Here is a 230,686-nt window from a genome sequence, read left to right on the forward strand (position 1 = left end):
GCCGAACGCGAACAACGGCGACGCCTCCAGCCCACTGATACCGGCACTCTCGACGCTCCCGAGCGCCGGCTGCAGGTATGTGCCGGGCTGTCCGCCAGCGTGCCGCGGGATTTGCACCGGCAGCTTTCCCCCGGGCACAACCCGCCCACTGAGCACGCCCGCGATCGCGGCGCCACCCTCCTGACCAGGGATGAACGCTTGCACCAGACCAGCCGCGCGATCCGCGATCTCGCCCAGCGCGTACGGCCGACCGGAGACGACCACCACGACGACCGGCGTACCGGAGTCCAAGAGTTCGGCGAGCAATTCAGCCTGTACGCCGGGAAGGCGCAGGTCTTCGGCATCGCAGCCCTCCCCCGACGAGCCGTGTCCGAACAGCCCGGACAAGTCGCCGACGTACGCGACGCACAAATCGGCACCACGCGCAGTCTCCACGGCCGCGGCGAGGCCAGATCGGTCATCGCCGAGAACCGCGCACCCCGGCTCGTAGACGAGTTCGACGTCCTCGAGCTCCTGCTGCAACGCGTCGAACGGGCTCCGCACCTCCAGTCCGAGCGCGCGATCGGGGTATCGCGGCAGCACGTGGTTCGGGAACGCGTAGCAGCCCATCAACGTCCGCGGATCGCCTGCGCACGGCCCGACCACTGCAACCCGTCGAAGTGCCGGACGACCTTCGCCGAGAAGCGGCAGCGCCGTACCGGCATCGAGAAGAACGATCGAGCGCTCGGCCATTTCGCGAGCGAGGTCGCGGCTAGCCGGGGAGTCGAGGTCGACCGCTTCCTGACGTACCGAACCTTCCGGCGTCCAGTCTGGGTCGAGCAGACCGAGCTGCGCCTTCTGCAGGAGAAGGCGCCCGGCCGCGCGATCGACCAGGTCCTCCGACAGCTGACCCGACTCGACCAGTTCGACCAGACCCCGGCCGAACCCAATCGTGTCCGGGAGTTCGACGTCCGTGCCGGCGGTAAGCGCCAAGGCGCCCGCAGCGTGTACGTCGGACGCGACGCGATGCATGGTCGCGAGGAACGGCACCGCCCAGTAGTCCGAAACAACCGTGCCCGTGAATCCCCACTCCTCGCGCAGCACCTTCGTGAACAGCCACGGATCCGCGCCGGCCGGGACGCCGTCGATATCCGAGTACGACGTCATCACCGAGCCCGCCCCGGCTGTCGCGATCGCGGTCTCGAACGTCGGCAGGATGACGTCGAGCAACTCGCGACGTCCCATCGAAACGGGCCCGTGGTTGCGCGCGGCCCGGGACGCGGAATAGCCCGCGAAGTGCTTCAGCGTCGCGATCACGCCCGCGCTTTGCAGGCCACGCACGTACGCCGAGCCGAGCATCGCCACCAGGTAAGGGTCTTCGCCGATCGTCTCCTCCACCCGCCCCCAGCGGTAGTCCCGTACGACGTCGAGCACGGGCGAAAGACCTTGGTGTACGCCGACTGCGGCCATGTCGCGCCCGATCGCGGCCGCCATCCGCTGCACCAGTTCGGGGTCGAAGGTGGCGCCCCACGCGAGAGCGGTCGGGTAGACGGTCGCGCCGTACGTCGTGAAGCCGGTCAGGCATTCCTCATGGACCAAGGCGGGGACGCCGAGGCGGGAGCTGTCGAGTACGACGTGGTGCTGGCGAACCAGCTCGGCCACGCCCTCCTCGATCGTGAGCGGCACGCTGCCCCAGACCCGGGTGAGGTGGCCGAGCCCGTCGCGGCTCGCCTCCTCGAGGGACAGGGAGCCGCCGGCCGCGAAGACGTCCTGCATCGGAGCGACGTTGATCTGCTCCTCGGTGGGCTGGTCGTTGCCGGCCATGTCGTTGCCCACCCAGCGGCTGCCGAGCTGCGCCACCTTCTCCGCGAGCGTCATCGCCTGCAGCAGGAGTTCGGCCCGCTTCTCGGCCGGCAGGTCGGTCTGCTGCCACGGACGATCGCCCGCTGAGGTTGAGCTCGTCACGAAAGTCTCCCTGTTCATCGAATGCCGGGATCATAAAGTATCGAAAAGTTTCGAAGATTCGGGAGCCGTTGCTGCCGATGTCTGCGAGCGATGGGATCCGGCGTGTTTCCCCGGTGGATAAGCGAATCTGCGCTGCCACTGTGGCTCACGAAAGCCGTGAGAACAAGATCTTGACAGCGGTCCGGGCGAAACCTACGTTACGAAACATACTTTTAACCCGCAGGTGCTTCCGCTACCTCGTGGAGCAGTCGGCAGGGGGCGGCTCAGGTCGCGCCGGCGGCCTCGCACCTGACAACCCACACGCCGTGGAGTGGTCCACGGCCACGGAGTACGGAGATCACGGTGGATCCCAAGGCCACATCCCGACTGACCACTTCCCGGCTGACCACTTCCCGCCGCACGTTCATTCGCTTCACCGCCGGTGGTGCCATTGCCGCCGGGCTCGCCGCCTGCGGCACTTCCGGCCCGAAGACCTCGGGCGGCTCCTCCACCGGCGCGGGCGGCGGCGGAGCGTCGTACTGGTTCCTGACCGGCCAGCCTCAGCAGGCCATCCGTGAGGCCCAGGTCAAGCGGTTCAACGACGCGAACGCCGATACCCAGATCAAGTTCACCGAGTTCCAGAACGACGCGTACAAGCAGAAGATCAAGACGGCGATCGGCGCGGGCCAGGGGCCGACGCTGATCTGGGGTTGGGGCGGCGGCGGCCTGAAGAGTTACGTCGACGCGGGCCAGGTAGAGGACCTCACCGACTGGTTCGGCCAGAACACCGCGCTCAAAGACCAGATCTTCCCGTCGGCCTTCGGCGCGGCCACTGTCAACGGCAAGATCTACGCGATGCCGGTCGAGACGACGACGCCGATCGTTCTCTACTGGAACAAGAGCGTCTTCGACCGGATCGGTGCCCAGCCGCCGCAATCGTGGGGCGACATCATGGATCTGGTGCCGAAGTTCAACGAGAAGGGCATCGCGCCGTTCTCGCTCGGCGGGCAGTCGCGCTGGACCAGCATGATGTGGCTGGAGTTCCTCTTCGACCGCATCGGCGGCAGCGAGGTCTTCCAGAACATCTTCGACGGCAAGCCGGACGCGTGGTCCGACCCGTCCGCGCTGAAGGCACTCGAGGAGATGCAGAAGCTGATCAAGGCGAACGGCTTCGTCAAGGGCTTCTCCTCGATCACCGCCGACTCGAATGCCGACCAGGCCCTGCTCTACACCGGCAAGGCCGCGATGATGCTGCACGGCGCGTGGACGTACGGCGGCATGAAGGCCGATGGCGGCAACTTCGTCAAGGACGGCCACCTCGGCTACATGAACTTCCCGCCCGTCGACGGCGGTAAGGGCGACCCGAGCGACACGGTCGGCAACCCCGGGCAGTACCTCTCCATCTCCTCGAAGGCGAGCCAGCAGGAGAAGGACGTGGCCAAGAAGTTCCTCTCCACGGCGACGCTCGATGCCGCCTCGGTCGATGCCTGGATCGCGTCCGGCAGCGTGCCGGTGGTCAAGGGCACCGAGGCCAAGCTCAAGGCCGTCGCGGACACGAATGACGCCGCCTGGCTCAGCTTCGTGTACGACACGTCGAGCAAAGCGAAGAACTTCGCCCAGTCCTGGGACCAGGCGCTCAGCCCGACCGCCGCAGAGACCCTGCTCGACAACATCGCCAAGCTGTTCCAGCTGTCGGTATCGCCGCAGCAGTTCGCGGACAACCTGAACGCGGTGATCGGCAAGTGACGACGGCCGCTCCGCCCGCCGCCTCCTCCCGCGCCGGGCGGAGCGGCCCAGTCGCCTGGATGGCGATCCCGGCCTTGGCGATCTTCGTGGTGTTCGGCGTTGTTCCGCTGTTCGGCGTACTGTTCCTGAGCTTCGCCCAGTGGGACGGCCTTGGTCCGATCAGCACGGCCGGCCTGTCCAACTGGCGTTCGGTGCTCAGCGATCCGGCGTTGCCGCACACGGTCCTGGTGACGTTCGAGGTGATGATCCTTTCGTGGATCGTGCAGACCCCGATGAGCCTTTTGCTCGGGGTCTTCCTCGCCGGCCGCCAGCGATACCGCGCGCTGCTGGCCGTTCTCTACTTCATCCCGCTGTTGCTCAGCTCGGCCGCGATCGCCATTACCTACAAGGCGCTCCTCGATCCCAACTTCGGACTCGGTCCCGGTCTGCACCTGGAGTTCCTGACCCAGGATTGGCTCGGGAAGGGCAATCTCGCTCTCGGCGTGGTCATCTTCGTCGTGTCGTGGCAGTTCATTCCGTTCCACTCGCTCATCTATCAAGGCGGAGTGCGGCAGATCCCGACCACCATGTACGAGGCGGCGTCGATCGATGGCGCCGGCCGGATCCGCCAGTTCTTCAGCATCACCGTGCCGCAGCTGAAGTACACGATCATCACCTCGTCCACGTTGATGGTCGTCGGCTCACTGACCTTCTTCGACCTGATCTTCGTGCTGACCGCAGGCGGGCCCGGCGATGCCACCCGAGTGCTGGCGCTCGACATGTACAAGCGCGGATTCCAGGCGAACCTGATGGGCCCGGCCAGCGTCATCGCCGTACTGCTCGTGCTGCTCGGACTGGCCTTGGCGTTGTTGCTGCGCAGACTCGGCGGCAGCACGACGGCCAGCCAACAGGAAGGAGCCTGAGATGGCCGTGGTGACCGTGACCACTCAGGGCGTGCAGGGCGGCAGGTCCCGGGTCCGGCGACTCCTCCAGCTGAACTGGTTCGGAGGCGCCGCGGGCTGGCTTTGGCTGGTGATCGTGCTGATCCCGCTGTACTGGATCGTCGTCACGAGCTTCAAGGACCAGAGCGCGTACTTCACCCAGAACCCGTTCGCGTTGCCGTCGGAGCCGACGATGGCGAACTACAGCCTGGTGATCGAGTCCGACTTCCCGCGGTACTTCCTCAACAGCGTGATCGTCACGGCCGGCACGATCCTGCCCGCCGTCGCGATCGCCTTCATGGCGGCGTACGCCATCGTGCGCGGAGCCGGCAGCCGTTTCCTGGCGGGCGTCAACGGGCTTTTCCTGATGGGGTTGGCGATTCCGCTCCAGGCGACGATCATCCCGGTCTACTTGCTGATCATCCGGATGCGCATGTACGACAGCCTGCTCGCGATCATCCTGCCGTCGATCGCGTTCTCGATCCCGCTGTCCATCCTGGTGCTGACGAACTTCATCCGCGATGTGCCGAAGGAACTCTTCGAGTCCATGCGCGTCGACGGCGCGAGCGAATGGGGCATGCTGATCGGCCTCGCCCTGCCGCTGACCCGGCCGGCGCTCGTGACGGTCAGCATCTACAACGGACTCGGCGTCTGGAACGGCTTCCTGCTGCCGTTGATCCTCACGCAGAGCCCCGACAAACGGACGCTTCCGCTCGCGCTGTGGACCTTCCAAGGCCAGTACAGCGTCAACGTGCCCGCCGTACTCGCGTCGGTCGTGCTCACCACACTGCCGATCGTGATCCTGTACGCGCTCGGGCGGCGCCAACTGCTCAGCGGTCTTACCGCCGGCTTCAGCAGATGACTTTTATTAAGAGAGATGAGGCCCCACCTATGCCCGAATTCACGCCTACTTGTGAGGACAAGTTCTCCTTCGGCTTGTGGACGGTCGGCTGGCAAGGCGTCGACGTCTTCGGTGGCGCGGTTCGGCCGGAGCTGGACGCGGCCGAAGCCGTTCACAAGTTGAGTGAGCTTGGCGCCTACGGCATCACCTTCCACGACAATGACCTGTTCCCCTTCGGTTGTACGGCCGCCGAGCGGGATGCCCGGCTGAAGTCCTTCCGGGTGGCGCTGGACGAGACCGGGCTCGTGGTGCCGATGGTGACGACCAACTTGTTCTCGCATCCCGTCTTCCGCGATGGCGGTTTCACCAACAACGACCGCGACGTACGGCGTTTCGCGATTCGCAAGGCCGCCGACCAGCTCGACCTCGCGGCCGAACTCGGCGCCGAGACGTTCGTCGCGTGGGGTGGCCGGGAAGGCGCCGAGTCGGGTGCGGCGAAGGACATCCGGGCGGCGCTCGATCGGTACAAGGAGGCGTTCGACGTCCTCGGCTCGTACGCGATCGAGCAGGGGTACGACATCCGCTTCGCGATCGAGCCGAAGCCGAACGAACCGCGCGGCGACATCCTTTTGCCGACGATCGGCCATGCGCTCGCGTTCATCGAGGAGCTGGAGCACTCCGAACGGGTCGGCCTCAATCCCGAGGTGGGGCACGAGGAGATGGCCGGCCTCAACTACGCGCACGGACTCGCGCAGGCGTTGTGGCACGGCAAGCTCTTCCACGCCGACCTCAACGGGCAGACGGGACCACGCTTCGACCAGGACCTGCGGTTCGGCGCCGGCAATGCGCGAGGCGCGTTCTGGACGGTCGACGTACTGGAGAACGGCGGGTACGACGGGCCGCGGCACTTCGACTTCAAGCCGCCGCGTACCGAGGACATGGACGGCGTCTGGGTATCGGCGGCGGCCTGCATGCGCAACTATCTGGTGCTGCGCGAGAAAGTACGGGCCTTCCGCAACGATCCCGACGTCCAGCAAGCCCTGCTCGACGCACGCCTCGACCAACTGGCCAAGCCAACCCTCGGCCCGGGCGAGACGGTCGCGACCTTGCGCGCCGAGGACTTCGATCCCGACGAGGCCGGCCGTCGCGGCATGGCGTTCGAATACCTGGACCAGCTAGCCCTCGACCACCTCTACGGCGTACGTCGCTGAGTCTTACCGGCTCGGCGTCCGTGACAGGGTGAGGGGCGGGCCGCTTAACTGGCGTAGTGCCAGCCGACGCCGCGCCCCCACCCGTGCGGCCTAACGCGTCCCGGCGGCTCGTGCGCGCCAGGCGTGCCTGGCGTAATAGCGCCGCTCGTCACGAGCTGGCCCAACGGCGACTGAACCTCCACGGGCTGCCACGCACGTCCCGGCGCCTCCTTCTCGGTGCGGGGTTGGTCGGTATCGCTCTCGCCGTTCTGCTGTTGGTCGAGGTTGCACGCGGCAACCAAGCCCCCGACCTCGCGGCGACGGTCGAGCTCGTGACCCACGACTGGCCTACCGCGCTCGTATTGGGTCTCCTCGCCGGCTTCGCCGTCACCCAGGTGCTGGTGATGCGCCTGGCGGCAGTGTCGACCCGAACTCGTCGTGTCGTGCTGGCCGTGCTCGGTGGGCTGATGGGACTGATCCCGCCGGCGACAGCTCTTCGAAACCTGCATGGCATAGGCGAGATCTACCGCGACGAGCCGTCCGCCGCGTTCTGGGTCGGAGTATTGGCGCTTGCGCTCGGGGGGTTCGCAACGGTGGTCGGAGTCATCCTCGCGGTCGGACTAGGCCGTACGGCCTGGGCGTACTTGGTGGTTCTGCCACTCGTTCTGTACGCCGTCGGTTACCTCGGGGTGCTGATCGCGGGCAGCGAGTTCTCGGGTTCAATCGACAACCGGTTCCCCGAAAGCCTGCCCGTGGCGGCCGCCGTGGCGAACGGCGTCGTCATGACAGGCTTTGGTGTTGCCGGCATCGGTCTGGCCGTGACGTTGTGGCAGGCGATCGAGGCCGCCCGCGGCACCCGTGACGCCGTCGGCGCAGCAGGTGTCTTCGTCTCGCGTTGGGCTAGGAAGCGGCGCGACCGGCCCGGGCTGTGGCTTCTCCTCGCTTCCCTACTAGCGGCGAAGCTGGTCTGGATCGCGCTGGGCGTCTCAGGCGTTCTGCCCCGGCTGGCAGGCGGTGGACTCGACGTGTGGTCGGACATCAGCGGCGACGGCTGGGTCTCGTGGTTGGTGGCCTTTGCCCTCGGGGTGCTGGTCGTGGTCTGGCTGGGCCGGGGCTCCCCCGGTCCACGCGAAGGCGCCGACCTGGTGCTGGCGATTGCACTCGTCGTGGGCGGTTTGGCCCTTGCCGAGATCGCCTTCCAGGGTTTGGCCTTTGTTGCGCGGTTGGGACTCGGTGACTGGGCGCTGGCAGCCGCGCGCAACGTCGACGGGATGCAGCCCTGGGCCACGGTCCTCGTGATCGCGCTGGCGTGCGTTGGCGCGGTGATGCGCTGGTTGGCCGGCGATCGGGGCGCGGGCACCTTGTTCCTCGCCGCTTTCGGTCTGTGGGGAGTGATCCGGCTGCCCGCGATGGTCTGGGATTTGGCGCGCTACCCCTGGTTCCCCTGGGGGTTCTCGTTGCCCAGCGAGTCGGAGTACGGCGCCCACGCCGGTTGGGTGGCCGTCGCCACCCTCGACCTCGCGCTTACGGTCCTGCTCCTCGGTGCCGCACTGGCTGCGCTCAGCGGGCGCCTGCGGATCCGCCTCGTCCCTTTGCTGGTGGTCGCGTTGGCCAGCACCATCGTCGCGTACCCGGCCGGGCTGGTCGATCTCGTCCTGTTGAGCGGAATCGGGAACGGCATCGCGTTCGTGCTGCCGCTCGCGTACCTCTTCCTGTTCGACGCCACCGGCCTGAACAAGGCGAGCGACGTACGCGAGGCCAGGCTGCTGCGTGTGTTCGCGCTTACGGCACTGGCGCTGACCGTCGGCGTACTCCGCGCGTACTTCGGTGACCCCGTCGCGGCTCAGGACGTGGAACTGGCGGCCAGCCTGCTCCTCGTACCGGCCCTGGTGATGTCGATCGTCACAATGGTCGCCCGCCCACCGGCCGCCGCGCCCACACCCGCGCGGGCGCACCACCCGTCGCCAGCCGGAACGTCAGCCGCCGATCTCGGTGCTCACCGCCACGCGTAGCGGCACCGCTTCACGATCGATCTCGAGCTTCTCGAGTGCCGTTCGCACCACCCCCATCAGGTAAGCCGGATCGTCCCCGCGGACAGTCAACCAGACCACCGTGCTGCGGCCGCCGTCGACGAGGATCGCGCGGACCTCGTCGGCAAACGGCCCCTCGCAGTCGCGCATGACGTGCGCGCGGCCGTAGTAGCCGTTCCCCTCAACCGGACGAATCGCGTCCTGGGTACAGCCGTCGGACAGGTTGAACCGCTCCATCTCCCCCAGCGCGGTCTGGATATGCCCAAACGTGTAGAGCGTTCGCCGCGTAGCGTCATCGCCCAAGAACTCGTTGAGCTGCGTCAGACTCGCGTATACGGTCATCCGCTCAGCGCCACCGTCGCGCACGTGCAGACCCTCTCCCTCCGGCTTGGTCAACCGAAACGATGTGCCAGTCCATCCCTCGGGAGCGACCGTGCTGACCGCACCAGATGAGCTCTCGACCTGCTCGCTCCGAACCGGCTCCTCTGCCGCACACGCCACGAGAACGACACACAGCCCCGCACCGAACACCGCCCGGCGCGCCCATACCCGGCACGCCCAGGCACGCTCTAATCCCTCCGAACCGCCGGTGTCCCCTCCGGCTCGCCGCGAGTGCCCGCGGCGCGCGTTCACGGTTTCACTCCGAGTCCCTCGATGGCTCGCCGAAGCAGGCTCTGCGCCAGTTCCTCGGACGGACGCTGCGCCGCGACCACCACGGTGACGACCGTGTCGTCCACCAGGGCGCTCATCCCAAGGAACTGGAGCCCGATCTCCTGATCCACTCGGCGCCAGGCGACCGTACGCACCGAGAGCTCCGGGGCTTCGCCGGACATCCAGCGGGCCTGCTGCCCCGGAACGCCGGGCAACTCCAGGGCACAGGTGATGGCGCGGACATCGACCACATCGAAGTACGCGTAGGCCGCCGACCAGGTACGCCACGTCTTGACCTGCACCTGCACGACCGTGCCCGCACCAGTAACCCAGTCCTTCCCCACCGAAGTCGCCGAACCACCGAGGTCCGCCAGCATGTCGCGCGTCTCGAGCTCCGGCCGGCAGAGGAAGTCGCCCGGAGGGATCCTCAACTGCCGGTCTGTTCCGTCAACACTGGAAGCGTTGAGCAGCCCGCTCTCGGCGCGCTCCGTCCGAGTGGCGCCGGATGACTCCACGTTGGCCGCAGCCGTCTTGAGCACCAACTGCCAGAGCGCTCGCGACGATCGCAGCATGTCCCGCAGTGCCGTCCCACAGGCTGCCGCCTCGCAGCTCGCGGTAACCCTGGCGGCGGGCCGCACCCGGTCGATGGTCCAGTCGAGCGCTTCGGCGTACGTCGGGGCTGCCGCGGACTCGGGCGATCCGGCCTTGTCGACGGCCGTACGCAGGTTGCTGACCGCTTGTCCGAGGTCGCTGCCCCACGCGTGAGCACGCCTAACAGTGCCCCGACCATCCAGGGCCTGCAGCTCCTTCAGGACGCCGACGTACGCGACCGACCACTTGTCCGCCTCGTCGTCCCAGCGATCCATCCAGTCGACGAGCTTCTGGTACTCGGTCTTCTGACTGGCGAGCCCCGCACCCGGATCGGTGTCGCATGACCACACCAGCCCGAGCAGCATCAACAGAGCTAGGAGACCCGCGCGACGAGCCATGTCTCATCGTATCGCGCAGGCACCCACGCACTCCCGAACAAAGCAAAGCCCACGGCGACGTACTCACAGAACTCACCCAGCCGCGCGGATCGCCTCGGAATGACGGCCGCGGCCCCACTCAGTCCCCAGCCAACCCGGGCAAGGCTAGGCGGCGTACTCGCGGAGGGCGTTGTGGCAGCGGCGTTTGAGGTCGCGCAGCGCGGCGGTTTCTATGCGTTTCACCTCCGTCATGGATAGGCGCAGGGCATCGGCGGTCTCCTGCAGGGTGAACTGGTCGGAACCGGCCAGACCGAATCGCAAGGCCAGCACCGTCTGCGCCCGCTCGTCGAGGAACGCGAGCTGATGACCGACGTCCCGACGGATACCGGCTAGGGCCACCAGCCGATCGTCGTCAACCGGTTGGTCGACGTCCGTGGCGTCGAGGGACTCGGGTTTGAGGCGCCAGGCATAGGCCCGCTCGACCCGGGCGAGGCTGAGCGAGGTGGCGTCGGCGAGCTCGGCCTTGTTCGGTTCGCGGCCCAGATACTGGGTCAGCTCGCGCCTGGTCGTCGTGACCCGGGCCGAGTCCATACAGGCCTGGGCGGGCATCCGGACCAGGCGCGACCGATCCGCGATGGCCCGGCCGATCGCCTGTCTGATCCACCAGATGGCGTACGTCGAGAAGCGATAACCACGCCGATGGTCATACCTCTCGACGGCTCGCATCAGACCGACGTTGCCCTCCTGGATGAGGTCGAGCGGGGACATCCCTTGCCCGACGTACCGCTTGGCGAGGGAAACGACCAGCCGCAGGTTTCCCTCGATCAGACGGGCGCGGGCGCGTTCACCTGCCAACACCACTCCCGGCAACTCGGCCGTGGTGTCCCCCGCGGCCAGCCGGTCGGCGGCGAGCAGACCCGCCTCGATCCAGAAGCAGAGCTCGCCGACCTCTTCCAGCGTCAGCACCTCTTGCCGCCCGATCCCGCGCAGATAACTCACCAACGCGTCTGCGTCGGCAGGCTCACAATCCAGTGGTAGCGCCATCCGGAACCTCCCAATCCCCGAAGTTGTCTCCTAGGGAGGGTGCCGCGAAATGACCCTTCGTGGCGCAGTGACTTTCTGACCTGTTGACAACTCGCCACCGAGCGCCAGGCCTTGTGGATAACGTCCGCGGTCAGTTCGGCTTTTGTGCTTCGATGAGAAAACGCTCGCTCGTCGCGGCGAACGAGCCCTCGGCACGGATCACCCGATCCAGCTCCGCCAGGCGTTCGCGGTACTGGCCCACCGTGAAGCCCGGCACGATCCAGATCACCTTGCGAAGGAAGTGCACAACGGCAGCGATATCGAAGAACTCCATCGGCAACGACTCCGGCCGTACGTCGAGGACGGACAGGCCCACCGCCTGCGCGTCGGCGACCGCGCGCTGGGGATCGCGTTCGAGGCCGACCGGCTGCGGCCCCATCATGAAGTCGGTCAGTTCGCGGACCGAGCCGGCTCCGACCTGTTGCGAAAGGTAGGTGCCGCCCGGCCGTAGCACGCGCGCGATTTCCGGCCAGATCACCACGGTCGGATGCCGGCTGACGACCAGGTCGAAGCTTTCCGACTCGAACGGCAGATCCTCGTGGTCCGCCACCTCGACGACGACCCCACCCAGCGGCGCGAGGTTGCGGCGCGAGACCGCGAGGTTGGGCGGCCAGGACTCGGTCGCGACCAGGCGCTCGGGTGCGACCGGGATGCTCGCGAGCACCTCGCCACCACCCGTCTGCAGGTCGAGCGCGGCCGACACGTGCGCCATCCGCTCACCGATCAGCCGGGCATAGCCCCAACTCGGCCGCTGCTCGGTCGCCCGTCCGTCGAACCAGGAGAAGTCCCATCCCGCCGTCGGCACCGCCTCGCCCTCGGCCAGCAACTCCTCGAACGACGCCTCGCTCGGGCGAACCGTCGCGGGCGCATCGACGGCGTGAGCGTTCTCTGGCCTGGTCATGGCGACCAGTCTTGCCGGGCATCGACAACCTCGGCAAAGGGATTACCCATCGATCGCGAAAGGGATTACCCAGCGGTCGCGCGGTTAGATCGCGCTGCCGATGGCGCGGTCGCGCAGCTGGGTTCGGTGACTTTCGAGGGCGATCAGTTCACCGAACATCCGGTTGTACTCGTCGGCCCGCTCAATCGGGTTGGTGCGCTGCAGCTTCGACTTGAGCTCGGTGATGCGACGCATACAGGTCAGCTCCTGCAACCGGGCCAAATGCGCCTCGGCGAAGCGCTCGTCCGGATCACGATCCAGCCGCAGCGGCTCGACCGCCAACGCGCTGACCACGGCGACCGCAGGGTCGTCCCCCATCGCCTCGCGGACCGCGACCACCCAGGCCTCGCCGGGCTGAGCGTTCTCCGGACCACCCGATTTCGCCATCGCGCCGCGAACGGCCGCCAGCCAGGGATGCGTGAAGTCCTCGTCGTCCAGTTCACCGAAATTGCCCCGCACGAGATGCGGATATTGCATCACGATCTTCAGCACGTCCCACTCGATCATGAACCGCGGATCGCGTGGGCTCGGCACGTCCGGACGACGCGGCGGCGCCTCGGTCTGCACCTGGACGCCCGGCCGCTGGTCCGGCTCGCGCTGCTGCTGCGGACGGCTCGCGGCGCGGTGCACCTCGGCCCGGACCTGGTCGACCTCGAGGCCGAGCTGCCCGGCGAGTTCGCGCACGAACCCGTCCACCTTGGACCGATCGCGCACGCTCACCACCAGCTGCGCCGCCTGCCGCAAGGCGTCGACCCGCCCGTCGGCCCGGTCCAGGTCGTACTTCGACAGCACGTTTCCGAGCACGAAGCGATACAGCGGAACGCGGCGGCCGATCAACTCGCGCACCGCGGCGTCCCCCTTCTGCAGCCGCAGGTCGCACGGATCCAGCCCGTCCGGCTCGACCGCCACATAGGTCTGCGCCGCAAAAGCCTGATCGCCTTCGAAGGCCTTCAACGCGGCTCGCTGGCCGGCGCCGTCACCGTCGAAGGTGAAGATGACCTCGCCCCGGAACTGGTCGTTGTCCAGCAGCAACTGCCGCAATACCCGTGCATGGTCCTCGCCGAACGACGTACCGCAAGTGGCGACGGCGGTCTGGACGCCGGACAGGTGGCAGGCCATCACGTCGGTGTAGCCCTCGACCACGACGGCCTGCCGGCCCTTGGCGATCTCCCGCCGGGCCAGGTCGACGCCGTACAGGACCTTGGACTTCTTGTAGATCGGCGTCTCGGGCGTATTGAGGTACTTCGCCTCGATCTTGTCGTCGTCGAACAACCGCCGCGCGCCGAACCCGATCACATCACCGCCGGCATCCCGGATCGGCCAGAGCAGGCGGCCGCGGAACCGGTCGTACGGGCCGCGCTGGTTCTGCGCGCAGATGCCGGACGCGATCAGTTCTTCGTTGCTGAAACCGCGGCCGCGCAGATGCTTCAGCACGGCGTCACCGCTGCGAGGCGCGAAGCCGACACCGAAGAGCACGGCCGCGTCCCGATCGAAGCCGCGCTCGTTCAGGAACTGGCGACCGGGCTGGGCCTCGGCCGCGCCGAAGAGCTGGTCGACGTAGAACTCGGCGGCCATCTTGTGCGCGAGCACCAGCCGCGGGCGCTGGTTGGCCTCGCGCTTGGGCATCGGCCCGCCGGACTCGTCGTACCGCAACTGCACGCCGACCTTGGCGGCCAGCGTCTCGACGGCCTCGTGGAACGTGATCTGGTCGATCTTCTGGATGAAGTCGATCACGTCCCCACCCTCCTGGCACCCGAAGCAGTAGAAAAAGCCCCGGGCCGGGGTGACGTTGAACGAGGGCGACTTCTCGTCGTGGAACGGGCACAGGCCCTTCAGCGAACCGCCGCCGGCGTTCTTCAAGGTCACATACGAGCCGACGATGTCGTCGATTCGAGCACGCTCGCGAACCAGCGCGATGTCCTCTTCCTTGATCCGGCCTGCCACGTCGCGAGTCTACGGTCAGACCGAAGCGCCAGGTACGCCGGACGCCCGAACACGCTCAACCAACCGCGAGGCCTACAGCTCCTCGAGGCTTACCGAGGAGTCTGCGAGCTTCGCCGGGTCCACTGGCGCGTCTGAGGCGGCAAGCTTGCGCAGGGCGTCGAGGGAGTCCCAGACGTTGACGTGCATCGCCGCGAGGACGTGCTCGCCCTCGTCCAGCCAGAAGGCCTGGTACTCGTTGGTGGCGGGCTCACCTCGCACCACCACGTGGTACGACGTTCCGCGCGGTACGTCGCCGACGTACTCCATGCCGAGGTCGTACATGTCAGTGAAGAAGTACGGCACGGCGTCGTGCGAGGCGTCCTGCCCGAGCATGGCCTTCGCGGCGACGGCACCACTGTCCTTCGCGTTGGACCAGTGCTCGACGCGCAGCGGCCGGCCCAGCGACGGATGGCTCCAGCGCGCGATATCGCCCGCGGCGTACACGTCGGTGGCGGAGGTCTTCAGGTCCGCGCCGGTGACGACGCCGCCTCCGTTTTCAGGCGTGGCGACCTCGATCCCGGCGTTCTTGGCGAGCTCGACGTTCGGCTGAACGCCCACGCCGACGACGACCAAGTCCGCCGGTACGACACCTTCGGTCGTCTGCACGCCGTTGACCTGGCCATCGGCACCGGTGAAGCCCTCGACGTTCGTGCCGAACTTGAACTCGACGCCATGCCGCTTGTGCAGATCCGCGTAGTAGCCGCCGACCTGTTCGCCAAGGACTCCCGCCAGGGCCGTCGACTGCGGCTCGATCACCGTCACCTCGCAGCCGTGCTCCCGCGCCGCGGCGGTGACCTCGAGGCCGATCCAGCCGGCGCCGACGACGACAACGCGTGGCTTCGCCGCGAAGGCCTCGAGCAATGTGGCGGATTCGGCCGCCGTACGGAGGTAGCGGATACCCGCGAGGTCGGCGCCCGGTACGTCAAGCTTGCGGACGCGGCTGCCGGTCGCAAGCAACAGCCGGTCGAACCCGAGCGTGGAGCCGTCCGGGAGCGTGACCGTGTGGGCGGCCGGATCGATCGCCTCGACGGTGGTCCCGAGGCGTAGCTCGACGTTGTTGTCCTCGTACCACTGCTGGTCGTGGACCTGGGCCGTAATCGGTTCCTTCTTGCCGAGCAGCACGTCCTTCGACAAGGGCGGTCGCTCGTACGGCAGCTCGGGCTCGGTCCCGATCAGTACGACCTGACCGGTGAATCCCTCACTCCGCAAGGTCTCCGCCGCCTTGGCTCCGGCAAGACTGGCACCGACGATGACGATCCGCTCTACATCGCTCATACCCCCACGCTACCCAGGTAGGCGCCCGTGCCACTCGACGGCCGACGGGTCGGTGAGCGAAGCGACCTGATCGATGACAACCCGCAACCGCGCCGCATCATCGGCCGCCGCGACGAAATCCGCCGCGAACGCCGGATCCAGGTCGCGTGGCGCCGACTTGCACAGCGCCGCCACCAACTCACCGAGCAACTCGCGCTGCCGGGCGTGTCGCCCCTGCCGCTCGGGCGAATGGAACGCGTGCCACATCCCGACACCCTTGAGTACGCCGATCTCGGTGGCGACGCCGTCGGGAATGATCAGGTCCGCCTCATACCGAATCAGCCGGTCTTGCCCGAAGGCGGCCCGGGTGGCTTGCTCGGCGGCCGTACAGAATCGCCCGATCAACTGACTGGTCAGATCCTTCAGCCCACCGAGGGCCCGGCGGCTGTCGTCGAACGGCCCGCCCGGCCAGTACGTCGTACCGCTGAGGCGCTGCCAGGCGGCGTCGAGCTCGTCGTCGCTCGCCTCCGGCAGGTAGAACCGGCGCACGGTCTCCCAGTACGGCCCGGGATCCCGGCCTACCCGGCCCAGGTCGATGCTGTGGGCAACGATCCCGTCCTCGACGTCGTGCACCGAATAGGCGACGTCGTCGGCGAAATCCATCACCTGGGCCTCGAGACAGCGCCGGTCCGGATGCTCGACGCCCTTGCGCAGCCAGCCGAAGACCTCGCCGTCATCGTCGTACACCCCGAACTTGCGCTGCCCCTCGCGCCTGGTCCACGGGTATTTCGTGGCGGCGTCGAGGGTGGCGCGGCTCAGGTTCAGCCCTACGCTGCGGCCGTCCGGGTCGAACGCCTTCGACTCCAGCCGGGTCAGCAGCCGCAGGGTCTGAGCGTTGCCCTCGAAACCACCGATATCGTGCGCATACTCGTCGAGGGCGCGCTCGCCGTTGTGGCCGAACGGCGGATGGCCGAGATCGTGCGCGAGGCAGGCCGCGTCCACGATGTCGGGATCGCACCCGAGCGCGGTCGCCAGCTCGCGGCCGATCTGCGCGACCTCGAGGCTGTGCGTCAACCGGTTGCGGACAAAGTCGTCGCTGCCCGCCGTCAGCACCTGCGTCTTGGCCGCGAGTCGCCGCAACCCGGCACTGTGCAGCACGCGCGCCCGATCGCGGGCGAAGGGTGACCGCCCCGGCCGCTTGGCCGGCTCGACCACCCATCGCTCCGCGTCGTGCTCGCCATATCCTGCGAGGTGCTGAGATCGCGTCATCACTCACCAGACTAGAGGTGAGCACCGACAGTTTTGGCTATCCCAGTTTTGGCTATCCCGGTTTGGTTATCCCCAACCGCCTTGGACCATGGTCTGGAACTTCCACTGGCCGTCGACCTTGAGCAGCAGATCGCCGTACCGCATCGGCATGGTCTGGCCGCCGAACGACATCGTGCCCTCGGTGACCACGAAGACCAGGCTCGCCGAGAGGAAGTGCGGCGTCCGGGTCGACTCCATGGTCAGGTCGGCGGGACCTCCTCCCATCACCTGCGCCATCTGCTCGACGAAGGCCTGCCGGGTGACGGACTCGGCCTTCCCGTTCCCGTTGCCGTCGTCGCTGACCTCGTTCAGGGGGAAGACGGCCTGGTCGGCCATCCCCTCGTAATCGTGCGCCGCCGCCAGCGCGTCGTACCGCTCGAACCACGCCTGAACGCTCGCGATATCCGCCGCGGACGGCTCGAACCCACTGGTCGGCATGGTCTGTGTGTCGGTCAAGCCCGCTCCTTCGTTGATGAACTTCGTACAGTGTACCCAGTAAGACGCCAAGCGCAAGAGTTTTGTTCCCGGTCGGGCCGACGAGTTTTGGGGACACCTTGGTTAGGGGTGCTTCGACGAGGTGCTTGGGAGGGGTGTCGGTGGGCACCCGTCCCCCTGAAGTCTTGCGAATTGTCAGGCCGGTCCGGGCCGCGTCAAGGGCTCCATCGGCTACCGCCGACGCTGACGCGCCCTTGACCCGACCCGAACCGGCCAAGGGCGGCAGCTATCAGACATCCCTAGTGCTAGGGAGTCAAGCGGCGGTGGTTTTGGTGCGGTGGGCCCAGGCGGTGTGGGTGTCGTAGTGGGTGCCGGTTTTGAGGCAGCCGTGGAGGAGGCCGACGAGCCGGTTGGCGAGTTGTCGTAGCGCGGCGTGGTGGCCGTGGCCGCGGGTGCGGAGTTCGTCGTAGTAGGCGCGGGTGTGTGGGTCACGCAGGATGGCGGCGCCGGCTTGCTGGTCGAGGGCGTTGACGAGCCGGTTGTTGTGGACGAACCGGGCGTGCACCGTTTTCAGCCTTCCGGATTGGCGGGTGAGGGGTGCGGTGCCGGCGTAGTTCTTGCGGGATTTCGCGTCGGCGTAGCGGCCTGGGGCGTCGCCGAATTCTGCCAGCACCCGGGCGCCGAGGATCGGTCCGAGGCCGGGCAGGCTGCGGTAGATCTCAACGTCCGGGTGCCGGCCAAAATAGGCCTCGACCCCTGCCTGCAGGCCGGTGATCTCGGTGTTCAGGGCCTGCAGGATCGCCACCGTGGAACGGACCGTGGCGGCGTAGGCGTCGGCCACGATCTCGGACTGGCCGAGTTGCTCGGTGCGCAGCGCGGCCTGAATCGCGGCGGCCCGGCTGGGCAGATCACCGCGCCGGCGAGCCGTTTTCAGCGCGGCGGTGATCTGGCCGGTGGTGAGTTTCGCCGCGGCCGCCGGGGTGGCCGCTTTGGCCAGCAACGCCAGCACATCAGGACTGGTCAACGTCAACGTCCCTTGCTGATACGCCTCCAGCGCGGCCGGGAAGTAGTCCAGCAACGCCGACCGCATCCGCAGCATGTGCCGGGTCCGTTCCTGGATCAGCGATTGATGCGCCCGGGTCAGCACCTTCACCCCGGCCGCGAGCTGCGAATCGGCCTCGGTGGCCACGAGTTGGTGACGCCGGGTCCGGACCATGTCGGCCAGGCTGTGCGCGTCGGTCTTGTCGTCCTTGGCACCCGACAACGACACCACCTCACGATGTCTCGCGGCCAGTTTCGGGTTCACCCCGAACACCACATAACCCGCCGCGATCAACGCGGCCACCCACGGACCCCGCTCGGTCTCGATCCCGACCATCACCTGGCCGGGGCCACCATCATCAGGCAAGTGTTGCGCGATCAGCTCATGGAACTTCACCATCCCCTGGACCCCCTCGGGGACCCGGCGAATGCCCAGCACCCGGCCCTGATCGTCTTGGACCTCGAGGTCATGATGATCTTCGGCCCAGTCGTCACCAACGAACAACACGATGAATTTCTCCCGTCACGCACTCGATGAGTGTCTGAGTAGCCCGCAGGAGATTCCGGCGCCCTAATGGATCAGTGCTCACACCACCCGAAAAGCGGCAGGCACGACACCCCATCAGCCATTCACATCTCCCGACCACCAGCAAGGGCACGCTCTGATACCAGGACTCAAAGCCCGGGGGTACGGAGTGCTCACCTACCAGCGACCACAGACACCGAGTCTGCCAGCGACCGACCCGATAACACCCATTAGGGGGACGGGTGAGGTCTGCCCGTTTGCGTCGAGTGGTCCCGTTCAGCGGATGCCGAGCTGCTCCTCGGACGCCGCCGTGATCCCGCGTACGGACGGCGACCCCTCCCTCGGACCGGTCCGCCCTGATCCCGCGCCCAGATGGCGGGCTCTTCCTCGGACTGGTCGCCGTGAGCCCGTGGACGGGTGGCGATCTCTCCCTCGGACCGGGCCCGCCGTGATCCCGTGCACGGATGGCGATCTCTCCCTCGGACTGGGTCGCCGTGATCCCGTCGTCGGCTGGCGTCTTCCCGAGTGAACTGGACGTTTTCCGTCCCCAAAAACGTCCAGTTCACTCGGGAAGATGCGCGCGCCCGTCTATGCGCGCGCCGAGTCGTCGGGTTTGGCGCCCGGCCGTCGTCTCTCCAGAGCGGTGAGCGCGGCTCCACATCGGGAGGTGCCCGTCCTATTCCGAGGGTCGACCTCCGGAATGGGGAGTCGACCCTCGGAATAGGACGCCAGCCGGTGGCATCGGCGGGAGCATTGGGTGCTGGGGGTGGCTGGCCATCCGCGAGGTGGGTTACCACCCCGGAATGGCGGTTTCGAGGGGTCGTTGCAACACCGGGTTGGTTTCTAGGTGGTGAGTAGATCACGTAGGCGTTCGGCTGGGGTGTCCCAGTCGAGCGTTTTGCGTGGTCGCCCGTTGAGTTCTTGGGCGACGTGTTCGAGGTCTTCGGGTCCGTGGATGCTCAGGTCGGTGCCCTTGGGGAAGTACTGGCGCAGTAGTCCGTTGGTGTTTTCGTTGGTGCCGCGCTGCCAGGGGGAGTGCGGGTCGCAGAAGTAGACGGCCATGTCGGTGGCGATGGAGAACTGTTTGTGTTTGGCCATTTCGCAGCCCTGGTCCCAGGTCAGCGAGCCGCGCAGATGGCCGGGCAGGGTTTTCATCGTCGCGATGAGACCGTCGCGGACCTGTTCGGCGTCGTGGCCGCCGGGCAGGTGGACCAGCATCGTGTAGCGGGTGGTGCGTTCGACCAGGGTGGCGATCGCGGACCGGTTGTTCTCGCCCATGATCAGGTCGCCTTCCCAGTGGCCGGGAACCGCGCGATCGTCGGCCTCGGCGGGCCGCTCGGAGATCATGATCATCTCCTCGACGAACCGGTGCTGGCGCTGGCCGGGCTGGCGTTGTGGTTTGCGGCGGGTCCGTCCGGTGCGCAGCGCGGTCTGGACTTCGCGTTTGAGGCCGCCGCGGGCCTGGAAGTAGAGCGCCTTGTAGATCGTCTCGTGGCTCACGCGCATGCTCTCGTCGTCGGGGAAGTCCTTGACGAGCCTGTTCGAAATCTGCTCCGGCGACAACTTCCGCTCCAGACCCAGCTCGACCTGCTCACGCAACGCGGGATCGGTGACCAGCTTTGAGGTCTTGGGCCGGGCCCTGGCGGCCGCAGCGTCGCGGTGGGCTTGGTGGGGCAGGTAGGTTCCTTCAACACTGTGGGCGCGGATCTCACGAGAGACTGTGGACTTGTCCTTGCCGATGCCGGCCGCGATCGCGGTCAAGGTGAGTTTGTTGACCCGCCCATCGGCGATCGCCAGCCGCTGGTCCAGGCACAGGTAACGGTCGCTGATCACCGCGTCAGCTGATGGGGTCATGGAAGTGGAGTATCGGGTTGTGGTGCCGTAGTCCACGACCCGCCCATCGGGATAGACCCGCGTGTTGCCCACCCTGCGGACCCCGTGATGCCAGTCCCGCGCAGTACCCGGATGCACGCCCACCTCCTTGGCTGCGCGCGTGATGGACCAGCCCGCCTCCAGCAACTCCTCGAGGCGGACCCTGGCCTGGGTCTTGCGTTTCACGGCCCGCACCGCGGGAACCAGCCCGGCCACGACAAGGATCCGCCGGGCAGTGTCATGCCTCAACCCGCAGGCCGAACCCGCGCCAGTGATGTTCCCCGATTCCTTGAACACCGCGATGACCTGCTCCCGCAACGCATCAGTGATCACCGTGCGCGGACGCGAACCACGGCCACGAGCCCGCAAGATCTCATAGCCACGACCACGCCCGATCCCCAACGACTCACACGCAGCCGCTACCCCGACCCCCGAATCCACCAGCCGCAACAAGGCAGCACCGTGACGCTCGTTGTCCTCCACAAACGACATAACCATCACAACTCCTCAAATCGAGGTGTTGCAACAACCACGTGAACCCGCCAATCCGAGGGGGTGACCCACCCGCACGGTGGCTATCCCTCGCCAAGCGAGAGCATTCCGCGACAACCCGCCAGCCGAGACGGCACCACCTGCCCGCCGAGAACGGCGAGACCGGGCCACCGAGGACGGTGCCACCCGGGCGTCCGTGCACGGCAGCACCCGGCCGCCGACAACCGCACCACTCGGCCATCCGTGAACGGCATCAGCCGGCCATACGCGAATGGCATCGCCCGACCATCCGTGAACGGCATCGCGCGACCATCCGTGAACGGCATCGCCCGACCATTCGTGAACGGGAAGGCGCGAGGCAAGCGGGCAGACCTCACCCGTCCCCCTGATAGCCCGCTGCCCTTGGTGGACCCGGGACGGGTCAAGGGCGCGTTAGCGTCGGCACTAGCCGATGAAGCCCTTGACGCGGCCCGGGTCCACCAGACAATTCGCAAGAACTCAGGGGGACGGGTGCCACCAAAAACTGGTCAGAAGGGTCCGATGAACCACGACACGCCGCGTCACAAGGGTCCGATGACCGGGAAAGGGTGGGGTCCTTAGATGTCGCGGAAGGTTTCGATTTGGGCGCCTAGCGAGTTGAGGCGGGTGGCGAGGTCTTCGTAGCCGCGGTTGATGACGTACACGCTGCGGAGCACCGACGTCCCCTTCGCCGCCATCATCGCGATCAACGTGACCACCGCAGGACGGAGCGCCGGCGGACACATGATCTCCGCGCCCGAGAAATGGGTCGGCCCCTCGATCATCACGCGGTGCGGATCGAGCAGCTTGACCGAGGCGCCGAGCTTATTGAGATCCGTCAAATAGATCGCCCGGTTCTCGTAAACCCAGTCATGGATCAACGTCTGACCAGTAGCCGTCGCCGCGATGGCCGCGAAGAACGGCAGGTTGTCGATGTTCAACCCCGGGAACGGCATCGGGTGGATCTTGTCGGTCGGCGCGTGCAGCTCCGACGGGCGCGTGGTCAGGTCGACCAACCGCGTCCGGCCATTCTCGGCCAGGTACTCGTCGGTGCGGCTGTAGTCGAGGCCCATCTCCTCCAGCAGCGCCAGCTCGATCTCCATGAACTCGATCGGCACGCGGCGAATGGTGATCTCGGAGCTGGTCACGATCGCCGCGGTCAGCAGGCTCATCGCCTCGATCGGGTCCTCCGACGGCGCGTAATCCACGTCCACGTCGATGTCCGCGACCCCGTGCACCGTCAGCGTCGTACTGCCGACGCCGTCGATGCGCACACCCAGCAGCTCCAGGTAGAAGCACAGGTCCTGGACCATGTAGTTCGAGCTGGCGTTGCGGATCACCGTCACGCCGTCGAAGCGGGCGGCGGCCATGATCGCGTTCTCGGTGACGGTGTCGCCGCGCTCGGTCAGCACGATCGGCTTGCCCGGGCTGATCGCGCGGTTGACCAGCGCGTGGTACTCGCCGGCCGACGCCTTGATCTCCAGGCCGAACGGGCGCAGCGCGGCCATGTGCGGCTCGACCGTGCGGGTACCGAGGTCGCAGCCACCGGCGTACGGCAGGTTGAAGGTGTCCTCGCGGTGCATCAGCGGGCCGAGGAACATGATGATGCTGCGGGTACGGCGAGCGGCCTCGGCGTCCATCCCGGCGAGGTCGAGGTTGGCGGGCGGCACGATCTCGAGGTCGCCGGCGTCGTTCAGCCAGGTGGTCTTCACGCCGATGCTGTTCAGCACCTCGAGCAGGCGGTTGACCTCTTCGATCCGCGCGACCTTGCGCAGGGTGGTGCGGCCCTTGTTCAGCAGCGAGGCGCAGAGCAGGGCGACGCCGGCGTTCTTGGAAGATTTAACGTCGATCGAACCCGACAACCTGCGTCCACCGACCACACGGAGGTGGACCGGGCCCCCACCGAGAGAGACAATCTCAGAGTCGAGTGCTTCACCGATCCGGGCGAGCATCTCGAGAGTGAGGTTCTGATGACCCTTTTCGATCCGGTTGACGGCACTCTGGCTTGTCCCGAGCACGTCCGCGAGTTGAGTCTGGGTCCAACCGCGGTGCTTACGGGCATCCCGGATCAAGTTGCCGATCCGGCTCAGGTAGTCGACAGTCATGCGGCGGACTGTATCTCACATGTGAGATATCGCCACATCGCCACGCCGGTTCCGTGGGTTGCTCACACAGTGGCCCGGGCGTCACTCTACGCTGGTCCACCTGCACCGCTGAGAAGAGGAAACCAGATGGCCGCCACCGCTGGAAAATCCGGGTATGAGTGAGTTCCACGCCGAGTCGTGGCCGCTCGAGGCCGCCGCGAGCAGCCTCGCGCAGGTCATCGACGGCTTCGCTCAGGGCGACACCCGTCCGCTGGTCATCGGTGACGGCGACCAGCCGGTTCTGGTCGTGCTCTCGATCGCCGATCTGGCCGATTTCCGCTCCCGGCTGACCCACCTGCTGGACAACCCGGTCGATGCCGGCTGGCTGCGCTACTACCTGCGATCCAACTTCGACATGAGTTCCGAAAGCCTGGTCGAGCTGCTCGGCGTCGACACCGATCACGGCCTCACCTCGTTGCTCAGCCAGGTCAGCGTCGAGCAGGCCGCGGTCCTGCTGCCCGACCACCTGCGCCGTGCCGAAGAGGGCGCGAACCCGCTGATGCTGATCGGCGACGGCCGCCTCGCCAGCGCGGCACTCGTCTCGTTCAAGGCCTTCGCCGTACTGCTGGAGATGGAGGGTGGCGAGAAGGCCGCCGAGGACCCCGACTCCTGCGCGCACGACCTCGAGGAGAAGCCGACCACTCCCCTGGAGACGCTGGCCGAGCGACTCGGGCCCGTCTCCACCCAGATCGTGGCCCAGCTCAACGCGGGCCGGGACGGCTCCGAGGTGCTGTTCGGTCTGCACTTCGAGGACGAGCTGGTCGAGCACCTGCGCGATCTCGAGTCCCGGGCTCAGGCGGCGCCGGGCGGCGGGGCGTACGACGAACTGCGCGACCTGCTGAAGTCCCTCGACGAGATGCGCTCGGGCAACGCTGATGTCGGCGACGAGGCCGAAGCGCCGTACGTCGAGGCCGCCGACCTGCCCGCCGCGCTCCCCCAGCTGCGCGACCACTTCCGCGACGGCGAGGACGATCCGTACATCATCGGCATCGACGGCAAGCCGCTCGCCGGGCTCATCACGTACGACGTCTATCAGCTGCTGCAGGACATCTCGGTCAACATGAACGGGACGGACGACGCCCCGGTGCTGCCGTTGCCCGCGCCGGCCTGGGAGGACGGGCCGCCGGTGCAGCCGTTCGAGATGGCGCTCCGGATCTCGACGGCCGTCGTGGACGACATCGCGGGCGGCGAGGGCTCGATCCTCTTCATCGCGGACCAGGACGGCGACCCGGAACTCGTGATCGCACCACTCGTCTGGCTCTGGGCGTACGTCGACTACCTCGACCTGGAGTCGGTCGAGGCCTGAGCCCCTGGGTACGACGGACCCGCGCTCGGGGCCGTACGTCGAACCGGCGCTGGTCAGTTGGTGAACGGGAAGAGCGGCTGCCACTCGGTGAGCAGGACGACCTCGCAGCAATCGGCCGGGGTGTACGGATCCTTGGCCAGGATGTCGCGCAGCTCCGCCTCGTCCGCCACGTCGTAGAAGAGCAACGCGCCGGTCTGATCCGCGAACGGGCCGGCCGCGACGAGCTTGCCCGCGTCGCGCAGTTCGCCCAGGTATTCCCGGTGGGCGGGCCGCACGGCCATCCGCCGATCGTTGTCGGTGAACTTCAACTGAACCGCAAAAGTCGCCATATCCCGACCCTATCCGGCCGCCTCGCCGGCTGCCTTGTCGCCGCGGATACCCGCGACGGCGCCGCGAGCGAAGTAGGTCAGGAAGCGAGCGCGCATCAGCAGCCGACGCCGCCGGGTATAGCCCTCGCCTTGGAGCGACAACCCGAGCTGCGCCGCACCCGCCGTGCTGATGTGGAGTACGCCGTCGCCCGCGCACTCATGCCCGGCCACCGTGAAGTCGAGCGTCGTGAGGTCTCGCCAAACGGCCAACGGCTTGCCCACCCGCTGGGTCTTCGTCCCGCGCAATACCCACGCCGTACCGTCGTCCGCCGTGAAGGCCAAGTCGTACGCCATCGCCTCGCCTTCCGTGGCCACCGGGAACAGCGCGAGCGTGCCGTCGACCGCCGCCTCCGAGGCGATACCCGCAACGTCGATCGTCCCCTTGACCGTCATCCGGCGGTGGCGATCGGCCAGGAACGACCTCCACCCGGGCAGCCGGACCGACAGCTTGAGGTCCACTGCCGCAGGGCCGTCGGCGAATCGCGCCGTACCGGTCATCCGCTCCCGGAAGCGCACGCCATTACCCGCATGCTCCTCCCGCGACTCGGCCATCGCCGCCATCGCGACATCCTCCGGAACCTCAGCCGGTACGACGTCCGCCGCCTCGGGGGCGCGCCACGTCTCGTCGCCGAGGATGTCGCGTACGGCGTGCTCGAGCATCCGCTCGGCCATGGCGGTGATGGTCGCGGACGGGTTCGTGCCGGTGGCGCCCGGAACCGCGGCGCCGTCGACGACGTACAGCCCGGGATATCCGTGCACCTGGCCGTACTCGTCGATCACGCTAGTGCGCGCGTCCGGGCCCATCGGTACGCCGCCGAGGTTGTGCACGGTGACGGCCTTGCGCATGAACCGCCAGGTCGGGGTGAGGTTGTTCCGGCCGGAGAGCTGGCGGGCGACCTCGCGGGAGGCACGGCTCTCGGCGCGGTAGAGGTCCTTGTTCGCCAGGTTGTCCCACTCGACGGCGGCCTCGTCGTTCTGGTCGAGGAACAACCGGCCGTCCGACGAGTCCCGGCCCATCAACAGCAGCGTCATGATGTTGTCGCCACGACGCGGGCGGCCCTGGCTTGGGCGGAGTTTGGTGAGGCCTGATCGGAGTAGGGCGAAGGGCGCGTGCACGGGGTTGAGGCCGCTGACGAGCATGGCCAGTTTGCGTGGGTAGCTGCCGTCCTGGACCTGGAACCAGAGGCGCCGGCCGCCGATCTCGCAGTCCACGATGCTGGTGGTGGTGATGGTCGGGCCGTGATCGGGATCGAGCGGCACCTTGGTACCGCGGACGAACGCGAGGAAGTCGCCGTTGCCGGAGAACCCGTGCCCGAGAGTTTCGGACAACGCCGGCAAGTCGTCGGATTTCTTTGCCTTGAGCAACAACTCGGTGGTCCCGACAGCGCCGGCGCCAAGGAAGACTCGGGGCGCGCGAATCACTTGGGTTCGGGCGGCCAAATGGTCGATATACTCCACCTCGTAACCGCCGTCGGGCGCGGTGCCGATACGCGTCACCTCGCACTCAACTCGGGCCTCGGCGCCGAGCCGCTCAGCGATCGTGAGGTAGTTGAAGTCAAGGCTGTTCTTGGCGCCGCGATTGCACCCGAGCACGCACTCCCCCACGAACGTACAACTCCGCTGCACCCCGCCATGCCTGTTAACCACTACCCGATCAACCCCACCACCTGCACCACCACCTTCACCACCATCGTCACCACCGCCGCCGCCTCCGCCGCCCCGGCCGCTGCCTTCACCGCTGCCTTCACCGCCGCCTTGACCGCCGCCTTCACCCCTGCCTTGACCGCTGCTGACGTCGGCGCCATCGCTACCGCCCAAATTGCCGCCCGCGTTGCCGCCTGCGTTGCCGGCCGTGTCGCCCGCGGTGTTGCCCGCCGTGTTGGCCGCGGTGTCGCCTTGCTTGAAGCGGACGGCGAGTTGGGGGCGGACTGTGCCGGCCGGACGGCCCATGTTCTCGACGGCCAACTCCATCGCGGCCGTGCGCAACGGGAACCGCCCGGTGATCGGGTCGGCCGGCACCTGGCTTACCTCCAGCATGTGGGCGGCCAAGTCGTAGTACGGGTCGAGCGTCTCGCGGCGGTAGCTCTTCGGCCAATGGTCGATGAAGACCTCCGCGGGTGGGCGGGCGAAGACGTTCGCGTATACGAGCGAACCGCCGCCCCAGCCCGCGCCCTGCACGCTGATCATCCGATCGAGCCAGCGCACGTCGTACAGCCCACGCCCGTTCGCCCACAACCAGCCGTCCTTCAGGTTGCTGTCATTGCGCGGAAACGACCCCGGCACCCACCGCCGCCCACGCTCCAGCACAACCACCCGCTGCCCCGCCTGCGCCAACCGCGCCGCGGCAACCGATCCCCCGAACCCGGTACCGACCACCACGGCATCGAACTGCTCGCAACCCTCGCCCGACCTAATGATGTGAGACATAGTCAGAATTGTTACACACCATAACCTCAGTTGCCAGCCCTCACTTTTCCTCCTGCCGCGAGTGGTCACTTCTGACCCACGCGACGGTCCGGCAGGCGACAACAGGGTGGGTCAGATGTGACCACTCGCGGCAGAAAGACGGCCGCCAGAGGCCGGCGGCGAGCGTAGGCCGGGCGTCAGAGGCGGGCGGCGAGCGTAGGCCGAGCGTCAGAGGCGGGGTGCGAGGGGTAGGCCGGGCGCAAGAGGCGGGGTGCGAGGGGTAGGCCGGGCGCTAGAGGCGGGGGGCGAGGGTAGGCCGGGCGTCAGCAGCGGGCGGCGAGGATAGGCCCGGGCGTCAGAGGCGGGGTGCGAGGGATAGGACGTTGAGGTAGCGCTTGGTTATGCGGCCGTCGTGGTTGCGGTCGATGAGCGTGGAGAGGCAGGTGTAGAGGCCTTCGCGGGCCTCGGAGGTCATGGACCGGTGGCCGGAGTACGTCGAGAGGACCGCGAGGTATTCCTCAGTCGTGTACTCCCGATCCCAGCCCCAGCGGTGGAACTCGACCGGCCCGAACAGACCCGAGCGGTCGAACTCTTCCGAGCCATCCGCCACCAAGGCCTCCGGCGTGAGCTGCCGGCCGGGATCGGCGCCGTCTGCGTCGAAGCGGTCGTAACACGCCTGCATATCGTCGAAGAACTGCTGAGTCCCACCGGCAACGTGCAGCGTCGATACCACCGCGAGTGAACCGCCCGGGCGCAAGGCTTGCGCGGCTTTCACCACCCGGATTTCTGGATCGACCCAGTGCCACGAGGTCGCCGCGATGACCAGGTCGTACGGCTCCGCGGGCAGCGGCCAGTCCTCGAAGGACGCGGTCACGATGTCCGCCTCCGGAAGGTTGCGGCGGGCAACGTTCGCCAGTTCTGGGCTGAGTTCCACGGCGGTGACGGACCATCCGCGTTCGACCATCGGCCGAGTCGCCTGCCCCGTTCCACACCCGACCTCGAGCACCCGCGGCCTCTCCACCAACGCGGCGCCGAGCACGTCGTACAACTCACTCGGATACCCCGGCCGAGCCCGGTCATACAACTCAGCATCCTCCCCAAACCTCAACCGCAATACCTCTCGTCCCATAACCCGAGAACCTAGCCCTCCGAGCCCAAACCCCGCAGCGATTTTCGCCCCGATCCACCACGCCAACGCCGGCATGGGGCTCGCGAGTCGGCGCCACCTCAGCACTGCGCCAACACCGGCATACGCTCGCCGCTCGGCACCGCCGCAGCACTGCGTCGATTGGTCTGGATTCGACCGCTCCAGCGGCGGGCCACCTTGGTCAGCTCGGGTCCGCGGGCGAATCCTGACCAATCGACGCTAATCCAGCACAACGAAAGACCAACTGCGGCGTACGACGGCCAGAACGCCCGGGCGGGAGTGGTTCGTGGCAGGCGATTAGCGTCGATTGGTCAGGATTTGCCCGCGGACCGTTGGCGACCAAGCTGACCCGCCGCGCGAGCGGGCAAATCCAGACCAATCGACGCAGTGCCTAAGGGGTGCCGAGCAGCGAGCCCCATGCCGGTGTTGGCGTACTGGGGGGGTGCCGACCGGGCGGGCCTTAGGACGGGAGTGGTGGGGTGGGGAGGGGGGACATTTGCCAGTGGCCGTGGGACCAGTGGATTAGTTGGCGCCATTGGCGGCGGCCGCGGGGGCCGGTTACGCCGATGACTACGTCGACGTCGTGCGAGGTGACTTGGGTCCAGGAGACGCCATCCAGGCGCCAGCCTTTACCGCCGTCGGTTGCGAGGCGGCGTTGGGCGTCGTCGGGTGCGTGGGCCGCGTTGCGGAGGTGGAGCCTCAATGCCGACTCGTCCTGCTCTTGCAGCAGATCGACGTACGTCGCGACGTACGGCCGCAGCGTATCGACATCCATCGACGCACCAGCAGTCTGCGTGCAGCCGGTCAATCCCAATAGGACGGCCACGCAGACCAGCATCACGGCGTTCCTCATCCGCCCACCCCGTTTCGCTCGCCTCACACCCCTACTTGCCCCTAATGGGTGGACGCGTTCACGGGCGCAAAAAGTTGCCCCGGCCGCAGGAAGCCTGCAACCGGGGCAACAAAACCAACCGGGGCAACAAAACGAGCAGGGTCAGAGAGCGGCGCGGCCGGCCTCCAGCCGAGCAACCGGGATGCGGAACGGCGAGCAGGAAACATAGTCCAGACCCACCTCATGGAAGAAGTGGATGCTGTCCGGGTCACCGCCATGCTCACCGCAGATCCCGAGCTTCAGATCCGGACGCGTCTCCCGCCCGCGCTCGGCCCCAAGCCGAACCAACGCGCCAACGCCATCCCGGTCGATCGACTCGAACGGCGAAACCGCGAAGATCCCCTTCTCCAAGTACCGCGAGAAGAACGCACCTTCAACGTCGTCGCGGCTGAAGCCCCAAGTCGTCTGGGTCAGGTCATTGGTACCGAACGAGAAGAACTCGGCCGATTCGGCGATCTGGCCGGCGGTCAGCGCGGCACGCGGCAGCTCGATCATCGTGCCGATCGGGCTGGACACGTCCACACCTTCGGCCTCGGACACCTCGCGCAACACCTGCGCGACCTCGTCCCGCGCCAACTCGAGCTCTTGCACGGCACCAACGAGCGGGATCATGATCTCGGGCCGCGGGTCCTTGCCCTGCTTCTTCAGGCGCGCCGCCGCCGACGCGATCGCCCGCACCTGCATCGCGAACAGGCCCGGGATGACGAGACCAAGGCGCACGCCGCGCAGACCCAGCATCGGGTTCTGCTCGTGCAACCGACGTACGGCCGAAAGCAGGGTGGCGTCGCGGCCCGGGTCCTCACCGCGCTCTTCGGCGAGGGCGACCTTGACCGCGAGCTCCTCCATCGACGGCAGGAACTCGTGCAACGGCGGGTCGATCAGCCGGATCGTGACGGGCTGCCCGTCCATCGCGTCGAGGATCTCGCAGAAGTCCTCGCGCTGCAGCGGCTCCAACTCGGCCAGCGCCGCATCGCGATCGGCGTCCTCTTCCGCGAGGATGAGCCGCTCGATCGCCTCGCGCCGTTCGCCGAGGAACATGTGCTCCGTACGGCACAGACCAATCCCCTGCGCGCCGAACCGCCGGGCGCGCGCGGAGTCCTCGCCGTTGTCCGCATTCGTCCGGACCTGCAGACGCCGTACGTCGTCCGCGTGCGAGATCAACCGGTGCACACTCGCGACCAAGTCGTCGGCCGCGTGATCGAGCGTGCCCTCGAAGTACTGCACGACGGGCGACGGCACCACCGGCACCTCGCCGAGGAAGACCTCACCCGTCGTACCGTCGATGGAGATCACGTCGCCCTCGACCACCGAGGTCCCGTTGACCTCGATGGTCTTGGCCGAGATGTCGACGCGCAGCTCCTCCGCACCGCAGACGCAGGTCTTACCCATACCGCGCGCAACGACGGCCGCGTGCGAGGTCTTGCCGCCGCGACTGGTGAGAATGCCCTGGGCCGCGATCATGCCGTGCAGGTCGTCCGGGTTGGTCTCGCGGCGCACGAGCACGACCTTCTCGCCGCGCTCGGCCGCCTCGACGGCTGCCGCGGAGGTGAAGACGACCTTGCCGCAGGCCGCGCCCGGGGAGGCGCCGATCGCCTTGGTCAGCAGGTGCTTGTCGGCATCGGCGTCGAACCGCGGGAACATCAGCTGCGCGAGCTGGGCGCCCGTCACCCGCTTGAGCGCCTCGTCGATCGAGATCATGCCCTCGTCGATCAGGCTGGTCGCGATCCGGAAGGCCGCGCCCGCTGTGCGCTTACCGACGCGGGTCTGCAACATCCAGAGCTTGCCGCGCTCGACGGTGAACTCGATATCGCAAAGATCGCGGTAATGGCCTTCGAGCTTGACCATGATCGTCATCAGGTCGTCGTACGACAACTTGTCGATCTGCTCGAGGTCCGCCAACGGCACGGTGTTGCGAATACCCGCGACGACGTCCTCGCCCTGCGCGTTCTGCAGGTAGTCGCCGTACACGCCCGGCTGGCCGCTCGACGGGTCACGGGTGAACGCGACACCCGTGCCGGAGTCCATGCCGAGGTTGCCGAACACCATCGAGCAGATGTTGACGGCCGTGCCGAGGTCGGCGGGAATGCGCTCCTGGCGGCGGTAGAGCACCGCGCGCTCGGAGTTCCACGAACCGAAGACCGCCTCGATCGCGAGCTCCATCTGCTCGCGCGGGTCCTGCGGGAAGTCGCGGCCGGTGTGCTCACGGACCGACGCCTTGAACCGGCCCACCAGCTTGCGCAGGTCGTCGGCATCCAGGTCGAGATCGTTCGTCGTACCCTTCGCGTCCTTCGCCGCCTCGATCGCGTCCTCGAAGACGTCACCGGGCATGTCCAGCACGGTCTTGCCGAACATCTGGATCAGCCGCCGGTACGCGTCCCACGCGAAGCGCGGGTTACCCGACTGGTGCGCGAGACCGTTCACGGAGTCGTCGTTCAGCCCGACATTGAGCACCGTCTCCATCATCCCGGGCATCGAGAACTTCGCGCCGGAACGGACCGAGACCAGCAGCGGGTCGTCCGCCTGGCCGAGCTTCTTGCCCATCTTCTGCTGCAGGTGCGACACGTGGTGATCGATCTCGTCGGCCAACTCGGCCGGCATCGCGCCGGTCTCGAGATAGACCCGGCACGCCTCCGTCGAGATGATGAAACCGGGCGGCACCGGCAGGCCGAGGTTCGTCATCTCCGCCAGGTTCGCCCCCTTTCCACCGAGCAGGTCCTTCATGTCCTTGTTGCCTTCGGCGAAGTCGTAGACGAGTTTCGGCACGATGACTCCCTGAGGTGTGGGCGGGCGCTTGAAGACGCGGCGTGATGACCGCTGGCCCAACGACTCCAGTGGCGGGGCGTCCTTCCAGAGTACGCCGGAAAACCAGTCCACTTCGCCACTGGTCTCACATAGGACATCGTGATGATGACCACACCAGTGAGTGCACTGGATCACTTTATTCCGGGTACAGGGATGTGCTGTTGCTGACAACGATGGTCAGCAACACGCGCGCGATGGGTCAGGAGGACTCGCGCTTCGCCTTCGCCCGGCGCTTGCCCTCGTGCATCGCGATCACCCGCGCAATCGGGATCGCCCGGCCCTCTTCGACAAGCTCCGCCGGCAACTGCTGGGGCGCGGGCATCGCCTCCGCCCAGGGGTCGCGATCGCCCAGCAACTCGAGCGCCGTACGGATCGTGAAGTCCTTCGGGGTGACGTCATCGAGGTCGTCCCAGCCGACCGGGAACGACACCGGCACGCCCGGCCGGACTCGCGGGCTGTACGCCGCGACCACGGTGGCGCCGCCCGAACGCGTCGAATCGAGGAAGACCTTGCCCTCGCGTTCCTCCAGCGGGTACGCCGTGGTGGCGACCGTGGGATCGACCCGCTCGGCCCGCACGGCGAGGGCGCGTGCGGCGGCCGCAACCTCTTCGGCCGAAGTGCTTGAGGTGTCGACCGGGACGAAGATGTGCAGCCCCTTCGCGCCACTCGTCTTCACGGCGCCGGTCAGACCGAGCTCCACGAGCGCCTCGCGGACCAGGCGGGCCGCGGCCGCCACGGTCTTGAACGGCGCGCCTTCGGGCGGATCAAGGTCCATCACGAGGTGCGTGGTGCGCTCGGGATGGTCGATCCGGAACAGCGTCGGGTGGTACTCGACGGCGCGCTGGTTGCCGAACCAGAGCAGCGTCCGCCGGTCATTGCACAAGGCGTACGACACCTCGCGCTTGGACGCCTCGGCCCACATCGGCGCACGCTCGACCCAATCGGGCGTGTACTTCGGCAGGTTCTTCTGCATGAACCGGTCCTGCCCACGCAACACCCGGATCACCGAAAGCGGCCGATCCTTCAGCCCAGGCAGGATCCGCTCGCTCACCCCATCCAGGTAGTCGACCAACTCCCGCTTGGTCGCCCCCGCCCTCTCGAACAGATCCTGGTCCAGATTAGTCAGCGGCACACCCTCGCGAGACTCACCCATCCGCCCAGACTAGGCCTTCTTCTTTGGCGTCGGTCGTCTGATTTTGTCCGCGAGTGGTCAAAAAACAGACGGAAGGACTACCTACGGGACCTTCGGGGTGACGCGGCCGCTGCTGAAGACGTACGGCGCTCCGTCCGGGAATTCGCGGAACTCGAACGACGTCCATGGCTGGTCCGGCCCTTCGCGCAGGAGGAAGCGATCGCCGCTCGCGTCGGCCGGGGCCAGGTCGTACGTCCTCTCCGGGAAATCCGCCAGGTCGGCGCGATCGCCAGTCGCCCGTACGACGACGGCCGGCCCACCGTTGACGCCTGCTTCGCCACTCGCATTGACATCGAAGGTCACCCCGCTCCGCGCGTACTCCCCGGTATGACGCTCGAAGCCGTCCGGCACCTCGCCGTCGAAGGGTTCAGGTGTGCCCGGCATCACCAAACCGGCGTACTCGGCGAAGACCTCACGGAACAACGAGTTGAACAAGGCAGGCGCGGTCGGCGAGTTCGTCAGTAGGCAGACGGCGACCCGCGAGACCGGGTCGATCCGGAGAAAGGCCAGCTGCCCGACCGTCGTACCGTCATGGCCGTAGAGCAGCCGATCCCCCCAATCGTTCAACCGCCAAGTGAGTCCGACGCCCGCCATGCCCGTCGCGCCCGCAACCGGTACGGCGAGCTCCTGCATCGTGGCAACGGCCTCCGCATCGAGCAGGCGTACGCCGTCCCGCGTGACTCCGCCGTCGAGGTGGAACCGGGCGAACGCGAGCAGGTCCGCCGCGCTCTGCGTGATCAGGCCAACCGGCGTCAGACTTCGCGGCAGCATCCACGACTTCACCGCCAAGCCGTCGACCAGGCTGTGCCCGACGGCGGCCCGATGCAGGATCGCGTCCTCCGGAAGGGTGACGGTGTGCTCCAGCCCGAGCGGTTCGACCAGGCGCGCCTTGAGCGACTCGTCGAAGGTCCGGCCGTCGAGGACCTCGATGATCCGGCCGAGCACGGCGAACCCGCTGTTGCAGTACGAGTAGGCGGCACCAGGCTCGAAGATCTGCGCCACCTCCGGCAGCAACGCGACGTACTTCTCCAGGCAATCGTCACCACGCCCGGTATCAGTGAAGACGTCACCGTCGATCCCGCTGGTATGCATGAGCAACTGCCGCACGGTCACCCGGTCAGCCGTCGCGAAAGCCGCCTCCGGCAACAGCTTGGCCACCGTGTCGTCGAGCGCGAGCCGCCCTTCCGCGGCCAGCTGCATAACCATCGTGGCCGTCCACGGCTTGGTGATCGACCCGATCTGAAACACCGAGTCGCCCGTCACCTCAACCCCGGTAGCCCGACTCAGCACCCCGTACGGCACTACCGTCTGCTCGCCGTCGGCCCAAATCCCCAGCACGGCCCCCGGCACATCGGCGGCAGCAGCCAGCTCGGCCAGTCTCACGCTCCAGTCCGTCATGCCCGCTATTTCAGCACTGACTCCGGACGAAGCCGGTGAAGGCCCAGGTAGTTGGTGAAGGCCCAGCCGCTTCGCCCGTCGGCCCCCGCCCCGCTTCCCGCGCGACCTCGGCCGACGGCGCCGCTGGCGGGCCCGCGTGACATTAGGCGGTCTTGTGGCGGGCGCCGCCCTCGAGATGGACTGTCTCGCCGGAGATGAAGCCCGCGCGGAGTAGCCACATCACCGTGTCGACGACGTCGTCGGACTCGCCGTACCGTCCGACCAGCGTTCCAGCGGCACTCTTGCTCAGCAAGCCGGCCTTGCCGTCACCAAACCGGTCCCAGGCACCCGAGTCGACGACACCGGGCGAGATGGCGTTGACCCGCACCGGGGCGAGGTCCGCCGCGAGATGGCGAGCGACGTACTCGACCGCACCGTTGGTCACCCCCTTGACGAGCGAGCCTGGTCCCGGCCGCCACCCGACGACCCCGGAGAACAACACGATCGACCCGTTCGGCTGCAGCACCGGCGCGAAGTGCTTGGCGACCAGCATCGGTCCGATCACCTTCGCCGTGAACGCGGCCATCAGCTTGTCGTGATCCAGTTCGACAGCCCGAACGTCGTGCGGCGCTGAACCGGTCGTCACGATGTGGTCGATCCCATCCGCGAGCCGGGTGGCCGCGGCGGCCATCGTCGTCTCGTCCTGCAGATCGATTCGCACCGCGGTCGCGTTGATCTCGGCCGCCAGCGCCTCGGCGGCAGCCAGATCACGTGCACCGATCACCACGTCGTACCCGTCGTTCACCGCACGCCGCGCGATTGCCGCCCCCAGCGCCCGTGCACCGCCGATGACCAGAATCCGTTCCACTTCCGTCACTCCCTCTCGTAGGATCGGATCCTTACGGTATGGATTTGATACCGGTATCTTCAACGGAACTGGGAGCACCCATGGGCAAGGCGTACAACGTGATGGCGGCGACCTGTCCGAGCCGAACCGTGCTCCACCGCATCGGCGCCCGCTGGACCGTGTTCGTCGTCAACGCCCTCGCCGACGGCCCGCGCCGCTTCACCGACCTCAAAGCACACATCCAAGGCATCACCCCGAAGGTTCTGACCGAGACCCTCCGCTCCCTCGAAGTCGACGGCCTGATCAGCCGGCACGAGTACGCCGAAAACCCGCCACATGTCGAATACGCCCTGACGCCACTAGGACGCTCCCTCCTCGTCCCGCTCCGCGCCGTACGACTCTGGGCCGAACAGCACGTCCCCGACATCGAAGCCGCACGGGCTCGTCACGAGGACCAGACGCTGGCCTAACGGGTCGGCGCGGGTGGATAGGGTGCCACGCATGGGTGTGGCTGACGTGATTGCGCCGGGGTTGCGGGTCTTGTTCTGCGGAATCAACCCGGGCCTGGTCACGGCCGCTACTGGGCATCACTTTGCGCGGCCTGGGAATCGGTTTTGGCCGGCATTGCACAAGTCCGGGTTTACGCCCAGGTTGTTCCGGCCCGACGAGCAGGCTGAGCTGCTGCCGCTTGGGCTCGGCATCACGAACGTTGTCGCCCGCGAGAGCGCCAAGGCCGATGAGCTCACGCGGGCGGAGCTGGTCGAAGGAGGCGAGATCCTGGTTGCCAAGGTCCTGGAGTATCGACCGAAGTGGCTTGCGGTCGTTGGCGTGACGGCGTACCGCGATGCGTTTGGTGAGCGGAAGGCGGGGATGGGGCGGCAAGAGCGGCGCATCGGTGATACCCGGGTCTGGATCCTCCCGAATCCGAGTGGTCTCAACGCTCACTACACCGCGGACACCCTCGCGGCCGCCTTCGCAGAACTTCGCGAGGCGGCCGACTAAGGGCGTACCGCGGCCAGGAAACCGGCCGAAGGCGTACGGCAGCTGGGGAACTGGCCGGTTAGAGGCGGATCAGCCGGCGAGCGCCTGGCGGATCAAGCCGGTGACGGCGTCGGGTTGGGAGACGGCGACGGCGTGGGATGCCGCGACCTCGATGGTGGTGGCGCCGGCGCGTTTGGCCATGGAGCGCTGGGCTTCCGGGTGGATGGCGTTGTCCTGGGTGGCTACGAGGTCCCAGGAGGGCAGGTTCTTCCAGGCGGGCTCGACCGCGAGAGCTTCCTCAAGACCAAGTACGGCGATCGGGCGCTGGCCGACCGCGAGCACCTTCGTCAACGACGCGGGCAGATCTGCCGCGAAGACCTCCGGATAAGACGCGTAGTCCAGGTGCACCTCAGTCGCGTCGGTCCCGTCGGGCAGCGGGTACGTCGACGGGCGGATGGCCGCGCCGAACGGCGTCTCCGGAAAGCCCGCGCTGATACTCCCGAGGCTCTCCCCCTTCTCCGGCACGAACGCCGCGATGTACACCAGCCCAACGACCTGCGGGAGCTCAGCCGCGGCCGCCGAGATGACCGCGCCACCGTACGAGTGACCGACCAGCAGCACCGGCCCCTCGATCGACTTCACAAAGCTCTTCAGGTACGCCGCGTCATTGCTCAAACCGCGCAGGTGGTTCGGCGGCGCGACAACGGTGGTGCCGTCGGCGAGCAGCCGCTCGATCACGCCGTTCCAGCTCGCGGAATCGGCAAAGGCGCCATGTACGAGGACAACAGTGGTCACTTCAATCTCCTAAATAAGTGGTGCCGATTACTGCAGGGCAGTGCGGAGAGTGCTGATCGCGAGGTCGATCGCGGCCTGCGCGGCGTACGTATCGCGCAACGCGTCAACCATCACGAAGTCGTGGATGATTCCCTGGAACCGAACGGCCGTGACGGGCACGCCGGCCGCACGCAGCTTGGCTGCGTACGCCTCGCCCTCGTCACGCAGCACGTCGGCCTCGCCCGTGATCACCAGCGCCGGCGGCAAACCAGCCAGCTCATCGAGGCTCGCCCGCAACGGCGAGGCGGTGATCTGCGCGCGCTCGGCCGGGTCGGTCGTGTACTGATCCCAGAACCACTTCATCCCCTCCCGGGTGAGGAAGTAGCCCTCGGCGAATTCGTCGTACGACGAGGTGTCGAAGTTCGCGTCCGTGACCGGGTAGAACAGCACCTGGTGGCCGAACCGGACATCCCCGCGCTCCTTGGCCAGTAGCGTCAGCGCCGCGGCCATGTTGCCGCCGACCGAGTCGCCCGCGATCGCGAGACGCGTCGGGTCCAGGTCGTACGTCGAGCCCTCAGTGACGATCCACTGGGCCGTCTTGTAGTTCTGCTCGACCGCGATCGGGTAGCGCGCCTCGGGCGACAGGTCGTACTCGGGAAAGACCACGGCCGCGCCGGCGCCGACGGCGAGCTCACGCACCAGCCGGTCGTGGGTGTGCGCGTTGCCGAAGACCCAGCCGGCGCCGTGGATGTACAGCACGACGGGCAGTACGCCGGTGCTGCCGGCCGGGCGAACGATCCGGGCCCGCGGGCCGCCCGGGATCTCCACCCACGTCTCGTCGACATCGGGCCGGGCGTGGTCGGTGGTCTGCACCTCGTCCACCGTCTTCCGGCCCTCGGCCGGCTCGAGCTGGAACAGGAACGGCGGTACGGCGGTGGCGTCGGCGAAGGCCTGCGCGGCGGGTTCGAGAACTACGGACATCTCAACCTCCGGGTCTGATTTCGGTGAGAGAACGATCGTTCTCCCTCGATGTCGGCTACTCTAGGAGAACGATGGTTCTCGCGCAAGTACTGATTCGGGGTGACCGGGAATGACGCTCGACACAGCTGCGGCCCAGGCCAAGGTGCTGGACGCGGCAGACCGCCTCTTCTACGAGCGAGGCGTGCAGTCCGTCGGGATGGACGCGATCCGCGCCGCGTCCGGCGTATCGCTGAAACGGCTGTACCAGCTGTTCCCCGCGAAGGAGCGCCTGGTCGAGGCCTACCTGCAGCGCCGCAACCAGCAGTGGAACAGCATGCTCTCGGAGTACCTCGATCACGAGCAGGATCCGCGGGCCCAGATCCTCTCGGTCTTCGACTTCCTGTACGCGTGGTTCCAGCAGCGCGACTACCGCGGCTGCGCTTTCATCAACTCGTTCGGCGAGCTCGGCGCGGTCTCACCGAAGGTGGCCGAACTGGCGCACGACCACAAGGCCGAGTTCCGCTCGGTGCTGTCCGGGCTCGCCGAGTCCGCGGGCGCGACCGATCCGGACCGGCTGGCCGACCACCTGATCCTGCTGGCCGAAGGCGCGATCACCACCTCGGCCATCGCCGGTTCCCCGCTGCCGGCGGTTCGTGCGAAAGAGGCCGCTGGACTGCTACTCGACGCGACCCTGACCTGATCCCAGCGCGATCCGGGCGGATGGTGGAATGGAGCGCATGCGAGCTGCGGAGGTCCTGCGCACCATCGATCCCCTGCCGTACGGCGAACGCCTGCGGTATATCGCGACCACAGCCCAACACCTCCGAAGTACGCCCGAGCTATCCGCGCTCCTCGCGGAACTGGCGCGCGGCGGATCCTTCGAACGCGGATTGAGCCTGCTGTTCGCCGAGATCGCCGGCGACGCCGAGCACGTTGGCCTGCTCTTGCATGACCCCGATCCGGCCATCCGCGGCCGAGCCGTGGCGGCAGTCGGCCGGGGCGTCCCGGTGCCGGATGACGTACTGCGCGGATTGTTCGAAGACGCGCCGGTCGTGCTCAGACGCCAACTACGCAAGGCCTTGCGCGGCCGTACCCGGCTCGTCGCCGACGTCATCGACCGGCAGCGCCGGCTCTGGGGCGACCGCGCCGCGGCCGATCTCCTGCTCGACGCCGATGCCACCACGATCCGGCGCCTCCTACCGGAGCTGGCGTACACCCTCACCATCGGCCAATGGCGTCGACTCGGCACGCGCCATCCCGCCGTGCTACTCGATCACGCCGAGACCGCCTTGGCCGAGGTGAACGACACGGACGGCCGCAAGCGCTGGTGGAACGGCCTCGGGTACGGCGTCACCGCGGCCCTCGCCGAAGAGCCCGCACGGGTCACCACCCTGATCGCGAAGGCCCTGCCGGAAGCCGACGTACCGCGCGCCGTCATCGACGTACTCGGGCCGCTGGTCGAAGCCGACCCGGCGCTGGTGCTCGCGTTGTTCGACGATCGCGCGAGGTCGATCCGGCCCGCGTTGACTCTCGCCTTCCGGCGCCGGCTCTGGCGTTTCACCGACGAGCAGCTCGCGCGCTGGGGTGCCCTCGCCTGGCCGGACGAGAACGCCTTGGCCGGTTTGCTCAATCGCCTGCCACCTTCACGACGTACGGCGGTGTTCCAGGCCGCGTTGGCGTCGGTCGACCTCGGGCAGACGGTGTTCTCGGCCGCGTTGGTTGACGTACTGCCTGCGGCGGAACGGCATGCGCAGGCCCGGCGAATGCTCGGGCTGAAGAAGGTCCAGGACGACCAGCGGCTGAGGTGGCAGGTCAGCTCGTATCTCCCATACGACGAGGCCGTCGCGTTGCTCGAGCCGGAGGTACGTCAACCGGAGGCGGATGACCGGGCCGCGGTTTACCAGGCGGTGGTCGGCGCGGCCGGGCGTTCGCGGGACGCCGACGTCATCGCGCAGGCGCTGCAGTGGATCACGCGGATGCGGAATGACCGCGAGCCCGTCCGGACGGCCGTGCTGAACGCCGCCGCGCGGATGCCCGTCTCCCTGCTGAGCGACCAACATGTGCCACCGCTGACCACCTTGCTGAACGACGCGCTCGAGGCTCGCGACAGCTCCTGGTCGACCCGTTCCGCGCTGACTTCGATCGCGCAAAACGCCGTACGCCAAGGCGCTCTTCGCGACCAGCCGACGCTGTTGCGCTGGGGCATCGACGCACACGCGCGACTCTCGGGCTCGACCGGCTCGGCGGAGCTGTACGGCCTGACGGACGGGCTGCCGCGTGGACGCGAACTCGCCGTCTACGAAGCGCTCAAGCCGTACGTCGACGCTGGTGCTGCCCGGCTCGAGTTCGACCTGGCGTTCACGGTGGCGTCGGCGTTCGGCCGTCGTGGCTGGGGTATCGATCACCTGCACCGGGTGCTGGAGAAGGCCGTCTGGTCCAACAAGGAGTACACGGTCGGCCGGGCGGCGTCGTACTGGCTCGCTCCGCCGGCAACTCGTAGTGAGCGGGTGCAGCGGCTCATCAAGCGGGATGTCGGCATGGCCCAGTGGGACGCGGTGTGGTCCGCGGTGACGGAGAGCCGGACGGATCTGCTCGACAAGGTGCTGGCCAAGCCGAAGCGTATTCACCGATTCGAGTACAACCATCCGCATTGGCAGGTCTCGTCCCGGGCTGTTGGGCACTGGCTTCCACGTCAGCACAAGCGGTATGCCGAGCTAGTACGCGGCGCAGCGAACGATGGGCGTATGCCGGAGTGGGCGCGGGCACAGGCGGTAAGAACGCTCGGACCCGTCCCCGAACTGGGTCGCAGCCTGGTAGAGCCCTTCCTCGGCAGTAGCGAGGTGGTGTTGGTAGAAGCGGCACTGGCGGCCCTGGCTTGGACCGATCGCCCAGACGAGGTGCTACCGACTCTCTTGTCGTACGGCGGTAATGACCGCGCACGGGTGGCTATCTACGCAGCGACGCGTGCAGTCCGTTTCGTCCGGCCTAGCCAGTTGTCGCTTGCGTTGAGCCCGTTGCTGCTTGGCGAAGGTATGAAGGTCACTTCCCGCAAGGAGGCCGCACGGCTCCTCGGTGAGCTTCGCGCGCCTGGTGCTGTCGACGTACTGGCTCAGGCCTGGCCAAACGCTCACCAGGATGTACGGGCTGCCATTACGAGCGTTGTCGGTCAGTACCTGTTGCATGATCCTGCGTCGTGGGAGCTGCTTCGGCTCGCGGTAGACGACTCTGTCGCGACTGCCCGCGCGCTTCTGGGTCGTTCGCCGTCAACCGTGCCCGCGGAGTCCCGTACCTGCTACGGCGGTCTTGTGCTGGCAGTGACGGCTAGGCCCGAGCCTGAGGCTGTCTGCGCGGCACTGGCTGCCCTGCAGACGTGGGGCCGGTGGACGCCTGCGACGGCCTCTACGTGCTCGACGTTCGTCACTGACCTCGGTACGCCTAGCAGGGTTTGGCGCGCTGCTGCAAAGACTCTGGCCGCTGTAACCGCCATCGCGGGCACGGAAGACGTCATCGAGGTCCTAGACCTCTTGGCCCAGCTGGACGAAACGCCCTCACGACCCGAGGCTGAGCCCGACCGAGACCGCCCAGCCCGTCAGCGTCTACTAGCAGTTGTAGATCTACTTGCCACCACGATTCGCCGGGAAGCACCCGAGCGACGTACAGGTCTTCAGGAGATCGCCAACAGCCTGCCCGACGCCTACCACCTGCAGCGAGTAGACCTCCTCCTAGCGGCCGTGGAAGGCAACGACCTCGTCAAGCTATTGCCCGATCTCACAGCGGCTAGTCCCTACCAGGCATCGCTTCTCAGCCAGAAGGTCCGCCGAGCACTCAATGGCGACACCAAGACCTGGAGCCTCAGCAAGGTCGACGCCACCGTCAGTCGCCTGCACGGACGCGGCGATCTGACCGGCGGCGTCCTGGCCCTCCACCTCGTCACCGCCACCGGCCAACGCACGCAATGGGCCGAGGGGTGGCGAACGTGGCTACTCGCGCTACGCAAACACCCCGACGCCGACGTACGACAAGCAGCCCTCGACACCACCACCGCGACGGAATAGACGTCGCTCAGCGAAATGGACCCATCGGCGCCTGGAAGAACGTGTCGGCGAAGAACGGGTCGGGCACGGCTGGCGGCTTCGCGCTCGGTCCCCTAGCTGACTTCCGCGAGTGGACGCAGAAACAGATAGGGCTCAGAGCCTTACTAGGACTTGGTTCAGGGTCTTGCGCTTGAGGTTGGGGACGACGCAGTCGTCGGCGGGGTAGCCGACTGGGATTACCGCGAAGGCCTTTTCGTTGCGGGGGCGGCCGAGTAGTTCGCCGAGGAAGCGCATCGGCGATGGGGTGTGTGTGAGGGCGGCGAGGCCTGCCAGGTGCAACGCGGTGAGCAGCATGCCGACGGCGATCCCGACCGACTCGTCGCCGTAGTAGTGCTTGCGCGTAGTCCCGTCCTCGGCCAGGAAATGCCGTTGCTGGAACACGACGATCAAGTACGGCGCGTCGGTGAGGTGGGCCTTCACGGCGTCGGTCCCGAGCGGGCGCAACGCGGACAGCCACTCCTCCCCCAGCCGGCCGTCGTACGAGATGCGCTCCTCCTCCTCGGCCGCCGCCCGGATCCGCTGCCGCAGCTCGGCATCCTCTACCAGAACGAACGTCCACGGCTGCTGATGCGCACCACTCGGCGCCGTCGACGCCACCGCGATCGCGTCGATCACCGCCTGCTCCGGCACCGGATCCGGCGAGAACATCCGCACGGTCCGCCGCTCGTTCATCCGCTCCCGCAACACCGCGGCCCGCGCGAGCGACTCTTCCGCCGACAACCGCTTCGGCCGGTAAGGCACGGGCTGATACGGCCGACCATGATCAGGAGTCCACATACCCGCGAAGCTACCCGGACGTCCCGGCGCCCAGTCCAAAATGTCGTGAAGTGGAAGCTGTTGGTGTGCTTGGCTGCACTCATGCGAGAACCGCCGGACCACGTTTCAGCCGACGCTGTTCTGGCTGCCGTACGGACGCATTGGGCTGTTGACGTCGACGCGATCGAGCATCTGCCGGTCGGGTTCGGAGCGCATCACTGGCGGGTGTTATCCGCCGGGACGCCGCGGTTGTTCGTCACGCTCGACGACCTTGGTCCGCGTCATTCGGCGGGGTCGCTCGAGGGCGCGTACGCCGCAGCGGGCGAACTCGCCGCAGCCGGGCTCGAGTTCGTTGTCGCGTCCGTGCCGACTCGCGAAGGCGGCTACACGACTCCATTGGCCGGCGGCATGGTGAGTTGTGTGTGCTGGCTGGACGGCAAGGCGGCCGGCTCAGGCCCGATCGACGACGCGCACTTGGCCGCGCAGAACGCGGAGGCGCTTGCCCGGCTGCACGCGGCGCCGCTTCCGGCAGGGATTCCGAGCTGGCGCCCGCGGGTCGGGCCGGACTTCGCCGACACCATCAGCGAGCTGGTCCGCGAACCGTGGCAGGCAGGCCCGTTCGGCGAGCAAGCCCGGCATGCGCTCATCAAGCGGATCGACGCGATCCACCGATGGACGAAGTCGTACCACGAGCTGGCCCGTCGCGCCGAAGACCGCCCCTGGGTGCCGACGCACGGCGAACCGCACACCGCCAACCAGGTCATCACCTCAGACGGAGTCGTGTTCGTCGATTGGGAGTCGCTGGCCAAGGCACCACGCGAGCGTGACCTGGGCAGCCTCGTCGCCGCGGGCTACGCCGATACCGTCACGCCGGACTGGGAAATGATCGAGCTGTTCGACCTCGAATGGCGCCTCGACGAGCTGTCCGAATACTCCACCTGGTTCGCCCAGCCCCACACCGGAACCGCCAGCGACCAAGTCGCCATCAACGGCCTACTCGAAGAGCTCGCCCGCCCCGACTGGACCCACCCGGCCGAGTAGCGCTTTCTTTGCATTCATTCGTCGGAATCCGCCCTCTCAGCACCGCGGACAGGTGCAGGTTCGCGGCGGGAAGAGGGCGGATTCCGACGAATGAATGCAAAGAAAACCTCTAGCCGCCGGAGATGCCGATTTCGGCTTCGGACATGTCGGTGGTGAGGCCGTCGGTGTCGTCGAGCCAGCCGTACGGGAGGATCACGTGGTCGCGCGGACCGCCTTGGCGACCACGCGGTGCGCCGAGTTCGCGGATGGGGAAAGGCGCGGTGTGTTCGAGTTGGACCAACAGCGCGTCCAGTTCGGCGAGCGACGAGACCGTGCCGAAGGACGCGCGGAGCTCACCACCAACCGGGAAACCCTTGAGGTACCAAGGCATGTGCTTGCGCATATCCCGCAGCCCGCGGTTCTCGCCCATCAGGTCCGAGAGCAACTCCGCATGCCGGCGCATCACCGACGCCACCTCGCCGAGGATCGGCAGGTTGAGCGCCTCACCACCCGCGAACGCGACAGCCAGATCGCGGAACAACCACGGCCGACCGAGGCAACCACGACCGACGATGACGCCCGCGCAACCGGTCTCCTCGACCATGCGCAGCGCGTCCGACGCCTCCCAGATGTCGCCGTTGCCGAGGACCGGGATGTTCACGTGCTGCACGAGCTCCGCGATCTTGGACCAATCGGCTTCACCCGAGTACGCCTGCGCCGCCGTACGACCGTGCAGGCCGATCGCGGCGCAGCCCGACTCCTCGGCGATGCGGCCGGCGTCGAGGTACGTCTGGTGGTCGGCGTCGATCCCGATCCGCGTCTTCATCGTCACCGGCACGCCGTACGGTGTCGCGGACTTGACCGCCGCCTGGAGGATCGCGCCGAGCAGATTGCGCTTCCACGGCAGGGCCGCGCCACCGCCCTTGCGCGTCACCTTCGGCACGGGACAACCGAAGTTCAGGTCGATGTGGCGCACGCCGTACGAGTCGCAGAGCAGCTCGACCGCGCGGCCGATGTAAATCGGGTCCACGCCATACAGCTGAACCGAGCGAACCGTCTCGCGCTCGTCGAACGTCAGCATGTCCAGGCTCTTCTGATCGCCCTCGACGATGCCGCGCGATGTGATCATCTCGCAGACGTACAACCCGGCGCCCTGCTCCGCGCACAACCGCCGGTACGCCGCGTTCGTGATGCCGGCCATCGGCGCGAGCACGACCGGCGTATCGATGGTGAGATTTCCGAGTTGCAACATCATCAGGCCTTCGCCACCAGGACCCGGCCGTCGCCGGATACCACTGCCTTGTAGGGCCGAACCGCGTTCGCCGTGGTGGTGACGTCACACGCGATGCCTTGCTGGTCGGCGTGATTCACCACGGCCACGGCCTCCATCGTGCACGTCACCTGCGCCGCGTCAGGCGCCGTCCGCTGCACCGCGTCGACGACCTTCACGCGGGTGATCGGCACGAACTGCGAGGTGAACTTGTACGTCGCGGAGTACTGCTTGGCCTCAACGACGAGCTTGCCCGAATAGACCTTCCCGGCGTACGTCACCTTGCAAGTCAGTTCGTGCCTGCCGGGCTTCTCCGCGTCGTCGATCCCCGGACAGGCGACCGTCGTCTCGGCCGCACGGCCTGCCGCGATCTGGGCCTGCCGCGCGATGGCGAACCGGATCCGCTCGGCCAGCGGCGCGTCCTCGGCCGGCGTACCGGTCACGCGAGGAGTCGGCCACGGCTTCGTCGGCGAAGGCAACGGCGTCAACGTCGGCGTGGACGCCGTCGGGATCGGCGCGCTGCTCTGCAACGGCGGAGGCGGCGACGGGCTCGGAGTGGCCGAAGGCGTGTCGGAACAGCCTGCAAGAACCGCCGCCGTCACCACTAGAACCACGCCAATACGCATGATCAGCAGCCCACCAGGCGCTGAGCGAGGTAGCCCGTGACCTCGGTCAGCGCGACCCGCTCCTGCTTCATCGAGTCGCGCTCGCGAATCGTCACGGCGTTGTCGTCGATGGTGTCGAAGTCGACCGTGATGCAGTACGGCGTACCGATCTCGTCCTGACGGCGGTAGCGACGACCGATCGCGCCGGCGTCATCGAAGTCGACGTTCCAGTTCTTGCGCAGCTCCGCGGCCAGGTCCTTCGCCTTCGGCGACAGGTCCGCGTTACGCGAGAGCGGCAGCACGGCGGCCTTGACCGGCGCGATCCGCGGGTCGAAGCGCAGCACCGTGCGCTTGTCCACGCCGCCCTTGGCGTTCGGCGCCTCGTCCTCGGTGTAGGCGTCGAGCAGGAAGGCCAGCACGTTGCGAGTCAGCCCGGCCGCGGGCTCGATCACGTACGGCGTCCAGCGCTCGCCCTTCTCCTGGTCGAAGTACGACAGGTCGACGCCCGACTCCTTCGAGTGGGTCGACAGGTCGAAATCGGTCCGGTTCGCGATGCCCTCGAGCTCGCCGAACTCCGAACCACCGAACTGGAACTTGTACTCGATGTCGACCGTGCGCTTCGAGTAGTGGCTGAGCTTCTCCTTCGGGTGCTCGTAATACCGAAGGTTCTCCGCCTTGATGCCGAGGTCGAGGTACCAGTCCCAGCGCGCCTTCAGCCAGTACTCGTGCCAGTCCTCGTCGGTCCCGGGCGCGACGAAGAACTCCATCTCCATCTGCTCGAACTCGCGGGTCCGGAAGATGAAGTTGCCCGGCGTGATCTCGTTGCGGAAGCTCTTGCCGACCTGGGCGATGCCGAACGGCGGCTTCTTCCGGGCGGTGCCCATCACGTTCGCGAAGTTCACGAAGATGCCCTGCGCGGTCTCGGGCCGCAGGTAGTGCAGGCCTTCCTCCGACTCGACCGGACCCAGGTACGTCTTCAGCAGACCGTTGAACATCTTCGGCTCGGTGAACGTGCCCTTGTTACCGCAGTTCGGGCAGGGCACGTCGGCCAGCTTCACCGTGGCCTCGTCCTTGCCCTTGCGCGCGGCGAACTCCTCGCGCAAGTGGTCCTCACGGAAACGCTTGTGGCAGGACTGGCACTCGGTCAGCGGGTCGACGAACTCGGCGATGTGCCCACTGGCCACCCACACCTGACGCGGCAGGATGACCGAGGAGTCGAGCCCGACGATGTCGTCACGGCTGGTCACCATCGACCGCCACCACTGGCGCCGGATGTTCTCCTTCAGCTCCACCCCGAGCGGTCCGTAGTCCCACGCCGACCGCGTGCCGCCGTAGATCTCGCCACAGGGGTAGACGAAACCCCGGCGTTTGCTCAGGCTGACAACGGCATCGACGGTATCCACGGGCACTTTTCGACTCCAGAAGGTGGTACGGGCAAGAATCCAGGCTATCGGGCCGAGGTACCGGCCGTCACAATCGCCACCGTCACTGCTGCGATAACAAAGGCTTTGGTGTCTGCGAAGTCAGGAAGCGGCGGGGTCGAGCGGGTCGTAGGCAGTCGGTTCGTCGATCGCCAGCGACAACAGCGGCACCGCCGCCATCTTCACCTCGAACGGCGACAGAGCGCGGCGGTAACTGCCGATGTTCTCCCACTCCATCGACAGAGCCAGCAACTCCGGGTCATCGGCATTGCGACCGGTCCTGGCCGCGACAAAGCCCTTCTGCCGCGACAGCACCTCGACCGCCGTTTCCAGCCGGCCGATGAACTCGCCCTGCGCGCCCTCTTCGACCCGGAACCTAATCACCACGAACACGCCCGCCACCCTACGGCGTCCCCCTCACCCACCGTCATCCCCCCGCTCCGACCAGCCGTGTCGCCCATCATCGGACCCTTGTGACCCGGCGTGTCGGCACTCATCGGTCCTTTGTGACGCGGCGTGTCGGCACTCATCGGTCCCTTGTGACCAAGTTGTTGGATTGGCCTGGGAGGATGGCGGAATGAGTAGTTCTCAGCCCACCGGGCCGGTCAGTCCCCTGCGGGCGCGGATCACCAAGGCCAGCTATCCGTTCATCGCCCGCCTGCACGCGATGCCGAAGCTGACGCTGCCGCTCGTCACGCTGCTGCTGGTCGTGATCGGGGCCTTCGCGCCCGTCGTCGCCGCCGTGCCCGCGCTGATCGTGCTCGCCGTCCTGCTGGCCTGGCTCGGCTTCCTTTCCTGGCCGGTCGTCGGCACGGGCAGCAAGGCCGTACGCGTCTTCGCCGTCCTGGTCATCGCCTTCTTCGCGATCTCCCGGATGGCCGGCAGCTAAGGCTCAAGGCCGATGGGCAGCGTCCCGTTGGAGCGTCACCTGCTCAAGGTGCGCGACCTGATGGACAGCTCGTACGCCGAACCGCTCGACGTCGCCGCCCTCGCTCGCAGCGCGGCCGTTTCCCCGGCGTACTTCAGTCGCAGCTTCAAACGGACGTTCGGCGAAACCCCACACCAGTACCTGATGAGCCGCCGGATGGAGCGGGCCAAGGCGTTGCTGCGCGCGGGCGAGCTATCCGTGACCGAGATCTGCCTGGCTGTCGGCTTCACCAGCCTCGGCTCGTTCAGCACCCAGTTCCGCCGGTTCGTCGGCATGAGCCCGAGCGCTTACCGCGAACAGGCCGGCACCTCGTGGGATCACCAGCTGCCGTCCTGCTACATCAAGATGTGGACCCGTCCCGCCCAAAAGGCCGTGTTCGAGAAGCCCGCAACGCCACCCGCGCCCTAGCCCTGGCGGCCCTCCGGCCCGGACCTGTTGACCGTGCCGGTCTGCGGGCGTATCGGTGGAAGTTAAGGCCAACGCACGACCTACTTTGCAGGAGGACACGATGACCAAGTTGTTTCCCTGTCTGTGGTTCGACGGCAACGCCGAGGAGGCGGCCGACTTCTACGTGACGTTGCTGCCGGACAGTCACGTCGACAAGGTCTGGCGCACGCCGGCTGAGACACCGGCCGGGCCGGCGGGCATGGTGCTGACGGTCGACTTCACTCTCGCCGGCCAGCATTACCAGGGGCTCAACGGTGGCCCGGACTTCAAGTTCAACGAGGCGGTGTCGTTCGTCATCGGCTGCGACGACCAGGCCGAGGTCGATCGGCTGTGGGACGCGCTCACGGCGAACGGCGGCGAGCCCGGCCCGTGTGGCTGGGTCAAGGACCGCTTCGGCTTGTCGTGGCAGATCGTGCCGCGCCGGCTGGACGAGTTGCTCGATGATCCCGATCCCGAGCGTGCCCGGCGAGCGATGGAGTCGATGCTCAAGATGGGCAAACTCGAAGTCGCCGAACTGGAGCGCGCCGCCGACGCAGCCTGACCACGTCTCATCGCTTTGAAGGCTGGTTCCGGCGGTGATCTCGGCGAGCTGCGAACAGCTGGTAAAGACCTCCCAGGAGCATGCCAATCCCGACGCCGACGATCGGGAATGCTGGTACGCCGTAAATTGAGACGTCATTGATGGTCAGGACAACAGCCACGACGATCGTGACGGCGCCAGCAATGACGTTCTGCCAGCCTTGAGCCTTGCGACGGGCAATCTCGCTGCCCCTCTCAATCGGTCCACGAATCGTACTGGTCGGGACCTACGTAACGGCTCCACCGCCAGAGGGCAGTTTTCGAGAAGCCGACGACGCTACTGCCGCCCTAGTGTCCTGAGCAGGAGACGACGACAGGGAGCAGAGATGAGTACGACGACCTCGAAGGACGGCACCACCCTCGCGTACGACGTGACCGGCTCGGGCCCCGCGCTCGTCCTGGTGTCGGGCGCTTCGACCACACGCGCGTCGAATCAGGAGTACGCCGAGCAGTTGTCGGCCGATTTCACCGTCTACAACTACGACCGGCGCGGCCGCGGCGACAGCGATACCAAGAGCGACTTCACCGGGACCATCGCGGTCGAGCGCGAGTTCGAGGACCTCGACGCGATCATCGCCGAGGCCGGAGGCGCCGCCGCCGTACTCGGGTTCTCCTCCGGTGCCGTACTCGCGCTCAAAGCCACCGCGAACGGCGCCAAGGTCACGGATCTGGTGTTGTGGGAAACGCCGTTCTCGCTCGACGAAGGCGGTCCCGCGCGGCAAGCGACGTACGCGGCGGAGCTGCACGAGCACCTCGCCGCCGGCCGCAACGGTGATGCCGCCGCCCTTTTCATGAACTTGGTCGGCCTGCCGCCCGAGATGATCGCGAACATCCGCAACTCGCCGATGTGGCCCGGCCTAGAAGCGGTCGCGCCTTCACTCGCGTACGACGCCGCGGCCATGGGCGACAGCCGCATCCCGGACGTTTCGGGTGTCACCGCGCGAACGCTGGTGCTCGACGGCGGCGCCAGCCCGGCCTTCCTGCAGGACGCGGCCACCGCGCTGACCAAGGCCCTGCCGAATGCCGAGCGAACCACCCTCGAAGGCCAGGACCACAGCGTATCGGCCAACGCGCTGGTGCCCGTCGTCCGGAAGTGGCTGGGCCGATGATCACCGGATACGGGCTGGTCTGCCTCTGGGTCTTCGACCAGGACGAGGCGTACGACTTCTACGTCGGCAAACTCGGTTTCGACGTCACCTTCCAGCAGGAGATGGACGGCGTCCGCTGGCTACTCGTCAACCCGCCGGGCGCTCCGGAGCTGCCGCTCGCCCTCAACGTGCCAGGCCCGCCGGTGATGGACGAGGAGACCGCCGCGGCCGTCCGGAAGCTCGTCTCGATCGGATATGCCGGCGGCCCGGGCGCGTTCAAGACCGACGACTGCTGGAAGTCGTACGCCGAATTGAAGGCGCGAGGCGTCGAGTTCATCGGCGAACCCGAGGAGACGTTCTACGGGATCGATGTGGCGTTCCGCGATCCCTTCGGAAACCACTGGCGCCTCACCCAAGTCAAGCCGCGGGACTGATCCCCAGCGTCGCGCAGGCGGCTTCGACGGCGGCGGCGCGGAGCTCGTCCGGGTCGGCGTCCTCGAACATCACCGCGCAGTCGGACAGACCGCCGATCGCCACCATCAGCCGGGCCTGTTCGCGCAGATCGGGATCGGGCCCGGCGAGCAGGTTCGTGACCCGCATCCGCCAGGCGATGAAGCGGTTGACCAGGTCGTAGCGGGCCAGCACGCCGAAGTCCTGGACCACCAACTGGATCAGGCTGCGATGCCGGTAGAGCTCGTCGAAGTACGAGTTCAGCAGCTCCCGCGGATCGACCGGCGCCTTCGCCTCGAGCGCGGTCGCGAAGGTCTCGATCTCCGCCAGGAACGGCTGGAAGAGGCTGCCGACCAGCTCGTCGCGCGACTTGAAGTGGTAGTACAACGCGGGTTTGGTCACGCCGAGGCGATCGGCGATCTGCTGCAGGCTCGTCTGCTCGACGCCCTGGGTCACGAACAGCTCCAGCGCGACCGCCTGGATCCGCTGCTTCGTATCCCCCGACTTCGGCCTTGGCATCTTCCGGACAATACCTGACTTACCGTTAAGTAAGCCGTTGACACCGCCCTCGAAAGTTTGCTTACCTTCCGTTAAGTAAACAAAGTCTAGGGGGCAACGATGACCACCGTTCTGATCTCAGGCGCGAGCGTGGCCGGGCCGGTGCTGGCGTACTGGCTGAAGCGCTACGGCTTCGAACCGACCGTGGTCGAACGCGCGCCCGCGTTGCGGCACAGCCTCGGCGGCCACGCGATCGACCTCTTCGGCCCGGCGATGGACGTGATCGAGCGGATGGGCCTGCTCACCGACGTGTACGCCGCCCGGACGCGCACACAGTTCATGACGATGTACCGGCCGGGCCGCCGTCCGGTCAAGGCCGACCTGGATCGCGTGGTCGCGGGCATCTCCAGCCGGCACGTCGAGATCATGCGCGGCGAACTGACGAAACTCCTGTACGACGCGTCGGCCGATGACGTCGAGTACGTCTTCGGCGACTCGATCGCCTCGCTGCACGACGACGGCCATGGGGTCGACGTGACCTTCGAGCAAGGCGAGCCCCGGCGGTTCGACCTGGTCATCGGCGCCGACGGCTTGCACTCGAACGTACGGCGCCTGGTCTTCGGACCGGAGGAGTCGTACCTGAAGTATCTCGGCGGCTACCTGGCGGTCTACACCGTGCCGAACTACCTCGGGCTGGACGGGCGGATGCTGATGCACCCCGCGATCGACAAGCTCGTCGGGACCTATGCGGTGCACCAGACCGGACAGGCGCGGGCGTTGTTCCTCTGGAGAAGGCCTGAGCAGTTCTCGTACGACTACCGCGACATTGATCAGCAGAAGGACCTACTGCGACAGGAGTTCGGCAGAGACGGCTGGGAGGTCCCGAACTTCATCAAGCACTTGGACGCGGCAGAGGACTTCTACTTCGACTCGATCAGCCAGATCACCTTGGACAGCTGGCACCGGGGACGAGTGGCTCTAGTCGGCGACGCCGGCTACTCCCCCGGACCGGCCGTTGGCGGCGGCACCAGCCTCGCAGCCGTCACGGCGTACGTCTTGGCGGGTGAACTGGCGACGTACGCCGATCCAGTGGCGGGCCTGCGCGCGTACGAGGACCGCGTGCGGGGATTCGTACTTCAGAACCGTCAGGTCGCTCCGAAGATGATGAAGGCGCTACTGCCGTCAAGCCCGGCAGGGGTTTGGGCGACGGTCCATGCGCTCAACCTGATCGCCAGAGTGCCTCTCGGACTTCAGAAGCTCGTGAGCCGCCAGGGCCTCGGATTCGCCAAAGCCCTCGACGCGATCACCATTACGGACTACAAAGCGGGTTACAAGGTCAGCTGAGTCCGTACGACGATTGCCCGGCGGAGGTCGTCCGCCAGGTCGGAGACGGCCCGGCGGATGCTCGGGTCGATCGTCGTATCGGCGATCAACCGGTCGGCCTGGTCGATCACCCGCTGATCGATCGCGAACTTGGGAAAGACCTTGGTCGTGGTGATGGAGAGCGCCACCCCGGCGCGGATCCCGGCCGTGCCCGCGATCTCGCTGAAGAACCGTTGCACGTAAGGCGCAGTGAGCTCGGCCTGACCCGGGTGCCAGAAGCCATCGCAGTTGGCGAACAGCTCGTTCACACCGATCGCGGGATCAGTCATGATCCGCGTCCAGGCCAGCTCCTTCGCCTGCACATCCGGCAACGCGGCCCGGCAACGCGCGGCCTGGGTAACCCCTTCGGTCGACTGGTCGCGGGCCAGTTCGGCGTCGATCTCGGTCGCGCCGAACACGCCCAGCCGGACCAGCTGTAGCACCAGCGACCAGCGCAGATCCGCGTCGACCTTCAGCCCCTCCGGGACCTCGCGGCCGTCAAGCCAACCCTGCAGCATCGACGCGTCATCGGTGGTCGTGATGACGCCCCGGGCGATCGCGAGTTGGAGGCTGCTGCCGGGTGGGGTCGACCCCAACCTGGTGGTGAGGACTGTCGCGAGCTCGCCGCGATACGGCTCGTACGGCAGGTAGATGCCGCACACCCGAGTCTCCGCCCAGCGCAGCAATGAGCCGACCGCGATATCGCTGTCCTCGTGCGGGATCGCCGCCAGCAGGACGCTGAACGCCTGCCGCGGATCGAGCTCCGCGTCGGCCGTAGCATCGCGAATGCTGTTCCAGATCACACCACGAGTGATACCGCTCTCGATCTTCGGCAGCACCTCGGTCAGATTGGCGAGGCTGGTCACGTCGAGGCGGATCTTGGCCCAAGTGTCATCCCCCGCATCCGGTACGACGACCGCGTACGCCGGATCGAGGTCGACGTCGCCCCGCGAACCGTCGAGCCTTGCCCGAACCGACGTACCGCGGCCGGTCGCGTCGTACCCGCCGATCGTCAATTGATGCGGCCTATCGGCATCACCGCTTCGATGCAACGTGATGCCGGTCGCAGTGCGCTCGGCGCTGATCGTGTCGACGCCGGACGTGCGCAGCCATTGCGCCGACCACTCGGGCAGATCCTTGGCGCCGGCCTCGGTCAGCTTGCCGATGAACTCGCCCAGATCCGCGTTGCCGAACTCGTGCGCGTCGATGTGCGCGTTGACGCCCTTGAGGAACACCTCGTCGCCCAGGTAGGCCGCGAGTTGTTTGAGCACGGCCGCGCCCTTGGCGTACGAGATCCCGTCGAAGTCGTCGAGCGAGGCGCGCGCGTCCTTGATCGCGTCAGCCGCGACCGGGTGGGTCGAGCTGCGCTGGTCGGCCTGCAGCCCCCACCACTTGCGGACGAAGGCGAAGTCCTCCCAATGGCCGGGATGATCCGTCACGTCGGTCGAGACCCGGTGGGCCATGTACTCCGCGAAGGACTCGTTCAGCCAGAGGTCGTTCCACCACCTCATCGTGACCGCGTCGCCGAACCACATGTGCGCCATCTCGTGTACGACGACCCGCGCGCGCGTGCTGCGCTCGGCCGTCGTGACCGCCGACCGGAAGACGAGGGTGTCCGCGAACGTCACACAGCCCGGGTTCTCCATCGCGCCGAGGTTGAAGTCGGGCACGAAGACCTGGTGGTACTCGCCGAACGGGTAGCGATAGCCGAACAGCCGGTGGTACTCGTCGAAGGACTGCCGGGTGACCGTGAAGAGTTCGTCCGCGTCGCGATCGAGATACGGCGCGAGCGATTGCCGGCAGGCCAGACCCAGCGGAATCCCGTCATGCTCGGACCGGATCAGGTGGTACGGCCCGGCCACCACGGTCGCGAAGTACGTCGACAGGGGTTTCGTCTCGGCAAGCTCCCACTCGCCCGGGCCGACTCGCGTGGCGGCGCCGTTGCCGAGCACGATCCAGTCGTCCGGCGTCTTCACCCGCATCCGGTACGGCGCTTTGAGGTCCGGCTGGTCGAAACACGCGAAGTATCTCGGGGCGGACTCGAGCGAGGACATCCCGTAGAGGTAGACCCGGCCGTCCGCCGCGTCCACCGAGCGCTGCAGGCCTTCGCCGTCGAACGAGTAGGCCATTCGCGCCTCGACGACGAGGTCGTTCTCCGCCGCGAGCCCGGTGACCGGCAGCCGTCCGTCGTCCAGGCCGGTGACGTCGATCGGCTCGCCGTTGAGTGTCACCGCGAGCAACTCATCGGGCTTCACGTCGAGGAAGGTCTGCTCGCCCTGGATCGCCGTGAACCGGATGCGGCTCGTGCTGCCAAACGTCCGGTCGTTCTCCTCCTGGCTCGAGAAGTCGAAGTCCAGTTGGTAGGAGCGGACGGTGATGACCCGAGCGCGGGTCCGGGCTTCTTCAACAGTGAGAGCAGGCACGCCTTCGACGCTACTTCGACGGCTCAGTGGGAGTGCTGTAGCGCGGCCACCAGCCTAGGGACCTGACTAGTGGCGTCAGCCGGGTTTCCACTGATCGGGACCAGCGGCAGCACCTGCTGGGAGAGTCCGGCGACCGGGTAGCCCAGGTCCACGAGGGCCGACTCCAGCGCACCCACCAGGCGATCGGGCTGCCGCCAGGTGCCGAACCACCAGACGACGCGCTCGCGCCGCCTCGGATCCTCCGGCCCGAAAGTCCCGGCTGCGTCGATCTGGCTCCGCCGAGCGACCGGTCCCATGGCCGCGACGAAGGCCACCCCGTTCCAGGCCCAGACCGCGGTACGACCAGTGGTGAGCCGAGTATGGCCACCTAGCATGGCCGCCAACTTCCACCCCGGTCGCACAGCCGTGATCGACCCGGCCTCGAACCGGTCGAACGGCACCACGTGGGGACGCAGGAACGGAGCGAACGACCCGATCAGCAGGAGCCGGTCACCAGTTGCCGAAGGGATGCTTGCCGCGCTCAACCGAACAGTCCTCCTGCCGCATCTGCCATGTTCCCGACCCTACTTCGCCGGTAGGAGCATCAACTGGGTTGAGCGGGTCTCCACGATCGAGGCGGCGAGGGATTTGACCTCGGGGTGCTCGCCGGCCGTGGCGATGCTCTGCGCGACGACGATGGACTGCTCGACGTGCTCGCGCAGGTTCCTGGCGAGGAGGCGGTCGAACGCCGCGCCTCTGGCGTTGCCGAGGGCAACGATCTCGGGCTCGGTCATCATGCCGGGCATGTCGTGGCCGGCGTGCTGGTTCGCGGTCGGCGCCTTCGCCTTGGCGCGGAGTGCCTTGAGCCGGGTCAACTCGGCTCGACGGTCGTTCGCCGTACCGGCCGCGAGCTTTCGCAACTCGGGATCGACCGTGTGCCTGGCGGCCAACTCGAGGACCCGCAGGAGTTGCTCGTCCATCGGGATCATCAGCTGCAACCAGGCCAGGTCGGTCGGGTTGAACGCGCTATCGCTGACCACCGGCTGGTGCTGCTCGTGCCCGGCATGATCCGGCGGCGCTTTGATTCCACCGCAACCGGCCACGAGCAGCACCAGCAAGACGCTCAACCACTTCATGGGCGGCCGTTGGCTCCGCACTTGATGATCGGGCGGATGCAGTCGTTCACACGCCGGGCCATCTCCTCGACGGGCCACGCGTTGAAGAAGTCGCCGTGCATCGTGAAGCCACCACCGGACGCGAGCCGGAAGTTCGCCGGATCGCCATTCACCGGATAACGCAGCACCTGACGCAGCTTCGGCACATGCACCGGATGCGTCGACGGGCAGCCGCCGTTGACCGGATACGACATATGACTCTTGTGATCGGCCGAGTCCAGGTCGCGCCCGTTCCAGCACTGCGGGAAATCGAGGTACGACTCGAGCATCGTGCCGGCCGGACAGTTGACGAAGTCGTGCCCCGATCCGACGTGACCCGCGTGCAGGCAGGACCACCGCGAGATGGTGTTGTCATTCGGACCGGCCGCCTTGGCATTCCCCGCCACGATCCGTAGGCCGAACGGCAACGGCTGGGTGGTCGCGATGACCTCATCCCGCACGCCTTCGCCGAGGTAGTAGAAGGTCGTCCCAGTCGGCTCGACCGGCTGGTTGTTCACGAACAAGGTCGGCACCCAGTACGACGACTTGTCCTCGGCCGGGTTGCAGTTGGTCGGCGCGTTCTTGAGGGTGTCGATCGTGGTGTGCGCGTTCACCGTCGTGCTGCCGAAGAAGCTGTGCATATGCGAGGCACCGGGCATTCCCGGGAAGACGATCGGATCATCCGGAAGCCGGTGACTGAACGGGCAATCCGCCAAGAACTCCGCCACCCGCACGATCGGACCACCGTCGGGCGTACCGCCGTACACCTGGAACTCCCACAGTGAGACGCCCCACTGGGTTGCACGCTCAGTGGCGAGTACGCGGACGTACCGGCCGTTGCCGTTGACCGTGACGGTTTGAGAGCCGCCAGGCCCGTCGTTGGTGGTGTGGATGGTGGTCCAGCTCTGAGCGTCGTTCGACGTCTGCAGCTGGAAGTCGCGCGCGTACGCCGCCTCCCAGCCGAGTTGGACCTTGGTGAACGCCTGTGGCGAGCCGAGGTCGATCTGCAACCACTGCGGATCACCGACGGCACTGGACCACCTGGTGCCGCTGTTGCCGTCGACGGCCGCACTGGCCGGGAACGCGCCACTCTCGACCGTAGAGGCGAGAGCTGGACGCCCTTGTGAGAGCAGGGTTTCTGCCGCACTACTGGTCTGGCTAGTCGCTACAAGATAGGTGGTGAGCAGTGCAGCCAGCGCCACCGCGAGAGTTGTGATGCGGGCTAGAGGACGGGGTTCCATGCGGGCTCCTAGGGGGCTAGGTGGAACCCGTGGGCCCGGCTGCTTCGATCAGCCACCGGGCCCACAGGGGTACTGGGTGTTACTTGTAGACGCGGACGTAGTCGACGAGCATCCGCGCGGGGAACGGCGTACTGGCGTTGGGCGGGCCCGGCCAGTCACCACCGACCGCAAGGTTGAAGATGATGTAGAACGGGTGGTCGAAGACCCACGGACCACGAGTCGCCTCTACCTGGGCCTTGTCGATCGTGAAGACAGTGCGGCCGTCAAGCGTGTAGACGATGCCTTTGCTGTTCCAGGTCGCCGCCCAGGTGTGGAAGTCGTCGGAGAAGTCCGCGCCGTTGGGCAGCGTGTAGGACCCACCGATGCCGCCACCACCGTTGTACGCCGGGGCGTGCACGGTCGAGTACGCCGTCTTCACGTCCTTGCCGAGCACCTCGAGGATGTCGATCTCGCCGTTGTACGGCCACGGGCGTCCGGTCAGGAAGTCCGCACCCATCATCCAGAAGGCGGGCCACAAGCCGGCGCCCTTCGGGATCTTCACGCGGGCCTCAATCTTGCCGTACGTGGTGTGGAACTTGTTGCCGGTGTTCATCCGGTGTGACGTGTACTGGCAGGTGCCGCTGCCGGTCAGCGGATCGATCGGACAAGTCGAACCGGGGGTGACCTCCTTGCGGGCCTCCATCACCAGGTTGCCGCCGCCGTCCATCGAGGCGTTGTTGTTGTTCGTGTAGTACTCGAGCTCGTTGTTCGGCCCGGTGCCCGGGTCGATCGTCCACTTGGCCGCGTCGGGCTTGGCGCCGGCCGGACCGTTGAACTCGTCACTCCACACCAGCGTCACCGGCGGGTCGGCCGGATCGGCGGGCGGCGTCGGCGGCGTGTTCGGTGCACCACCAGTGCCGTAGACGTCGAATGCCCACAGCGAATAGCCGTACGGCGTGTTGCGCTGCGTGCCGTACATCCGGACATAGCGGCCCGTGCCGGTGATGTTCAACGTCTCCTTGAACCCGGGCCCCGCGGTGGTGCCGTAGATGCGGCTCCAGTTCACGGCGTCGTTCGAGACCTGGATCTCGTACGACTTGGCGGACGCGGGATCCCACTGCAGCACGACCTTGTCGATCTGCGCGGTGGCACCGAGGTCGACGTAGATCCAGCCCGGGTCGACCCAGCCGGAGTCCGTCGCGGTGGCCCAGCGACTGGCGGGGTCAAGGTCGAACGCGCGTGCCGGGGTGCACTCCCAGCAGTTCGAGTCGTGCTGCTGGGTCGAGGCGACGCCGGTCTTGTTGTACGACAGCAGCTTGCTGCCCGGACCGGGGTCGGGATCGCCGCCGGTGGTGCCGAAGACCTTGAACTCCCAGAGCGAATATCCCCATTGGGTGGCGCGCTCCGTGCCGTACATCCGGACATAGCGACCGGATCCGGTGACGTTCAGGGTCTGCTCGCCACCCGCGCCGGTGGTGGTCGAGTAGATCGGCGTCCAGTCGCTGCCGTTGGACGAGGTCTGGACCTGGAAGGCGCGAGCAAACGCTCCCTCCCAGCTCAGCACGACCTGGTTGATGGTGGCCGACTGGCCGAGGTCGATCTGGATCCACTGGGGGTCCGCGAAGGCGCTCGACCAGCGGGTGCCAGGGTCGCCGTCGACTGCCGCGGCGGCGGTGAACACCGCGTTCTCGGTGGACGAGGCGGTGGCGGTTTTGCCTTGTGAGAGCAGGATGTCGGCCGCGCCGGCCGACTGTGGAACGGAGAAGAGGGCCGCGACCAGGCCGGCGGCGAGAGTGAACAGGATGCCCGCACGCAGACGTTCAGGGCGTGCGGGACTACGAGACGAACGCATGGCATCTCCTGGTGGGCGGTGCGGAAAATAGCCGGGGAACGTTCCCTGAGGTGAGCGTGCTGGTCCCGTCACCCGGTGTCAAGACCTCGGCCGAAACCTGCTCGTAACTTGCGTTGGCGTTCAGAGCCGACCACTTGACGGTCGTACCCGTCAGGACCGATGCTCTTCGGGGAACGCTCCCCATTGTTCGACTCGAGCCACGGAGGCCACGACGTGAGACGGCCCACCCTGCATGCGGTCGCGGCCCGGGCCGGTGTCTCTAAGTCGAGCGTGTCCCGGGTGATCAACGGCGAGCCGACCGTCGCGCCGGAGATTCGCCAGATCGTGCTGCGGGCGGTGAACGAACTCGGCTATGTGCCGAACAGCGCGGCCCGCAACCTCGTCACCCAGCGGACCAACACGATAGCGATCATCGTCTCCGATCCCCCGGCCGGTCTCGTCTCGGATGACCCGATGTTCGCGATGGTCGTCCGCGCGGCGAGCCGGGCGCTGGAGGCGGCCGGCAAGCAGGTCGCGCTGGTGCTGGCCGGGTCGCCGGAGAGCCGGTTGCGCGTCGAGCAGTACGTCGCGGCCGGGCACGTCGATGGCGCGATGCTGGTCTCGATGGATGGCGCCGATCCGTTGCCGGCGATGCTGGCGCGGACGGGGATTCCGGTGGTGTCGCATGGCCGGTTGGCGAACGACCTGATGCCGTGGGTGGACAACGACAACGTCGGCGGCGCCACGCAAGCCGTACAGCACCTGCTCGAGCGTGGGCGGCAGCGGATCGCGACGATCTCCGGGCCGTTGGATATGCCCGCGGCACAGGAACGGCTGGCGGCTTACCGAAATACGTTGAAGGACACCGGGCGTCGGTCGATCGTTGCCTTGGGCGACTTCACGCGGATCTCCGGCGCCGAGGCGATGCGCCAGCTCCTGGACGACGATCCGGATTTGGACGCGGTCTTCGCCGCGAACGACCTGATGGCGATCGGCGCGCTACGAACGCTTCGCGAGGCCGGCCGCCGTGTGCCCGACGACGTGGCCGTGGTCGGCTTCGACGATATCGAGGCGGCCTCCTACACGGCGCCTCCGTTGACGACCGTCCGCAGCCCGATGGGCGATCAGGCCACCCAAACGGTTCAGCTCCTCCTGAACCTCTTCAAGACCGGCACGGCCGACCCGGTCGTGCTCCCTACCGAGGTCATCATCCGCGAATCCACCTAGCCGCCCGTCAACCGCGCGGGATGCCGCCGGCCCGCAGGATGAGGTCCCGTACGTCGGTGGGGGCGACCGCGGCACCCGCTTCCAGCAGCGCGGGGTCTGAGACGAGCAGTACGGGTCCGTCTTCGGGAGACGCGGGCAAAAGTCCATGGGACCCACGCACTATCGACGGATCGACCGGTACGACCGACATCGCGTACCTCAGGCCGAGCTTCTTCTTCACCAGGTACGACGCCGCCCGTGGTTTGACGAATCTGTCCGCCGGATCGAAGAACAGCTCGGCCGGGTCATAGCCGGGCTTGCGATGGATCTCCACGCCGCGCGCGAAGTCCGGCGCGTTGGCGTCATCCAGCCAGTAGTAGTACGTGAACCAGGCATCCCGTTCGGCCAGCGCCACCAACTCGCCCGCCCGCTCGTGGTCGAGGCCGAACCGTTCCTTGCCCTCGGCATCGAGCACCTCCCCCACACCCGATAGCCCGCGAAGCAGGTCCGCCGCCTTCTCCACGTCGGCCGGATCCTGCACGTACACCTGGGCAACCTGATGATCCGCCACCGCGAACGCCCGCGACGCCCACGGATCGAGATACTCCATTCCGTCCTGGACGTACACCTCCAGCAGTCCCTCACGCCGGAGCAACCGATTGATGTCGATCGGACGCGACACATCCGTGATCCCGTATTCGGACAACACGATCACCGTCGCGCCCGCTCTGGTGGCATCGTCCAGCAACGGCCCGAGGACCGCGTCCAACTCCGCCGCCGCCTTCACCGCCTGCGCCGACGAAGCGCCGTACCGCTGCAGGTCATAGTCCAAATGCGGCACGTAGGTGAGCAGCAGATCGGGGTTGTCCTCGGCAAGGATTTGGCGCGACGCGGCAACGATCCACTGACTCGACCGGATACTTGCCGTCGGCCCCCAATAGTGGAACAGCGGGAAGTCCCCAAGACGAGACGTCAATCGGTCGTGCAGTTCCTTCGGCCGGGTGTAGCAATCCGGCGCCTTCCGCCCATCGGCGTAGTAGATCGGCCGAGGTGTCACCAGCAGATCCGTCTCGGCACCCATCGCATACCACCAGCAGACGTTCGCCACCTTGTACGACGGATTCGTCCGGCGCGCGATGTCCCAGACCTTCTCCCCCTGGACGAGTCGGTTGTGCTGGCGCCAGAGGAAGACCTCACCGAGATCGCGGAAGTACCATCCGTTCCCCACGATTCCGTGGTCACGCGGAACCAACCCGGTCAGGAAGGTCGCCTGCGCCGAACACGTCACGGCCGGCAACACCGCACCCAACGCGCGAGTCTCGCCAACCCGGCGCAACCGCGGCATGTGCTCGAGCAGGCGAGGTGTCAACCCGACGACGTCGATGACCACTACCTGGTTCATGCGACGACCTCCAGTCCGAGCGAGACCAGGCGGTCGCGCAACCAGCTGAGCTCACCGGCGATACCAGCGGCCAGTTCCTCGACGTCGCGCGGCCGCTGCGCCTTCGGCAACACCGACCAGGTGTACGTCTCCGACTCGAGGTGATGCGTGCGCGGCGTTGCCCCACCGACGAGCTCTCGCAACGACGCGTCCAGCACGTCGGTGGTGCTACGCAGCGGCGCAAGTGGTTCCGCATGAACCGGCACATGGAAGTGCACCCGCCAGGCCTCGTCCACCGGCAACTCCGCCGCGAGCGACAAGTCGTCCACACCCTCCAGGCCGGCCGATCGCGTCTGATGCAGGAACTTCGGCTCCGCGAACTCCGCCAGCAACGCGCGGCTCGCGGGATCGCCTGGATCGTCGATCTGCAAGGCCGCCGAGACCTGGCTCTTCACCACTGGCACTCCCGCCGCGGCAAGCCCGCGAAAGGCGTCCGCCGGGTCCTCGAACTGGACCGCGAGATGACACGTGTCAACGCACACCCCGATCCGCGCCCGCGCCGCCGCGCCGTACGGGCTGAGCCAGTCGGCGGCCTGCGCGACGGTCTCGACGATGCACCCGGGCTCGGGTTCGAGCGCGACCCGGATCCGCCGGCCGGTACGTTCCTCCAGCCGCGCGAGATCGTTGCCCAGGGCACCGATTGCCGTACGTGCGAGGGCGTCCCGGTCGCCGTACCAAGGGGTGCGCCAACCGAGCGGCAGCGTCGAGATCGAGCCGTACGACGCGTCCGCGGGCAGGAGTTGTGCGAGCACCTCGGCCAGTCGGCGGGTGTATTCCAGTCGCTCGGGCTGGGACCAGTCCGGCAGGTAGACCTTCTTGCCGACGACCTCGTCGTGGAAACCGGCGTACGGGAAACCGTTCAGGGTGACGACCTCGAGCCCGTTCCGGTCGAGCGCCGCGCGGAGCCTCGTGAGGGCCTCGGGGGACGAGGCGAGTTGGGCCGCGAGGGCGTGTGCCAGCCAGAGGCCGACGCCGAGAACCGGTACGTCGAGGCGTTTGCGGACGAGCGCGGCACAACCGTCGAGCTGTGCGATCACTCCGTCGAGGTCTTCGGCGGGATGCACGTTGGTGCAGTAGGCGAGATGCACGATCGACCCGTCCGGGTGGCGGAACCTCACGGCCGCGCTCCGCGCAGAATCGAGTTCCCCGCGAACGTGGCGTCGCCGTCTGGTTGAGAGCCGAGTTCGAGGCGTCCGGATTGGGCGTAGAAGTCGACCGGGTTCTGCCAGAGCACCCGGTCGACGTCCGCGGCGGTGAACCCGGCCGCGAGCATCGCCTCGCCGGTCCGGTAGGTCAGCAGGGGATCGGACTTTCCCCAGTCCGCGGCGGAGTTGACCAGCATCCGCTCGGTGCCGAACGTCCGCAGGATCGCCACCATCCGATCCGGGTCCATCTTGGTATCGGGATAGATCGAAAACCCAAGCCAGCAACCGGAATCGGCGACCTCTTTGACCGTCACCTCGTTCAGGTGATCGACGAGGACCATGGCCGGATCAAGCCCTGACTCCCGTACGACGGCCAGGGTTCGCGTGGTGCCGACGGCCTTGTCGCGGTGTGGGGTGTGCACGAGGACGGGCAGTTCGAAGCGTTTGGCCAGTTCGAGTTGGGCCGCGAAGACCTCGTCCTCCGCCGGCGTCATCGAGTCGTACCCGACCTCCCCGACCGCGACGACTCCGTCCTTCGCCAGGTAACGCGGCAGCACGTCGAGTACCTCCCGGCAGCGCGGATCGTTCGCCTCCTTCGGGTTGAGCGCGATCGTGCAGTGGTGGGCGATGCCGAACTGCGAGGCGCGGAACGGCTCCCAACCGATCAGCGCGTCGAAGTAGTCGACGAACGAGCCGACACTCGTGCGCGGTTGTCCCAGCCAGAACGACGGCTCCACCAGCGCGCGAACGCCGTGCGCGAACATCGCCGCGTAGTCGTCGGTGGTGCGCGAGGTCATATGGATATGCGGGTCGAAGATGCGCATCAGGCCGTCCTCAGATAGGGCTGCAGGTCAGCCGGAACGTCCCGTCCGGCCGCCGTTCGCTCAGCGGCGAAATCAGTCATCATCCGGATGAGCTCATCATCCGAACGTGCGGGCAAACCGTCCACGGCACTCAGCGGCACCCCGGCGAAGACGCACTTCAGCACCGCCTGCCGAAACCCCGCCGCCTCGAGATACCGCGTCGCGTACGGCCCCAGCGCCGCCGCGAGCAACCGCTGGTCGTTCGTCCGAATCGCGTCCGCCACCAACGGCACACCCCGATCGCCCAGCGCCTCCGCGACCTCCCGAACCCCCAACGCCTTCAAAACCGCCCGCTTCTCCCCCGCATCCCCATACCGATAAACCCCGCCCAAGGCCGCCACGAACTCGTCCCCGCTCAACACCCCCACCAACCCCGCCACCAACACTCCCCGCGCCACCTCATCCACCCCCCACCCCGCCACCAGATTCCGTTCATCGGGCCCTTGTGACACGGCGTGTTGCGCTTCATCGGACCCTTCTGACCAACTGGTCCGCTCGCCGTTAGATCCGGTGGGAGCGTGCAGCGGACCTCGGCCGACCTTGCGCCCGACGGCTGGGAAGGCGGCCGCGAGTAACTCCGGCCGTCCCCGCTGCGCCGCGAGCCACGCGGACTCCGGGAGCATCGCACTCAAGTACCGAGCCGTGAGCACGAACGCCCCCGGCCGCTCGCCAGAACTCCAGGCCGTCATGAAGCGGCCGCGCGGAGGAAGTCGATGGATTGCTGGGCGACGACCGGCGCCGCATGCGAGTGCCTGGGCAGTTCGACCGCGACCAGACCGGCATACCCGGCGTCCCGCAGGGCGCGCAGAACGGGCGGGAAGTCGACTTCGCCGGTGCCGAATTCCAGGTGCTCGTGTACGCCGCGGCGCATGTCGTCGATCTGGACGTTGACCAGGTACGGCGCTGCCAACGCGACGCATTCGGATGGCGGCATCATCTCGTTGCAGCGCAGATGACCGATATCCAGCGTCAGTCCGAGCGGTTGGACCTCGGCTTGGAGCTTGAGGTATCCCGCGAGATCGTCGACGAGCATGCCCGGTTCGGGCTCGAAGCCGAGCGGGACCTGCCGCGCCTCGGCGTACGTCGCGATCTCGGCGCATCCCGCGACCAATCGCGACCAGCCGACGTCGGGTGAGACGCCGGGCGGGAGCGTGCCTGACCAGAACGAGACCGCTTCCGCACCGAGTACCGCCGCGATGTCGACAGCCCTTTGCAGCAAGGCGATCCGCCGTTCGGCGCCATCCGTATGCAGCAGCGTCGGCTCGTGCTTGCGCCTCGGGTCCAGGACGTAGCGCCCGCCGGTCTCGATCACGACGGCCAGGTCGTACCGCGCGAGCACTCGCGCCACCTCCGCCGTACGGGCGGGCAGGTCCGGGCCGAACGGGTCGAGGTGGTTGTGGTCGAGCGTGAGCGCCACCCCGACGTATCCGAGCTCCGCGATCACGGCGAGCGCCTCGGACAGCCGGTGGTTGGCGAATCCGTTGGTGCCATAACCGAATCGCAAGGACGTGCCCTCCGACTCCCCAGGTCCGGCTTCAGCGGGCGACTCCACCGGTCCGGCTTCGGCGGCCGTCATGTCGGCGAGATCTTCCGCGCCAATGCCCGGGCCAACGGCAAGGCCGCGACCAGGCCCAGTCCGACTCGGGACGCGCCGTTGCGGGCGCACCACGCGGCCTGCAACGGGACCAGCCCGTGGATTCCCGATGCGACGGCCATTCGGATGTTCAGACCATCCGGTTGCTGGGCGGCAGTCCACTGCGCCGGTCCGACCGCTCGCGCGAACAACCCGGCGAGTCCAGCGGCGATCAGGCCATCGCGAAGTCCGGCGCCGCCGAGACCGGTCACCCCGCGCAAACCGGGAGTGCCGCGTAGGCCGGTCGCGGCAGGTAGGGCGGTGGCGGCGGTGATCAGGGAGGTAGCGGCCAGGGCGGTTCGCGCGGGGTGTGGCGTACCGCCGTGGACTTCGTTGCGGGACATCAGGGTTACGCCGAGGATGTGGGTGCCGACGACTAGGGCCGGGGCCCAGGCTCGCCTTCGGGACGAACCCGCTCCGACCAGTACGTCGAGGGAGCGGGCGGTGGCCATGAGGAAGGGACCGGCCGGGGTGTTCTTGCCGCCGAGGTCGTAGGCCCAGGCCGTGGCGGCGAGAGCGGTTGACGTACGGAAGGTCGCCGAGCCTCCGGCCGCGCGCGCCAGGCCCAGGCCGGCGGCGGTGAGGCCACTCGCCAGTACGAGCGCGACACTGGCCGATACGCGGCCGGAGGGGATCGGGCGGTCGGGGCGTTCGATCGCGTCGACGTCGCGATCAGCCCAGTCGTTCAGGGCCATGCCGGCCCAGTAGATGCAGACCGAGGACGCCGCCAGCCCGATCACCCGGCCGGCCCGAAGGTTGCCCGAGGCAACGGCACCCGCCAGCACATCCCCAGGCACGGTCAATGCCGCCGGCGCCCGAACCAATTCCGCAAGCACCCGGATCATGGTCGGGTCCAGGTCACGAAGACGCGCGCCATGGTCGCGTCCATCCGACGCGATGCGCGGGTCATGGGTGGGTCCAGGTGACGAGGGTGTCGTATTGGCGGGCTAGGGAGTGTTCGCGGGAGCCGAGGGGGTCTTTGAAGAAGAAGCCGAGGAACGGCATTGGGCCGGTGTGGGCGCGTTCTAGGGCTAGGCCGGAGAGGCGGGCGAGGTCTAGGACGAGCGGTGCCGCTAGGGCTGAATCGCAGCCTTGCCAGGTGAATTGCAGGGTCATGCGGGTGCCGAGGAAACCTGAGAAGGCGATGTGGTCCCAGGCCGTCTTCCAGTCGCCCATCGGCGGTACGTAGTCGATGTGTACTTCGCCGGCGATGTCGGGGCCGAGCAGATCCGCGACGACCTTCTCCTTGGTGAGGCTCTTCGATCGCGCCGCGTCGGGGTCGGCCAGGGTGGCGCCGTCGCCGCCGCCTAGCAGGTTGGTGCCGGACCACGCATGCACCTGCAAGGCACGCGCGGCGAACATTGGCGCGAGTACGCTCTTCACCAGGGTCTCGCCGGTCTTCGCGTCCTGTCCGCCGTACGGTAGGCCGCGCTCGATCGCCCATTGCTGTACGGCGGGGAGGCGGATCGAGTTCGACGGCGTGAAGTCCACGAACGCGGCACCGGCTTCGAAGGCGGCCAGCGCGGCGACGGAACTTGCCGGCAGCAACGATTCACCATCGCTCAAGCAACTACGCAAGGCAGCGAGATCGTGGTGAGCGGGATGGGCGGGGCAGGGTGGTTCGGTGGATGCGACGTTGATCGCGACCACTCGCGCCAGTTGGTGTCGCTCGGCGAACGCGCGGATGTCTGTCGCCATCAAGCCAACCTGCTCAAGCTGGCATGAGGCTGACGGGAGGAGCACCAGATCGTGCTCGATGTCGAGGTCGACTAGAGCCGGGATGCCGGCTGGGATGACGCCGCCTTCCACCAGACGTTCGAGCTGCTTGGCCAAAGGCGTGTCGACCACATCGTGACCACCGAAGACCAGACCGTCGATCGGCACCAGGCCCGCGTCGGCGAAATCCGGCAACTCCGTCACCACGCCAACTGGAGGAAGGCCGTGGCGCAAGGCGGCCGCGCCAGCGATCGTCGTACTCCCGACTGAACCTCTAGCCCCGAACAGCCAAACCCCCAAGCGACTACCAGGCACGGCTGCCACGGCCGTCAGCCCCGCAACTCGCGGATCGCGCGATAGCTGCGCGCGGCCGGACCAAAAGACCCGGGCGGATCGGGCAACGAGCCGGGGGCGTTGTCCTGCTCCCAGATGCCGTGGTGCATCCCTCGCGCCTGCAAGGACTTGAGGAAACTACGGAACGGCAGATCTCCCGCACCGAACTCCACGATGTCGTAGCCGTTCGGGTTGGCCGGGTTGGCGTTGCCGTCCTTGAGATGGAACAACGGGTACCGATGCGGCTGCGCCTTCACGTAGTCGATCGGCTCGAACCCGGGAAACCGGTGCTTTCCGACGTACGCCCAGTAGATGTCCATTTCCAGGTACACGTACCGGCGATCGGTCTCAGCCAGCAGTACGTCGTACAGGCGAACAGAGGGATCGTCGGCGGCGAAGCCGAACTCGTCGGAGTGGTTGTGGTGGTACCACTTCAGGCATCTCGCCGCCGCGGCCTGGCCGAACCGGTTGAACTCCGCGGCAGCCTCCCGATACCCGGCGACCGTTCTCTTGTCCGCAGTGACCGGCTCGTTGGCCGTGCCGATGTACGGCGTCCCGAGGATCTCGGCCCGATCCAGTTCGAGTTCGAGATTCGCGCGGAACGCCGAGAGGCCGACGTGGCTGCCGACCGCGCGCAGACCGTTGTCGTCGAGCAGCCGGCGGATCTCTGGCACAGTGATCGGACCGACCGAGCCCTGGCCGTACCCGGCGAACTCGACCTCGCAATAGCCGATCCGCGAGAGCTCCTCGAACACCCGGCGAAAACCGATCCGGGCCACCTGGTCCCGGATCGAGTAGAGCTGGATGCCGGTCTTACCCGCCGGAATCAGTGGCCCACCAGCGGCCGAGGCGACCGGTGTGTCGAGGGCGCCGGACAGAGTGCTCGCACTGACCGCGACCGTCGCACCCGAGGCGACCGTGCGGAGGAAGGCGCGTCTATTCATGAGTGACTCCCGAGACCTGGGGCGGAGGATCCGGATTCATCGGAACTCTAAGACCAGGACCATCGAGAATGTAAGGTCTTGACGGCAGCACGTAGTCGGTCTATTACGCACCGACTGCGCCCAAATTTCAGTCGACGTGCTCGATTTCGTCAGACCTAAGTTGAGGCGAGCGGCGAGCGACGGCCATCGCGGCGAGGGCTGTGGTCAGAGGGACGGCGGCGATGATGCCCAGGCTGCCGACCAGACCTCGGATCACCTCGACGGCCACCTGTTCGGTCGAAACCGCGTAGGAGGCCGGGACAGAGCCCAGCGCAAACGTCATCATCAGCGGCAGCGAGGCGCCTGCGTAGGCCAGTACGAGCGTGTTGACCACCGATGCCACGTGCGCCCGGCCGATCCGCAGGCCGGCGCTCAGCAGGGACCAGCGAGAGGCGTTCGGGTTGGCGGCCGAGAGCTCCCAGACGGCGGTTACCTGGGTGACGGTGACATCGTCCAGCACACCCAGCGTTCCAATCACGATTCCCGCGGCGACAAGGCCGACAAGATCGACCTGGTTCGCGAACTGGAAGATCGTGCCGGCGTCTGCCGACAGCCCCGTCACACTCGATCCACGCACGAAGATCGAACCGACAAGCGCGGTTAGGCCGAGAGAGCCGATCGTGCCGATGAGAGCGATCGAGGTGTGGGCGTTCACGCCATGGGTCATATAGAGCGCAGCGACCATGATCACCACACCACCGACGACGGCGACCAGTACCGGATCGCTGCCTCGCAGGATCGCCGGCAAGACGAACTTCAGCAGCAGTACGCCGGAGAGCGCCAGCGCCAGCAGCGCGGCGACGCCCTTCCACCGCGACAGCGCGACAACGGCGACCGCGAAGATCGCGGCGAGGAGCAGCAGCGGCGCGTTCCGGTCGTTGTCTACGAAGCTGTAGCGATCAGTGACTGGCGCCTTCGGATCGACGCTCAGCATCACCTTGTTCCCCACCTCGACCCGCGGCGCGCTCTGTCCCTTGGCGATCTCCGCGGGCACTACCTGGCCGATGTCGGCCTTGATCTTGGCCTCGGTGATACGGACCGTTGCCTCATCGCAGTCAGCCGGGGTCTCGGCGCACGGCTTGATCGACAACACGACGCCGCGCGCTTGGTCGTTCTCGATCGCGCCGACCTTGACGTCGCCGGTGGGCCAGAGGATGACCATCGCGACCAGCGCGGCCGCGATCATCGGGATCAGCAGACCGATCACGCCGAGGCGAACGCGGCGCGCCACGATGGCATCGGCGTCCACCACAGAGGTATCGACTGCTGACTCTCCGTGACCATGACCGTGGCCATGACCGTGCTCGGGCACCTCGATCCGCCCTGGTTTGCGGTCCGCGCGCCGTCGGCCGGCGTGCCGTCTCACCATCCGTAACTCCCTGTTTTGACAATCATTGCCAGGTAAATGAAAATGATTGTCATGAGATCTCGTTCCTTCGCCGTTTCCGGCGCCGTCCTCGCCGTTACCGCCCTAGCCTCCGTCACTCTCGCAGGCTGCGGCGACTCGGGGACGGACACCCCCGCCGCCGGCGGTGACAAGCTCGATGTGGTCGCTTCGTTCTATCCGTTGCAGTTCGTCGCCCAGCAGGTGGGTGGCGACAACGTGAGGGTGGAGACCCTGACCGCGCCGGGCGTCGAGCCGCACGACCTCGAGCTGACGCCGAAGCAGGTCGGCACGCTGGCCGCGGCGAAGGTGGTGCTGTTCGAGAAGGGCCTGCAGCCGGCCGTCGACGAGGCCGTCGAGCAGAACGCGAAAGAGGCCGGCTTCGACGTATCGGCCCCGGCCAAGCTGGAGGCGACCGGCGCCGAGTTCGAGCACGAGGAAGAGGCAGGGCACGAGGAGGAAGCCGGGCACGCGGACGAGCTCGACCCGCACTTCTGGCTCGACCCGAACAAGCTGGCCGATGTCGCCGACGCGGTCGCGGCCAGGCTGGCTGAGAAGGACAGCGCGAACGCCGACGGTTACAAGCAGCGCGCCGCGACCCTGCGCGCCGAGCTGACCAAGCTCGACGGCGAGTTCACGGCCGGTCTGAAGAACTGCCAGCGAAAGGCATTCGTGACCAGCCACGAGGCCTTCGCGTACCTCGCGAAGCGGTACGGTCTGGAGATGGTCGGTATCGCGGGCTTCACCCCCGACGCCGAGCCCACCCCCGCCCGGATCAAGGAGGTGCAGGACATCGTCCGCAAGGAGAAGGTGACCACGATCTTCTACGAAGAGCTGGTCAGCCCGAAGGTCGCGCAGTCGATCGCGACCGACCTCAAGGTGAAGACGGCGGTGCTGAGCCCGATCGAGGGCCTGTCCGACGCCAACTCCACCGAGGACTACTTCTCCCTGATGCGCGAGAACCTGCAGGAGCTTCGGAAGGCGAACGACTGCACGTGACAGTTGACTCCCCCATCATCAATGCCGCCGTCCGGGTCACCGATCTTTCGGTCGACCTGGGCGGCCGTCCGGTCTTGCGCGGTATCGACCTGGAGATCCGGACCGGCGAAGTCGTCGTCGTGCTCGGGACGAACGGCTCCGGCAAGTCGACCCTGATCCGGACGATGGTGGGCCTGCTACCGGCCGCCCGCGGCCAGGTCGCTTTGTTCGGTACGCCGGTGCCCAAGTTCCGCAAATGGGAGCGCGTCGGCTACGTGCCGCAGCGGATCACTGCCGCGAGCGGCGTACCGGCAACCGTGCAGGAGGTCGTCTCGTCCGGACGGCTCTCGCGGCGCAAGCTCTTCCGCCCGCTCAGCGCCGCCGACAAGGCCGCGATCGACGACGCGCTCGAGGTCGTCGGTATGGCCGATCACCGCAAGGAAGGCGTGGCCGATCTGTCCGGCGGCCAGCAGCAACGCGTGCTGATCGCCCGGGCCCTCGCGTCCGATCCCGAACTGCTGATCCTCGACGAGCCCACGGCCGGCGTCGACCTGGCCAGCCAGGGCGTCTTCACCGCCGCGATCCGCGAACGCGTCGCCCGCGGTACGACGGTGGTGCTGGTCAGCCACGACCTCGGCCCGATGGACACCCTGGTCGATCGCTCGGTGGTGCTGCGCCGCGGCCGCGTGGTGTACGACGGCGCGCCGACCGGATCCGAGACCCACGCCCACGTCCATGCCCACCACGGACCGGGGCCTGAAGAGCCGGGATGGCTGCCGTCATGACCTTGTTCGAGCTGGAATTCATGCAGCGGGCGCTGATCGCCGGGTTCCTGACCGGCCTGGCCGCTCCCGCGATCGGCACCTACTTGGTGCAGCGCAGGCTCTCGCTGATGGGCGACGGGATCGGCCATATCGCCATCACCGGTGTCGCCCTCGGCCTGCTCACCGGTACGGCGCCCGTGCTGACCGCCATCATCGTCGCCATCGCCGGCGCCACCGCGATCGAATTCGTCCGGGCCCGCGGCAAGGCCAGTGGTGACGTGGCGTTGGCCCTGCTGTTCTACGGCGGTATCGCGGGTGGTGTGCTGCTGATCGGTCTCGCCGGACAAGGCGCCGCCACCCTCAACACGTACCTCTTCGGCTCCCTGACGACGGTCTCCGCCAGCGATTTGTGGGTCGTCGTCGGCCTGGCCGTCACGGTCCTCGTTGTCGCCGTCGGGTTGTCCCCGCAGCTGTTCGCGGTCTGCCAGGACGAGGAGTTCGCCCGCGTCACCGGGCTGCGCGTACAACTGCTGAACGTCCTGATCGCGGTGATGGCCGCCGTGACCGTGACGGTCGCGATGCGTACGGTCGGCCTCTTGCTGGTGAGCGCGTTGATGGTCGTACCGGTGGCGACGGCCCAGCAGCTGACGCGGTCCTTCCGCAGTACGTTCGCGACGGCGTGCGCTTTGGGTGTGACCGCGTGTCTGGCGGGCATCATCACGTCGTACCACGCGGACGTCGCGCCCGGCGCCACCATCGTCGTACTGGCCCTGGCCGGGTTCATCGTCGCGGCGACCGCCGGCACGCTGATCCGCCGGCGCCGGGGTGCGGTGGCACCGCTCGCGGACGACGAACCGGAGGTGTCGGTGCCGGAGCCCGCGCCGCACGTGGTCAGCGCCACCCACGGCCACGGACACGACCGGGACTGCGGGCATCCCGCGATCGAGCACGGCGATCACGTTGACTATGTGCACGACGGCCACTTGCACGCGGCCCACGGAGACCATTGGGACGAGCACTAGCCGGGCTCGATAGTTGGCGAATTGCTCACTTCTGAGAGACTGGCGGGTAGCAATCAAGATGTCAGGAGGAACGGTGGCCATCGGAACACGCTCGACCCGCCAGCGCGCGGCGGTCGCGACCGTGCTCGAGACGCTCGACGATTTCCGCACCGCGCAGGAGATCCACCAGGAGCTGCGCACTGCCGGGCAGGCCGTCGGTCTGACCACCGTCTACCGCACGCTGCAGGCCCTCGCGGACTCGAGCGAGGTCGACGTGCTTCGCACCGCGGACGGCGAAACGGCGTACCGGCGCTGCTCGAAGGGGCATCACCACCACCTGGTCTGCCGCAACTGCGGCCGCACGGTGGAGGTCGAAGGGCCCGCCGTCGAGCGCTGGGCCGACAAGGTCGCCGGTGAGCACGGGTACTCCGACATCAGTCACACGCTGGAGATCTTCGGCACCTGCGCCGAATGCCAGAAGCTCAGCTGACGTTTTCCCGCTCGGCCTCGATGGTGGTCGTGTCGCCGTGACCGGTGTGTACGACGGTCTCGCCGGGAAGCGTCAATAGGCGCTCGCGGATCGACGCGAGAATGGTCGGCTTGTCGCTGTACGAACGACCCGTCGCGCCCGGTCCACCGTGGAACAACGTGTCGCCGGTGAAGACGTGCCCTTCGGCGTACAGGCTGGTGCTGCCCGGCGAATGACCCGGCGTATGGATCGCCGTCAGCGTCGTACCGGCGATCTCGAACGTCGTACCGTCGTCGAGCTGGTGATCAGGGTTGGTGCCGGGGTATTCGGCGTGCCAGAGCATCTGGTCGGCCGGGTTCATCCAGATCGGGGCGTTGGTCGCGTCCCGGAGCGCGGTCGCCGCGTTGATGTGGTCGTTGTGGCCGTGGGTGAGGATGATCGCGATTGTTCGCCGGCCGGCGATCGCCTCGACGATTTTGGTGGCGTCGTGGGCGGCGTCGATGACGATGAGCTCTTCGTCATCGCCGATGAGCCAGACGTTGTTGTCGACGTCCCAGGTGCCGCCGTCGAGGCTGAACGTGCCGTTGGTGACCACTCGTTGGATTTGCATTTAGAAGAGCACCACCGAGCGGAGTACGTCGCCGCGATGCATCTTGCCGAACGCCTCTTCCACCTGGTCGAGCGCGATCGTCTCGGAGACGAAGGCGTCGAGCGGCAGCCGGCCCTGCAAGTGCAGATCGATCAGCATCGGGAAATCGCGGCTCGGCAGACAGTCGCCGTACCAGCTCGACTTGAGCGAACCGCCTCGGCCGAAGAAGTCGAGCAACGGCATCTCCAGGCGCATCTCGGGAGTCGGTACGCCGACGAGCACAACCGTGCCGGCCAAGTCCCGCGCGTAGAAGGCCTGCTTCCACGTCTCGGGCCGGCCGACGGCGTCGATCACCACGTCCGCCCCGAAGCCGTCCGTCAACGCCTGCACCGCCTCGACCACGCCCTCGCCGGTCGTGTGGATCGTGTGGGTGGCGCCGAGTTCCTTGGCGACGGCGAGCTTTCGTTCGTCGACGTCGATCGCGATGATGCGGGCGGCCCCGGCGAGGCGCGCGCCGACCACGGCCGCCGTACCGACGCCGCCGCAACCGATGACCGCGACGGAATCACCGCGGCCGACATTCCCGGTGTTGACAGCGGCCCCGATCCCGGCCATCACGCCACACCCGAGCAGTCCCGCCACCTCGGGCTTGACCGCCGGATCGACCTTGGTGCATTGCCCGGCCGCGACCAGCGTCTTCTCGGCGAAGGCGCCGATGCCGAGGGCGGGCGACAACTCGGTACCGTCGGCGAGCGTCATCTTCTGCTCGGCGTTGAACGTGCTGAAGCAATACCAGGGGCGTCCGCGCAGGCACGCCCGGCAGTTGCCGCAGACCGCCCGCCAGTTCAGTACGACGAAATCGCCGGGCGCGATCGCGGTCACGCCCTCGCCGACCGCCTCGACGATCCCGGCCGCCTCGTGCCCGAGCAGGAACGGGAAGTCGTCGTTGATACCGCCCTCCCGATAATGCAGGTCGGTATGGCACACCCCGCACGCCTGAACCTGCACCACCGCCTCCCCCGGCCCAGGCGCCGGCACCATGATCTCCTCGATCGTCACCGCCGCCCCACGCGCCCGAGCGACCACACCTCGCACAATTTGGCTCACCCTCGCGAGGCTAGCCCTCCCCCGCTTTCCCCCGCCGCCCCGCGCGTGTCCCCCTGCCGCGTCGCCCCCGCTCCGCACGGCGACGGAAGGCGGGCCGGACGAGTAGGCGGTGGGCGTGTCCACCGGTTGGGGGACAGGTGGTCATCCGGATGGCGCCTGTGCGGGGAAGCGCCGGGCGGGAGGGTTAAGGCATGACCGACAACGACTTCGCCGTGCGGGCCAGTGGGCTCGTCAAGCGCTATCCGGACAAGGTCGCCGTGGACGGCGTCGACCTGGACATTCACCGGGGTGAGGTTTTCGCCCTGCTCGGCCCGAACGGTGCCGGGAAGACCACCACTACAGAGATCCTGGAGGGGTATCGCCGTCGGGACGCGGGCGAGGTCAGCGTGCTCGGCACGGACCCGCAGCATGGCGATCGGCGTTGGCGCAGCCGCCTCGGCATCGTCGCCCAGTCGTCGCGGGATGAAGCCGAGGCGTCCGTGGCCGAGTTGATCCACCACTACGCCGGGTATTACCCGAACCCGCGTGATCCCGACGAGGTGATCGCGTCGGTGGGGCTCGAGGAGAAGCGGAAGACGCGTACGCGCAAGCTCTCCGGGGGCCAGCGCCGCCGGTTGGACGTCGCCCTCGGCGTCATCGGCAATCCCGAACTGCTCTTCCTCGACGAGCCAACGACGGGTTTCGATCCCGAGGCGCGTCGCCAGTTCTGGGGGTTGATCGAGGCGCTTCGCACGGGTGGTACGACGATCCTGCTGACCACGCATTACCTCGACGAGGCGGAGCACCTGGCCGATCGGGTCGGCGTGATCGCCGGCGGCAAGATGATCGAGCTCGGTACGCCGGAGACCCTCGGCGGTCGGGGCGCACGGGTCGCGCGGGTCCGCTGGCTGGACGCGGACGGCGCGCACGAGATCCGTACCGATAACCCGACGGCCGAGGTCGCCAGGTTGATGACGCGGTTCGACGGGGAGATCCCCGAGCTGTCGATCCACCGGCCGAGCCTGGAAGACATCTACCTCGACCTGATCGGTATCAACGCCGCCGCCACCGAGCTGGAAACCGGAGTGTCCGCATGACCACGTTCGTCGCCACCACCAAACCGTTGCCCTCGGCCCTCAAAGTCGGACTTTCGCGAACCAGGCTTGAAGTAAAGCAGTTCTTCCGGGAGAAGGAGCAGTTGATCTTCACCTTCTTCTTCCCGATCATCTTCCTCGGTATTTTCTCGGCCGTCTTCAGCAGTTCGGACTTCTTCGACGGCAAGGTCACCGCCGCGACGTACTTCACGCCGGGAATGATTGCCTCCGGCATCTTCTTGACCAGCTTCCAATCGCTGGCCATCACGATCGCGATGGAACGCGACGAGGCGCTGCTGAAACGGCTCCGCGGTACGCCGATGTCACCGCAGTCGTACTTCATCGGCAAGATCGGGCTGGTCCTGGTCACGTCGATCGCGCAGTTCGCCCTGCTGTTGGTGATCGCGGGCCTGTTCCTCGGCGTCGACCTGCCGACCGCGCCGGCGAAGTGGCTGAACTTCCTCTGGATCTTCCTGCTCGGTACGGCGTCCGGCTCGGTCCTCGGTATCGCGTACTCCGTTCTGCCGAAGTCCGGCAAGTCCGCGTCGGCCGTCGTCACACCAGTGGTCCTGGTGCTTCAGTTCATCTCCGGCGTCTACTTCGTCTACAACGCGCTGCCGGAGTGGATGCGCACGATCGCCGAGTTCTTCCCGCTGAAGTGGCTGGCGCAGGGTATGCGCTCGGTCTTCCTGCCGGACGGCTTCGAGGTCAACGAGGTCAGCGGTTCCTGGCAGCTCGGCACGGGCGCCATCGTGCTGACCGCGTGGCTGGTGGTCGGACTGGTGCTCTGCCAGCGGTTCCTCCGCTGGACCCGTGACGACTCGGTCTAGTGGCAGGCGTGCACTGAGATGGGGTGGCAGAGGAAGATAAGGCCCATGGATGGTTTGCGGCACGACCATGAGCAGGATGTCTGGGTGAAGTCGATGACCGCCTGGCACATCGTGTTCTGGGTGCTGCTGTTGACGACCATTGTCCTGTCCTTCCTGACCGAGCTGAGCAGCACCCGGCGGATCGCGTTCATCGCGGCACTGGTGGCGATGGCGGTCGCGCACTACTTCATCGGGCAGCCGGCCTCGCTCTCCCGTCGCCCCGTCCCATCGCACGTCTACCGGATCCTGCTGATCGTCCTGATCACGTTCACGGTGCTGATCTACCCGCAATCGGTCTTCCTGCTGTTCATCATTTCCCCGCAGATCTGGCTGCTCAGCGAGAAGACCAGCGAGGGCATCGCGTACAGCGTCGTCCTGCTGATCACCGTCGGCACGGCCCAGATCGGCGCCCGCGGCTTCAGCTGGGAAGGCTTCCGCGAGACGGTGCCGTGGCTGACGATCAGCCTGGTCGCCAGCATCATGCTCGGCCTCTGGATCGAGCGAGTGATCAATCAGAGCGAGCAACGAGCCGAGCTCATCCTCGAGCTGGAAGCCACCCGCGACAAGCTGGCCGAGGCGCACCACACCGCCGGGGTGATGGCCGAGCGCGAGCGGATGGCGCGCGAGATCCACGACACTCTGGCCCAGGGCATGACCAGCATCGTGATGCTCTCGCAGGCGGCCCAAGTCGAACTCAAACGCGGCGACACCGAACCGGCCAACGGCCGGCTCGCCGCCATCGAGGACACCGCCCGCGAGAATCTCGCTGAGGCGCGAGCCCTGGTCGCGGCGTTCACTCCGGTCGCGTTGTCCGGGGCGAACCTCACCGAGGCGCTGCAACGACTCGCTGAACGCTTCGCCGCGGAGACCGGGGTCGACGTACAGGTCGAGCTCGATCTCGCCGATGACCAGATCGCCGGGCTGCCGCAGGGCCAGCAGGTGGTGTTGCTGCGGGCGGCGCAGGAGTCGCTCGCGAATATCCGTAAGCATGCCGGTGCCACGCGGGTGCGAATCACGCTGGGCATCTCGGCGGATGGCGTACGCATCGAGATCCGGGATGACGGCCTCGGGTTCGTGCCGGACGAGCCCGCGCCCGGGTTCGGGTTGGCCGCGATGCGGGGGCGCGTCGAGGAGTCGGGCGGTACCGTCCAGGTCGAGAGCGCGCCTGGGCAGGGCACTCGGGTCGAGGTTCTCATCCCTACCAGCGCTTTGGAGGTTCGATGAACGTGCGGGTGGTTGTCGTGGATGATCACCCGGTGGTGCGTTCCGGCCTGATCGGCATGCTCGGCGTCACCGACGACATCGAGGTGGTCGGCGAGGCGGGCGACGGCGAGGAAGCACTCGCCGTGGTCGAGAACACCCGGCCGGACGTCGTACTGATGGACCTGCGCATGCCGCGCCGCGACGGCGTCTCCGCGACCGGCGCGATCGTGACGGGATACCCGGCGACCAAGGTGCTCGTGCTGACGACGTACGACACCGACGCGGACATCCTGCACGCGGTCGAGGCCGGCGCAACGGGCTACCTGCTCAAAGACACGCCGCATGCCGAGCTGCTCGACGGCATTCGCGCGGCGGCCCGGGGTGAGACCGTGCTCGCGCCTCCGGTGGCGGCCAAACTGATGTCCCGCATGCGTACGCCGGTCTCAACCGCGGCAGCGCCTTCGCCACGAGAGCTGGAGGTCCTCGCGGCCGTCGCGCGGGGGCTTAGTAATGCGGAGATCGGGCGCGAGTTGTTCATCGGCGAGGCGACGGTCAAAACCCACCTCCAACGCCTCTTCGCCAAACTAGACGTAGACGACCGAACCCGAGCCGTAACCACCGCCATCGAACGCGGCCTCCTCCCCTCCCCCCGCCGCTAACCGCTTCTCTTTTGCATTCATCGGTCCCTTGTGACCAACCCCCGGCGCGTCATCGGGCCCTCGTGACGCGGCGTGTTGCCGATCATCGGTCCCTTGTGACCACGCGCGCCGTTCCTTTGCATTCATTCGTCGGAATCCGCCCTCTGGCCGCGGCTGACCCGCGCGGGTCAGCAGACGGGTGAGGGCGGATTCCGACGAATGAATGCAAAGTGGTGGGTCAGGCCTTTGCTCCGCCGTAGCGGCGGTCGCGCTGGGCGTAGATCTCGATCGCCCGCCAGAGATCACGCCGATCGAAATCCGGCCAAAGCGTGTCGAGGAAGACCATCTCGGCGTACGCCAACTGCCAGACCAGGAAGTTCGACGTACGCTGCTCCCCCGACGACCGGACGAACAGATCCACCTCGGGAATCTCCGGGTGATACAGGTACTTCGCGACCGTCTGCTCGGTGATGCGATTCGGGTTCAACTTGCCCGCGGCAACGTCTGCCGCGATGTCCTGCACCGCGTCCGCGATCTCGGCCCGGCCGCCGTAGTTCACGCAGAACTGCAGCGTGATCACGTCGTTGTCCTTGGTCCGCTCCTGCGCGTCCTCCAGCTCGGAGATGACGCTCTTCCACAGCCGCGGCCGCCGTCCCGACCAGACCACCCGCACGCCCATCGCGTCCAGCTCGTCGCGCCGGCGATGGATCACGTCGCGGTTGAACCCCATCAGGAACCGGACCTCGTCGGGCGACCGGGACCAGTTCTCGGTGGAGAACGCGTAGGCCGAGATCGTCTTCACGCCGATCTCGATACCGCCCTTGATCACGTCGAGCAGCGAGGCCTCGCCCATCTTGTGACCCTCGGTACGCGGCAACCCGCGCGACTTGGCCCAGCGCCCGTTGCCGTCCATCACGATCGCCACGTGCTTCGGCACCAGCTCCGCGGGAATCTCCGGCGGCCGCGCGCCCGACGGATGCGGATCAGGCGCCACGAAATCCCGCCGACCAACCGTTTCCCCACCACGCCGCCGCGTCAACCGAGCCATCCCCGAAGTCTGCCTCATCCCCAACCCCACTTATCCACAGGCCCTCAGCAGCCACCGCCCCAACCTGAAAGAATTACGACCCTCGCCAACAACGGAACGGAGATATACGCTTGGGGACTATCGATATATACGGAGGCGAGTCGATGACCAAGACGCTGATCGACATCGACGACAACCTGCTCGCCCAGGCGACATCCGCACTGGGCACTCGGACGAAGAAGGACACCGTGAACGAGGCATTGGCGAGAGTCGTCCGGATCGCCGCGTTCGAGAGCGCGGTGGAGTTCGCTCGCGAAGGCGGGTTCGACGATGCGCTGAATCCGGAAGTGATGAAAGGCGCATGGCGCTAGCGCAATACCTGATCGACAAGAGTGCCCTGACGCGACTTGCTTCGCAGGCCGTGACTCAGGCGCTCACACCGCTCGTCCGCGCCGGGCTGACCGCGACGGCCGGCATCGTCGCGCTCGAGATGCTCTACAGCGCCCGACGGGTGGCAGAGCACGACCGGATTCGCGCCGATCTTCGGGCGCACGAGTGGCTCCACGCCATCGACGAGGACTTCAGCCGCGCCATCGACGTACAGCGCGAGCTCTGCACCACCGGCCGTCACCGGGCGGTGTCGCTTCCCGACCTGCTGGTCGCCGCCATTGCCGAACGGCACAACGTGACCGTGCTGCACTACGACGCCGACTTCGACCTCATCGCCGACGTCACCGGCCAGCCGACCAGGTGGGTCGTGCCGCGCGGGAGTGTGGCTTAAGGGGTTAGGTCTAAGTGGGGGAGGGAGCGGAGTTGGCGGTCTAGATGCCAGGCTACGAAGGCGGAGACGAGGCCGGCGGCTTCGCGGCGGGATCTTGGTTCGGCGGCTTCGGCGACGGGCCAGTCGCCGGTGAGCAGGGCGGCCAGGAGGCGGACGGTGCCGGGGGCGGGCATGGCGGAGGCCGGGGGGCGGCAGTTCGCACAGACCATGCCGCCGGCGGCCGGGTTGAACGCGCGGTGCGGCCCCACGTCACCACACTTGGCGCAGTCGTCGAACGAGGGCGCATAACCCGAGATCGCCAGCGAGCGCAGCAGGAACGAGTCGAGCACCAGCCCGGGCTCGCGCTCCCCCATCGACAACACGCGGAGGGCTCCCGCGAGCAAAAGGTGCTGCTGGGTGGCGGGCTCTTTCTCCTCGACGACCAGCCGATCAGCCGTTTCGAGCAGCACCGTGCCGGCCGTATACCGCGCGTAATCGCCGACGATGCGTTCGCCGTACGCCCCGATGATGACGGCCTGCGTGATGACGTCGAGCGTGCGGCCGGTGGCGAGCTGAAGATCCACGTGCATGAACGGTTCGAGCCGGGCGCCGAACCGCGACGACGTCCGCCGCACGCCTTTCACGACCGCGCGGATCTTGCCGTGCGACCGGGTCAGCAGCGTGGCGATCCGGTCGGCTTCGCCCAGTTTCTGGGTTCGAAGCACGACGGCTTCGTCACGGTAGAGCGGCACCCATTCAGTCTCTCACCCCGCGTCGACATTCTTCAGATAAGCCGCCAGGCTCAACGGCGGACGACCGGTCAGGGCCGCCACATCACCCGTCACGGCCGCGACCTCGCCACTCGCGATCTGGGCGTACGACGTGACCCAGCCGGCCACCTCCCACGAGGGCGCGCCATACCGCTCGCGCGACCGGTACGCCTCGTCCAGCGTCTCGGCCTGATACGTGATCGGACGACCCCACGCCTCGGAGAGCAACCTCGCCACGTCGGTCATGGTCAACGCCTCGGGCCCGGTCAGGTCGTACGTCCGCCCCTCGTGCCCGTCACTCGTCAGCACCCGCGCGGCCGCCTCCGCCACGTCGGCCCGGGCCACCGCGCCGACCCGGCCATCGCCGGCCGGTCCACGGATGACGTCGTCCTCGCCGACCATCGCCGGCAGGAAATCCAGGTAAAGGCTGTCGCGCAAGAACGTGAACCCGATCCCGCTCGCGCGCAGGTGCTGCTCCGTATGCCAGTGGTCGCGGGCGAGCGTGAAGGTGGCACACGCCGCGGCATTCAGGAACGACGTGTAGACGATGCGCCGTACGCCGGCCGCGACCGCCGCGTCGATCGTGGCCGTGTGCAGCGCGACGCGGTCGGCCGATTCGGCGGCACTCACCAGCAGCAAGGTCTCGACGCCGTCCAGCGCGTTGAGCAGCGCGTGATGATCGCCGTACGACGCTTCAGCCGTCTCCGCGCCGGGCAGTTCCGGCGCCCGCGACGGGTCGCGAACCACCAGCCGCTGGGGAATTCCCTCAGCCGCCAGCAGCCGGGCCACTCGGCCTCCGACCAGCCCGGTGGCGCCGGTGACGCCGATCACCGCTCCACCAACCCCATCGCGCCCTCGGCATACCGGTCGCCCGCGACGCCGTCGGCCGGGAAGGCCTGCTCCAGCGCGGCCAGGTCGGCCTCGGTCAGGACGACGTCCACGGCGCCGAGGTTCTCCGCGAGGTACTTGCGCCGCTTGGTGCCCGGGATCGGCGCCACGTCGTTGCCCTGGGCAAGCAACCAGGCGAGCGCGAGCTGGCTGGCGGTGACACCCTTCGCCTCGGCCAGTTCGCGCACCTTGTCGACCAGGTCGAGGTTGCGCTGGAAGTTCGCGCCGGTGAAGCGGGGCAGATTCCGGCGCATGTCGTCCGGCTCGAAGTCGTCCGGCGTCCGGAGCTGGCCGGTCAGGAAGCCGCGGCCGAGCGGGCTGAACGGGACGAACCCGACGCCGAGCTCGCGCAGCGTCGGTAGCACCGCGGTCTCGGGATCGCGGGTCCACAGCGACCATTCGCTCTGCACGGCGCTGATCGGGTGCACCGCGTGCGCCGCCCGCACGGTGGCGCCGTTCACCTCGGACAGCCCCAGGTAACGGACCTTGCCCGCCTTGACCTGCTCGGCCATCGCGCCAACCGTCTCCTCGATCGGGACGGCCGGGTCCTTGCGATGGAGGTACCAGAGATCCACGTGGTCGACGCCGAGCCTTCGCAGGGACGCGTCGAGCGCCTCGCGCGCGTACTCCGGCGAGCCGTCCACCGCCGTCGGCATCCCGCCGGCGCGATCGCCCCACTGCAGGCCGAACTTGGTCGCGAGCACCACCTCGTCCCGGCGCCCGGCGAGCGCGCGGCCGACGAGCGACTCGTTCTCGCCGGAGCCGTAAACGTCCGCGGTGTCGATGAAGGTGCAGCCCGCGTCGATCGCGGCGTGCAGGGTGGCGATGGACTCGTCTTCGTCGGTCTGCACGCCGTACGACTGCGACATGCCCATGCAGCCGAGGCCGAGACTGGAAACCGTCAGTTCTCCGAGCTGGGATTCACGCATGCTCCGAACCTACCGGCCGGGTATCGCCGGGGTCCGGGAGGGCAGGTTTACGAGCTCGAATACTGATTGGGCAACAACTTCGCATCGGTACGACGACGGTGCGCGGGTCTGCCCGTAAGTATCTGGCGGCAGCGCCCCGGCGGATCGTAAGTTGCGGCACATGCGCGCGCAAAGTGGGGGGTCCCGGTGTTTCTGAGGCATGCGCTGCGGTATCGGTGGTGGCAGACCTGTGTGCTCGCGGGCGTGAGCCTGCTGATCGGGACGTGTGCCGCCTTTGCACCCTGGTTCGCCCGGTCCGTCGAGCAGACCGTCGTCACCGAGATGCTGACCGTCCAGCGATTGCAGGCCGCCTGGCAACTAGAAGGCCGGCCGCCGCCCAGTTTCGAAGGTCCCAAGGAGGCCGTCCCACCCGAGCAACTCTCCGAGCTCATCCCGGCCGATGTGCTGCCGCTGCTCGAACCACCCGTCCACGGCCTGCGAGCCGACATCAGCTGGGATCCGACGAACGGCGGTCTCGGCGCCCGCGCACGGCTGGCGTGGCGCGACGATCTCTGCGCGCATCTCGACCTGGTGCAAGGCCGATGCCCGAAGGCTGCGAACGAAGTCGCGCTGTCGGTGACCGACGTGACGAACTTCTCCGCGAAGCCCGGGATGACGCTGAAGGCCACTGCGACCGAGTACGCCGGTGGTGGCACGCTCAAGGTCGTCGGCATCTACCGGCCGAAGGATGAGCGCGAGCCTTACTGGTTCGGCGTCACCCCGACCGGCCACTCCGTCGTACGCGAGGACAAGCCGTCGAACTCGGACTTCGTGCTGACCGATCGCGCGACGTTCAGCCAGAACAAGACCTGGGGCCAGTTCAGTACGTCGGACACGGCGCCTGTCCCGGGCACGGTACGGCTCGACGATCTCCCCCGGCTCAAAGAGGTCAGTAGTCAGTTTGAGATGGCAGGGGCCGAGCACAACCACGTGGTCAGCAACTTCACCGCACTACCGGCGCTGGCGGACTCGTTGGCGGCCGAGCGTCGTCAGGCCACCACGATCATCCCGCTGGTCATGGTGCAAGTTGCGCTGTTCGGGGTCGTCGTACTGGCTCTCGCGCTCTCTGCCGTGGTGGACCAGCGTCGGCCGGAGCTGGCGATCTCACGACTTAGAGGCCTCCGGCAAGGGCAGACGGGCTCGATGTTGGCCCTAGAACTTGCAGGTCCTGTAGTGGCCGGGATGCTCGGCGGCGTTGCGGCCGGGTTTGGCCTACTACTGCTGGTTAGAGCCACTTGGCTTGACGGTGGAGCGCCCATTGAGTTGCCGTGGACCGTGCCGGCTGCACTCGCTGCTGCGATCTTGGCCGGGCTCAGCGTGGTGGTGTGGACGGTGCAGTCGGTAGTTCGCCAGCCGATCTCCACGCTGCTACGACGGATCGTGCCTCGCCGTCGCGGCCGTACGCTCGGCGTGATCGACCTGTCCGTCATAGTGCTCGCATCCGCCGGGTTGGTGGCAGCACTCACTGGTGATGGCCGTGGCCCGCTGCCGATCCTCACACCGACGCTGCTCGCCTTGGCAGTTGGTCTCGCCTTTGCGCACCTGCTGTTGCCGCTAGCCGCCAGAGTCAGCCGTCGTTCGATGACGAATGGCAGGCTCGGTCTGGCGCTTGGTGCGCTCCAGGTCGCCAGACGTCCCGCAGTCACTCGGATCGTCGCCATCGTGGCTGTGGCGAGTGCGCTTGTCTGCTTTGCGGGACAGGCCGCATTCGTTGCCGGGGACAACCGGGACCTGCGGGCGGGCTACGAGACTGGGGCGGAGGCGGTGCTGGACCTGGGTTCACCGAATCTGGCCAAGCTGGACAAGGCTCTGGCAACGGTTGATCCCGAGCGCAAGTGGATGACGCCGGTCCTGCTGGGCGTGCCGGCCTCGCAGGACGCGCTGACCACCATGATGGTCGAGCTCGACAGCTTCCGCCGGATCGCCTACCGCGGCGACCGGATCACCGACGAGGCCGGCTATCAGCAGATCAAGGCACCCGCCAATCAGGGTGTGCTGGTGAAGGGCTCGCGGCTGAGGCTTACCGTGACGCCGTCTGCGATGTCGGCGGCACGCATGGCGACGGTCGACGGCACGCCTCCCCCGCCGCTGGAGCAGGCCAAGCCGCTGCGGATCGAGGCGACGATCGTCGCTGCGGACGGCGGTCGCTATGTGATGCAGCTCGGCTCGGTGCCGCTCAAGGCGGGTCGGCCGGTCCAGCTGTCGGCCCCGATGGGCTGCGAACGCGGTTGCCGGCTGTTGCGACTCGGCATCTCGCGTCAACTCGGTGACGTGGCCGGGCTCGAGGGCGTGGTGACGATCAGCAACGTGTCCTCTGACGGGCAGCAGGTGGTCGATCTCGGCAGCGGCGGCGACTGGAAGCCGTTGCTCGAGACGATCCAGGAGGAGACGATCGCCGGCCAGGACGCGGCGGACGGTCTGAGTCTCGCCTTCACCAACCACGGCAGCGCTCTCGGCGTACAGCACGTCTCGGTCCCGGTCGCGGTGCCCGCGCTGGTGACGTCGGACTTCCCGTTCACGGAGTCGTCGACCGCGCCCGGGATCGACGGCATGGCTATGCCGCTGGTCTCGGTGCCGCCTGCGCTCGCGCCTATCCCGCGTTTGCTGCGTTCTACGGCGCTGGTCGACCTCACCACGGTACGGCGGCTGGGCGGTTCGCCGGACACGACGGTGTTGTCGTCGTACCTCTGGCTCAACGCGGACGGCCTCGCGCATCTCGACGAGATCCTCGCGGGTCTGCGGTCGGCCGGGCTCACGCCTACCGTGATCGACCGGCTCAGCGATCGGACCGCCACGTACGCGCGCTCCGCCAGCGCCCTCGCTTTGCAGCTGACGCCGGTCGTCGGTATCGCCGGGTGGTCGCTGGCGATCATCGTGCTGCTGCTGATGGTCGTGACGTCGTGGCGGTCCCGTGCCCAGGATTACGCCAGCCTGCGAATCGCGGGCGTACCTGCGGCGGTGACGGCTCGCGCGGCTCGGTGGGAACAGACCGGGCCGGTGGCGCTCGCCGTACTGCTCGGGTCTTTCTGCGGTGTGGCGGGCGCGAAGATCGCCTTGCCGTTGATACCGCTGTTCGCGGAGACCACGACGCCTTCGCCGGTACCACTCGATCTCGGGCTCAACGAAGGGGTCGCGATCGGTCTCTGGCTGGCTGGAACCGTGGTCCTCACCGTCACCACCTTGTTGCTCGGTACGGCGGTCAGCCGGCGAGCGACTTACCCGCGGATCCGGGAGGAACTGTGACCGGGTTGGCCGTCACCACGCATGGGCTAGTGCACATCTATCGCAGCGACGGGCATGACGTGGCCGCGCTGTCGGGTATCGGTATCGCCATTCGTCCGGGTGAACTCGTTGGTCTGCTCGGGCCGTCCGGCGCGGGGAAGTCGACGTTGCTGCAGCTGTGTGGCGGGCTGATCCAGCCAAGCGCCGGACGGTTGCGGATCGGCGAGCACGATGTCGCGAAGATGTCCGGGCCCGAGTTGGACCGCATGCGCGCGAGCGACGTCGGCATCGTGATCCAGGGCGCCGGGCGCAACCTCGTGCCTTACCTGACACCAGAGGACAACGTCCGCTTCGCCCAACGCGCCGCCCACGCGATCCTCCCCCGCCGCACCCGAGGCGCCGCCACCGAGGCCGCTGACCGGACCACTGGTGGCACGACTGATGGCACCGCTCGTGGGACCGCCGGGCGCACCGCTGGTGGGACCGCCGGGCGCACCGCTGGTGGGACCGCCGGGCGCACCGCTGGTGGCACCGCCGGTGACACTGCTGGTGGCACCGCTAGTGGGCGCGACCTGCCCGCACCGCGGGACGTACTCGCGTTGGTCGGCCTGGCCGATCACGCGCGAACGCCGCTGGGCAGGCTGACGCCAGGCCAGGTACAACTCGCAGCCGTTGCCGTAGGCATCGCCACCTTCCCGGGATTGCTACTCGCCGACGAACCAACCAGCCAACTCGACCACCGAGCCCGCGACGAGGTGGTCGAAGCCATCCGCACGGTCAACGCCCAAACCGGCATGACCGTGCTCCTGATCACGCACGACCCGGACGTCGCCGCCGTACTCCCGCGCACAATCACCATCCGAGACGGCCGCATCGCCTCCGAAGGCCGCTCCGGCGAGGAGTTCGCCGTAGTCGCGACTGACGGCTCTCTACCACTCCCGCCGCACGTCGCCGACCGCCTCCCACCCGGCACGCTCCTACGCGTCACCATCACAGACGGCGAAGTCCGCCTAACCCCCGCCGACGACACCGAGCCCACGCAATGACCGCCGCACACACCCCGACCCCGCGGCACAACACCGAGGAGCGGTCATGATCTCCGTGCGCAATCTGACGGTGCGGTACGACGCGGTGGTCGCCGTGGCGGAGGTCAGCCTCGACCTGCCGGCCGGCGTCTTCCTCGCGGTCAGTGGACCGTCCGGCGCCGGCAAGAGCTCGCTGCTGTGGGCCATCGCCGGCGCGACTGCTCCGACTTCGGGCACGGTCGAGCTCGACGGCACACCCGTGACAAGCCGTCCCGAAGCCGCCGCGAGTGGCGTCGTACTGATCCCGCAGGGCAACGGCCTCGCCCGAGTCCTCACCGCTCGCGAGAACCTGGCCATTCCGTTGCTCTCGGCCCCCGAACTCGGCCAAGTCCTGCGCCGCGCACGTGGTGACGCCGACGAGGAGGACCGCGAGGAACGCGAAGAGTCCCTGCGCCAGGTCGACGGCATTGTCGACCAGGCCCTCACCGATGTCGGTCTCGAGGACAGCGGCAATCACCTGGTCGAGGAGCTATCGGGTGGCGAGCAGCAACGAGTTGCCGTTGCCCGCGGCCTGGCCCAGCGCGGCCGGGTGATCCTGGCGGACGAGTCCACCAGCGAACTCGACGGCGCCAACCGCGAGCGCGTACTCACCCTGCTCCGCCGCGAGGCACACCGCGGCGCAGCAGTACTCATCGCGACCCACGACCCGACTGTCGCCGACGCAGCCGACGCCCACGCCTCCATGGACGAAGGCCACCTAACCTGGCAACGCCGCCTCTAGCGCCGGACGCCTCGGAAGTCAGCTCGCCAACGCTCTTTGCCGCCGCCCAGCGTCGTACGGCGGCACGCGACGAAAGCGCCGAGACCTCCGCCCGCCACACGCCGAACCGCCTTCGCGTGCGCGTACGTCGTACAGCCGAACTCGGGCTGCACGGTGAATCTGTGGCGCCTAAAGCGCCCTACGTGGGCTAGCCAAACAGCGGCCTCGGGTCGAAGAAGACCCGGATCGCGCTGATCCGACCGTCGATGACCTTGAACCAACCCGAGGTCGGCAGTGTCGCGCCTTCGGTGTTGAGGTCGTAGATGACGCACGCGTCCTCACCGTCGGCGAACGCGTGCCGCCGATCGGCCGATTTCACGATCTTGACCAGTCCCTCGAGACCTTTCAGGCAATCCGCTATCCCCTCGGCCGTGCCAAGAGGTCCGACGAACGTCACGTCGTCATGCAACAAGGTCCGGGTGGTATCGAGATCACCCGAAGTCCACGAATCCACATATCGAATGGCGACAGACCTCGCGTCTGTATCCACCATGAGCGCCTCCGATCGCTTTACCTGCTTGAGTTTGCAGGAACAACGCTAGCTACCGGCACCGACAGTTTTTGATTCGAAACCAGCAGATGCGACACGACCCGCATCTCGACGCCAGAGCGCGGCCGAGCCCCCAGCGCGACACCTCATGAGGCGCGAACGTCGGGGGCCCGGACTAAATAACGAACTAACGAGCAGTGTTACCGATTCGCGCGGTTGATCGCCGAGACGACCGCCTTCAGCGAGGCGGTGAGGATGTTCGCATCCCGCCCGACTCCCCAGAACACGTCATCCCCGACCTCGCACTCGACGTACGCCGCGGCCAGCGCATCGCCGCCGGACGAGAGCGCGTGCTCGTGGTAGTCCAGCACGCGCACGTCGTACTTCAGCGGCTTGATCGCGTCGACGAACGCCGACACCGGACCGTTGCCCTCGCCAATCAAGTCATGCGGCACACCGTCGGAGTAGACCTGCACGCGAAGTACATCGTTCTGCCCCTCACCCGACGACGAGTTGACCGTCAGCAGCGACAGCCGGCCCGGCGACAGGTACTCCGTGGAGAAGATCTCCCACATCTGCTGGGGTCCGACCTCGCCACCCGCGGCGTCGGTGTGCTGCTGGATCACCCGGCTGAACTCGATCTGCAGGCGGCGCGGCAGGTCGAGCCGGTGCTCCGACTTCATGATGTACGCGACGCCGCCCTTGCCAGACTGCGAGTTGACCCGGATCACGGCCTCATAGCTGCGACCGACGTCCTTCGGATCGATCGGCAGGTACGGCGCTTCCCAAGCGATCTCGGAGACGGGCTTGCCCTCTGCCACGGCCTGCTTGTCCAGCGCCTCCAGGCCCTTCTTGATCGCGTCCTGGTGCGAACCGGAGAAGGCGGTGTAGACGAGATCGCCCGCATACGGCGAGCGCTCGGGCACCCGCATCTGCGTGCAGTACTCGACCGTACGGCGGATCTCGTCGATATCCGCGAAGTCGATCTGCGGGTCGATGCCCTGGCTGAACAGGTTCATCCCCAGCGTCACCAGGTCGACGTTGCCGGTCCGCTCGCCATGACCGAACAGGCAGCCCTCGACGCGATCGGCCCCGGCCATCAGGGCCAGCTCGGTCGCGGCGACCGCCGTACCGCGGTCGTTGTGCGGGTGCAGGCTGATCGTGCTGAACTCGCGCCTGGTCAGGTTGCGGCCGAACCACTCGATCTGGTCGGCGTACACGTTCGGCGTGGACATCTCGACCGTGGCGGGCAGGTTCAGGATGATCTCGCGGCCCTCGGCGGGCTGCCAGACATCGCTCACCGCCTCGCAGACCTCCAGCGAGAACTCGAGCTCGGTGCCGGTGAAGATCTCCGGGCTGTACTGGTAGCCGAACTCGCAGTCGCTCAGCACCTCGTCGGCGTACTTCATCACCGTCTCGGTCCCACGCACGGCGATGTTCAGGCACTCGGCGCGGTCGACGTTGAAGACGACGCGGCGGAACAGCGGCGCGGTGGCGTTGTACAGGTGGATGGTCGCCTTGGGGCTGCCCTCCAGCGACTGGACCGTACGCTCGATCAGCTCGTCGCGCGCCTGCGTCAGCACCGAGATCGTGACGTCCTCGGGAATCGCGTCGGTCTCGATCAGGCTGCGCACGAAGTCGAAGTCATACTGGCTGGCGCTCGGGAAACCGACCTCGATCTCCTTGTAGCCCATCCGCACCAGCAGGTCGAACATGCGGCGCTTGCGGGTGGGCGACATCGGCTCGATCAGGGCCTGGTTGCCGTCGCGGAGATCGGTGGACAGCCAGCGCGGGGTCTGCGTGATCGCATTCGCCGGCCAGGTGCGGTCGGGCAGCTCGATCGGGGGAAACGCCCGGTAGCGGTGGATCGGCATCGCGGACGGCTGCTGCACGGGTTTCGGCTGATTCTTCGGGGCCATCTCTGGTTCTTCCTCTGAGGTAACGCGCACGGGGTGAGACCGGCGTACGACGAAACTCCGCGGCGAGGGAACCGGCCTGCGTCAGGCCTCGCCGCGGCAACGAAGGAGGAGAACGTGGCGCCGCATGATGCCAGCCACTCTAGGCCTGTCCTATCTCGATCCGAAAACCGGGTGTCCATTTGTCAAGACAGGCTCATCTTAACACTCGGTCACGCTCTGTTCGCGCTGCGTGAATTCGTTGCCTTCAAGCGTGCTTGAACTCCTAGGCTCGGAGCCATGACCCAGGACAAACTCTTCGCCCTGCTCGGCGAACGCGGCCTCGGCGTTCTCACCACCATCAAGCGCGATGGACGCCCACAATTGTCGAACGTGACGTACGCCTTCGATCCCGAAACCCGGGTCATCCGCGTCTCCCTCACCAACGACCGCGCCAAAACCGCCAACCTCCGCCGCGACCCCCGCGCCAGCCTCTACGTCAACGGTCCCGGCGGCCGCTCGTATGTCGTGGCCGAAGGCACCGCCGACCTCTCCCCCGTAGCCGCCGACCCCCACGACGACGTCGTCGAAGCCCTCATCGACGTCTACCGCGCAGCCGCCGGCCGCGAACACCCCGACTGGAACGACTACCGCAAAGCCATGGTCCAAGACCACCGCCTAATCCTCACACTCCCCGTCACCCACACCTACGGCATGGCCTAACCACCACGGGCAGTCGGCGCGACCTAACCGCCCACACGGGTGGTCGGCATGACCCAACCACCACAGGTAGTCGGCATGGCCTAAGCACCACACGGGTAGTCGGCGCGGCGCTCACCCCGCGGGGTCGACCAACACCGCGATCGCTTCACGAACTCCCAACGGTGTGGCCGGCCCAACCGCCGTCAACGGCTGCTCAATGCTCTGCCAAGCGCCACCATCAACCCGATACCTGACCTTGTACGTCGTAGTCACCGTCACGCCAAGCCGCTGCGCCTTCCGCAAGTACTTATGCGTAACGTCCTTCGCCGGATACGGCCGCCCCGCCGACTTGGTCGTCAGACTCTCCCCATCACCAAATTTCCAGAAATAACTGGTCGGACGCCCCTCAACATCAACCTTGAACCCCAACAACACCATCCCGTACTTCGTCCAGTCATCCCCACTGGTCGAAAACACAGTCTCCGCATTAACCAACGTCCTCCCCGCCGGCTGCACCACCACCCGCTTCTTAGCCGCCCGCTCGTTCCTAACTGCGTTGTAGACGTCTACCCAGGTAAGCACCCGCGCGGGAACCACCCTCGGAGGGAGTTCGCCTGGGCGGTGGCATTCATAGCCCACATGAAGCCAGCGACCTAAAGCCAGATAGGCCGGCGGACCGGATCTTGTTCGGCGCCAGACATTGAAATACCACTGGCGGTCCGCGGCAGGCGTTGTCGGCTCATTGCAGGTATCGCTGCCGCGAGAACACATGATTGTGGCAGCGGGAACTTGGCCCAATCTGTCGGGCGGATCGGACACGCATGCGGAGACCAGCCGAGTTTCAACAATCAACGCGGGCAAGGTTCGATCTGAAATACTCTTGCCCGGTCCGCCCTGCTTGCCCTTTTCACGCTCACGTTGCTTGCGTTTGATCTCAGCAGAAAGCTCAGCGAGATCACTGGATCCATCTCCCGTCACGGTGCCCGTTGGGCTCGGCGTAGGTGATGCAGCAGCGGCCACGGCTGCGCCGACATCGAGAGCGATAACCAGAGCAGTGGCCACGCCCAACGCCGTTCCCACCTTGGCCAGACTGATCCCGGTCATATGCCCTCCTTGAGGACCGTCGTACTGGCCGTGTCGACCCTCCAGGCCCCTTGCACGTAGGTCACGTTGATCGAGTAATCGACCAGTGCAGACTTCTGCCCTTGAGGCTGTGCACCCGCCTTTGCGATCTTCAAAGCGCGTGGCAGGTACACCCGGAATCCGGCTGCGCCGGTGCCTTCCGCAGCGTTGACATGCAGGAGACCAAAGTCGCGCAATTCAAGACTGAGATCGCCCTCGTACCTACCTCCGGCTGCATAGACATTCCGGTATACGCCGGCGATGCCAAGGCACCATTCGCACGTCGGGCGGCTCAACGCCAGGTATGGAGACGAATTGCCGGTCGCATGAGCGTATGACTCGAGCTCAAGCCAATGGCGGGCGAAGGCTTGTAGGCCGGCTTTGGATTTGGCCTTGGCGGCGGGCGGCATGGCGGGTGGCTGGGGGGTCGGCGACGAGGTGGGCGTGGCGGTGGGGGTGGTTGGGGGTGGGGTGATGGTTGAGCCGGGTGGGTTTTCGGTGCAGGCCGTGGTCGCCGCGAGTAGCAGGAGGGCGCAGGTGGTGGTGATGGTGGTGATGGTGGTGGTGCGGTAGTTCGGCAAGGCGACCCCCGTTACGGAACGAACACGATCGGCGACTCTTAGAAAAGGGTGCCATATCGGTGGAGCTGGGGCATCCGGGCTGGAGAGGGCTGTGGATAACTGCCGACGGGCGGGCAGCCGCGGCGGATGGCGGGCAGTTGGCGGCCGGCGGATGGCACGCAGGCGGTGGCGGTGGCGGATGACAGGCGGGCGGTGGCGGTGGCGGATGACAGGCGGGCGGTGGCGGTGGCGGATGGCAGGCGGGCGGTGGCGGGTGGCGGGGTGGATGGGGCGGGGTAAATGGGGTGCGTGGGGTGGGTGGGGGGAGGAGGGTGGGGGTGTGGAGATTTTTAGGGTGGGTGCGGCGGATGGGGTGGGGTGCCGGGAGGCTGTGGGGGTGATTGAGGCGGCTACTCGTGTAGATGCGCCCGAGGTGATCGTGGATACGGCTGAGACGTATGCGGGGCGGTTGCGGCATGGGTGGGATGGGGATCCGCCGCACGCATTTCTGGGCCGGGTTGATGGGGTTGCGGTTGGCGTGTTGACGATCGATACGCCGACCTACGACAACCGGGATGTGGCGTGGTTTGAGGTGGAGGTTCATCCGGACTACCGAGGGCGTGGGATCGGTAGTGAGTTGATGGAGTTCGGGTTCAAGCAGGCCGCGGAGCGGGGGCGTACGTCGCTGGGGTTCACGCAATGGGATCTGCCCAAGGCGGACGCCTTCGCGAAGAAGCACGGGTTCGAGGCCAAAAGCGTAGAGGTCAATCGTCGTCAGGACTTGGCGAACGTTGATTGGCCGACGGTCGAGCGGCTGTACGCCGAGGCGGTCGAGGCGTCGAAGGAATACGAGTTGCTGAGGCTTAGCGATGACTTGCCCGAGGAGATGCTCGAGGCCATGACAGCGCTGACCGCGTCGATCAATGACGCGCCGACGGATGATCTGGATATCGAGGACGAGGTGTTCACGCCGGAGCGGCTTCGGGCGTTCGAGGTGGCGCAGAAGGGCAGGGACCAGCGGATTCATCGGGTGATCGCTCGCCATAAGAACACTGGTGCGCTCGCGGGTCATTCGACCGTGATGGTCGAGCACGGGCGGCCGCATATCGCGTGGCAGGCCGATACCGCCGTCGATCGGGCCCATCGTGGGCACCGGCTCGGCGTGCTGGTCAAGATCGGCATGCTCCGCTGGTTACGCGAAGTGGCGCCGGCGGTCGAGCTGGTCGATACCTGGAACGCCGAGTCCAACGCCCACATGATCGGCGTCAACGACCAGATCGGCTATCGCGTGATCGCCCGCGCCATCGACTACCAACGTCCCGCGGACGCGAAGTAGCCAAGGAAAGCACGTCGTCGTACGAGCGACCGGCAGTCTCCGCGAAGTGCCCTGTTACGACCTAACAGAGGGCACTTCGCGAAAGAATAGAACGACCTCAGAAGCCGAGTTTGCGCAGACCCTTGGCGTCGGTTTGCCAGTTCTTGGCGATCTTGACGTGGAGGTCGAGGTAGACCGGCGTCCCGAGCAATGCCTCGATCTGGGTCCGGGCCCGGGCGCCGACGTCGGCCAGCCGGGATCCCTTATGCCCGATGATGATCCCCTTCTGGCTGTCCCGCTCGAGGTACAAACTCGCGTAGACATCCAGCAACGGCTTGTCCTCGGGACGGCCTTCGCGCAGGTTCATCTCCTCGACCAGTACGGCGATCGAGTGCGGCAGCTCATCCCGCACACCCTCGAGCGCCGCCTCGCGGATCAACTCCGCGACCAACGTCTCCTCGGGCTCGTCCGTGATCTCGCCGTCCGGATACAACGGCATCCCCACCGGCAAGAACTTCGCCAGCTCATCCGAAACCAGGTCAACCTGGAACCCACTAGTCGCCGAAACCGGGATCACCGCGGCCCACTCAATACCAACAGCCTCGCCCAGCTTGGCGATCTCCGTGAGGTGCTCGGCCATCCGCTCGGGCGACACCAGGTCCGCCTTGGTGGCCAGCGCGACCTTCGGCGTACGGGCGACCTTCGCCGCCTCGCTGACCAGGAAGCGATCGCCCGGACCGATCTTGTCGCTGGCCGGCAAGCAGATGCCGATCACGTCGACCTCGGCCCAGGTGGTCTTGACGATGTCGTTCAGCCGTTCGCCCAGCAACGTGCGCGGCTTGTGCAGACCAGGGGTGTCGACCAGGATCAGCTGGGCGTCCTGCTTGTGCACGATGCCGCGGACGGCGTGGCGGGTGGTCTGCGGCTTCGACGAGGTGATCACGATCTTGCGACCGACCAGCGCGTTCGTCAGGGTCGACTTGCCCGCGTTCGGCCGGCCGACGAAACAGGCGAATCCACTGCGGAACTCAGGTGTGGATGACATCAAGAACCTCTCCGTTGCCATCGGCAACAACAACCGGCAGGGCCGCGCCGGCAAAATGCCGCACTACCTCAACATCAACCACGACCGAGGAAGCCGGAACAACCACGGCCGCGGCCTCCAACCCCTTCACCCCAGAGGCAAGCGCCATCGCGACAGCGAGCTGCAAAGCGGAGAGCTGAACCGTACCGAGATCGACCGTGCAGGCCGAGTACGTCCGCCCGTCCGTGTCGCGAACGGCCGCGCCCTCGAGCGCGCGCGTCCGGGCCCGGCTGGCCCGGGCGAGGGTGACGAGCTTGGCGTCTTCGGCAGGTACTTCCAACACACGGTTCCTTAGGGATGAGGCGCAGCGGAGGTGAACTCGGCGGGCTCGGTTTCGGTGAGCCTGCGGACCAGCACCGTACCAATCTGGTTGCGCCGGCCCGAGGGCCGCTCCGCGGTGAGGGACAACCCCTCGATCTCGACCTCGGCACCGGGGATCGGCACCTTGCCCAGCAGCTTGGCCATCAGGCCGCCGACGGTGTCGACGTCGTCATCGTCCAGCGGTACGCCGAACAGCTCGCCCAGTTCGTCGATCGGATAGCGGCTGGAGACTCGGTACGCCCCGTCGGCAAGCGCCTGCGCGGCGTCCGGCGCCTCGTCGTACTCGTCGGTGATCTCGCCGACGATCTCCTCCAGGATGTCCTCGATCGTGACCAGCCCGGCGGTGCCGCCGTACTCGTCGACCACGATCGCGACGTGCATCCGGGCGGCCTGCATCTCCCGGAGCAGCTCGTCGACCGGTTTCGAGTCCGGGATGAACATGCACGGCCGCATCACCGACTCGACTCGCTCGGTCGACTCGGCCTGGGCGTTGTCGTAGACGCGGCGCATCACGTCCTTGAGGTAGATCACGCCGACGATGTCGTCGAGCGACTCCCCGATCACCGGGATCCGGGAGTAGCCGCTGCGCAACGCGAGAGACGTCAGCTGGCGGAGCTTCTTGTGCCGCTCGATGAAGACCATGTCCGTACGCGGCACCATCACCTCGCGGGCGATCGTGTCACCGAGCTCGAACACCGAGTGGATCATCCGGCGCTCGTCGGACTCGATCACCGACGACTTCTCGGCCAGATCGACCAGCGCGCGCAATTCGGCCTCGGTCGCGAACGGGCCTTCGGCGTACCCCTTGCCCGGGGTGAGCGCGTTACCCAGCATGATCAGCAGTTTCGGCAAGGGCCCGAGCACCGAGGTGATCGCCATGATCGGCCCGGCCGACAGAATCGCGAACCGGTCCGAGTGCTGCCGGCCCAGGGTCCGCGGGGCGACACCGATGATCACGTACGACACCAGCACCATCACGGCGGCGGTGACGAGAATGTGCTGCCAGGTCACCGCGAGCACTTCGGATAGCGCCTGCGTGACCAGCACGATGGCGGTGATCTCGAAGATCAACCGGAACAACAGCAGACTGTTCAGGTAGCGCGGTGCGTCCTCCAGCAGCGTCGCCAGCCGGATCGCGCGGGTGTTGCCCAGCTCGACCTGCTCATTGGCCCGGACTTTCGAGTACGACGAGACGGCCGCCTCGGCACCGGCGATGAGCCCGGCCAGCAGGACGAGTACAGCGGCGACGATCAGCAGGGCGCCGTCATCCCAGGTCATTAGTTATCGGCTTTCCCCGGGGCTCGCCAGGCCTCGAGCAGACGCCCCTGGATGTCCCACATCTCGGCCTTCTCGGCCGGCTCGGCATGGTCATAGCCGAGCAGATGCAGGATGCCGTGCACCGTGAGCAGTTCCAGCTCGGCCCACGTACCGTGCCCGGCCTTCGCGCCCTGAGCGGCCGCCACGGTCGGGCAGAGAGCGATATCGCCCAGATGCCCGAGCGGCTGGTCGCCCTCGATCGCGTCCTCCGCGCCCGGGCGCAGCTCGTCCATCGGCCACGACATCACGTCCGTCGGGCCCGGCAGGTCGAGGAACTCCACGTGGTAGCGCGCCATCGTGTCCTCGTCGACCAGTTTGATCGAGAGCTCGCACTCCGGGTGCATCCGGAGCGCGTCCATCACGAAGCGGCTGAGCTGCATCAGTCCGTTGACGTCGACATCGACGCCGGACTCGTTGTTTACCTCGACGTTCACGCCCTTAAACCTACCGAACCCCGAGAGCCGTCAGAACCACTCACGCCCGCGGCTCGCCGGTGCTCTCGAAGTCCTCGTACGCCGCGACGATCCGGCCGACCAGCTTGTGCCGAACGACGTCATGCGCGGTGAGCCGGCAGAAGGTCAGATCCTGCACGCCCTCGAGGATGTTCTGGACGACGCGCAGACCCGAGTTCGTCCCGGTCGGAAGGTCGACCTGGGTGATGTCACCGGTGACGACCATCTTCGAGCCGAAGCCGAGCCGGGTGAGGAACATCTTCATCTGCTCGGGCGAGGTGTTCTGGGCCTCGTCGAGAATGATGTAGGCGTCGTTCAGCGTGCGGCCGCGCATGTACGCCAGCGGCGCGATCTCGATCGTGCCGGCCGTCATCAGCCGCGGGATCGACTCCGGGTCGAGCATGTCGTGCAGCGCGTCGTACAACGGGCGCAGGTACGGGTCGATCTTCTCCGACAGGGTGCCGGGCAGGAAGCCGAGCCGCTCACCGGCCTCGACGGCGGGCCGGGTCAGGATGATGCGGTTGACCTCTTTGGCCTGCAGCGCCTGCACGGCCTTGGCGACGGCCAGGTAGGTCTTACCGGTACCGGCGGGGCCGATACCGAAGACGATGGTGTTCTTGTCGATCGCGTCGACGTAGCGCTTCTGGTTCAGCGTCTTGGGCCGGATCGTCCGGCCGCGGCTGGACAGGATGTTCTGCGTCAGGACGTCGGCGGGGCTCTCGCTGGTGGCCGCCCTGATCATGGCGATACTGCGCTCGACGGAGTCCCCGTTCAGGCCCTGGCCGATCCGCACCACCGCGACCAGCTCGTCGAACAGGCGCTCGACCAGCGCCAGCTCGGCCGGCTCACCGGACATGGTGATCTCGTTACCGCGGACCAGGATGTCCGCGTCGAAGTCCTTCTCGATGATCCGGAGGAACTCGTCCCCGGCTCCGAGCAGGGAGACCATGTCGATACTGTTCGGCACGACGATCTTGTGGGATGCCTTGGTTGCGCCCTGAGCGCGCGCCGCATCGGTACCACTCCGCGACGGCTCGATACTGCGTGGCCTGGACAGCCTGTGCCTCCTGCATTCCGGGATCGTCTTGCTTCCCCATGCTAGCCGTCACCGCCAATGTGCATCACCCTGTTAAATTCCACCCGGCATCAGTTTCGTATCGACTGTCAACCAGATCGGCTCCAGGCGCGTCTAGCCCGTGTGACCCGGCCTGCGGTGGTGTACGAAGAAACCGTGGCATCTGAGTCCTGGAACGCCGAAGAGGCGCTGACCGCTGTCTACAGCGCTCACTACTCTTCGCTGGTCCGGCTTGGTGCCCTACTGCTGCGTGACAGCGGTTCGGCCGAGGAGATCGTGCAGGACGCGTTCGTGGCGATGCACGGCCGGTGGAACCGGCTGCGCGACCCCGACAAGGCCCTCGCGTATCTCCGCACCACCGTGGTCAACAGGTGCCGCTCCCGGCAGCGTCACCTGGTCGTGGTCGACAAGCACATGCCGAAAACCCTGCCGGACGAGCCGAGCGCCGAACACGCCGCGATGGCGACGGCGACGACCGACACGGTGATCGCGGCCATGCGAACCCTGCCGGAGAAACAACGCACGGTGATGGTGTTGCGGTATTACGGTGAGCTGTCGGAGGCGGAGATCGCCGAGACGATGGGCATCAGCCGGGGAGCGGTCAAGAGTCACGCATCGCGGGCGACGAAGTCGCTGCGCCTCGTTCTGGAGCAGGTGAGATGACCGAGCCGCGCAATGAATTCGATGATCTGATGCGGCGTGCGCTGCGGGCCGAGGCCGACCAGGTCCAGCCCAGCGACGACGGCTTGCACGAGATCCGGGAGCGGATCGCGCGCGAGTCCCGCCCGACGCTCGCGAGCCGGGCCACGCGCCGGCCCTGGCTGCTCACCGCGGGAGGTGCCGTGCTCGGTACCGCCGCCGCGATCGGCCTGTTCACCGTGCTGGTCAACCGGCCGGGCCCCGATCTGGACGCCTCCGGGCCCGAATCGGCCACCTCGTCGTCGCCCAGCCCCGAAACCCGCGTCAACCCGACGACCCCGGCCGTCACGCCCGCCCCATCGACTGGTCCGACAGTCGCGCCGCCGACGAAGAGCGGGCCCCAGCCGACGGCCGTCCCCAAGCAGCGGGTCGAGCCGATCGCGACCCGCGCCGTTCCGGTCTATTGGCTCGGCGACACAGTAGGCGTGACGAGGGCCGGGCCCCGGCTGTACCGCACGTTCGTACCGATCAAGGGCCGGCCAGCCTATGAGGCCGTCGTGACGATGACGCAGACCCAGCCCGACGACCCGGACTACAGCTCGCCATGGCTGGGCGCGAAGCCGAATCAGGTGCTGATCTCGGACGGCCTCACCACGGTCGACTTCGGCACCCTGCCGGAGGCCAACCTCGACACCCAGGGCGCGACGATCGCGTTGCAACAGCTGGTCTACACCGTCCAGGGCACCCTGCAGAACCAGGATCCGGTCCGCATCACCCTCAACGGGAAGCTCGTGCGGACGGTATTCGGCACCGGCGACGCCGCACAGCCGATCCGCCGGGCGCCGATGCTCGAGGCCCAGGCGCTCGTTTGGATCAACAGTCCGTTGAACGGCGCCAAGGTCGCCTCGCCGGTGAAGGTCAGCGGTGTGGCCGCGGCGTTCGAGGCGACGGTCAGCTGGCAGGTGATCGACCTCAAGTCCCGCCTCGTGGCCCGTTCCGGCTTCACGAACTCGGCCGAGGGCCAGGTCCATTCGGCCTACGCGTTCACCGTCGACCTGCCGGCCGGGGAGTACGAGCTGGTCGTCTACCAGGCGTCCGGCGAGGACGGCAGCATCACGAACTCCGACACCAAGACGATCAGCGTCAGCCCGTAAGCCAGCGCGATCGGGCCAGCAGTGCGGACGCGGCCGCCACCCCAGCGGTCGACGTACGCAGAACGGTGTCGCCCAGCAACACCGGCTCCACGCCGAACGCCTCCAACTCCGCAGGCGCGATCCCGCCTTCAGGCCCGACCACGACAACCACATCACCAGCAGCCGGTACGTCGAGCGTGGCCAGCCGCAAAGACGCCTCTTCATGCAGTACGGCGGCAAGCGCGGCGCCTCGCACCAGCGCGGCCACGTCGGCGGTCGACGCCAGGTCGGCCACCTCGCAGAACCACGCCCGGCGCGACTGCTTGCTCGCCTCGAACGCCCACGCGCGCCATTTCGCCAGCGTCTTCGCCGTGCGCTCGGGATTCGCCCGGAACTGACTGCGCTCCGCGTTCCACGGGACGACCAGATCGACCCCGACCTCGGTCAGCATCTCGACCGCGAGCTCGGCCCGCTCCCCCTTCGGCACAGCCTGTACGACGACCAGCCGCGGCGCGGGCGCCGGCACCGTCGTACGGGCCTCGACCGAGACCACCAGACCAGCAGCCTTCGACGCGGAGACCACCGGGCCTTCGGCGACGGCACCACGCCCGTCGGTCAGCCGGACGCGCTCGCCCGCCGCGATCCGCCGTACCACGGCCGCGTGATGCCCTTCGCTGCCGCCTAACGTCAGCTGCTCGCCGGACAGGTCGTCCAGGTGGAATACCGCGAGGCCCATGCGTCAGTGTGAGCCGAAGGCGTCGCGCAACCGGCCGAAGACACCCTTGTGCGCGGCCTGGACCTGCCCGAGCGGGTGCTCCTCGCCACGGGCCTCGGCGAGTTTGCGCAGCAGGTCGGACTGCGCGTCGTCGAGTTTGGTCGGGGTCTCGACCAGCACCTGCACGATCAGGTCACCCCGGCCGGCATGCCGCAGGCGCGGAACGCCACGAGCCGTCAGGGTGATCGCCGTGCCGGACTGGGTGCCGGCCTTGATCTCGAGCGGGGTCGGCTCGCCCTCCAGCGTGGGCAGGTCGATCTGCGTGCCGAGGGCGGCCGCGGTCATCGGCAGCGTCACCGTGCAGTGCAGGTCATCGCCGTGCCGGGTGAAGATCTCGTGCTGCTCGACCTCGATCTCGACGTACAGATCGCCAGCCGGGCCGCCGCCGGGGCCGACCTCGCCCTGGCCGGACAGTTGCACCCGGGTGCCGGAGTCGACGCCACCGGGGATCTTGACCGTGACGGAACGACGCGAGCGGACGCGGCCGTCGCCGGCACACTCGACACACGGGTTCGGGATGGTGGTGCCGAAGCCGCGGCAGTTCGGGCAGGGGCGCATGGTCCGCACCTCGCCGAGGAACGAGCGCTGCGTGTGCGTCACCTCGCCGCGGCCGTGGCAGATCTCGCAGGTGACCGGCTTGGATCCGGCCTCGGCCCCCGAACCGGAACAGGTCGGGCAGACCACCGCGGTGTCGATCTTCAGCTCGCGGGTGGTGCCGAAGGCCGCCTCGGCGAGGTCGATCCGCAGCGGGATCAGCGCGTCCTGGCCCCGCCGGGTGCGCGGACGCGGGCCGCGCGCACCGGCGCCACCGCCCTGACCGAAGAACGCGTCCATGATGTCGGTGAACGTGAACGCCTGGCCGAAACCGCCGCCCGCGCCGCCACCACTGCTGAGCGGGTCACCACCGAGGTCGTAGACCTGCCGCTTCTGCGGGTCGCTGAGCACCTGGAAGGCGCGGCCGATCTCCTGGAACTTGTCGTGCGCGTCCTCGGAGTCGTTCACATCGGGGTGGTACTGCCGGGCCAGCTTGCGGTACGCCTTCTTGATGTCCTCGGCGGAAGCGTCCCGGCTGACGCCGAGGACCGCGTAGTAATCGCTGCTCATACTCCTGTTTCCAAGATGGTCATGAGTCGGCCAGGATCTGGCTGACATACCGGGCGACGGCTCGCACCGCTCCCATCGTGCTCGGATAGTCCATATGCGTCGGCCCGACGATGCCGAGGGTGGCCAGGGTCTCCGACCGGGAGCCGTACCCGGCCGCGATCACCGAGGTGGTGGCGAGCTCCTCATACGGGTTCTCGTGGCCGATTCGGACCGTCAGGGTCTGCGGGTGAGTCGCCTCGCCCAGTAGTTTGAGCAGGATCACGTGCTCCTCGAGCGCCTCGAGCACGGGTTTCACGTTCCGCTCGAAGTCGTCGCCGTACCGGGTCAGGTTGGCCGCGCCACCGACCGCGATGCGCTGCTCGCCCTCGACCGTGAACGCCTCCATCAGCGAGGTCACGATCGCGGCCACCAGCGGCCGGTCGGCGGGCAGGAAGCTGTCCGGCACCCCTGCGAGCGTGGTCGCGGCGTCGGTCAGGCGCTGGCCGGTGAGGGCCGCGTTGAGCCTGCCGCGCAGGTCGGCGACGAGCTGCTCGGCGACGTCCTCGTGCAGCTCGACGATGCGCTGCTCGACCCGGCCGGTGCTCGTGATCAGCACCAGCAGCAGCCGGCGCGGAGTCATCGTCACCACCTCGATGTGGCGAACGCTCGACCGGGTCAGCGTCGGATACTGCACGATGGCGACCTGGCGGGTGATCTGCGCGAGCAGCCGCACGGTTCGCCGTACGACGTCGTCCAGATCCACGGCACCGGCGAGGAAGGTGGTGATCGCCTTCTTCTCGGCGCCGGACAGCGTCTTGACCGTGCTCAGCTTGTCCACGAACAGCCGGTAGCCCGCGTCGGTCGGGATCCGCCCGGCGCTGGTGTGCGGCTGGGTGATGTAACCCTCTTCCTCCAGCGCGGCCATGTCGTTACGGACAGTGGCCGGGGAGACACCGAGGTTGTGCCGGTCGACGAGGGTCTTGGAGCCGACCGGTTCGTGAGTGGCCACATAGTCCTCGACGATGGCCCGGAGCACGTCCAGCTTGCGTTCGTCCAGCACGCGCCTGCACCACCTCTCGTCTTGGCACTCCCGAGTTATGAGTGCCAGTCTACCGAGCCACCAACGTCCTCTGCGCCTCTGGCCGTCAGGCTGTGTCCGGGGTCGCATCCAGCGGTACGGCGGCCGGCCGCGCCACGGTGCTGCCCACCTCGACGGTCTGATCGCGCTCGGCGGCTTCGAGCAGCGACTCCATCACGTCGAGCACGTGGAACGCCAGCGATCCGCTCGCGCGGTGCTCCGTCCCGGTGCGGATCGCGCGGGCCATATCGGCTACTCCTACCCCGCGACCGGCGCCCGCATACCCACCGGCAACGTCTAGCGCCTGCCAGTCGCCCGTCTTGGGACTCCAGAGCTCGACCTGGCCGTCGAAGTTGTTCGGGTCGGGCACGGACAAGGTGCCGGCCGTGCCGAACACCTCGATCCGGGGCATCCGGCTGGCCCACACGTCGAAGCTCATCAGCACCGTGCTCAACGCGCCCGAGGTGTGCTCGACGATGCCGGTCAGATGCGTCGGGATGTCCACGCCGAACGTCGTTCCCGCTCGCGGCCCGGAGTGGATCGTCCGCTCCGCGTGCGCCCTACTCGCTCGGGCCGTCACGCGAGCGACCGGCCCGAGCAGGGTCACCAGGGCCGTCAGGTAGTACGGGCCCATGTCGAGCAGCGGCCCTCCCCCGGCCTGGTAGTAGAACTCGGGCGCGGGATGCCACCGCTCATGCCCGGCCGTGACGAACGACGCCGTCGCGGCCGTCGGCACCCCGATATCGCCGCGATCCAGCGCCGCCCGCGCGGTCTGAACGCCCGTACCGAGAACGGTGTCCGGCGCGCACCCGACCCGCACTCCGCGCGCCTTTGCAGCGGCCAGCACTGGCTCGGCCTCGGTACGACGTACGGCCAGCGGCTTTTCGCCGTACACGTGCTTGCCGGCCTCGATCGCCGCCAGCGCGACCGACGCGTGCGCTGCCGGAATCGTCAGGTTGAGCACCACGTCGACGTCGGGATCTTTGAGTAAGTCGTCCGACGTCAAGGCGCGGACGTTCTCCCGTTTGGCAGCCACTTCCACCGCGCGATCGAGGTCCAGGTCCGCGACCGCGACCACCTCGACACCGGGCAGTACGGCGAGGTGGTCCAGGTAGGTGCCGCTGATGACGCCGGTGCCGATGATGCCGACGCGGGCGTTCACCGGCTCGCCCACAGCAGGCCTCGCTCGATCATCGTGCGGACCTCGGGCACGTCCAGGTCCTCCAGGCTGTGCCCGGGAGTGCAGACGAAGATGCGGCCCTCGCCCCAGGTGCGGGTCCAGACCGCGGGCATGGTCGCGCCCTCGATCCACGGGTAGTCCGGGTGACCGCGGAAGGTGGTGGTGGCCAGCACGTTGTTGGTCGGGTCGGCGTGCACGTAGTACTGCTCGGTGTGCAGGTCGAAATGCGTCAGTCCCTCGACGATCGGGTGATCCGCGACGATCTGGATCTCGTGGTCGACGAACCCGCCGGGGTGCGAGATGAACTGGCCGCCGGTGATGAACTGGTAGTCGGTGTTGTCGCGGAACGAGTCCACGATGCCGCCGTGCCAACCGGCGAATCCGGTGCCGCCCCGGATCGCGGTCTCGAGGCCCTTGCACTGCTCGGCGGTGATCTCGCCCATGCTGATGCACTGCAGCACCAGATCGGTGCCGGCCAGGTCGAGATAGGCGTCCAGGTCGTCGGTCACCTCGACGGCGAACCCGTTCTCCTTCAGGTACGGCGTGAACAGCTCGGTCGCTTCCTGCGGCTTGTGCCCTGGCCAACCGCCCCAGACCACGAGGGCTCGTCGTTCTGCGGTCACGTGATTTGTCCTCACAGAGATCGGATGAGTCCACCCGACCCTAGGTGTCCACTTGACCGCCTTCAAGGGGTATCCCACGGGCCGGTTAGGCTCCTTGGGTGACTGCGAACTGGACCGAGCTGGGCGACCGTTGCTGGGTCCGCCGTTATCCCGAGTGGGACCTGAACATCGGCGTCGTGGCGGGGTCGGCCGGCGTGCTGGTGATCGACACCCACGCGACCGTGTCCTACGCGACCTCGTTGCTGGACGACGTACGGCAACTCGTGCCTGGGTCCGAGGTTCGTTGGGCGGTCAACACGCACGCGCATTTCGACCACACCTTCGGCAACTCCGTCTTCGCGGACGCGGGCGTCACCGTCATCTCGCAGGAGAACGCGGCGGCCCAACTGCTCGAGCGCGGGCCTTTGCTGCAGCAGCGGTACGTCGAGAACCCGGGCGTCGACCCGGATTTCCCGACGATCCCGGCCGACGTCATCGCCGAGATCGCCGTTGCTCCGGTGGTCGCGGCGAGTGAGACGTTCGCGGTCGCCAAGGTGATCGACCTCGGCGACCGGCGGGTGGAGTTGTTGCACCTGGGCAACGGTCATACCGACGGCGACATCGTCGTACTGGTGCCGGACGCGGACGTCATCTTCACGGGTGACCTGGTCGAGTCGTCGGGCCCACCGTCGTACGGCGACGACTGTTATCCGCTCGACTGGCCGGACACGCTCGACCGGATCGTCGGGTTGCTGACGGCAACGACCCGGGTGGTGCCGGGGCACGGGCCGGTCGTCGACGCCGAATTCGTCCGCGACCAGGGTGGCGAGATCGGCTCGGTGGCGAACAACATCTCCGGCCTCCACCACAACGGGGCGACGCTCGACTACGCCTTGCGGCACGACGAATGGCCTTATCCGACGGCGCAACTGGCCGACGCGGTCCGGCGTGGTTACGAGCAGCTCGGCGGGGTCCGGCGCACGCTGCCGATGGCGTGATTGGGCAACGGTTGACGAACAACCGAGTCTGAATGTTGCCGAGCTCTGCCCACGCCGGGGGCGAGCCCCTATGGTTCCCGCATGACCGAAACTCCTGAGGGCCCGACGCCGCCGTCCAGCCCGGAAACACCGCAAGACACGGCCGGCCCGAAGCAGCCCGGTCCCACCACTCCGGAGTCTCAGCCGCCGCCTGCGCCCAGTTACCAGGCTCCCGCTCCGGGCCCGCAGGCGCCGGGGTACCAGCCCGGTAACCAGGCCGGTCCCGGTTACCAGCCGCCGGCCGCCGTCCCGCTGCGCCCCGACGAGGAGCGCACCTGGGGGTTGCTCGCGCATATCGGCACGCTCGTGCTCGGCTTCATCGCCCCGCTGGTCGTCCTGCTGGTCCAGGGCGAGAGGTCCGCCAAGGTGCGCGAGCACTCGGTCGAGTCGCTGAACTTCCAGATCACGGCCTTCATCGGCTACGTCGTCTCGTGGGTTCTCACCTTCATCTTCATCGGCTTCATCACCTGGTTCCTGGTCTGGGTGGCCGCAGTCGTGTTCGCCATCATCGCGACCATCGCGGCGAGCAAGGGCGAGGCGTACAAGTACCCGTTCGCGCTGCGTTTGGTGAAGTAGTGTCCCGTAAAGGATGTGGCTTGACCGATGGTGGTGGTCAGGTGCGTGCATCGCTAGGCGGAGAAGCTGCCTCGATGCTCTTTATCGTGGCTGCTTCTCCAACGACGCGAGGTGCGTGCCTGGGCGCCGCCAGCGGTTGAGCCACATCCTTTACGGGACACATCGCCGGTTATTCGTTGACACGCGCGCGTCTCGTACCTCAGGTTGGTCCAAACCGACCGGCGGACGAGGTGGCGCGATGACATCCACGGCAGCATCTCCAGAGCAGATCACGCATCCGGACGGCCGGGTCGAACTATCCGATCCGGCCGTACTGGCGGACAGCCGCTACGGCAACGCCGAGCTGGCCCCGACGCGTTTACCCGAGCGCCACTGGACGACGTACAACTATGCGGCCCTGTGGATGGGGATGGCGCACAACATCCCGTCGTACCTGCTGGCCGCGGGTTTGGTTGCCATCGGCATGAACTGGCTGCAGGCCTTTCTCACCATCACCCTCGGCAACCTGATCGTGCTCGTACCACTGCTGCTCAACAGCCATGCCGGCACGAAGTACGGCATCCCCTTCCCGGTCTTCGCGCGGGCCTTCTACGGCGTCCGCGGGGCGAACTTCCCGGCACTGCTGCGGGCCTTCATCGCCTGTGGCTGGTTCGGCATCCAGACCTGGGTCGGCGGTCAGGCGATCTTCGTCATCGTCGGCAAACTGGCCGGTGACAGCTGGACGGGTGCCGGTGCGGTCGGCGGTTATCCGTGGACGCTTTGGCTGAGCTTCGCGTTCTTCTGGGTGCTCCAGATGGTGCTGATCTGGCGGGGTATCGAGGGTTTGCGGCGCTTCGAGAATTGGGCCGCGCCGCTGGTCACCGTGGCGTTCCTCGCGCTGATGATCTGGGTGCTGGTCAAGGCCGGCGGTTTCGGCCCGATCCTGTCGCAGCCCTCGCAGCTCGGCTGGGACGCCGACTTCTGGAAGATCTTCGCGCCGTCGCTGATGGGCATGATCGCCTTCTGGGCAACGCTTTCGCTGAACATGCCCGACTTCACCCGGTTCGGGCAGGGACAACGCCAGCAGGCCATCGGCCAGATCATCGGCCTGCCTACCACGATGTCGTTCATCGCGCTCGTCTCGATCGTCACCACCTCCGGCACCGTGGTGATCTACGGCGAGGCCATCTGGGACCCGGTCGAACTCGCGCGCCGGTTCGACAGCCCGGTCGTGGTCGTGATCGGTCTGGTGATGGCGATCCTCGCGACCATGTCCTGCAACGTCGCGGCCAACGTGGTCAGTCCGTCGTACGACTTCTCCAACGCCTTGCCGCGCTGGCTGAACTTCCGCACCGCGGGTCTGCTCACCGGCGTGATCGGCATCCTGATCCAGCCCTGGCGGTTGATCTCGGACCCGGAGATCTACATCTTCGTTTGGCTCTCCTTCTACGGTGGCGTGCTCGCGTCGGTGGCCGGCGTCCTGATCGCGGGCTACTGGTTCATCGCCCGCACCGAGCTGCATCTCGCTGACCTCTACCAGGTTGGCGGCCGCTACTGGTTCTCCTCCGGCTGGAACTGGCGCGCGGTCGTCGCCACGTTCGCCGGCGCCGTACTGGCCGTCGGTGGCGCCTACTCCAACCCGGGCGGCGGCCCGTTCCCCGCGGACGGGTTGATCCCGTTCCTGAAGCCGCTGTACGACTACTCGTGGCTGGTCGGTCTGGCCGTCGGGTTCGTGGTCTTCCTTGCTCTCTCAAGGACTGGGCGGTTGGGCGCGCGTCAACGCTCTGCTGTGGTTCGTTGATGGTTACGGTAGTGCGGTGACCGATCGCTATGGCTCAGACGTCCTCGCGGGTGACTGGAACAAACCGAAGAACGGCCGCACGGTCGACCTCGAGATCTCCAAAGGACTCGTCGTCGAGGAACCGTCCTCCGGCTTCGTCGGCGCGGTGGTCCGTTGGGAACACGGCGTCGTCGATCTCGAAGACCGGCACGGCCAGGTGCGGACGTACCCACTCGGCCCCGGCTTCTGGGTGGACGGCAAGCCCGTTGCTCTGAAGGCTCCCGCCAAGGCCGGCCCGGTCGCCCCTAGCCGTACGGCGTCTGGGTCCGTGGCCGTATCGGGTGTGAAGGCGCGAGTGGCGCGAGCAGGGCGGATCTACGTCGAAGGCCGTCACGACGCGGAACTGGTGGAGAAGGTCTGGGGCGACGACCTCCGCATCGAGGGCGTCGTCGTCGAATACCTCGAAGGCATCGACGACCTCCCGTCGATCGTCTCATCGTTCGATCCTGGGCCTGGCCGTCATCTGGGGGTGCTGGTCGACCATCTGGTGCCCGGGTCGAAGGAGTCGAAGATCGCGGCCCAGGTGACCGGGGACCACGTGCTGGTCGTCGGCCACCCGTTCATCGACATCTGGGAAGCGGTCAAACCGTCATCCCTTGGCATCGCCGCCTGGCCGAAAATCCCGCACGGCCAATCCTGGAAACACGGCATCCTCGAAACCTTCGGCTGGCCGTCTACCACCCAAGCGGACGTGGCGGCCGCCTGGAAACACATCCTCGGCAAGGTCACCACCTACGCCGACCTAGAACCAGCCCTCCTAGGCCGCGTCGAAGAACTAATAGACTTCGTCACCACAACCCCGGAATAACCCCGCCCCTCCCTTCTTTGCGTTGATTCGTCTGCATCCGCTCGCCCTTTCCCGCGGCGAGTCGATTGGTCACCGGCGCGGGCGGGCGGATTCGGACGAATCAACGCTAATCGCCTGCGAGGTATGGACTTCTACTCCGGGCTTTTGGTGGGCACCCGTCCCCCTGAGTTCTTCCGAATTGTCAGGCCGGTCCGGGCCGCGTCAAAGGCAGCGGGCTATCAGGGGGACGGGTGAAGTCTGACCGGGTGGGGTGGTCGCCTGGCGCTGAGGCCTTCGGGCAAGCGAGGGCTAGCGATCGCGAACGTGGGTTACCACCCCGCCCATGGCGGGTTCACGTGGTTGTTGCAACACCTCGATTTGAGGAGTTGTGATGGTTATGTCGTTTGTGGAGGACAACGAGCGTCACGGTGCTGCCTTGTTGCGGCTGGTGGATTCGGGGGTCGGGGTAGCGGCTGCGTGTGAGTCGTTGGGGATCGGGCGTGGTCGTGGCTATGAGATCTTGCGGGCTCGTGGCCGTGGTTCGCGTCCGCGCACGGTGATCACTGATGCGTTGCGGGAGCAGGTCATCGCGGTGTTCAAGGAATCGGGGAACATCACTGGCGCGGGTTCGGCCTGCGGGTTGAGGCATGACACTGCCCGGCGGATCCTTGTCGTGGCCGGGCTGGTTCCCGCGGTGCGGGCCGTGAAACGCAAGACCCAGGCCAGGGTCCGCCTCGAGGAGTTGCTGGAGGCGGGCTGGTCCATCACGCGCGCAGCCAAGGAGGTGGGCGTGCATCCGGGTACTGCGCGGGACTGGCATCACGGGGTCCGCAGGGTGGGCAACACGCGGGTCTATCCCGATGGGCGGGTCGTGGACTACGGCACCACAACCCGATACTCCACTTCCATGACCCCATCAGCTGACGCGGTGATCAGCGACCGTTACCTGTGCCTGGACCAGCGGCTGGCGATCGCCGATGGGCGGGTCAACAAACTCACCTTGACCGCGATCGCGGCCGGCATCGGCAAGGACAAGTCCACAGTCTCTCGTGAGATCCGCGCCCACAGTGTTGAAGGAACCTACCTGCCCCACCAGGCCCACCGCGACGCTGCGGCCGCCAGGGCCCGGCCCAAGACCTCAAAGCTGGTCACCGATCCCGCGTTGCGTGAGCAGGTCGAGCTGGGTCTGGAGCGGAAGTTGTCGCCGGAGCAGATTTCGAACAGGCTCGTCAAGGACTTCCCCGACGACGAGAGCATGCGCGTGAGCCACGAGACGATCTACAAGGCGCTCTACTTCCAGGCCCGCGGCGGCCTCAAACGCGAAGTCCAGACCGCGCTGCGCACCGGACGGACCCGCCGCAAACCACAACGCCAGCCCGGCCAGCGCCAGCACCGGTTCGTCGAGGAGATGATCATGATCTCCGAGCGGCCCGCCGAGGCCGACGATCGCGCGGTTCCCGGCCACTGGGAAGGCGACCTGATCATGGGCGAGAACAACCGGTCCGCGATCGCCACCCTGGTCGAACGCACCACCCGCTACACGATGCTGGTCCACCTGCCCGGCGGCCACGACGCCGAACAGGTCCGCGACGGTCTCATCGCGACGATGAAAACCCTGCCCGGCCATCTGCGCGGCTCGCTGACCTGGGACCAGGGCTGCGAAATGGCCAAACACAAACAGTTCTCCATCGCCACCGACATGGCCGTCTACTTCTGCGACCCGCACTCCCCCTGGCAGCGCGGCACCAACGAAAACACCAACGGACTACTGCGCCAGTACTTCCCCAAGGGCACCGACCTGAGCATCCACGGACCCGAAGACCTCGAACACGTCGCCCAAGAACTCAACGGGCGACCACGCAAAACGCTCGACTGGGACACCCCAGCCGAACGCCTACGTGATCTACTCACCACCTAGAAACCAACCCGGTGTTGCAACGACCCCTCGAAACCGCCCATTCGGGGTGGTAACCCACCTTCCAGACAGCTAGCCACTGGCTGGGCTACCTGCTTGGCCGCAAACGCACGACTCCGCGCGCTTCGACGACCGAGCGTGCATCTTCCTGAGCGAACTGGACGTTTTCACGGCCGAAAAACGTCCAGTCTGCTCAGGAAGATGGCGCCCGGACACGGCACCACCTGACGCGGCAGCGCCACGCAATCCCCACACCCGGTCCGACTCCACCCGTCCCCCTAATGGGTGCCGCCTTTGGCCGGTTCGGGCCGGGTCAAGGGCGCGTCAGCGTCGGCGGTAGCCGATGAAACCCTTGACGCGGCCCGAACCGGCCTGACAATTCGGAAGAACTCAGGGGGACGGGTGCCACCAAAAGACTCGGCCGGAAGTCCATACCTGGCAGGCGATTAGCGTTGATTCGTCCGAATCCGCCCGCCTGCGTTGTCGTACATCTGAACCGCCGCCGATTGGGCGAGCGGATGCAGACGAATCAACGCAGGGAAAGGGGGCGGGCGGGGGGTGGGTTAGGCGGAGTCGCGGATTATTAGTTTGGTGTCGAAGAGGGGTGGGCTGGCTTGGGGGGCGCCGTTGATTTTGGCTAGGAGGAGTTCGACTAGGCGGGCGCCTAGGTCTTCGACTGGTTGGCGGATGGTGGTGAGGCGCGGGGTGGTTGTGGTGGCGAGGACTGAGTCGTCGAAGCCGACTACTGCCACGTCTTCCGGCACGCGGCGGCCTCGTTCCGACAGGACTCGGAGGGCCGCCGTTGCCATCAGGTCTGACGCTACGAAGAGGCCGTCCAGGTCGGGGTGGGCGGTGAGGAGTTGGTTCGCCGCCGCCTCGCCGCCGTCGGCCGTGAAGTCGCCGACTGCTACCGCGTCATCTGGCAGACCCGCTTCGGCGAGGACCTCCTTGAAGCCGGTCAGGCGATCGACGCCGGCGGTCATATCGAGCGGACCCGTGATCGTTCCGATGCGACGGCGTCCGCGCGACAGCAAGTGCTCGACCGCCGTACGCGCACCCGCCACGTTGTCGACGTCCACGCTCGTCACCGGTACATCGACGCCCAAAGGCCGGGCGCTGAAGACGATCGGGAGCGAGAGCTGGGCGAGTTCCTTGATGATCGTGTCGCGGCCGTGGTGGCTGACGACGATCGCGCCGTCGACGTGTCCTCCGCGCAGGTAGCGCAGCAGTCGCTGGTCGTCGACCTGACCCGGCGCGGGGGCCGGCTCGATCAGCAGCACCAGCTGGGACGACGTCGGGGCGAGGGCGGTGCTCACGCCGCGCAGGATGCCCGCGAAGAACGGGTCCGAGAAGATGCGGCTGTCCGGCTCGGGCACCACCAGCGCCACCGAATCGGTACGCCTCGTCACCAGGGCACGGGCGGCCCGGTTCGGCACGTAGCCGAGCTCGATGATCGCGCGATTGACGGCCTCGACGGTGTGCGGGAGAACCTTGGGCGAGCCGTTGACGACCCGTGACACGGTGGCCCGGGACACGCCCGCGAGCGCCGCCACCTGTTCAAGGGTGGGAGAGCCCGGGTCCTGCCCTGCGATCGACATCAGACCGCTCCTTCGTTCGTGGTTCTCATCGGTTCGCAGCAGCTTCGCACAACGGTAAGCCCAGCGGGCGAGGCACGGCGGATGTCATCAACCCTTGACCGCTCCTTGCCTGATTCCGGCGACCAACTGGATTCCCCGGCACCCGGAAGACGACGGCGGGGACTGGGGCGCATGGTGGTTTTACTCCCCTGCGGATCGGTGAAAGTGAGGATGGTGGGAGCGCTCTCATGGCTGAGGGTCATGAGTTTCACGGCTCCGAATGCAAGGTGTCAACCCCCAATGCCGAACCCCGGACGCGTCACCGACCAACGCGCGGCCGCCACGTCGCCGATGTGCGGCCGCCACGTTGCCGATGTGCGGCCGCCACGTTGCGTTGATTCGTCTGCATCCGCTCGCCCATTCCGCGACGGGTTCGCGTGGAAACGGACGTGGGCGGGCGGATTCGGACGAATCAACGCCGGCGCCTGCGCGGTATCGCCACCCGGGTGGTCGGGTCGTACTGGGCGGGCGTTGGCGACGATTGGTCCGAATTCGCCCGCCTACGTGGGCGATCGAACGACCCGCCGCGGAATGGGCGAGCGAATCCAGACCAATCGACGCAACGTGGAGGGTCCCCGCCGCGGTGTGGAGGGTCCCGCCCGCGTGGAGGGTCCCCGCCGCGTGGAGGGTCCCCGCCGCGTGGAGGGTTCCCGCCGCGGTTGGAGGTCCCCGCCGTGCTGTGGAGGGTTCCCGCCGCGTTGGAGGGTCCTCGCCCTGCTGTGGAGGGTTCCCGCCGCGTTGGAGGGTCCTCGCCCTGATGTGGAGGGGTCTCGCCGCGTTGGAGGGTTCCGCTGGCCGTTGGGCGGGAGGGGGCGTTAGGGGAGGAGGTCGCGGATTATGGCGTCGGCTAGGAGGCGGCCGGGGCGGGTTAGGGAGAGGCGGGGGCCGGGGGCGAGGGTTAGGAGGCCTCGGGCCAGGGCGTCGGCGGCGGCTTTGTGGCCGAGGTCGTCGAGGAGGGAGGCGGGGAGGCCGGAGCGGAGGCGGAGTTCGAGGAGGACTCGTTCTACTCGGCGGGTTTCGGCATCCAGGAGTTCACGGGCGTACGCCGGGGATACGCCAGACGCGAGGCGTTCGGCGTACGCCGTGGGGTGTTTGACGTTCCACCAGCGCACGCCGCCGACGTGGCTGTGGGCGCCGGGGCCGATCCCCCACCACGTGTCGCCGCGCCAGTAGAGCTCGTTGTGCCGGCACCGGGCGTCATCACGACGCGCCCAGTTGGACACCTCGTACCACTCGAGCCCGGCGGCGGTCAGGAGGTCGTCGGCCAGCTCGTACTTGTCGGCCAAGTCGTCGTCATCCGGCATCGGCAATTCCCCACGACGGATCCGCCGAGCCAACTGCGTCCCGTCCTCGACGATCAACGCATACGCACTCACGTGATCCGGATCCGCCGACAACGCCGACTCCAGCGAGACTCGCCAATCCTCCAGCGACTCCCCCGGCGTACCGTAAATCAAGTCCAAATTGACGTGCTCAAACCCAGCAGCGGACGCCTCCCGAACGGCCTCCAACGCACGCCCAGGAGTGTGCTGCCGATCCAAAATCTGCAACACATGCGGCGAAGCACTCTGCATCCCAAAGGACACCCGGTTGAACCCAGCCTCACGCAATAAAGCCAACGACCGAGGCGAGACCGACTCCGGGTTGGCCTCGGTGGTGACTTCGGCATCCGGCGCCAACCCGAACTCGTCCCGTACGGCGGCCAGCATCCGGCCGAGGTCCTCGGCCGGCAGGAGCGTCGGCGTACCGCCCCCGAAGAACACCGTGTCGACCGGACGCCCGAGATCCCCGAGCACCTTCCGGGCCAGCCGGACCTCGGCGACAGCGACCGAGGCGTACGACGCCTGGGAACCGCCGCCGCCAAGCTCCTTGGCGGTATACGTGTTGAAGTCGCAATACCCACACCGGGCAGCGCAGAACGGCACGTGCAGGTAGAACCCGAACGGCCTGGTCCGAGCCTCCGCTAAAGATGCCGAGGGCAACGACCCGTCGGTCGGCGGCGGGTCGCCCTCGGGCAGTGTGGATGGCACACGGTCAAGCCTACTTGTACATCCCATCCAGCTGATCGCGGTACGTCTGCTCGACGTGCTTGCGCTTCAGCTTGAGACTCGGAGTGATCTCGCCGTTCTCGATGGTGAGATCCCGGTCCAGGATGACGAACTTCTTCACCGTCTCCCAGCGGTTCAAGCCGGAGTTCAGCTCGTCGACGTACCCCTGGACCATCTCGCGCGCCTTGTCCGACGTGACGATCTCGGCGTACGACTTGCCGCCGAGGTCGTTCTGCTCGGCCCAACCGGCGATCGCGTCCGGGTCGAGCGTGACCAGGGCGCTGACGAAGTTGCGCTGGTCACCGTGGACGACGAACTGGCTCGCGTACGGGCAGATGGTCTTGAAGGCGCCCTCGATGGCCTGCGGGGCGATGTACTTGCCGCCGGAGGTCTTGAAAAGGTCCTTCTTCCGGTCGGTGATGTAGAGGAAACCGTTGTCCAGGTGGCCGATGTCGCCGGTGTGGAACCACTCGTCGACGATCACCTCGGCGGTCTGGTCCGGCTGGTTGTGGTAGCCGCTCATCACGCCCGGGCCCTTGATCAGCACCTCACCGTCCTCGGCGATGCCGATCTGCGTGCCGGTCAGGGGTACGCCGACGCTGCCGAGGCGGTACTGGTCAATCCGGTTCAGCGTCGAGCCGGCCGAGGTCTCGGTCAGGCCGTAGCCCTCCACGATCAGCAGGCCGGCCGCGTGGAACCACTCGGCCAGTTCCTTGTTCAGAGCCGCGGCGCCGGAGACGAACAGCCGGATCCGGCCGCCGAACCGGGCCCGGATCTTCGAGAGCACCAGCTTGTCCGCGAGCCCGAACTGGACCGCGAGCAGACCGCTCGGCTCCTTGCCCTCCTGCCGCAGCTTGGACACCTTGTGCCCGACGCCGAAGGCCCAGTGGAACAGCTTGGCCTTGACCCCGCCCTCGGCCTCCATCATCGTGACGACCCGGCCGTGCGCCTTCTCGAAGATGCGCGGCGCGGCGCCCATGAAGGTGGGCTGTACGACGGCCAGGTTGTCGACGATCTTGTCGACGCGGCCGTCCACGGCGGTCGCGAAGCCGATCTGCATCTGCGCGGCGATCAGGCCCTGACCGAAGACGTGAGCCAGCGGCAGCCACAGGTACTGCAGGTCGTCCGCGTTGAGCTGACGCGAGTGCTCCACCGACGAGCCGAGCCAGGTCCACGCCGAGTGCGGCAGCCGCACGCCCTTCGGCCGGCCGGTCGTACCCGACGTGTAGATCAGCGTGCAGAGCTGGTCGGACTCGATCTGCGCGACTCGCCCGTCGACCGCGTCCGAGTGCTCGGCGAGGTACTTCTGGCCGAGCTCGTCCAGGGTGGCGACACTGATCACCCAGTCGCCGTCGCGCTCCTCGGGCTCACCGTCGATCAGCACGACCTTCTGCACCGCCGGCAGTTCGGTCCGGTGCTGGCGCAACTTGTCGACCTGCCCGGCGTCCTCGGCGAAGATCACCCGCGCCTCGGCATCAGCCGCGATGAACGCGACATCGGTCGCAAGCGTGGTCGGGTAGATCGTGGTCGTGGCTGCCGCGGTCAGGACGATGGCCAGATAACACTGGACCCACTCGACCCGCGTGTTCGCGGCGATCGCGACGCGCTGCTGCGGCTCGATCCCCAAGGCGATCAGGCCCGCGGCCCGTCGCCGTACCAGCTCGTCGGTCTCCTTCCAGGTAACCGACTTCCAGCCCGAATCGGCCGGTGCGCGGAACGCCTCCCGATTCGGTGTGGTCGCGACGCGGTCCAGGAACATCTGCGCCAGATGGTCCTTGCGCGTAGTCAGCTCGGTGACGTCGCCACCGTCTGCAACAGGCATCATGCGGGCCTCCCCAGGCACTAAGTAACCGCACGGTAGTGGGTTTGCCCCTTACCTGACTACGGTCATCGCCCGCCCATACGCACCATCTCGATTACGTTTTCGCATCATGCGCGCACGAGTTGTGGCCCTGATCTCACTCGGCGCGACGCCCGCACACGGCTACCTACGCACCGCCAGCGAGTTGTCGCGGTGCGTAGGCGAGCAGGTTGACCTAGCTGAGGCGGCGGCGGTGTAGCTCCTCGGCGATCTGGATGGCGTTGAGGGCGGCGCCCTTGCGGAGGTTGTCGTTCGAGACGAAGAGGACGAGGCCACGGCCGCCCGGGACGGACTGGTCGACGCGGATTCGGCCCACGTACGACGGGTCGTTGCCCGCGGCAAGCAATGGCGTCGGGATGTCGGCCAGCTCCACCCCGGGCGCGGCCGCCAGCAGTTCGGTCGCGCGCTCAGGCGTGATGGCCTCGGCGAACTCGGCGTGGATCGTCAGCGAGTGACCAGTGAAGACCGGGACGCGCACGCAGGTGCCGGCGACGGCCAGCTCTGGGATGTGCAGGATCTTCCGGCTCTCGTTGCGGAGCTTCTGCTCCTCGTCGGTCTCACCCGAGCCGTCATCGACGATCGACCCGGCGACCGGCACCACGTTGAACGCGATCGGCGCCTTGTAGACCGAAGGCGTCGGCAACGTCACGCCCGCCGTACCCAAGGCCAGCGATTCGGCGCCGTCGATCAGCCCCTGGGTCTGGCCGTACAACTCCTGCACGCCGACACCGCCCGAGCCCGACACGGCCTGGTACGTCGAGACGATCAACCGGGTGAGCCCAGCAGCCTTGTGCAACGGCGCGAGCACTGGCATCGCAGCCATCGTGGTGCAGTTCGGGTTGGCCACGATGCCCTTGGGCGTGTGGTCCAGGTCCTCGGGGTTGACCTCGGCGACGACCAGCGGCACGTCCGGGTCCATCCGCCAGCCGGACGAATTGTCGACCACGATCGCGCCCGCGGCGGCGACCTTCGGCGCGAACTCGCGGGAGGCGGTCTTGCCGTTGGAGAAGAGGGCCAGATCCAGACCGGAGAAGTCGGCCGTGGCCGAGTCCTCGACGGTGATCTTCTCTTCGCCGAACGGCAGTTGGCTGCCGGCGGACCGGGCGGAGGCGAAGTACCGCACCTCGTCCACCGGGAACTTCCGCTCGATGAGCAACTGGCGCATCACGCCGCCGACCTGACCTGTGGCTCCGAAGACTCCTACTCGCATACCCCGAAATCTAATCGACGCGGAGCAAGGCCAAGGGCAAATACCGAGAAATGGAACGACCCGGGTCCCAGCGGGGTGGGCGGGGACCCGGGTCGGCTTGAGGGTGTCAGCTGTCGGACACCAAAGTGCCGCCGTTGGCCACATCGGACTTCTCGATCTCGGTGAAGACGATCCGCACCGCCTCGCGCTTGGCGTTCAGGATCGAGATGGCGGCCTCGGTCACCGCCGTGACGAACTCACGACGCTGGTCCATGGTCCGGCCGGACAGCAGTTCGACGGAGATGTTGGGCATAGGTGCTCCTTCAGAAGTCGTCAATCGTTCCGCAGATGAGAACAGGCTCCCATCATATGGAACTGCCTAGTGAACCGGCGCGGGCTGTCCACCAGCGGTCTCCGACACGCCATCGTCGTTCAGCGAGTCGACCAGCACATCGACATCGGGCCTGCGCTCGGGCATCAGCAACCCAAGGCCGACGTAGATGATCAAGGAGGTTGCCAGCGGCAACGCCACCACCAGCGTGACGTCCTTCGACTCGATCCCCCACTTCACCACGGTCCAGACGGCCAGACCGGCGGCCCAGGACGTGATCGCGGCGCGCGGCCCGGAACGCTTGAACCAGGGCAGCATGCCGAGCATCAACGGGATCGAGATCGGGCCCATCGTCGCGGCCACCAGGTCGACGACGATCTTCAGCACCACGCCCTGGCCATTGGTCAGGATCGCGATCAGCATGCTCACGGTGACGAACGTGAAGGTGGTGATCCGGGCGAACTTCAACGCACCCGCATCGCTCAGGTTGCGCACCTTCTTCACCAGCACCGGGGCGATATCGCGGGTGATGACCGAGGAGATCACGTTCGCGTCGGAGGCGACCATCGCCATCGTGTGCGAGAAGAAGCCGGCCAGCACGAGGCCGATCAGACCCGACGGCAGCAGCAGCTGGGCGAGCTCGATATACGCCTGCTCGGACTTGCCGAGGTTCGGCACCAGCAGCGGCGCGGCGCACATCGGGATGAACAGGATCAACGGCCAGACCAGCCACAAACCACTGGAGAGCAAGGCCGATCGCTTCGCCGCGGAACCGGATGGCGCGGCCATGTAGCGCTGGGCCAGGTTCCACATTCCGCCGTTGTACTCAAAGGTTTTGATGAACAGGAAGGCGATCAGGTACGTACTGGTATACGGACCGGTGAGTGCATCGCCATGGCCTTCCGGCAGCTTGTCCCACATCGTCCACAGGGTGGAGATGCCGTCCAGATGCGTGAGTACGCCGATGAACATGGCGATACCGGCCGCGGCCTGGATGATGAACTGGCCGAAGTCGGTGAGTACGTCGGCCCACAGACCACCGAGGGTCGCGTAGAGCATCGTCACCACGCCGGTGAGCAGAATGCCCCAGCGCATCGGCACACCCGTGAAACCGTTCAGCAGGATGGCGATCGCGACCCACTTGGCGGCGATGTCGACCACCTTGAGGGTGGCGCCGCTGTACGCGAGCACCTGCTGGGTGGGCAGGTTATAGCGTCGCGCCAGGTATTCCAGCGGCGAGACGACACCGTGTTTGGACCGCAGCCGGTTCCATCTGGCGGCGAACAGGAACGCGCCGATACCGACGCCGACGCCGATCGAAACCGCCCACCAGACGTAGACGGTGATGCCGTAGTCGTACGCGACGGCGGCGAACGCGACGAACATGACGGCGCTGTAACCGGACATGTGATGGGAGATCCCCGACAGCCACCACGGGATTCTGCCCCCGGTGGTGAAGTAGTCGACGATCGTCTTGATCTTCGTGCGGGACCACACGCCGATCAGCACCATCAGCACGAAATAGCCGGCCAGCACCGACCAGTCGAGGGCTGTCATGACACTCCTCACGAGCAGGCTGAGACCCCAGACGGGGTGACCAGAAGGTTCCATCTGTCAGAATCTGGTGTCAATAGATGGAACTGATTCGATCGACAACCACCGCTCAGCCGCCCTGGTTGCGCACGAAACGCGGACGGCGTTTGACACCAGGTTCCGCCTGGTAGAACCTTGTTCTGTGACTGATCTCGAGGTTCGCCATGCCACGCATCCGGACCAGGTGCCCGGGTTCGACACCGCCGCGCTGCGCCGCGCCTACCTGGTCGAGCGGTTGCTCACCGACGACGAGGTGACCGCCGTGCTCACCCACCACGACCGGATCGTGCTGGCCGGTGCCCGCCCGGTGAACGGCCCGCTCACGCTCGGCACCTGGCCGGAGCTGCGCAGCGAGTTCTTCCTGGAGCGCCGCGAGGCCGGCATCGTGAACGTCGGCGGCGCGGGCACGATCACCATCGACGGCACCAAGTACGACCTTGCCAACGGCGCCTGCCTGTACGCCGGACGCGGTTCAAGCGAGGTCACTTTCGAATCCGCGAGCGCCTCCGAACCGGCGGACTTCTACATCTTCTCGGCCACGGCGCACACCTCGTATCCGACGACGCTGGTCGCACCCGGCGAGGGCAACCGCCTCGAGCTCGGCGACCAGCAGACCTCGAACCGCCGGACCATCAACCAGTACATCCACGCGAACGGCGTGCAGAGCTGCCAGGTCGTGCTGGGTGTCACCACGCTCCACCCGGGCAGCACTTGGAACACGATGCCCGCGCACACGCATGACCGCCGGACCGAGTGCTACCTCTACTTCGGACTGCCCGAGACCGAGCGCGTCGTACATCTGCTGGGTGAGCCGGACGAGACCCGCCATCTGCTGATCGCGGACCGCCAGGCCGTCATCTCCCCCAGCTGGTCGATCCACTCCGGCGTCGGCACCGCGGCGTACAGCTTCGTCTGGGCGATGGCCGGCGAGAACCAGGCTTTCACCGATATGGACGGCGTCGACGTCCAGGATCTTCGGTGACGTTCTCCCTGCTCGGCCGGACCGCCCTCGTCACCGGCGCCAGGCGGGGTATCGGCGCGGCCATCGCGGCGGGGCTCGCCGAAGCGGGCGCGGACCTGGTGCTGATGGCGCGTGACGACGCGCTCGAGGACACGCTGGCCGCGATCAAGGCCCACGGGCAGGACGCGACCGTGGTGACCGCGGACTTCGCCGATCCGGCCGAGGTCGAGAGCGTCTGTACGGCGCTGGCGAAGTCCCGGCCGATCGACATCCTGGTCAACAACGCGGGCACGATCCGTCGGGGGCCTGCGGCAACGACCTCGGCGGCCGACTGGCAGCACGTGCTCGACGTCAATCTGAACTCCACCTGGGCCGTGACCCGGCCGATCGGCGCGGCGATGCTCGAACGTGGTGCGGGCAAGATCATCACGATCGCGTCGTTGCTCAGCTTCCAGGGTGGTATCACCGTGCCGGCCTACACCGCCAGCAAGCACGCTGTCGCCGGGCTGACCAAGGCGCTCGCGAACGAGTGGGGGCCGTGCGGCATCCAGGTCAACGCGATCGCCCCTGGGTATATCGCGACCGACAATACGACCGAGCTCAGGGCTGACGCCGAGCGCGAGGCGGGAATCCGCGATCGTATTCCGGCCGGTCGCTGGGGTACACCGGAAGATCTCGTCGGCGCGGCCGTGTTCCTCGCGTCGAGCGCCTCGGATTACGTGAACGGCCATATCCTCGCGGTCGATGGCGGGTGGCTGGCCCGCTAGACCGTAGGCATGATTTGGGAAGGAAGTGTCAGGATGAGCACCATGAGTTCACCTTCGGCCATCGACAAGACGCTGATGGTGCTCGACGCCGTCCTCGAGCACTCCCGGTTCACCGACGTGGTGAACGCGACCGGTCTGGCCAAGTCGACCGTGCACCGGATCATGGCCTCACTCGTCGAGCACGAGTTCGTCGCGCAGGCGGAGGACGGGTCGTATCACCCTGGTCCGAAGGCGCTGCGGCTCGCCGGGCATGCGCTGACGAATGTCGATCTTGCGACCGTGGCGCGGCCGGTATTGGCGGATCTCGTTGCGCAGACGCGGTGCACGGTGCATGTGGGGTTGCTGAACGGCGATGAGGCGATCTACGTCGCGCGGCTGGACGGGCCGAAGCCGTACCGGATGCCGTCGCGGGTCGGTAAGGCGTTTTGGCTGCACTGCACCGGCATCGGGAAGGCGCTGCTGGCCGAACAGACCGACGAAACGATCGACGCACTGGTCCATCGGACTGGTCTACCTGCGCGCACACCGCTCACCCACACCACCGCGACCGCCCTCAAGGCCGACCTCGCCCAAGTCCGTGAACGTGGGTATGCGTTGGACGACGAGGAGAATGAGCCCGGCATCCGCTGCGTCGCCTCGGTCATCCACGACCACACCGGTACGGCGATCGCGGCCGTGAGCATCTCCACGCTCTCCCTCGAACAATCAATCGCCCAAGTCGCCCTCATGGCCCCCGCCGCCATCGAGGCAGCCCGCAAAATCTCCGCCGCCCTCGGCTACCGCGAACCCACCCCGTAAACCCCGCCACCACCAGCCGGATCGGCACCCCCTCAGCCCAGGCGACCCCACGCCAACACCGGCACCACTGACGCGATCGGCACCCCCAAGCCCTGCGTCGATTTGCCTGGATTTGACCGCTGGATTGACCTCGGTGATGCCAATGAACTCCGCGCGGTCAAATCCTGGCAAATGGACGCTAAACGTGCGCCCCGCATCACGTCTTCCCGGGCTCGGCACTAGCGTCGGTTTGCCAGGATTTGACCGCGCGGAGTGGTTCCGTCGGATGACTAGCACTCCCAGCGGTCAAATCCAGGCAAATCGACGCAGGGCTTAGGGGGTGCCGGTCGCGTCAGGGGTGCCGGTGTTGGCGGGGTTTGGGGGTGTCGATCGCGTGAGTGGTGGCGTGGTCAGAGCGGATAAGTCAGCCAGCCGCCGACGTCTTGGCGGCCGGATTGGGTGGCGGCGTGGAGGGCGCCTTTGTTGTTGGCGTGGATGGTGCCGATTAGGACGCGGGATTGGTCCGGGAGAGCCCGCGCCAAGAGGGTGCTGACGGACGCGCCCAGGCCGCGGCCGCGGAAACCTGGCGCGAGGATGACATCCCGGACGACGTACGCCGATAACCCCAACGTGTCCTCGCCGCCATCCAAAGCCGCCGAATAGCCGGCCCACACCCCGTCGACCTCCACGTTGAACAGCAGGCCCTCGTCCGCGCTCTCCTGGAGCTCATCGCGACTGGAAATCGACGCCTGCTCCACATGCCGAGGATGCGCCCGGTCCACAGCGTCGTACGCCGCCTGAGCATCCTCGTAATGCCTCAGATCCGTAGCCGGCGTAAGCGCCAACCCCGCCGGCACCTCCCCCACCCGCAACACCTCAATCGGTGCAGCCAGGAACCGCCTATCCGGCTCAGTACCCGCAATAGCCCCCACAGGCTGCGAACTCCACAAGCGAAGGTACGACGGCTTATGAACCGCATAGTGCTCCACAGCAGCAGCCGCCAACCCAGCCAGATCCCCGACCTCTAACGCACGACTCAACGTAGAAGCATCCACAAACGGCTTACTCGGATCCATCCCCTCGAACCGCATGCTGAACATCGCGCACTGATCAGCTCGCACCTGCACCCAGTGGTTCAGCATGCTCCGTACCGGAGTCCCCGGCGCCATCTTCGCGATCCGCGCCGCCGCGATCCCCGGATCCGCGGCCAGCTCGACCTCGGTGCCCTCATGCATCGCGCTCAGGTTCTCAAGCCGCGCGGCATCATCCAGCCACGTCCGCGTCACCGGATGCTGCCGCGCCAACGTGTACTCCGCCAACTCACGCCCACTGGGGATCATCCGGTCACCCTAAAAGGCTTCGAGGCCATTGCCGGTAGGTGATGGGAGGGCTACCATCCGTAATTGTTAGGTAAGTTGCCTAATGATTGCGCTTCCCGCCCAGGAGCCGCCGGATGAGACCATTTCGTGCGTTGACCGCACTCGCCCTCGTCATTCTCGTCGGCGCGGCTGTGCCGTCGACGTCTGCCGCCCAGCCCACCGCCGTCACCGTGATCGCCGGGTCCGCGACCCCGATCAACGGATTCCTGTTGCAGACCTCCGCCCAGATCAGCGACGACGCCGCCGTGACCAAACCAGGCTTCCCGACCGGCGGCTGGATGCCGATCGGGCCGCGCTCGACCGTGTTCGCCGGCCTGCTGCAGAACGGCCGCTACCCCGACCCGTTCTTCTCGACCAACATGAAGAACGTCGACCGCACCCAGTTCAACGTGCCCTGGTGGTACCGCGCCGAGCTCCAACTCGAGAGCACCACCGAGCGCACCTACCTCGACTTCAGCGGCGTCCTCTCCCGGGCCGACGTCTGGGTCAACGGCACGCTCGTCGCGACCAAGGCCCAGGTCGCCGGCGCGTACACCCGGCACGATCTCGACATCACCGCCCACGTCCGCACCGGCAGCAACCTGGTCGCGTTCAAGGTCTACCCGAACGACCCGAACCGGGACCTGACGATGGGCTGGATCGACTGGGCGCAAACCCCGCCCGACCAGAACATGGGCCTGGTCCGCGACATCGTCGTACGACGTAGTGGCCCGGTCGCCCTCCGAGGTGCGCGCGTGCTCACCAATCTGGCGATGCCCAGCCTCAACCACGCCGACCTCACGGTGAAGGCCGATGTCCGCAACGACTCGGCCAACGCCGTACAGACCGTCGTCGCCGGAACCGTCGCGGGTGTGCCGATCACGCAGACCGTCTCGCTCGCCGCGCGCGAGAAGAAGACGATCACGTTCGGCGCGGTCGGACTCGACAATCCGAACGTCTGGTGGCCCGCTGGGATGGGAGGCCAGCACCTTTACGAGCTGAGTCTGACCGCGAGTGTCGCCGGTACGACGTCCGACTCGGCGCGGACCAACTTCGGCGTACGGGACGTGAAGGCCCCGCTCAACAGCAGTGGCGGCCGTGCGTACAGCGTCAATGGCAGGCCGCTGCTCGTCCGCGGCGGCGGTTGGTCGCCCGACCTGTTCCTGCGATGGGACGCAAAGTATGCCGAGGACAAGCTCAAGTACGTACTGGATCTCGGGCTGAACACCGTCCGGCTCGAAGGTCACATCGAACCCGACGACTTCTTCGACATGGCGGACCGGCTGGGCGTGCTGACGATGCCGGGCTGGGAGTGCTGCGACAAGTGGGAGGGCCACGTCAACGGCAGCGAGTCCGGTGACACGTGGGTCGCCGAGGACTACGTGATCGCGAAGGCCTCGATGGTCGGCGAAGCGGCCCGGCTGCGGAACCACCCGAGCGTCATCTCGTTCCACATCGGCAGCGACTTCCCGCCGGACGCGACGATCGAGCGGAACTACCTGGACGCGCTGCGCGCCGAGGACTGGCCGACGCCGGTCATCCCGGTCGCGTCGAACAAGTCGTCCCCGCAGCTCGGTAGTTCCGGGATGAAGATGAACGGGCCGTACGACTGGGTCCCGCCGGGCTACTGGTACGACAAGGCGCACACGAGTGGAGGCGCCTACAGCTTCAACTCCGAGACAAGCGCCGGCCCGGACATCCCGACCATGGACACGTTGCAACGGATGATGACGGCCGCCGAGCTCGACGTACTTTGGAAGAACCCGAATGCCAGCCAGTACCACCGATCGTCCTCGTCGACGTTCGGCAACCTGCGGATCTTCGGGAACGCCCTCAGCGGCCGGTACGGCGCTCCGACCAGCCTGGACGACTACGTCCGCAAGGCGCAGCTCGCGCAGTACGAGAACGTGCGGGCGGAGTTCGAGTCGCACGCGCGCAACTTCACCGACAGCTCGAACCCGTCGACCGGGTTGATCTACTGGATGCTCAACAGCCCGTGGACGTCCTTGCACTGGCAGCTCTTCGACGCCTACCTAGACCAGAACGGCGCGTACTACGGCGCGAAGAAGGCGAACGAGCCGCTGCACATCCAGTACTCGAACGACACCAAGTCGGTCGTAGTCATCAACCAGAACCACGCCACGGCGAACGGCCTCACCGCCACGGCAAAGGTCTACAACACCGACGGCACGCAGAAGTTCTCCCAGACGCAAGCGGTCTCCGTACCTGGCGACGGCGGCAAGACCACGGCACTGACGCTCCCGGCCATCACCGGGCTCACCACGACGTACTTGGTGAAGCTCACCCTCACGGACTCCACCGGCCAAGAGGTCAGCCGCAACGTCTACTGGCTGTCTACGCAGCCCGACACCATCGACTGGAACAAGTCGCAGTGGTACTACACCCCCACTAAGACCTATGCCGACCTGTCGGGGCTAAAGAACCTACCCGCGGCAACGATCAGCACCCAGGCCAGTACGACGAACGCGGCCGACGGTACGACCACGACCACTGTCACTTTGCAGAACACGTCTACCGGTACGGCGCCCGCCTTCTACGTCGACGCGCACATCGTCGGAACTGGCGGGAAACCCGTGTTGCCCATCGACTGGACCGACAACGCAGTGAGCCTTTGGCCGGGTGAATCCACCACGATCAAGGCGACGTACCGTACGTCGGACCTTGCCGGCGCCTCCCCCTCGGTACGCGTCTCCGGCTGGAACACCGGCACCCAAACCGTCCCGGGCAACGGCGGCGGCGGGCCCGGCCCGTCCCCGGTCGTGTACGAGGCAGAGGACGGCGTGATCAGCCAAGGCGCGGTCGAATCGAACCACGCGGGCTTCACCGGGCGCGGCTTCGTCAACCTCGACAACGTCACCGGCAGCGCGCTCGAATGGACGGTCAACGCCACCACGGCAGGCCCGGCGGACGTCGTACTCCGCTATGCCAACGGCACCATGGTGAGCCGGCCGATGGACGTTCTGGTCAACGGGGTCAGCGCAGCACAGGCGGTCGCCTTCGGTGGCACCGGCGCCTGGTCTAGCTGGCAGACCAAGGCGGTCCGGCTCAACCTGGTTGCCGGTAGCAACAAGATCAAGGTGGTCGCGACCACGGCGAACGGCGGGCCGAACCTGGACAGCCTTACGCGGTGACGGTCCTTATGCGGTAACCGGTACAGCGCTGGGTCGTCTCGCCGCGGCCCAGCGCACCACCGGCACGAAGAGCACGCCGATCAGCGCGAACCACGCACCGAGGATCCACCAGCCGAGCACCCCCAGACCGAGCGGCAGCAGGGCCAGCACGGTCGGGGCGAGCATCGTACTGATCGACATGCTCGTCCCCCAGACGCCCTGGTACTGCCCCTGGGCGTGATCCGGCGCCAAGTCGTACCCGAGCAGGAACGACCCAGACGACTGCAGCAGCTCGCCGAGCACTTGCACGAACGCGCCGATCGCCAGTAGCGCTACTGCTGTCTTGAGGCCGCCGCTCGAGGCCGAGGCGAACAACACCATCGATGCCATCAGCAACAACCCGGCGATCCGGCTGGCGCGCGCGGCCGAGGCCGGGTCCGAGATCCCCCGGCTGGAACGGACCTGGAACAGCGAGACCACCACGGTGTTGATCACCAGCAGCAGCGCAATCGTCCAGCTCGGCGCATCCGTATGGTCGACCACCCACAACGGAATCGCGACATCCAGTACGGCGTAGTGGATCGACATTCCGGCGTTCAAGGCTGCGACGGCCAGATAACCCCGATCGCGCAGCGCCACCCAAACGGGTCCGTCGTCGCTCTTCGGGATCGGCGCGACCCGCGGCACGGCCAAGATGATCAAGGCCGCGGCGATCGTGAGCACGGCGTTGGCGGCGAACATCGCGCGATAGACCGGCGCGCTGTCGAAATGCAGGGCCATGGCGCCGATACCCGCACCGGCCATGATGCCGATATTGGTGATCGCCCGCAGGTAAGCGCGAGCGGCGACCCGGCCGGCGCCGTCCTTCGTGACCGCCCCGATCAGGGCCGCCCGGACGGCACCCGCGCCTCGATCGATGATGGTCAGCACGATCGCGACGGCCAGGAACTGCCAGAACGCGTCGACCAGCAGGTAGAACAACGACAGCCCGGCCTCGACGATGCTCAGGATGACGAACAGCGTCCGCGGGCCGCGGCGGTCGGCCAGATGTCCGAGCGGTACGGCGGACAGCAGGCCGAACAACCCCGCGATCGTCAGGCCGAGACCGATCTGGGCGATCGAGAGGCCGACGACCCGGTTGAAGTAGAGCACGCTGATCGTCATCAACAGGCCGTTGCCGACCCGGCTGATCAACGTCGCGAGTGCCAATGGGCGCAGCGGTCCCGGCGCGGGGATCACGCCCTTCATCCAGTGCCTTTCTGTTGAACAGGGTTTATCAGGTGCGGGCGCTGACGCGTTCGGCCATGGCGCGGATCTCGTCGACCAGGTCGATCCCGGCGTCGAGCATGCCGCTCATCTTGGCCGGATCCTGGTCGCCGAAGAGCACCTCGACGGTGACCTCGTGGTCGGGCCGGCTCAGCACGGTGACGGCATCACCCGCGCCGATCGTGCCGGGCTTGAGCACCTTGAGATACGCGCCCGGACGGCGTCCCTGGTGGAACCGCTTGATCCAACCGTCCAACCCCATCCGGTGCTGGAAGGTGATGCACGGGATGCGGGACGACCGCACCTCCACCTCGACGGCCTCCGGCCCCTCGCCGATCCGCCAGCGCTCCCCGATCAGCGCGCCATTCACATCGAGGCCGTCGGTATTGAGGTTCTCCCCGAACAACCCGGCCGGAACCTCCCGCCCGAGCTCCCCCGCCCACCAGGCGCGATCCTCGTCGGCATAGACGTACAACGCCTGATCCGGCCCACCGTGGTGCTTCGTATCGCACACCCGATCCCCCACCAGCCCCAACTCGCCGACCACTACCCGCCCACTCTGCGGCCGCTTGTCGATCGCCGTTAACCCGGAGTCCTTCGGCCCGGGGATCAGCTCCTCCACCACATTCACCGAAGTAACTCGCATACCGCGCATCCTCCCCCACCGCCCCGCCTCCCGCCCACCGATTTTTCCGCTCATCGGACCCTTGTGACACGGCGTGTCGGCGTTCATTGGTCCCTTCTGACCAGATTTGGGTCAGGGTGGGGTATGCCTGCGATCCCTCGACCGACCGTTCGGGTAGTGCTACTGGATGACGCGGACCGGCTGTTGCTGTTCCGCAGCGACTCGCCGCGGCGCTGGTATCTGCCCGGCGGCGGGCTCCGGCCGGACGAGACGTACGAGACGGCGGCACAGCGCGAGCTATTCGAGGAGACCGGTCTGGCCGAGGTCGAGATCGGCCCGGAGGTCTGGCGCGGCCGCCCGTGGGTCGCGGACTGGGAGGGCGTGAGTTACCAGGTCCACCAGCGATACCACCTGGCCCGGCTGCCGGCGTTCGACATCTCGACCAGCCGCTTCGAGGCCTTCGAACGCTCCCAGATCACCGGTCACAAGTGGTGGACCCTGCGCGAGCTCACCCTCACCCCGGACCTCCTCCGCCCCGCCAACCTCCCCGCCCTGATCACCGACCTCCTCCACCAAGGCCCGCCAGAAATCCCGACCTCCGTCGACGGCTGACCCCAGTAGCCGGTTGGCCCCTCTGGTTTGCGTTCATTCGTCGGAATCCGCCCTCTCCCGTCCGCTCACCCGCACTTGTCCGCTCTGGTGAGAGGGCGGATTCCGACGAATGAACGCATGGCGAGGTTGGCGGCCTCCGTGATCGTGAGGGTTGTGGTGTCCAGGCGTACGTCGCCAAGGCCGTTGCGTTCGAGGTCGTCGGCAAGGCGCTGGGCGTTCGCGGTGACCTGGCGGACGACTTCCGGCGGCTGGCCCGCGAGGCTGTCGCCGGGCGCGCGCCAGCCGATGCCTTCGGCGCGCAATTGGATCCTCTCGGCCAATTGCCGATGTTCCGCGTGGAGACGGACCAACGTCAGCTCCAGCTCAGCCTTGTAGACGTCGAGCGCGTCCTCATCCTCGACCGGGCCGGCCACCACCAGCCGTTCGGCTCCGGCCTCGCGGAACGACTGCCACAGGTCGGCGAGATTGCGAGCCCGGATCCGATGGCCCGCGGGATCGTCCGCCGGGACGGGCCGGCTGAGGCCGATCTGCTCCAGGTCGAGATAGGCCGCCGGCACACCACTTCCCAGCAACGACTGGAAGATCTCGAACCCGACCGCCGACTTCCCGACGCCGGTAGGCCCGCACAACCAAAGGACCTTGCCGGACGGCGCACTCCACTGGTCCGGCTCAACCGGGTGACCCGCCTGCGGCCGCAAGTCGACCCGGGCAAGGCGAGCCACGTCGGCGACCGATAGGCGGTCGGTATCGACGTACAGGTCGGTGAAGTCGCTGCGGTCGAGCGTCTCGGCCTCGGCGAGCGCTTCCGCTTGCAGTTCGGCGTCCCACCCTCGCTCGCGGAGGCGCCGGACGAGTTCGCCGGATCCGACCCGGAGCCGGCAAAACCTCAGCGACGTACCCACGAATTGATCGGCATAGGTGTGCGCCTGGGAAGCGTCGACGGTGCCCGAGACGATGACGCAGTGAGCACCTGCCGCGCGGAAGTTCTCCACCACGCGGGCGATATTGCGGACCTTGAGCCGTTGGTTATGCGGATCATCCGCCGGCGCCGGATAACACATGCCGACCTGATCGACGTCGACGTACGCGACCGGTATGCCCGCCTGCTCGAGATCGGCGAAGACCTGCCAGCCGACAGTCGACTTGCCGACGCCGGTAGGGCCGCAGATCCACAACACGGGCATACGCATGGACCCGATGCTCGGCAGTCCCGCGGGTCAGGTCAAACGGATATCCGTCAGTCCTGGACGGCTTTGGCGATGGCGATCGCGCGGGTCAGCCAGTCGTCCGGGAGACCGTCGTCTGGCTGGGGGTCCTGCAGTGACCAGAGGATGTTGACGAGTTCGCGGACGATGACCCAGTCTCGCGCGCGTTCCTCGTCGAGCTCGGCCGTGTCTACGACCGTGTGGAAGCGCCTGCGGACGGCCGTACGGATGTCACCCGTCTCCACCACCTCAGGCCAGCGGTTCCACAGCAGCGGCGCCACCTCGTAGTGGGGATCTCCCGAGAGCGGCTTGGGGTCTATGACCAGCCACGGCTCCCGGTCGGCCGCAAGTACGTTGAAGTAGTGCAAGTCGGTGTGGATCAACCTGCCATCACAAGCCGCGTCAGCCGCAAAGTCCCGGGCAAGCGCCGCCGCCTGCTCGACGTACCTGCGAGGAACAGGAGCCGACACAGGCAGTTCCAGCAGCTCCTGCGACCACCGGGCCGCCTGTTCCGACAACAGCCGGTACTGCGGACCTGCCGGGACATGCAGCCGCTTGTAGGCATTAGCGACGACCTCGCAGGCCTCTACATCCTCAAGGCTCGTCAAGTCGCGGGAGTGGGCCTTCTCCAGCAGAAGCGCATACCGCCGGGGATCCGCCCGTAGTAGCCGGATCGCGCCGTCGCCATTCCAGTCGCGCAGAGCGAGGTGCTCGAGCTCTGCCTCCCAATGCGGGAAGCCGAGCTTGAGCATCGCCTCGTCGCCGTCAGCCGTCGTAACCGGCACTACCAACGCACACTCGCCGTACGACGCCTCTCCCGCAGCCGCCAACCGAAAGTCGTCCATGACCTGCCGGACGAGCTTCGGCAGCCCGTCCAGCCAGATCTGCCAATCGGGCCCGCGGTCACCCACCTTGCGGAACTCCGCGGGTATGACGACTACTTCTTCGCCTTGTCGCTGGGGGCGTCGCCCGTCTTGAGCGCGGCGATGAAGGCCTCTTGGGGGACCTCGACCCGGCCCACCATCTTCATCCGCTTCTTGCCCTCCTTCTGCTTCTCCAGCAGCTTGCGCTTACGGGTGATGTCACCGCCGTAGCACTTGGCGAGCACGTCCTTGCGGATCGCGCGGATCGACTCGCGCGCGATCACGCGGGACCCGATCGCCGCCTGGATCGGCACCTCGAACTGCTGCCGCGGGATCAGCTCCTTGAGCTTGCCGGCCAGCGCCACCCCATAGGAGTAGGCGTTGTCGCGGTGCACGATCGCGGAGAACGCGTCGACGGCCTCACCGTGCAGGAGGATGTCGACCTTCACCAGGTCGGCGGCCTGCTCACCGGTGGGCTCGTAGTCCAGCGAGGCGTAGCCCTTGGTCTTCGACTTCAGCTGATCGAAGAAGTCGAACACGATCTCGGCCAGCGGCAACGTGTAGCGAAGCTCGACCCGGTCCTCGGACAGGTAGTCCATGCCCTGCAGGTTGCCCCGCTTGGTCTGGCACAGCTCCATGATCACGCCGATGTAGTCGCTCGGGCTCAGGATCGTCGCCCGCACGACCGGCTCGTAGATCTCGGCGATCTTGCCGTTCGGGAATTCGCTCGGGTTGGTCACCATGGGCATCGGCGCATCCGGATCGGCGCCGTCCATGACCACCCGGTAGACCACGTTGGGCGCGGTCGAGATCAGGTCCAGGTCGAACTCGCGCTCGAGCCGCTCCCGAACGATCTCCATGTGCAGCAGCCCGAGGAATCCGCAGCGGAAACCGAAGCCCAGCGCGCCGGAGGTCTCCGGCTCGTACTGCAAGGCCGCGTCGTTCAACTGGAGCCGGTCGAGCGCGTCGCGCAGCGTCGGGTAGTCGTCGCCGTCGATCGGGAACAGGCCCGAGTAGACCATCGGCTGCGGGTGCTTGTAACCGCCGAGCGGCTCGTCCGACCCGTGCACCTGCGAGGTCACGGTGTCACCGACCCGGGACTGGCGAACGTCCTTCACGCCGGTGATCAGGTAGCCGACCTCGCCGACGCCGATACTCGGGGACTTCATCGGCTCGGGCGAGATGACCCCGACCTCGAGCATCTCGTGCACGGCACCGGTCGACATCATCTTGATCCGGTCGCGGTGCTTCAGCTCGCCGTCGACCACCCGGACGTAGGTGACCACGCCGCGATACGTGTCGTACACCGAGTCGAAGATCAGCGCGCGCGGCGGTGCGTCCTTGACGCCCACCGGCGGATCGATCTGGGCGACGATCTCGCTGAGCAGCGCCTCGACGCCCTCACCGGTTTTCGCCGAGACGCGCAGCACGTCCTCGGGCTTGCAGCCGATGATGTGCGCGAGCTCGGCGGCGTACTTGTCGGGCATCGCACCGGGCAGGTCGATCTTGTTCAGCACCGGGATGATCGTCAGGTCCGCGTTCAGCGCGAGATAGAGGTTGGCCAGCGTCTGCGCCTCGATGCCCTGCGCCGCGTCGACCAGCAGCACCGCGCCCTCGCACGCCTCCAGCGACCGCGACACCTCGTAGGTGAAGTCGACGTGGCCGGGGGTGTCGATCATGTTCAGGATGTACGTCGTGGGCTCGGTCTTGTTCTCCTCGGCCAGCAACGCGGCGGGCGTGCCCGGGGCCGGGGTGAACGGCAGGCGCACGGCCTGCGACTTGATCGTGATACCCCGCTCGCGCTCGATGTCCATCCGGTCGAGGTACTGCGCGCGCATCGACCGGGCGTCCACCACGCCGGTGATCTGCAACATCCGGTCCGCCAGCGTCGACTTGCCGTGGTCGATGTGGGCGATGATGCAGAAGTTGCGGATCAGCGACGGGTCGGTACGACCGGGCTGCGGCACATTCGTGGGGCCAACGGGCACGGAGGATTCCAGTTCGTCTCAAGGTTGGGCAGACAACCGGTCAATCATCCCATGCCACGCCACCGGAATCCGCATCGACCGATCGGTCAGGCTTCTCGTGACCCTGAAGTCGCGGAGTGTGAATGCAACAAACGTGGGCGCCGGCCGTCTCTGGAGTGTGGATGACATGACCTTGAGTCTCAGGCGCCCGATACCACCGCCGTCGGCGCGCGACAGTGAGGCCAAACGCGAGGCGGCCGTGACCACTCTCTACCGGGAGCATTGGGCCGGGATGGTGCGCCTGTCCCTGCTGATGGTGGGCGACCGGGCCTCCGCGGAGGACGTCGTCCAGGAGGCGTTCGCCGCGATCTACCGCCGGTGGGACCGGATCCGCGAGGGCAAGCAGCTTCCCTACCTGCGCTCGACCGTGCTGAACGGCAGCCGCTCCGTGATCCGCCGCCGCAAAGTCGCGCGGCTGTATACCCAGCCCACCGAGCGGCCGGTCTGGTCCGCGGAGCACGACGCCATGGTCGGCGAGGACCGGCGCGAGGTACTGGTCGCGCTGGACACCCTGCCCACCCGGCAGCGCGAGGTCCTCGTGCTGCGTTTCTACCTGCACCTGAGCGACGCCGAGATCGCCCAGACCCTCGGCATCCGCGAGGTCAGCGTGCGCTCGACCGCATCCCGCGCGCTCAGCGCTCTCGGCCGCAAGTTGGAGGACCACCGATGAACGACCTCGATGCCCGGCTCCGCGACGCTCTCGACGCGGCCGCCCGCACCATCCCCGACCACGCCACCGGCCCCGGCCTGACCACTACTGAGGTACGGCGTGGGCCCCGTCCCCGCACCTGGGCCATCGCGGCACTGGCAGCAGCCGCAGTAGTGGCCGCGGTCGCCGTACCGCTGGCCATTTACAGTAAGGACGCACCGCCGCCCGTCGCGTCAGGCGACTGCCCCAAGCCGCCGGCGGTGGAGAACCCACTGCAATACCCGAAGGACACACGCCCCAACAAGGAGTGGCCCTGGGTGAACGGTGTGCCGTTCGGTCCCGGCCCGCGGGTTCCGTTCACGGTCACCGGTGAAGGCGGCGGGAACTACCTGCAGGACGGCGACTTACGAGTGCCACTCCCCGCCGGAAAGGACTTCGGTGTGTGGGGGCGTGTGCACTGCGGCTGGATGGGTGCTTTGGGCGTCAGGCACGGCGAGATCGAAGGTGTCGGTGTGCTCAGCACCTCGGGTGAGTTCCGCTCCTTCGGCATGCCGAGCGGTGACGGGATGACCTTGTCACCGACCGGCGAACGGACCGCGATTGTGCGGCCAACGCAGGACGGCAAGGCCCAGTTGGTGGTCATCGAGACCGCCACCGGCCGTGAGGTCGCCTCGATTCCGACGGACCCGGACACCGAGGTGGTCGGCTGGAACTCGAACGGCATCTTCTACATGGAGGCCCGCGAAGAGTCCAGGACTCAGCTGTGGACCATCGACGCGGCGCCCGTGGCCGTCGAGACCGGCGGCTTCCGCCTGACCGTCTGGCGCACCACCGATCGAATGGTGCTGCAGTCCAACAACCAGGTCCCCAAGCCCGGCCAGCAGCCGTGCCTGAAGGTCGTCGAGTTCCACCAGGGCCGGCTGAACACCGTGATGCAGCGATGCAGCAAGAACGGCACCGAGGGCACGCTCTCGCCTGACGGCAAGGTGCTGGTCACCAGTATGGGACCGGAGGGCCTCCTGGGTTACAGCGTGCCGGCCAATACCCCCACGAAGGCGTCGACGGCCGCGATGATCAGCGCTCACCACGAGACGATCTGGGAGGACAACCGCCACATCGTGACGAGCGGCGGCCTGGGCACTACCGCCAGCGTGACCTTGCGCTGCGATGTCATCGATGGCGACTGCGAGAAGATCTCGTACGGCTCGCAGAAGGCGCCGTCGATCGGCCTCGGCAGCCGCTGATTCTAATCCGCCGAAAACCCGGGCACCCCGGGTTTTCGGCGGTTTAGGGTCTGCGCATGGCATACGCGATCGGGGTGAGGACGCCGTACGAGGCGATTCCCGCGGCCGTGCGTGGGTGGGTCGAGCGGGAGCTGGGCTCGAGCGTCGTTTCGGCGAAGACGCAGCAGGGCGGTTTCTCCCCTGGTACGGCGGCTCGGCTGGTGACCGCGTCCGGGCGGCGCGCGTTCGTCAAGGCGGTCGGGCCGGAGCTCAACCCGGATACGCCGACGCTGTTCCGCAACGAGATCACCGCGATGCGGGCCGTTTCGTTGCCGCAGACCCCGACCCTCTACAGCACGTACGACGATGGCGCCTGGGTCGGGCTGCTGCTCGAGGACATCGATGGCGCCTTGCCGGTCCACCCGTGGCGCCAGGACGACGCCAACCGGGTGCTCGACGCCCTCGCCGAACTCACCGCCGCCCTCACCCCATCGCCCTGGCCGGACGCACCCGTCGCCGCGGAACGAAGCGGGGACTTCCTGAGCCGGTGGCACAGGATCATCGCGGACCAGACCCCCGTGCCTTCCTGGATCCGCGGCCGCGAGGAAGAACTGGCCGCGATCGCGCAGGCGGGCCTCGATGCCCTTGCCCAGGGCAACAGCCTCGCGCACTGGGACATCCGGGCGGACAACGTCCTGCTGACCGATGACCGGGTGGTCTTCGTCGACTGGGCCTTCGCCTCGCGGGCCACTCCCTGGGCCGACACCGTCTTCGTCCAGGCGGAGATGCGCTCGTCGGTCCGTTTGCCGGTCCTCCCCGACGATCCAGGCGCCACCAGTTTCATCGCCGGAGTCGCTGGCGGTCTCCTGTGGGGCAGCCGGCGGGAAGCGCCACCAGGCCTGCCGACGATCCGCACTTGGCAACGCGAACAGGCCGAGATCTACCTGACCTGGCTGCGCGAGAGACTCGGCTGGTAACCGCCGCACAGCGTTGCTGGTCACCGCCGCACAGCGTTTTGGCGGGCCGGACGTCTCTAGGACATGAGCAGCCACATGGTGAGCCTTCGAAGACAACGTGCCGGCTCCCCGGCCCGCGCGCCCGCCGGCCCCGAGGGCCCGGCTGCGGCTGGGGCCGAGGCTGGACGGGACGCCGCGATCGGGGAACTGCATAGGCAGCACTGGACCGGGCTGGTCCGGCTGGCCGTGCTGATGGTGGACGACTTGGCTTCGGCCGAGGACGTCGTACAGGAGGTGTTCGCCGAGCTATACCGCAAGTGGGAGCGGCTCGATAACGCGAAGGCGCTCGCGTACCTGCGGTCGGCCGTGCTGAACCGGAGCCGGTCGGTACTGCGCCGTCGCCGGATCGCCCGGTTGCACTCGCCCGCCCCGATCCCGTACGCCGGCTCGCCCGAGGCCGCCGCCGTACTCGATGAGGACCGCCAGGAAGTACACCGCGCCGTACAGAGACTGCCCGCCAGAACTCGCGAGGTGCTGGTGCTGCGGTTCTACCTCGACCTGTCGCATGCCGAGATCGCGCAAACCCTCGGCATCAGCGAATCGAACGCCCGGGCAACTGCCTCCCGCGGCATCGCCGTACTCGGCCGCGAACTGAAGGACCTGAGATGACCGACCACGACACCGAAACCCGCCTCCGCGACTACCTGCACACCAAGGCCCAGGTCGTTCCCGACCACGCCACTCCCCCGGAACCGGTCGCCTCCGTGCACCGGCCACGCCGTACCTGGCCCGTCCTCGCGGCAGCGGCCTCGATGGCGGCCGTGCTCGCCCTCGCTGTGCCGTATCTGGGCGGGCTTGGCTCCGACGACCCGCCTGTGTCCGCGGGCGGAGGGCTGAGCAGCTTGAAGGTCCCGTACATCCTCACGGAGGGCCCGGGTTCTCGCACGCTGCACGACGGTACGACGACCATCCCACTCGGCAACGGCCCGGCACGCGACGTGGTGGCGCGATTGGCCACCGGCTGGCTCGTCGTGACCGCGAAGACCGATGCCGGCAAGCGTGTGACCTTAGGGCACGCGGTGCTGACAAAGGACGGCCGGCTCCGGCCTGTCGGCCCCAGCAACGCCATGCAAAACGCGATCCTCTCGCCCGACCGGAAGCAGGTCGCCATCCTCGGTCAAATCGCCGGGGGTAGCTTCAAGATCGAGGTTATAGATCTCGCCACCGGCAACAAGACCGCCGACCTGCCACTCCCGTCCCTCGTCGCCCTGCATGCCTGGAGCAAGCACGGCATCTGGTACGACGACGACACCGCCGCGAACCCCCAGCTCTGGCAGCCCGGCGAGCAGCCGCGTGAGGTCGAGATTCCCGGCTTCACGAGCATCACCGCGCCGGGGACCACGGACCGGATGCTGATCCGAACCCAGCGGGACGGATGCGTCAAGGTGATGACAATGGACGAGTCCGGAGAGCTCACCACCTTGCGGGAGAACTGCGACTCCACCAGCGATGCCGGGCTCTCCCCCGACGGCAAGGTGCTCGTCATCCCCGAGCTCCAGGTCGCCGTGAACGTGGACAGTGGCGAGCAGACGCCGTTGCCAGACCTCTCGAACCAATCGGTCGGACTCGTTTTCGAGGATGACCGGACTGTGCTGGCGATGGCGACGCTCGCCGTCTCCGAGAGTCAGCCGACACCGACCACGCCTATCAGAACCCTTGAAGCCCACCAGCTGCTCAAGCGATGTGACGTACTGACCGGCACCTGCGAGAAGGTGTTCGAGAGACTCCCGGGCACCGACGATCCGACGATCGGCATCGGCCAGCCCTGATAGCCATCCCGAGTTCGGCGTGGTCGCCCACCAGGGCACCACGCCGACCTCGCTGACGTGCCGGCGCCGTTGGAGGGCCTGTGTGGTTTCTTTGGCCACCGGGTGTCACGCTCTGCTTGACCACTTTCGGTCTTTGGACGGCTTTACAGCGTCTGTACGGCGTCGCGACAGGAGAACCGAGCATGGCCCAGCAAGAACGGACGACCCGGCTGGAACGATCGGTCGCCATCCAGGCCGAACCGGCCGAGGTCTACGCCTTGGTCAGCGATCTGCCGCGGATGGCCGAGTGGAGTCCGGAATGCAGCCGCGTCGCCTGGAAGGGCGGCGCCACCGGCCCGGCCCCAGGCGCGCGTTTCGTCGGCTTCAACCGAGTCGGTTCGGCGCGTTGGCTCACCCAAGGCGTCATCACCGAGGCCGACCCGGGCCGCGCGTTCGCCTTCGCCATCCACTTCGGCCCCATCCCCGTCGCCCTCTGGGAGTACGTCGTCACCTCCACGACCGAGGGCGGCGACGCTGGCACCGGCGACGCGGGCGGCGGCGTGAGCGGTGGTGGCGGTGGCGGTGGCGGCGCGGGCGGTAGCACCGGCGACGCGGGTGGCGGCAGTGGCGACGCGGGCGGTGTTGGTGGCGTCGGCGGTGATGGTGGCGGCGCGGCCAGTGTTGGCGGGGGCAAAGTTGGCGGCGGCGGGGCGATCCTTACGGAGCGGTGGACCGACCGCCGGCCGGCTCCGCTGCGCCTCGCGATGGACCGGCTCTTCGGCGCCCGCTCCCGGATCAACGCCCGCGGTATCGAGAAAACCCTTGCCGCTCTCAAGGCCGCCGCCGAATCCCCCTCGCCCACCTGATGCTCAGCCGCTCTCACTCCCGGTCGCCGTCCCGGGCCTTTGGCAGGTCGGCCGGTTTGGAGGGGTCGCGGCGTGGCTGCTAGTCTTGCTCTTCGCGCGAGTGCGTTGGTACTCACCCGTGCTCGCACCACTTTCCTTTCCAACCGCACACACCTGATCGAGGCTCTGCTCCGTGGCGAACATTAAGTCCCAGATCAAGCGCAACCGCCAGAACGAGGATGCGCGGCTTCGCAACAAGGCGGTGAAGTCGACCGTCAAGACGGCCGTCCGCCGTTTCCGTGAGGCTGCCGAGGCCGGCGACGCCGCCAAGGCTCAGGAACTGGCCCGCGCGGCCGGTCGCCTGCTCGACAAGGCTGCCAGCAAGGGCGTCATTCACGCCAACCAGGCCGCGAACCGCAAGTCCTCGCTGTTCAAGCAGGCTTCCGCGCTCTGATCCACCCGAGACGGGCGCCGACCTCACGGTCCGGCGTCCGTTTTGGCATGCCCACCCCCAGCCGCTGACCACAGACGGTTAGCCGCTAGCCGACGCCCTGCGGAGCCGACCAGTGCTGGCGTTTTGGGCTAGCCGCGACCTGCCACTAGGCGACCGACCTGCGGAGCGGGGCCAGTGATGGCGTTTGGGTTAGCGGCGGCCGTGGGCGCGGCTGACGGTGATGACCATGCGCTCGAGGGAGTAGCCGGCGTCGCCGGAGGCACCCTTCACGTCCGCGTCGGCCTGTGCGACGGCCTTGATCGCGGTCGCGAGCCCGCCGGGCGTCCAGCCCTTGGCTTGCTGGCGCAGGGTCTTCAGCTTCCACGGCGGTACGCCGACCTCGCGGGCCAGATCCGCCTCCCGCATCCCGCTCGGGGCACTCGTGAACTTGGCCAGTCCGCGCAGACCACCCGCCATCGCGCTGGTCACGAGCACCGCCGCCACGCCGCAGTCCATGGCCCAGCGCAACTGCTCGAGCGCGGGCTCGGTCCGTCCGGCGATGGCGGCATCGGCCACGGCGAAGCTGGTGACCTCGGCGCGGCCACCGAAGTACCGCCCGATCAGCTCGGCGCTCACTGGCTCGCTGCCCGCATCGGAGACCAGCTGCGAGCATGCGCCGGCCAGCGCGCGCAGATCATGACCCACCGCGTCGACCAGCCCGGCGGCGGCCCGCTCATCGATGCTTCCGCCCAATAGACGGATCTCCCCCGCGACGAACTGCGGCAGCTCCCACGTCTTCGGCGCGGTCGCGACCACCTCGGTCACGCCCGCCTTGCGCAGTTTGTCGAGGACCGCCTTGCCCTTCTGCCCACCCGAATGGACCAGCACCACCAGCACGTCCTCGGCTGGTGCGGCCACGTAATCGAGGAGATTCGCGACGACCTCGGGTGGCAGGTTCTCCAGCTCGCGGATGACGAGCATTCGCTCGGCCGCGAACAGGGAGGGCCCGGTCTGCTCCGCGAACATCCCGATATCCAGCCCACCGCCCTGGACATCGGTGACCTCGACCTGGGCGCCGCCCTTCGTGACGGCATGCGCGGCCGAACGCACCGCGCGGTCGGCGAGGAACGTCTCGGGACCGGTGACGAGCAGGACGTCACCGAGCTTGGGCGCAGAAGACTTTCGGGCTGCCATAACGCTGGCCAGCATGCCACGCCCCACCGACAACCCACAAAGCCCTGCCGCGTCAGGAATCGGCGCGGCGTTCGGCCGCGACCGACAGACCGTCGCCGCGACTGATCACGGCCACCGATCCACCAAGATCCGTACGGATCACCCGCATTCCTTGTCGTCTCAGCAAATCCAGGGTCCGGGGCGCGGGATGGCCGTAGTCGTTGTCCAGCCCAGCCGAGATCACCGCCAGCCGCGCACCGGTCGCCGCGACGAAAGCCGGATCCTGCCGCGCCGACCCGTGATGGGCGACCTTCAGGACGTCAGCTCGTACGTCCGCACCAGCTGCCAGCACCGCGCGCTGCGACTCCGGCTCCAGATCACCCGTCAAGAGAATCCGCAGACCGGCCACCTCGACCAGCATCGCGATACTCGCGTTGTTCTCGGGCGAGCCCGCGCCGGACGACGCCGTCAACGCCGGAACCCGGGACGGCCACACCACCGTCCACGCGAGCGCTCCAGCCGTACGTCGTTCGCGATATCGCACATCCCGAACGGGCACCCCATGCGCGGCGGCCAGGTCCCGCACCCGAGACACCTCGGCCGGCGGCGACAAGTACGGGCTGACCTCGATCTCCCCAACCTCCCGGTCCTCGAGTACGCCGGCCAATCCGCCCGCGTGGTCGGCATGGAAATGACTCAGCACGACCAGCGGCACGCGCCGTACGCCGAGTTGGTCCAGGCAGCGGTCGATCGCGGGCGGATCCGGCCCAGTGTCCACCACGACGGCAGCACCTGGTCCGGCGCGAAGCACCAGGCCGTCTCCCTGTCCGACGTCACACACGACCAGCACCCAGTCGTCCGGCGGCCAGCCGATCGAACGGATCGGCCGCAGCACCACGACCACCAGCAGGCAGACGCAGAGCAGCATCGCGATCGGTCTCGCAAGCAATCGATGCAGCCCAATCGTCAGAATGACGCAGAGCGCGACCAGCAACGCGATCCCGGCCATCGTCACCGGCCAGCGGCTGGTAGCACCTGGCAGGTCTGCTCCCTCCGTCGACACCAGGATGATCCAACGTGCGGGCCAGGCCGCGACCCAGCCGGCCAGACGGGCGAGATCCGCACTGAGCAAGGCGATTCCCGCCGCGCCGAAGCCAACCACTGTGGCCGGACCGACTGCTGGACCGGCAAGCAGATTGGCGCCCACGGCAACAAGCGAGACCTCTCCCGACAACCACGCCACCACCGGCGTACAGGCGAGTTGCGCCGCCAACGGACAGGCCACGGCCTCGGCCATCCACCGCGGCATCCAAGCCATCATCGCGTCGCGCCAGCCGGGCGCGACCAGAACGATGCCCGCCGTCGCCAGCACCGACAGCGCGAATCCGATGGACCGCGCCAGCGAGATGTCGAGTAGCAAGAGGGCGAGCACGGCCGCGGACAGACTTCGCACGCCGCGTCGCGTACCGCCGGACGTGATGGCCGCCAGCGCGACCAGACCCATCGCCGCCGCGCGCAGCACACTCGGTTGCGGCCGGGCGAGCACGACGAACACCACCACGGTCGCCAGGCCCACCACCATCAAACCGCGAGCGCGGACGCCGAGCAGTCGTGCCAGCGGCACCACGAACGCCAGCAACAACGTCAGATTCGTCCCGGATACCGCCGAGAGATGAGTCAGACCAGTCGTCTGGAAGTCCTCGACGAGTTCCGGCGGCAGATCGGCGTCATCGCCCATCACCAACGCAGGCACCAGCCCACGGACAGCCTCCGGCTCCGGCTCAACCGACGCACGCAATCCCGCTCGAACGTGCTCGGCCGCCCGCAACCACCAGGCCGGTTCACCCAAGGGCCGCGGCGGTGCGCGCGACGAAAGCACCGCCGCAACGTCATCGCCGGGCTGCACCTCGGCGAGCCGACCGCTCGCGAACACCCGTTGGCCGAATCGGACCTGCATCCACTCCGGCGAACCGATCAGCAAGACGGGACTACGCACCCGGTAAGTCCGGCCTCGTCCGGTCACCTCCTCGACCACGACCCGAACCACCACATAGGGAGGTCGTCGCGAACCCGCCGGACGCCGAAGCGACGGATCCCCCGCCACCCGCACGACGGTGCTCACGGCCGCACCTTGTCCCGCGAGTTCAGCGACCGGCCCGGATCGCAACGAGTGCACCTCCATCCCCGCCGCGAACCCGATCCCGCTCACCACAACCAGCAACCCAACCGCCGTCACCATCCGCCCGCTCGCCAACCCACTCTGCGACCGTCGCGCGAAACCTGTCCCTGCCGAACCTGCCCCTCTCGAACCTGTCCCTGCGGAGCCTGTCCCTGCCGAGCCGGCCGCCTTTGTCGTCTGCTCGGCGCCGAATCTCCGCCGACTCCGGAAGACGAAGACCAACAACAACCCCACGACAACCGCCAGCGCCCCAAACCCGACAAGCACACCAACCCGAGGCCGAAGCCCCACCAACACGATCGCCGCCGCCCACCCCACCGCGGCCGGCAACAACAACCTCAAATCAACCCGCCGCTCCCGCCCCTCCCCACCCCCCGCGCCAGCGCCCGCGCGTAGGCGACCTGCCGGCCCGTCACCCGCAGCCGTGCTCTGGCCACCTGCCGAGCCATCTTCCGAAGCACGCCCGTCAAGAGCACCACCATCAGACGCGGACATAGGCCCTCAGCCCCTCGAACTTCTTCGCGCCGACACCGCTCACCTCGAGCAGCTCGTCGACTGCGGTGAACTGGCCATGCTGAGTGCGCCACTCGATGATTCGCTGGGCGAGGACGGGACCGACGCCGGGAAGGACCTCGAGTTGGGCAGCTGTGGCCGAGTTGAGGTCCAACGGTCTACCCGGCATTGGGCTGTCGCTGGTCGGTTCCGGCGTGGACGATTCGTCGGTTTGGCCTGAGCCCGCTACCCCGATGACTATCTGCTCGCCGTCCCTGACCTGCCGGGCAAGGTTGACGTCAGTGAGGTCGACGCCAGGCAACGCCCCACCAGCCGCCGCCAGTACGTCCGCCACTCGCGCACCGACCGCGGCCCGCACCAACCCCGGACGGCGGACCTTCCCCGCCACGTGCACAACCAACCGACTCAATGAGGGCGTAGGAGTCGGTGACGCCAACGTCCCGCTCGCACCGGATACCGGCGAGCCGGAAGTCACCCCGGCCGGCGTTCGGTCGACCGGAATGGCCTCGGGCCGACCGGACAACACCGACCAGCCTGCCCAGAGCACACCCACCACCAAGACCACGGCAATGACGCCCAGATGCTTTGGCGCCAACCCCCATCGACCACCCCGCAACCGATCAACGAACCCCACCTCACCCCCGCCGACCAGGCCGCCCGCCAAGCCACCGCCTGCCGGCCCCTCGTCCCGCACCCCACCCGCCAAGCGCGTTGCCGGGTCAGGCTGGTCAGGAACTTGGGTCGGGGTCCAGCCTCCACGCATTTCGACCTCCGGTACGCCCTCGTCGGATACGTCCGGCCAGCGCCAGGTCTGCGCGCCTGCCGCCGGCGTGCCGCGGACCTCGATGGTTCGAGGGGATGAGGCCGCGGCCGCCAGGCGACGGAGGGCGTGCTGCCGCGCACCGGCGTCGTGCTCCCGGCGTTTACGGCGGCGTGGACTGACCATCACGCAGGGAAGGTACGAGCTTTCCGGCCACCCGAACCGACCAATTCAGCGCCTGTGGATAGCCGAACCGGGTCAGGGCTGAGGCGCGACGACGATCGCGAGCATTCCCGGCCCGACGTGGGCGCCGATGACGGCACCGACTTCGCGCAGCGAGATATCCCCGGCGGCGGGCAGTCGCTCCGCCAGGCCGTCCGCGAGCACCTGGGCCTTTTCCGGGTTGGCCAAGTGGTGGACCGCGAGCGAGACCTCACCCGTACCGGCCCGCTCAACCGTGATGTCGGCCAATCGCGCGATCGCCCGGCTCGACGTACGGACCTTCTCCAGCGGCACGATCCGCCCGTCGGTGATGGTCAGGAGTGGCTTGACCGCGAGCGCCGTACCGAGAAGTGCCTGGGCAGGGTTGATTCGGCCGCCGCGGCGGAGGTACTCGAGGGTGTCCACGTAGAAGAACGACGAGACGGCCGCCATCTGTACGCGGGCCGCCTCGGCGACGGCGTCCATGTCTCCCCCGGCGGCTGCAGCGGCCGCAGCGGCTAGAACCGGGAACCCGAGCCCCATCCCGATTGAGCGCGAGTCGAGCACTCGAACCGGTACCGGCGACTCCTTCGCACCGATCATGGCCGCCTCATACGTACCGGACATGTCCGACGAGAGGTGGATCGAGATGATCGAGGTGGCTCCAGCCTCGGCACACGCGACGTATGTGTCGGCGAACGTCTGCGGCGCGGGTCTACTCGTGGAGACCGGCGTGAACGTCTTGAGGGCCTCTGCGACGGCCTCGGAGCTCGTAGCGCCATCGTCGTACGAAGTGCCGCCTATGACGACTTGAAGCGGTACGACGGTCAGCTGGTGGCGGATCACCTCAAGCGACGTCAGACCCGCGGTGGAGTCCGTGACGACGTACACCGGGGCTGACATGAAGCGAGGTTACCGGATAGTTCGCCGGTCTTGGCGAGTGTGGCACCACCCCTCCGTGGCTCCACACCCGCCGCTTGCTGACTCCCCCTCGGTGCCAGCACGCCGACCGACTTCCACTGATTCGCCAGAGGCCCAGCGGCCGGCCACCGCGGGTGACCAAACCCATACGGCTCATATCGGCCGGCCTGACCCACACTCGTCCCCTGTGTCGTGTGCGGGTCTTTACTGGGACCTCCTCCCAGACCTCAGGTCTGGTGCGAAGTAGGCCGGGTGGGACTGCGCTACAGCACCCGGGGATCCTCGACCGCCGACCGGTGCCCCCACCGTCCGTCAGTCCAGTTGCTCCCCGCGTCGTCTGATCCGGGTTCGAAGTGATCCGGCGGTCCGGGCCGCCTCGGTGTGAACCCCGTCCACACCGCTGGCTGCCTCCCCCTTACCCGCCTTTTAGTACCGAACCCGGGCCGGATCTCTGTGTCGCGGTCCAACCCGTCCTACGAGAAGAAGTCTTGTCGACCGGGCATGTCAGTACGAGGCAGAAGAACCGGCAGCTCCCCGGCAGCTTCCGCAGATCCGCGTCATGAAAGCGCGAGCAGTACGTCGTCCGCCAGCCGCCGAACCGCCTCGGCCGGGTCATCCGCGGGCCAGCCGTCGGCAGGCGTCACGCCGCCGCACACCTCCTGCAGAACGGCCCACGCCGTCGGCAGCATCGGCGGGTCCATCGTCTGCTGCCAGGCGAGTAGTCGCGCGCACAGCCGGTCAGCGTCCTCCGAAGCCCCACTGGCCCGGAGAACGGCCACAGCCTCCGGCAGTACGTCGAGGAGGTAGACGACGCGTCCTTCGAGCACGAGCCGGCCGACGGCATCCCGTACGGCGGAACGGGCCTGCTCGATATCGCCCTCGCGACGAGCCAACCGGCTACGGAAGACCATCACCTGGTAGTCGAAGTACCCGCGGTGGCCACGGATATCGGCGTCGGCCTCGTCGATCAGCGTCTGGGCCCGTTCGAAGGCGCCGGCCTGGTACTCGACCATGGCCAGACAGCCCGCCACCTTCGTACGGTCCGGGTCGTCCGACGCCTGACTCTCCCGCGCCAGCTCGGCCCAACGCCTCGCCTCGGCCAGATTGCCCAGCTCGGCGTCGACCCGGCTCAGGGCCATGTACGCGACCTCGTCCGGGTACACGCCCGGATCCGCGAGAGCAGCCTCCCAAGCCAGCAGGAGCTCCTTCGCCTCCGGCAGACGGCCCCAGCGGGCAAGAGCCAGTCCACACGTCGCCTGGACCGTCGCGGACCTCTGCACGTTCGAGTGGCTCCGAGCGTCCGCGACGAGCGCTGGGATCTCTGCCAGGCTCGCCGTGTCCAGGAGCAACGAACCCGACGACACCCATCCAGCGCGGGCCATGAGCCCCATGTCGGACTGCGGCGGGATAAGCGTCCGCGCCTCGCCGTAGTGCGTCCGGGCCGACCGTACGTCGCCAGTGAGGTTCGACAGACGCCCAGCGATCGCATGGAGCTTGCCGCTGGTCTCCTTGTCGTCCACGTTCTCTGCCGTGTCTGTGGCCCAGCGGATGCCACTCTCGGCCACACTCGCCTGGTACTGCCAAGCGATGCGGAAGCCGAGCACGATCGACGCTGCCACGTCCCAGTGGCCCAGCTCGGCCGCACGCTCCAGCGCCACCTCAAAGGTCGCAGCGTTCGCATTGGCCGCGCGGTACCGCCTATCGCGGTCAGGGCTCGACCAAGCGCCTTCAAGGCTCTCCGCGTACGTCAAGCACCAGGCGACGGCCCGATCGCGGAATTCGTTCACGTCGTCGTTCTGCGAACCAAGACCGGCCGACGCGTGCTCACGGATGGTCTCGAGCATCTTGTAGCGACTGCCGTAGAGCTGTTCGAACTCCTCCACCGGCTGGAGCAACGAGTTCTCGACGAGCTCGGAGAGCAGCATGGGGATGTCCTGCTCGCCTATCGGCGCTCCGGGGCACACACCCGTGACGGCTTCGAGAGTGAACGGCGATCCCAGCATGGACACGCGGTAGAGCAGCTGCCGGGAGGGATCGGAGAGAGCGTCCACACTCCAGGCGATCGTGTCGGCGAGCGTCCGCTGATGCGGAGCGCCGAAACGCCTCGGACCCGACAACAGCCGGAACCGGTCGTCCAGAGCAGTCAGTATTGCCTCCACCGACAACGAGCCGGCCCGAGCCGCTGCAAGCTCCAGAGCGAGCGGTAGACCGTCAAGCCGCTGGCAAAGCCTGGCAACGGTTGTGGCGTTCTCTGCCGTCAGCGCGAAGTCCGGCCGGACCTTGGCGGCACGACGGCAGAACATCTCGACGGCAGGACTTCCCGCGATCTCCGCGAATTCCGTGTCGTTCGAGGGCACCGCCAGCACCGGTACGCGTCGTACGACCTCATCCGGCAGGCCAAGTGGAATCCGGGAGGTGACGAGTACGCCGATGCCGGGGAAGCTCCGGACCATCCGGTTGGCCAGGATCGCCACACCATCCAGCACGTGCTCGGCGTTGTCCTCGACGATAACCAGCCCACCAGGCGGACGCCCCGCCAGTAAGTCGTCCAAGTCGGTAGTGCCCGGAGCTGTGCCGAAGGCGTCGAGAATCGCGTTCGAGACCGCGGAGTCGCGTTGCACGGTCGTGAGGTCCACCACGACCACGGTGGTGTCCACACCCGAGAAGCGGTCTGCGGCCGCAAGCGCCAGCTCGGTCTTGCCGACACCACCTGGACCTACCAGCGTCACCAGCCGGTGCTCCCGGAGCAGGCCCTCGATCTCGACCAGCTCCTGCTCCCGCCCGACCAGTCCGTCGGGAATCGGCCTCGTGCCACGCCAGCGCACACCATGCGCCGCCGGAGCGGCCACCGCGACAACGGGCCGGGCCACGCCATGACCCGCGGCGGCGAGGAAGGCCTGGTGATCTTCCAGACCGAGAGCAACCGCCAGCAGCCGCACCGAGTCCTTCCGGGGCCGCGCCACCCGGCCGGCCTCCAGCTCGCGGATCGTACGAACGCTCAGGCCGGCGCGCTCGGCGAGCTCCTCCTGCGACAGTGTCGACTGAACCCGGAGGTCGAGCAGTAAGGCGGCGAAGCCGCGCCCTCCCGCCGATCGGCCATCCGTTTCAGCCACACCACGCTCCGTTTCCCCAGCACCCCTGGCGTCTGCCACAAGATAACCCGGCCGCACGCATGCCGGGGCAGGGCCGCCACCCGTACTTCAGGCGGAGCCCCACAGGAGATTCTCCCGGATCGACCGGTCCAACCGGTCATCCGGCGTGGCGCCACGACCGCGACGGGCAGGCAGAAATGCCTTACCGGCGAACGGAAGACCGACGCGAGAATGTCATGAACTAAGCGCTGAGTTGTTTGATCTCGGCGGTGTGCTCATACAACGGCAGCACGCTGTTCCAATCCTCGATCCGGGCGCGGGTGTCGGCGCGACCGGTATCGGCATTCAGCAGACTCCCGGTACAAATGCCACGCATAGCGCGGACAATCAACTCGGTGCCGAGACCGACGCAGGACCCGATCATGTGGGTCCGCAGGGATTCGCGTGCTGCCATGCGGACCATTGCAGCGGAGTCGTGTTTCGGCAACGTAACGCCAATCGCAACATCGCGATAAGTAATAAAATCGCCCGCAAACCCGATTAGTCCGAACTTTCATTACCTGACTGGTCATTCCTTTAAAAAGAAATCATCCCGCGAGCCACGAGAGCCGGACCTGGCGCTCCGGATTGTCCACGTTGGTGTCAACCAGGCAGATCGACTGCCAGGTGCCGAGGGCAAGCCGCCCACCGATCACCGGGATCGACGCGTACGGCGGAATGAGCGCGGGCATGACGTGATCCCGCCCATGCCCGGGCGTGCCATGCCGATGCCGCCAGCCGAAATCCCGCGGCACCAGCTTCTCCAACAGCGCGAGCAGATCGTCATCACTACCCGCGCCCGTCTCGAGAATCGCCACCCCGGCCGTCGCGTGCGGCACGAACACATGCAGCAGCCCGTCGCCCGAGCCAGCAGCCCGAGCGACGAACCCCGCACACTCCTCCGTCAGGTCAACAACAACCTCACGCCCACCCGTACGAACCTCAATCAACTCAGACTGCACGAAACCCCTCCAGCTAGTACGTCCTGATACTCGCTTGGCGCTCAGGTCCCTGATGTCGCAACGCTATGGCGCTTGCGGAGCAGCCTCAATGCGGACACCGTCGAGGTGATGACGACAGTCAGCAGACTGCCGTACGCCACGACGGCTACCGGCCAGAACCACCAGCCGTGCGGCTGTGCGTCCGCTCCCCCGATCATGTAGATCGTGTACAGGAAGAGAAGGAAACCCATCCCGGCATAACAAACCACCAGTGCCACTCGAACCGATCCTGAGGCGATCCGCAGGCTGCGCACTCTGCTGGTTCCAGCCAACCCGAGCTCGGGGCGATCGACGCCGTCCAGGGCGGCCAGTTGCACGATCCTGGATTCGAGGTAGATCGCCGCCTCGGATCTGATGCTCGCGGCGCCGCTGAGCATGAGGAAATAGATGCCCGCAAGCCAGAGCGGGACCGGTGTCACCAGAATCACGGCGGCACCGACGGAAGTCGCCAGTTCGTCATCCAGCAGGGCGATCGTCGCACCCGCGTAGGTCATCGCCAGGGCGAGCATCGTGAAATGCGAGGTGTCGTAGGCCGACGCTTCCTGCCGTTCGGTTTGGTAGAGAGCCAGCAGAGCTGCGAACTCCGCAGAGCGATCGCCTTGTGCGGCCAACCCCAGCTCCTGCCCATCGGCGGATTCCGAAAGTCAATGGTCGCGGCGTGGCGAGCACCCTGGCAACACGCGGCGCGCCGTTCGCTCATTCGACGGTCTCGGTGGGCTACGGCCGATAGCCGTAGCCCACCGGGTCCGTCAGTTCGCAACGATGTTGACCAGTTTGGGGGCGCGGACGATGACCTTGCGCACGGTCTTGCCGGCCAGTGCCGCCTGGACCGCGTCGGACGCCATCGCCAGGGCCTCCATGTCGGCGTCACTGATGTCGGGCGAGACCTGCAGACGGTCCTTGATCTTGCCGGCGATCTGGACGATGGCCTCGACCGAGTCCTCTACCAGCAGCGCCGGGTCGACCACGGGCCAGCCGGCCTTGGCGACGGTCGGCTCGTGGCCCAGGTTCTCCCACATGTCCTCGGCCGTGTACGGCGCGACCAGGCTCAGCAGGATCGCGACGGTCTCAGCCGCCTCGCGCACGGCCGGATCCGCGGCACCGGGACCGGAGTCGATCGCCTTGCGGGTGGTGTTGACCAGCTCCATGATCCGGGCGACGACCACGTTGAAGCGCATCGCCTCCAGCAGCTCGGTGACCTCGTGCACGGTCTTGTGCGTGGCCTTCCGCAGTGCCAGATCGCCCGTCGACGGGTCCGCACCGACCGGTGCATCGACCGATCCGGCCAGCCGCCAGGCCCGCTGCAGGAAACGCAGCGACCCACCCGGGGACATGTCGGCCCAGTCGATGTCGTCGTCCGGCGGACCGGCGAAGACCATCGTCAGCCGGATCGCGTCCACGCCGAAGGCGTCGATCTGCTCGCCCAGGTTGACGCCGTTACCCAGCGACTTGCTCATCGCCTTGCCCTCGTTGATGACCTGGCCCTGGTTCAGCAGGCCTTCGAAGGGCTCGTCGAAGTCGACCAGGCCCATGTCCCGCAGGGCCTTGGTGAAGAACCGGGAGTACAGCAGGTGCAGGATCGCGTGCTCTACTCCCCCGACGTACTGCCGCGCCGGCATCCACCTCCGGACCGCCTCGGGATCGAACGGGCCTTCGGTGTACTCCGGGGAGCAATAACGCAGGTAGTACCAGGACGAGTCGACGAAGGTGTCCATCGTGTCGGTGTCGCGCTTGGCGTCGCCACCACACTTCGGGCACGCCACGTTCACCCAGTCGGTCGCGGCCGCCAGCGGGGAGACACCCTTCGGGGCCAGGTCCTCGCCCTTCAGGTCGGGCAGCTCGACCGGCAGTTGGTCGTCCGGCACCGGCACCTCGCCACAGGCCGGGCAGTGGATGATCGGGATCGGCGCACCCCAGTAGCGCTGACGGCTCAGCAGCCAGTCGCGCAGCCGGAAGTTGACCGTGCGCTCACCGGCCTGCTTGGTCTCCAGCCAGTCGATGATCGTGGCCTTGGCCTCGGTCACGCCCAGACCGTTCAGGCTGACGTCGTCGTTGGCCGAGTTGATCGCTGGCCCGTCGCCGGTGAAGGCCTTGCCGTCGAAACCCTCGTCCGGCTCGACCGTACGCACGATCGGCAGGCCGAACTTCTCGGCGAAGTCCCAGTCGCGCTGGTCCTGCCCGGGCACGGCCATGATCGCGCCCGTGCCGTAGTCGGCCAGCACGTAGTCCGCCGCCCAGACCGGGACCTTCTCACCGTTGACCGGGTTGGTCGCGTATGCGCCCAGGAAGACACCCGTCTTCTCCCGCTCGGTGCTCAGCCGCTCGATCTCGGTAGAGGCCTTGACCGCCTTCAGGTACTCGTCGAAGGCGGCGCGCTGATCCGGCGTACAGATCTCGTCGGCCAGCTTCGCGTCCGGCGCGACCACCATGAAGGTGGCACCGAACAGCGTGTCCGGACGGGTGGTGAAGACCTTGATCGGCTCCTCACGTCCCTCGATCACGAAGTCGGCGAAGGCGCCCTCGGACCGGCCGATCCAGTTGCGCTGCATCAGCAGCACCCGCTCCGGCCACTTGCCCGCCAGCTGGTCCATATCGTCCAGCAGCTGCTGCGCGTACTCGGTGACCTTGAAGTACCACTGGGTCAGCTCGCGCTTGGTCACGGCGGCACCGCAACGCTCACACGCGCCTTGCACGACCTGCTCGTTGGCCAGCACGGTCTGGTCGTTCGGGCACCAGTTCACGAACGACGCCTTGCGGTACGCCAGGCCCTTCTCGTAGAAGCGCAGGAACAGCCACTGCGTCCACTTGTAGTACTCGGGGTCGGACGTGGCCAGCCGTCGCGACCAGTCGAAGCTGATCCCGTAGCGCCGGATCGACTCGGCCTGCGTCTCGATATTGCCGTACGTGTAGACGGCCGGGTTCTCGTTGTTGCGAATGGCCGCGTTCTCCGCGGGCAGCCCGAAGGAGTCCCAGCCGATCGGGTTCAGCACGTCGTACCCCTGCTGGAACCAATAGCGGGCCTGTACGTCGTGCAGCGCGAAGACCTCCGCGTGGCCCATGTGCAGGTCGCCGGAGGGGTAGGGGAACATGGTCAGGGCGTAGCGGCGCTCGGCCGAGCCGTCATCGCGCGCCTTGAACGGGTCGAGCTTCTCCCACACCGGCCGCCACTTGGCCTGCATGGCATTGAAGTCGTAGCCGCCTCGGTCGATCGTGGCGTCCGCCTCGTTCTCCACGTGCTCGCTCACCGTCGTACTCCTGCGTTCTGTGATCTGATGAATGGACCTGGCCCGGAAATGAAAAATCCCCTCACACAGGAGGGGATGCCGCACTGACCGGCGCGATCTGGGCGCCTGGTTGCCAGTACGGCTAACTAAGGAGCAGGTTCACTCGCATGTGACCAGATTAGCGCATTCCGGCGCCATCTTCCGGCCACTCCCCCCTGGCGGCGCCCACGTGCTCGGCGACGACCCGGCGAACGAATCGCCTGAGCAGCAGCACGGCGCCCGCGGCCAGCACGATCAGCAGGATCCAGTGCGGGGTCCGATTGGGTTTCCAATCCACTGTCTGAACCCGGAGGGGCTGGTTGGTGTCGTACCTGACGAGCACAGTGCGGCCGAATTCCTTTTCGAACTTGTGATAGCGGGTGGTACCGGCGGTGACTTCACCACGGTCATAGGTGAGGAACCGGACCACCAGCACATGCCGGCGGGTCTCGCGGTCGATGTCGACGACCTCAGCGCTTGCGAGTTTGCCCGTGCGGCTCAACTCGTCGCCCGTCACCATCGCCCGGACCACCAATCCACAGCAGACGAGGTCCACTAGTAGCAGGGCAACGAGCAGCAGGGTCAACCGACGGCGGGGAACGGTCATGGGCCGCGATTATGCACTGTCCGAGGTCATCTGACTACCATCGGTGAATATTCAACCTCTTGGTAGGTGAGTGGTGCCGCCGGTCGTGCGGAAGACGCTCGGGGGTTTGCCGTGGAAGCGGCGGAAGGCCGTGCTGAAGGGCCGGACGTCGCCGTAGCCGCAGGCGCGAGCCACCTCGGTCACCGTGATGGCCGGGTCCAGCAGGAGTTGGGCGGCGAGTTCCATCCGCATCCGCCGGAGCTCGGTCATGAGCGAGGTGCCGGTCTGTTGCCGGAAGAGCCGCTCGGCATGCCGATCAGACAGATGTACGGCGGCCGCCACCTCCCGCACGGTGACGGGTCTGGCCAGGTTGTCGAGTAGGTGGCGCGTCATCGTCGCCACCACCGCCTCGCCCCGATCGCGTGCGGGCGGATCGACGGCCAGGTCGTCCTCGATCGCGAAGGCGCGGGCGGTGTCGAGCACGAGTGCGGACGCCAGCGCGGTCAGGCCAGCCTGGTATCCGGACCGCGGCAACGAGGTCTCCGCGGCGATGGCCGTCACCAGGGCCGGCAAGGCGCCGACACGGGACGACACCACTGGGCCGGTCGTTCGGGTCAGGCCGGACCACCAGCCCGGCGTACCGAAAGAGCCTGAGGTCGGGCGGAAGGTGAAGCCCCAGAACGCGATGCCGAGCGGGTCCGATTGGCTCGACTCGATCTCGTGGATGTCGCCGGGCCTTGCCAGGAAGACCTCGCCGGCCCCGACGTCGTACGAGGTGTCTCCGATGCTGAAGCGGCCTGAGCCGGCGTAGGCCAGGCAGACCTCGTGGAAGCTGTGGCTGTGCCAGTAGTTCCGCCAGTACTCCGGGCGGTAGAGGTCGGCGCTGAGGAAGTCCGCGTGGAACCCACCGACCTCACAGGACTCGAGCAGCCCTGGGAGGTCGGCGAAGCGATCCGCTTGCTCTAGAGCCTGGAGGCTCAAGCTCCACTCCTGCCGGTCGGGTCCACTCCCCTCAGCATCATGCCCTGCCCGAGGGAGTGGTCGTGAGTACGGACGGCAGGCGGGTCGCCAGGGTCGCGGTACTGCACGAGCCACGTGGTGCGCGGTTCGGAGCTGACGTTGACGCCGGAACCGTGCACGGTCAGGTAGGTGAAGAACAGCACGTCGCCCGCCTCGGCCGGCTGCGGCACGGCGGACTCGAAAGGTACGTCGGGCAGGTGGAACGAGCCCTCCGGATCGTGCTCCCGCGGGCCTTCGAGGTGGCTACCGGGAATCACCCGGACGCAGCCCTTCTCCTCGGGCGCGTCATCGAAGTGGAAGATGGCCGCGCCGACCCGGTGGTACGTGTGCGGGAAGAACGGGTAGTCCTGGTGCAGCGGGAACGGCGATCCGTTCTCCGGTGGTTTCACGAACAGCTTGGTGTGATGGAGTTGTACGTTCGGCACGCCCATCACCGCGGCGGCCACGTCGGTGAAGCGCGGGTCCACCAGCAGCCGCGAGAAGGCGGCGTCGTAGAACTGCGCGTCGTGCAGGTGTTGCAGTTTGGTCTTCGTATCGGACATCCCCATCGCGGCGCCCCAGGTGGGGTCGTCGTCCCGGTTCAGTCTTGCCAGTAGTTGGTGACTCGTCTCCCGGTAGGCGGCCGCTTCTTCCTTGCTGAGCAGGCCTTTGACCAGGACGAAACCGTCCGTTGCGTACTTCTTCGCGGCAAGGTTCAAGTCGGTCATCATGTCCACAACGCTACGAAGATCGGCGCCCGGGCGGCAGGACCACACCGGACGCCGATGTTCGCGAAACGGACACGAGCTCGCCTGTGCGGAAGGCGCCGAACAAGACGGCGCAGGGCGCTACAGGCCTAGTTGCCCCAGCCGCACGCTGATCCGCGGATCGGTCGAGACCACCGGCGCCTCCTTCCGCACCCAGGCGTCGCCATCGAAGTACGTCTGGAAGATCTTCTCCGCGGTCCGAGGGGCGAGGGCCTGCGTGACGTCACGCATCAGCCGTGCACCTCCTTGCATCCCTGGTAGTAGCCGTTGACGTCCTCCACCCGGCTGAAGCTGGGGGATTCCAACCCACTACCCGGAGGTAGCGAGCTGAGGTTCGCGGATCGTTGCCGTGCCCGACTGCGCAAGAAGGCTCACCGCGCTGCCACGGCCCGTCCGGCCGCAGTCACTACAAGGTCAAACTGTGATGCAGGTGCCGGTCGCTTGGCTATCGCAGGCCAGCACCACAAAACCTACCCGACATCCCCGTACTGGTCTTAACGAGCAGCCCGGAGGCAAGTCACTGCCAACTCGGCAGAAACTCAAGAAAACAAGGAGATCAGCCGAGGAAGAGGTAATCCGCCTGGTAGGGCACGGTCGCGATCGCGGCGGTTTCGGGGTCGCAGCTACCGGCAGGAGCGACACCGCCGACCGTGTTCAGCCGCAGGATCTGGGTGGTGTCCGCGAGGATGCCGCGATGGGTGCCGAACTGGTCGGCGTCGAGCAGCAGCTCCGGGATGTTGCCCGCACCATTCGCGGACTTGCTGATGAGCTTGCCGGCAACCGCCGTACCGTCCGGCGCGATCCACTGCGGCGGGCCGGCGACCGGGCGGGCGAACGAGTGCAGGATGCCGTCACGCAGCACGGCGGCGACACCGAACTGACCGTAGGCGAAGGTGCCGTCAGCCTGCTCCGTGCACTGGTAGATCTGAGAGCCGCCGACCACCGCCGCGTTCACCGCGCGCGGCTGACCGTACGTGTTCTTGGCCAGCTGACCGCGCACCGCGCCGCCGGTGAACTCGGCCGTGTGCAGGTTGGTGTAGAAGCGAGCCGGCTCTTTCGCAAGCTGCGCGACGACGTCCGCGCTGACCGTGGCGGTACCGGCGATACCGGTCACCGAGGCCGGCAGTCCGTCCGCGTCGGCGAAGAGGTCGGCGACGACGGGGCCGTTGACGCCCTTGACGCCGGAGTGGATGTGCCCGTTGGTCGGTGCGCCAATCCCGGTCCAGACGGTCGCGTACGAGACCTTGTCGCCGCTCGTGCGCACCAGCCAAGCGGCAGAACCGTCCTTGTCACCGGACGGCTTCGGCCCCGGTACCTCTTGCTTGCCATCGGCAACAGACCGCAGGCTCGCCGCCGCACTGCCATTCAGTACGCCGTTGAGGTCGACCGCCTTCTTGAGCGTGTGCAACTGGCCTCGAACGGCTCCGCCCCCGTGCTCCGCGGTGTGCACGTTCAGGTAGAACCCGGCCGGGTTGCTCCGAATCGCATCGAGCAACGCCTTGTCCGCCACATTGACGCTACCGGTGATGGCCTCCGCGCCGGCCGGGATGTCCGAGCCGAGGAAGTCGATCTTGACGCCACCGTTGGTCCCGGCCACGCCCTGGTGGATGTGGAACGCCTTCGGGGCCGTGATGTTCTGCCAGCGCAGGGCATACGAGACCTGGTCGCCCTTGATCCGGACCACGCCGGTGGCGCGACCGTCGGGGTCGCCGTTGGCAACCTCGTTCCGACCGCTCAGCCCGCCGGCGAAGTACACCGCCTGCTCTTTGCTACTGGTGGTGTAGCCGGTGCTGGTCGTGGAAGCGGCGGTCGTGGCGTGCTGGTGAGGTGACGTTGGCGGGGCTTCGTCGTGGGCGAAAGCGGCACCGGCCAGCGCGGTCGCCGCGGCCACTCCGGTCGCGACTACGGGCAGCACGAACTTGCGAATCGACATCGGCAGAACCTTCCGTGGTGAGTCGTTTTGGTCCTTCGACACACAGCACGGAAGGACTCCGCGATTGGTTCAGATGTTTTCCAATTACTCTCCGTCTGGATACCTAGCCAGGCCCTGTCACTTACGGTGGCCGGAACGTTACTCCTGAGCGCCGACGGTTTCCGATCCACCCGCGCGGGTTTCTCCACCCGGTCTCCACCCAGCGGCCGGTTCGGGCGGGCCGATCGGTTTCTAGGCTGTGCGCATGAGGCAGACCCATACCGAGGCCGGCTGGATCGTCCGCGTCCTCACCACGGTCGTGGCGGTCGCCAGCTTGGCGCTGTCCGGCCCGGAGTGGTCTTGGCCGTGGGCGATCACCGGTATCAGCCTGGCCTGCTTCCTCGCGGCGATGGCCGTGCTGACCCGGCATCCCCGGTTCGCGCTGGCGGGGTTGGCGGCGAGCGGTCTGATCGCTGCCGTCGTGGTCGGGCTGCAGGTCTCCGGGGTGATGGTGCTGACCGCGCTCAGCATCGTGATGTTCGCGATCCACTATCCCCGCCGGATCTGGCCGATCGTCGCGTTCAGCACCTTGTGCGCTGCCGTACTGACCGCGTCCGCCGCGCTCTGGGACGAGCCGGGCCGCTGGCTGCTGGGCCTGTACGGCCTGATCGTCATCCTCGTTCTGCTCGGGCTCAACCGGCGCCAGTTCGAGGCCCAGACCCGGCAGACCGTTGAGCTGCTCGTCCAGACCCGGATGGCCCAGCAGGAACAGGCACGAGCGGCCGCCCTCGACGAGCGCGGCCGGATAGCCCGCGAGCTGCACGACGTACTGGCTCACGCTCTTGGTGCGCTCACTGTCCAGTTAGACGTGGCCGAGGCACTCCTGACCGAGCGGAACGATCCTGAGGCTGCACTAGAGCGTGTACGACGTTCCCGACGGCTTGCCGTGCAAGGGCTCGTCGAGGCGCGTAACGCCGTTGCAGCCCTGCGTGCCGACGTACCGGCTCTACCGGATGCACTGGCGGCACTGGTCGCGCAGCACCGGGTCAACCACGCTGTGCCGATTGAGCTTCACCAGAGCGGCACACCTCGACCTGTTTCGTCAGGCGTCGCAGTCGCTCTACTCGGCGCGAGCCGCGAGGCCCTCACCAACGCGGCCAAACACGCCTCGGGCGCCCAGGTCGACGTACGGCTCGATTATCTCGACGACAGGACTTCCGTGACGATCGAAGACTCAGGCCCGGCACAACAAGCTGAAACGGCTACAGCGGTACCAGGGTTCGGGCTGACCGGGATGCGCGAACGCCTCGCACTGGTTGGCGGGACGCTCGCTGCGGGACAAGCGCGGAGCGGGTGGAGAGTCGTCGCAGAGGTACCTGTGAGGATGAACGGCGATGACTGAAATGGTGCGCGTAGTGGTGGCCGACGACCAGCAGATCGTGCGTGAGGGTCTAGTCGCGCTCCTCGGCATGATCGACGGCGTGGACGTGGTCGGCGCTGCCGTCAACGGCGAAGAGGCCGTGAAGCTGGTCGCCGAGCGACGGCCCGACGTCGTACTGATGGATCTGCGCATGCCCGGCGTCGACGGGATCGAGGCCACTCGCCGGATCACCGCTGGCCACCCGGACACGGCGGTGCTCGTGCTCACGACGTACGCCGATGACGAGTCGATCAGCGCCGCGCTCACGGCCGGCGCGCGCGGTTACCTCACCAAGGACGCGGGCCGGGTCGAGATCGGCGCCGCCCTGCGTTCGACCGCGGCGGGCCAGGCCACCTTCGACCACGAGGTCTCCCGCCGTCTCATCGCCGGCCTCACCTCCCCCGGGCCCGTGCCGGGACGCGACGGCCTGACCGCGCGCGAGACCGAGGTGTTGGTGTTGATCGCGAAAGGCCTCAGCAATCCCGAGATCGCCGCGCGCCTGTTCATCACGGAGGCGACGGTCAAGACCCACATCAACAACACCTTCGCCAAGATCGGCGCCCGCCATCGCGCCGAGGCCGTCACCTACGCGTATCGCAACGGCCTTGCCTAGATGCGGAGTTGGGCGATGATCGGGCGGTGGTCGCTGCCGGTGGCGGGTAGCACCCAGGCTTTGGTGGGTACGACGCCGCGGACGAGGATGTGGTCGATCCGCGCCATCGGGAATTCGGCCGGCCAGGTGAACCCGAAGCCGTAACCCGCCGCGCCCTGCGCCGACCGCAGACCTGCGGTGATCGGGGCGAGACTGCGGTCGCCGACCGTACCGTTGAAGTCGCCCATCACGACCACGCCGGCGAGCTCCTCCTTCGAAATCGCCTGTCCCAGTTGACGAATCGTGTCGTTGCGCTGGTTCGACGTGAAGCCGCTGGTGCCGACGCGGACCGAGGCGAGGTGCGCGACGTACACCGCGATGTCACCCTCCGGCGTACTCACCCTGGCCCGCAACGCGCGAGTCCAGGCGAAGCCGATGTCGACCGAACCGGTGTCCGCGATCGGATAGCGCGACCAGAGCGCGACGGTGTCCCGCTGGGCGACGTGCTTGTACGTGCCACCGAGCTCGCGCTTGTACACCGGCAGATCCCGCGACGTGATCTCCTCCAGCGCCACGATGTCGGCCCCGGCCGCGATGATCGAGCGAGCCGTCCCGGCTGGATCGGTGTTGGCCGCGTCGACGTTGTGGGTGAGCACGGTGACGTTGTGATCGCCGCCGCCCTTACCCGGAATCAGCGCGTTGCCGAAACTGCCGAGCCAGACGGCGAGCGCCACGACCACGGCGATCCCGGCGGTCGCGGACTTGCGGATCAGCGCCAGCACCGCGAGCACGGGGATCGCGGCACCGACCCAGGGCAGGAACGTGTCGACCAGGCTGCCGAGATTGCCGACGCTGTTGGGAATCTGCCGATGCAGCAATATCGGCAGGATGACCAGCACGGCCAGGAACGCGATGAACCAGCCCCGCCGCCATTTGCCCGATTTCGGGCTTGGCCGTCGCCCGCGGCTCCCGGCGGAGGCGAGGGTGGCGGTTGAGCTGTCAGGCGGTGCAGACCGATCGGACATGCAGCGATTCTTACCGACCGAACCGCCGCACCAAAGCCGCCAGCCCGTTAAGAGTCAGATAGACCGAGCGATCCGGCAAATCACTCCACCCTTTGACTACCTGCCCCCGCAACCACCCCTCCAAAAGTCGGGCTTCCACCACACACCTTCTGTCACGAGTGGTCGCGTCTGATCCACGCGGGCCGTCACAAACGGGGAGGCTGCCTTGTCCTTGCTGTGGAGAGTCCCTTCCTTGGAGGAATACATGACACAGCTACCCCCAGGTGTTGAGGTGATCACGACCCTGCCGGAGGCGGCGGCCATGATCCCGGCCGGCGCCGAGGCCCGGACCATCCGGGTCACCCTGCCGCCCGGTAACCCCGGCGCGCCGCCGCATCGGCACCCCGGGCCGATCTTCGGCTACGTCGTCCAGGGCGAGATCCTCTTCGAGCTGGAGGGACAGGCACCGCGCGTGCTCAAGGCCGGTGACGCCGTGTTCGAGCCCGGCGGCGACGTGATCCACCTCCAGGGTGGCAACAACCTTCCGGACGCGCAGTCGCAGCTGGTGGTGACCATGTTCGCGCCGCCGGGTACCCCGATTCTGACCGTGGTCAGCGCGGAGGAGCTGGCAGAACGACGGCACCTACGGGTCAGCTAACCAAGGCGCCGGCCGGGGCCTGGACCGGTGAGGGCGCAGAATCTCCGTATGACCGCCACGTCACCACCCGATCCGGACGCGTTCGTCGTACGGCGCTCCGACCGTGCCGAGCTGAAGGCCGCGCTGAACCTCATCGCGGTCGTCGGTATCGCACTACTCGCCATCCTGCTGGTGATCGCCCTCTTCATCCGGCTGCGCGGCGGCTCGGGCAGCGCCCTGCTGGTGGGATTCTGGCAGTCGGTGGTCGGGCCGCTCACGATCGCGGCCGTCCTCGCCCTGTGCGGGTACTTCGCCTGGAACACCGCGAAGAACGATCGCACCCAGGAGACCGACACGGACGGCGTCAACCTGGTCATCGATCACCACGGCCTCTACCTCGGCGGGCGCTGGCCGAAGGCAACGCCGTGGGCCGACATCCGCGAGGTCAGCCGCATCCTCCTGCCATCCAAGAACGCCGACGGCAGCGAGCGCTGGATCCCGCATCTCGTCGTCATCACCGTCGACCCGGACGACGCGGGCGAACTACCCCCGAGCCCGGACGACTGGGGCCCGATCCGCCGCTGGCCCGGTTCCACCGAAAGCTTCGCCCGCCGTACGTCGTACCAGGACCTCGTCGACGCCATCCACCACGCCTCCCCCACCACCCTCGTCACCGACCGCGGCCGCCACGCCACAGCCAAACCCCAGCCGGAGCCGAAGCGCCGACCCAAATCCAAGGGCGCCTAGATCGGTTTGGCCTGCCCCGCGGTGAGGTCTACCGCAGTGCGGGTGTTGTCGTAGAGCAGGACGTATTGGCCGTCGCGGTCGGCCGTCACCTGGCCTTTGGTGAGGCGGCCGTTGCGCCATTCCAGGTCGATCGTCAGGCCACCTCGGGCACGCAGACCGCGGACTGAGCCGTTGGGCCAATCGCTCGGCAATGCGGGTAGGAGGTGGATGTCGCCGGTGTGGCTTTGCAGGAGCATTTCGGCGATGCCGGCGGTGATGCCGAAGTTGGCGTCGATCTGGAAGATGTCGCCGTCGCGATGCAAGAGGTTGTCCGACACCAACCGCCCGAGATACTCCCGGACCACCCGGCCGGCGTTGTCTCCTTCCAGCAGGCGAGCCCAGAACGCGACGTACCACGCATGCGTCCAACCACCTGCGGGCGTTCCGAGCTCAGCCCGTACGGCGATCGTGGCGCGCGCCGCGGCGACCCACTCGGGCGTGGCGGCCGTGATCTCGGCGCCCGGGTGCAATCCGTAGAGGTGCGAGTGGTGCCGGTGATGGCGTTCGGACGGCGGCCAGTCGGTCGACCACTCCATGATCCGGCCGTCCGCGCCGATCGGGATCTCCGGCAACCGCGCCTCGCGCACCCGCTTGGCCAGATCGGCATCCCCGTCGACGATTTCGGTGGCCTCGAGGACGTTGGCGAAAAGCTCGCGGAACACCCAGATGTCGTACGTCGTGGTGATATCGACCGAAGCCTTCTCGCCGGTCGGGACGTAGAAGTGATGCTCCGGCGAAGTCGACGGCACGATCTGCGATTGCCCGCGCGAATCCTCCACCAGCATGGACAAGGCGAACTCCGCCGCACCTTTGAGCACCGGATACGCCTTGTCCCGCAGGAACTCCCGGTCGAGACTGAACCGGCAGTGGTCCATCAAATGCGCCGACAACCAGATCCCGCAGCTCGGCGCCATCGACCAGACCGGATCGTCACCACCCGCGCCGACTGGCCAGGTCGCCATCCAGATGTCGGCGTTGTGGTGTGACACCCAACCGGGTGCTCCGTACAGATCGCGGGCCGTCGCGGCACCGGCCGTCGCAAGCGCCACGATGTTGTCGAACAACGGCTCGGCACAATCCGACAACCCGACCACCTCGGCGGCCCAGTAGTTCATCTGGGTGTTGATGTTGTTCGTCCAGTCGCTCGCCCACATCGGACGGCGATCCTCGTTCCAAATGCCCTGCAGGTTGGCCGCTTGCGTGCCCGGACGAGAGCTTGCCATCAGCAAGTACCGCCCGAAGTCGAAGGCCAATGCGGCCAACCCAGGATCGTTGCCCCCAGCACCAACCCGGCGAACCCGCTCGTCGGTCGGCAATGCCGTCAGCTCGTCCGGCGTCTCTAACGCCAACTCCACTCGATTAAACAACTCCCGATGATCCGCGACATGCCTGTCCCGCAAGCCTTCCCGTGCCAGCGCCGCCAACGTCCCGACGACCTCCGCGACCGCGACCGCTGGATCCGCGCCAGGCTTGGTGTCCCAAGACTCGAACGTCGTGGCACCTGCCAGTACGGCGGTGAGGCTGTCCGCGTTCCGCACCGTGATGCCGTCCGGCCCGGCGACGACCGTGCCACCGTCGACGTAAACCCTCAAGGCCACGCCGAAGCCGATGCCCCGGCCTTCGGCGTACCGGATCGGGTCCGGGCTCTCGCGGTACTCGATGGTGAGGTCCGCCGGGGCATGCCCGCGCATCGCCACGGTCGAGCCGTCGAGTTGTTCGTACCCGGCCGGGTGCTGGCTGACGAGTCCGAGCCGGGTGTTGATCGCACCGGGCGTATCGGCGCGGATGGTGCAGACCAGCACCTGGTCCGGCGCCGACACGTACATCTCCCGGTCGAACCTGACACCACCCCTGGTATACCGCACCGACACGATCCCGTCCGCCAGGTCGAGCCGCCGTTCGTACTCCTTGAACGGCTGCTCTGAGACGAGATCAGTGATCTCCAAGTCACCCAACGGCTGGTACGACTCGACAAGCGGCCCCTGCAACTCCCGTGCCTTCGAGGACGCGGCCAGCCGATCACCGTCGACCAGCAACAGCCGCCGGATCTCCGCCAACGTCGCCGGCCCATCGGTCACACCGAGAGCGGAAGGCCCATCGCCGGACCAGAGCTCGTCGAGGTTCAGGGCGATCCGTTCGGTCTCGACCCGGCCGAACACCTTGGCGCCGAGCCGGCCGTTCCCGAGCGGCAGCGCCTCGAACCAGTCGGGAGCGGGCGCGGTATACCAAAGCATCTACTTCCCGTTCTTGTACTTGTCGTACGCCTGCTGGTAGAGCTCGAGGTATCGCGGCATGCCCACACCCTCGAGACCCTTCACAAAGGCATCCCAGTCGGTGTCGAGGCTCTTCGACCCGGTGATCATGGCCAACTGGTTTTGCAGGACATAGCTGTCGAGGTTGGTCTGCAGCGTGGCCAGTTCCGCACCGAAGCTCGGGTCGATCCAGACCGAGACGGTCGGGAAGAACTGCGCCTTGTCCTCATGCCCCTCGTACTGCTTGGTGGCCTGGAACAATCGGCGCTCGTAACCCGCCTCGGAGTAGATGTCGGTCGGCACCGCCTGGGCGTTCCGGTAGGCGAGCGTGTTGTTGTACTGCGCCAGCGCACCCCACGAGATGTTCTTCGGCGTCGTTGCACTAGGCAACGGCTTGTACGCCGCCTTGGCCTTGGCGTCGAGCGCGACGTCCTTCGGCCCGGGCTTCACCCAGCCGACACCCTCGGGCCCCATCGTGGCGATGCGCTGACCCTCGTCGGTGTAGATGTAGTCGAGCATCTTGATCGCGGCGATCTGTGCCTCCTTGCTGGCCTTGTTCGTCAGCATGAAGGTGAAGCTGATCGACGTCGGGTACTGCAGGCCGGTGTAGCTCTTGCCAGTCGGCCCGGTCAGCGGCGGCACCGAGTCGTACTGCTTGTCCCGGCCGTCCTTCGAGTCGAGCGTCACGAAGATGCCCGGGTGCAGGACCGGTACTGAACCCAGTTGCACCGCCTTCGGGTTGTCACCGATGGCCCGCAGCGCGTCCGAGCTCTGGGTGAACGACGCCTTGTCGATCAGGCCTTCCGCCACCAGCGAGTTGATGTACTTCAGGCCTTCGCGCCACTCCGGCTTGTCGATCGGGGTGACCACCTTGTCGCCGTTCAGCGTGAGCAGACCGCGGGTGCCGTTGTTCGAGCCGACCGGGTCATACGCGAACGCCCCCATCAGGTACGCGATCAGGCTGCTGTCGCGGGCGTCGGTCGACATCGGGATCTCGTCGGCCTTGCCGTTGCCGTTCGGGTCTTGCGTCTTGAAAGCCTTGAGGACCGTCCTGAGCTCTTCGGTCGTCTTCGGCTGCTGCAGACCCAGCTTCTTCAACCAGGTGCTGTTCATCCACAGCTTGTCCGGGTAGGTGCAGTGGTAGCAGTCGGCCCACTGCGGCATCGCGTAGATGTGACCGTCGGGCGCGGTCGCCATCTCCTTCAGCGTCTTGTTGGAGTCGAGCGCCTTCTGGATATTCGGCGCGTTCTCCTTGATCAGGTTCTCGATCGGCAACGCCACACCCTGGGTGCCGAGCTTGAGCACCTCTGCCTGGGTAAAGCCGTCCACCCACGGGATCAGCATGTACAGGTCCGGGTAGTCGCCACTGGCCAGCGAGATCTGGCGCTTCTCCTTCGCCGCGGCCGCGTCGAAGGTGGTGCTCTGAAACCGGAAGTCGATCTTGAACTTGTCGCTCATCAACTTCGAGATGCTGTTGGTCGCGAGATTGGTATCCGGGTCGGCCGGCGAGAGCGTGTCGATGATGACCTTGTCGCCATTCATCTCCGCCTTCGCGCCGTCCTCGTCGCTCGAGCTACAACCCGCGACAGCCAGTGCGGTGGCCGCCACCAGAGCGGTCACGCGGCTTGTGATGGAACGCATGGTGCTTCCCTTCCTAAAAGATTGAGGTGTTCAGCCTTTGACCGCGCCGACCATCACGCCCTTGGTGAAGTGGCGGGCGATGAACGGGTAGATCAGCAGTACGGGCACACTCGAGACGACGATGAGCGCGTACTTGAGGACGTTGGCCAGCTGTCGTTGTTCGAGCTGCTGGGCCAAGTCGGTGGAGCCGCCGTTGGTCGTGTTCAGGATGAGCATGTTCCGGAGCACGATCTGCAGCGGGAAGAGATCCGGGTCCTTCAGATAGACCAGGGCGTCGAAGTACGAGTTCCACTGGAAGATCGCGTACATCAGTGCGATCACCGCCAGCATCGGCTTGGACAACGGCAACACCACGGACCACAGGAACCGCAGATCGCTCGCGCCATCCAGGGTGGCCGCCTCGTACAACTCGTCGGGAATCGTGTGCACGAAGAACGTCCGGGCGATGATCACCTGCCAGACGCCGATCGCGCTCGGCAGCAGCAGCGCCCAACGGGTGTTCAGCAGGCCGAGATCCTGCACCACCATGTACGTCGGAATCAGGCCGCCGGAGAACAACATGGTGAAGATCAGACCGGTCATGATCACGTTGCGGCCGAAGAATCCCTTGCGGGACAAGGGATACGCGATCGCCACGGTCAGGGTGACGCTGATCAGGGTGCCGCCGATGGCGTAGATCAAGGAGTTGAAGTAGCCCCGCAACACCTGCGGATTGCTCAACGCCACTTCGTAGGCCCGCAGCGAGAACTCGACCGGCCAGAACAGCACCCGGCCGGAGCTCACCGCGTTCGCACTGCTGAACGAGCTGGCCACGATGTAGACCAACGGCATCAGGACGACCGCGAGCACCACCACCAGCATGACCGTGATGACCACCAGGAACACCCGGTCACTGAACGGCTCGCTGATCTTCTTCCCCGGAGCATCCTTAACAGAACGGCGGAAAATCGTAAGCGTGCTCATCCCCACAACCCGTTCCCGGTGATCCGCTTGGCGACGAAGTTGACGAACAGGAGCAGCACGAGATTGACCACGGAGTTGAACAAGCCGATCGCCGTCGCCATGCTGAAGTCGGCGTTGATCAGACCGGTCTTGTAGACGTACGTCGCGATGATCTCGGACTGGGCGAGGTTCAGCTGGTTCTGCAGCAGGAAGGCCTTCTCGAAACCGATCGCCATCATGTTGCCGACGCCCAGCACGAGAATGATCACCGCCGTCGGCATGATGCCGGGCAGATCGACGTGCCGGATCCGCTGCAACCGGCTCGCGCCGTCGATCTTGGCCGACTCGTGCAGCGCGGGATCGATCCCGGCCAGCGCGGCCATGTAGATCACGGCCGAATAGCCGGTGGTCTGCCAGACGTCGGACCAGACGTAGATATGGCGGAAGTAGTCCGGATCACCGAGGAAGTCGATCGCCGGTACGCCGAACAGGCCGAGACCGTCGTTCACGATGCCGAGTCGCGGCGACAGCATCAGCAGCGTCATCGAGACGACCACGACGGTCGAGATGAAGTACGGCGCGTAGGTGACCAGCTGCAGCGTCTTCTTGAAGAAGCCGTGCCGGATCTCGTTCAGCGCGATGGCCAGCAGGATCGGGATCGGGAAGCTCGCCAGCACCAGGTAGAACGCCAGGATGAAGGTGTTCTTCAGCAGCGTGCCGAACATCGGATTGCCGAAGAACAGCTCGAAGTTCTTCAGCCCGACCCAGTCGCTGCCCCACGGGCCCTTCATCACGTTGTAGCTCTTGAACGCGATCACGGCGTTGCTGATCGGGATGTACTTGAAGATGACGAAATACGCGACCGGGATGATCACCAGCAGGTAGAGCTGCCAGTGCCGTTGCCAGGCCCGCTTCGCCTGCACACGCCTGCTCTGCTTGGGCGTCTTCGTTCGCTTCGACAGGCCGGCTCTCGGTCGGGTATCGGCTACCACGACCGGTGGCGGCACCGGCTGCACTTCGATGGTTCCACTCACACAGCACTCCGTCCGGGCGATTCGATATCCGATAGGATCCGCGGAATCGATTGTGAGAATGGCATACTTTCCGGAGTAAAGGAAGGGTCGTGCGACAGGTCGATCTCCGACCTTGACGAAAACCGTCAGGCTGTGGCGGCGGCCAGTATCTCGGCGATCACAACGCGTCGCCGCTCGGTCGCGGACAACACGGCCGCCTCGACCATCGCGAGACTGTGCACGTTCCTGCTCGCCTCGGTGCCGGGTGTCTCGCCCGTACGCAGGCAATGAACGAACTCGCGCAGCGAGCCGGCGAGCTCCTCGGGCTCGTCGCCAAGCTCGATGCCGCCGATCGGCCCTTCGACGGCAAGCGCGTGGTCGCCGTCCCAGGTCGCGGAGCCGTGCTCGGCGCTGACTCGCCACGAACCGTTCCACGAAGTCTCGAGCCCCGGGCTGCACCAACTCCCGTTGAACACGAACCGCGCGCCGGACGCGAACTCGAACACCGCATTCGCGGCCGCGTTACCGTCGTACCAACTCCATGGTGGGTTGTACGACTCGCAGTACACCGAGAGCGGGTCCTCTCCCAGCAACGCGCGCGCCGCGTCGAACTGGTGGATCGCCATATCGACCAGCAGCGGTTCGGCCATCTCGTCGCGGAATCCCCCGAACCGCGGCGCCTTCAGGAACTCGCAGCTGACCAGTCCGATCGTGCCGAGCGCGCCGGCCAACCGGCGGAACTCGATGAACGCGTTGTAGTACCGCCGGGACTGGCTGATCATCAACAGCTGTCCGGTTTCGGCGGATACCCGGATCATCTCGAGCGCCTCGGCGACGGTCGGCGCGATCGGCTTCTCGCACAGCACCGGCAACCCGAGCCGCATGGCCTCCACGCTGACCGGCCGATGCGCCGGCGGCACCGTCACGTTGACGACCGCATCAGCTGGTACGTCGAGCTGGGACAGCGTCGCCGCCACCGGCACGTCGTACGGCGTCGCGGCCGCGCGGGCCACCTCGACGTCGAGGTCGACCAGACCGGCCAGTTCGACGTCGGGCGACGCGTCGATCGCGCGCAGCCAGGCCTGCCCCATCGCGCCCGCGCCTACTTGGACGACGCGAATCGCGTTGCTCATTCCTGGCCTCTTTTGGACTCGAGGAAGGCCCGCGGGTCAGGTCGATGGCGCTTAAGACCCGACCCGACCGTCACGGGGGGAACAGCCGGGCCGGGCAGCCGAATCGTACCCCTCTGAGGGGCTTTAAACTCGACTGATTCGTAATGCAACCAAAGAATCCGCCAACCCGGTTTCAGCCCGGCACGCAGGTGGTGCCGTAGCACTGCGACTGCTTGAAGTAATCGTTTGCGGCATTCGCGACGCCGAGGCCGAAGAACACCAGGCAAACGGCCAGCAGGACGTAGAGCGTGCCGACGATCGACTTGGCCGTTCCACGCAGTTCGCGGAGGACGGGCGTTGGCCCGGGCGTCTGGTCGACCAGGTGGTAAAGCGTGCTGATGCCCGGCTGAACGCGCTGGTTGAACAACCGCTCCGCACGTCCGCCGATCTGGTCGACGCTGTCCCAAAGCTTCCCGGCCGAACCGCTGATCGCCGTCACCGCGGTCGGCGAATGCTGGATCACCCGGACGAAGGCCAGCACCGCGCCCCCGCCGGCGGCGATGACCGGGATGATGACGGCGCCGAACGTTTCGCCCGCACGTTCGGAGAAGGCGAACACTCCGCCGATGGCCGCGATCAACGACGTCAACCAGAGCGGCCAGCCACCACCAAGGATCGCGGCCCAGACCGCCGCCACCGCCTCGCTCAGCAGCTTCTTCCTGGTAGCCGCCATGCCCTTGCCCAGGTGATCCGCTTGCTGCAGATCCGGCAGCAGCTTGTCGATCGGCTCCGCGACCGAGTCGCCTTCCGGCAGCCGCGTCCGCACCCATTGCGACATGTCCGCCGCCGAGGCCGCGACCAGCGCGCGCAGAATCACGTTCTCCTTGCCGAGCTCCCGATCACCCGTCAGCAACGCGTCCCGATACGCATTGGCCAAGGCCGCCGTATGTGCCCTGAAATCACTCGATGGCTCCCGCCCGGCCACATCAAACCCCCACGCCTAACAGAACCCCCACCGGGTCCCCACCCATCACTCACGGTACGCCGCAGGCACGCACCACGCGACGGCTCTGGAAGGTGCGCGAGGCCGCTTGTCAAGGAAGGGTGACCCTCTGTCGCAGCGGGATGACAGAGGGTGTGTCGCTGTTCACCCGAATGGTTCCCCTTGCTCTATGTCACGAGACCCAACCGAGGGTGACTTTTACTTGCCGTGAAACCGGCTAATTGGCCACCGTTCGTCTCATGAGGTGGCTCAGTGAGGCGGGCCATCTCGTGACCCCGCCCCCTCTGCCCCCGTGAGGAGCAGCACCGTGAGAGTTCTGAGTTCGGCGAGCACCCATCGCAAACGCCGTGCCGTACAACTGACCGCGGTCACCGGACTGACCGCCGCACTGATAGCCGGAACCCTGGCGAGCAGCAGCTTCGCCACCGGATCGGCCGCCCCCATCGACGCGCCCGACCCGACCGCCCTCGCCATCGCGTCCGCCGACCAGGCCGTCAACGGCACCATCGGCAGCTTGCGCAAGAGCACCGCGGAGCAGTTCGTCCGCCTTGGCGTCTTCGAAGGCGGCCAGGCCGACAAGCAGGACTTGTTCTACGTCTCGTACAACAAGACCTACCAGGGCCTGCCGGTGATCGGTGGCGACGCCGTCGTCTCGACCGACGCCGCCGGCAAGGTGCTCACCACCATCGCCGCTTCCAAGGCGACCATCTCCGTCGATACGACGCCCAGGCTCGCCGCCGCCCGCGCGACGACCGCCGCCCGGAAGGCGTTCACGACGGTCACCGGCTCGGGTACGCCGAAGCTCGTCGTACTCGTCATCGGTCAGCCGAAGCCCGTCCTCGCCTGGGAGGTGCCGGTCGCCGGAAAGGCGAAGCACCCCGCGCACGACCACGGCAACAACGCCAGCCAGGAGCTGGTGTACGTCGACGCCACCACCGGCAAGGTCGCGCATTCGGCGGAGCAGACCGCGTCCGGCACCGGCACGGGCATCTGGAACGGTTCGGGCCTGAGCTTCGGCACCACGCTGTCGGGCGGCACGTACCGGATGACCGACCCGGCCCGGCCGAGCCTGTCCTGCATCGACTACAGCACCAACGCCGTGATGACGGACGCCGACAACGTCTGGGGCAACACCAGCAAGACCAACAAGGTCTCGGGCTGCGTCGACGTCATGTACATCGCCGCCGGTGAATGGGATCTGCTGAAGAACTGGTACGGACGCAACGGCCTCGACGGCAGCGGCCGCTGGGCCGACGCCGAGGTCGGACTGCCCGACGTCAACGCCTACTGGAACCACTCCAGCAACATCGGCGGTGTCGTCTTCGGCCGCAACAACCAGAACTACTGGATCACCGGTACGGACGTCGTGGCGCACGAGTACGGCCACGGTCTCGACGCCAAGACGCCGGGCGGCATCTCCGGTCACCCGGGTCAGGAGTCCGTCGCGGACATCTGGGGCGCGCTGACCGAGGCGTACCTCAACAACGCGAACGACAAGCCGGACTACGAGGTCGGCGAGCAGATCAACCTAGTCGGCAACGGGCCGATCCGCTACATGTACAACCCGTCGAGGGTCTCGGGCCACCCGAACTGCTACTCGACCAGCCTGCCGTCGTCCGTGCACGCCGCCGCCGGTCCGATGAACCACTGGTTCTACCTGCTTGCCGAGGGCACCAACCCGACCAACGGCCAGCCGGTCAGCCCGACCTGCAACAGCACCACGCTGACGGGTATCGGCATCAAGGAAGCCGGCCGCATCTTCTACAACGCGATGCTGCTCAAGACCTCGGGTATGAGCTACCCGAAGTGGCGCATCGCCACCCTCAACGCCGCGAAGAACCTCGACGCGACGTGCGCCAAGTACAACAAGGTCAAAGCCGCCTGGGCCGCCGTGAACCTCGGCACCCAACCCGGCGAACCCACCTGCACCCCCTAACCCCGATCCCTCCCCCAACCCAGAGGCCCTCTCGCCCGCCCAACGAGAGGGCCTCTGCCTTTCCTCCTTCCCTTGCATTCATCGGTCCGAATCCGCCCTCTCCCGTGTGCGTACCTGTACAGGTCCGCGGCGGCCAGAGGGCGGATTCGGACCGATGAATGCAAGGGAAGGTTGACGGGGTCGGAGTCTGGGCTTATTGTCAACGTGTTGGTTGATCAACGGATTGGTTGATTATGTCTCGCATGCAGGAGTCGCCCCTTGCCGATGGGGTGGAGGAGCGGCTGGATCGGGCGTTCACGGCGTTGGGGGATCCGGTTCGGCGGGCGTTGATCGCGCGGTTGTCGCGGGGCGAGGCGACGGTGAACGAATTGGCCGAGCCGTTCGCGATCACCAAGCAGGCCGTCTCGCGGCATATCCAGGTGCTCGAGGCCGCCGGTCTGATCACTCGCAGCCGGGACGGTCAGCGTCGGCCGTGCCACCTCGACCCGGTGATGCTCGAGGAGCTGACGAGCTGGATCGACCGATACCGCCTCGCCCTGGAAGACCAGCACCGCCGACTCGACGCCGTACTCGACAACCTGCGGAAAAGCTAAGGAAACCCAAGCGGAGAAGGAGTCCAGACCATGAGCCGCAAACCCACGACCATCACCGCCCAACCCGGGACGCCGTTCATCGACGTGACCCGCGAGTTCGACGCGACGCCCGCACAACTGTGGCGGGCGTCGACGGACCCCGACCTGATCGCCCAATGGCTCGGGCCCCGCGGAGTCGAGATGCACGTCGAGCAGTACGACGTACGCCCGGGCGGCCGGTATCGGTATCTCCACCGTGATGCCGATGGCACCGAGTACGCCTTCCGGGGTGTGTTCCACGCCGCCACCGAGAACGAGCGAATCATCCAGACTTTCGAGTACGAGGGCTGGCCGGATGACGTCTGCCTGGAAACCCACCGCTTCGAGGATCTCGACGGGTCGACCCGGTTGCACACGCACTCGGTCTTCCCGTCGATCCAGGCGCGGGATACCGCGATCGAGTCCGGCATGGAGGACGGCATCAACGACTCGATGGACCGCCTCGCGGAGGTGCTACAGGCCGGGCCGCCATCCCAACAAGCGCAGGTGATCGTCGATATCTCGATGTCGCTGGACGGGTACGTCGCAGGCGCGGACGTCGATGCCGAGAACGGCCTCGGCGTGGGTGGCGAGGCCTTGCATGACTGGGCGATCGGCAAGAAGTCCGAACGGGATGCCGAGATCCTGGAGCAGACCGTGGCCCGGACCGGCGCGGTGCTGATGGGACGCACCACCTTCGATATCGTCGACGGCCCGAACGGCTGGGGTGACGATGTCGGTTACGGCGCCGCGCACCAACCGCCCACACCGCCACCGGTATTTGTCGTCACCCACAAAGAGCCGGACCACGTACGCCTGGCCGACCGCTTCCGCTTTGTCACGGACGGCCTCGCCAGTGCTATCGAACAAGCGCGAACCGTTGCCGGGGACAAGGACATCGTGGTGATGGGAGGCGGCGCAGTCGCCGCCGAGTGCCTGCGCGCGGGACTGGCCGACGTACTCAGTCTGCACCTGGCGCCGGTTGTGCTCGGCGCGGGCACTCCCCTGTTCCAGGACCTCGATATCACGCAGTTCGAGCTGACCGACGCGATCACGACGCCGGCGGCGCAGCACCTCACGTACCGCGTTCGTAAGGGAGCCGACCATGACTGAGCCCGCCGACATCGCCCGCGAGGTGATCACCACGAACCGCTATATGGTTCTCGGCACGGCCGACGCCGATGGCAATCCGTGGGTCACGCCGGTCTACTTCACGGCTGACGAGTTCACCGACTTCTACTGGGTGTCCTCGCCGACAACGTTGCATTCGGCGAACGTCGCCGTACGGCCCCGCATCAGCATCGCGATCTTCGATTCGACCGTACGAATCGGTGGCGCCCAGGCCGTCTACATGACCGCCTCGGCCGCCTTGGTGCCGGACGACGAGCTCGAGGCGGCTGCCGCGATCTACAACTCGTCATTGCCCACGGAGAAACGCATCGAACCCGCGGAACTCCGTGCTCCCGGGCTGTTCCGCCTCTATCGCGCGACCGCCAGCGAGCACTCGATCCTCATCCGCGGCGGCGACCCACGCTACGGCCGCGGCGCCGACTCCCGCCTCCGCGTCACGCTCTAACGCCCACGTGTGTTGACGATACAAGCACCAGGCCTAAGGGATGTCGCGATGTTCCTCCACCGACGTGTGCGAGGTGTGCGAACGCTGGCTGTTCATCAGCAGAGCGATCGCGAGCCCAAGCGCACCCGCGCCCATCAAGATGTAACCGACCATCGTCAGGTCGACGCCACTGATGCGATCCGTCACCGCGAACGCCAGCACACCGCCGACCGCCAGCAGGAAAATCCCGACACCAATACCCATCACGAGCCTCCTCAGTTGCTCGGAGCTGCCAAAGCACCTCCCCCCTTGGAGTACCCGCCACCAAACCCGTCTGGAGAACCTCGGCACGAGGCCCTCCAGACGGTCAGGCGTCAGCGGATGGCGCCGTAGATGTTTTGGTCGAGGCCGCCTGCGTTGGGGCAGGTGTCTGGGCCGAAGGTGCCGTCGGGGTTGGCGGCACGGCATTGCAGTACGTCGAAGCCGTCCACGCCGTCGACCGGATAGCGCGGGTCGTTGCCCGCGACAACGTCCCGGTGATCCGTCCAGGTCATGAACGCGGTCGTGCCAGAGGCCGCGATGTAGTTGTAGTCGCCGAAGAACGGCACATCGCGATCACCGAACTGCTCGTACTGCGGCATCGTGTTGACCGTGCTCACCTGGCTGACCACCCAGCTAGCACCGCCGTTCGCCGACGTGGCGTAGAAGGCGGCGAGGCCCGGAGGTCCTGCCACCGCGCCGGGCGGATTCGCTGCCACCGCACGGTTCCCGACCGGCACACTACGGAAATCGCGCCCGCCCGGGCCGACCACCGCGTCGTACCGGCTGTCCTGCCAGACCGCGTGCAACCGGCCGGCTTCGGCCACGATGTCGGGGAAGTACTGGTGGCCAACGGCCTGCGCGTCGATGCGCGAAGGCGCGGACCACGTCGAACCACCCGTCGTCGTACGGATGAGGTAGACCGAGGCCTGGCTTCCGACGCCCTCCGAGATCGTGCCGTACGTCGACCCGGTAGACGTCTCCGAACCGGGCACGCTCGCGTCGAACACCACGAACACCTCGTCGGGATCACCGGACGCCGTCGGGTCGGCGGTGATCCGGACCTGGGTATTCATCCGGTGGAACACGTAACCCGACTGGCAGGCGAATGGGCCATCCCCGCAGTCGCGCGCGAACGCCCGCGGCTCCGGCGATGCGCACGCGCCGAGAGTGCCGTCGCCGACGAGGCAGGCGTTGTACTTGGCCTGGCCGTACGCGGCGGGCGAAACGGTCTGATCGCCCGGGTCCCAGCCGATGAACTCAGCGGCCACGGCCGGCTTGCTGAACGACTTGCCACCATTGGTCGACTTCACCCAGGCGACGCCGTTGTTCTGCATTTGGCCCGTACCCGCGTCGAATTGGCGCCAGGCAACGTGCACGTCACCGTTGCGGGTGACCGCGATATCGCAGAACTGGCTACCGTGCACCGATTCCGAGACCTTTTGGGTGCGGAAGCTGCGCCCACCGTCGGCCGAAGTCGCCACGAAGACCCCATTATTGGGGCCGCTCGCGGTGAACCGCGCCCAGCACACGTAGACGTTCCCGGCGTACGGGCTGTCGGCGCCGCGGTCCACCTCGATCAGGATCTTGTCGTGGAACAAGCCCAGGAAGATCGGGCTCGGCGTCCCCCGCTCGACCAGCGTCGTGAACTGGTACGACGGACTCGCGCCGCCGGGCCAGCCGTAGCGCGCGACCCAGATCGAACCGAGTCCCGGCTTGGCCCGGTTGAAGCCGATCCCCGCGTAGTAGACGTGGCCATTGTTGTCCCAGGCCTGCACCGGGTCACCCGCGTTGGTGACGCCGATTCGGTTCAGGGGCGACGCCGTACCAGCCGGTGAGGTGTCACCGGGATAGCCCGGCAACAGGCTATTGGTCCAGGTCGAACCGCCCGTGGCCGAGTAGTAGAAGCCCGCCCAGGTCCCACCGGCCGTCGGAACCGTGCAGTAGTCGTTGGCCCCTGCGGTCAGTAGCGCCGGATTGTGCGGGGCAATACTCGCGGCCGGCTCGTTCTGCTGCCGGTTGTTGATCGAGCAGGCGGCCAGCACCGGATCGGTACCACCGTCGTAGCGCACGTACGTCTGGTCGGATACCGCCACATCTCCCGGCAGCGCCGCATCGGCCGGTACGGACAACAACGGCAACGCCAATCCGGCCGAGACAAACCCGGCCAACAGCAAGCGCTTCACGATTACGCCCCCATGGTTCTAGCCCCCGAGAAATGCGACCAGGATCGGCCATCCGCAGTACGGGCGACCGATATAGAGACACACACCTCACCCCAAAGGACACGCCCGGGTCGGCCTGCTGTCAACCGCTCGTCTCCGCGTGCTCGGCAAGCAACACGGTCCGTGCGGACTGGTAATGACAGCCGGCGGCGTCAAACGCGGCTGCCGTGGCGAGCAGCGCCTCCTGGTCGGCGTCGAGCAGGGCTTGAGCTCTCTCCACCATGGCACCGGCGACCGGGTTACCGGCCACGATGGTCCGCGCCTCGGCCACCCGGTCACGCGCAAAGGGGCTGCCGGCAAGCACTGCGGCCTCGGCGCGCAGCGCGACGTACCAGTGGTGCCAGATCCAGGTGACCCATTTCCACACCTCCCAGGGCTCGGGCGCCATCCGCTCCATCGCCTCCGCTACCTGCCCGTGGTGCAGCAACAGCATCGCGTCGAAGATCGCGCCGTAGCCATAGGTCTGTTCCCGTTCAGCACCGAGCTGATCCAGGATCTCCAGCCATTCACGCCGGGTGTCATCGTCGTCGCGGAGGCCGTGGATCATCGCCACCGCGGCCACCGCGGGACCGAGGAACGACCGGGCGGGACTGCCTGCGCGCCGCCACGCATCGAGGAACCGGACGCTGCCGGTGAGCACCTCGTCGACGTTGCCCGCCAAGGCATCCGCGACCAGCAGCCAACTCATGGCGCGGTGCCCGACCTCGGCCAGCAACGGATGATCGGCGAGTTGCCGTGCCCACTGGCGAGCCCCCGCCAGGTCGCCGGTACCAAGGCCGGCCTCGGCGGCTTCACCGAGCGCCTCGATCAGCTCATGGGTAGCGGCCGGCGTATTCGGTGTGGACGACAGCACCTTGACCCGGCGCTGGGCCGTGGCGGCTGCGGCAAACGTGTCGCTGGCCCAGCTCAGGGCGCAGGTCAGTACGTCGAGCGCGGCGGATTCGGCGACCGGATCGCCCGTACGGTGGGTCAGTTCGACAGCCCGTTCGGCGCTCGCGACCGTCTCCGGGATGGCGTTGCCGGGTGCTTCCTGGCCGGCGGTGATCGCGGCCGTGAGCGCCTGCGCGGCTTCGGCCAACGCCACCATGGCCTGTGCGGCCGAGTCCTCGCCGGCCAGTTCCCGCGCATCCGTGATGAGCGCCGCAATCTCTTCCGGTGGCAACGGCCGTACGAACTTGTCCGGGAAGCGGTACGCGGTGGTGGCCATGGTCGCCAGGTCACACGCAGCGGCGGCGTTGTCCCCGGCACTGCGGGCGGATTCGGCAGCCGCGCGGTAGAGGTCGTACATGTCGTCACCGCGCATCCGGCAGCCGGCCACGGCGGCGGCGTGCCGAAGTGCGGCAGCGGCCGAGCCGGGGTCTTCGGCGAACGAGGCCGCCTGCTCATACCGCTGCTGGGATTCGCCGATGAGGTTGCGGGTGAACGTCAGCTCCGCAAGGTGGTGGGCGAGTCGGTACGCGTCGGCGCGCTGCTCCGGCTCCTGCGCCGCCCAAGCCAGGGCGGCGCGAAGGTCGTCGGCGATCGCGTCGAACTTGGGCCGCCAGTCCTCTCCGACCACTGCCAGGCCGGCCGCCTTGCTCAGGCACCAGCGAAGGTGCCGGGATCGAACGTCGGCCAGCTCACCGGCCTCGGCGAGCTGCTCCGTCGCGTACTGCCGGATGGTCTCCAGCGCCCGGTACGTCGTACCGCGCGGTGATGCCGTCACCACCAGCAGGCTCTGCTCGGCGAGCCGGGCCAGGCCATCGGCGACCAGGAATTCCTCGGTCTCGGCCACCTCCCCCGCCGCGGCAGCGGTGAAAGGCGCCGCGAACACCGACACCTGGCGCAAGAGCACGCGGTCGGCAGGCTCTAGCAGCGCATGGCTCCAGTCCAGCGCCGCCCGCACCGAACGGTGCCGTTCATCGGCACGGAAGCCGCCGGTGAGCATGCGGAGCGGGTGGGACAGGGCAGCGGTGATGCCGTCGAGCCCGAGCGAGTGATACCGCGCCGCGGCCAGCTCGATCGCCAGCGCCATTCCGTCCAGCCGCTCACAGATGGCGACGATCTGGTCGCGCAGTGGTGAATCCAGCGGCCGGCCCACCGCGTCCGCCCGATCCATGAACAACGCGACCGCGTCGGATTCACCGTCGACGGGCAGCGACAGCGGCGGGACCTGGTACACCCGTTCGAACGGCACCATCAGCCGGGCCCGGCTGGTCGCCAGCACGGTCAGTCGAGGGCAGTTCGCCAGCAGTAGCTCGAGAAACAGCGCCACCCCGTCCAGCACTTGCTCACAGTTGTCCAGCACCAGCAAGGTATGACGGTCGGCCAGCGCGGCGACCACGGATTCGGTCATGTCACGGCCAGGCTGCTCGCCGAGGCCGAGCGTGCCGGCGACAGCGGTCGCGATCATGCCCGGATCCGTGACCGGGACGAGGTCGACGAACCACACGCCGTCGGAGTACTCACCGGTTGCGTCCGCGGCCACCGCCAACGCGAGCCGGGTCTTGCCCACTCCACCGGGACCGACCGCGGTCACCTGGCGCTGTGCCGTGAGCATCTCGGTCAGCGCTGCCTGCTCGCTCACGCGGCCGATGAACGAGGTCAGCGGGGCCGGAAGAGCCGGTGCCGGGTGGTGGGACGGAGCGGCGCCGGTCGGCTCGGGCGTGCGATGGGCGAGCGCCCGCCGATCCGGCACCTCCAGCTTGCGCAGCAGCGAGGAGACGTGACTCTCCACGGTACGCACCGAGATGAATAGCCGGGCCGCGATCTCCGCGTTGCTGAGATGAGCTCCGACCAAGGTCAGAACCTCGGCTTCCCGAGGCGAGATGTCCACTGCTGTTGCCACTGCCCCATCTTGCCGCATCACTCCGAGGCGCGTTCCGTACGCACCGATCCGTAGAACGTTCCGTGGTCACCACGGATGTGGGCAGGGCATGCCGGGAGCAAAGCTGTGACTACGAAAACAGCGAGGCCCTCAACCACAAGGAGTGAGCATGACCACTCAGGGAATCAAGACCGTGCTGCACCCCGTGTCCGACCTCGCAGCATCCAAGGCTGTGTATGCGGCCCTGCTCGGGATCGAGCCGCAGACCGACTCGTCGTACTACGTCGGCTTCGACACCGAGGGCCAGCACATCGGCCTGGTGCCCGGGGGTGGACCGCAGGGCATGACCTCACCGGTGTCGTACTGGCACGTGCCGGACATCGAGGCGAAGTTGGCCGAGGTGATCGCCGCCGGCGCCACCGTGACCGAGGCCGCGCACGAGGTTGGCGGCGGCCGCCTGGTGGCCACCGTCATCGATCCCGACGGCAACGTCCTCGGACTCCTTCAAGACCGCTAAAACCCACTTCGCTAGAAAAGGAACCCGCCATGACCACGTTCGAATCAGTCACCCTCGAAGCTCCCGACACCACCGCCGCCGCCTTCTACAACGCTCTCGGTCTGGCCCCTTACGTGAACGTCCGCGCCTCGGATGCACCGAGCACCGGCTTCCGTGGATTCGCACTGTCACTCGTGATGTCGCAGCCGGGCAACGTCGACGCGATCATCAACGCCGCCGTCGAGGCCGGCGCCACCACGCTGAAGCCGGCCACGAAGAGCTTCTGGGGGTACGGCGGCGTCGTACAGGCCCCGGACGGAACGCTGCTCAAGGTCGCTACCTCGGCCAAGAAGGACAGCGGCCCGGTAAGCCGGCAGATCGACCAGGTCACGCTCCTGCTGGGAGTGGTGGACGTCAAGGCGAGCAAGCGCTTCTACGTCGACCAGGGCCTGCCCGTGGCGAAGAGCTTTGGCGGAAAGTACGTCGAGTTCAGCACTACGTCGGCCGTCTCGCTGGCGCTCTACCCGCGCCGCGCGCTCGCCAAGGACGCTGGCGTCTCCGAGGACGGCACCGGTTCGCACCGGATCGTGCTCCGCAGCGACGCGAGCGTCCTGACCGACCCGGACGGATTCGTCTGGGAAGCCGCCTGAGTCATCCATCACGTTTCTTGAACAGGAGTACGACCATGAGCACCACGTACCAGGGATTCACCGCCGAAGAGCGGGCCGCGATGAAGGAACACGCAGCAGACCAGAAGAAGGCAGCACGCCGCGCCTCCCGCGCGGACAAGGCGGCAGAGGCGATGCGGGACGTACTCGCGAAGATCGCCGAGATGAAGGACTCCGACCGGATCATGGCCGAGCGCGTCCACGCCGTCATCATGGCCAGCGCTCCGGTCCTGGAGCCCAAGCTCTGGTACGGGATGCCCGCTTACGCGCTGGACGGCAAGATCGTCTGCCACTTCCAGAGCGCGGAGAAGTTCAAGTCGCGCTACGCCACACTCGGCTTCAGCGACCAGGCCCAACTGGACAACGGCACCATGTGGCCAGCCGCCTTCGCCCTGACCGAGGTAACCCCCGAGGTGGAAGCCCAGATCAGCGCCCTCGCAAAGCAGGCCGTGAGCTGACCCGGCGAACCCGCCCCTCACCACTCGTGCGGAAGTCCCAACTCACCCGAGTCGGGACTTCCGCTCTTCACGTGGCCTTTTTGTCAATTCCGTAACCGGACAACTACGTTGTGTCGTGCCCGCGAACCGCCCGTCGATGTGGCCTCTCGATCCCCCCAAACCCTGGAGAACACATGCGTCAGCTTGCGGTCCGACTCATCACGGGCACCTTCATCGCGGCCCTAGCCCTCACCAGCGCGACCCTGGCGGCCACCACCACCACCCAGGCCGACCGCATCCAAACCGGCCTCTACGTGACTGGCGTGGGCGGCCTCCACACCTCCATGAACGGCACCGTGTCAGCCGACGCCGACCTCCTCGGCACCCACATCACCGCCGACGTCGACAACCCCCTGCACTGACCTACCCGGCCGAATCGCGAGGCCTGGAAGTAACTTTGCCTCCCTTGGGCGCATCTAGTAGGTGTTCAAGGGGGCAACGTGAATTCTCTTCACAGCATCTGTTCTGTCCATCTCCGCCTACCGATTCGACCACCGGCACGTCGGGGGGAATGGCGATGACGGTCACCGCTGTGCTGCCTGGCGATTACACCGTCCGGTCTCCTGAGCCGACCGATGCCGAGGCACTGTTCGGCATGTTCGTGGCCTACAACACGCCGTTGATCGGGTACGCCGACGGCACGGTGGACGAAGTCGCCGATCGCATCGTCGAGCCCGGCTTCGACCGTACGACAGACGGGTTTCTCGTACTCGCCAAAGACGGTCTGCCAGTCGGCTATGGGACCACGTTCGGCAAGGGCGATCGCCAGATCGTCGGAATCCAGGTGTGGTCGCAGCAGCCGGCGGTCGCGGACTGGCTGTTCGACCGGACAATGCGACGCGCGCGGGAGATGGGCCGCGAGCGCGGCCACGCCGAGGTCACCGTCGACACTGACGTTTACCGCGCCGACAAACCGCTGCGCGCGCTGCTGGCCCGCAACGACTTCACCACGGGTACGACGTACCACCGGATGCAGATCAACCACACCGAACCGGTCGCCATCCCGGAGGTACCCGCGGGCGTCGTGGTCCGGCGAGGCGCGCTAGACGATGCCACCCGCTGGACCGCCCACCAGGTCATCCTCGACTGCCACCGCGACCACTACGGTTTCGCAGAACGGCCACACGAGGAGTGGATCGAGTGGTTCGACGCGACTTCCACCTTCGACTGGTCCCAGATGACGCTGCTCGAGATCGATGGGCAGGCGGTCGCGGTGCGCGTGTGTAGCGACAAGTACCTCGAAACCGACAACTGCGGCTCCGTCGACACGGTCGGCGTGCTCGGGGAATTCCGCGGGCGTGGTCTGGCGAAGTTCCTGCTGCACGACGCGTTCGCTCTCGACGCAGCCGCCGGACGGGTCGGCACAATCCTCGACGTCGACACCAACAACCCGACCTCAGCGCTCGGCCTCTACCAGTCGGTCGGCATGAGCCCCACCCTCGTCTCCGATGGCTGGCGCCGCATCCTCCCCATCGCCTAGTTCGTACACCATGGGCCGTCCGGGCGGGTAGATGCCTTTGGCAACGAGCGCGTGCGACCTTCTTTGCAACGATCGGACCCGATTTGCCGCTCGTCTGCTACCTGTCAGCTGCAGGCTGCCTCACAGCGGCAAATCGGGTCCGATCGTTGCAAAGAAGGTTGGCCCTGTTCATCGCGGACAAGAGGACAATTCTGGCTTTTTGTGCTCAGCTCTGGACGGCGGCGCACAGTTCTGCGCATTATCGTCGTCGAGCGCTCTAACGAATCCGCCCCCCGCCCGGAGGTTCGCCCCGATGAGACTCAAGTCCTTACTGTTATGCGCCCTGATGGTCCTGGCCGCCACTTTCATCCCCGCATCGACCGCGTCGGCGGTCGGGGTCACGCCTGGCACCTACGTCAACTACACCTTCGGCAGCCCGTCGCTGACCCAGGCCGAGTTCCGGATGACGATCAACGCGTCGCCCGGCAAGGCCAACGTCTACTGGGCAAACCAGTTCGGCTTCACCGCCGGTAGCGTCGGCGGCTACACGGGCATGCAGACGCACCGGGATGGCGTCGGCATGTTCATCTACTCGCTCTGGAACTCCACTGACTGGCGCGCAGGTGACGCCGGCACGTACTGCATCCGGTTCCAGGAGGACGGCACCGGCGGTAGTTGCCGCCTCGACCAGACGCCGGTCGCCGGTCACACGTACGCGTTCGCCATCGCCAGTGAAGGCAGCGGCTGGTACGGCGTGACGGTTCGCGATCTGACCGCCGGTACGTCGTTCAAGCTCGGCAGCCTGCAGACGGGTGCCGGTAACACGATCAGTACGTCGGGGATGGTCAGTTGGACCGAGTACTTCGACTGGAACAACGATCGGGCCACCTGCGACGACGAGCCGTACTCCAAGCTCTCGATGACGGCTCCGACCAGCGGCACCCAGACGGCACAATTCACGGGCACCTCGGAGAGCAGCGGTTGCGCCGCCGACAGCCAGGTGACGATCTCCGGCTCGACCGCCGTACAGGAGAATGGCATCGGCAACTCGTCTTCGGGCGAGATCCGTGGCAGCGGTGGCTGCCTGGACGTGTCCGGCTCCGACGGTACGACGATCCTGCTCTACAGCTGCACGGGCGGGAACAACCAGAACTGGGTGCACGCCGAGAACAACACCCTGCACGCCTTGTTCAGTTGCCTCGACGCGAGCGCCACACAGGCAAGCGCCGTGATCCTCTACAGCTGCCACGGCGGAACCAACCAGCAGTGGACGCAGCCCGGCGACGGGACGATCCGCTCGAACGGCCTCTGCCTCACCGCACCGGCCACGCTGGGCAGCAAGGTAACCGTTGCCCAATGCAACAACTCCGCAACCCAACGCTGGACCACCCCAGCCTGATCCCGGCGCCCGGGATCCTTCTCCCGGGCTCTCCCTCCCCTTCTCCCGCGAGTGGTCGCGTCCCAACCCGACCACTCGCGGGACGTCGACGGTTAGCGACCGCTGTCGACGGTTATCGAGGGATCTCCCGCGGCGTACGGCGATCCCGCTAGTGGCGTGGTATCGACGTACCTGACCTCGTAGACGCGTTCCGCGAACTTCCAGCCGTCCGGAGTTCGCTGGTAGCGGTCGTGGTAGATCGCATAGTTCTGGTGGGACCGGCCGTCGTGAAAGCGCCCGAGCTCCGCGACGTACGTCCGGCCGGCGGCGGTGTCGCCGTCCAGCTGAATCGTGCCCGGGTGGACGGTTTGCACGAAGTACTCCCAGTTCGCCTGCAGCCGTTCGATCCCGGCGCGGATCTCTGGCCGGCTGACGAATTCGATGTTGGCGGCGGGAATCCCCCACACGCCATCCGGGGTGAACAGCGACGCGAAGCGGTCGTAGTCGCGCATCATCCCCGCGTCGGTGAATTCGCCGCGCAACGCCTCGATCTCGACGCGATCGGCAAGGGCCTCGAAGTTGGTCATCGCTATCTCCTTATTTTGTTCAGCCGCTGAAGGGCTGCGGACCAAGGCGGCCCCAGGCAACGAATGCGGCGACGGCGAGCACAACGAGGTTCACGACGAGGTACGGCGCCTCGTGGCGGCGTACATGCGTGATCATCGCGCCGACCATCAGCAACACCAGACCGACGGCGGCCAGCTTCTCCTTGGGCTGGATCAGCTTCTGGGCGCCACCGGCCAGGGCGGCTGCGGCGAGTACGCCCGCAACGATCCACAGAGCGATATTCATGGTTGGTCTCCATTGTGTTTGTCTCAGGGGTACGACGACGCAGGTCGCCGAAATGTGAGGCCTCACCTTTCGATGCGCTGTTTCGTCGAAGAGGTGAGCACAAGTGCGACCAAGGGAGACGTCCACACCATGACCACCGGATCCGAGCCCGGGCTGAGCGCGATCATGAGCGAGCGGCGTCAGCTGATCAATCTCGCTTACCGGCTCCTCGGTTCGCTGGCCGATGCCGAGGATGTCGTACAAGAGACGTACGCCCGCTGGTACGCCATGACCCCGGAGCAGCAGGCGGCCATCGAATCCCCCGGCGCCTGGCTGACCAAGGTCGCCGGTCGCATCTGCCTCGATCTGCTCGGCTCGGCACGCGCCCGGCGGGAACGCTACGTCGGCGAGTGGATCCCCGAGCCGGTGCCCGATCGCCGCGAATGGGTCGACTCTGCCGATCCCGCTGACCGCGTCACCCTCGACGAGTCGGTCAACATGGCCTTCCTCGTCGTACTCGAGTCGATGACACCGGCCGAACGCGTCGCGTTCATCCTCCACGACGTCTTCCGCTACTCGTTCGCCGAAGTGGCCGAGATCGTCGGCCGTACGCCGGCGGCCTGTCGCCAGCTGGCCACCTCGGCCCGCCGCCGCCTCCGTACGTCGGACGCGCCCTCAGCTCCGGCGGCCCAGCACGCCGACGTCGTCCGGGACTTCAAGGAGGCGTGGAAAACCAAGGACATCGCCGCCCTCATCGGCCTGCTCGACCCGAACGTCGTGGCGACCGGCGACGGCGGCGGCCTCGTCAACGCCCGACTCCACCCGCTGACCGGTGGCGAAACCGTCGCGCGCTGGTTCATCGAAATCGCCGACCGTGCCTTCGCCATGACGTTCCTGGAACGCACGGTCAACGGGCAACCCGGCCTAGTGGCTCAACAGGACGGCGTCACCGTGATGGTGATGGCGTTCGACGTCGCAGACGCCCGAATCAAGAACATCTGGGCCGTTCTAAACCCCGAAAAACTACGCCCCTGGACAATCACCTGACTGGGCGGCCGCTGCCGTACGGCGGTCGCAGTGCCCACAGGGGCCGCGCATCGGGCACCTGCGTTCTGTTAGCCGGCGTTCTGTAGCCCACCGTAGGCGGCGAACACGATGCTCATCGCGCGGTCGTCGCCGAGCATGCCCTCGTCGAGCATCTGGTTCATCGCGTACGCCACGGTCATGCGCGTGTCGAAGTCGACCAGAACCAGGGAACCGCCCCTGCCGCCCCACAGCGCCGTCCGGCCCTGCAGCCCGTACCCCATGCCGTAACGCATCTGCGCACCCAGTAGCTCGTCTACGCCAGCGAACTGCTCCGCCAGAACCCGCTCGCATCCGGCCGCCGACAACAGCCGCACACCCCGAACCTGACCGCCGCTCGCGAGCACCGACTGCACGGCCCCGATCGACCGCGCATTGCCGAATCCGCTGCCAGACGGGATCTCCGCCCGCCGCCAAGCTTCCGTGTTGACGGTCTCGGGCGTGATCGGCGGATTTCCCGGGCCTTGAGCAACCATCTCGGGAGACATGGTCCTGGGTGCGATCATCGGGGCGACCCGGTGGTCGTGCTCGGCGGGCAACCTGAGGTGGAAGTCCGCGCCGAGCGGCCCTGCGACTTCCCCGGCGAAGAACTCGCCAATGCTGCGGCCAGTGACCCGGCGTACGACCTCACCGATCAGAAACCCTTGCGTCACCGCGTGATACGCGCCCACCGCCCCGGGCTCCGAGCGCGGCGTCTGCGCTGCCAGCAATCCCGTCACCAACGGCCAGTCGTACAGCCGCTCGGTCGGCAGCGGCTCGTCCCAAACCGGCAGGCCCGCGGTATGGCTGAGCACGTGCCGCACCAGCACGTTTTCCTTACCCTCGGCACCGAATTCCGGCCAGTACCGCGCGACTGGTGCGTCCAGGTCGATCACGCCTCGGTCGGCCAGGATCAACGCGCACAATGCCACCATCGTCTTCGTGGTGGACCAGACATTGGTGATGGTGTCGCGTTCCCACGGACGGGTGCGCGCCTCATCGGCGTACCCGCCCCAGATGTCGACGACCGGCTCACCGTCCAAGTAGACGGCGGCGGAGGCGCCGACGTCATCCTTGTCCAGCGACGCCTCGAGCGCGTCACGCACCTCGCCGAACCGCTCGTCACACTCCCCCTGGACGTCCACCATGTCCGGAACCTAACGCGACCGTTTTCCGTGCACCAACGGATTAACCGGCGCGCTGGCCGACGTGGATACTGCGGACCGACAACGCGGCAAGGTCTGTCCGGCGGCCAAGGAAGTGCTCGCTGTCCAGATCGAGCAGTTGCTTCCAAACGGCAAGATCCTCCGGCGGAAGGCACACGTCCTCGGGCACCTCATGACCGTGCCCATGCCCATGGCCGTGGCCCTGTGATGCGCCTGGAGTCATGCGGTCGACGCGGTGCTGGAACTGGGCGACGACCCGATCGCGGTCCTCGTCCGACAGCGGCACCGGCTTCTCGGTCAGGACGCTCTTCGTCGTCACCCCGGTCAGGCCCGCCCGCTGCAACGCATCCGTCCAGCCGTAAGTCATCGGCACCGAGCCCGGTAGCGACTCCCGCATCACCTTGAACCAGCGGTCCTGAACCACGTCCAGCCGAAGCTCCAGCCCAGGCTCACCAATCCCGAGATCCCACGGCAAACTCCGCGACGGCAAACCGCCCTCCGCCAACGCCAGCCGCCCACCCGGAGCCAGCAGCGAGACGAGCGCATCGATAGCCGCCTGCTGGTCCGCCGCGTGATGGACCGACGCCGAGGCCCAAATCAAATCCGCCGGCGCACCAATCGCCGCGCGCAACGGCTCCGGCCCGTCGTCCATCGACACCAACTCACACCGTACGGCGCCCGCCGTATGCTCCCGCGCCTCCGCCAGCACATCCGCGTCAGCATCAACCGCCACCACACTCGCGCCCTCCGGCATAGCCGCAGCCAACGCCTTAGCCATCCCACCCCCACCACACCCGACATCCACCGCCAGCCGGTCCGTCCCCCGAACCAGCCCCGTGGCCACCATCTCGTTCCACCCGGCCTCATCAGTCGCGGTATGCCGCAAGCGCCCGGCCTCTGCCGCCCAATCAATCTCGATCATGCCAACCAGCATGCCTCCCCACCCGCCCCAAATCCCCGCTTCTTTGCCAAACCAGCAACACGGATGAGGTGTGACAGCTTCCGAATGAAAGAGGTCGGGGACGCCGCCATCGACTGGGCGCTAGAGTCTGTCGGCCGCGATGAGCCGGATTATCATCCGGCATGTGGCATTGACCGTGAAAGGGCTCGCGACCAGGCAGCGCATCATCGAAGGCGCCGCGGTGCACCTGCGCGGCGACGATCCGGGCGACGTGACGCTCGACGATATCCGGGCTGTCACCAACACCAGCAAGGGCCAGATCTTCCACTATTTCCCAGGCGGCAAGGAAGAACTCCTGCTCGCCGTCGCGCGGTACGAGGCCGATCGCGTGCTCGATGATCAACGGCCGTACCTCGGTGCGCTCGAGTCCTGGGCGGCCTGGCAGCGCTGGCGAGACGCGGTCGTCGAGCGTTACCGCGCGCAGGGAAAGAACTGCCCGCTCGCCGCGCTGATGAGCCAGGTTGGAAACACCCCCGGCGCTGCCGAAGTCGCCACCACCCTGCTCGCACAGTGGCAGACGCATGTGCGGCAAGGAATCACCCGAATGCAGGCCGGCGGGCTGGTGCGCGCCGACCTGGACGCCGACCGGGTCGCGTCCGCTTTCATCGCGGGCATTCAAGGTGGTGTGCAAGTGCTGCGCTCGACGGGGAGTATCGATCATCTGGAGGCGGCGCTGGACACCCTCATCGACCACCTTCGCGGCGGTTAACCGGCTCTCCTGTCGTTTCCGTGGCCGGACCGCCAGGTCCACACGATCGCGCGAAACCCGCTCAATCGAGACGAAATCGGCCACCGTGTGGACCTGCGCGTCCGCAACACCCGACCTGGCCACGGTCGGACGCGAATTGCGCGACGGCCGTCCCCTCCTAGCGCAAGTGGTCAGGTCATGACGCGCCCACTCGTAGGAGGTTCAGAGGGGACCACTCGCGGCAGACAGGCATCGGTGCCCCACGGAAACGACAGGAGAGCCGGTTGATTCTGGACTTGTCGGTCCAAAAATCTGCTCCTACCGTCGATCTCATGTCACCAAGACTCCAGAACAAGAAGACTCTGATCACCGGCTCCACCAGCAACATCGGCCGCGCCATCGCGTTCGCGTTCGCGGCGGAAGGCGCGCACGTCATCGTCTCCGGACGCGACCGCGAACGAGGCGAGGCGGTCGTCGCGCAGATCCGCGAAGCGGGCGGACGGGCGGACTACGTCTACGCCGATCTCGACGGCACCGCCGCCGCGAGCAGCGCACTCGCCGCCGCGGCCGCCGACCGGCTGGGCGGACGCATCGACATCCTCGTCAACAACGCGGGCATCTACCCACCGGGCACCACCCTCACCATCGACGACGAGAGCTTCGACCGCGTCTACGCCGTCAACGTCAAAGCGCCGTTCTTCCTCACCCAGGCCGTCGTACCCGGCATGCTCGACGCCGGCAGCGGCGTGATCATCAACCTCGGCTCCTGGGTCGCGCGCCTCGGCATCCCGGTCGGCGCGCTCTACAGCTCAACGAAGGGCGCGATGGAGACCCTCACCCGCGCCTGGTCCTCCGAATTCGGCAACCGCGGCGTCCGCGTCAACGCCATCTCCCCCGGCGTCATCGTCACACCCGACTGGGACTCCACGACCGACCACCCCGGCGAGTCACTCATGCACGGTACGCCGGTCGGCCGCTCTGGCCACCCCGACGCCATCGCCGCCGCCGCCGTCTACCTCGCCTCCGACGACGCCGCCTTCATCCACGGCACCGTCCTAGACGTCGATGGCGGCCGCACCGGCGTCGCCGTACTGGCCAATCGCATGACCGCATGACGTGCCGCAACAGCGGATCGCGCGGGCGTCGCCGACGTACTGAAAGAACTGCCCCGCCAATCCTGCGTAGGGCATCGGGATCGTGATTCGGGGCGAGGCGGGACCGGGAAGTCGGCGCTGGCGGACGGCAGCGCCGGGATCCAGGCCGAGCAGGCCGTGGCGGCGGCCGTCCGCCAGCCCACTACGGATGCAACCTCACGTGAGCGCGGCGGCCGCGCTGTGGCGCGACACGAATTCGGCGATCGGCTCGGCGACGGCCGCTGGGTTCGTGGCGACCGAGAAGTGATCTCCGTCCCTGAGGATGACCTCCTCGCGCCGCGGGAACAACTCGTAGAGGAAGGCTCGCGTCGCGGGGTTGAACGGGTTGTCCGAATCGGCACACCACGAGAGCACTGGGCTGTCGATCGCCGCCGCCTGCTCGACCCCGTAGTTCCATTCGACCAAGGCGGAAGCTTCGCCCTCGACGAACGTTGCCGCGTCCTTGATGCCCTGTTCGATGACGCCAGGCCCCGCGGCTCTCGCCGCCGCGCGCCAGTCCAGACCGGTTGGCTCGAAGAGCGAATCGAAAGCGCCTGCAATGTCACCCGCCCGGTAGCGACCCACCATCGCCTCGAACGCCGGTCCCAGAGCTCCCATTAGCTCCGCGAACTCGCCGGCAGCCAGCCAATTGCTCGACGGCAGCGGCTCGAGCAGCGCTAGAGAGCGGACTCGATCAGGGTAGGAGGCTGCGAGTACGAGAGCGATCATCGCACCCTCGGAGTGCCCAACAAGATGCGCTCGGTCCACCTCGAGGTGGTCCAGCAGGGCCACGATGTCGGCTGCCTGTGTGTCGAAGCCGGCGGCCGGTCCGCCGCTCTCGCCGTACCCGCGTCGGTGGTAGCGGATCCTCTGGAACCCGCTGAACGCCGGCTGTTCGGCCAACGGACGAAGGAAGTCCGCCCAGATGGCGCCGTGGATGAACAGCACCGGCTCCCCCTCACCCTCGACGTCGTACGACAACTCGACGCCGTTCACGTTTGTTGTCTTCATCGGAACCCCTCCGGTCGTAGGTCTCGGCCCTGTGCGGGCTTCTGGTTCGAGACTGGCCGACCGAGTAGCGGGACGGATCGGCATTGGCTGCCACCCTGAGTCCGCGGGCGTGGGTACAACTACCCATCTCCGATCGCGCGGGCCATGCTGGAGGCATGGAAGCCGTTGCCACGGCACACCTAGCCCGCGCGCGGGAGCTTCACCGTGTCTCCCGGTGGGAGGAGGCGTGCGCGGAGTACGCCGCGGCAGACGCCGACGAGTCGCTCGCCGTCGAGGACCTGGAGGCGTACGCCGAGGCGGCCCAGGTCTCAGCCCGGGGTGACGAGGCGGTCGCTCTGCTTCACCGAGTCTTCGACCTCCGCGTCAGTGCCGGCGAACTCGATGACGCGGCGCAGGTGGCGTTCTGGCTCTGGTGGGCCCTGTTGAACAACAACGAGGTTGTCCAAGCAAGCGGTTGGCTCAAGCAGACGAGCCGCGCCCTGGGTCCCGATATGGCCAGCAGCCTGTGGCTCAGGATCCCCGAGGCGATGTTCCACGCAACGACGGGCCACCGCTCTCGCGCAGGCGAGTTGCTGAGGGCAATCGTCGACGAAGGTCAGGGTGAGGTGATCCCCTGGGCCTTGAGCATGTGGGGTCAGACCCTGATCGACGAGGGGCAGCTGGAGGACGGGCTCGATCGCCTGGAGGAGGCGATGGCCATTCTCCGTAGCCATGGCCTATCGCCACGCGTCACCCCGTGGATCTACTGTGCCGCCGTCCGCGGGTGCTGTCTGGCACGCGACTTCGCCCGCGCCCGGGCTTGGAACCGGTCGATGGCCAGGTGGCTCGATTCGCTGACCAGTCTGGGCGGCGCGTACCTCGGGAACTGCCGCATCTACCGCTCACGGTTGATGCTCCTCAACGGTGCCTGGCCGGAAGCCCTCGAAGAGATCGCGGAGGTCTGTACCGACCTCGATGGCTACACCGGTTGGGTCTGCGGCCACGCGTACTACCACCTCGGTGACGTACGGCGGCTACGTGGCGAGTGGGATGCCGCCGAAGAGGCCTACCGCCGCGCGGCGGAACATGGCTGCCCGACGCAGCCGGGACTCGCCCTCCTCCGACTCGCCGAAGGTGACGTCGACGCCGCGTCAGCTGGCGTACGTCGGGCGCTGACCGAGGTGACCGCGAGGCCCGACCGCCTGGACCTCTTGAAAGCCGCGGTAACCATCTACCTCGAGGAGGGCAAGATCGAGGCGGCCCGGGATGCCGTGACCGAGTTCGAGGAGATCACGGAGGAGCTGACGACGCCGGTCATCGAGGCCGAGAAGTCCACCGTTCGAGGTGCACTAGCGCTCGCCGATGGCGACCCCGGAAGCGCGTTGCCACTCCTCCGGCGGGCCGTCGGTATCTGGCAGGAGCACGACGCCCCGCACGAGAGGGCCAAACTGAACGTCCTGATCGGCCAGGCCTGCCGCGCCCTCGGCGACCACGACGGCGCGCGCCTCGAATTCTCAGCGGCCCGGAAGACATTCGAACGCCTCGGCGCGCTTCCGGACCTCGCTCAGCTGGACCGCATCATCGCGGCCCCGAACGCCGGTCCCGACACCCACGGGCTCACCCAACGGGAGATCGAAGTCCTCCGCCTCATCGCCCGAGGCAAAGCCAACCGCGCCATCGCCAACGACCTACACCTCAGCGAGCGCACAGTCCACCGCCACGTCTCCAACATCTTCACCAAACTCAACGTCGACTCCCGAACCGCCGCAGTCACCCACGCCATCAAGCACCACATCGTCGAAACAGCCACCCTCTAGGGATCCTGGTTATCCAAGTGGAGGTGTGACGTCGCGACATCGAGAATTAATTCGAACGCCTTTCGGGCGTTTTCGTTACGATGAGGCCCATGCCCAAGGGCCTGGTCATCGATACCGCACGCCCACTCAATGAAGTTGTCGACGCCCTAGTCAAATGCATCGAAGCTTAGTTCTGACTTCCTCCACCCCGGAATACATTCCACGTCCTTACTCGCTCTGGTAACCCTTTGCCTGGGTGGTGAACAGACGGGCGTAGGTGCCACCGCGGGCGAGCAAGGACGTGTGGGTGCCGGTCTCCGTGACAGCCCCGTCGTCAAGAACAACGATCAGGTCGGCATCGCGCAAGGTACCGAGCCGGTGCGAGATCAGTACCGAGGTGCTTCCCGCGCGCAAAGTGCTGATCCTGGCATGCAGCTCGGCTTCGGCCTCCGGATCAAGGCCCGCATTCGGCTCATCGAGGATCAACAGGTCGGTGTCGGCGCGGAGGAAGGCCCGGGCCAGCGCCAACCGCTGCCACTGTCCGCCGGAAAGAATGACTCCGGTCCCGTCCGACCCGTCGTCATCGGCGAACATCCGGCTGAGCATGGTGCGGTAGCCGTTCGGAAGATTCTCGACGACATCGTGGATGTCCGCCTGGGTGGCAGCCGCAGTGATCCGATCCGGATCCTCCAGCGCGGTGAGGTCGCCGAGCGCGATGTTCTCCTCCGCGGTGAGGTCATAGGACATGAAGTCCTGGAACACCGCGCCGACCCTGTCCCGTAGCCGGGCCGGATCGAGATCGCGCAGGTCGACTCCGTCCCAGGTGATTCTGCCCTTTGTCGGGTCGTACATTCGGCACAGGAGTTTGACGACAGTGGACTTGCCCGCGCCATTCTTTCCGACCAGACCGACGGCCATGCCGTACGGAATGGTGACCGTCACACCTCGCAGCACCCAGGGCAGGTCGTCGCCGTAGCGGAACCAGACATCTTCGAGCACGATCCCGCGGCTTAGTTCCGGCATCGCAACCGGATGCTCCGCGACCGGCATCTCTGGCGGAGCGCCGAGTACGACGGTGTAGTGGTCGAAGATCATCAGCTGTTCGTTCGTCTGCGCCAGTAACGACATGATGCCGGCCACCGCGATCTGCACACCTGCGACCGCGGCGATGAACAGGGCGATGTCGCCCGCGGTCAGCTCACCGCGGCCTGCCGCGAGAATCGCCCAGACCAGACCCGTGCCGGCGACGACAGCAGCGAAGAGCTCGAGCCCACTCTGGACGAACAGTTCGCGGCGGTCGAGTGCACGCCGGGCGGCGTGAATACCCGACATCGTGCGCATCATCCGGCCGCGCAGAAAATCGCCGGTGCCGAACAGCCGGATCTCTTTACTGGCGCGCTCATCGGACAGCAGCATCTGGTAGAAGAGCTCGCGGCGTTCGTCCGGGCTCAACCGCATCGTGGAATTCACCCGGCGTTTTGCCAGCGCAAGTTCGGCAACCAGGGTCGGCAGCGCGGCGACCAGGACGATGCCGGCGATGAGCGGAGTGATGACAAACAGCGATCCGAACAGACCGAGCGCCGTGATCACGTTCTTGACCAGTTGCATTGCTGCGATGGTCAACTGCGCCGGAGCACTGTCGGCGGCTTCGGCAAGACGCAACTGGTTGAGGAACTGAGGATCTTCGAACCGGCCGAGTCCAGGGAACCGATTGACCGCCTGGTACAGCCGATCCTTGGCCGCCCGGCTGATCCGCCGCTGCGCTTCCGCGGAGAAATACTGTGTGACCTGCGGAAGCACCGCGGTCAAAGCGCCAAGCACAGCAAGGGCGATCGCCATCGGAAGCAATGCTCCAACCGCGGTTCCTTCGGTCACCGAGTCGATGACCAGCTTGGTCAGCCAGGTGACCCCGAGCGGGAGCACCGCCCCCACCAACGCGATCACCCCCAGCAGCCCGAGCTGCGCAGGTGCCTCCCGAAAGGCCAACGCCGCCGCGGGCGCCACGCCTCGCACTGTGCGCCACCTGCGCCGGTCCGTCATCAGGCCCGACGCCTGGCGGGTGGACGCATTGATCTGGTGACAACGCCAAGTACGGCGTCCCCGGTGGTGAAGCCCCAGTGCCGGGAGTCCCCGCTGCGGGCCGGGTTGTCCCCGAGCAGCAGCAGCCGTCCGTCCGGAACAAACGCACCCGCGAAGTCGATGTCGTTCTCGGCCCAACTGTGCCGGATGACCGGCGGTATCTGCTCGCCTGCCGTCGCGGCGACGCGCTTGATCACCCAGGGACCCGCCGCCGCGAACTCGGGAAGGCTCGGGCGGGCAACGACGACCAGGTCACCGGTTCGGATGGCGGCCAGCGGAGTACGCCGTACCAGGACGCGGTCGCCGTCGTACAGGGTGGGCTCCATGCTCGGGCCCTGTACGTCGACCACCACCAGCCGCCGCCGCGCCCGTGCTAGCAGTACGAGAGACACGCTCGCCACGACAGCAGCGACAACCCTCACTAGCACCGCTCTGCCAGAATCCGGTCAGACCGGCGTGGGGATTGGCGGCAGCACGGTGAAGTCGAGCGAAGTCGCGGTGATCCTGCCGCCCGCGACCACGCCGTACGTCGGGAACGCGGTCACACCGAAGGCCGTCGCGATCGGTCCGTCGTAGCCCTCGACACCAACCCGGGCGCCTTCGCCGAGAATGCCGGCCAGTTCGGACGGATCGTCGTCGCCGTCGGCAACAACGATCGCGAGCACGCTGTCCTTACCACCAGGTACGCCGACGGCGTGTGCGGCGAACTTCGGCGCGCTCTCGGTGCAGGGTGCGCAGCCCACCGAGAAGAATCCGACCAATGTCTGCGCGTGAAGCGATTCCTTGGTCACCGGAACGCCGTCCGTGCTCACCGCGGTGAACTCGTCGACCTCCGAGCCGGGGGCCCGCATCGCCTCCGAGGGCACACTGTGCATCGCGCCGTGCGGGATCTTCGCGATCGCCTGATCATATTCCTTCAACCGGCGGATGACACCGAACGTCAGCAACAAGTTCAGCACGCCGACAATGCCGACCACGACCACCAGCGCGGTGAGAAACGTCGTCAAGGAATCCAGCCTCTCTTCACTCTTGCTTGCCGAATCGCTTGCCGAGCTACGACGAGACTGTCGTAGGTCGGAACAGTGCGATGAGGTCGTCCAGCCTGGCGGTCAGCGCGACGCCGATCAGCGCGGCGAAGCCGACAACGGACGCGAGCCCGAAGTCCAGCGACGACGTACCGCTGCTCAGCTCCGCGGCGATGCCGAGGGCACCGAACGCCGCGAGCACGGCATTGCGGACCACATGGTGCGTATTAAGCGGCGAGTTCGACGCTCCGAAGCAACGGCAGGCAGCCCGCTGCCCACGGCGCAGGGAACGGACGATGGCCGCCGAGAAGACGGCGAGCAAGCCGACGCCGATGGCAAATCCCCACCGGATCAGCGCGGGAACGATCAGGGCGAGCACGATGGCGATCTCGGCCGCAACGGCGGCGACTGCCAACTGTCGCGCCCGTTCTGCACTCGCTCCGGTCAGCCCGGCCGTCGCTGCCGTGAAGTTCGCGAACGCGGCGCGCGAGTACAGCTTGGAACCGGCGGACACAGCGAACACGCCGCCCAGCAGGACCTGACAGCCGAACTGCAGATACTCCACGTCCACCTCGCCAGCTCTGTACCTGGGATTGTGCGGCGGCGTTCGTTTTGCAGTGAACGCCGCCGCCGATCATCGCGGGTCTACGGCGCGCACTCGGTGCGGGCTACACACGTAACTGTTTCCGTCTGGCACCCCGGGCCCGAATAGCAAACCCTGCTGCGGTACCGGCGGTTTCCGTTGCAACCGCACTGGCCGAACACGCGGCAGGGCGGACAGTACGCTGATGCTTGGACCTTTGGCGCGAAGACGGAGAGCAGGCCGTCGCTCATGCTCTGGATCAACTTCATCATTGATGCCTCCAGGGTCGTGGTGCGGAACCGATAACCGAGTTGGCGAGGAGCCTCACGATCGATCTCCTCGATCCGCCGCACACTATGAGCCCCCGATGACAACCCCCTGCCCGTACTCCGCCCGTACCGGTAGGCGCGGATCCACACGGCGGCCTGACGCCGTACTCCTCGATCACGAGATGCCAGATCAGCTTCCGCGACCGCGCGGGCGTGCCCATCGGCAAGGCAGTTCCTACGCGCACCCGGTACAGGTGCGGGCGACCGGGCGGGCATGGAGGCGGTCCGCTGCGATCGGGCGGTGACAGCGCTCGCAGCTGCCGTAGGTGCCCGCCGCGACGCGTTCGAGTGCCGCGTCGATCTCGGTCAGCCGCCGCTGGGCCTGGTCGGCCAGGGCGCCCAGTTGTGAACGCTCGAACGCGATCGTCGCGCCCTCCGGGTCATGTTCGTCGTCGGCGTTGCTGTCGTAGGAGGCGGCGACCACCTGGGCGAAGTCGTCGCTCAGGTACGCGAGCCGCTTCAACGTCTCCCGCCGTTCTCGCTCTAGCCGCGCCACCGGATCATCCATCCACCCATTCTGACAACTCGACTGCCGAGCACAGAGAACTTCCGGTAGCGGCCGACGTCCACGGCGCGAAAACGTTGACAGCCGAGTGGGCGGCTGGCTGAATGAACGTCCGTGCCTGAAAGCAAACTCGTGCGTCTCGCTCGCTCTCTCGCCGCTGTCATGCTCGTAGCCGGCACCTTGTCCGCCCCGCAGCCCGCGCAGGCGGCCGCGTTCGCGCACCCCGGCGTCCTGGTCAGCCGCGCTCAGCTCGACTTCGTCAGCGCCAACCTCGGCAACGAACCGTGGAAGTCTGCCTGGGAAGCTCTGCAACGCAGTTCCTATGCCTCCCTGTCCTACACGGCCACGCCCCGCGCCGTCGTGGAATGCGGCATGTACGGGGATCCCGACCACGGCTGCTCGGACGAGCGCGAGGACGCCAATGCGGCCTACACACACGCCCTGCAGTGGTACCTCACCAAGGACTCCCGTTACGCCAAGAAGGCGATCCAGATCATGGACGCCTGGTCAGCCGTGATCACCGAACACACCGGGAGCAACGCGCCGCTACAGACCGGCTTTGCCGGCGCCAACTTCTCCCGCGCCGCCGAACTCATCAAGCACACCTACACCGGCTGGACCCAGGCCGGGCGGTTCGCCGGCAAGCTGCGCACCGTGTACCTCCCGACCGTGATCGCCGGAATGCCCAACCACCAAGGCAACTGGGAACTGATCATGACCGATGCCGCCATCGGCATCGCCGTACACCTCGACGACCGCGCCTCGTTCGACCGGGCGATCACGACCTGGCACGGCAGGCTGCCCGCCTACATCTACCTCGAGACGGACGGCTCGCTGCCCAAAGCGCCACCGAACAGCAAGCACAACACCAAAGCCGAGATCATCGAATACTGGCACGGGCAGACCACGTTCGTGGACGGCCTGACCCAGGAAACCTGCCGCGACTTCGGGCACACCGGATGGGGACTCGCCGCCATCTCCCACGTCGCAGAGACCGCCCGCCATCAGGGTGTGGCCCTATTCGGCACGGCCAAGGACCGGCTGCGCTTCGCGATGGAGTTCCACGCCCGCCTGCAACTGGGCGCGACGCCGCCCTCGTGGCTGTGCGGCGGAGCCGTCACCCTCGGCCTCGGACCAAACCTCGAAGTCGGCTACAACGCCCTGCACCAGCGCTTGGGCTACAACCTGCCCCACACCGAGACATGGGTAAAGCAAAAGCGCCCAGTCGGCCCCGCTCGCTTCCTGGCCTGGGAAACCCTCACCCACGCAAACAACCCGCGCTAACCCTGGGCTAACCGAGATTGCACAACAGGGCGACCGTCGATCACGTACGACGGCACGGGGGGGAGCCGCGGACTGACCTAAAACGGGTTCTTTCGCTACCACTCAGCAGGCTCTCGCCCGTGGAACAGGCCGCCGGTAGGGCCATCATCGGGCAGCGTGGCCAGCCAGACCGGCGTATTGGCGCCTTCTGCGGCGGTTCGTTCGGTCTCGCCGTATGCCATGCGGGTGTCCATGCGGCCGGGGGATGCGGCGTTTACGAGGATGCCCGTGCCCGCCAGCTCATCCGCCAAGATGCGGGTCAGGGCGTTGAGTCCAGTCTTGGAGACGCGGTAGGCGACGTTGGTCTTACTCATGGTGGAGATCGACCCAAGCTGGCTGGTGACGTTTACGATGTGGCCGTAACTGTGCCGTTGCATCTCCGGAATCGCGGCGGCCGGCACTGTCCGCCCACCCCGCTCCTGGCACAGGTGTGGACGCAAGATACGTGAACGACGGCATCAGGGCCTTCTTCGCGACCCTGCTGTGTGTGACGTTGACCTACCCGGACACGGCTCAACGAATCAAGCGCACACTCGCGAAGTTCCTAGAAACACCTACCTACTGGACGCATCGCGACACTCGCCGCAGCCGTGCGATTCCTACGGTTTGTCGACGGCGGAGAGCTGACCGAGCTCGCGGTGCAAGTTCGGCGCTACGGGCTGGAAATCATCGAGCAGCTCTGAACGCTCGTCGGCTTGATCGCTCGTGTAACGCCCCGATTCCGTCGGCGTCAATCGACTGGCCAAGCCTGCGGCGTGAGCGGTACGACTGCACCAGGCCTGGTCGATACCGCAAGTAGCCGCCGGCCTCCAGAGGCTTGTTGACAGGGACGCGCTCGCGATTTAAATTACCGAAAGGTTATGCAACCTGGAGGTTATGAATGACTCCACAGCTTGACGTGACGTTCGCGGCGCTCGCGGATCCGACTCGGCGGGCCATCCTCGCGCGGCTGCAACGCGGCGAAGCGTCAGTGACGGAACTGGCCGAGCCGTTCTCGATGACCCAACCTGCGATCTCCAAACACCTCAAGGTGCTGGAGAAGGCCGGGCTGGTCACCCGCGGCCGGGACGCGCAGCGACGGCCGGTCCGGCTGGAGGCCCGGCCGCTGCGCGACGCCGTCGAATGGCTCGCCGGGTACCGGCGCTACTGGGCGGAGTCCTTCGAGCGCCTCGACGATCTGCTGGACGAACTACAGGAAGGCAAGTCATGAGCGACATCGCCGACCGCTACCGCACCCGTGCGGACAACTTCGCGGCCGTGATCGCCGCGGTGCGCCCGGACCAGTGGCGCAACCAATCCCCTTGCGCCGACTGGAAAGCCGTCGACGTGGTCCGGCACATCGTGGACATGCACGAAGTGATGCTGCAGCCGCTGGGCCGGTCGCTGTCCCCCGCGCCGCCGGTCGACGACGACCCGATGGGCGCCTTCAACGCCGCCCGCGCGGACATCGAGGAAGTGCTCGCCGATCCCGAGGCGGCGCGCGCCGAGGCGCAGACCCCGATGGGAAAGATGCCGGTGGAGGTGCACATCGACGGTGTGGTCAGCGCCGACATGGTGCTGCACGGATGGGATCTGGCCAAGGCCACCGGGCAGGAGTACACGATCCCGCCGGAGGAGATCGAGCGCGCCGCGGCCATGGAAGGTGCCATACCGGACGAACTGCTGCGGCCCATCGCGTTCGGGCCCCGGGTGGCCGTCCCGGACGACGCGACACCGCAGGACAAGCTGCTCGCGTTCATCGGCCGAGATCCGAACTGGAGGCCCGCGTGAACACCTTGGACGTCGTCGCATCAGGTGAGCGGGAGATCGTCATCACCCGCGAGTTCGCCGCGCCACGCGAGCTGGTGTTCGACGCGCTGACCAAACCGGAACTGCTGATGCGCTGGCACGGCGCCCGCGGCTGGAACCTCGTCGAATGCGAGATCGACCTGCGCGAGGGCGGCTCCTGGCGGCATGTTTCCCATGGCCCGGACGGTCAGACCATGGCCATGAGCGGCGTCTACCGCGTGATCGTCGTACCGGAACGCCTTGTCACCACACAACTTCACGAGTGCGAGGACACCGAGGGCAAGGAACACCTCGTCACCACCACACTGTCCGAAAAGGACGGTCGAACTCTGTTGCGTTCCGTCACGCTCTACCCGACGCGCGAGATCCGCGACGCCGTGGCCCGTTCCGAGATGCGCCGCGGCACCGCCGAGAGTTATGTGATGCTCGACGAGCTTCTGGCGAATCGGGGGTAAGGCCGAGATTCGTCCTCTAGGTTGACGGCATGGATGACAGTTCCAGGGAAGTCGGGGCATTCGGGTGGCGTGTTGTCACCGACGACAAGCACGCAACCGTGCACGACGAGACCGGAGCGGTCCAGGCGCGCATCGAACGGACGAAGACGACGACCTTCACCGGATTCCAGGCGGGATGGGTCGAGCAGGGCGCGACCACACCGATGCACCTCCCGGACGGAACCGTGTCGATCGTCAACGGGATGAAGGCCGCGATGCGCCGATCGAAGCACAACGGGCACGCGGTCGTGCGTGGCCGGCGGTACGAATTCGTACACGAGTCAGGACGCCGGTCCGGGCTGCTGCGCGACGGCCGGCGGATCGCCGACCTGCGGCGTACCGGGTTCCGGACGATCAAACCGGTCGCGGTCACGGTCCGATCCGAGATCGACCGGACCGACCAGCTCATGATCGTGGTGGCCCAGCAGTGCATCCGGGCCGGCCGTGACGGCGCCATCTCCGCCGTCTTGGACGCCGCAGCCACAACGCGAATGCACGCCTACATTGTCGTGTCGCTCCTCACCGGAGCCCGCACAGAAGAGATGCGGGCGCCTACCTGGGATCGGGTTGACCTCAAGGGCGCACCGCACGCCGATCCGCCTCGGCCGTCATCGATTGATGTCTGGCATTCAGTCCGCGATGGCCGCGACACGAAGACGACGAAATCGCGCCGGACACTGCGCCTCGTAGCGCGCTGTGTGGAGGTCCTGACCGAGCACGCGGCACAGCAGGAGATCGACCGAGCAATTTGCCGGTAAGAAGTGGCAGCATCACGACCTGGTCTTCGCCACCGGCGTCGGCACCGACCTGGACGCGGCCAACGTCCGGCGGGAGTTCCGACGAGTAGTTGCCCTGACTCCGGGGGTTGAACAGCAAGGACTGGACGCCGCGCGAGCTGCGGCACAGCTTCGTCTCGTTGCTCAGTGCTCACGGGGTCGGCATCGAGATCTCGCTCCTGGTCGGCCACAAGAGCACTCAGGTCACCGAGGTCGTCTACCGCCACGAGCTGCGTCCGGTGCTCACTGAAAGAGCGGATGCGATGGACCAGGTACTGCCCCGGGAACGGTAGTCACTCCAACCTTGCGCCCTGCCTGCACAAACTCGACTTCAGTTGGCATGGGTGGGGAGGCAAATCGAGAGGCAACCGCAGTGCACCTTGGTGGATAACCCTGGACGTCAACGGACGGGTTTCAAGTTGCACGTCGGCTGTGACCACGGGCCGGAAATCCATGGCATGGAAGAGGTCAGGGGTTCGAATTCCCTAAGCTCCACCGGAGGTCAGAGGCCCTTTCCCGGGTAGGGAAAGGGCCTCTTTCATGACCTGAGCGAAAGGAGCAACGCGATATGACGATCCTTGAACAACTGGCCACCACCGATGAGGCCTACATCGCCGACATGATCGAGGCTCGGCGCAAGTCGGCGCCTGAGCGTGAGGGACCTGACGGCACACTGGTGGGGTGGAACAACAAGTCAAGCTGGGACAACTGGGCCCAGAAGCCAAAACCATTCAAGAAGAAGACGGTCTACTTCCGTAAGAAGAACTAGTCGGCGTTCCTAGTCATCCTGATGATCGGGTATCGATGGAGTTAGAAAAGTACGGACTCGCGCAGGTGCTGAAGCCACATATCGACGAGGCCGAATTGCGCCAAATCGACAGCCTGGAAGGCGACGGATCGCTGGCAGACTTCGACTACGCAGACAGGGCTGTTCGCCATCTGGTGGTGACGGAACGGACCTTGGTGGGCGGTCGACTGTCGAAGATCGACGCTGAGCGCGTGACCTTCGATCGCGTCGCGCTCCAGTCTGTGCTGATCGAACAATGTGTGTTGGCGTCGAGCGATTGGATGGACTGCACTCTGTCCCGCGTGGTGTTCCGCAACTGCAAGATCCTGGGTGCCAACTTCATCGAGAACAAGTGGGCCAGCGTCGTCTTTCAGAGTTGTCGACTCGAGTACACAACCTTTGACTCAGTACAGGCGACTGCCCCGATAGTCTTCATCGATACCCGACTCAAGGACGTTACCTTCCGGGGGTCGGAGTTCCCCGCAGGTCACATGTCACGCTGCACGTTGCAGAACGTTGAGTTCGACGGCGGCATCTATACAGGGTTCGACTTCCGCGGCAACGATCTGTCCACCATCCGCGGAGCCGGCAACTTGAACGGCATTTTGGTCACCCCTGTACAGCGACAAGAGCTTGCCGAGGCTCTCGTGTCGGAACTCGACCTGCGCTATCCCGACAGGAACGGTCAGTGACCGACGACGGGCGGCGGCGGCGCGCCTGGATGGAAGGCCACCTGGACTGGGCGGCACAAGAGTTCGGCGTCGAGCGAGTGGGCACACCAGTTCATATCGCGCTTCCACTCGGTTGGTTGCCACGTCACAGATGCAGGCGAGGACGCTTGGCTGCGTGTGGTGTACGACGACCCCGAATGGGGCGACGGCGACTACCTTGACCGCAACGTAGCGGCCAACGAGATCCACGGCGTCCCGAAGCCTACGGTCAAACGGTGGAGTGAGTGGAAGGACAACGGCCGCAGGATTCGCGGCGAGGTCAGCACCTTTGTTGCCGATGCAGCCATCTCCTCCGGCATGACTCCCACTGCGGAACCGCCACTGTCCGAGCAATGGCTTAACGACCTTGACCAGGCCTTACAGGCGCTGTCTACGCACCCTGTTCCTGATGGCGGGATGGACGCGGGTTACGTGAACGACGGCATCACTGCCTTCTTCGGCATCGACGTAAATGTCGCCTCGGTGCCGTGGACGGCGGCGCATTGCGACCTGCACTGGGGCAACCTCACGGCCCCACGGCTCTTCATCCTCGACTGGGAGACATGGGGCCGAGCACCAGCGGGGTACGACGCCGCCAGCCTGCTGTGCGCAACGCTGACGCACCCGGATACTGCCCAACGAATCCAAGGCGCGCTCGCAAAATTCCTGGACACGCCAACCGGACGTATCGCGTCGCTCGCCGCGGCTGTGCGGTTCCTCCGGTTCGCCGACAACGGAGAGCTGACAGAGCTCGCCCTTCCAGTTCGGCGCTACGGGCTGGAAATCATCGAACAGCTCTGAACGTGGCCGGACAGGCCCGAGCGGTCACGCCAGCCTGAGCGTGCCCGCAGCCGAGCGCGGGCCGCGACGGAGGAGCGGCGGACTGGGAGCAGGCGACGTAGGAGCCCGCGCGGGGCTGGTCGTACAAGCAAAAACCGGCCCCTATGCGGAAGGCCGGCTGATTGTGGAGCTTAGGGGATTCGAACCCCTGACCTCTTCCATGCCATGGGCGCTGGTCACCTACTGCTTGCACGCTCGACCAGGGCAGATCGCAACCATACAAGGCGATTGCGGCCGCTGGTTGATGCGCGTTACGCACTGTTGGATGCGGTTGTTACGCGGGTGCGACTCCCAAAACTCTCCCACCGGGCAGCGAGGTTTAAGTTCGACCTAACCCCATCCTCGACCGTCCGTGGTCGTCCGTGGGAGCCGTGGCCAGCTTTGCCGGTACCCCTCCGGTCACCGATGAACAGGGGCGAACTGCAACCACGCCTCCTCGTTGCGAACTCGGGGCAACAGAGCCACCGTCGATTACTCCAGGCTCTGCTGAGGTCGTGGCTGGTATACCGTGGCCGGTCCCGGTTGCTCTGGTTGCTGCACTTTACTGCTGCACCCACAGAGCGCGAGATCCTAGCGCTGTTTGACACCCACGTGTCAAGCGGATCCGTCACGGCGCCAGGTTCACGTGGATGGGCCGGCGTCGAACCCCTGCGGCACCTCCACGTGCAGATCTCGGTAAACCCCAGCGACCTCAGCGCGAGCGGCTTGAACCATACGGATCGCCTCGACGGTGGCGCTGAGAGCTGCTTGGCGGCGCGTGTTGGTCGGGTCCGCATCATCGGACTCCGTCAGGGCGAGTTCTTTGATTCGGCCTGTCAGTTGTGCGTTGCTGTTGGCCCAGGCGAAGAGGGCATCTCTCAGGCTCTGCTGGGAGGCGGGCTCGACCGCCTCGATGAGGCCAGCCTTCAATAGTTGCGCGACGTCGGGAGGGTTCACGCTGGGGGGTAGCAGCATCCCCCTGGTCACATGGACTTCCCTGACAAGCCACTCGGTCTCGGATGGAACAGTCCACGCCGGTCGGACATGCGGGATCTCCTCGGGTGTCAGCATTTGGCGTGGATGGAGCAGGATGGATGCCGCCGTGACCCGGTATCGAGTGTCAGCCATGGTTCCTCAACTCCTCGGGACGCACCATAGATCGCCGATACACCGGCGCGATATCGAGTGCAACCAGCTGACAGTTAGGTGTCAAGGGCGCGGGCAGTCCTCCCGCATCGCCCCGATAGCCGCCGACCTTAGGTTCGGTTCGGTGCGGGTCAGGGGCGAGCTTGCTCGATCGCTGAGCGACGCCGGAGGCGCGCCTTGAGCGCGTACCGGGCCGAACCGCACTTCCCATGATCGCTAGCGGGGCGATGCGGGAGCCAAGGGTCAGACGGCAAACCACGTCAGCAGCGGACATGGTTTGCCGGCCTCCGGGATGAGCGGTACATCGACAGGGCGTCGATCGTTGATGGAGAGTTCTGCTGTCTTCGACCGGCACCTCGTTGGCACGTGCGCGCCAAGCCAACGGGGAACGGGATCGATGAGCCTTTAGGCGAGGAGCCCCTAGGGCTGCCCCGCTCCCCCCGGTCCTATGGTGGCGGCGCGCATTCGGGCCCCCGGGGCCCGTCTTGAAGACGTAGAGAAAGTTGTCAGGAGGTCGGGAGAACAACCGCGAGGTTCTCGATATCGGCCGACGATGTGTCGTCTCCGCAGTCGCGAGACCATCTGCCTTGCCGGGCATGTTTGAGTAGCCACTTAAGGACACCGCCGACGATGCACAGCGAGACTCGGCCAAGCGTGCTGCAAAGTGGCGGGAGGCGAGAGCTTCTCCCGAACTTCTCCCGCAGGCCCCACCAACGAAAACAGGCCAGGGGCGAAAGTGCCTCCTGGCCTGCGAGTACTGCTGGTGGAGGTACCGGGACGGTATTACAACCCCCGATCGCAGGTCAGTGACCTGGAACGCCTCCTGAAGTCCCTGCCAGGTCCGACACACCCAGCCCGTCCGACAGCCCCCATGCCGGGTTCAGCGAAACAGCTCAAGCCTGATCAGATCAGCGAACTAGTCGCTGGCTACCAAGACGGGCTCGGCGTCTCGCAACTCGGGGCACGGTTCGGCATCAAGCGCCAAACCGTCAGCCAGATCCTGCACCGACAAGGTATCGCTATGCGCCAACGTGGGCTCACCCCTGAACAGATCGATGAAGCCGTCCGCTTGTACGAAGGCGGATGGTCTCTGGCACGGATTGGGGAGAGGATGGGCGTAAACGCGAAGACCGTACTAGCAAGGCTCCGCGATCGTCATATATCAACACGCGACACCCACGGCCGGGAACGATGAGGGCGAACTCCCTGATCAACCGTTCATGCCGAGCGCTCTATTAAACCACTCCCATGATTCATCAAGTTTCATGGCGGCCGGCGTAAGGGCAGATCCGCCCCGTAACCCACGCTGAGCGACCCTACTTTCTTCACTCTAAAGCGCCCCTGATTCCACGCGGAATTAGGGGCGCTTTGCATTCTGTTCATGCTTTGGAAATTGATCCAATTGTGTTATAAGCAGTAAGGCTCTTCAGGCTATTAAAGAGAACCGATATCAGGTGAGGCGACGCGCAAAAACGTTGCCCCTATTTCGTTCTCGCTCATTCACAACTAGGCAAAAATGAAAGTTGGTGGAACACGCATGTCTAAAACACGACGCATCTCAGTACCGCTCGCTCTGTCGGGCGTACTGGCGTCGCTAATTGTGTACGTCTCTTCGGGGACGGCTGCAGCGGCAGAGTCCGTGCCGGAATTGCAGTGGCCTCCGGTCACCGCAAACGCCGACCGATACCCGCTCACAACCAGCCCTCAGGGCGACGTGACGATCGGGTGCGGATCGACGCACACCGATAGCGGACTTGTCTACCAGGACGTTGTCACCTACGGCGCAGCCGGAACGGAGACACGTCATCTAGATCATGTCAACAACTGCCTCAATCGGCCGGTTGTCGACAAGGTCGGCGACCTGTACGGGGCGGCAAACGCCAGCACCTATCTGCAGGCGTACCACAACAACGTCGAGAAGTGGAGGTATCAGGTCAACTGCTCTGGCTCATGGCCAGTGGTTGGCGCGGATGGCAACATCTACGTCATCAACAGTGCCAAGCGACTCATCGGGCTCTCGCCCGAAGTGGAGCCAGGCCAGACTCAGCCCAAGAAGGTGCTGGACATCCCAGCTCTCGGCCGGTGCGGCGACCAGTTGCGGGCGACCACATTCGGCATCGCAGTCATCTGGGACTACGGAACCAAGGTCAACTACTACACCTACGGCGGCAAGAATCTCGGTGCGCCACAGGGTGCTTACACCGGCGACCTCAACTTCCCCATGGATGCTGATGGCCTGCTCTTCTACCCAACCTGGGTCGGATCGGGAAGTACCGCGAGCTTCAAGGTAAGCGCGTACAACCCGCTCACCAAGACGGTGAAATGGACTGCATCCGAATCAACCTTCGGTAATGGCGCCAGTCCCTGGCTCACCTTTCCGACACCCGGTGGTGGCGCGGTGGTCTGGGGTCAACGGCAAAAGATGGTCGGAGGCGTACCCACGGTACCGTCCGAGTACATGCAGGTGATGTTCTTCCTCAACTCCGTCGGCCAGAAGATCAAGGAAATCGAACTTCCCAAGCAGAACAGCGCCGGAGACTTGGCGGGCAACAACTACGTCACCGTCGACACCTCCGGGAAACTGGTACTTGTCCGCGACTGGAAGAAGTATCTCACTTTCTCCCCGTACAACGTGCCGTACATCACGATCGATGTCTTCAGCGCCTACAACGGGGATGTCCTGCAAGCTCCGAAGGTCATGAGCGGAAACAGCGACAACACGCAGGGCGAGGTGTACGGCTACAAGATCAAGGCCTCAACAGCCTCATCCACCATAGGACCGGGGACGCTTTACATCCCGGCACAGAAGTGCGCTGGCGGTTGCACCGGCTCTTCGATTGGAAACGTCAAGGTCTACCCGGTCAAGATAACTGGGCTTGGTCTTGACTACCCACGTGGTGCAGTGATTGAGACGCCCCCGTGGCCGGCTTCGCCCTACGTTGCACTCGGCGACTCGTTTTCGTCCGGTGAAGGCGTCCCTCCCTTTGAGAGCGGGACGGACGAGACTGGACTCAATACGTGTCACCGAAGCACCGCGGCCTATGCCCGGCTGATTGCCGGTACAAGCGCTAAGATCCCTCCATTTGGCACCAACGGCTTCCGAGCTTGCTCGGGGGCAGTGACCGATAACGTCTGGGATCTTCCGCAGGCGAATGAAGGAATCCAGATCGGCCTAAACCCCGATCCAACCATCCAGCTCGTGACCATCAGCATCGGTGGAAACGACATGGGCTTCTCCGACTTCGCCACGCAGTGCGTCATCAGCACGTGCGACGTCGGGAGCGCTGCGTACAACACGGCGCTCAACAAGATCAACAACGAGATCCCGGGCAAGCTGGAGACGACGTACAAGAAGATTCTCCAGTACGCTCCGAACGCCAAGATCTACGTTGTTGGGTACCCGCAGGTTATCGCGGATAAGCCCGTCTCCGCTCCCGACGATATTCGATGCGTCTACATGCAGGACGGAGCCACCAGGTGGGGTGACGCTCGGGCGGCACGAGACATCGTGCAGAAGTTGAACGAGAAGATCAGTCAGAAGATCTTCGAGCTTCGCGCCTTGAGTACGGACAATACCCGCCTTCGATTCGTTTTCATGAACGACCCGGCGACCTCGCCATTCGTGGGACGCGAGATCTGTGGTGTTAGCACCACGTCCTACTTCCAGAACGTCGATCAGATCAATCCCGATCGGAGGTACATCTTCCATCCGAACCAGCTTGGGCAGAACGCCTATGCGACGATCGTAGGAGGGACAATTAACGCTTCTAGCTGAGCTTGCCTGAAGAGCCAAAATGCCCTCAGTTCCCATCTGCCGAAAGGCTTTGCGGGAACTGGGGGCTACTTCATGTCTTGATGTTCTTGAATTGGTCGATCTATCAGTATGCCAGAGTGTTGCGAAGCCACATCTCTACCCAAAACCACATGAACGTAAGCCAATATCCAAGGAAAGACAACGCCAGGGTAGCTGCAATGACACCGCCAACCTTCAAGACTCTATCGAACTTCGCGTTGTAGAAGAACGCGAGCGAAAGGATGAAAGCGCCAATAACCGTTGGGCCGAGGGACAACGTATCTTGCCAATTTCCAGCATCGGCACACCCGCTGGCATTCGCTAAGCCACAGTAGAACAAGTGGCCAGATGACAGCGCGATGACTATGGGCCAGGCGACAAACAGGACGCCTCCCGTTATCAACAGCTTTAGGTTTAGTTTATATCCTCCGGTTCGTGGTTTCGGTGTAGCAATCATAATATTATATTAGCGCATTCTTCACATAGCTCCTAGCCTTTAGCATTTTAGCTAGGCTGACAGCGGGGAGCGCAAATGTGAATCGGGCCGACCTTCATTCCCTTCGGCACCTGGACAATCCCGAGTAAGTAATTAGCCTTTTGATTCCCATATCTGCAAGCTATACTTTGCAGGGTTTTCTAAGACAAAGGCGACGCTGTGGCGAGCACGAGTGACGGCGACATAGAGACCACAGGCGGTACTCGGAGCTAGCGCTGCGCCAGAAGTCAGAAACTTGGCGATCGGCTTCGTAGGATATATCAACACCCGATCGACGGTTATGCCTTTAACGACCCCGAAGTTTCTGAACGGAAGATCAACGTCGGCTGCAGTGGTCTTACTGTATCGCAAACAAAGAGGATCGTACTGTTCGACGTAATCTGACAAGTCATGCGGCGCTAGTGCGAACAGCCCATCGTGTGCCGTCGCGGCCCGCTCCATAGATTCCGTCGGCGCGAAATTGAGAGAGTTCGGAAAGATCGAATCCGAGAACGTCGCGATCTGCTGATTGGAGCGCCACGTCTGAGTTGAGTGCTCGATCACAAGAGCACCAGATTTCTCATGCTTAGCAAACCAATCGAGCATGTTTATCCCGCGGTACTGTGGCAGGTTTCGGTCACGGGGATTGGTGTCGAACACTGACTGGCGGATATCCCCGACCACGGTTAGGTCAATTGTCGATCGCATTAGCTCTTCTAGAACGTAGAGATCGCAACCGGTCAGATCCTGAACCTCATCGATGTAGATTTCATCATAGATGCGCTGGAGTCGATTAACGACCATCCCCTTACTCGCCTTAGACACATCTGTCGCGAGTTTGGAGAGATGCAGCTTGTAAGCGCGGCCGTCCCTATCGAGGAAGCGCTCTTCCCCTGAGGCATACCGACCCTTTGCCGACTCACCATCGAAGTTGAATCCTCGCAAGCGCCGATCGGGATAGACGATCGGGAGGAACGGGCGAACCCAATGTCTGAGAAGGAATGAGTACCAGCCCATGACCTCCGGCATGGCGCCGGCAGGACATGCTTTTTGCAGGCGGCCCGTGAGCTCCGCCTGTCCAGTGAGGGTGAAGGTGAGCGCCAGGATGCGACGACCTTCCGGTGCACTGGCGCAGGCGTCGACGATCGATTGGGTCTTGCGAGATCCTGCAACCGCCAGGATCACCTTGTTCATACGACGAACTCAATCGCATCTAGCAGATAGGGAGGAAACTTCACGTGAGTCGTTGACTCGGCAATGCGCAGCGCAGCCTCGGTCTTGTTGTCCGTCATGTAAGCCGCCACGGTCTTGGCCCCGGTGTAGCCCAGCGCCGTACGTACGTGAGCCTCGCCGTTGGCCTTGATCAACTGGGGCTCGAGCGTAGTCCCGTCCATAGGATCGCCGATGAACAGCTCGCGGACGCCGTCCTCCAAGTACTCGGTGTACAGCGCCTTCCAATGATCGGCGGTCTTTCCGTCGTTATCGCGCAGTGCGGCCACTCGGCGTCCCAATGCCGCACAGACGGCTAGGCTGCGCCCGAGGGCGACACCGCCCATCGAGATCACATCAACACCACGCGAGATCGGCGTCACGCCATGCTCGTCAAGGAAGGCGCGCTCGAACAGCATCTCGTCAGATGGTCCTTCAACCAGGACGATCGACTTGGCCAAGACCAGTCTGAGTGTGTCGTAGCCAGACAGCTTCTTGAAGTACTTGACCGTCTCCTTTGGGAGATCTCCGAACTCAGCCTTCTTGCCCTCGTGCAAGAGGATGAGCTTGTCGAGGCCGAGCCGGTTCAATACGAACGAGCTGTGGGTGGTCAGGAAGACTTGACGGCTGCCAGCGAGGGTCTCGATACGTGACACGAGCTTCGTCAGGCTGGTGTGAGAGAGGTGGTTTTCAGGCTCCTCGACCAGCACGTACGAAGTTCCAGTGGCAGTGCGGTTCATAGCAAGCGCCACCTTGATAGCCGCTTGCTGGCCTTGGCCGGCCATCGCGAACGGGACGTCGGCGACCTGCGGCACGATGCCAGACTCCCAAGATGCACTAGCCGACTGGTCCATCTGGAGGCCGATAGCCTGGTCATGGATACCCGGAGCTTCGGCAGCGATCCGCTCATTGACATTGTTGAGCGTCGTCCGCGTGATGGTATGACGAGCGTTCCGGTGGGCTACGGAGATCGCTGCCCGCTCCTTCGCGTCAACATAGTCGCCCAACATCTCGCGCGTGTGGTAATCCACGCCTGATGTCGATCGAATCGTGCGAGAGTCGATGACTGATACGCCCAATCCCTTGGGACGCCGCTTCAACGGCGCATCGGAGAAATCGAGCCACTCCACATCATAGAACTCGACGGGAAGAATCTCAGGCCTATCTTCACTCGCAAGATACTCCGCGCACTCGATTGCGAAGTCGTTCGACGGCGTAATCTTGAGCCTCACGCCTGGCACACCTTCTTGGCGGGAGTTGTGTACGCCCAGTAGCGGCTGCAATGCATCGTCTTCGTTCGACAGGTAGAGCTCGATTAGAATCTCTGGCAGGGGAAGCGGCTCATCCGTCGCAAGAGATGTGAAGTACTGCGCCACCACATCTTGGTTGAACCAGTATGGATTGAGCTCTTCCCGAGCCCACCTGCCATTGATTCGACCTGTCAGCGCCATCGCGATAGCTTCCATCAAGGTCGACTTGCCCGCCTCATTATCGCCGACAATGATATTCATGCCAGCATTAGGCTGCAGGTCTAGGTCCTTGAATACGCGGTAGCCTTTGATGACGATTCGTTCGATCATACGTATGTCTCATTATGGCATATATTCGCGAGGCGACGGCAAGTATTTAGCCACTCGCCGTCGTCTTGGTATTCGCCCGGTGGAGTTGCCCGCAGCAATCGACAGCTAGCAAATGCCTCGTTCGCCTGAATCTGGATCGCCCCCAACCCATCGAGACTGCACCTACCGCTCCACGCCAGTGGATCGGCACCTTCCCCAGGCACAGCACTATGCCTTGGCTACGCAGGGTTGCCAAGACTTCGGTTGCAGATCGTGACCATCCGGAGCCAACACGCGTAGCTCGGTCTAGGGAGAAATAGCTGCCCGGCATCGAGGCCTATAGGGCCACCGGTCTCGACGTACCGCGCGCAGGCTCGCGTCCGCTTCATCGCCAAGGTGTCAAGAGGCCCGGCGGCGAACCCATCTTCAGCCTTGCTCTCCGTACGACCATTCTTCATGCCCCAGCGGCGCCTCGTTCAATTGATCGCGGCGGCTTCTCCAGCTCGGCAGGAACTTGTCCATGAGCTTGGTGAAACGTTGCCCGTGGTTGCGTTCTAGCAAGTGCGTCATCTCATGGACGAGGATGTATTCGAGACACTCGGGGTGCTTCTTCGCCAGCTCCACGTTGAACCAGATATGACCGGTCTCGCGGTTGCACGATCCCCACTTGGTCTTCATGCGCCGGATACTCCACCGTGGCACCGACACTTCTAGGATCGGTTCCCATCGGGCGATCAGATCAGGGATTGCTGAGCGCAGTTGCTCACGGTGCCAATGATCGAGGAGTTCGCGACGGCGCTCTGGCGATGTGGCCTCGGGGACATACAGCAGCAGACGCTCGCCATCGACTTCAAGATGGGCTCGCCCTGGCCGTTCTATGACCTTGAGCCGGTGGCGGACTCCCCAGACGTAGTGTGACTCCCCCGTGATCATCTCGCGCTCGGTCTGGCGCTGGGCTGCGCGCATCTGTTCGCGCTGCTTCTTGATCCACGACAGGCGTTGGATCACAGCCAAGCGCACGTGCTCGTCGTCGAGTCGTTCGGGTGCCGCCACGCGGACGCGACCCATGGGCGGGTAGACGCCGATGTGCAGGTTCTTGATGTCCTTGTAGATGATGTCGATATCGATGCCGCGAACGGTCAGGTAGGCGCTAGCGGTACTCATGACGTACCTTCACCAGCTCAAACAGTTCATCAAGACGGTCGAAGTCCGGCGGAAGTGTGCTCTTGATGGCCTTGCGGACCTTGCGCTCCTTGATGCGGCTGCCGACCCATGAGTCGGGCTTAGTCTGCCGAATGACGGTGTCGACCTCTATGGCGAGGTGCTCGTCGGGAAAGAGGAGGTCGACCAGGGCACGTTTCGCGCCGTCGTCAGCCCAGTCAGGGTACTTCGTGTCGGACTCCTTGGTGCCGAGCTTCCTAGCTGCTTCGAGGAGCTGTGCAAGGTACGCCTGGTAGTCCAACGCACCTTGGCGACGTTGGTCGAGAAGGGCGTCCAACAGTTCGGACATCTTGTCGTAGTACTTGGGGTTCATCGCGCGCTCGTCGATAATCACCTTGCGCATGTTGTTGGTGATCGTCTCAGCGACGGCCTCGGGATCCTTCTTGATGCCCTCGGGCAATTTGTCGATAGCCCCCGCCCCTAGCTGGACGATTAGGTCGATGAGTCCGGTGTCCTCGAAGTTGGAGACCACTTCTGAGGCGCCGGCCTGGATGTAGGTGTCGAGCAGGAAGCGCATACCCGCCTCGTACTGCTTGAAGTCGACGTCCTCACCGGCGCCAAGTTTCACCTCGTCACGCACGGCGGCGTAGTGGGCGATCTCCGAGCGGATGGCCTCGGCTTCGTCGGCCGTGTATCCAGCGTCTGTCATTTCGTTGGCGAGGTTGGCGTAAGCGCGGGTGACGCCCGCGACAGCCTTGTAGAGCTCGACGCGCTTGGGTTCGTTGGCCTTGAGTTGCTCGGCGCTTCCCTGTTCGGCAGCGCAGAAGTACTGCTGGTATTGCAGCGTGTTCTTCGGCGGCGCCACTGGCTCGCAGATGGCGCGAACCTTCTCTAGCGCCTCGTCGAGGTCCTCGCGGGCCTTATCGACGCGATCGGACAACAGCCCTTCAATGTCTTGCTTCTCGTAGCCGTCGAGCGCGCCGGATGTGTAGTCGGTGATGGCATTCTCAAGCGAGTTGAACAGGTCTTGGTAGTCGACGATGTAGCCGTAGTCCTTGTCGTCACCGTCGAGGCGGTTGACGCGGCAGATGGCTTGGAACAGGCCGTGGTCGCGCATCTTCTTGTCGATGTAAAGGTAGGTCGCGCTCGGGGCGTCGAAGCCGGTCAGGAGCTTGTCGACCACGATGAGGAGGCGCATCTGGCCGGGGTTCTTGAGGAACTGCTCCTTGACCTCTTTCTCAAACTGCTCGACCTTGGTCATGGCCACGTCTTGGGGCTCGCCAAAGTGGTCGGCCAGCATCTTGCGGTAGATGTCGTACTGGCGGATCTTCTCGGTCTTGCCCTCGCCCGAGTCTTCCTTGGAGATATCACTCGGGTTGGGCGCATAGCTCGTGATGATGGCGCACTTGCCTGTGAAGCCGGCGTTGCAGAACAGCTCGTAGAACTTGCAGGCTTGATAGATGCTCGCGCCAACCAGCATGGCGTTCCCTCGGCCATCCAAGAGTCGAGGCTTGGTCTCCATATCGAGCAGGATGTCGTTGACGATCTGCTTGGCCCGCGGCTCGGACGATACGACCTTCTGCATCGTGCCCCAGCGCTTCTTGAGCTCAGCCTTGGACAGGTCGGTCATGCCCTTGGTCTTGACGTCAAACCACTTGTCGACATGTGCCGGCGAGGTCAGGTTCTGATCGATGTTGCGGGCCTCGTAGCGCAGGTCGAGCACGACGCCGTCCTCGACGGCCTCGTCGAATTTGTAGGTGTGGATGAACGATCCGAAGGTCTCGATGCTGGTGGCCTTGTCAGCTTTGAGCAGCGGCGTGCCTGTGAAGCCGACGAACATCGCTCCCGGTAGCAGCTCCTTCATCGCGTTGTGCATCTTGCCGGATTGAGTGCGATGAGCCTCGTCGACGAAGATGAATAGATTGCCCTTGGCTCGGAACTCCTTGGGGATCTTGGCATTCAGCTCTTTGATGAAGTCGGCCTCTGCCTTGTCACTCGCAGAGTCGTCGTCCGAGCCGCGGAACTTGTGCACCAGCGAGCCGATTAGCCATTCAGTCGACTTGTTCAGCGTATCCAACAGATCCGCGCCGCTGGAGGTGCGGTAGATCTGCTCGTTGACGCCGTTGAAGACCTTCTCGATCTGCTCGTCCAGCTCGGTGCGGTCGGTGATTAGCAGGACCCTCGCATCGTCCTGGTGCTCACGAATCCACTTTGCCAGCCACACCATCGTCAGCGACTTACCCGAGCCCTGGGTGTGCCAGATGACGCCGCCCTCGCGCTTGGCGATCCGGGCCTGCGCCGCCTTGACGCCGAAGTACTGATTGTGCCGGGCAGTCTTCTTCACACCCGAGTCGTAGACCATAAAATCATGGATCAACTCCAGCAGGCGCGACTTACTGCACAGTTGCTGCAGCGCCCGGTCGAGTGGGTCTTGAAGCTCTGAGGGCTCCTTCCACTCCAGCCAATACTTCTCCGGCGTATCGATGACGCTGTAGCGCAGGCCTTCGACGTCGTTGCCGGCCATGACTAGCTGGACCGTGGAGAAGAACGGACGGATGAACTCTGGCTTCTGGTTTCCGATGGTCTGCCGGATGCCCTCGCTCACGGCCACCCGAGACCGCTTCAGTTCGAGCGTAACTAGGGCCAGGCCGTTGACGTACAGCGCGATATCCGGGCGCTTCGTGTGCTGACCTAATATGGTGACTTCCTCGACCACCACGAAGTGGTTGGCTTCCGGTGTGCTCCAGTCAATGAGCCAGACGGTCTCGAACTGCTCGCCAGCGCCACGCTTGACCTTTACGCCATAGCGCAGTAGGTCGTAGACCTCACGATTGGCCTCGTAGAGGTCGTGGCCGCCACCGATAGCGGCGGCCTTCTTGAGCTGCTCGATCGCCTTGTTGATCAGGTTATTGTCGTAGCCACGCGCGTGGAGATTCTGCGTCAGCAGATCGACCTCGATATTGGAGTTGCCCTCGCGATACTCCCAGTTGCCGAGATACTCGTATCCCAACAGCTCACCGAAGAGCCTGACAACGCGGTCCTGCGCCTTACGCTCAATCTGCCCAACGTCGCTCATGAGGCCGCCTTCTCCTGCACGGATAGGCGTGTCCGCCCCGTAAGCAGTTCCTGCATCATGCCGTTCTTGACGGCGCGAGCCTTCTTAGCGCGAGCGCGTAGCGATGCGATCTCGGCATCGGCCTCATCAAGGACCTCAGCGATAGCACGCTGCTCATCTAGATCCTTCGGCATCCTCAGCGGGATGGACCGGAGCTGCCGCCCGTTGAGTGACGGCAATGCACCAGTGGCAACGAGGGACCCCAACGGGAAGTTTGTCAAGGAGTAGTGCACGAACCGGATGTTCGCCTTCGCGCCATCGAGCATGAACGCAGCCATGTTGTTGTCGATGCAACTTGGTTGAGCAAGGATTCGCTTGCGCTCAAGAAAGACGGCCGCGCCGACCTTCGCGAAGACAATCGCGCCCTCTGGTATCACTACGGCGCCGATACTTTTTTGCTGAGCATTTGAGATGTAGTTGTTTGCTGTGGTCATGAACAGCTCGTTGCCAAGCCTGTTCATATCAGAAACTTTGAAGAACGGAAACGTGCCTGATATCGCCCCTTGATAGCGAACAGGGAAGCCGCTCCCGCCCTTGAACACGCCGATGTCTCCGGCGTTCAAGTCGTGCCAAGGCTCAGAAAACCCCGGTAGCCTCGTCCGGCCAGTCAGAAGCTGCTGCATCATGCCCTGCTTGATCACCTGCTTCTTGGCGATCAACCGCTGCAGTTTCCGAATCAGTCGATCGATGTCCGACAGCGCTGAGGCAATGGCTCCTTGCTCTCGATGTTCAGGTAGCCACACTCGTACAGTCTTCAGGTCGCGCTGGCCGATGTTCGCTCGGATGCCGCCCTGGCCGCGGGAAATGATCTGTTGTCGAACAGCCGCGCTTCGCAGTGCGTACTTGGAGAATTCGATGTCCATCTCCGACGTAATCGGACGGCCGCGGAAAACGAATCCGCCGAATACGATCGGTTCGTCGTCGATGTAGACCGACGTCAGCCCAACCTCATCCTGTGTCTCTGAGGTGCGGTTGAATAGAACATCACCACGCTTCACCTCGTACCGGGATAGAATCTTCTTTGGAAGATTGACTCGTCCCGGGATGTCATGCACGCGCAAAGACTCGTGCGTGATGACCTCTAGGACATTCACAAACGGCACGCCGTGTCCGTACGCCGACTTATCAGCGTTGATTCCGTTGCTTAAGCTTAGAAGTTCGCCAAGGTTGAACTCACGCCAGTCGGTCGGTGCGTCGCGAGACGAGCTCATTGGCCGATCCCCATCTCCCGGAGATGGCCAGCGACCTTCGCTTCGAGAGCGGCGAGCTCCGCGTCTAGTGCGCCGACAGTCTCAGCGTACCGATCACCGAGCTCCTCGATCCGGCCAACAAGTGCAAGCGTGAGAGAGCCAACTTCGGACGAGACGCGACCAGTGACTGATGCGAACCACTTACCTTCGAGCACGAGACCCTTGACGTCACTCTCGCTGAGCTCGCCGTATTTCTTGAGCGTGGCGCTGTCGAGCGCGGCCTGGGCGTCCTTGACGACCTTCTTGGCGGCAGCCTCTGCGTCGTAGAGCCCAATCAGCTGCTCGAGCACCTTCACCTCGTCGGGGTCGGAGCCTTCGCGCTTGGCTACCCTTAGCCGCGCACTGGCGAGTGCCTTGGTTATCTTGTCGTCCTCCAAAGCGTCGGTCAGGAGACCGTCCTCGACGGCGTACTCCTCGACGTACTCCTCCACTGCGCGGCTGGCTTCCTCAGCGGCTGCGGTGAGTTCGTCGAGCTTGACTCGTTCGACGGCGAAGTAGGTCGCCACGATAAGTGCCGGCGGGATGAGGTCCATCTTGTACTTGGTGGCGCTGCGGCCTGAGCCGACAACAAGATCCGGGGTCTCAGCGAGTTTGCGATCCCTATCCTCGATGGTCTTGCGCGGCCTGGCAGCGTTGAGCCAGCCATCGTTCATGATCAGGAAGACGTCATCATGCATGACGTCGTGCCAGTACGACATCAGCTGCTCATAGATGTCGTACTCGTCCAGCAACGGGACGGGCTTAAAGCGGGCGAGCAGATCGTCGCTGATGGTCGCGATCAGGTCGTTAGGCTGCGTGTCGGCGTCGATGCTCGCGAGCTCGACGCGGTGGGCATTGAACCACTCGGCGGTCAGGTCACGAGCCTCGGTGGCGAACTTTTGGAACTCTGGTGAGTCGAGGATGGACTGCTGGACCTGACTGATATCGATGGTCAGGTCGCTATAGCCGGGACGGTTCGGAGTGAAAAGCTGGCTGCGCAGCTGCAGGAAGGCCTGCCAGTAGCCGCTGAGCGCATCGAGGTCGCGGTCCGGAATACCGCCGTGCAGATGGGCATGGAGGTCCTGGATGTCTTCAGGCTCAGATGAGTCGACGTAGCGTGGGATGTTGAGGTTGTAGTTGTTCTTCGGGTTGGCGATCTCGGCCAGTGGCACCATGCGGGAGTAGCGCTCGATCTCGATCTGCTTATTGAAGACGTCAACGATCTTGTGGATATCCTGGCTGCGCAGGCGGTTCTTGGGGCCATCCTTTATGAATCCCTTGGAGGCGTCGATCATGAAGACGCCAGTGCGAGCTTGGGCGTTCTCCTTGTCGAGCACCACGATGCAGGCCGGGATGCCCGTGCCGTAGAAGAGGTTCGCAGGCAGGCCGATGACGCCCTTGATGAAGCCCTGCTTGAGCAGCCGCTGGCGGATAGTGGCTTCGGCGTTCCCGCGGAATAGCACCCCATGAGGGAGGATGATGGCCGCCTTGCCGGTGCTCTTGAGCGACTTGAGGATGTGCAGCAGGAAGGCGTAGTCACCGTTCTTCTCTGGTGGCCGGCCGTACTCGAAGCGGCTGAACTCGTTCTCCAGGCCGTTGCCCCACGACTTGACCGAGAACGGCGGGTTGGCAACGGCAAAATCGAAGGTGCGCAACTCGCTGCCCCTGGTAAACTGCGGGCTAGTGATCGTATCGCCCTTGGCGATCTCAGCATCCTCGTTGCCATGCAGAATCATGTTCATCTTTGATAGCGCCCAGGTGGCGTTGTCTTTCTCCTGGCCATAGATGGTGATACCGCGAGGTGCCTCGGCGGCGACCTTCAAAAGCAGCGATCCCGAACCACAGGTCGGGTCGTAGACAGTCTGGTCCTGACGAGTTGCGGCGTTGATACCTACCACCTTGGCAAGGATTCTGGAGACCTCAGCCGGCGTATAGAACTGCCCCTTGCTCTTGCCAGACTCGGTGGCGAAGTGGCGCATCAGGTACTCGTAAGCGTCACCGAGTAGATCGTCGCCCTCCGCACGTGAGCCGCGGAAGTCCAGGTCACTGAAAATCGTGACGAGCTTGGAGAGCCGGTCCTGCATCTCCTTGCCCTTGCCAAGTTTCTCCTCGTCATTGAAATCGGCCAGATCGATGACGTTGCGAAGGCTATTGGCTTCGGCTAGCTTGGCGATGATCTTGTTGAATCGATCCCCGATTTCCTTGTCGCCCTTGGCTGCGAGCATGTCATCGAACGAGCCACCTTCGGGGACATCGATCAGGCTGTCAGAATCAGCCTTCGCCTTATCGGAGACGTACTTAACGAACAGCAGTGTCAGGATGTAGTCCTTGTACTGGCTGGCGTCCATGCCGCCGCGCAGCTCGTCGCAACTTTTCCACAGTGAACTGTAGAGATCCGATTTCTTGAGGGCCACAGCCGGTCTTCCTGTCGTGTTTTGTTTGTTCATATTCTATTGTGAGTTTATCATTTATTGCATCGAGCACATAGTTTAAAGTTAACCCGCTCTCACCCATTGCGCCTGGCGACCAGGAGGCTCAAGATCGTCCAGCTTGCCTTTCGTGTCGATCATCAGTCGTCGTCGCTCGTTCCCAACCCTAGTTCCCGCATCTCTGATCAGCGAGGACCAACATCGATGGTTGCCGCACCGATCAACCAAGAGTCGAGACGGGGCAGCGGGCTAGGAAGTAGACATACCCGTGAGCCACAGTGGCTGGCCGATCCGGCAAGATCGTCGCCATGCGACTCCTCATTCTCGGTGGCAGTTGGTTCCTCGGCCGGACCCTCATCGTTGACGTCTTGGCTCGAGGGTGGGATGCCACCGCCTTCTCCCGAGGCAAGAGCGGTCAACCGCCGGCGGGTGCCACGCATGTCATCGGCGACAGGACCGACCCTGATGACCTTCGCCGTCTGACCGAAGCGGGTCCCTGGGATGCCGTGATCGACACGAGCGCGTACGAGCCGATCGACGTCGCGCGGGTAACGAACGCTCTGGCAGATCGCGTTGAGCAGTACGTCCTGGTTTCTACGGTCAGCGCGTACCAGGACTGGCCGACAACCGCGGTCGATGAATCCTCACCACTTTGGCCGTCCTCAGCCACGTTCACCAAAGACTCCCCCGAACTGGCCGACATGACCATTGGCGGCAAGTACGGCACGCTGAAAGCAGGCTGTGAAGACGCCGCAACCGAGGGCACGAGGCGGAGCCTCATCGTTCGCCCCGGCGTGATCCTGGGGCCGGGCGAGTACGTCGGCCGTGCGATGAAGCTACTAGAACGCGCTGCCCGCGGCGGTCCGTGGCTGCTGCCAGCGCCGTCCGACCAACCCATTCAGCCAGTCGACGTCCGTGACGTATCGACGTTTCTGCTGGATTCGATCGCGGCAGGGCGCGATGGCGCATTCAACCTCGTCGCTCCTGCTGGCCACGCCACCTATGGCGACCTCATCGACATGTGCCTTGACCTGACCGGACGCCGGGCCCAGCCAGTGTGGGTAGACCCTCAATGGCTGGATGAGCAAGGCGTCCGACAGTGGACCGAGATCCCGTTGTGGCGAATCCCAGAAGCCACCTGGCAGGTCGATGGCCGGCGTGCGGCCGAGGCCGGTCTTCGATGCCGACCTCTTGTCGATACGCTGCGAGACTTCAAGTCGGCACTGGATCGGGATGGCCTAATCGACCACCCGCGGCAAAGTCAGCTCGGTATGCGCCCCGAACGGGAGGCGGAACTCCTCGCCGCGTGGGACCACGCCCAGTCGTCAGGCGCTCGGAAGCGCCTTTCGTGATGTCGCCTCTGCATTGAAGACCTCGATCCGATCGCGCAGTTCACCAGCCTCGCGAGCGTCCCGCCAATCTCGGCTCGTCAGGTGACGGGCGAGCTGGTCAAGGCGTCCTGTCAACCCTTGCCTACGGTGCGGTGCCGGCAACGCCCAGACTTCGTCAAGCGCCGCCGCACTGGCATCGAGCCGCCCAGCCATTAGCTCGGCTGCCGCCAAGTCGATCTGAGCCCGCGCGGGCACCAGGCCGCCAAGCGGATCTTCTGGAAGCGCCGTGATCGCCTCACGGATGCGACTGGCCGCGCTGTCCGCATGACCAACATTGAGCAGTGCCGTGCCGGCGCAGGCCGCATGCCGGCTGGGTCCCCAGCCAAACTCGCCACCTGTTCCTCCGTAGAGGTCGTCATCACGCCAGCCGCTGGCGAGCTCATCGTCGGCCAGACGAAGCGAGTCGCGTACTTGTCCTGCTTGGCCGAGCTCAGCCCAAGCCCGCGCCTCGATCGCCCGCAGGCGAGCGGTTGCAATACCGGAAGGAGCCTCGGACAACGCACCGCCAATTAAGTCGACGGCTCGTCGTGGTTGTCCTCGCCAGTTGGCGATGACGGCCTGCGTGCCGCGTGACCACGCTCGTAGGTCATCGTGGCCGACGAGATCGGCATAGGTATGAGCGGATCTGGCTTGTTCCTCCGCGGCGTCCCAGAGGGCCAGGTCGAACGAGGCCACCGAAAGCAACCCGCAAGCCTGGCCAGCGGTCAGGTACAACTCAGCGGTCTGGGCTGGTCGCCGAGTCCGCTCGAGGAGCAAATAGGACAGGTTCCGGATATGCCGCCCTTCAGCAAGAAGCTGAAGCGGCGGGGTGCTGTGGTACCTCCGGGCAAGCTGCCATACCGACTCGTGGAGTCGGGAGATATCGCCGGGATCTACTTCGCCGGCGGTGCGTGCTGCGTGTTCAAAACTCTCGTGGGCGGCCATGAGTGCCGCTGCCTCCAACGACTCGACATCAACGGATGGGCTCGACGCTGCCGCTCCGCCTCGACGCTCGTGATCTGACATCACCTGTGGCGAGCCAAGGAGCGCTTCGAAGCTGTGCCCCCAGAACTCTTCTGCGACGCGCTGTGCCACCGGCCGTGCTTGACCGACGTCACCGCGCATCCACCGGGCGAGTTGGCGTGGCGACAAGGTTGCCGATTCACGCATCTCCCGCGCCGTCTTCTCGAACGCCACGCATGTTTCTTCGATCGTCCACCGACCTTGGCGGACGAGCTGTTCTAGGAGCGTTCTGTACTGCGCCGTAGCCACGCATTCACGGTATGCCACGGGTCGGGGCCCGGCGACCGTTTCGCGCGTCTTTGGCGCCCTAATGACCGAGAGATGGCAGACGGACGGCAGGACGGCCGTGGGCGGCATCACGCGGCGTCCAGGAGTCATCTCCGGCAGATCCGCCCCTGGGTTCCGACCTGTGGCGCGTCCAAATGGCAGCCAGATGGCAGCCCAGTGTCCGGTGTCGTTCATGGTGCCGACCGGTCACGGAGCGTCAAGCTACTCGTCCATCGAAGTTCCACTTCTCGCAGTGACGAGGTGACTGACAGTGATCTTGCGCATGTGGCTGCTGATCCTAGGGACCGCCGTGCTCGCGATCCTCATGGTTCGCGACATCGCGAAGGATGTGCGAGGCCGATGACCACGCTTGCGGAAGCTCCACTTCCAACCGACCGCTGCGTCCGCGTTTGGTTCGGTGAACACGTCATCGCGGAGTACACCGCCGAGCCAGCGACCGCCATGCGGTACCAGGCCGCGATGACTCGGCGCTTTGCCAGCCTGCGGGTGACGATCGAGCCGGCAACTGCGGTGGTGACTGAAGATGCTGCCGACTCGTGAAGGGGCAGCGCCGCCGCGGCTGGTGGGCACGCGTCTGGGAGCGGATCGTCGCCAAGTTCCGGCAGTGGATGGACGAGGAGCGGTGAGTAATGGCATCGATTACACACGCCCCCTGCTCCTCGGATACATCCTGAAACACCTGCTCATGACGGACGGCGAGCTGGCAGACATCAGGGCGCAGCTCGAAGAGTTCGCCCGAGTCGAGGGCTTCGCAATGGGGACGATCTACACCGAGGAAACTGAGACGACGCCGGCCGCGTTTGAGGCCCTGATCGCGGCAGTCAACCGCTACGAGGTGACGACGGTGGTTATCCCGAGCCGACTGCACTTCGCTGCCCTGGCCGTGACCCACGACGTCAAGGACACCTTCGAGCGGGCGACGGGTGCGCGGGTGGTCGTCGCGAGCACCACCACATGATCTGGCGGAACCGGTGGGAAGTCGTCGTCCCAGCGTCACTGTGCGGAGGATCGCCCGCACACCCTGCCGGTTCCGTCACTAAAGCGTCCCTGTTCGAGCCTTCCCCGAGTCCCCTGGCTCCCTCCCGGCTCGGACAGGGACCCAAAGGCCGGCTGGCGCGGAACATGCGAGCGAGGCTGTCCGCGCCAGCCGTTCCAACCTCCCGATGCCGGACCCCTTCGGGAGTGGCCGCACCGTTTCGTTGACCGGAGCCACAGCTCCGATGAGAAGTCGTGCAGGCCTGATCCACCGCCGTCCCTCGTTATCTATCAGCGGCCGACGAGGGACGGCGGTGGACTTGTTCATCGACCGATTCGAGAAGTGAGGCAACTATGTCGCAAGTCGAGCAGATGAAGATGCAACTCCACGGTTTGGCAGATCAGTCCCGTCAGGGAGCTGCCAGCCTTGCAGGGTTTAAGCAGCGTTTCGAGCAGTCCAGTGAGAACGTACAGGCCCTGATCCGGGGTTCGGCGACGAACGCAGACAAGGACATCACCACGCTCCTGGACGCTGCCGGCAAATCCGTCGAGCAGGCCATACAGTCGCTCAGTTCCGCCGAGGCGGGTTGTCGCAGCTACGCCGATCAGCTGTAAATCCGGGAGGATGAACCGTGCCTTCGGAGCTGCAACAGGTCGCCGCCCGACTGTTGGCCGCCCTAGACGAGGTTCCCCGCGTCGTTCCCTACCTGCACGATCAAGCCAACAAGTACCGTCAAGCAGCCGGATGGGTTGGCAGCCTCAGTAGCAACCAGAATGCTCGTATGGCGGCGACGCAACTGGACGCTGCTGCCAGACGATGCGAAGAAGCTGCCAACCACCTCTTACAGGCACATGCCCGCGGACGATCCTGGGTTGAACAGATAGTCAGCGGCGTTCGCACGGCAGAACCGGCCGGAGGTTCCACCGCCCCGAGGCCCATTGCACCAGTTGGAAGCCCACCAGGCGCACAGCGCCGGCAGAACGAGGACACGGAGAAGCCGGAAGCCGAGAAGTCCGGCAAACCCGCGGGGGCCGGCGATGACGACAGTCCGAAGGATGGAGCACCGCCAGGGCGACGGATCAGCGACGAAGAAGGCCACCGGTTACAGCAGACGCTTCCGAACCGCGAAGATTCTGAACTCACCCAGCCGAAGACCCGTGGCAAATGGATCAATGAGAACGGCGAAGAAGAGGATCTAGTCAGCGGTCAACACGATGAGTGGTTCCAGAAGGCAACGGACTTCCTGAGGGAGCGCGGAATTCCCCCAAGGAACAGTGATAGCATCACCACCCCGTCGCATGTCGAGACGAAGTTCGCCATGCGAATGCGCTTGCAAGGCAGAAAACACGAAACCATTATGGTCAATAAATTGCCGTGCCCGGGTAAGTGGGGATGCCGCGCACTTATTGGCCTCATCCTTCCACCGGGATCTACCCTGACGGTATTCGGTCCAGATGGATTCAAGAAGACATACCCCGTACCTACGTCGGAAGAACGGAGCAACGATGAGTAGGGTGGAAGCATTTTTTAGGCATGAGCACGACGATGCCCCCGTCGTACTCACCAACGCGAACGATGCCGATGCTCTCGTTGATGCCCTTCTAGCCGAGACGTTCGACTACTCGGTTGCCACGCTGTACGCGGACGGCCGACCCCTCATGGCCGGGTTACCTGATCATGAGATGCGCATTGCGATCAACGCTAAGGCTGAAGTTGGCGGCATCCGCTACGCCGGCGGTGACGATCAGGATGTGAGGTATGTGCCGGGAGCCGTCAGCGAGCGCGGAGAGATGTTCTATGTGTACGCGACGAACGGCGAGACCTGGCCAAAGGACTCCGAGGTCAGTATCGAGCAGGTCCGTCAGGCCGTCAGGGAGTTTGTCGACGGCAACGGCTCACGGCCAGGATCGTTCGAGTGGAAAGAGTGGCCCGAAGGCGTCCGCTGATAGATCTGGCTGAGTTATCCACAGGCCGCCGACACCATGCTGGCCGCGGGCCGCGGAAGTCCACCATCCTTGAACTAGCGCGTCCGGCACGTCACCTCGATCAACCAGCCGTCTGCGGCCACAACGAGCCATGCGGGCAAGGAGTCGAAGAAGGACACCGGACGCGCCCCAGTCGAATGGCAGCTTCACTGGCCACAAGAAGAGGTTCCTGTCTGACCTTGTACCGCCGTACGGGCGCGGCACGAACGAACGGAGTGCCCTGGTCTCGAGGATCAGGGCACCCGTCCCGTGTGGGCCTGGGGGGTACGACGCCACACGATGGGGGATTTCGACGGTACGCCGCCAGAGCGGGTGTGTCCCGCTTCAGCTGTTCGAACCATGCCGATCGTTACCGAGATGCGCGACCGCTCGTCATCCGCAGGCTTGCGGGCGGCGCGTCGCAGCTCGTCCCCAGAGAAAGCTCCGGAGGGCCCTACGCCGGCTGTCGGCCTAGTTTGCCGCTTCAAACGCCTCGCGGATCTCGTTCGGTATGCGGCCGCGGTCGTTGACCTCATAGCCGTTGGCTCGGGCCCACTCCTTGATGGTGCGGCTATCAGAGCCCACGGTAGTGCGCTTCACTCGGGCACCACGAGAGTTCTTCAACGGCCGACCCGCGTCCACGTACGGAGCCAATGCCTTCCGGAGCGCGGCGGCGTTCTTGTTGGTGAGGTCGACCTCGTAGGTCTTGCCGTCCAAGGCGAAGGTGATGGTGTCCCCCTTGCCAGCTGGGATGTCGGTGCCATCCAGGTCGTCGGTGAGCTGAATTTCTACGCGTTGCGCCATGGCCAAAAGAATAACCTACGCCACAGCACACCAACGCGGACCAAGTCGTCAGGTCACGTCGAGATTAAGGCTTCACAGGAAGTTCGTCCCACATCCGGTATTAGGGCTAGGCCACCATCAACGGGCCGAGAATTCACCACTCGCCCACCTCCCCAAGCTGGAGGAAACCTAGGACTTTACGGCAATATCCGATTATGGGACAATGTAAGAAGTTGTGGAATACGATGTAACACCGGAACGAGAAACGCCTGTAGCCGATCCAATAGATCTGCGTCAGTTTTCGTCGGAAGAAATAGTTGAGTTGAACGACGCACTGACAGCGGCAGGTGCGGAACGTCTACTTGAGCGTCTCGATCGAGCACTTGAGATGCTGCCACTGGTTGATCTAGGCAAGGCACGTGAAGTGTGCGAACTTTTCACACAGAGCGATGTAGAGGAAAATCGTCAGAGCGCCGCAGCCCTTCTGCCGCAGCTAGCAGAACTAGATCCCGTCGCTGCTCAACGGTTATGGCAGGATCTTCTTGCCCAAGAAGATGAAGCGCTGAACGCCGAGATCAGAATGCAGATTCGCGACGCAATAAGAGATGGCGGCTTGTCGTCTGATCAAGTTCCACCTTCGTTGAGGCCGACGGATATTTAGACGTTGACTACTAGGAGGGTTGTTAGCGGCATCGACTGATCAAGTAACCCCTGAGCGGTTGGCTCGAGAGACAGTACCGACCCCCTCGCCTCCTCAAGCTTAACTATCGTACTCATAGAGTTCTGAGCCAACTTCTTCTCGCCCATCACCACCGCAATACTCAGATGAACTAGATATGCTTCGATGGCCAAGAAGTATCTGCGGTCTTCGGTACATGCTGTTCCAATCGCATGCGCCTCTGCAAGATCTGCTCTCGTTTGACGTGCCGCAATCAATCGGAGCTTGATTGCGAGTAGGCGGCTTCGATGTAGCAGCGCGGAATCATCGTACTTTTTTGCCTTGGCCTCAATCGAGTCCATCATCTCGGAGTATTCCTCGATTAGTTCCACCTTCCCCATTGCCATCCAACCGAGGTATATCATCGCGGTCAGGTTTACTGAAGGGATCATGCGATCATGCGCGGTCATGAAGGCCAATCCGATAGCTGAGTCGGAATGTCCAACAATCATTTCCTGACCAGTTTCAGGGTGTGTTGACACTTCGCCGACAAGGACGTCGTTCTTTAGAATGATGCGTGCGGCAATATGATGGAATCGCGCCATCAAGGTCTTGTCAGCCAAGAGCATCGGCTCATTCGCCACCAAACTTCGCAGTTCATCAAGAAACCTATATGCATCGGAAAGTTTTCCGTCGTTAACAGCTAGATCCGCCTGGTTCAGCTGACTCGCAAGGATGCCTCGAACCGCCGACCTCTTGTCGCTGTTCCACAAGAGCGCATACGATTTCCCCGAAAGATCGAACAAGCTCTTTGCTCTGCCCCAAGAATTCGTCGCCTGGCAGATCTCTCCAGCAGCCGAAAGGGCATCTCCCATAGTGCGCGGCATACTAGTGGCATTCGGATGTCCGATAAGTTTTATATACAACTTTATCCCGGTCACCGCTTCACTGAAATTTCCTGCGCCTATGAACGCTCGGATCATTTCCAGGTGCATCGTCATGTCTCGCTTACCAAACTTCTCGCCTCCCGAAGACCTGGACGGCTCTTCTAAGGCGTCCATGTCCTCCAGGGTGGCTGCATAATCGGCAGGCCGGGTTACTCCCAGCCGGAAGCCCGCCCCCAGAGCACCGTACAGAGCGTGGTTGGCTTCTCCGCGATTCAGCGGTTGGATCCTAGCCCATGTCATATTCGCGTACACGAGTCTGATTGCCCGCTCTCGGTCGCCAGCTTGACTGAGGCCAGTAATCGCATGCCGAATCTCTACACCATTAATCCAACCTGGCCGCCCATCTGTTTTGACGTCCCATCCGGCAAAAAGACTCATGAGGATCTCGACCACATGAGGCAGAGCCGTTGTGGCAATACCGGATAATGTTCCATGTCTAACGTTCGGGTTGAACAAAATTGCGAACGTATCATGAAGCGCAACGCAGTCCTTCATCGCATTATCGCGGCCCGCGCTGCGAATGATGCGTGAGGTCAATCGATGAATGTCAATACCGCGAGCCGTCGTCTTGATCAACCTATTTGACCGAAGCACCCTGATAGCCGCATTTGCTCTTGCCTGGGCCACATCCACGTCGGGTATCTCAACCCGGAGTGCAAGCGCGAACGTGACCGGGAGTACTGGCACGTCATACCCTGCTGTCTGACTTATTAGATGGATCAATTGGACCGCATCTGGACTCTTACCCTCAAGCCGCGCCAATGTCTGAGCATAGATTGTCGCGAGAGCTCTTTCACCATCGTCGTCGGAATTCAGCGCCAATCCGGCATCAATGGTCAACAATCGAACATACTCGCTAACCGACGGAGCATCCTCTTCTTGCAGGCGTAGGCACGCTTGTTCGATTGCGAGAGGCTTACCGGCCAACGTTTCAGTCAAGAGATCAAGCGCCGCTGCCTCTATATCTGGCAGATAGTGTCTGAAAATGCTATCCGTCTGATCGCGGTGAAGCGTATCGACCTCGATCGTGACATGTGGCACCTGGCGAGGTACGACCTTCGGCGTGCTAGTGATCAAGCATCGGACAGTAGAGCTGGCGACGATATCTTTTACTAGCTGCCATTCTGCGACATCGTCAAGAAGGACCACCCTCGGCGACGACTCCGAATTCAGCAAAGCCGACAGGGCTTGTCGTAGCTCAACCTCCGACGACCCAATCTCGCGCACGCCAAACCGTGCTAGCTCTCGCACCATACTTGCCAACAGCGCAGTGGGTGAGCTCGCATGCACTTCAAACCTGTGCTGGGAGAGAGGGAACATCTCCTTGAGGAATTCCTGCGCCAATCTAGACTTTCCGTTCCCGGAATCGCCCGTCAGCTCGATTATCTGCTGCCCATCTGCCACGTAATCCTGTAGCCGGCGGTGATAGCTGCTTCGCCGAGCGTATGGGGTCTGGCCGAACTCTTCGCTCTCAACCAGTTCCGGTCCCGATGCTCGCCCTTCAGGATCGCGCGATCGTAGGATCGCAAGCTGGACGATAGCCTCGGCCAGCGAACGCCGCGCCTTAGCGTCCCGCCGCTGAATTGCCTTGCGGCTGGTACCCGCGCGCTCGCCGAACTTCTCACGAACCGCGTCGCGCCGGTCATCCGGCAACCCGCTACGCATCGTGACGCCGAACAGCAAATCTGCCCGCGCCCGCATGTCAACGTCCTCTACAAGAGGGAGGGCCAAGGCAAGCAACCGATGTATACGAGTTCCTACAGAGGACTCAAGTGGCACATGACATCGATCCGCGTACTCGACGAGTCTGGTCAGTTCTAGAGCTGGCAGCCCACCTTCGCCCTCGACCCGGAGGACGTCCCGCTCCTGCACCCTCCCGAGCTCCTGAACCAGATCTTTCAAGTCGGCATACGCGTCGTTCATGTCCGGCATGGCACCCATAGTGTCCGACAGCTGTCCGGGTCAGCTAGGGCCAAGTGTCCGGTCCAGTCGCGACCGTCGCATCACTAACGAGCACCCCGCTCGATAGATGAGCGATTCGGGACGGTATCGACATGGCCCCCATCCCCTCGACCAACGCCCTCACACGCGCACTCCATGCGCTAGTCGCGTTGGTCTGCCTACTCTGGGCGCTCGCCGGCTGTGGTTCAGCTCCGGCTGGCGCAGGCGACCTCGCCCGTGACAAGGAAATCCTGAAGACCTGCCCCAAGGACAAGGGGCTCGCCAGCAAGGTCGACCTGGATGTCAGCGGCAGCGGCCGGACGCCGGAGCTGGACGCCGCGCGCCTCGACATCATCAAGCAGAACGCGCGCCTGACCGCGATCTGCGGCGGGCATCTGCTTGTGACGGTGTTCTCGGCCACCAGCGCGGCGACCGTCGCCCTGTACGACGGCGAACTCAAGCTCGACGGCGCGACCGACAACGCTCGCCTGCGCCGCGTCTCCAAGCTGGTCGACGACATCAGCACGAAGGTGACCGAGGCCTACCCGCCGGCCATCAAGAAGGTGTCGCCAGCCCACAGCGACATCACCGCGCAGTTCCGGTTAGCGGCCGAGTACCGCAACCAGCTGGGCACGGCGTATCGCCTGCGCCTCGTCATCCTGACCGACGGCTTGCAAACGGTCGGTAAGGGCGTTACCAAGCCGATCGCCATGGGTGAAGCCCGCAAGATCGGCGCGACGGTCCTGGTCCCCCGCTTGCCGGACGCCTCGGTGACCGTAGCGGGCATCGGCAAGGTCGCCAGCGGCTCCGCACCGTCCTCGGCACTGACCAACGCCCTGATCGGCTTCTGGGACGGCGTCTGCCACAAGACCGGCGCCGCGTCGTGCACCACCGTTACCGACTACGCCGCGACGGGCCGGTGATCGCGGTGGCTCGCCATGCGAACTACGACGGCTGGCAACAAGCCCGGGACGACGCCGACAGCGACATCATGCAGCAGATCGACAAGGCCACGGCCGTTGCTCAACCCGGCGATGTCCATGAGTACTGGATCGAGCAAAGGAACAAGGCCCACGGCAACGAACAGCATGAGTTGTCCGCTGCCCAGGGAGAGGCCGATCTGCGCCCCCACCAAGCCGCAGCGGCAGGACTCGGGATGCAGGTGGCAGCGAAGACAGCGATTCTGGAACGACGCCTCGCGAGTGTCGACAACGCGATGGCCCGCCACGAGCATGCTGTCAACACGTTGAAGGCCCTAACCCGGCGAGATCGTTCGGCTTGGTATCGGTACCTCACCGGTCTCGTCGTTCTGGCCCTCGGTGACACCGCCGGAATCCTTGGGGCGGCGATCAGCCTGGGCGAATACCCGATCGTTGCCTTTGGGCAAGCGCTGGCCGTCGGTTTCGCCGGAGTGGTCAGCGGTCAGGCCGGTGCCGACTTGAAGGATCTGCGGATGTCTCGTCAGCGCCGACGAGACGCAGACAGCTTGAGTGAGGACGAGGCGCGCTATCGCCACCTGTTCGGTGGGATGGAGGCCGGCGTCAACATCATGAAGACTGTCGGCTTCATCAGCGTCATGGTCGTGGTCATCATCGCGATGGGCATCGTCACCTTGAGGCTGTCCGTCGAAGGCATGGCCTCGGGCATCGCGTTCGGCGCCATGGCAGCGGCCACGGCCCTCGGCTCGTTCGTGTCCACCTACAGCTATGCCGATGACGTGGCCGACCTGCTGGCATCTCTCGAACGCAGCCTCAAGAA

Annotated in this window: 208 protein-coding genes and 1 pseudogene (2 of these 209 only partly in view); 88 read left to right on the forward strand and 121 right to left on the reverse strand. The window is 66.2% G+C overall.

The features are described 5' to 3' along the window. Positions 1–1,944, reverse strand: partial view of a glycoside hydrolase family 3 N-terminal domain-containing protein gene (locus tag OG394_RS13135; RefSeq protein WP_328995566.1) — the 5' portion only. It extends 465 nt beyond the left edge of the window; the window shows 1,944 of its 2,409 coding nt (coding positions 1–1,944); its start codon is at positions 1,942–1,944; the stop codon falls past the left edge of the window. 342 nt (positions 1,945–2,286) lie between these two features. Between OG394_RS13135 and OG394_RS13140 the strand changes: the two genes are divergently transcribed. Genes OG394_RS13140 through xylA form a run of 4 tightly spaced genes read left to right on the forward strand, consistent with a single transcriptional unit; the run spans position 2,287 to position 6,641 of the window. After that, a complete protein-coding gene (locus OG394_RS13140) occupies positions 2,287–3,669 on the forward strand; it encodes an extracellular solute-binding protein (protein WP_328995567.1) in 1,383 nt (460 codons plus the stop codon). Then, positions 3,666–4,571: a carbohydrate ABC transporter permease gene (locus OG394_RS13145; RefSeq protein ID WP_328995568.1), complete on the forward strand. Its 906-nt coding sequence runs from the start codon at positions 3,666–3,668 to the stop codon at positions 4,569–4,571. The genes OG394_RS13140 and OG394_RS13145 overlap by 4 nt, the downstream gene beginning before the upstream one ends. 1 nt (position 4,572) lies before the next feature. Next, on the forward strand, positions 4,573–5,451 hold the full coding sequence (locus OG394_RS13150; protein ID WP_328995569.1) for a carbohydrate ABC transporter permease: 879 nt from the start codon (positions 4,573–4,575) through the stop codon (positions 5,449–5,451). A 29-nt stretch (positions 5,452–5,480) separates the two neighbouring features. Further along, a complete protein-coding gene (xylA, locus tag OG394_RS13155) occupies positions 5,481–6,641 on the forward strand; it encodes a xylose isomerase (RefSeq protein ID WP_328995570.1) in 1,161 nt (386 codons plus the stop codon). 61 nt (positions 6,642–6,702) lie between these two features. Here the strand turns inward: xylA and OG394_RS40065 are convergent. The 12 genes and pseudogenes from OG394_RS40065 to OG394_RS13215 form a co-directional block, all read right to left on the reverse strand. After that, a pseudogene (locus OG394_RS40065) lies at positions 6,703–6,762 on the reverse strand (hypothetical protein); the annotation flags it as partial. Positions 6,763–8,596: 1,834 nt separating this feature from the next. After that, complete coding sequence (locus OG394_RS13165; RefSeq protein ID WP_328995572.1) at positions 8,597–9,046, reverse strand: hypothetical protein; 450 nt, start codon at positions 9,044–9,046, stop codon at positions 8,597–8,599. 233 nt (positions 9,047–9,279) lie between these two features. Further along, on the reverse strand, positions 9,280–10,290 hold the full coding sequence (locus OG394_RS13170; protein WP_328995574.1) for a hypothetical protein: 1,011 nt from the start codon (positions 10,288–10,290) through the stop codon (positions 9,280–9,282). Between the two features lie 144 nt (positions 10,291–10,434). Then, the gene (locus OG394_RS13175) at positions 10,435–11,313 is read right to left on the reverse strand and encodes a sigma-70 family RNA polymerase sigma factor (protein ID WP_328995576.1); all 879 of its coding nucleotides are present in this window, start codon (positions 11,311–11,313) and stop codon (positions 10,435–10,437) included. A gap of 130 nt (positions 11,314–11,443) precedes the next feature. Then, positions 11,444–12,253 carry a class I SAM-dependent methyltransferase gene (locus OG394_RS13180; RefSeq protein ID WP_328995577.1) on the reverse strand — a complete coding sequence of 270 codons (810 nt, stop codon included), beginning with the start codon at positions 12,251–12,253 and terminating at the stop codon, positions 11,444–11,446. Between the two features lie 84 nt (positions 12,254–12,337). Beyond that, positions 12,338–14,236, reverse strand: a complete 1,899-nt coding sequence (gene dnaG / locus OG394_RS13185) for a DNA primase (RefSeq protein ID WP_328995579.1) — start codon at positions 14,234–14,236, stop codon at positions 12,338–12,340. Between the two features lie 72 nt (positions 14,237–14,308). Next, a complete protein-coding gene (locus OG394_RS13190) occupies positions 14,309–15,550 on the reverse strand; it encodes an NAD(P)/FAD-dependent oxidoreductase (RefSeq protein ID WP_328995581.1) in 1,242 nt (413 codons plus the stop codon). 9 nt (positions 15,551–15,559) lie between these two features. After that, positions 15,560–16,798 carry a deoxyguanosinetriphosphate triphosphohydrolase gene (locus tag OG394_RS13195; RefSeq protein ID WP_328995582.1) on the reverse strand — a complete coding sequence of 413 codons (1,239 nt, stop codon included), beginning with the start codon at positions 16,796–16,798 and terminating at the stop codon, positions 15,560–15,562. A 66-nt stretch (positions 16,799–16,864) separates the two neighbouring features. Then, positions 16,865–17,293 (reverse strand): nuclear transport factor 2 family protein, encoded by a 429-nt coding sequence (locus OG394_RS13200; protein ID WP_328995583.1) that lies wholly within the window; start codon positions 17,291–17,293, stop codon positions 16,865–16,867. A gap of 292 nt (positions 17,294–17,585) precedes the next feature. Next, on the reverse strand, positions 17,586–18,821 hold the full coding sequence (locus tag OG394_RS13205; protein WP_328992274.1) for an IS110 family transposase: 1,236 nt from the start codon (positions 18,819–18,821) through the stop codon (positions 17,586–17,588). Positions 18,822–19,682: 861 nt separating this feature from the next. Continuing rightward, on the reverse strand, positions 19,683–20,837 hold the full coding sequence (locus OG394_RS13210) for an IS30 family transposase (RefSeq protein ID WP_442914290.1): 1,155 nt from the start codon (positions 20,835–20,837) through the stop codon (positions 19,683–19,685). A gap of 962 nt (positions 20,838–21,799) precedes the next feature. Further along, entirely contained in the window at positions 21,800–23,326 is a 1,527-nt protein-coding gene (locus OG394_RS13215) for a helix-turn-helix domain-containing protein (protein ID WP_328995585.1), read from the reverse strand. Between the two features lie 154 nt (positions 23,327–23,480). Between OG394_RS13215 and OG394_RS13220 the strand changes: the two genes are divergently transcribed. After that, positions 23,481–24,671: a hypothetical protein gene (locus tag OG394_RS13220; RefSeq protein WP_328995586.1), complete on the forward strand. Its 1,191-nt coding sequence runs from the start codon at positions 23,481–23,483 to the stop codon at positions 24,669–24,671. Between the two features lie 53 nt (positions 24,672–24,724). On the opposite strand, the gene OG394_RS13225 is transcribed toward OG394_RS13220, so the two are convergent. The 8 genes from OG394_RS13225 to OG394_RS13260 all read right to left on the reverse strand — a co-directional run bounded on the left by OG394_RS13225 (position 24,725) and on the right by OG394_RS13260 (position 35,723). Further along, entirely contained in the window at positions 24,725–25,000 is a 276-nt protein-coding gene (locus OG394_RS13225; RefSeq protein ID WP_328995587.1) for a YciI family protein, read from the reverse strand. Between the two features lie 9 nt (positions 25,001–25,009). Then, positions 25,010–27,466 (reverse strand): GMC oxidoreductase, encoded by a 2,457-nt coding sequence (locus OG394_RS13230; RefSeq protein ID WP_328995588.1) that lies wholly within the window; start codon positions 27,464–27,466, stop codon positions 25,010–25,012. Between the two features lie 334 nt (positions 27,467–27,800). Then, positions 27,801–28,529 (reverse strand): class I SAM-dependent methyltransferase, encoded by a 729-nt coding sequence (locus tag OG394_RS13235; protein ID WP_328995589.1) that lies wholly within the window; start codon positions 28,527–28,529, stop codon positions 27,801–27,803. Positions 28,530–29,052: 523 nt separating this feature from the next. Beyond that, on the reverse strand, positions 29,053–29,445 hold the full coding sequence (locus OG394_RS13240; RefSeq protein WP_328995591.1) for a hypothetical protein: 393 nt from the start codon (positions 29,443–29,445) through the stop codon (positions 29,053–29,055). Positions 29,446–29,586: 141 nt separating this feature from the next. Continuing rightward, a complete protein-coding gene (gene ppdK / locus OG394_RS13245) occupies positions 29,587–32,250 on the reverse strand; it encodes a pyruvate, phosphate dikinase (protein ID WP_328996829.1) in 2,664 nt (887 codons plus the stop codon). Positions 32,251–32,485: 235 nt separating this feature from the next. Beyond that, entirely contained in the window at positions 32,486–33,439 is a 954-nt protein-coding gene (locus tag OG394_RS13250) for a DNA polymerase domain-containing protein (RefSeq protein WP_328995593.1), read from the reverse strand. 81 nt (positions 33,440–33,520) lie between these two features. After that, positions 33,521–34,876 carry a serine hydrolase domain-containing protein gene (locus OG394_RS13255; RefSeq protein WP_328995594.1) on the reverse strand — a complete coding sequence of 452 codons (1,356 nt, stop codon included), beginning with the start codon at positions 34,874–34,876 and terminating at the stop codon, positions 33,521–33,523. A 142-nt stretch (positions 34,877–35,018) separates the two neighbouring features. Further along, positions 35,019–35,723: an SDR family oxidoreductase gene (locus tag OG394_RS13260; protein ID WP_328995595.1), complete on the reverse strand. Its 705-nt coding sequence runs from the start codon at positions 35,721–35,723 to the stop codon at positions 35,019–35,021. Between the two features lie 80 nt (positions 35,724–35,803). On the opposite strand from OG394_RS13260, the gene OG394_RS13265 reads away from it, so the two are divergent. Then, positions 35,804–36,172 (forward strand): winged helix-turn-helix transcriptional regulator, encoded by a 369-nt coding sequence (locus OG394_RS13265; protein ID WP_328995596.1) that lies wholly within the window; start codon positions 35,804–35,806, stop codon positions 36,170–36,172. Between the two features lie 31 nt (positions 36,173–36,203). Beyond that, positions 36,204–36,704, forward strand: a complete 501-nt coding sequence (gene mug, locus OG394_RS13270; protein ID WP_328995597.1) for a G/U mismatch-specific DNA glycosylase — start codon at positions 36,204–36,206, stop codon at positions 36,702–36,704. 69 nt (positions 36,705–36,773) lie between these two features. On the opposite strand, the gene OG394_RS13275 is transcribed toward mug, so the two are convergent. After that, positions 36,774–37,478, reverse strand: coding sequence for an alpha/beta fold hydrolase (locus tag OG394_RS13275; RefSeq protein ID WP_328995598.1), 705 nt, complete (start codon positions 37,476–37,478; stop codon positions 36,774–36,776). Positions 37,479–37,505: 27 nt separating this feature from the next. Next, positions 37,506–38,438, reverse strand: a complete 933-nt coding sequence (locus OG394_RS13280; protein WP_328995600.1) for an alpha/beta hydrolase — start codon at positions 38,436–38,438, stop codon at positions 37,506–37,508. Between the two features lie 109 nt (positions 38,439–38,547). Here OG394_RS13280 and OG394_RS13285 point away from each other — a divergent pair, with 109 nt between their 5' ends. Together OG394_RS13285 and OG394_RS13290 are read left to right on the forward strand one after the other, a co-directional pair. After that, a complete protein-coding gene (locus tag OG394_RS13285) occupies positions 38,548–39,117 on the forward strand; it encodes a TetR/AcrR family transcriptional regulator (RefSeq protein WP_328995602.1) in 570 nt (189 codons plus the stop codon). A 37-nt stretch (positions 39,118–39,154) separates the two neighbouring features. Then, positions 39,155–42,472 (forward strand): hypothetical protein, encoded by a 3,318-nt coding sequence (locus OG394_RS13290; RefSeq protein ID WP_328995604.1) that lies wholly within the window; start codon positions 39,155–39,157, stop codon positions 42,470–42,472. A gap of 132 nt (positions 42,473–42,604) precedes the next feature. Here OG394_RS13290 and OG394_RS13295 read toward each other — a convergent pair whose 3' ends face one another. Further along, the gene (locus OG394_RS13295) at positions 42,605–43,288 is read right to left on the reverse strand and encodes a nitroreductase family protein (protein WP_328995606.1); all 684 of its coding nucleotides are present in this window, start codon (positions 43,286–43,288) and stop codon (positions 42,605–42,607) included. An 81-nt stretch (positions 43,289–43,369) separates the two neighbouring features. On the opposite strand from OG394_RS13295, the gene OG394_RS13300 reads away from it, so the two are divergent. After that, positions 43,370–44,308 (forward strand): phosphotransferase, encoded by a 939-nt coding sequence (locus OG394_RS13300; RefSeq protein ID WP_328995607.1) that lies wholly within the window; start codon positions 43,370–43,372, stop codon positions 44,306–44,308. A 109-nt stretch (positions 44,309–44,417) separates the two neighbouring features. On the opposite strand, the gene dusB is transcribed toward OG394_RS13300, so the two are convergent. The 4 genes from dusB to OG394_RS13320 all read right to left on the reverse strand — a co-directional run bounded on the left by dusB (position 44,418) and on the right by OG394_RS13320 (position 47,985). Further along, on the reverse strand, positions 44,418–45,539 hold the full coding sequence (gene dusB, locus OG394_RS13305) for a tRNA dihydrouridine synthase DusB (RefSeq protein WP_328996830.1): 1,122 nt from the start codon (positions 45,537–45,539) through the stop codon (positions 44,418–44,420). A 2-nt stretch (positions 45,540–45,541) separates the two neighbouring features. Next, positions 45,542–46,183 carry a hypothetical protein gene (locus tag OG394_RS13310; RefSeq protein WP_328995609.1) on the reverse strand — a complete coding sequence of 214 codons (642 nt, stop codon included), beginning with the start codon at positions 46,181–46,183 and terminating at the stop codon, positions 45,542–45,544. A 2-nt stretch (positions 46,184–46,185) separates the two neighbouring features. Continuing rightward, entirely contained in the window at positions 46,186–47,571 is a 1,386-nt protein-coding gene (locus OG394_RS13315) for a glycine--tRNA ligase (protein WP_328995610.1), read from the reverse strand. Positions 47,572–47,685: 114 nt separating this feature from the next. Beyond that, entirely contained in the window at positions 47,686–47,985 is a 300-nt protein-coding gene (locus tag OG394_RS13320) for an antibiotic biosynthesis monooxygenase family protein (protein WP_328995611.1), read from the reverse strand. 175 nt (positions 47,986–48,160) lie between these two features. On the opposite strand from OG394_RS13320, the gene OG394_RS13325 reads away from it, so the two are divergent. The 5 genes from OG394_RS13325 to OG394_RS13345 all read left to right on the forward strand — a co-directional run bounded on the left by OG394_RS13325 (position 48,161) and on the right by OG394_RS13345 (position 51,059). Then, positions 48,161–48,472: a DUF6703 family protein gene (locus tag OG394_RS13325; RefSeq protein ID WP_328995612.1), complete on the forward strand. Its 312-nt coding sequence runs from the start codon at positions 48,161–48,163 to the stop codon at positions 48,470–48,472. A 12-nt stretch (positions 48,473–48,484) separates the two neighbouring features. Beyond that, a complete protein-coding gene (locus tag OG394_RS13330; RefSeq protein ID WP_328995613.1) occupies positions 48,485–48,919 on the forward strand; it encodes an AraC family transcriptional regulator in 435 nt (144 codons plus the stop codon). 100 nt (positions 48,920–49,019) lie between these two features. Continuing rightward, positions 49,020–49,499: a VOC family protein gene (locus tag OG394_RS13335; RefSeq protein WP_328995615.1), complete on the forward strand. Its 480-nt coding sequence runs from the start codon at positions 49,020–49,022 to the stop codon at positions 49,497–49,499. A 364-nt stretch (positions 49,500–49,863) separates the two neighbouring features. After that, complete coding sequence (locus OG394_RS13340; protein ID WP_328995616.1) at positions 49,864–50,646, forward strand: alpha/beta fold hydrolase; 783 nt, start codon at positions 49,864–49,866, stop codon at positions 50,644–50,646. After that, positions 50,643–51,059: a VOC family protein gene (locus OG394_RS13345; RefSeq protein ID WP_328995617.1), complete on the forward strand. Its 417-nt coding sequence runs from the start codon at positions 50,643–50,645 to the stop codon at positions 51,057–51,059. Before OG394_RS13340 ends, OG394_RS13345 begins: the two co-directional genes overlap by 4 nt. Here OG394_RS13345 and OG394_RS13350 read toward each other — a convergent pair. Next, on the reverse strand, positions 51,043–51,594 hold the full coding sequence (locus OG394_RS13350; RefSeq protein WP_328995618.1) for a TetR/AcrR family transcriptional regulator: 552 nt from the start codon (positions 51,592–51,594) through the stop codon (positions 51,043–51,045). The genes OG394_RS13345 and OG394_RS13350 overlap by 17 nt on opposite strands. Before the next feature lie 99 nt (positions 51,595–51,693). On the opposite strand from OG394_RS13350, the gene OG394_RS13355 reads away from it, so the two are divergent. After that, positions 51,694–52,917: an FAD-dependent monooxygenase gene (locus tag OG394_RS13355; protein ID WP_328995620.1), complete on the forward strand. Its 1,224-nt coding sequence runs from the start codon at positions 51,694–51,696 to the stop codon at positions 52,915–52,917. Here OG394_RS13355 and pepN read toward each other — a convergent pair. The 5 genes from pepN to OG394_RS13380 form a co-directional block, all read right to left on the reverse strand. After that, the gene (gene pepN, locus OG394_RS13360) at positions 52,902–55,358 is read right to left on the reverse strand and encodes an aminopeptidase N (protein WP_328995622.1); all 2,457 of its coding nucleotides are present in this window, start codon (positions 55,356–55,358) and stop codon (positions 52,902–52,904) included. The genes OG394_RS13355 and pepN overlap by 16 nt on opposite strands. 23 nt (positions 55,359–55,381) lie before the next feature. Then, a complete protein-coding gene (locus OG394_RS13365; RefSeq protein WP_328995624.1) occupies positions 55,382–55,882 on the reverse strand; it encodes a hypothetical protein in 501 nt (166 codons plus the stop codon). Between the two features lie 39 nt (positions 55,883–55,921). Beyond that, the gene (locus OG394_RS13370; RefSeq protein WP_328995625.1) at positions 55,922–56,473 is read right to left on the reverse strand and encodes a DUF305 domain-containing protein; all 552 of its coding nucleotides are present in this window, start codon (positions 56,471–56,473) and stop codon (positions 55,922–55,924) included. Next, entirely contained in the window at positions 56,470–57,732 is a 1,263-nt protein-coding gene (locus OG394_RS13375; protein WP_328995626.1) for a DUF1996 domain-containing protein, read from the reverse strand. The genes OG394_RS13370 and OG394_RS13375 overlap by 4 nt, the downstream gene beginning before the upstream one ends. Before the next feature lie 79 nt (positions 57,733–57,811). Then, complete coding sequence (locus OG394_RS13380) at positions 57,812–59,563, reverse strand: galactose-binding domain-containing protein (RefSeq protein WP_328995627.1); 1,752 nt, start codon at positions 59,561–59,563, stop codon at positions 57,812–57,814. 213 nt (positions 59,564–59,776) lie between these two features. Between OG394_RS13380 and OG394_RS13385 the strand changes: the two genes are divergently transcribed. Continuing rightward, positions 59,777–60,769: a LacI family DNA-binding transcriptional regulator gene (locus OG394_RS13385; RefSeq protein WP_328995630.1), complete on the forward strand. Its 993-nt coding sequence runs from the start codon at positions 59,777–59,779 to the stop codon at positions 60,767–60,769. A 7-nt stretch (positions 60,770–60,776) separates the two neighbouring features. On the opposite strand, the gene OG394_RS13390 is transcribed toward OG394_RS13385, so the two are convergent. From OG394_RS13390 to OG394_RS13430, 9 genes are all read right to left on the reverse strand, one after another. Continuing rightward, the gene (locus OG394_RS13390; RefSeq protein WP_328995631.1) at positions 60,777–62,150 is read right to left on the reverse strand and encodes an alkaline phosphatase family protein; all 1,374 of its coding nucleotides are present in this window, start codon (positions 62,148–62,150) and stop codon (positions 60,777–60,779) included. Next, the gene (eboE, locus tag OG394_RS13395) at positions 62,147–63,307 is read right to left on the reverse strand and encodes a metabolite traffic protein EboE (RefSeq protein WP_328995632.1); all 1,161 of its coding nucleotides are present in this window, start codon (positions 63,305–63,307) and stop codon (positions 62,147–62,149) included. Before eboE ends, OG394_RS13390 begins: the two co-directional genes overlap by 4 nt. After that, positions 63,304–64,158, reverse strand: a complete 855-nt coding sequence (locus OG394_RS13400; RefSeq protein WP_328995633.1) for a TatD family hydrolase — start codon at positions 64,156–64,158, stop codon at positions 63,304–63,306. The genes eboE and OG394_RS13400 overlap by 4 nt, the downstream gene beginning before the upstream one ends. Continuing rightward, positions 64,158–64,886, reverse strand: a complete 729-nt coding sequence (locus tag OG394_RS13405) for an EboA domain-containing protein (protein ID WP_328995635.1) — start codon at positions 64,884–64,886, stop codon at positions 64,158–64,160. The genes OG394_RS13400 and OG394_RS13405 overlap by 1 nt, the downstream gene beginning before the upstream one ends. Then, positions 64,883–65,773, reverse strand: coding sequence for a sugar phosphate isomerase/epimerase family protein (locus OG394_RS13410; protein ID WP_328995636.1), 891 nt, complete (start codon positions 65,771–65,773; stop codon positions 64,883–64,885). The genes OG394_RS13405 and OG394_RS13410 overlap by 4 nt, the downstream gene beginning before the upstream one ends. Next, positions 65,770–66,675: an SCO3242 family prenyltransferase gene (locus OG394_RS13415; RefSeq protein WP_328995637.1), complete on the reverse strand. Its 906-nt coding sequence runs from the start codon at positions 66,673–66,675 to the stop codon at positions 65,770–65,772. The genes OG394_RS13410 and OG394_RS13415 overlap by 4 nt, the downstream gene beginning before the upstream one ends. A gap of 61 nt (positions 66,676–66,736) precedes the next feature. Continuing rightward, positions 66,737–67,750: an inositol-3-phosphate synthase gene (locus OG394_RS13420; RefSeq protein WP_328995638.1), complete on the reverse strand. Its 1,014-nt coding sequence runs from the start codon at positions 67,748–67,750 to the stop codon at positions 66,737–66,739. A 125-nt stretch (positions 67,751–67,875) separates the two neighbouring features. Beyond that, positions 67,876–68,823 carry a sugar phosphate isomerase/epimerase family protein gene (locus tag OG394_RS13425; RefSeq protein ID WP_328995640.1) on the reverse strand — a complete coding sequence of 316 codons (948 nt, stop codon included), beginning with the start codon at positions 68,821–68,823 and terminating at the stop codon, positions 67,876–67,878. Between the two features lie 127 nt (positions 68,824–68,950). Beyond that, entirely contained in the window at positions 68,951–70,231 is a 1,281-nt protein-coding gene (locus OG394_RS13430; protein WP_328995641.1) for a YibE/F family protein, read from the reverse strand. 51 nt (positions 70,232–70,282) lie between these two features. Between OG394_RS13430 and OG394_RS13435 the strand changes: the two genes are divergently transcribed. The 4 genes from OG394_RS13435 (at position 70,283) to OG394_RS13450 (ending at position 73,479) form a co-directional block, all read left to right on the forward strand. Beyond that, positions 70,283–71,245 (forward strand): metal ABC transporter substrate-binding protein, encoded by a 963-nt coding sequence (locus OG394_RS13435; RefSeq protein WP_328995643.1) that lies wholly within the window; start codon positions 70,283–70,285, stop codon positions 71,243–71,245. Further along, the gene (locus OG394_RS13440; RefSeq protein ID WP_328995644.1) at positions 71,242–72,009 is read left to right on the forward strand and encodes a metal ABC transporter ATP-binding protein; all 768 of its coding nucleotides are present in this window, start codon (positions 71,242–71,244) and stop codon (positions 72,007–72,009) included. The genes OG394_RS13435 and OG394_RS13440 overlap by 4 nt, the downstream gene beginning before the upstream one ends. Beyond that, on the forward strand, positions 72,006–73,010 hold the full coding sequence (locus OG394_RS13445; RefSeq protein ID WP_442914305.1) for a metal ABC transporter permease: 1,005 nt from the start codon (positions 72,006–72,008) through the stop codon (positions 73,008–73,010). The genes OG394_RS13440 and OG394_RS13445 overlap by 4 nt, the downstream gene beginning before the upstream one ends. Before the next feature lie 73 nt (positions 73,011–73,083). Continuing rightward, entirely contained in the window at positions 73,084–73,479 is a 396-nt protein-coding gene (locus OG394_RS13450) for a Fur family transcriptional regulator (RefSeq protein WP_328995646.1), read from the forward strand. Here the strand turns inward: OG394_RS13450 and OG394_RS13455 are convergent. Next, entirely contained in the window at positions 73,472–74,068 is a 597-nt protein-coding gene (locus OG394_RS13455; protein ID WP_328995647.1) for an MBL fold metallo-hydrolase, read from the reverse strand. The genes OG394_RS13450 and OG394_RS13455 overlap by 8 nt on opposite strands. Continuing rightward, the gene (locus tag OG394_RS13460; RefSeq protein WP_328995648.1) at positions 74,069–75,154 is read right to left on the reverse strand and encodes an S-(hydroxymethyl)mycothiol dehydrogenase; all 1,086 of its coding nucleotides are present in this window, start codon (positions 75,152–75,154) and stop codon (positions 74,069–74,071) included. Between the two features lie 191 nt (positions 75,155–75,345). Between OG394_RS13460 and OG394_RS13465 the strand changes: the two genes are divergently transcribed. Genes OG394_RS13465 through OG394_RS13480 form a run of 4 tightly spaced genes read left to right on the forward strand, consistent with a single transcriptional unit; the run spans position 75,346 to position 78,958 of the window. Next, positions 75,346–76,230: an ABC transporter ATP-binding protein gene (locus tag OG394_RS13465; protein WP_328995649.1), complete on the forward strand. Its 885-nt coding sequence runs from the start codon at positions 75,346–75,348 to the stop codon at positions 76,228–76,230. Further along, a complete protein-coding gene (locus OG394_RS13470) occupies positions 76,227–77,057 on the forward strand; it encodes an ABC transporter permease (protein ID WP_328995650.1) in 831 nt (276 codons plus the stop codon). The genes OG394_RS13465 and OG394_RS13470 overlap by 4 nt, the downstream gene beginning before the upstream one ends. Before the next feature lie 45 nt (positions 77,058–77,102). Then, positions 77,103–78,320: a sensor histidine kinase gene (locus OG394_RS13475; protein WP_328995652.1), complete on the forward strand. Its 1,218-nt coding sequence runs from the start codon at positions 77,103–77,105 to the stop codon at positions 78,318–78,320. Next, positions 78,317–78,958: a response regulator transcription factor gene (locus OG394_RS13480; RefSeq protein WP_328995653.1), complete on the forward strand. Its 642-nt coding sequence runs from the start codon at positions 78,317–78,319 to the stop codon at positions 78,956–78,958. The genes OG394_RS13475 and OG394_RS13480 overlap by 4 nt, the downstream gene beginning before the upstream one ends. Positions 78,959–79,175: 217 nt before the next feature. Here the strand turns inward: OG394_RS13480 and OG394_RS13485 are convergent, their stop codons facing one another. Further along, the gene (locus OG394_RS13485) at positions 79,176–79,985 is read right to left on the reverse strand and encodes an isoprenyl transferase (protein WP_328995654.1); all 810 of its coding nucleotides are present in this window, start codon (positions 79,983–79,985) and stop codon (positions 79,176–79,178) included. A gap of 143 nt (positions 79,986–80,128) precedes the next feature. Between OG394_RS13485 and OG394_RS13490 the strand changes: the two genes are divergently transcribed. Together OG394_RS13490 and OG394_RS13495 are read left to right on the forward strand one after the other, a co-directional pair. Next, positions 80,129–80,335, forward strand: a complete 207-nt coding sequence (locus OG394_RS13490) for a type II toxin-antitoxin system VapB family antitoxin (protein WP_328995655.1) — start codon at positions 80,129–80,131, stop codon at positions 80,333–80,335. Then, complete coding sequence (locus tag OG394_RS13495) at positions 80,326–80,745, forward strand: PIN domain nuclease (protein WP_328995656.1); 420 nt, start codon at positions 80,326–80,328, stop codon at positions 80,743–80,745. The genes OG394_RS13490 and OG394_RS13495 overlap by 10 nt, the downstream gene beginning before the upstream one ends. Here OG394_RS13495 and recO read toward each other — a convergent pair. From recO to OG394_RS13510, 3 genes are read right to left on the reverse strand one after another with little or no spacing between them, the layout of a single operon-like run. Further along, a complete protein-coding gene (gene recO / locus OG394_RS13500; RefSeq protein WP_328995657.1) occupies positions 80,742–81,476 on the reverse strand; it encodes a DNA repair protein RecO in 735 nt (244 codons plus the stop codon). The two genes, OG394_RS13495 and recO, sit on opposite strands and share 4 nt — an antisense overlap. Before the next feature lie 12 nt (positions 81,477–81,488). Beyond that, the gene (locus tag OG394_RS13505) at positions 81,489–82,325 is read right to left on the reverse strand and encodes an SDR family oxidoreductase (RefSeq protein ID WP_328995658.1); all 837 of its coding nucleotides are present in this window, start codon (positions 82,323–82,325) and stop codon (positions 81,489–81,491) included. Beyond that, complete coding sequence (locus OG394_RS13510) at positions 82,322–83,311, reverse strand: aldo/keto reductase (protein WP_328995659.1); 990 nt, start codon at positions 83,309–83,311, stop codon at positions 82,322–82,324. Before OG394_RS13510 ends, OG394_RS13505 begins: the two co-directional genes overlap by 4 nt. 186 nt (positions 83,312–83,497) lie before the next feature. On the opposite strand from OG394_RS13510, the gene OG394_RS13515 reads away from it, so the two are divergent. The 3 genes from OG394_RS13515 to OG394_RS13525 are packed head-to-tail and all read left to right on the forward strand — an operon-like array spanning position 83,498 to position 88,378. Further along, the gene (locus tag OG394_RS13515; protein WP_328995660.1) at positions 83,498–86,593 is read left to right on the forward strand and encodes an FtsX-like permease family protein; all 3,096 of its coding nucleotides are present in this window, start codon (positions 83,498–83,500) and stop codon (positions 86,591–86,593) included. Then, positions 86,590–87,618 carry an ABC transporter ATP-binding protein gene (locus OG394_RS13520; RefSeq protein ID WP_328995661.1) on the forward strand — a complete coding sequence of 343 codons (1,029 nt, stop codon included), beginning with the start codon at positions 86,590–86,592 and terminating at the stop codon, positions 87,616–87,618. Before OG394_RS13515 ends, OG394_RS13520 begins: the two co-directional genes overlap by 4 nt. Before the next feature lie 46 nt (positions 87,619–87,664). Beyond that, positions 87,665–88,378 carry an ABC transporter ATP-binding protein gene (locus OG394_RS13525; RefSeq protein WP_328995662.1) on the forward strand — a complete coding sequence of 238 codons (714 nt, stop codon included), beginning with the start codon at positions 87,665–87,667 and terminating at the stop codon, positions 88,376–88,378. Here OG394_RS13525 and OG394_RS13530 read toward each other — a convergent pair. The 3 genes from OG394_RS13530 to leuA form a co-directional block, all read right to left on the reverse strand. Further along, on the reverse strand, positions 88,375–88,530 hold the full coding sequence (locus tag OG394_RS13530) for a hypothetical protein (RefSeq protein WP_328995663.1): 156 nt from the start codon (positions 88,528–88,530) through the stop codon (positions 88,375–88,377). The genes OG394_RS13525 and OG394_RS13530 overlap by 4 nt on opposite strands. A gap of 35 nt (positions 88,531–88,565) precedes the next feature. Continuing rightward, a complete protein-coding gene (locus tag OG394_RS13535; RefSeq protein ID WP_328995664.1) occupies positions 88,566–88,910 on the reverse strand; it encodes a nuclear transport factor 2 family protein in 345 nt (114 codons plus the stop codon). Positions 88,911–89,107: 197 nt separating this feature from the next. Further along, complete coding sequence (gene leuA, locus OG394_RS13540; protein ID WP_328995665.1) at positions 89,108–90,826, reverse strand: 2-isopropylmalate synthase; 1,719 nt, start codon at positions 90,824–90,826, stop codon at positions 89,108–89,110. A gap of 276 nt (positions 90,827–91,102) precedes the next feature. Between leuA and OG394_RS13545 the strand changes: the two genes are divergently transcribed. Next, entirely contained in the window at positions 91,103–91,525 is a 423-nt protein-coding gene (locus OG394_RS13545; RefSeq protein WP_328995666.1) for a PPOX class F420-dependent oxidoreductase, read from the forward strand. Positions 91,526–91,636: 111 nt separating this feature from the next. Here OG394_RS13545 and OG394_RS13550 read toward each other — a convergent pair whose 3' ends face one another. Together OG394_RS13550 and OG394_RS13555 are read right to left on the reverse strand one after the other, a co-directional pair. Beyond that, positions 91,637–92,608 carry a hypothetical protein gene (locus OG394_RS13550; protein WP_328995667.1) on the reverse strand — a complete coding sequence of 324 codons (972 nt, stop codon included), beginning with the start codon at positions 92,606–92,608 and terminating at the stop codon, positions 91,637–91,639. After that, positions 92,605–93,207 (reverse strand): DUF6318 family protein, encoded by a 603-nt coding sequence (locus OG394_RS13555; protein WP_328995668.1) that lies wholly within the window; start codon positions 93,205–93,207, stop codon positions 92,605–92,607. The genes OG394_RS13550 and OG394_RS13555 overlap by 4 nt, the downstream gene beginning before the upstream one ends. 376 nt (positions 93,208–93,583) lie before the next feature. Here OG394_RS13555 and OG394_RS13560 point away from each other — a divergent pair, with 376 nt between their 5' ends. Then, positions 93,584–94,522, forward strand: a complete 939-nt coding sequence (locus tag OG394_RS13560) for a GNAT family N-acetyltransferase (RefSeq protein ID WP_328995669.1) — start codon at positions 93,584–93,586, stop codon at positions 94,520–94,522. 97 nt (positions 94,523–94,619) lie between these two features. Here OG394_RS13560 and era read toward each other — a convergent pair whose 3' ends face one another. Genes era through OG394_RS13585 form a run of 5 tightly spaced genes read right to left on the reverse strand, consistent with a single transcriptional unit; the run spans position 94,620 to position 98,624 of the window. Further along, positions 94,620–95,546: a GTPase Era gene (gene era, locus OG394_RS13565; RefSeq protein ID WP_328995670.1), complete on the reverse strand. Its 927-nt coding sequence runs from the start codon at positions 95,544–95,546 to the stop codon at positions 94,620–94,622. Beyond that, a complete protein-coding gene (locus tag OG394_RS13570; protein WP_328995671.1) occupies positions 95,530–95,868 on the reverse strand; it encodes a cytidine deaminase in 339 nt (112 codons plus the stop codon). The genes era and OG394_RS13570 overlap by 17 nt, the downstream gene beginning before the upstream one ends. 8 nt (positions 95,869–95,876) lie before the next feature. Beyond that, positions 95,877–97,184, reverse strand: a complete 1,308-nt coding sequence (locus OG394_RS13575; protein ID WP_328995672.1) for a hemolysin family protein — start codon at positions 97,182–97,184, stop codon at positions 95,877–95,879. Next, positions 97,184–97,657 carry an rRNA maturation RNase YbeY gene (gene ybeY, locus OG394_RS13580; protein WP_328995674.1) on the reverse strand — a complete coding sequence of 158 codons (474 nt, stop codon included), beginning with the start codon at positions 97,655–97,657 and terminating at the stop codon, positions 97,184–97,186. Before ybeY ends, OG394_RS13575 begins: the two co-directional genes overlap by 1 nt. A 40-nt stretch (positions 97,658–97,697) precedes the next feature. Further along, a complete protein-coding gene (locus OG394_RS13585) occupies positions 97,698–98,624 on the reverse strand; it encodes a PhoH family protein (protein WP_328996831.1) in 927 nt (308 codons plus the stop codon). 282 nt (positions 98,625–98,906) lie between these two features. On the opposite strand from OG394_RS13585, the gene OG394_RS13590 reads away from it, so the two are divergent. Then, positions 98,907–99,413 carry a SigE family RNA polymerase sigma factor gene (locus OG394_RS13590; RefSeq protein WP_328995675.1) on the forward strand — a complete coding sequence of 169 codons (507 nt, stop codon included), beginning with the start codon at positions 98,907–98,909 and terminating at the stop codon, positions 99,411–99,413. Beyond that, positions 99,410–100,543: a Gmad2 immunoglobulin-like domain-containing protein gene (locus OG394_RS13595; RefSeq protein WP_328995676.1), complete on the forward strand. Its 1,134-nt coding sequence runs from the start codon at positions 99,410–99,412 to the stop codon at positions 100,541–100,543. Before OG394_RS13590 ends, OG394_RS13595 begins: the two co-directional genes overlap by 4 nt. Here OG394_RS13595 and OG394_RS13600 read toward each other — a convergent pair. The 5 genes from OG394_RS13600 to OG394_RS13620 form a co-directional block, all read right to left on the reverse strand. Further along, positions 100,533–101,258 carry a 16S rRNA (uracil(1498)-N(3))-methyltransferase gene (locus tag OG394_RS13600; RefSeq protein ID WP_328995677.1) on the reverse strand — a complete coding sequence of 242 codons (726 nt, stop codon included), beginning with the start codon at positions 101,256–101,258 and terminating at the stop codon, positions 100,533–100,535. The two genes, OG394_RS13595 and OG394_RS13600, sit on opposite strands and share 11 nt — an antisense overlap. A 3-nt stretch (positions 101,259–101,261) precedes the next feature. Then, positions 101,262–102,401: a molecular chaperone DnaJ gene (dnaJ, locus tag OG394_RS13605; protein WP_328995679.1), complete on the reverse strand. Its 1,140-nt coding sequence runs from the start codon at positions 102,399–102,401 to the stop codon at positions 101,262–101,264. A 19-nt stretch (positions 102,402–102,420) separates the two neighbouring features. Then, the gene (gene hrcA / locus OG394_RS13610) at positions 102,421–103,440 is read right to left on the reverse strand and encodes a heat-inducible transcriptional repressor HrcA (RefSeq protein WP_328995681.1); all 1,020 of its coding nucleotides are present in this window, start codon (positions 103,438–103,440) and stop codon (positions 102,421–102,423) included. Between the two features lie 85 nt (positions 103,441–103,525). Then, positions 103,526–104,632: a Gfo/Idh/MocA family protein gene (locus OG394_RS13615; RefSeq protein WP_328995682.1), complete on the reverse strand. Its 1,107-nt coding sequence runs from the start codon at positions 104,630–104,632 to the stop codon at positions 103,526–103,528. Continuing rightward, positions 104,617–105,261 carry a ThuA domain-containing protein gene (locus OG394_RS13620; protein WP_328995683.1) on the reverse strand — a complete coding sequence of 215 codons (645 nt, stop codon included), beginning with the start codon at positions 105,259–105,261 and terminating at the stop codon, positions 104,617–104,619. The genes OG394_RS13615 and OG394_RS13620 overlap by 16 nt, the downstream gene beginning before the upstream one ends. 98 nt (positions 105,262–105,359) lie before the next feature. Here OG394_RS13620 and OG394_RS13625 point away from each other — a divergent pair, with 98 nt between their 5' ends. From OG394_RS13625 to OG394_RS13645, 5 genes are all read left to right on the forward strand, one after another. Continuing rightward, the gene (locus tag OG394_RS13625; RefSeq protein WP_328995684.1) at positions 105,360–106,238 is read left to right on the forward strand and encodes an MBL fold metallo-hydrolase; all 879 of its coding nucleotides are present in this window, start codon (positions 105,360–105,362) and stop codon (positions 106,236–106,238) included. A gap of 81 nt (positions 106,239–106,319) precedes the next feature. Further along, complete coding sequence (locus OG394_RS13630; protein ID WP_328995685.1) at positions 106,320–106,853, forward strand: DUF4870 domain-containing protein; 534 nt, start codon at positions 106,320–106,322, stop codon at positions 106,851–106,853. Between the two features lie 238 nt (positions 106,854–107,091). Next, complete coding sequence (locus OG394_RS13635; RefSeq protein WP_328995686.1) at positions 107,092–108,633, forward strand: NCS1 family nucleobase:cation symporter-1; 1,542 nt, start codon at positions 107,092–107,094, stop codon at positions 108,631–108,633. 16 nt (positions 108,634–108,649) lie between these two features. Beyond that, the gene (locus OG394_RS13640; RefSeq protein WP_328995687.1) at positions 108,650–109,480 is read left to right on the forward strand and encodes a DUF3097 domain-containing protein; all 831 of its coding nucleotides are present in this window, start codon (positions 108,650–108,652) and stop codon (positions 109,478–109,480) included. A 742-nt stretch (positions 109,481–110,222) separates the two neighbouring features. Next, positions 110,223–111,377 (forward strand): IS30 family transposase, encoded by a 1,155-nt coding sequence (locus tag OG394_RS13645; RefSeq protein ID WP_442914290.1) that lies wholly within the window; start codon positions 110,223–110,225, stop codon positions 111,375–111,377. A 560-nt stretch (positions 111,378–111,937) separates the two neighbouring features. Here the strand turns inward: OG394_RS13645 and OG394_RS13650 are convergent. The 6 genes from OG394_RS13650 to OG394_RS13675 all read right to left on the reverse strand — a co-directional run bounded on the left by OG394_RS13650 (position 111,938) and on the right by OG394_RS13675 (position 119,997). Next, entirely contained in the window at positions 111,938–112,972 is a 1,035-nt protein-coding gene (locus OG394_RS13650) for a LacI family DNA-binding transcriptional regulator (protein WP_328995688.1), read from the reverse strand. Positions 112,973–113,826: 854 nt separating this feature from the next. Continuing rightward, positions 113,827–115,041, reverse strand: coding sequence for a radical SAM family heme chaperone HemW (hemW, locus tag OG394_RS13655; RefSeq protein WP_328995689.1), 1,215 nt, complete (start codon positions 115,039–115,041; stop codon positions 113,827–113,829). Positions 115,042–115,051: 10 nt separating this feature from the next. Further along, complete coding sequence (locus OG394_RS13660; protein WP_328995690.1) at positions 115,052–116,884, reverse strand: AMP-dependent synthetase/ligase; 1,833 nt, start codon at positions 116,882–116,884, stop codon at positions 115,052–115,054. 211 nt (positions 116,885–117,095) lie between these two features. Then, positions 117,096–118,130: an aspartate-semialdehyde dehydrogenase gene (locus OG394_RS13665; RefSeq protein ID WP_328995691.1), complete on the reverse strand. Its 1,035-nt coding sequence runs from the start codon at positions 118,128–118,130 to the stop codon at positions 117,096–117,098. 106 nt (positions 118,131–118,236) lie between these two features. Beyond that, positions 118,237–118,422, reverse strand: coding sequence for a tautomerase family protein (locus tag OG394_RS13670; protein ID WP_328995692.1), 186 nt, complete (start codon positions 118,420–118,422; stop codon positions 118,237–118,239). Positions 118,423–118,488: 66 nt separating this feature from the next. Further along, positions 118,489–119,997, reverse strand: coding sequence for a sodium:solute symporter family protein (locus OG394_RS13675; protein ID WP_328995693.1), 1,509 nt, complete (start codon positions 119,995–119,997; stop codon positions 118,489–118,491). A 178-nt stretch (positions 119,998–120,175) separates the two neighbouring features. On the opposite strand from OG394_RS13675, the gene kduI reads away from it, so the two are divergent. The 3 genes from kduI to OG394_RS13690 are packed head-to-tail and all read left to right on the forward strand — an operon-like array spanning position 120,176 to position 122,559. Continuing rightward, positions 120,176–121,015, forward strand: a complete 840-nt coding sequence (gene kduI / locus OG394_RS13680) for a 5-dehydro-4-deoxy-D-glucuronate isomerase (protein ID WP_328995694.1) — start codon at positions 120,176–120,178, stop codon at positions 121,013–121,015. Beyond that, a complete protein-coding gene (locus tag OG394_RS13685) occupies positions 121,012–121,761 on the forward strand; it encodes an SDR family oxidoreductase (RefSeq protein WP_328995695.1) in 750 nt (249 codons plus the stop codon). Before kduI ends, OG394_RS13685 begins: the two co-directional genes overlap by 4 nt. Positions 121,762–121,803: 42 nt before the next feature. Continuing rightward, positions 121,804–122,559 (forward strand): IclR family transcriptional regulator, encoded by a 756-nt coding sequence (locus OG394_RS13690; RefSeq protein ID WP_328995696.1) that lies wholly within the window; start codon positions 121,804–121,806, stop codon positions 122,557–122,559. A 389-nt stretch (positions 122,560–122,948) separates the two neighbouring features. On the opposite strand, the gene OG394_RS13695 is transcribed toward OG394_RS13690, so the two are convergent. Further along, the gene (locus OG394_RS13695; RefSeq protein WP_328995698.1) at positions 122,949–123,878 is read right to left on the reverse strand and encodes a GNAT family N-acetyltransferase; all 930 of its coding nucleotides are present in this window, start codon (positions 123,876–123,878) and stop codon (positions 122,949–122,951) included. Positions 123,879–123,991: 113 nt separating this feature from the next. Here OG394_RS13695 and OG394_RS13700 point away from each other — a divergent pair, with 113 nt between their 5' ends. Beyond that, positions 123,992–127,048: a glycosyl hydrolase 2 galactose-binding domain-containing protein gene (locus tag OG394_RS13700; protein WP_328995699.1), complete on the forward strand. Its 3,057-nt coding sequence runs from the start codon at positions 123,992–123,994 to the stop codon at positions 127,046–127,048. Positions 127,049–127,054: 6 nt separating this feature from the next. On the opposite strand, the gene OG394_RS13705 is transcribed toward OG394_RS13700, so the two are convergent. Further along, positions 127,055–128,275, reverse strand: coding sequence for an MFS transporter (locus tag OG394_RS13705; RefSeq protein ID WP_328995700.1), 1,221 nt, complete (start codon positions 128,273–128,275; stop codon positions 127,055–127,057). A 28-nt stretch (positions 128,276–128,303) separates the two neighbouring features. Further along, positions 128,304–128,939: an MOSC domain-containing protein gene (locus tag OG394_RS13710; RefSeq protein WP_328995701.1), complete on the reverse strand. Its 636-nt coding sequence runs from the start codon at positions 128,937–128,939 to the stop codon at positions 128,304–128,306. 123 nt (positions 128,940–129,062) lie between these two features. On the opposite strand from OG394_RS13710, the gene OG394_RS13715 reads away from it, so the two are divergent. Continuing rightward, positions 129,063–129,530, forward strand: a complete 468-nt coding sequence (locus OG394_RS13715; RefSeq protein ID WP_328995702.1) for an NUDIX domain-containing protein — start codon at positions 129,063–129,065, stop codon at positions 129,528–129,530. Between the two features lie 65 nt (positions 129,531–129,595). On the opposite strand, the gene OG394_RS13720 is transcribed toward OG394_RS13715, so the two are convergent. Genes OG394_RS13720 through lepA form a run of 3 tightly spaced genes read right to left on the reverse strand, consistent with a single transcriptional unit; the run spans position 129,596 to position 133,586 of the window. Further along, positions 129,596–130,720, reverse strand: coding sequence for an AAA family ATPase (locus OG394_RS13720; RefSeq protein WP_328995704.1), 1,125 nt, complete (start codon positions 130,718–130,720; stop codon positions 129,596–129,598). Between the two features lie 47 nt (positions 130,721–130,767). After that, a complete protein-coding gene (locus tag OG394_RS13725) occupies positions 130,768–131,646 on the reverse strand; it encodes an aminoglycoside phosphotransferase family protein (protein WP_328995705.1) in 879 nt (292 codons plus the stop codon). Between the two features lie 26 nt (positions 131,647–131,672). Beyond that, a complete protein-coding gene (lepA, locus tag OG394_RS13730; RefSeq protein ID WP_328995706.1) occupies positions 131,673–133,586 on the reverse strand; it encodes a translation elongation factor 4 in 1,914 nt (637 codons plus the stop codon). 166 nt (positions 133,587–133,752) lie between these two features. Here lepA and OG394_RS13735 point away from each other — a divergent pair, with 166 nt between their 5' ends. From OG394_RS13735 to rpsT, 7 genes are all read left to right on the forward strand, one after another. Continuing rightward, positions 133,753–134,295 (forward strand): SigE family RNA polymerase sigma factor, encoded by a 543-nt coding sequence (locus tag OG394_RS13735; RefSeq protein ID WP_328995708.1) that lies wholly within the window; start codon positions 133,753–133,755, stop codon positions 134,293–134,295. Next, positions 134,292–135,518: a hypothetical protein gene (locus OG394_RS13740; RefSeq protein WP_328995709.1), complete on the forward strand. Its 1,227-nt coding sequence runs from the start codon at positions 134,292–134,294 to the stop codon at positions 135,516–135,518. Before OG394_RS13735 ends, OG394_RS13740 begins: the two co-directional genes overlap by 4 nt. Positions 135,519–135,574: 56 nt before the next feature. Continuing rightward, positions 135,575–136,474 carry an aminoglycoside phosphotransferase family protein gene (locus tag OG394_RS13745; RefSeq protein ID WP_328995710.1) on the forward strand — a complete coding sequence of 300 codons (900 nt, stop codon included), beginning with the start codon at positions 135,575–135,577 and terminating at the stop codon, positions 136,472–136,474. A gap of 63 nt (positions 136,475–136,537) precedes the next feature. Then, complete coding sequence (locus OG394_RS13750; protein WP_328995711.1) at positions 136,538–137,122, forward strand: RNA polymerase sigma factor; 585 nt, start codon at positions 136,538–136,540, stop codon at positions 137,120–137,122. Beyond that, on the forward strand, positions 137,119–138,282 hold the full coding sequence (locus tag OG394_RS13755) for a hypothetical protein (protein ID WP_328995712.1): 1,164 nt from the start codon (positions 137,119–137,121) through the stop codon (positions 138,280–138,282). Before OG394_RS13750 ends, OG394_RS13755 begins: the two co-directional genes overlap by 4 nt. Before the next feature lie 182 nt (positions 138,283–138,464). Further along, positions 138,465–139,127, forward strand: a complete 663-nt coding sequence (locus tag OG394_RS13760; protein ID WP_328995713.1) for an SRPBCC family protein — start codon at positions 138,465–138,467, stop codon at positions 139,125–139,127. 172 nt (positions 139,128–139,299) lie between these two features. Beyond that, positions 139,300–139,560, forward strand: coding sequence for a 30S ribosomal protein S20 (gene rpsT, locus OG394_RS13765; protein WP_328995714.1), 261 nt, complete (start codon positions 139,300–139,302; stop codon positions 139,558–139,560). 189 nt (positions 139,561–139,749) lie between these two features. On the opposite strand, the gene holA is transcribed toward rpsT, so the two are convergent. From holA to OG394_RS13835, 14 genes are all read right to left on the reverse strand, one after another. After that, positions 139,750–140,748 carry a DNA polymerase III subunit delta gene (gene holA, locus OG394_RS13770; RefSeq protein ID WP_328995715.1) on the reverse strand — a complete coding sequence of 333 codons (999 nt, stop codon included), beginning with the start codon at positions 140,746–140,748 and terminating at the stop codon, positions 139,750–139,752. Between the two features lie 37 nt (positions 140,749–140,785). Then, positions 140,786–142,834, reverse strand: coding sequence for a ComEC/Rec2 family competence protein (locus OG394_RS13775; RefSeq protein ID WP_328995716.1), 2,049 nt, complete (start codon positions 142,832–142,834; stop codon positions 140,786–140,788). 538 nt (positions 142,835–143,372) lie between these two features. Further along, complete coding sequence (locus OG394_RS13780; RefSeq protein WP_328996832.1) at positions 143,373–144,350, reverse strand: ComEA family DNA-binding protein; 978 nt, start codon at positions 144,348–144,350, stop codon at positions 143,373–143,375. Between the two features lie 72 nt (positions 144,351–144,422). Continuing rightward, on the reverse strand, positions 144,423–145,268 hold the full coding sequence (locus OG394_RS13785) for a DegV family protein (RefSeq protein ID WP_328995718.1): 846 nt from the start codon (positions 145,266–145,268) through the stop codon (positions 144,423–144,425). Positions 145,269–145,843: 575 nt separating this feature from the next. After that, positions 145,844–148,399, reverse strand: coding sequence for an ATP-binding protein (locus OG394_RS13790; protein ID WP_328995719.1), 2,556 nt, complete (start codon positions 148,397–148,399; stop codon positions 145,844–145,846). A gap of 220 nt (positions 148,400–148,619) precedes the next feature. Continuing rightward, positions 148,620–148,832 carry a hypothetical protein gene (locus OG394_RS13795; protein WP_328995720.1) on the reverse strand — a complete coding sequence of 71 codons (213 nt, stop codon included), beginning with the start codon at positions 148,830–148,832 and terminating at the stop codon, positions 148,620–148,622. Positions 148,833–148,965: 133 nt separating this feature from the next. Then, on the reverse strand, positions 148,966–149,379 hold the full coding sequence (locus OG394_RS13800) for a secondary thiamine-phosphate synthase enzyme YjbQ (RefSeq protein ID WP_328995721.1): 414 nt from the start codon (positions 149,377–149,379) through the stop codon (positions 148,966–148,968). A gap of 41 nt (positions 149,380–149,420) precedes the next feature. Beyond that, a complete protein-coding gene (locus tag OG394_RS13805; RefSeq protein ID WP_328995723.1) occupies positions 149,421–150,029 on the reverse strand; it encodes a hypothetical protein in 609 nt (202 codons plus the stop codon). Between the two features lie 138 nt (positions 150,030–150,167). Continuing rightward, positions 150,168–152,663, reverse strand: a complete 2,496-nt coding sequence (leuS, locus tag OG394_RS13810) for a leucine--tRNA ligase (protein WP_328995724.1) — start codon at positions 152,661–152,663, stop codon at positions 150,168–150,170. Positions 152,664–152,820: 157 nt separating this feature from the next. Then, entirely contained in the window at positions 152,821–153,288 is a 468-nt protein-coding gene (locus tag OG394_RS13815) for a DUF3592 domain-containing protein (protein ID WP_328995725.1), read from the reverse strand. A 51-nt stretch (positions 153,289–153,339) separates the two neighbouring features. Continuing rightward, positions 153,340–154,248 (reverse strand): AraC family transcriptional regulator, encoded by a 909-nt coding sequence (locus OG394_RS13820; RefSeq protein ID WP_328995726.1) that lies wholly within the window; start codon positions 154,246–154,248, stop codon positions 153,340–153,342. Beyond that, a complete protein-coding gene (locus OG394_RS13825) occupies positions 154,245–154,997 on the reverse strand; it encodes a phytanoyl-CoA dioxygenase family protein (protein ID WP_328995727.1) in 753 nt (250 codons plus the stop codon). Before OG394_RS13825 ends, OG394_RS13820 begins: the two co-directional genes overlap by 4 nt. 117 nt (positions 154,998–155,114) lie before the next feature. Beyond that, positions 155,115–155,264 carry a hypothetical protein gene (locus OG394_RS13830; RefSeq protein WP_328995728.1) on the reverse strand — a complete coding sequence of 50 codons (150 nt, stop codon included), beginning with the start codon at positions 155,262–155,264 and terminating at the stop codon, positions 155,115–155,117. A 325-nt stretch (positions 155,265–155,589) separates the two neighbouring features. Continuing rightward, positions 155,590–156,966, reverse strand: a complete 1,377-nt coding sequence (locus OG394_RS13835; protein WP_328995729.1) for a CHRD domain-containing protein — start codon at positions 156,964–156,966, stop codon at positions 155,590–155,592. Positions 156,967–157,210: 244 nt separating this feature from the next. Here OG394_RS13835 and OG394_RS13840 point away from each other — a divergent pair, with 244 nt between their 5' ends. Both OG394_RS13840 and OG394_RS13845 read left to right on the forward strand, forming a co-directional pair. Continuing rightward, a complete protein-coding gene (locus tag OG394_RS13840) occupies positions 157,211–158,347 on the forward strand; it encodes a histidine kinase (protein WP_328995730.1) in 1,137 nt (378 codons plus the stop codon). Beyond that, complete coding sequence (locus tag OG394_RS13845) at positions 158,340–158,978, forward strand: response regulator transcription factor (RefSeq protein ID WP_328995731.1); 639 nt, start codon at positions 158,340–158,342, stop codon at positions 158,976–158,978. The genes OG394_RS13840 and OG394_RS13845 overlap by 8 nt, the downstream gene beginning before the upstream one ends. Here the strand turns inward: OG394_RS13845 and OG394_RS13850 are convergent. Further along, positions 158,975–159,982 (reverse strand): endonuclease/exonuclease/phosphatase family protein, encoded by a 1,008-nt coding sequence (locus OG394_RS13850; protein WP_328995732.1) that lies wholly within the window; start codon positions 159,980–159,982, stop codon positions 158,975–158,977. The genes OG394_RS13845 and OG394_RS13850 overlap by 4 nt on opposite strands. Before the next feature lie 244 nt (positions 159,983–160,226). Here OG394_RS13850 and OG394_RS13855 point away from each other — a divergent pair, with 244 nt between their 5' ends. Together OG394_RS13855 and OG394_RS13860 are read left to right on the forward strand one after the other, a co-directional pair. Next, entirely contained in the window at positions 160,227–160,619 is a 393-nt protein-coding gene (locus OG394_RS13855; RefSeq protein ID WP_328995734.1) for a cupin domain-containing protein, read from the forward strand. A 48-nt stretch (positions 160,620–160,667) separates the two neighbouring features. Next, positions 160,668–161,345, forward strand: coding sequence for a hypothetical protein (locus OG394_RS13860; RefSeq protein WP_328995736.1), 678 nt, complete (start codon positions 160,668–160,670; stop codon positions 161,343–161,345). Here the strand turns inward: OG394_RS13860 and OG394_RS13865 are convergent. The 6 genes from OG394_RS13865 to OG394_RS13890 all read right to left on the reverse strand — a co-directional run bounded on the left by OG394_RS13865 (position 161,342) and on the right by OG394_RS13890 (position 169,281). Beyond that, positions 161,342–163,618, reverse strand: coding sequence for a glycoside hydrolase family 95 protein (locus OG394_RS13865; RefSeq protein ID WP_328995737.1), 2,277 nt, complete (start codon positions 163,616–163,618; stop codon positions 161,342–161,344). The two genes, OG394_RS13860 and OG394_RS13865, sit on opposite strands and share 4 nt — an antisense overlap. After that, complete coding sequence (locus tag OG394_RS13870; protein ID WP_328995738.1) at positions 163,619–165,277, reverse strand: ABC transporter substrate-binding protein; 1,659 nt, start codon at positions 165,275–165,277, stop codon at positions 163,619–163,621. A gap of 30 nt (positions 165,278–165,307) precedes the next feature. Further along, entirely contained in the window at positions 165,308–166,240 is a 933-nt protein-coding gene (locus OG394_RS13875; RefSeq protein WP_328995739.1) for a carbohydrate ABC transporter permease, read from the reverse strand. Then, entirely contained in the window at positions 166,237–167,253 is a 1,017-nt protein-coding gene (locus tag OG394_RS13880; protein WP_328995740.1) for an ABC transporter permease, read from the reverse strand. Before OG394_RS13880 ends, OG394_RS13875 begins: the two co-directional genes overlap by 4 nt. Positions 167,254–167,378: 125 nt before the next feature. Next, entirely contained in the window at positions 167,379–168,365 is a 987-nt protein-coding gene (locus OG394_RS13885) for a Gfo/Idh/MocA family protein (RefSeq protein WP_328995741.1), read from the reverse strand. A 172-nt stretch (positions 168,366–168,537) separates the two neighbouring features. Continuing rightward, positions 168,538–169,281, reverse strand: coding sequence for a hypothetical protein (locus tag OG394_RS13890; RefSeq protein WP_328995742.1), 744 nt, complete (start codon positions 169,279–169,281; stop codon positions 168,538–168,540). A gap of 373 nt (positions 169,282–169,654) precedes the next feature. Between OG394_RS13890 and OG394_RS13895 the strand changes: the two genes are divergently transcribed. From OG394_RS13895 to OG394_RS13910, 4 genes are all read left to right on the forward strand, one after another. Further along, positions 169,655–171,283 carry a M4 family metallopeptidase gene (locus OG394_RS13895; RefSeq protein WP_328995744.1) on the forward strand — a complete coding sequence of 543 codons (1,629 nt, stop codon included), beginning with the start codon at positions 169,655–169,657 and terminating at the stop codon, positions 171,281–171,283. 242 nt (positions 171,284–171,525) lie between these two features. Beyond that, a complete protein-coding gene (locus OG394_RS13900; RefSeq protein ID WP_328995745.1) occupies positions 171,526–171,876 on the forward strand; it encodes an ArsR/SmtB family transcription factor in 351 nt (116 codons plus the stop codon). A gap of 30 nt (positions 171,877–171,906) precedes the next feature. Beyond that, entirely contained in the window at positions 171,907–173,007 is a 1,101-nt protein-coding gene (locus OG394_RS13905) for an SRPBCC domain-containing protein (RefSeq protein ID WP_328995746.1), read from the forward strand. After that, the gene (locus OG394_RS13910) at positions 173,000–173,470 is read left to right on the forward strand and encodes a pyridoxamine 5'-phosphate oxidase family protein (RefSeq protein ID WP_328995747.1); all 471 of its coding nucleotides are present in this window, start codon (positions 173,000–173,002) and stop codon (positions 173,468–173,470) included. Before OG394_RS13905 ends, OG394_RS13910 begins: the two co-directional genes overlap by 8 nt. Before the next feature lie 33 nt (positions 173,471–173,503). On the opposite strand, the gene OG394_RS13915 is transcribed toward OG394_RS13910, so the two are convergent. From OG394_RS13915 to OG394_RS13925, 3 genes are all read right to left on the reverse strand, one after another. Beyond that, positions 173,504–173,713, reverse strand: coding sequence for a DUF6458 family protein (locus OG394_RS13915; RefSeq protein WP_328995748.1), 210 nt, complete (start codon positions 173,711–173,713; stop codon positions 173,504–173,506). A gap of 110 nt (positions 173,714–173,823) precedes the next feature. After that, positions 173,824–175,674, reverse strand: coding sequence for a hypothetical protein (locus OG394_RS13920; RefSeq protein ID WP_328995749.1), 1,851 nt, complete (start codon positions 175,672–175,674; stop codon positions 173,824–173,826). Between the two features lie 121 nt (positions 175,675–175,795). Continuing rightward, on the reverse strand, positions 175,796–178,540 hold the full coding sequence (locus OG394_RS13925; protein ID WP_328995751.1) for an ATP-binding protein: 2,745 nt from the start codon (positions 178,538–178,540) through the stop codon (positions 175,796–175,798). A 148-nt stretch (positions 178,541–178,688) separates the two neighbouring features. Here OG394_RS13925 and OG394_RS13930 point away from each other — a divergent pair, with 148 nt between their 5' ends. The 6 genes from OG394_RS13930 to OG394_RS13955 all read left to right on the forward strand — a co-directional run bounded on the left by OG394_RS13930 (position 178,689) and on the right by OG394_RS13955 (position 183,038). Then, complete coding sequence (locus OG394_RS13930) at positions 178,689–179,036, forward strand: VOC family protein (protein ID WP_328995753.1); 348 nt, start codon at positions 178,689–178,691, stop codon at positions 179,034–179,036. 29 nt (positions 179,037–179,065) lie between these two features. Then, positions 179,066–179,665, forward strand: a complete 600-nt coding sequence (locus OG394_RS13935) for a glyoxalase (protein WP_328995754.1) — start codon at positions 179,066–179,068, stop codon at positions 179,663–179,665. A 35-nt stretch (positions 179,666–179,700) separates the two neighbouring features. After that, positions 179,701–180,141, forward strand: coding sequence for an iron chaperone (locus OG394_RS13940; RefSeq protein ID WP_328995755.1), 441 nt, complete (start codon positions 179,701–179,703; stop codon positions 180,139–180,141). Positions 180,142–180,314: 173 nt separating this feature from the next. Next, a complete protein-coding gene (locus OG394_RS13945; protein ID WP_328995756.1) occupies positions 180,315–180,542 on the forward strand; it encodes a hypothetical protein in 228 nt (75 codons plus the stop codon). A 155-nt stretch (positions 180,543–180,697) separates the two neighbouring features. Next, a complete protein-coding gene (locus OG394_RS13950; RefSeq protein WP_328995757.1) occupies positions 180,698–181,660 on the forward strand; it encodes a GNAT family N-acetyltransferase in 963 nt (320 codons plus the stop codon). Between the two features lie 292 nt (positions 181,661–181,952). After that, positions 181,953–183,038, forward strand: coding sequence for a ricin-type beta-trefoil lectin domain protein (locus tag OG394_RS13955; RefSeq protein ID WP_328995758.1), 1,086 nt, complete (start codon positions 181,953–181,955; stop codon positions 183,036–183,038). A gap of 92 nt (positions 183,039–183,130) precedes the next feature. On the opposite strand, the gene OG394_RS13960 is transcribed toward OG394_RS13955, so the two are convergent. After that, positions 183,131–183,604 carry a nuclear transport factor 2 family protein gene (locus tag OG394_RS13960; RefSeq protein WP_328995759.1) on the reverse strand — a complete coding sequence of 158 codons (474 nt, stop codon included), beginning with the start codon at positions 183,602–183,604 and terminating at the stop codon, positions 183,131–183,133. 19 nt (positions 183,605–183,623) lie between these two features. Next, positions 183,624–183,869, reverse strand: coding sequence for a DoxX family protein (locus tag OG394_RS13965; protein ID WP_328995760.1), 246 nt, complete (start codon positions 183,867–183,869; stop codon positions 183,624–183,626). A 129-nt stretch (positions 183,870–183,998) separates the two neighbouring features. Here OG394_RS13965 and sigJ point away from each other — a divergent pair, with 129 nt between their 5' ends. Continuing rightward, positions 183,999–184,895, forward strand: coding sequence for an RNA polymerase sigma factor SigJ (gene sigJ, locus OG394_RS13970; protein ID WP_328995761.1), 897 nt, complete (start codon positions 183,999–184,001; stop codon positions 184,893–184,895). Between the two features lie 68 nt (positions 184,896–184,963). Here sigJ and OG394_RS13975 read toward each other — a convergent pair whose 3' ends face one another. Both OG394_RS13975 and OG394_RS13980 read right to left on the reverse strand, forming a co-directional pair. Further along, the gene (locus OG394_RS13975; protein WP_328995762.1) at positions 184,964–186,058 is read right to left on the reverse strand and encodes a serine hydrolase domain-containing protein; all 1,095 of its coding nucleotides are present in this window, start codon (positions 186,056–186,058) and stop codon (positions 184,964–184,966) included. Positions 186,059–186,098: 40 nt separating this feature from the next. Further along, positions 186,099–186,998 (reverse strand): class I SAM-dependent methyltransferase, encoded by a 900-nt coding sequence (locus tag OG394_RS13980; RefSeq protein WP_328995763.1) that lies wholly within the window; start codon positions 186,996–186,998, stop codon positions 186,099–186,101. Positions 186,999–187,137: 139 nt separating this feature from the next. Between OG394_RS13980 and OG394_RS13985 the strand changes: the two genes are divergently transcribed. Further along, positions 187,138–187,746, forward strand: a complete 609-nt coding sequence (locus OG394_RS13985) for a TetR/AcrR family transcriptional regulator (protein ID WP_328995764.1) — start codon at positions 187,138–187,140, stop codon at positions 187,744–187,746. A gap of 311 nt (positions 187,747–188,057) precedes the next feature. Further along, a complete protein-coding gene (locus tag OG394_RS13990) occupies positions 188,058–188,840 on the forward strand; it encodes an SDR family NAD(P)-dependent oxidoreductase (protein ID WP_328995765.1) in 783 nt (260 codons plus the stop codon). 195 nt (positions 188,841–189,035) lie between these two features. Here the strand turns inward: OG394_RS13990 and OG394_RS13995 are convergent, their stop codons facing one another. Continuing rightward, positions 189,036–189,869: an alpha/beta fold hydrolase gene (locus OG394_RS13995; RefSeq protein WP_328995766.1), complete on the reverse strand. Its 834-nt coding sequence runs from the start codon at positions 189,867–189,869 to the stop codon at positions 189,036–189,038. Positions 189,870–190,024: 155 nt separating this feature from the next. On the opposite strand from OG394_RS13995, the gene OG394_RS14000 reads away from it, so the two are divergent. Next, complete coding sequence (locus tag OG394_RS14000; RefSeq protein ID WP_328995767.1) at positions 190,025–191,665, forward strand: helix-turn-helix transcriptional regulator; 1,641 nt, start codon at positions 190,025–190,027, stop codon at positions 191,663–191,665. 207 nt (positions 191,666–191,872) lie between these two features. On the opposite strand, the gene OG394_RS14005 is transcribed toward OG394_RS14000, so the two are convergent. The 5 genes from OG394_RS14005 to OG394_RS14025 all read right to left on the reverse strand — a co-directional run bounded on the left by OG394_RS14005 (position 191,873) and on the right by OG394_RS14025 (position 196,168). Beyond that, the gene (locus OG394_RS14005; protein ID WP_328995768.1) at positions 191,873–193,648 is read right to left on the reverse strand and encodes an ABC transporter ATP-binding protein; all 1,776 of its coding nucleotides are present in this window, start codon (positions 193,646–193,648) and stop codon (positions 191,873–191,875) included. Between the two features lie 35 nt (positions 193,649–193,683). Next, positions 193,684–194,151, reverse strand: coding sequence for a S26 family signal peptidase (locus OG394_RS14010; protein ID WP_328995769.1), 468 nt, complete (start codon positions 194,149–194,151; stop codon positions 193,684–193,686). Positions 194,152–194,169: 18 nt separating this feature from the next. Next, on the reverse strand, positions 194,170–194,730 hold the full coding sequence (locus tag OG394_RS14015; protein ID WP_328995770.1) for a TlpA family protein disulfide reductase: 561 nt from the start codon (positions 194,728–194,730) through the stop codon (positions 194,170–194,172). A 46-nt stretch (positions 194,731–194,776) separates the two neighbouring features. Then, positions 194,777–195,319 (reverse strand): MauE/DoxX family redox-associated membrane protein, encoded by a 543-nt coding sequence (locus tag OG394_RS14020; RefSeq protein WP_328995771.1) that lies wholly within the window; start codon positions 195,317–195,319, stop codon positions 194,777–194,779. A gap of 516 nt (positions 195,320–195,835) precedes the next feature. Next, positions 195,836–196,168, reverse strand: a complete 333-nt coding sequence (locus OG394_RS14025) for a TraR/DksA family transcriptional regulator (RefSeq protein WP_328995772.1) — start codon at positions 196,166–196,168, stop codon at positions 195,836–195,838. 159 nt (positions 196,169–196,327) lie between these two features. Between OG394_RS14025 and OG394_RS14030 the strand changes: the two genes are divergently transcribed. Continuing rightward, a complete protein-coding gene (locus tag OG394_RS14030) occupies positions 196,328–197,449 on the forward strand; it encodes an alginate lyase family protein (protein ID WP_328995773.1) in 1,122 nt (373 codons plus the stop codon). Positions 197,450–197,544: 95 nt separating this feature from the next. On the opposite strand, the gene OG394_RS14035 is transcribed toward OG394_RS14030, so the two are convergent. Beyond that, positions 197,545–197,889, reverse strand: coding sequence for an SDR family NAD(P)-dependent oxidoreductase (locus OG394_RS14035; protein WP_328995774.1), 345 nt, complete (start codon positions 197,887–197,889; stop codon positions 197,545–197,547). Positions 197,890–198,368: 479 nt separating this feature from the next. Between OG394_RS14035 and OG394_RS14040 the strand changes: the two genes are divergently transcribed. From OG394_RS14040 to OG394_RS14075, 8 genes are all read left to right on the forward strand, one after another. Continuing rightward, the gene (locus OG394_RS14040) at positions 198,369–198,698 is read left to right on the forward strand and encodes an ArsR/SmtB family transcription factor (RefSeq protein WP_328995775.1); all 330 of its coding nucleotides are present in this window, start codon (positions 198,369–198,371) and stop codon (positions 198,696–198,698) included. Next, complete coding sequence (locus OG394_RS14045) at positions 198,695–199,258, forward strand: TIGR03086 family metal-binding protein (protein WP_328995776.1); 564 nt, start codon at positions 198,695–198,697, stop codon at positions 199,256–199,258. Before OG394_RS14040 ends, OG394_RS14045 begins: the two co-directional genes overlap by 4 nt. Continuing rightward, the gene (locus OG394_RS14050) at positions 199,255–199,731 is read left to right on the forward strand and encodes an SRPBCC family protein (protein ID WP_328995777.1); all 477 of its coding nucleotides are present in this window, start codon (positions 199,255–199,257) and stop codon (positions 199,729–199,731) included. The genes OG394_RS14045 and OG394_RS14050 overlap by 4 nt, the downstream gene beginning before the upstream one ends. 29 nt (positions 199,732–199,760) lie before the next feature. Further along, the gene (locus tag OG394_RS14055; RefSeq protein ID WP_328995778.1) at positions 199,761–200,528 is read left to right on the forward strand and encodes a hypothetical protein; all 768 of its coding nucleotides are present in this window, start codon (positions 199,761–199,763) and stop codon (positions 200,526–200,528) included. Between the two features lie 107 nt (positions 200,529–200,635). Next, positions 200,636–200,839, forward strand: coding sequence for a hypothetical protein (locus tag OG394_RS14060; RefSeq protein ID WP_328995779.1), 204 nt, complete (start codon positions 200,636–200,638; stop codon positions 200,837–200,839). A 275-nt stretch (positions 200,840–201,114) separates the two neighbouring features. Further along, positions 201,115–201,315, forward strand: a complete 201-nt coding sequence (locus OG394_RS14065; RefSeq protein ID WP_328995780.1) for a hypothetical protein — start codon at positions 201,115–201,117, stop codon at positions 201,313–201,315. A gap of 35 nt (positions 201,316–201,350) precedes the next feature. Next, positions 201,351–202,025: a pentapeptide repeat-containing protein gene (locus OG394_RS14070; protein ID WP_328995781.1), complete on the forward strand. Its 675-nt coding sequence runs from the start codon at positions 201,351–201,353 to the stop codon at positions 202,023–202,025. 159 nt (positions 202,026–202,184) lie between these two features. Next, positions 202,185–202,844: a hypothetical protein gene (locus OG394_RS14075; protein ID WP_328995782.1), complete on the forward strand. Its 660-nt coding sequence runs from the start codon at positions 202,185–202,187 to the stop codon at positions 202,842–202,844. A 660-nt stretch (positions 202,845–203,504) separates the two neighbouring features. On the opposite strand, the gene OG394_RS14080 is transcribed toward OG394_RS14075, so the two are convergent. Next, on the reverse strand, positions 203,505–203,933 hold the full coding sequence (locus OG394_RS14080; RefSeq protein ID WP_328995783.1) for a hypothetical protein: 429 nt from the start codon (positions 203,931–203,933) through the stop codon (positions 203,505–203,507). A 1,612-nt stretch (positions 203,934–205,545) separates the two neighbouring features. On the opposite strand from OG394_RS14080, the gene OG394_RS14085 reads away from it, so the two are divergent. After that, positions 205,546–207,783: an SGNH/GDSL hydrolase family protein gene (locus OG394_RS14085; RefSeq protein ID WP_328995784.1), complete on the forward strand. Its 2,238-nt coding sequence runs from the start codon at positions 205,546–205,548 to the stop codon at positions 207,781–207,783. 607 nt (positions 207,784–208,390) lie between these two features. Here the strand turns inward: OG394_RS14085 and OG394_RS14090 are convergent. The 6 genes from OG394_RS14090 to OG394_RS14115 form a co-directional block, all read right to left on the reverse strand. Next, on the reverse strand, positions 208,391–209,470 hold the full coding sequence (locus tag OG394_RS14090) for a UvrD-helicase domain-containing protein (protein WP_328995785.1): 1,080 nt from the start codon (positions 209,468–209,470) through the stop codon (positions 208,391–208,393). After that, positions 209,467–211,065 carry an ATP-dependent nuclease gene (locus OG394_RS14095; RefSeq protein WP_328995786.1) on the reverse strand — a complete coding sequence of 533 codons (1,599 nt, stop codon included), beginning with the start codon at positions 211,063–211,065 and terminating at the stop codon, positions 209,467–209,469. Before OG394_RS14095 ends, OG394_RS14090 begins: the two co-directional genes overlap by 4 nt. A 405-nt stretch (positions 211,066–211,470) precedes the next feature. Further along, positions 211,471–212,208, reverse strand: coding sequence for a M48 family metallopeptidase (locus OG394_RS14100; RefSeq protein ID WP_328995787.1), 738 nt, complete (start codon positions 212,206–212,208; stop codon positions 211,471–211,473). Then, positions 212,195–215,281: a type I restriction endonuclease subunit R gene (locus OG394_RS14105; RefSeq protein ID WP_328995788.1), complete on the reverse strand. Its 3,087-nt coding sequence runs from the start codon at positions 215,279–215,281 to the stop codon at positions 212,195–212,197. Before OG394_RS14105 ends, OG394_RS14100 begins: the two co-directional genes overlap by 14 nt. Continuing rightward, positions 215,278–216,531 carry a restriction endonuclease subunit S gene (locus OG394_RS14110; protein WP_328995789.1) on the reverse strand — a complete coding sequence of 418 codons (1,254 nt, stop codon included), beginning with the start codon at positions 216,529–216,531 and terminating at the stop codon, positions 215,278–215,280. Before OG394_RS14110 ends, OG394_RS14105 begins: the two co-directional genes overlap by 4 nt. Next, a complete protein-coding gene (locus tag OG394_RS14115) occupies positions 216,528–218,963 on the reverse strand; it encodes a type I restriction-modification system subunit M (RefSeq protein WP_328995790.1) in 2,436 nt (811 codons plus the stop codon). The genes OG394_RS14110 and OG394_RS14115 overlap by 4 nt, the downstream gene beginning before the upstream one ends. A 323-nt stretch (positions 218,964–219,286) precedes the next feature. Between OG394_RS14115 and OG394_RS14120 the strand changes: the two genes are divergently transcribed. Then, the gene (locus OG394_RS14120) at positions 219,287–220,330 is read left to right on the forward strand and encodes a sugar nucleotide-binding protein (RefSeq protein WP_328995791.1); all 1,044 of its coding nucleotides are present in this window, start codon (positions 219,287–219,289) and stop codon (positions 220,328–220,330) included. On the opposite strand, the gene OG394_RS14125 is transcribed toward OG394_RS14120, so the two are convergent. Beyond that, complete coding sequence (locus OG394_RS14125; RefSeq protein WP_328995792.1) at positions 220,304–221,620, reverse strand: hypothetical protein; 1,317 nt, start codon at positions 221,618–221,620, stop codon at positions 220,304–220,306. The two genes, OG394_RS14120 and OG394_RS14125, sit on opposite strands and share 27 nt — an antisense overlap. 378 nt (positions 221,621–221,998) lie before the next feature. On the opposite strand from OG394_RS14125, the gene OG394_RS14130 reads away from it, so the two are divergent. The 5 genes from OG394_RS14130 to OG394_RS14150 all read left to right on the forward strand — a co-directional run bounded on the left by OG394_RS14130 (position 221,999) and on the right by OG394_RS14150 (position 224,581). Beyond that, entirely contained in the window at positions 221,999–222,199 is a 201-nt protein-coding gene (locus OG394_RS14130; RefSeq protein ID WP_328995793.1) for a hypothetical protein, read from the forward strand. Between the two features lie 82 nt (positions 222,200–222,281). After that, positions 222,282–222,617: a hypothetical protein gene (locus tag OG394_RS14135; RefSeq protein WP_328995794.1), complete on the forward strand. Its 336-nt coding sequence runs from the start codon at positions 222,282–222,284 to the stop codon at positions 222,615–222,617. A gap of 371 nt (positions 222,618–222,988) precedes the next feature. Next, positions 222,989–223,249, forward strand: coding sequence for a hypothetical protein (locus OG394_RS14140; protein ID WP_328995795.1), 261 nt, complete (start codon positions 222,989–222,991; stop codon positions 223,247–223,249). Positions 223,250–223,266: 17 nt separating this feature from the next. Beyond that, a complete protein-coding gene (locus tag OG394_RS14145) occupies positions 223,267–224,148 on the forward strand; it encodes a DddA-like double-stranded DNA deaminase toxin (RefSeq protein ID WP_328995796.1) in 882 nt (293 codons plus the stop codon). Continuing rightward, positions 224,141–224,581: an Imm1 family immunity protein gene (locus tag OG394_RS14150; protein WP_328995797.1), complete on the forward strand. Its 441-nt coding sequence runs from the start codon at positions 224,141–224,143 to the stop codon at positions 224,579–224,581. The genes OG394_RS14145 and OG394_RS14150 overlap by 8 nt, the downstream gene beginning before the upstream one ends. 489 nt (positions 224,582–225,070) lie before the next feature. On the opposite strand, the gene OG394_RS14155 is transcribed toward OG394_RS14150, so the two are convergent. Then, on the reverse strand, positions 225,071–225,403 hold the full coding sequence (locus OG394_RS14155; protein WP_328995798.1) for a histone-like nucleoid-structuring protein Lsr2: 333 nt from the start codon (positions 225,401–225,403) through the stop codon (positions 225,071–225,073). A gap of 214 nt (positions 225,404–225,617) precedes the next feature. Here OG394_RS14155 and OG394_RS14160 point away from each other — a divergent pair, with 214 nt between their 5' ends. After that, positions 225,618–226,043, forward strand: coding sequence for a hypothetical protein (locus OG394_RS14160; RefSeq protein ID WP_328995799.1), 426 nt, complete (start codon positions 225,618–225,620; stop codon positions 226,041–226,043). Here the strand turns inward: OG394_RS14160 and OG394_RS14165 are convergent. Further along, a complete protein-coding gene (locus tag OG394_RS14165) occupies positions 226,040–228,919 on the reverse strand; it encodes an ATP-binding protein (RefSeq protein ID WP_328995800.1) in 2,880 nt (959 codons plus the stop codon). The two genes, OG394_RS14160 and OG394_RS14165, sit on opposite strands and share 4 nt — an antisense overlap. A gap of 122 nt (positions 228,920–229,041) precedes the next feature. On the opposite strand from OG394_RS14165, the gene OG394_RS14170 reads away from it, so the two are divergent. Together OG394_RS14170 and OG394_RS14175 are read left to right on the forward strand one after the other, a co-directional pair. Further along, positions 229,042–229,851, forward strand: coding sequence for a hypothetical protein (locus OG394_RS14170; protein WP_328995801.1), 810 nt, complete (start codon positions 229,042–229,044; stop codon positions 229,849–229,851). Next, positions 229,812–230,686, forward strand: the 5' portion of a protein-coding gene (locus tag OG394_RS14175; protein WP_328995802.1) for a hypothetical protein. 235 nt of this gene lie beyond the right edge of the window; only the first 875 of its 1,110 coding nucleotides appear in the window; its start codon is at positions 229,812–229,814; its stop codon lies off the right edge, out of view. The genes OG394_RS14170 and OG394_RS14175 overlap by 40 nt, the downstream gene beginning before the upstream one ends.

This window comes from Kribbella sp. NBC_01245, assembly GCF_036226525.1.
GTDB lineage: Bacteria > Actinomycetota > Actinomycetes > Propionibacteriales > Kribbellaceae > Kribbella.

Bases quoted from the DNA above. Each gene is read 5' to 3' on its own strand.
- OG394_RS13715 (WP_328995702.1), top strand. From the start codon at position 129,063: ATGCCTGCGATCCCTCGACCGACCGTTCGGGTAGTGCTACTGGATGAC.
- OG394_RS13470 (WP_328995650.1), top strand. From the start codon at position 76,227: ATGACCACGTTCGTCGCCACCACCAAACCGTTGCCCTCGGCCCTCAAA.
- OG394_RS13940 (WP_328995755.1), top strand. From the start codon at position 179,701: ATGAGCACCACGTACCAGGGATTCACCGCCGAAGAGCGGGCCGCGATG.
- OG394_RS14165 (WP_328995800.1), bottom strand. From the start codon at position 228,919: ATGCCGGACATGAACGACGCGTATGCCGACTTGAAAGATCTGGTTCAG.
- OG394_RS13595 (WP_328995676.1), top strand. From the start codon at position 99,410: ATGACCGAGCCGCGCAATGAATTCGATGATCTGATGCGGCGTGCGCTG.
- OG394_RS13650 (WP_328995688.1), bottom strand. From the start codon at position 112,972: ATGTCGATCGCAGGGCAGGACCCGGGCTCTCCCACCCTTGAACAGGTG.
- OG394_RS13750 (WP_328995711.1), top strand. From the start codon at position 136,538: ATGAGCAGCCACATGGTGAGCCTTCGAAGACAACGTGCCGGCTCCCCG.
- OG394_RS13545 (WP_328995666.1), top strand. From the start codon at position 91,103: ATGACCCAGGACAAACTCTTCGCCCTGCTCGGCGAACGCGGCCTCGGC.
- OG394_RS13380 (WP_328995627.1), bottom strand. From the start codon at position 59,563: ATGCGTTCGTCTCGTAGTCCCGCACGCCCTGAACGTCTGCGTGCGGGC.
- OG394_RS13280 (WP_328995600.1), bottom strand. From the start codon at position 38,438: ATGTCCGTAGTTCTCGAACCCGCCGCGCAGGCCTTCGCCGACGCCACC.
- OG394_RS13285 (WP_328995602.1), top strand. From the start codon at position 38,548: ATGACGCTCGACACAGCTGCGGCCCAGGCCAAGGTGCTGGACGCGGCA.
- OG394_RS13150 (WP_328995569.1), top strand. From the start codon at position 4,573: ATGGCCGTGGTGACCGTGACCACTCAGGGCGTGCAGGGCGGCAGGTCC.
- holA (WP_328995715.1), bottom strand. From the start codon at position 140,748: ATGCTGGCCAGCGTTATGGCAGCCCGAAAGTCTTCTGCGCCCAAGCTC.
- OG394_RS13910 (WP_328995747.1), top strand. From the start codon at position 173,000: ATGACTGAGCCCGCCGACATCGCCCGCGAGGTGATCACCACGAACCGC.
- OG394_RS13785 (WP_328995718.1), bottom strand. From the start codon at position 145,268: ATGTCAGCCCCGGTGTACGTCGTCACGGACTCCACCGCGGGTCTGACG.
- OG394_RS13485 (WP_328995654.1), bottom strand. From the start codon at position 79,985: ATGGCTCGGTTGACGCGGCGGCGTGGTGGGGAAACGGTTGGTCGGCGG.
- OG394_RS13480 (WP_328995653.1), top strand. From the start codon at position 78,317: ATGAACGTGCGGGTGGTTGTCGTGGATGATCACCCGGTGGTGCGTTCC.
- OG394_RS13535 (WP_328995664.1), bottom strand. From the start codon at position 88,910: ATGGTGGATACAGACGCGAGGTCTGTCGCCATTCGATATGTGGATTCG.
- OG394_RS13840 (WP_328995730.1), top strand. From the start codon at position 157,211: ATGAGGCAGACCCATACCGAGGCCGGCTGGATCGTCCGCGTCCTCACC.
- OG394_RS13835 (WP_328995729.1), bottom strand. From the start codon at position 156,966: ATGTCGATTCGCAAGTTCGTGCTGCCCGTAGTCGCGACCGGAGTGGCC.
- OG394_RS14085 (WP_328995784.1), top strand. From the start codon at position 205,546: ATGTCTAAAACACGACGCATCTCAGTACCGCTCGCTCTGTCGGGCGTA.
- OG394_RS13700 (WP_328995699.1), top strand. From the start codon at position 123,992: ATGAGACCATTTCGTGCGTTGACCGCACTCGCCCTCGTCATTCTCGTC.
- OG394_RS14120 (WP_328995791.1), top strand. From the start codon at position 219,287: ATGCGACTCCTCATTCTCGGTGGCAGTTGGTTCCTCGGCCGGACCCTC.
- dusB (WP_328996830.1), bottom strand. From the start codon at position 45,539: ATGTTGCAACTCGGAAATCTCACCATCGATACGCCGGTCGTGCTCGCG.
- OG394_RS13430 (WP_328995641.1), bottom strand. From the start codon at position 70,231: ATGGTGAGACGGCACGCCGGCCGACGGCGCGCGGACCGCAAACCAGGG.
- OG394_RS13525 (WP_328995662.1), top strand. From the start codon at position 87,665: ATGATCTCCGTGCGCAATCTGACGGTGCGGTACGACGCGGTGGTCGCC.
- OG394_RS13255 (WP_328995594.1), bottom strand. From the start codon at position 34,876: ATGACGGACTGGAGCGTGAGACTGGCCGAGCTGGCTGCTGCCGCCGAT.
- OG394_RS13660 (WP_328995690.1), bottom strand. From the start codon at position 116,884: ATGATGCCTGTTGCAGACGGTGGCGACGTCACCGAGCTGACTACGCGC.
- OG394_RS13670 (WP_328995692.1), bottom strand. From the start codon at position 118,422: ATGCCCAACATCTCCGTCGAACTGCTGTCCGGCCGGACCATGGACCAG.
- OG394_RS13760 (WP_328995713.1), top strand. From the start codon at position 138,465: ATGGCCCAGCAAGAACGGACGACCCGGCTGGAACGATCGGTCGCCATC.
- OG394_RS13915 (WP_328995748.1), bottom strand. From the start codon at position 173,713: ATGGGTATTGGTGTCGGGATTTTCCTGCTGGCGGTCGGCGGTGTGCTG.
- OG394_RS13885 (WP_328995741.1), bottom strand. From the start codon at position 168,365: ATGAGCAACGCGATTCGCGTCGTCCAAGTAGGCGCGGGCGCGATGGGG.
- OG394_RS13225 (WP_328995587.1), bottom strand. From the start codon at position 25,000: ATGGCGACTTTTGCGGTTCAGTTGAAGTTCACCGACAACGATCGGCGG.
- OG394_RS13720 (WP_328995704.1), bottom strand. From the start codon at position 130,720: ATGCGTATGCCCGTGTTGTGGATCTGCGGCCCTACCGGCGTCGGCAAG.
- OG394_RS13240 (WP_328995591.1), bottom strand. From the start codon at position 29,445: ATGAGGAACGCCGTGATGCTGGTCTGCGTGGCCGTCCTATTGGGATTG.
- OG394_RS13600 (WP_328995677.1), bottom strand. From the start codon at position 101,258: ATGGGCCTCGCGGTATTCCACCTGGACGACCTGTCCGGCGAGCAGCTG.
- OG394_RS13870 (WP_328995738.1), bottom strand. From the start codon at position 165,277: ATGCGTTCCATCACAAGCCGCGTGACCGCTCTGGTGGCGGCCACCGCA.
- OG394_RS14090 (WP_328995785.1), bottom strand. From the start codon at position 209,470: ATGAACAAGGTGATCCTGGCGGTTGCAGGATCTCGCAAGACCCAATCG.
- OG394_RS13735 (WP_328995708.1), top strand. From the start codon at position 133,753: ATGACCTTGAGTCTCAGGCGCCCGATACCACCGCCGTCGGCGCGCGAC.
- OG394_RS13575 (WP_328995672.1), bottom strand. From the start codon at position 97,184: ATGACCTGGGATGACGGCGCCCTGCTGATCGTCGCCGCTGTACTCGTC.
- OG394_RS13325 (WP_328995612.1), top strand. From the start codon at position 48,161: ATGAGTAGTTCTCAGCCCACCGGGCCGGTCAGTCCCCTGCGGGCGCGG.
- OG394_RS13350 (WP_328995618.1), bottom strand. From the start codon at position 51,594: ATGCCAAGGCCGAAGTCGGGGGATACGAAGCAGCGGATCCAGGCGGTC.
- OG394_RS13830 (WP_328995728.1), bottom strand. From the start codon at position 155,264: ATGCGTGACGTCACGCAGGCCCTCGCCCCTCGGACCGCGGAGAAGATC.
- OG394_RS13495 (WP_328995656.1), top strand. From the start codon at position 80,326: ATGGCGCTAGCGCAATACCTGATCGACAAGAGTGCCCTGACGCGACTT.
- OG394_RS13665 (WP_328995691.1), bottom strand. From the start codon at position 118,130: ATGCGAGTAGGAGTCTTCGGAGCCACAGGTCAGGTCGGCGGCGTGATG.
- OG394_RS14170 (WP_328995801.1), top strand. From the start codon at position 229,042: ATGGCCCCCATCCCCTCGACCAACGCCCTCACACGCGCACTCCATGCG.
- OG394_RS13945 (WP_328995756.1), top strand. From the start codon at position 180,315: ATGCGTCAGCTTGCGGTCCGACTCATCACGGGCACCTTCATCGCGGCC.
- era (WP_328995670.1), bottom strand. From the start codon at position 95,546: ATGTCATCCACACCTGAGTTCCGCAGTGGATTCGCCTGTTTCGTCGGC.
- OG394_RS13695 (WP_328995698.1), bottom strand. From the start codon at position 123,878: ATGATCCCCAGTGGGCGTGAGTTGGCGGAGTACACGTTGGCGCGGCAG.
- OG394_RS13875 (WP_328995739.1), bottom strand. From the start codon at position 166,240: ATGAGCACGCTTACGATTTTCCGCCGTTCTGTTAAGGATGCTCCGGGG.
- OG394_RS13230 (WP_328995588.1), bottom strand. From the start codon at position 27,466: ATGTCTCACATCATTAGGTCGGGCGAGGGTTGCGAGCAGTTCGATGCC.
- OG394_RS13510 (WP_328995659.1), bottom strand. From the start codon at position 83,311: ATGCGTGAATCCCAGCTCGGAGAACTGACGGTTTCCAGTCTCGGCCTC.
- OG394_RS13740 (WP_328995709.1), top strand. From the start codon at position 134,292: ATGAACGACCTCGATGCCCGGCTCCGCGACGCTCTCGACGCGGCCGCC.
- OG394_RS13845 (WP_328995731.1), top strand. From the start codon at position 158,340: ATGACTGAAATGGTGCGCGTAGTGGTGGCCGACGACCAGCAGATCGTG.
- OG394_RS14065 (WP_328995780.1), top strand. From the start codon at position 201,115: ATGACGATCCTTGAACAACTGGCCACCACCGATGAGGCCTACATCGCC.
- OG394_RS13400 (WP_328995633.1), bottom strand. From the start codon at position 64,158: ATGCGCATCTTCGACCCGCATATCCATATGACCTCGCGCACCACCGAC.
- OG394_RS13950 (WP_328995757.1), top strand. From the start codon at position 180,698: ATGACGGTCACCGCTGTGCTGCCTGGCGATTACACCGTCCGGTCTCCT.
- OG394_RS13290 (WP_328995604.1), top strand. From the start codon at position 39,155: ATGCGAGCTGCGGAGGTCCTGCGCACCATCGATCCCCTGCCGTACGGC.
- OG394_RS13180 (WP_328995577.1), bottom strand. From the start codon at position 12,253: ATGACCAGGCCAGAGAACGCTCACGCCGTCGATGCGCCCGCGACGGTT.
- OG394_RS14025 (WP_328995772.1), bottom strand. From the start codon at position 196,168: ATGGATGATCCGGTGGCGCGGCTAGAGCGAGAACGGCGGGAGACGTTG.
- OG394_RS14070 (WP_328995781.1), top strand. From the start codon at position 201,351: ATGGAGTTAGAAAAGTACGGACTCGCGCAGGTGCTGAAGCCACATATC.
- OG394_RS13965 (WP_328995760.1), bottom strand. From the start codon at position 183,869: ATGAATATCGCTCTGTGGATCGTTGCGGGCGTACTCGCCGCAGCCGCC.
- OG394_RS13370 (WP_328995625.1), bottom strand. From the start codon at position 56,473: ATGAAGTGGTTGAGCGTCTTGCTGGTGCTGCTCGTGGCCGGTTGCGGT.
- sigJ (WP_328995761.1), top strand. From the start codon at position 183,999: ATGACCACCGGATCCGAGCCCGGGCTGAGCGCGATCATGAGCGAGCGG.
- OG394_RS14080 (WP_328995783.1), bottom strand. From the start codon at position 203,933: ATGCTGACACCCGAGGAGATCCCGCATGTCCGACCGGCGTGGACTGTT.
- OG394_RS13865 (WP_328995737.1), bottom strand. From the start codon at position 163,618: ATGCTTTGGTATACCGCGCCCGCTCCCGACTGGTTCGAGGCGCTGCCG.
- OG394_RS13755 (WP_328995712.1), top strand. From the start codon at position 137,119: ATGACCGACCACGACACCGAAACCCGCCTCCGCGACTACCTGCACACC.
- OG394_RS13900 (WP_328995745.1), top strand. From the start codon at position 171,526: ATGCAGGAGTCGCCCCTTGCCGATGGGGTGGAGGAGCGGCTGGATCGG.
- OG394_RS13490 (WP_328995655.1), top strand. From the start codon at position 80,129: ATGACCAAGACGCTGATCGACATCGACGACAACCTGCTCGCCCAGGCG.
- OG394_RS14130 (WP_328995793.1), top strand. From the start codon at position 221,999: ATGACCACGCTTGCGGAAGCTCCACTTCCAACCGACCGCTGCGTCCGC.
- OG394_RS13850 (WP_328995732.1), bottom strand. From the start codon at position 159,982: ATGTCCGATCGGTCTGCACCGCCTGACAGCTCAACCGCCACCCTCGCC.
- OG394_RS13955 (WP_328995758.1), top strand. From the start codon at position 181,953: ATGAGACTCAAGTCCTTACTGTTATGCGCCCTGATGGTCCTGGCCGCC.
- OG394_RS13550 (WP_328995667.1), bottom strand. From the start codon at position 92,608: ATGACCGGGATCAGTCTGGCCAAGGTGGGAACGGCGTTGGGCGTGGCC.
- OG394_RS13745 (WP_328995710.1), top strand. From the start codon at position 135,575: ATGGCATACGCGATCGGGGTGAGGACGCCGTACGAGGCGATTCCCGCG.
- OG394_RS13195 (WP_328995582.1), bottom strand. From the start codon at position 16,798: ATGACGCGATCTCAGCACCTCGCAGGATATGGCGAGCACGACGCGGAG.
- OG394_RS14140 (WP_328995795.1), top strand. From the start codon at position 222,989: ATGTCGCAAGTCGAGCAGATGAAGATGCAACTCCACGGTTTGGCAGAT.
- OG394_RS13960 (WP_328995759.1), bottom strand. From the start codon at position 183,604: ATGACCAACTTCGAGGCCCTTGCCGATCGCGTCGAGATCGAGGCGTTG.
- OG394_RS13905 (WP_328995746.1), top strand. From the start codon at position 171,907: ATGAGCCGCAAACCCACGACCATCACCGCCCAACCCGGGACGCCGTTC.
- OG394_RS13310 (WP_328995609.1), bottom strand. From the start codon at position 46,183: ATGCGTATTGGCGTGGTTCTAGTGGTGACGGCGGCGGTTCTTGCAGGC.
- OG394_RS13355 (WP_328995620.1), top strand. From the start codon at position 51,694: ATGACCACCGTTCTGATCTCAGGCGCGAGCGTGGCCGGGCCGGTGCTG.
- OG394_RS13690 (WP_328995696.1), top strand. From the start codon at position 121,804: ATGAGTTCACCTTCGGCCATCGACAAGACGCTGATGGTGCTCGACGCC.
- OG394_RS13935 (WP_328995754.1), top strand. From the start codon at position 179,066: ATGACCACGTTCGAATCAGTCACCCTCGAAGCTCCCGACACCACCGCC.
- OG394_RS13710 (WP_328995701.1), bottom strand. From the start codon at position 128,939: ATGCGAGTTACTTCGGTGAATGTGGTGGAGGAGCTGATCCCCGGGCCG.
- OG394_RS14055 (WP_328995778.1), top strand. From the start codon at position 199,761: ATGGATGACAGTTCCAGGGAAGTCGGGGCATTCGGGTGGCGTGTTGTC.
- dnaJ (WP_328995679.1), bottom strand. From the start codon at position 102,401: ATGAGCAGCGATTACTACGCGGTCCTCGGCGTCAGCCGGGACGCTTCC.
- OG394_RS13635 (WP_328995686.1), top strand. From the start codon at position 107,092: ATGACATCCACGGCAGCATCTCCAGAGCAGATCACGCATCCGGACGGC.
- OG394_RS13405 (WP_328995635.1), bottom strand. From the start codon at position 64,886: ATGACGGCCTGGAGTTCTGGCGAGCGGCCGGGGGCGTTCGTGCTCACG.
- OG394_RS13985 (WP_328995764.1), top strand. From the start codon at position 187,138: ATGAGCCGGATTATCATCCGGCATGTGGCATTGACCGTGAAAGGGCTC.
- OG394_RS13215 (WP_328995585.1), bottom strand. From the start codon at position 23,326: ATGACTGTCGACTACCTGAGCCGGATCGGCAACTTGATCCGGGATGCC.
- leuA (WP_328995665.1), bottom strand. From the start codon at position 90,826: ATGGCCCCGAAGAATCAGCCGAAACCCGTGCAGCAGCCGTCCGCGATG.
- OG394_RS13585 (WP_328996831.1), bottom strand. From the start codon at position 98,624: ATGGTCTCCCTGCTCGGAGCCGGGGACGAGTTCCTCCGGATCATCGAG.
- OG394_RS13825 (WP_328995727.1), bottom strand. From the start codon at position 154,997: ATGATGACCGACTTGAACCTTGCCGCGAAGAAGTACGCAACGGACGGT.
- OG394_RS13455 (WP_328995647.1), bottom strand. From the start codon at position 74,068: ATGCAAATCCAACGAGTGGTCACCAACGGCACGTTCAGCCTCGACGGC.
- OG394_RS14030 (WP_328995773.1), top strand. From the start codon at position 196,328: ATGCTCGTAGCCGGCACCTTGTCCGCCCCGCAGCCCGCGCAGGCGGCC.
- OG394_RS13345 (WP_328995617.1), top strand. From the start codon at position 50,643: ATGATCACCGGATACGGGCTGGTCTGCCTCTGGGTCTTCGACCAGGAC.
- OG394_RS13170 (WP_328995574.1), bottom strand. From the start codon at position 10,290: ATGGCTCGTCGCGCGGGTCTCCTAGCTCTGTTGATGCTGCTCGGGCTG.
- OG394_RS13340 (WP_328995616.1), top strand. From the start codon at position 49,864: ATGAGTACGACGACCTCGAAGGACGGCACCACCCTCGCGTACGACGTG.
- OG394_RS13995 (WP_328995766.1), bottom strand. From the start codon at position 189,869: ATGAAGACAACAAACGTGAACGGCGTCGAGTTGTCGTACGACGTCGAG.
- OG394_RS14110 (WP_328995789.1), bottom strand. From the start codon at position 216,531: ATGAGCTCGTCTCGCGACGCACCGACCGACTGGCGTGAGTTCAACCTT.
- OG394_RS13445 (WP_442914305.1), top strand. From the start codon at position 72,006: ATGACCTTGTTCGAGCTGGAATTCATGCAGCGGGCGCTGATCGCCGGG.
- OG394_RS13375 (WP_328995626.1), bottom strand. From the start codon at position 57,732: ATGGAACCCCGTCCTCTAGCCCGCATCACAACTCTCGCGGTGGCGCTG.
- OG394_RS13250 (WP_328995593.1), bottom strand. From the start codon at position 33,439: ATGGGTGAGTCTCGCGAGGGTGTGCCGCTGACTAATCTGGACCAGGAT.
- OG394_RS13990 (WP_328995765.1), top strand. From the start codon at position 188,058: ATGTCACCAAGACTCCAGAACAAGAAGACTCTGATCACCGGCTCCACC.
- OG394_RS13475 (WP_328995652.1), top strand. From the start codon at position 77,103: ATGGATGGTTTGCGGCACGACCATGAGCAGGATGTCTGGGTGAAGTCG.
- OG394_RS13980 (WP_328995763.1), bottom strand. From the start codon at position 186,998: ATGATCGAGATTGATTGGGCGGCAGAGGCCGGGCGCTTGCGGCATACC.
- OG394_RS13295 (WP_328995606.1), bottom strand. From the start codon at position 43,288: ATGTGGACTCCTGATCATGGTCGGCCGTATCAGCCCGTGCCTTACCGG.
- OG394_RS13175 (WP_328995576.1), bottom strand. From the start codon at position 11,313: ATGGCGCTACCACTGGATTGTGAGCCTGCCGACGCAGACGCGTTGGTG.
- OG394_RS13390 (WP_328995631.1), bottom strand. From the start codon at position 62,150: ATGAACCAGGTAGTGGTCATCGACGTCGTCGGGTTGACACCTCGCCTG.
- OG394_RS14155 (WP_328995798.1), bottom strand. From the start codon at position 225,403: ATGGCGCAACGCGTAGAAATTCAGCTCACCGACGACCTGGATGGCACC.
- OG394_RS13335 (WP_328995615.1), top strand. From the start codon at position 49,020: ATGACCAAGTTGTTTCCCTGTCTGTGGTTCGACGGCAACGCCGAGGAG.
- OG394_RS13300 (WP_328995607.1), top strand. From the start codon at position 43,370: ATGCGAGAACCGCCGGACCACGTTTCAGCCGACGCTGTTCTGGCTGCC.
- OG394_RS13930 (WP_328995753.1), top strand. From the start codon at position 178,689: ATGACCACTCAGGGAATCAAGACCGTGCTGCACCCCGTGTCCGACCTC.
- OG394_RS13780 (WP_328996832.1), bottom strand. From the start codon at position 144,350: ATGGTCAGTCCACGCCGCCGTAAACGCCGGGAGCACGACGCCGGTGCG.
- OG394_RS14040 (WP_328995775.1), top strand. From the start codon at position 198,369: ATGACTCCACAGCTTGACGTGACGTTCGCGGCGCTCGCGGATCCGACT.
- OG394_RS13425 (WP_328995640.1), bottom strand. From the start codon at position 68,823: ATGAATAGACGCGCCTTCCTCCGCACGGTCGCCTCGGGTGCGACGGTC.
- OG394_RS13705 (WP_328995700.1), bottom strand. From the start codon at position 128,275: ATGAAGGGCGTGATCCCCGCGCCGGGACCGCTGCGCCCATTGGCACTC.
- OG394_RS13815 (WP_328995725.1), bottom strand. From the start codon at position 153,288: ATGACCGTTCCCCGCCGTCGGTTGACCCTGCTGCTCGTTGCCCTGCTA.
- OG394_RS13435 (WP_328995643.1), top strand. From the start codon at position 70,283: ATGAGATCTCGTTCCTTCGCCGTTTCCGGCGCCGTCCTCGCCGTTACC.
- OG394_RS13855 (WP_328995734.1), top strand. From the start codon at position 160,227: ATGACACAGCTACCCCCAGGTGTTGAGGTGATCACGACCCTGCCGGAG.
- OG394_RS13630 (WP_328995685.1), top strand. From the start codon at position 106,320: ATGACCGAAACTCCTGAGGGCCCGACGCCGCCGTCCAGCCCGGAAACA.
- OG394_RS13410 (WP_328995636.1), bottom strand. From the start codon at position 65,773: ATGACGGCCGCCGAAGCCGGACCGGTGGAGTCGCCCGCTGAAGCCGGA.
- OG394_RS13220 (WP_328995586.1), top strand. From the start codon at position 23,481: ATGAGTGAGTTCCACGCCGAGTCGTGGCCGCTCGAGGCCGCCGCGAGC.
- OG394_RS14100 (WP_328995787.1), bottom strand. From the start codon at position 212,208: ATGAGTACCGCTAGCGCCTACCTGACCGTTCGCGGCATCGATATCGAC.
- OG394_RS14095 (WP_328995786.1), bottom strand. From the start codon at position 211,065: ATGATCGAACGAATCGTCATCAAAGGCTACCGCGTATTCAAGGACCTA.
- xylA (WP_328995570.1), top strand. From the start codon at position 5,481: ATGCCCGAATTCACGCCTACTTGTGAGGACAAGTTCTCCTTCGGCTTG.
- OG394_RS13675 (WP_328995693.1), bottom strand. From the start codon at position 119,997: ATGACAGCCCTCGACTGGTCGGTGCTGGCCGGCTATTTCGTGCTGATG.
- OG394_RS13265 (WP_328995596.1), top strand. From the start codon at position 35,804: ATGGGCAAGGCGTACAACGTGATGGCGGCGACCTGTCCGAGCCGAACC.
- OG394_RS13975 (WP_328995762.1), bottom strand. From the start codon at position 186,058: ATGGTGGACGTCCAGGGGGAGTGTGACGAGCGGTTCGGCGAGGTGCGT.
- OG394_RS13415 (WP_328995637.1), bottom strand. From the start codon at position 66,675: ATGATCCGGGTGCTTGCGGAATTGGTTCGGGCGCCGGCGGCATTGACC.
- OG394_RS13330 (WP_328995613.1), top strand. From the start codon at position 48,485: ATGGGCAGCGTCCCGTTGGAGCGTCACCTGCTCAAGGTGCGCGACCTG.
- OG394_RS13190 (WP_328995581.1), bottom strand. From the start codon at position 15,550: ATGAGCGATGTAGAGCGGATCGTCATCGTCGGTGCCAGTCTTGCCGGA.
- OG394_RS14105 (WP_328995788.1), bottom strand. From the start codon at position 215,281: ATGAGCGACGTTGGGCAGATTGAGCGTAAGGCGCAGGACCGCGTTGTC.
- mug (WP_328995597.1), top strand. From the start codon at position 36,204: ATGGGTGTGGCTGACGTGATTGCGCCGGGGTTGCGGGTCTTGTTCTGC.
- OG394_RS13795 (WP_328995720.1), bottom strand. From the start codon at position 148,832: ATGGCAGCACGCGAATCCCTGCGGACCCACATGATCGGGTCCTGCGTC.
- OG394_RS14000 (WP_328995767.1), top strand. From the start codon at position 190,025: ATGGAAGCCGTTGCCACGGCACACCTAGCCCGCGCGCGGGAGCTTCAC.
- OG394_RS14150 (WP_328995797.1), top strand. From the start codon at position 224,141: ATGAGTAGGGTGGAAGCATTTTTTAGGCATGAGCACGACGATGCCCCC.
- OG394_RS13465 (WP_328995649.1), top strand. From the start codon at position 75,346: ATGACCGACAACGACTTCGCCGTGCGGGCCAGTGGGCTCGTCAAGCGC.
- OG394_RS13860 (WP_328995736.1), top strand. From the start codon at position 160,668: ATGACCGCCACGTCACCACCCGATCCGGACGCGTTCGTCGTACGGCGC.
- OG394_RS14045 (WP_328995776.1), top strand. From the start codon at position 198,695: ATGAGCGACATCGCCGACCGCTACCGCACCCGTGCGGACAACTTCGCG.